At 59.9% G+C, this 228711-nt stretch carries 213 protein-coding genes, 1 other RNA gene and 1 pseudogene (2 of these 215 only partly in view); 114 read left to right on the plus strand and 101 right to left on the minus strand.

The genetic code is table 11. From position 1 onward, the window contains the following. Positions 1-869: the 3' portion of a metalloprotease TldD gene (gene tldD / locus J3P79_RS04530; RefSeq protein ID WP_003197828.1), read on the plus strand. 574 nt of this gene lie to the left of the window's left edge; the window shows 869 of its 1443 coding nt (coding positions 575-1443); its start codon lies off the left edge, out of view; the stop codon is at positions 867-869. Between the two features lie 44 nt (positions 870-913). Here the strand turns inward: tldD and yjgA are convergent, their stop codons facing one another. Then, positions 914-1438 carry a ribosome biogenesis factor YjgA gene (gene yjgA, locus J3P79_RS04535; protein WP_014336624.1) on the minus strand — a complete coding sequence of 175 codons (525 nt, stop codon included), beginning with the start codon at positions 1436-1438 and terminating at the stop codon, positions 914-916. Between the two features lie 155 nt (positions 1439-1593). On the opposite strand from yjgA, the gene pmbA reads away from it, so the two are divergent. The 6 genes from pmbA to J3P79_RS04565 all read left to right on the plus strand — a co-directional run bounded on the left by pmbA (position 1594) and on the right by J3P79_RS04565 (position 6854). Then, positions 1594-2940 (plus strand): metalloprotease PmbA, encoded by a 1347-nt coding sequence (pmbA, locus tag J3P79_RS04540; RefSeq protein ID WP_434608476.1) that lies wholly within the window; start codon positions 1594-1596, stop codon positions 2938-2940. A gap of 147 nt (positions 2941-3087) precedes the next feature. Then, positions 3088-3483, plus strand: a complete 396-nt coding sequence (locus J3P79_RS04545; RefSeq protein WP_434608478.1) for a FagA protein — start codon at positions 3088-3090, stop codon at positions 3481-3483. After that, the gene (locus tag J3P79_RS04550) at positions 3476-4852 is read left to right on the plus strand and encodes a class II fumarate hydratase (protein ID WP_434608481.1); all 1377 of its coding nucleotides are present in this window, start codon (positions 3476-3478) and stop codon (positions 4850-4852) included. The genes J3P79_RS04545 and J3P79_RS04550 overlap by 8 nt, the downstream gene beginning before the upstream one ends. 27 nt (positions 4853-4879) lie before the next feature. Then, positions 4880-5320 (plus strand): hypothetical protein, encoded by a 441-nt coding sequence (locus J3P79_RS04555; RefSeq protein WP_434608483.1) that lies wholly within the window; start codon positions 4880-4882, stop codon positions 5318-5320. A gap of 1 nt (position 5321) precedes the next feature. Continuing rightward, positions 5322-5933 (plus strand): superoxide dismutase, encoded by a 612-nt coding sequence (locus J3P79_RS04560; protein ID WP_434608485.1) that lies wholly within the window; start codon positions 5322-5324, stop codon positions 5931-5933. A gap of 30 nt (positions 5934-5963) precedes the next feature. Then, positions 5964-6854 (plus strand): ZIP family metal transporter, encoded by an 891-nt coding sequence (locus J3P79_RS04565; RefSeq protein WP_434608487.1) that lies wholly within the window; start codon positions 5964-5966, stop codon positions 6852-6854. A gap of 39 nt (positions 6855-6893) precedes the next feature. Here the strand turns inward: J3P79_RS04565 and J3P79_RS04570 are convergent, their stop codons facing one another. From J3P79_RS04570 to J3P79_RS04615, 10 genes are all read right to left on the minus strand, one after another. Beyond that, a complete protein-coding gene (locus J3P79_RS04570) occupies positions 6894-7169 on the minus strand; it encodes an HPr family phosphocarrier protein (protein ID WP_434608489.1) in 276 nt (91 codons plus the stop codon). 15 nt (positions 7170-7184) lie between these two features. Beyond that, positions 7185-8042, minus strand: a complete 858-nt coding sequence (gene rapZ, locus J3P79_RS04575; protein ID WP_434608491.1) for an RNase adapter RapZ — start codon at positions 8040-8042, stop codon at positions 7185-7187. 2 nt (positions 8043-8044) lie between these two features. Then, positions 8045-8509 (minus strand): PTS IIA-like nitrogen regulatory protein PtsN, encoded by a 465-nt coding sequence (ptsN, locus tag J3P79_RS04580; RefSeq protein WP_434608495.1) that lies wholly within the window; start codon positions 8507-8509, stop codon positions 8045-8047. 12 nt (positions 8510-8521) lie between these two features. Further along, positions 8522-8830 (minus strand): ribosome hibernation-promoting factor, HPF/YfiA family, encoded by a 309-nt coding sequence (hpf, locus tag J3P79_RS04585; RefSeq protein WP_039592236.1) that lies wholly within the window; start codon positions 8828-8830, stop codon positions 8522-8524. Positions 8831-8906: 76 nt separating this feature from the next. Continuing rightward, the gene (locus J3P79_RS04590; protein ID WP_434608497.1) at positions 8907-10406 is read right to left on the minus strand and encodes an RNA polymerase factor sigma-54; all 1500 of its coding nucleotides are present in this window, start codon (positions 10404-10406) and stop codon (positions 8907-8909) included. Positions 10407-10569: 163 nt separating this feature from the next. Continuing rightward, positions 10570-11295, minus strand: a complete 726-nt coding sequence (lptB, locus tag J3P79_RS04595) for an LPS export ABC transporter ATP-binding protein (protein ID WP_039592234.1) — start codon at positions 11293-11295, stop codon at positions 10570-10572. Next, entirely contained in the window at positions 11295-11843 is a 549-nt protein-coding gene (lptA, locus tag J3P79_RS04600; RefSeq protein WP_030139855.1) for a lipopolysaccharide transport periplasmic protein LptA, read from the minus strand. The genes lptB and lptA overlap by 1 nt, the downstream gene beginning before the upstream one ends. Next, positions 11830-12399: an LPS export ABC transporter periplasmic protein LptC gene (gene lptC / locus J3P79_RS04605; protein ID WP_434608500.1), complete on the minus strand. Its 570-nt coding sequence runs from the start codon at positions 12397-12399 to the stop codon at positions 11830-11832. The genes lptA and lptC overlap by 14 nt, the downstream gene beginning before the upstream one ends. A gap of 7 nt (positions 12400-12406) precedes the next feature. Further along, complete coding sequence (locus J3P79_RS04610) at positions 12407-12931, minus strand: KdsC family phosphatase (protein ID WP_434608502.1); 525 nt, start codon at positions 12929-12931, stop codon at positions 12407-12409. Continuing rightward, entirely contained in the window at positions 12931-13905 is a 975-nt protein-coding gene (locus tag J3P79_RS04615; protein ID WP_434608505.1) for a KpsF/GutQ family sugar-phosphate isomerase, read from the minus strand. The genes J3P79_RS04610 and J3P79_RS04615 overlap by 1 nt, the downstream gene beginning before the upstream one ends. A 272-nt stretch (positions 13906-14177) precedes the next feature. Here J3P79_RS04615 and J3P79_RS04620 point away from each other — a divergent pair, with 272 nt between their 5' ends. The 10 genes from J3P79_RS04620 (at position 14178) to hisC (ending at position 22158) form a co-directional block, all read left to right on the plus strand. Beyond that, positions 14178-14987: an ATP-binding cassette domain-containing protein gene (locus tag J3P79_RS04620; protein WP_434608507.1), complete on the plus strand. Its 810-nt coding sequence runs from the start codon at positions 14178-14180 to the stop codon at positions 14985-14987. Next, positions 14987-15784 carry a lipid asymmetry maintenance ABC transporter permease subunit MlaE gene (gene mlaE, locus J3P79_RS04625; RefSeq protein ID WP_434608509.1) on the plus strand — a complete coding sequence of 266 codons (798 nt, stop codon included), beginning with the start codon at positions 14987-14989 and terminating at the stop codon, positions 15782-15784. Before J3P79_RS04620 ends, mlaE begins: the two co-directional genes overlap by 1 nt. After that, a complete protein-coding gene (gene mlaD, locus J3P79_RS04630; RefSeq protein WP_186613429.1) occupies positions 15784-16251 on the plus strand; it encodes an outer membrane lipid asymmetry maintenance protein MlaD in 468 nt (155 codons plus the stop codon). The genes mlaE and mlaD overlap by 1 nt, the downstream gene beginning before the upstream one ends. Positions 16252-16262: 11 nt before the next feature. After that, positions 16263-16916: an MlaC/ttg2D family ABC transporter substrate-binding protein gene (locus J3P79_RS04635; protein WP_434608511.1), complete on the plus strand. Its 654-nt coding sequence runs from the start codon at positions 16263-16265 to the stop codon at positions 16914-16916. Then, positions 16913-17230 (plus strand): STAS domain-containing protein, encoded by a 318-nt coding sequence (locus J3P79_RS04640; protein WP_434608513.1) that lies wholly within the window; start codon positions 16913-16915, stop codon positions 17228-17230. Before J3P79_RS04635 ends, J3P79_RS04640 begins: the two co-directional genes overlap by 4 nt. Positions 17231-17364: 134 nt before the next feature. Beyond that, entirely contained in the window at positions 17365-17604 is a 240-nt protein-coding gene (locus tag J3P79_RS04645; protein ID WP_003221710.1) for a BolA family protein, read from the plus strand. A 22-nt stretch (positions 17605-17626) separates the two neighbouring features. Then, complete coding sequence (murA, locus tag J3P79_RS04650) at positions 17627-18892, plus strand: UDP-N-acetylglucosamine 1-carboxyvinyltransferase (RefSeq protein ID WP_434608516.1); 1266 nt, start codon at positions 17627-17629, stop codon at positions 18890-18892. A gap of 127 nt (positions 18893-19019) precedes the next feature. Next, the gene (gene hisG, locus J3P79_RS04655) at positions 19020-19655 is read left to right on the plus strand and encodes an ATP phosphoribosyltransferase (RefSeq protein ID WP_434608517.1); all 636 of its coding nucleotides are present in this window, start codon (positions 19020-19022) and stop codon (positions 19653-19655) included. Positions 19656-19778: 123 nt separating this feature from the next. Next, entirely contained in the window at positions 19779-21104 is a 1326-nt protein-coding gene (gene hisD / locus J3P79_RS04660; RefSeq protein ID WP_434608519.1) for a histidinol dehydrogenase, read from the plus strand. A 1-nt stretch (position 21105) separates the two neighbouring features. Continuing rightward, the gene (hisC, locus tag J3P79_RS04665; protein WP_434608520.1) at positions 21106-22158 is read left to right on the plus strand and encodes a histidinol-phosphate transaminase; all 1053 of its coding nucleotides are present in this window, start codon (positions 21106-21108) and stop codon (positions 22156-22158) included. Between the two features lie 62 nt (positions 22159-22220). Here the strand turns inward: hisC and J3P79_RS04670 are convergent, their stop codons facing one another. From J3P79_RS04670 to algW, 3 genes are all read right to left on the minus strand, one after another. Further along, the gene (locus tag J3P79_RS04670; protein WP_434608522.1) at positions 22221-22940 is read right to left on the minus strand and encodes a DUF4198 domain-containing protein; all 720 of its coding nucleotides are present in this window, start codon (positions 22938-22940) and stop codon (positions 22221-22223) included. A gap of 10 nt (positions 22941-22950) precedes the next feature. After that, complete coding sequence (locus J3P79_RS04675; protein WP_434608525.1) at positions 22951-25056, minus strand: TonB-dependent siderophore receptor; 2106 nt, start codon at positions 25054-25056, stop codon at positions 22951-22953. A gap of 144 nt (positions 25057-25200) precedes the next feature. Continuing rightward, a complete protein-coding gene (gene algW / locus J3P79_RS04680) occupies positions 25201-26361 on the minus strand; it encodes a Do family serine endopeptidase AlgW (RefSeq protein ID WP_039592221.1) in 1161 nt (386 codons plus the stop codon). A 104-nt stretch (positions 26362-26465) separates the two neighbouring features. Here algW and J3P79_RS04685 point away from each other — a divergent pair, with 104 nt between their 5' ends. The 3 genes from J3P79_RS04685 (at position 26466) to cysN (ending at position 30239) form a co-directional block, all read left to right on the plus strand. Then, positions 26466-27224, plus strand: a complete 759-nt coding sequence (locus J3P79_RS04685) for a Nif3-like dinuclear metal center hexameric protein (RefSeq protein ID WP_434608527.1) — start codon at positions 26466-26468, stop codon at positions 27222-27224. A gap of 189 nt (positions 27225-27413) precedes the next feature. Beyond that, entirely contained in the window at positions 27414-28331 is a 918-nt protein-coding gene (cysD, locus tag J3P79_RS04690; protein WP_030139871.1) for a sulfate adenylyltransferase subunit CysD, read from the plus strand. A gap of 9 nt (positions 28332-28340) precedes the next feature. Next, positions 28341-30239: a sulfate adenylyltransferase subunit CysN gene (gene cysN, locus J3P79_RS04695; RefSeq protein WP_434608530.1), complete on the plus strand. Its 1899-nt coding sequence runs from the start codon at positions 28341-28343 to the stop codon at positions 30237-30239. A 167-nt stretch (positions 30240-30406) separates the two neighbouring features. On the opposite strand, the gene J3P79_RS04700 is transcribed toward cysN, so the two are convergent. The 3 genes from J3P79_RS04700 to J3P79_RS04710 are packed head-to-tail and all read right to left on the minus strand — an operon-like array spanning position 30407 to position 33808. Then, the gene (locus J3P79_RS04700; protein ID WP_434608532.1) at positions 30407-31315 is read right to left on the minus strand and encodes an acyltransferase; all 909 of its coding nucleotides are present in this window, start codon (positions 31313-31315) and stop codon (positions 30407-30409) included. Beyond that, positions 31316-33415 carry a phosphate acetyltransferase gene (pta, locus tag J3P79_RS04705; RefSeq protein ID WP_434608535.1) on the minus strand — a complete coding sequence of 700 codons (2100 nt, stop codon included), beginning with the start codon at positions 33413-33415 and terminating at the stop codon, positions 31316-31318. It lies immediately after the preceding gene. A gap of 54 nt (positions 33416-33469) precedes the next feature. Continuing rightward, on the minus strand, positions 33470-33808 hold the full coding sequence (locus J3P79_RS04710) for a DUF3565 domain-containing protein (RefSeq protein WP_434608536.1): 339 nt from the start codon (positions 33806-33808) through the stop codon (positions 33470-33472). Between J3P79_RS04710 and J3P79_RS04715 the strand changes: the two genes are divergently transcribed. The 3 genes from J3P79_RS04715 (at position 33777) to J3P79_RS04725 (ending at position 36170) form a co-directional block, all read left to right on the plus strand. After that, positions 33777-34262: an FKBP-type peptidyl-prolyl cis-trans isomerase gene (locus J3P79_RS04715; protein ID WP_434608538.1), complete on the plus strand. Its 486-nt coding sequence runs from the start codon at positions 33777-33779 to the stop codon at positions 34260-34262. The two genes, J3P79_RS04710 and J3P79_RS04715, sit on opposite strands and share 32 nt — an antisense overlap. A 122-nt stretch (positions 34263-34384) precedes the next feature. Beyond that, a complete protein-coding gene (locus J3P79_RS04720) occupies positions 34385-34867 on the plus strand; it encodes a glutathione peroxidase (RefSeq protein ID WP_434608540.1) in 483 nt (160 codons plus the stop codon). Between the two features lie 199 nt (positions 34868-35066). Further along, positions 35067-36170 (plus strand): NADH:flavin oxidoreductase, encoded by a 1104-nt coding sequence (locus tag J3P79_RS04725; RefSeq protein ID WP_434608542.1) that lies wholly within the window; start codon positions 35067-35069, stop codon positions 36168-36170. Positions 36171-36184: 14 nt separating this feature from the next. Here J3P79_RS04725 and J3P79_RS04730 read toward each other — a convergent pair whose 3' ends face one another. Together J3P79_RS04730 and cysZ are read right to left on the minus strand one after the other, a co-directional pair. Beyond that, complete coding sequence (locus tag J3P79_RS04730; RefSeq protein ID WP_434608543.1) at positions 36185-37360, minus strand: glycosyltransferase family 4 protein; 1176 nt, start codon at positions 37358-37360, stop codon at positions 36185-36187. A gap of 64 nt (positions 37361-37424) precedes the next feature. Continuing rightward, positions 37425-38180: a sulfate transporter CysZ gene (cysZ, locus tag J3P79_RS04735; RefSeq protein WP_434608545.1), complete on the minus strand. Its 756-nt coding sequence runs from the start codon at positions 38178-38180 to the stop codon at positions 37425-37427. 309 nt (positions 38181-38489) lie between these two features. Between cysZ and trxB the strand changes: the two genes are divergently transcribed. After that, on the plus strand, positions 38490-39452 hold the full coding sequence (gene trxB / locus J3P79_RS04740) for a thioredoxin-disulfide reductase (protein ID WP_030139882.1): 963 nt from the start codon (positions 38490-38492) through the stop codon (positions 39450-39452). Positions 39453-39650: 198 nt separating this feature from the next. Here trxB and J3P79_RS04745 read toward each other — a convergent pair whose 3' ends face one another. The 7 genes from J3P79_RS04745 to J3P79_RS04775 form a co-directional block, all read right to left on the minus strand. Further along, complete coding sequence (locus tag J3P79_RS04745; RefSeq protein WP_434608547.1) at positions 39651-40901, minus strand: 2-aminoadipate transaminase; 1251 nt, start codon at positions 40899-40901, stop codon at positions 39651-39653. A 153-nt stretch (positions 40902-41054) separates the two neighbouring features. Continuing rightward, a complete protein-coding gene (locus tag J3P79_RS04750; protein WP_434608549.1) occupies positions 41055-41393 on the minus strand; it encodes a HopJ type III effector protein in 339 nt (112 codons plus the stop codon). Continuing rightward, positions 41386-41682, minus strand: a complete 297-nt coding sequence (locus J3P79_RS04755; protein ID WP_434608552.1) for a DUF1244 domain-containing protein — start codon at positions 41680-41682, stop codon at positions 41386-41388. Before J3P79_RS04755 ends, J3P79_RS04750 begins: the two co-directional genes overlap by 8 nt. A gap of 97 nt (positions 41683-41779) precedes the next feature. Next, positions 41780-42160, minus strand: coding sequence for a dihydroneopterin triphosphate 2'-epimerase (gene folX / locus J3P79_RS04760; protein WP_434608555.1), 381 nt, complete (start codon positions 42158-42160; stop codon positions 41780-41782). Then, on the minus strand, positions 42161-42718 hold the full coding sequence (folE, locus tag J3P79_RS04765; RefSeq protein WP_434608557.1) for a GTP cyclohydrolase I FolE: 558 nt from the start codon (positions 42716-42718) through the stop codon (positions 42161-42163). A 21-nt stretch (positions 42719-42739) separates the two neighbouring features. Then, positions 42740-43444 (minus strand): dihydromonapterin reductase, encoded by a 705-nt coding sequence (folM, locus tag J3P79_RS04770; RefSeq protein ID WP_434608560.1) that lies wholly within the window; start codon positions 43442-43444, stop codon positions 42740-42742. 115 nt (positions 43445-43559) lie between these two features. Then, a complete protein-coding gene (locus J3P79_RS04775; protein WP_434608563.1) occupies positions 43560-44120 on the minus strand; it encodes an antibiotic biosynthesis monooxygenase in 561 nt (186 codons plus the stop codon). Between the two features lie 222 nt (positions 44121-44342). On the opposite strand from J3P79_RS04775, the gene J3P79_RS04780 reads away from it, so the two are divergent. Continuing rightward, positions 44343-45302 (plus strand): MerR family transcriptional regulator, encoded by a 960-nt coding sequence (locus J3P79_RS04780; RefSeq protein ID WP_434608565.1) that lies wholly within the window; start codon positions 44343-44345, stop codon positions 45300-45302. 8 nt (positions 45303-45310) lie between these two features. Here the strand turns inward: J3P79_RS04780 and J3P79_RS04785 are convergent, their stop codons facing one another. Both J3P79_RS04785 and J3P79_RS04790 read right to left on the minus strand, forming a co-directional pair. After that, the gene (locus J3P79_RS04785; RefSeq protein WP_434611355.1) at positions 45311-45916 is read right to left on the minus strand and encodes a hypothetical protein; all 606 of its coding nucleotides are present in this window, start codon (positions 45914-45916) and stop codon (positions 45311-45313) included. A gap of 49 nt (positions 45917-45965) precedes the next feature. After that, complete coding sequence (locus tag J3P79_RS04790; RefSeq protein ID WP_434608568.1) at positions 45966-46439, minus strand: PAS domain-containing protein; 474 nt, start codon at positions 46437-46439, stop codon at positions 45966-45968. A gap of 150 nt (positions 46440-46589) precedes the next feature. Here J3P79_RS04790 and J3P79_RS04795 point away from each other — a divergent pair, with 150 nt between their 5' ends. The 4 genes from J3P79_RS04795 (at position 46590) to J3P79_RS04810 (ending at position 49919) form a co-directional block, all read left to right on the plus strand. Further along, positions 46590-47066: a flavodoxin gene (locus J3P79_RS04795; protein ID WP_434608571.1), complete on the plus strand. Its 477-nt coding sequence runs from the start codon at positions 46590-46592 to the stop codon at positions 47064-47066. A gap of 108 nt (positions 47067-47174) precedes the next feature. Then, a complete protein-coding gene (locus J3P79_RS04800; protein WP_434608574.1) occupies positions 47175-47957 on the plus strand; it encodes a class II aldolase/adducin family protein in 783 nt (260 codons plus the stop codon). After that, positions 47957-48859 carry an alpha/beta fold hydrolase gene (locus J3P79_RS04805; protein WP_434608577.1) on the plus strand — a complete coding sequence of 301 codons (903 nt, stop codon included), beginning with the start codon at positions 47957-47959 and terminating at the stop codon, positions 48857-48859. The genes J3P79_RS04800 and J3P79_RS04805 overlap by 1 nt, the downstream gene beginning before the upstream one ends. Positions 48860-49007: 148 nt before the next feature. Beyond that, positions 49008-49919: an SDR family oxidoreductase gene (locus J3P79_RS04810; protein ID WP_434608579.1), complete on the plus strand. Its 912-nt coding sequence runs from the start codon at positions 49008-49010 to the stop codon at positions 49917-49919. Positions 49920-49962: 43 nt separating this feature from the next. Here the strand turns inward: J3P79_RS04810 and J3P79_RS04815 are convergent, their stop codons facing one another. Beyond that, positions 49963-50727 (minus strand): N-acetylmuramoyl-L-alanine amidase, encoded by a 765-nt coding sequence (locus J3P79_RS04815; RefSeq protein ID WP_434608581.1) that lies wholly within the window; start codon positions 50725-50727, stop codon positions 49963-49965. A 646-nt stretch (positions 50728-51373) separates the two neighbouring features. Here J3P79_RS04815 and J3P79_RS04820 point away from each other — a divergent pair. From J3P79_RS04820 to J3P79_RS04835, 4 genes are all read left to right on the plus strand, one after another. Further along, positions 51374-53167 (plus strand): DUF1302 domain-containing protein, encoded by a 1794-nt coding sequence (locus tag J3P79_RS04820; protein WP_434608583.1) that lies wholly within the window; start codon positions 51374-51376, stop codon positions 53165-53167. Positions 53168-53189: 22 nt separating this feature from the next. After that, the gene (locus J3P79_RS04825; protein ID WP_045156871.1) at positions 53190-54557 is read left to right on the plus strand and encodes a DUF1329 domain-containing protein; all 1368 of its coding nucleotides are present in this window, start codon (positions 53190-53192) and stop codon (positions 54555-54557) included. 145 nt (positions 54558-54702) lie between these two features. Beyond that, positions 54703-57255 carry a LuxR C-terminal-related transcriptional regulator gene (locus J3P79_RS04830; RefSeq protein WP_434608585.1) on the plus strand — a complete coding sequence of 851 codons (2553 nt, stop codon included), beginning with the start codon at positions 54703-54705 and terminating at the stop codon, positions 57253-57255. Between the two features lie 184 nt (positions 57256-57439). Further along, positions 57440-58150 carry a hypothetical protein gene (locus J3P79_RS04835; protein ID WP_434608587.1) on the plus strand — a complete coding sequence of 237 codons (711 nt, stop codon included), beginning with the start codon at positions 57440-57442 and terminating at the stop codon, positions 58148-58150. Here J3P79_RS04835 and J3P79_RS04840 read toward each other — a convergent pair. Then, positions 58115-58936, minus strand: coding sequence for an IclR family transcriptional regulator (locus J3P79_RS04840; protein ID WP_434608589.1), 822 nt, complete (start codon positions 58934-58936; stop codon positions 58115-58117). The genes J3P79_RS04835 and J3P79_RS04840 overlap by 36 nt on opposite strands. A gap of 151 nt (positions 58937-59087) precedes the next feature. Between J3P79_RS04840 and hmgA the strand changes: the two genes are divergently transcribed. The 3 genes from hmgA to maiA are packed head-to-tail and all read left to right on the plus strand — an operon-like array spanning position 59088 to position 62348. Then, positions 59088-60392, plus strand: coding sequence for a homogentisate 1,2-dioxygenase (hmgA, locus tag J3P79_RS04845; protein ID WP_434608591.1), 1305 nt, complete (start codon positions 59088-59090; stop codon positions 60390-60392). Positions 60393-60395: 3 nt separating this feature from the next. After that, positions 60396-61700, plus strand: coding sequence for a fumarylacetoacetase (fahA, locus tag J3P79_RS04850; RefSeq protein WP_434608593.1), 1305 nt, complete (start codon positions 60396-60398; stop codon positions 61698-61700). 9 nt (positions 61701-61709) lie between these two features. Continuing rightward, entirely contained in the window at positions 61710-62348 is a 639-nt protein-coding gene (gene maiA / locus J3P79_RS04855) for a maleylacetoacetate isomerase (RefSeq protein WP_434608596.1), read from the plus strand. A gap of 19 nt (positions 62349-62367) precedes the next feature. Here maiA and J3P79_RS04860 read toward each other — a convergent pair whose 3' ends face one another. Continuing rightward, positions 62368-63171: a SirB1 family protein gene (locus tag J3P79_RS04860; RefSeq protein WP_434608598.1), complete on the minus strand. Its 804-nt coding sequence runs from the start codon at positions 63169-63171 to the stop codon at positions 62368-62370. Between the two features lie 185 nt (positions 63172-63356). Here J3P79_RS04860 and J3P79_RS04865 point away from each other — a divergent pair, with 185 nt between their 5' ends. Then, positions 63357-64376, plus strand: a complete 1020-nt coding sequence (locus tag J3P79_RS04865; RefSeq protein WP_434608599.1) for a Glu/Leu/Phe/Val dehydrogenase dimerization domain-containing protein — start codon at positions 63357-63359, stop codon at positions 64374-64376. Positions 64377-64391: 15 nt separating this feature from the next. Here the strand turns inward: J3P79_RS04865 and J3P79_RS04870 are convergent, their stop codons facing one another. Next, positions 64392-65597 carry a benzoate/H(+) symporter BenE family transporter gene (locus J3P79_RS04870; protein WP_434608601.1) on the minus strand — a complete coding sequence of 402 codons (1206 nt, stop codon included), beginning with the start codon at positions 65595-65597 and terminating at the stop codon, positions 64392-64394. Positions 65598-65911: 314 nt separating this feature from the next. On the opposite strand from J3P79_RS04870, the gene J3P79_RS04875 reads away from it, so the two are divergent. Continuing rightward, positions 65912-67303 carry a PLP-dependent aminotransferase family protein gene (locus J3P79_RS04875; RefSeq protein ID WP_434608603.1) on the plus strand — a complete coding sequence of 464 codons (1392 nt, stop codon included), beginning with the start codon at positions 65912-65914 and terminating at the stop codon, positions 67301-67303. A gap of 75 nt (positions 67304-67378) precedes the next feature. On the opposite strand, the gene J3P79_RS04880 is transcribed toward J3P79_RS04875, so the two are convergent. Further along, positions 67379-67639: a YebG family protein gene (locus tag J3P79_RS04880; protein ID WP_003205410.1), complete on the minus strand. Its 261-nt coding sequence runs from the start codon at positions 67637-67639 to the stop codon at positions 67379-67381. Positions 67640-67926: 287 nt separating this feature from the next. Here J3P79_RS04880 and J3P79_RS04885 point away from each other — a divergent pair, with 287 nt between their 5' ends. Beyond that, a complete protein-coding gene (locus J3P79_RS04885; protein ID WP_039591619.1) occupies positions 67927-68427 on the plus strand; it encodes a phosphate-starvation-inducible protein PsiE in 501 nt (166 codons plus the stop codon). Here the strand turns inward: J3P79_RS04885 and J3P79_RS04890 are convergent. Continuing rightward, entirely contained in the window at positions 68424-68741 is a 318-nt protein-coding gene (locus tag J3P79_RS04890; protein WP_434608604.1) for a DUF3509 domain-containing protein, read from the minus strand. The two genes, J3P79_RS04885 and J3P79_RS04890, sit on opposite strands and share 4 nt — an antisense overlap. A gap of 498 nt (positions 68742-69239) precedes the next feature. On the opposite strand from J3P79_RS04890, the gene J3P79_RS04895 reads away from it, so the two are divergent. Continuing rightward, the gene (locus J3P79_RS04895) at positions 69240-69650 is read left to right on the plus strand and encodes an HPF/RaiA family ribosome-associated protein (RefSeq protein ID WP_039591615.1); all 411 of its coding nucleotides are present in this window, start codon (positions 69240-69242) and stop codon (positions 69648-69650) included. Between the two features lie 82 nt (positions 69651-69732). On the opposite strand, the gene fecA is transcribed toward J3P79_RS04895, so the two are convergent. From fecA to J3P79_RS04915, 4 genes are all read right to left on the minus strand, one after another. Then, positions 69733-72072 (minus strand): TonB-dependent Fe(3+) dicitrate receptor FecA, encoded by a 2340-nt coding sequence (fecA, locus tag J3P79_RS04900; protein ID WP_434608606.1) that lies wholly within the window; start codon positions 72070-72072, stop codon positions 69733-69735. 111 nt (positions 72073-72183) lie between these two features. Next, positions 72184-73143: a FecR domain-containing protein gene (locus J3P79_RS04905; protein WP_434608608.1), complete on the minus strand. Its 960-nt coding sequence runs from the start codon at positions 73141-73143 to the stop codon at positions 72184-72186. Next, positions 73140-73628 carry a sigma-70 family RNA polymerase sigma factor gene (locus J3P79_RS04910; RefSeq protein WP_434608610.1) on the minus strand — a complete coding sequence of 163 codons (489 nt, stop codon included), beginning with the start codon at positions 73626-73628 and terminating at the stop codon, positions 73140-73142. The genes J3P79_RS04905 and J3P79_RS04910 overlap by 4 nt, the downstream gene beginning before the upstream one ends. Positions 73629-73757: 129 nt before the next feature. Beyond that, on the minus strand, positions 73758-74633 hold the full coding sequence (locus tag J3P79_RS04915; protein ID WP_434608612.1) for a helix-turn-helix domain-containing protein: 876 nt from the start codon (positions 74631-74633) through the stop codon (positions 73758-73760). A 136-nt stretch (positions 74634-74769) separates the two neighbouring features. Here J3P79_RS04915 and J3P79_RS04920 point away from each other — a divergent pair, with 136 nt between their 5' ends. After that, complete coding sequence (locus tag J3P79_RS04920; RefSeq protein WP_434608614.1) at positions 74770-75672, plus strand: DMT family transporter; 903 nt, start codon at positions 74770-74772, stop codon at positions 75670-75672. Between the two features lie 60 nt (positions 75673-75732). Here the strand turns inward: J3P79_RS04920 and J3P79_RS04925 are convergent, their stop codons facing one another. From J3P79_RS04925 to norR, 5 genes are all read right to left on the minus strand, one after another. Then, positions 75733-76704: a 2-hydroxyacid dehydrogenase gene (locus J3P79_RS04925; RefSeq protein ID WP_434608616.1), complete on the minus strand. Its 972-nt coding sequence runs from the start codon at positions 76702-76704 to the stop codon at positions 75733-75735. A gap of 136 nt (positions 76705-76840) precedes the next feature. Further along, positions 76841-77590 (minus strand): YkgJ family cysteine cluster protein, encoded by a 750-nt coding sequence (locus J3P79_RS04930; RefSeq protein ID WP_434608618.1) that lies wholly within the window; start codon positions 77588-77590, stop codon positions 76841-76843. Between the two features lie 79 nt (positions 77591-77669). Next, a complete protein-coding gene (locus J3P79_RS04935; protein WP_434608620.1) occupies positions 77670-77996 on the minus strand; it encodes a hypothetical protein in 327 nt (108 codons plus the stop codon). Positions 77997-78123: 127 nt separating this feature from the next. Then, positions 78124-79026: a chemotaxis protein CheV gene (locus tag J3P79_RS04940; protein ID WP_039591605.1), complete on the minus strand. Its 903-nt coding sequence runs from the start codon at positions 79024-79026 to the stop codon at positions 78124-78126. A 135-nt stretch (positions 79027-79161) separates the two neighbouring features. Then, positions 79162-80715 (minus strand): nitric oxide reductase transcriptional regulator NorR, encoded by a 1554-nt coding sequence (gene norR, locus J3P79_RS04945; protein ID WP_434608622.1) that lies wholly within the window; start codon positions 80713-80715, stop codon positions 79162-79164. Between the two features lie 150 nt (positions 80716-80865). Between norR and hmpA the strand changes: the two genes are divergently transcribed. The 9 genes from hmpA (at position 80866) to J3P79_RS04990 (ending at position 89292) form a co-directional block, all read left to right on the plus strand. Continuing rightward, positions 80866-82047, plus strand: a complete 1182-nt coding sequence (gene hmpA, locus J3P79_RS04950) for an NO-inducible flavohemoprotein (protein ID WP_434608624.1) — start codon at positions 80866-80868, stop codon at positions 82045-82047. Between the two features lie 305 nt (positions 82048-82352). Continuing rightward, the gene (locus J3P79_RS04955; RefSeq protein WP_434608626.1) at positions 82353-82862 is read left to right on the plus strand and encodes a disulfide bond formation protein B; all 510 of its coding nucleotides are present in this window, start codon (positions 82353-82355) and stop codon (positions 82860-82862) included. Positions 82863-83647: 785 nt separating this feature from the next. Then, positions 83648-84595, plus strand: coding sequence for a ubiquinol oxidase subunit II (gene cyoA, locus J3P79_RS04960; protein WP_434608627.1), 948 nt, complete (start codon positions 83648-83650; stop codon positions 84593-84595). A gap of 3 nt (positions 84596-84598) precedes the next feature. Further along, entirely contained in the window at positions 84599-86629 is a 2031-nt protein-coding gene (gene cyoB / locus J3P79_RS04965; protein WP_434608631.1) for a cytochrome o ubiquinol oxidase subunit I, read from the plus strand. A 3-nt stretch (positions 86630-86632) separates the two neighbouring features. Further along, entirely contained in the window at positions 86633-87259 is a 627-nt protein-coding gene (locus J3P79_RS04970) for a cytochrome o ubiquinol oxidase subunit III (RefSeq protein WP_039591598.1), read from the plus strand. Continuing rightward, entirely contained in the window at positions 87260-87595 is a 336-nt protein-coding gene (gene cyoD / locus J3P79_RS04975; RefSeq protein WP_434608634.1) for a cytochrome o ubiquinol oxidase subunit IV, read from the plus strand. It abuts the gene before it with no gap. A gap of 11 nt (positions 87596-87606) precedes the next feature. After that, a complete protein-coding gene (cyoE, locus tag J3P79_RS04980) occupies positions 87607-88494 on the plus strand; it encodes a heme o synthase (RefSeq protein WP_039591595.1) in 888 nt (295 codons plus the stop codon). A 142-nt stretch (positions 88495-88636) separates the two neighbouring features. Beyond that, a complete protein-coding gene (locus J3P79_RS04985) occupies positions 88637-88981 on the plus strand; it encodes a toxin (RefSeq protein ID WP_434608636.1) in 345 nt (114 codons plus the stop codon). Beyond that, positions 88978-89292, plus strand: a complete 315-nt coding sequence (locus J3P79_RS04990; protein ID WP_434608638.1) for a helix-turn-helix domain-containing protein — start codon at positions 88978-88980, stop codon at positions 89290-89292. Before J3P79_RS04985 ends, J3P79_RS04990 begins: the two co-directional genes overlap by 4 nt. Before the next feature lie 112 nt (positions 89293-89404). Here J3P79_RS04990 and J3P79_RS04995 read toward each other — a convergent pair whose 3' ends face one another. The 4 genes from J3P79_RS04995 to J3P79_RS05010 all read right to left on the minus strand — a co-directional run bounded on the left by J3P79_RS04995 (position 89405) and on the right by J3P79_RS05010 (position 93080). Then, positions 89405-90109 (minus strand): hypothetical protein, encoded by a 705-nt coding sequence (locus J3P79_RS04995; RefSeq protein WP_434608639.1) that lies wholly within the window; start codon positions 90107-90109, stop codon positions 89405-89407. Between the two features lie 120 nt (positions 90110-90229). Then, entirely contained in the window at positions 90230-90973 is a 744-nt protein-coding gene (locus J3P79_RS05000; protein ID WP_434608640.1) for a DUF72 domain-containing protein, read from the minus strand. 76 nt (positions 90974-91049) lie between these two features. Then, positions 91050-92063 (minus strand): sensor domain-containing diguanylate cyclase, encoded by a 1014-nt coding sequence (locus tag J3P79_RS05005; RefSeq protein ID WP_434608642.1) that lies wholly within the window; start codon positions 92061-92063, stop codon positions 91050-91052. Positions 92064-92174: 111 nt separating this feature from the next. Further along, positions 92175-93080, minus strand: coding sequence for a LysR family transcriptional regulator (locus J3P79_RS05010; RefSeq protein ID WP_434608644.1), 906 nt, complete (start codon positions 93078-93080; stop codon positions 92175-92177). Between the two features lie 98 nt (positions 93081-93178). On the opposite strand from J3P79_RS05010, the gene J3P79_RS05015 reads away from it, so the two are divergent. Both J3P79_RS05015 and J3P79_RS05020 read left to right on the plus strand, forming a co-directional pair. Next, a complete protein-coding gene (locus J3P79_RS05015) occupies positions 93179-94354 on the plus strand; it encodes an aspartate aminotransferase family protein (protein WP_434608646.1) in 1176 nt (391 codons plus the stop codon). A gap of 153 nt (positions 94355-94507) precedes the next feature. Next, a complete protein-coding gene (locus tag J3P79_RS05020) occupies positions 94508-95242 on the plus strand; it encodes an OmpA family protein (RefSeq protein ID WP_434608647.1) in 735 nt (244 codons plus the stop codon). Between the two features lie 85 nt (positions 95243-95327). On the opposite strand, the gene ehuA is transcribed toward J3P79_RS05020, so the two are convergent. From ehuA to ehuB, 4 genes are all read right to left on the minus strand, one after another. Continuing rightward, a complete protein-coding gene (gene ehuA, locus J3P79_RS05025; protein WP_434608650.1) occupies positions 95328-96197 on the minus strand; it encodes an ectoine/hydroxyectoine ABC transporter ATP-binding protein EhuA in 870 nt (289 codons plus the stop codon). Continuing rightward, positions 96197-96853 (minus strand): ectoine/hydroxyectoine ABC transporter permease subunit EhuD, encoded by a 657-nt coding sequence (gene ehuD, locus J3P79_RS05030; protein WP_053125022.1) that lies wholly within the window; start codon positions 96851-96853, stop codon positions 96197-96199. The genes ehuA and ehuD overlap by 1 nt, the downstream gene beginning before the upstream one ends. Then, a complete protein-coding gene (gene ehuC / locus J3P79_RS05035; protein ID WP_434608653.1) occupies positions 96850-97509 on the minus strand; it encodes an ectoine/hydroxyectoine ABC transporter permease subunit EhuC in 660 nt (219 codons plus the stop codon). Before ehuC ends, ehuD begins: the two co-directional genes overlap by 4 nt. Before the next feature lie 72 nt (positions 97510-97581). Further along, complete coding sequence (ehuB, locus tag J3P79_RS05040) at positions 97582-98439, minus strand: ectoine/hydroxyectoine ABC transporter substrate-binding protein EhuB (protein ID WP_434608655.1); 858 nt, start codon at positions 98437-98439, stop codon at positions 97582-97584. Positions 98440-98728: 289 nt separating this feature from the next. Between ehuB and J3P79_RS05045 the strand changes: the two genes are divergently transcribed. The 8 genes from J3P79_RS05045 (at position 98729) to J3P79_RS05080 (ending at position 108225) form a co-directional block, all read left to right on the plus strand. Beyond that, complete coding sequence (locus J3P79_RS05045; RefSeq protein ID WP_434608657.1) at positions 98729-100123, plus strand: PLP-dependent aminotransferase family protein; 1395 nt, start codon at positions 98729-98731, stop codon at positions 100121-100123. A gap of 215 nt (positions 100124-100338) precedes the next feature. After that, positions 100339-101310 (plus strand): hydroxyectoine utilization dehydratase EutB, encoded by a 972-nt coding sequence (gene eutB, locus J3P79_RS05050; RefSeq protein WP_434608658.1) that lies wholly within the window; start codon positions 100339-100341, stop codon positions 101308-101310. A 22-nt stretch (positions 101311-101332) separates the two neighbouring features. After that, positions 101333-102325: a cyclodeaminase gene (locus J3P79_RS05055; RefSeq protein WP_434608661.1), complete on the plus strand. Its 993-nt coding sequence runs from the start codon at positions 101333-101335 to the stop codon at positions 102323-102325. Positions 102326-102363: 38 nt separating this feature from the next. Then, complete coding sequence (gene doeA, locus J3P79_RS05060) at positions 102364-103554, plus strand: ectoine hydrolase DoeA (protein ID WP_434608662.1); 1191 nt, start codon at positions 102364-102366, stop codon at positions 103552-103554. A 3-nt stretch (positions 103555-103557) separates the two neighbouring features. Next, positions 103558-104559 carry a N(2)-acetyl-L-2,4-diaminobutanoate deacetylase DoeB gene (gene doeB, locus J3P79_RS05065; RefSeq protein ID WP_434608663.1) on the plus strand — a complete coding sequence of 334 codons (1002 nt, stop codon included), beginning with the start codon at positions 103558-103560 and terminating at the stop codon, positions 104557-104559. Between the two features lie 186 nt (positions 104560-104745). Further along, positions 104746-105225 carry an Lrp/AsnC family transcriptional regulator gene (locus J3P79_RS05070; protein WP_434608666.1) on the plus strand — a complete coding sequence of 160 codons (480 nt, stop codon included), beginning with the start codon at positions 104746-104748 and terminating at the stop codon, positions 105223-105225. A gap of 130 nt (positions 105226-105355) precedes the next feature. Next, positions 105356-106843, plus strand: coding sequence for an NAD-dependent succinate-semialdehyde dehydrogenase (locus tag J3P79_RS05075; protein WP_434608668.1), 1488 nt, complete (start codon positions 105356-105358; stop codon positions 106841-106843). Then, complete coding sequence (locus J3P79_RS05080) at positions 106840-108225, plus strand: aspartate aminotransferase family protein (RefSeq protein WP_434608669.1); 1386 nt, start codon at positions 106840-106842, stop codon at positions 108223-108225. The genes J3P79_RS05075 and J3P79_RS05080 overlap by 4 nt, the downstream gene beginning before the upstream one ends. 142 nt (positions 108226-108367) lie before the next feature. Here J3P79_RS05080 and J3P79_RS05085 read toward each other — a convergent pair whose 3' ends face one another. Beyond that, positions 108368-108805: a YhcB family protein gene (locus J3P79_RS05085; protein ID WP_039591575.1), complete on the minus strand. Its 438-nt coding sequence runs from the start codon at positions 108803-108805 to the stop codon at positions 108368-108370. Positions 108806-108952: 147 nt separating this feature from the next. Here J3P79_RS05085 and J3P79_RS05090 point away from each other — a divergent pair, with 147 nt between their 5' ends. The 3 genes from J3P79_RS05090 to zapE all read left to right on the plus strand — a co-directional run bounded on the left by J3P79_RS05090 (position 108953) and on the right by zapE (position 112158). Continuing rightward, the gene (locus J3P79_RS05090) at positions 108953-109582 is read left to right on the plus strand and encodes an alpha/beta hydrolase (protein ID WP_434608671.1); all 630 of its coding nucleotides are present in this window, start codon (positions 108953-108955) and stop codon (positions 109580-109582) included. Positions 109583-109606: 24 nt separating this feature from the next. Then, entirely contained in the window at positions 109607-110962 is a 1356-nt protein-coding gene (locus J3P79_RS05095; RefSeq protein ID WP_434608673.1) for a tryptophan--tRNA ligase, read from the plus strand. Positions 110963-111063: 101 nt separating this feature from the next. Then, a complete protein-coding gene (gene zapE / locus J3P79_RS05100) occupies positions 111064-112158 on the plus strand; it encodes a cell division protein ZapE (protein ID WP_434608675.1) in 1095 nt (364 codons plus the stop codon). A 116-nt stretch (positions 112159-112274) separates the two neighbouring features. On the opposite strand, the gene J3P79_RS05105 is transcribed toward zapE, so the two are convergent. From J3P79_RS05105 to J3P79_RS05125, 5 genes are all read right to left on the minus strand, one after another. Then, entirely contained in the window at positions 112275-113267 is a 993-nt protein-coding gene (locus J3P79_RS05105; RefSeq protein WP_434608677.1) for an asparaginase, read from the minus strand. A gap of 79 nt (positions 113268-113346) precedes the next feature. Then, a complete protein-coding gene (locus tag J3P79_RS05110) occupies positions 113347-114558 on the minus strand; it encodes a hypothetical protein (protein ID WP_434608679.1) in 1212 nt (403 codons plus the stop codon). A gap of 15 nt (positions 114559-114573) precedes the next feature. Further along, positions 114574-115461 carry a nitrilase family protein gene (locus J3P79_RS05115; RefSeq protein WP_434608681.1) on the minus strand — a complete coding sequence of 296 codons (888 nt, stop codon included), beginning with the start codon at positions 115459-115461 and terminating at the stop codon, positions 114574-114576. Positions 115462-115650: 189 nt separating this feature from the next. Continuing rightward, positions 115651-117597, minus strand: coding sequence for a flavin monoamine oxidase family protein (locus J3P79_RS05120; RefSeq protein WP_434608683.1), 1947 nt, complete (start codon positions 117595-117597; stop codon positions 115651-115653). A 202-nt stretch (positions 117598-117799) separates the two neighbouring features. Next, positions 117800-118696 (minus strand): GlxA family transcriptional regulator, encoded by an 897-nt coding sequence (locus tag J3P79_RS05125; RefSeq protein WP_434611357.1) that lies wholly within the window; start codon positions 118694-118696, stop codon positions 117800-117802. A gap of 244 nt (positions 118697-118940) precedes the next feature. Here J3P79_RS05125 and J3P79_RS05130 point away from each other — a divergent pair, with 244 nt between their 5' ends. Beyond that, complete coding sequence (locus tag J3P79_RS05130; protein ID WP_434608686.1) at positions 118941-120077, plus strand: acyl-CoA dehydrogenase family protein; 1137 nt, start codon at positions 118941-118943, stop codon at positions 120075-120077. 129 nt (positions 120078-120206) lie between these two features. Here J3P79_RS05130 and J3P79_RS05135 read toward each other — a convergent pair whose 3' ends face one another. Further along, positions 120207-121247: an NADP(H)-dependent aldo-keto reductase gene (locus J3P79_RS05135; RefSeq protein ID WP_434608687.1), complete on the minus strand. Its 1041-nt coding sequence runs from the start codon at positions 121245-121247 to the stop codon at positions 120207-120209. 245 nt (positions 121248-121492) lie between these two features. Here J3P79_RS05135 and rplM point away from each other — a divergent pair, with 245 nt between their 5' ends. The 7 genes from rplM (at position 121493) to J3P79_RS05170 (ending at position 126371) form a co-directional block, all read left to right on the plus strand. Next, positions 121493-121921, plus strand: a complete 429-nt coding sequence (gene rplM / locus J3P79_RS05140; RefSeq protein WP_003205365.1) for a 50S ribosomal protein L13 — start codon at positions 121493-121495, stop codon at positions 121919-121921. Positions 121922-121935: 14 nt separating this feature from the next. Beyond that, positions 121936-122328 (plus strand): 30S ribosomal protein S9, encoded by a 393-nt coding sequence (rpsI, locus tag J3P79_RS05145; protein WP_003228056.1) that lies wholly within the window; start codon positions 121936-121938, stop codon positions 122326-122328. 256 nt (positions 122329-122584) lie between these two features. Next, positions 122585-123178, plus strand: coding sequence for a ubiquinol-cytochrome c reductase iron-sulfur subunit (gene petA / locus J3P79_RS05150; RefSeq protein ID WP_434608688.1), 594 nt, complete (start codon positions 122585-122587; stop codon positions 123176-123178). Beyond that, positions 123178-124389: a cytochrome b gene (locus J3P79_RS05155; protein WP_039591564.1), complete on the plus strand. Its 1212-nt coding sequence runs from the start codon at positions 123178-123180 to the stop codon at positions 124387-124389. The genes petA and J3P79_RS05155 overlap by 1 nt, the downstream gene beginning before the upstream one ends. After that, positions 124389-125171, plus strand: coding sequence for a cytochrome c1 (locus J3P79_RS05160; RefSeq protein ID WP_434608690.1), 783 nt, complete (start codon positions 124389-124391; stop codon positions 125169-125171). The genes J3P79_RS05155 and J3P79_RS05160 overlap by 1 nt, the downstream gene beginning before the upstream one ends. Before the next feature lie 152 nt (positions 125172-125323). Next, positions 125324-125941: a glutathione S-transferase N-terminal domain-containing protein gene (locus tag J3P79_RS05165; protein WP_030138559.1), complete on the plus strand. Its 618-nt coding sequence runs from the start codon at positions 125324-125326 to the stop codon at positions 125939-125941. Between the two features lie 16 nt (positions 125942-125957). Continuing rightward, positions 125958-126371: a ClpXP protease specificity-enhancing factor gene (locus J3P79_RS05170; protein WP_186638313.1), complete on the plus strand. Its 414-nt coding sequence runs from the start codon at positions 125958-125960 to the stop codon at positions 126369-126371. Between the two features lie 477 nt (positions 126372-126848). On the opposite strand, the gene J3P79_RS05175 is transcribed toward J3P79_RS05170, so the two are convergent. The 4 genes from J3P79_RS05175 to J3P79_RS05190 all read right to left on the minus strand — a co-directional run bounded on the left by J3P79_RS05175 (position 126849) and on the right by J3P79_RS05190 (position 130292). Further along, positions 126849-127427 (minus strand): BON domain-containing protein, encoded by a 579-nt coding sequence (locus tag J3P79_RS05175; protein ID WP_181287688.1) that lies wholly within the window; start codon positions 127425-127427, stop codon positions 126849-126851. Next, entirely contained in the window at positions 127424-128017 is a 594-nt protein-coding gene (locus tag J3P79_RS05180; protein ID WP_007928463.1) for a phosphoheptose isomerase, read from the minus strand. The genes J3P79_RS05175 and J3P79_RS05180 overlap by 4 nt, the downstream gene beginning before the upstream one ends. A gap of 101 nt (positions 128018-128118) precedes the next feature. Next, positions 128119-128481, minus strand: coding sequence for a YraN family protein (locus J3P79_RS05185; RefSeq protein ID WP_434608693.1), 363 nt, complete (start codon positions 128479-128481; stop codon positions 128119-128121). Next, positions 128481-130292 (minus strand): penicillin-binding protein activator, encoded by a 1812-nt coding sequence (locus tag J3P79_RS05190; RefSeq protein ID WP_434608695.1) that lies wholly within the window; start codon positions 130290-130292, stop codon positions 128481-128483. The genes J3P79_RS05185 and J3P79_RS05190 overlap by 1 nt, the downstream gene beginning before the upstream one ends. Before the next feature lie 210 nt (positions 130293-130502). On the opposite strand from J3P79_RS05190, the gene rsmI reads away from it, so the two are divergent. The 18 genes from rsmI to lpxC all read left to right on the plus strand — a co-directional run bounded on the left by rsmI (position 130503) and on the right by lpxC (position 149982). Beyond that, positions 130503-131408 (plus strand): 16S rRNA (cytidine(1402)-2'-O)-methyltransferase, encoded by a 906-nt coding sequence (gene rsmI, locus J3P79_RS05195; protein ID WP_434608696.1) that lies wholly within the window; start codon positions 130503-130505, stop codon positions 131406-131408. Positions 131409-131482: 74 nt separating this feature from the next. Then, an RNA gene (gene rnpB / locus J3P79_RS05200) (RNase P RNA component class A) lies at positions 131483-131836 on the plus strand. Between the two features lie 309 nt (positions 131837-132145). Beyond that, complete coding sequence (gene mraZ, locus J3P79_RS05205) at positions 132146-132601, plus strand: division/cell wall cluster transcriptional repressor MraZ (RefSeq protein ID WP_003205355.1); 456 nt, start codon at positions 132146-132148, stop codon at positions 132599-132601. Beyond that, entirely contained in the window at positions 132598-133545 is a 948-nt protein-coding gene (rsmH, locus tag J3P79_RS05210) for a 16S rRNA (cytosine(1402)-N(4))-methyltransferase RsmH (RefSeq protein WP_434608698.1), read from the plus strand. The genes mraZ and rsmH overlap by 4 nt, the downstream gene beginning before the upstream one ends. Beyond that, complete coding sequence (ftsL, locus tag J3P79_RS05215) at positions 133542-133835, plus strand: cell division protein FtsL (RefSeq protein ID WP_434608700.1); 294 nt, start codon at positions 133542-133544, stop codon at positions 133833-133835. Before rsmH ends, ftsL begins: the two co-directional genes overlap by 4 nt. Further along, positions 133835-135574, plus strand: a complete 1740-nt coding sequence (locus J3P79_RS05220; RefSeq protein WP_434611360.1) for a peptidoglycan D,D-transpeptidase FtsI family protein — start codon at positions 133835-133837, stop codon at positions 135572-135574. The genes ftsL and J3P79_RS05220 overlap by 1 nt, the downstream gene beginning before the upstream one ends. Then, positions 135574-137037, plus strand: a complete 1464-nt coding sequence (locus J3P79_RS05225) for a UDP-N-acetylmuramoyl-L-alanyl-D-glutamate--2,6-diaminopimelate ligase (protein WP_434608703.1) — start codon at positions 135574-135576, stop codon at positions 137035-137037. The genes J3P79_RS05220 and J3P79_RS05225 overlap by 1 nt, the downstream gene beginning before the upstream one ends. Continuing rightward, complete coding sequence (locus J3P79_RS05230; RefSeq protein WP_434608705.1) at positions 137030-138397, plus strand: UDP-N-acetylmuramoyl-tripeptide--D-alanyl-D-alanine ligase; 1368 nt, start codon at positions 137030-137032, stop codon at positions 138395-138397. The genes J3P79_RS05225 and J3P79_RS05230 overlap by 8 nt, the downstream gene beginning before the upstream one ends. Further along, complete coding sequence (gene mraY / locus J3P79_RS05235; RefSeq protein WP_053124966.1) at positions 138397-139479, plus strand: phospho-N-acetylmuramoyl-pentapeptide-transferase; 1083 nt, start codon at positions 138397-138399, stop codon at positions 139477-139479. The genes J3P79_RS05230 and mraY overlap by 1 nt, the downstream gene beginning before the upstream one ends. A 5-nt stretch (positions 139480-139484) precedes the next feature. Next, positions 139485-140831 (plus strand): UDP-N-acetylmuramoyl-L-alanine--D-glutamate ligase, encoded by a 1347-nt coding sequence (murD, locus tag J3P79_RS05240; RefSeq protein ID WP_434608707.1) that lies wholly within the window; start codon positions 139485-139487, stop codon positions 140829-140831. Then, complete coding sequence (ftsW, locus tag J3P79_RS05245) at positions 140828-142045, plus strand: putative lipid II flippase FtsW (RefSeq protein ID WP_434608709.1); 1218 nt, start codon at positions 140828-140830, stop codon at positions 142043-142045. Before murD ends, ftsW begins: the two co-directional genes overlap by 4 nt. Then, entirely contained in the window at positions 142035-143105 is a 1071-nt protein-coding gene (murG, locus tag J3P79_RS05250; RefSeq protein WP_434608711.1) for an undecaprenyldiphospho-muramoylpentapeptide beta-N-acetylglucosaminyltransferase, read from the plus strand. The genes ftsW and murG overlap by 11 nt, the downstream gene beginning before the upstream one ends. After that, positions 143098-144558, plus strand: coding sequence for a UDP-N-acetylmuramate--L-alanine ligase (murC, locus tag J3P79_RS05255; RefSeq protein ID WP_434608713.1), 1461 nt, complete (start codon positions 143098-143100; stop codon positions 144556-144558). Before murG ends, murC begins: the two co-directional genes overlap by 8 nt. Further along, positions 144555-145520 carry a D-alanine--D-alanine ligase gene (locus J3P79_RS05260; RefSeq protein ID WP_434608715.1) on the plus strand — a complete coding sequence of 322 codons (966 nt, stop codon included), beginning with the start codon at positions 144555-144557 and terminating at the stop codon, positions 145518-145520. The genes murC and J3P79_RS05260 overlap by 4 nt, the downstream gene beginning before the upstream one ends. A gap of 3 nt (positions 145521-145523) precedes the next feature. Beyond that, positions 145524-146390 (plus strand): cell division protein FtsQ/DivIB, encoded by an 867-nt coding sequence (locus J3P79_RS05265; RefSeq protein WP_434608717.1) that lies wholly within the window; start codon positions 145524-145526, stop codon positions 146388-146390. Positions 146391-146405: 15 nt separating this feature from the next. Beyond that, the gene (gene ftsA / locus J3P79_RS05270; RefSeq protein ID WP_003205342.1) at positions 146406-147665 is read left to right on the plus strand and encodes a cell division protein FtsA; all 1260 of its coding nucleotides are present in this window, start codon (positions 146406-146408) and stop codon (positions 147663-147665) included. Between the two features lie 99 nt (positions 147666-147764). Further along, entirely contained in the window at positions 147765-148958 is a 1194-nt protein-coding gene (gene ftsZ, locus J3P79_RS05275) for a cell division protein FtsZ (RefSeq protein WP_039591546.1), read from the plus strand. 112 nt (positions 148959-149070) lie between these two features. Continuing rightward, a complete protein-coding gene (gene lpxC / locus J3P79_RS05280; protein ID WP_011063304.1) occupies positions 149071-149982 on the plus strand; it encodes a UDP-3-O-acyl-N-acetylglucosamine deacetylase in 912 nt (303 codons plus the stop codon). 91 nt (positions 149983-150073) lie between these two features. Here the strand turns inward: lpxC and J3P79_RS05285 are convergent, their stop codons facing one another. From J3P79_RS05285 to J3P79_RS05305, 5 genes are all read right to left on the minus strand, one after another. Continuing rightward, positions 150074-151558 carry a GGDEF domain-containing protein gene (locus J3P79_RS05285; RefSeq protein WP_434611362.1) on the minus strand — a complete coding sequence of 495 codons (1485 nt, stop codon included), beginning with the start codon at positions 151556-151558 and terminating at the stop codon, positions 150074-150076. A 146-nt stretch (positions 151559-151704) separates the two neighbouring features. Next, entirely contained in the window at positions 151705-153084 is a 1380-nt protein-coding gene (locus J3P79_RS05290; RefSeq protein ID WP_434608720.1) for a heavy metal sensor histidine kinase, read from the minus strand. Beyond that, entirely contained in the window at positions 153059-153733 is a 675-nt protein-coding gene (locus J3P79_RS05295; protein WP_434608722.1) for a heavy metal response regulator transcription factor, read from the minus strand. The genes J3P79_RS05290 and J3P79_RS05295 overlap by 26 nt, the downstream gene beginning before the upstream one ends. A gap of 9 nt (positions 153734-153742) precedes the next feature. Continuing rightward, on the minus strand, positions 153743-156853 hold the full coding sequence (locus J3P79_RS05300) for a multidrug efflux RND transporter permease subunit (RefSeq protein WP_434608724.1): 3111 nt from the start codon (positions 156851-156853) through the stop codon (positions 153743-153745). Further along, positions 156850-158007, minus strand: coding sequence for an efflux RND transporter periplasmic adaptor subunit (locus tag J3P79_RS05305; protein WP_434608726.1), 1158 nt, complete (start codon positions 158005-158007; stop codon positions 156850-156852). The genes J3P79_RS05300 and J3P79_RS05305 overlap by 4 nt, the downstream gene beginning before the upstream one ends. A gap of 228 nt (positions 158008-158235) precedes the next feature. Between J3P79_RS05305 and J3P79_RS05310 the strand changes: the two genes are divergently transcribed. Beyond that, positions 158236-158490 (plus strand): hypothetical protein, encoded by a 255-nt coding sequence (locus tag J3P79_RS05310; RefSeq protein ID WP_434608729.1) that lies wholly within the window; start codon positions 158236-158238, stop codon positions 158488-158490. A 26-nt stretch (positions 158491-158516) separates the two neighbouring features. Here J3P79_RS05310 and J3P79_RS05315 read toward each other — a convergent pair whose 3' ends face one another. Beyond that, complete coding sequence (locus tag J3P79_RS05315) at positions 158517-159485, minus strand: LysR family transcriptional regulator (RefSeq protein ID WP_434608731.1); 969 nt, start codon at positions 159483-159485, stop codon at positions 158517-158519. Positions 159486-159692: 207 nt separating this feature from the next. On the opposite strand from J3P79_RS05315, the gene J3P79_RS05320 reads away from it, so the two are divergent. The 5 genes from J3P79_RS05320 to J3P79_RS05340 all read left to right on the plus strand — a co-directional run bounded on the left by J3P79_RS05320 (position 159693) and on the right by J3P79_RS05340 (position 169589). Continuing rightward, positions 159693-161258 carry an efflux transporter outer membrane subunit gene (locus J3P79_RS05320; RefSeq protein ID WP_434608733.1) on the plus strand — a complete coding sequence of 522 codons (1566 nt, stop codon included), beginning with the start codon at positions 159693-159695 and terminating at the stop codon, positions 161256-161258. A 10-nt stretch (positions 161259-161268) separates the two neighbouring features. Further along, the gene (locus J3P79_RS05325) at positions 161269-163458 is read left to right on the plus strand and encodes an FUSC family protein (protein WP_434608735.1); all 2190 of its coding nucleotides are present in this window, start codon (positions 161269-161271) and stop codon (positions 163456-163458) included. Then, on the plus strand, positions 163448-163648 hold the full coding sequence (locus J3P79_RS05330; RefSeq protein WP_434608738.1) for a DUF1656 domain-containing protein: 201 nt from the start codon (positions 163448-163450) through the stop codon (positions 163646-163648). Before J3P79_RS05325 ends, J3P79_RS05330 begins: the two co-directional genes overlap by 11 nt. A 10-nt stretch (positions 163649-163658) precedes the next feature. After that, entirely contained in the window at positions 163659-164522 is an 864-nt protein-coding gene (locus J3P79_RS05335) for an efflux RND transporter periplasmic adaptor subunit (RefSeq protein WP_434608740.1), read from the plus strand. Positions 164523-164657: 135 nt separating this feature from the next. Next, a complete protein-coding gene (locus J3P79_RS05340) occupies positions 164658-169589 on the plus strand; it encodes a dermonecrotic toxin domain-containing protein (protein ID WP_434608742.1) in 4932 nt (1643 codons plus the stop codon). 27 nt (positions 169590-169616) lie between these two features. On the opposite strand, the gene J3P79_RS05345 is transcribed toward J3P79_RS05340, so the two are convergent. After that, complete coding sequence (locus J3P79_RS05345; protein WP_434608744.1) at positions 169617-170441, minus strand: SDR family oxidoreductase; 825 nt, start codon at positions 170439-170441, stop codon at positions 169617-169619. A 34-nt stretch (positions 170442-170475) separates the two neighbouring features. Continuing rightward, on the minus strand, positions 170476-170940 hold the full coding sequence (locus J3P79_RS05350) for a multidrug transporter (RefSeq protein WP_434608747.1): 465 nt from the start codon (positions 170938-170940) through the stop codon (positions 170476-170478). Positions 170941-171107: 167 nt separating this feature from the next. Here J3P79_RS05350 and J3P79_RS05355 point away from each other — a divergent pair, with 167 nt between their 5' ends. Continuing rightward, a complete protein-coding gene (locus tag J3P79_RS05355; RefSeq protein WP_434608748.1) occupies positions 171108-173930 on the plus strand; it encodes an RHS repeat domain-containing protein in 2823 nt (940 codons plus the stop codon). A gap of 133 nt (positions 173931-174063) precedes the next feature. Here J3P79_RS05355 and J3P79_RS05360 read toward each other — a convergent pair whose 3' ends face one another. The 13 genes from J3P79_RS05360 to yaaA all read right to left on the minus strand — a co-directional run bounded on the left by J3P79_RS05360 (position 174064) and on the right by yaaA (position 192095). Continuing rightward, entirely contained in the window at positions 174064-175515 is a 1452-nt protein-coding gene (locus tag J3P79_RS05360; protein ID WP_434608750.1) for a mannose-1-phosphate guanylyltransferase/mannose-6-phosphate isomerase, read from the minus strand. A 111-nt stretch (positions 175516-175626) separates the two neighbouring features. Next, positions 175627-176292 carry an alginate O-acetyltransferase AlgF gene (locus tag J3P79_RS05365; RefSeq protein WP_039591530.1) on the minus strand — a complete coding sequence of 222 codons (666 nt, stop codon included), beginning with the start codon at positions 176290-176292 and terminating at the stop codon, positions 175627-175629. Positions 176293-176306: 14 nt separating this feature from the next. Next, positions 176307-177482 carry an alginate O-acetyltransferase gene (locus J3P79_RS05370; protein ID WP_434608752.1) on the minus strand — a complete coding sequence of 392 codons (1176 nt, stop codon included), beginning with the start codon at positions 177480-177482 and terminating at the stop codon, positions 176307-176309. A gap of 11 nt (positions 177483-177493) precedes the next feature. Next, positions 177494-179059, minus strand: a complete 1566-nt coding sequence (locus tag J3P79_RS05375) for an MBOAT family O-acyltransferase (protein WP_434608754.1) — start codon at positions 179057-179059, stop codon at positions 177494-177496. A 121-nt stretch (positions 179060-179180) separates the two neighbouring features. Further along, entirely contained in the window at positions 179181-180317 is a 1137-nt protein-coding gene (locus tag J3P79_RS05380; RefSeq protein ID WP_434608756.1) for a mannuronate-specific alginate lyase, read from the minus strand. Positions 180318-180328: 11 nt separating this feature from the next. After that, positions 180329-181780 (minus strand): alginate O-acetyltransferase, encoded by a 1452-nt coding sequence (locus J3P79_RS05385; protein WP_434608758.1) that lies wholly within the window; start codon positions 181778-181780, stop codon positions 180329-180331. A 12-nt stretch (positions 181781-181792) separates the two neighbouring features. Next, entirely contained in the window at positions 181793-183385 is a 1593-nt protein-coding gene (gene algG / locus J3P79_RS05390) for a mannuronan 5-epimerase AlgG (RefSeq protein WP_434608760.1), read from the minus strand. 26 nt (positions 183386-183411) lie between these two features. Then, positions 183412-184896, minus strand: coding sequence for an alginate export family protein (locus J3P79_RS05395; protein ID WP_434611364.1), 1485 nt, complete (start codon positions 184894-184896; stop codon positions 183412-183414). A gap of 5 nt (positions 184897-184901) precedes the next feature. After that, positions 184902-186386 (minus strand): alginate biosynthesis TPR repeat lipoprotein AlgK, encoded by a 1485-nt coding sequence (algK, locus tag J3P79_RS05400; protein WP_434608762.1) that lies wholly within the window; start codon positions 186384-186386, stop codon positions 184902-184904. Between the two features lie 15 nt (positions 186387-186401). After that, on the minus strand, positions 186402-187571 hold the full coding sequence (locus J3P79_RS05405) for an HlyD family efflux transporter periplasmic adaptor subunit (RefSeq protein WP_434608764.1): 1170 nt from the start codon (positions 187569-187571) through the stop codon (positions 186402-186404). Positions 187572-187606: 35 nt separating this feature from the next. Continuing rightward, positions 187607-189088 carry a mannuronan synthase gene (gene alg8 / locus J3P79_RS05410; RefSeq protein WP_434608765.1) on the minus strand — a complete coding sequence of 494 codons (1482 nt, stop codon included), beginning with the start codon at positions 189086-189088 and terminating at the stop codon, positions 187607-187609. Between the two features lie 100 nt (positions 189089-189188). Then, a complete protein-coding gene (locus J3P79_RS05415; RefSeq protein WP_434608766.1) occupies positions 189189-190505 on the minus strand; it encodes a nucleotide sugar dehydrogenase in 1317 nt (438 codons plus the stop codon). Positions 190506-191315: 810 nt separating this feature from the next. Next, a complete protein-coding gene (gene yaaA, locus J3P79_RS05420) occupies positions 191316-192095 on the minus strand; it encodes a peroxide stress protein YaaA (protein WP_434608768.1) in 780 nt (259 codons plus the stop codon). A gap of 186 nt (positions 192096-192281) precedes the next feature. On the opposite strand from yaaA, the gene J3P79_RS05425 reads away from it, so the two are divergent. Then, positions 192282-193406 (plus strand): polysaccharide deacetylase family protein, encoded by a 1125-nt coding sequence (locus J3P79_RS05425; protein ID WP_434608770.1) that lies wholly within the window; start codon positions 192282-192284, stop codon positions 193404-193406. Positions 193407-193741: 335 nt separating this feature from the next. Next, positions 193742-195136 carry a PhoH family protein gene (locus tag J3P79_RS05430; protein ID WP_030139644.1) on the plus strand — a complete coding sequence of 465 codons (1395 nt, stop codon included), beginning with the start codon at positions 193742-193744 and terminating at the stop codon, positions 195134-195136. A 117-nt stretch (positions 195137-195253) separates the two neighbouring features. Here J3P79_RS05430 and J3P79_RS05435 read toward each other — a convergent pair whose 3' ends face one another. The 5 genes from J3P79_RS05435 to J3P79_RS05455 form a co-directional block, all read right to left on the minus strand. After that, a complete protein-coding gene (locus J3P79_RS05435) occupies positions 195254-196477 on the minus strand; it encodes an MFS transporter (protein WP_434608772.1) in 1224 nt (407 codons plus the stop codon). Further along, the gene (locus J3P79_RS05440) at positions 196474-198036 is read right to left on the minus strand and encodes a carbamoyltransferase C-terminal domain-containing protein (protein ID WP_434608774.1); all 1563 of its coding nucleotides are present in this window, start codon (positions 198034-198036) and stop codon (positions 196474-196476) included. The genes J3P79_RS05435 and J3P79_RS05440 overlap by 4 nt, the downstream gene beginning before the upstream one ends. Continuing rightward, positions 198033-199859, minus strand: coding sequence for a methyltransferase domain-containing protein (locus J3P79_RS05445; RefSeq protein ID WP_434608776.1), 1827 nt, complete (start codon positions 199857-199859; stop codon positions 198033-198035). Before J3P79_RS05445 ends, J3P79_RS05440 begins: the two co-directional genes overlap by 4 nt. A 23-nt stretch (positions 199860-199882) precedes the next feature. After that, the gene (locus J3P79_RS05450) at positions 199883-200464 is read right to left on the minus strand and encodes a SagB/ThcOx family dehydrogenase (protein ID WP_434608778.1); all 582 of its coding nucleotides are present in this window, start codon (positions 200462-200464) and stop codon (positions 199883-199885) included. Between the two features lie 329 nt (positions 200465-200793). Continuing rightward, positions 200794-200997 carry a hypothetical protein gene (locus J3P79_RS05455; RefSeq protein WP_434608779.1) on the minus strand — a complete coding sequence of 68 codons (204 nt, stop codon included), beginning with the start codon at positions 200995-200997 and terminating at the stop codon, positions 200794-200796. A gap of 707 nt (positions 200998-201704) precedes the next feature. Here J3P79_RS05455 and moaC point away from each other — a divergent pair. The 4 genes from moaC (at position 201705) to J3P79_RS05475 (ending at position 203903) form a co-directional block, all read left to right on the plus strand. Further along, a complete protein-coding gene (gene moaC / locus J3P79_RS05460) occupies positions 201705-202178 on the plus strand; it encodes a cyclic pyranopterin monophosphate synthase MoaC (RefSeq protein ID WP_207964245.1) in 474 nt (157 codons plus the stop codon). Continuing rightward, positions 202175-202417, plus strand: a complete 243-nt coding sequence (gene moaD / locus J3P79_RS05465; protein WP_207964244.1) for a molybdopterin converting factor subunit 1 — start codon at positions 202175-202177, stop codon at positions 202415-202417. The genes moaC and moaD overlap by 4 nt, the downstream gene beginning before the upstream one ends. A 3-nt stretch (positions 202418-202420) precedes the next feature. After that, positions 202421-202873 (plus strand): molybdopterin synthase catalytic subunit MoaE, encoded by a 453-nt coding sequence (gene moaE, locus J3P79_RS05470; RefSeq protein ID WP_053124900.1) that lies wholly within the window; start codon positions 202421-202423, stop codon positions 202871-202873. A gap of 253 nt (positions 202874-203126) precedes the next feature. Then, on the plus strand, positions 203127-203903 hold the full coding sequence (locus tag J3P79_RS05475; RefSeq protein ID WP_434608782.1) for an ABC transporter substrate-binding protein: 777 nt from the start codon (positions 203127-203129) through the stop codon (positions 203901-203903). A 131-nt stretch (positions 203904-204034) separates the two neighbouring features. Here J3P79_RS05475 and J3P79_RS05480 read toward each other — a convergent pair whose 3' ends face one another. The 5 genes from J3P79_RS05480 to J3P79_RS05500 form a co-directional block, all read right to left on the minus strand. Further along, the gene (locus tag J3P79_RS05480; protein ID WP_434608784.1) at positions 204035-204661 is read right to left on the minus strand and encodes a helix-turn-helix transcriptional regulator; all 627 of its coding nucleotides are present in this window, start codon (positions 204659-204661) and stop codon (positions 204035-204037) included. Between the two features lie 72 nt (positions 204662-204733). After that, the gene (locus J3P79_RS05485; protein WP_434608786.1) at positions 204734-205876 is read right to left on the minus strand and encodes an NAD(P)/FAD-dependent oxidoreductase; all 1143 of its coding nucleotides are present in this window, start codon (positions 205874-205876) and stop codon (positions 204734-204736) included. A 147-nt stretch (positions 205877-206023) separates the two neighbouring features. After that, positions 206024-206971 (minus strand): ornithine cyclodeaminase family protein, encoded by a 948-nt coding sequence (locus J3P79_RS05490; RefSeq protein WP_434608788.1) that lies wholly within the window; start codon positions 206969-206971, stop codon positions 206024-206026. A 123-nt stretch (positions 206972-207094) separates the two neighbouring features. After that, entirely contained in the window at positions 207095-208573 is a 1479-nt protein-coding gene (rhlB, locus tag J3P79_RS05495) for an ATP-dependent RNA helicase RhlB (protein WP_434608790.1), read from the minus strand. A gap of 98 nt (positions 208574-208671) precedes the next feature. Then, on the minus strand, positions 208672-209328 hold the full coding sequence (locus J3P79_RS05500; protein ID WP_434608792.1) for an alpha/beta hydrolase: 657 nt from the start codon (positions 209326-209328) through the stop codon (positions 208672-208674). A gap of 471 nt (positions 209329-209799) precedes the next feature. Here J3P79_RS05500 and J3P79_RS05505 point away from each other — a divergent pair, with 471 nt between their 5' ends. The 4 genes from J3P79_RS05505 to J3P79_RS05520 all read left to right on the plus strand — a co-directional run bounded on the left by J3P79_RS05505 (position 209800) and on the right by J3P79_RS05520 (position 213961). After that, on the plus strand, positions 209800-210831 hold the full coding sequence (locus J3P79_RS05505; protein WP_434608794.1) for an amino acid ABC transporter substrate-binding protein: 1032 nt from the start codon (positions 209800-209802) through the stop codon (positions 210829-210831). A 65-nt stretch (positions 210832-210896) separates the two neighbouring features. Beyond that, a complete protein-coding gene (locus J3P79_RS05510; RefSeq protein WP_434608795.1) occupies positions 210897-212078 on the plus strand; it encodes an amino acid ABC transporter permease in 1182 nt (393 codons plus the stop codon). A 10-nt stretch (positions 212079-212088) separates the two neighbouring features. Then, the gene (locus J3P79_RS05515; protein ID WP_434608797.1) at positions 212089-213186 is read left to right on the plus strand and encodes an amino acid ABC transporter permease; all 1098 of its coding nucleotides are present in this window, start codon (positions 212089-212091) and stop codon (positions 213184-213186) included. Between the two features lie 10 nt (positions 213187-213196). Next, positions 213197-213961, plus strand: coding sequence for an amino acid ABC transporter ATP-binding protein (locus tag J3P79_RS05520; protein WP_003178331.1), 765 nt, complete (start codon positions 213197-213199; stop codon positions 213959-213961). A gap of 66 nt (positions 213962-214027) precedes the next feature. On the opposite strand, the gene J3P79_RS05525 is transcribed toward J3P79_RS05520, so the two are convergent. Both J3P79_RS05525 and J3P79_RS05530 read right to left on the minus strand, forming a co-directional pair. After that, positions 214028-214510 carry a type II toxin-antitoxin system MqsA family antitoxin gene (locus J3P79_RS05525; protein ID WP_434608798.1) on the minus strand — a complete coding sequence of 161 codons (483 nt, stop codon included), beginning with the start codon at positions 214508-214510 and terminating at the stop codon, positions 214028-214030. Further along, positions 214507-214817: pseudogene (locus J3P79_RS05530) on the minus strand (type II toxin-antitoxin system MqsR family toxin). The gene J3P79_RS05525 and the pseudogene J3P79_RS05530 overlap by 4 nt, the downstream one beginning before the upstream one ends. Before the next feature lie 165 nt (positions 214818-214982). Here J3P79_RS05530 and J3P79_RS05535 point away from each other — a divergent pair. From J3P79_RS05535 to J3P79_RS05565, 7 genes are all read left to right on the plus strand, one after another. Further along, complete coding sequence (locus J3P79_RS05535) at positions 214983-215642, plus strand: FadR/GntR family transcriptional regulator (RefSeq protein ID WP_434608799.1); 660 nt, start codon at positions 214983-214985, stop codon at positions 215640-215642. Then, positions 215632-216960, plus strand: coding sequence for a CynX/NimT family MFS transporter (locus J3P79_RS05540; RefSeq protein WP_434608801.1), 1329 nt, complete (start codon positions 215632-215634; stop codon positions 216958-216960). The genes J3P79_RS05535 and J3P79_RS05540 overlap by 11 nt, the downstream gene beginning before the upstream one ends. 87 nt (positions 216961-217047) lie before the next feature. Further along, positions 217048-217518 carry a nuclear transport factor 2 family protein gene (locus J3P79_RS05545; RefSeq protein WP_434608804.1) on the plus strand — a complete coding sequence of 157 codons (471 nt, stop codon included), beginning with the start codon at positions 217048-217050 and terminating at the stop codon, positions 217516-217518. A 40-nt stretch (positions 217519-217558) separates the two neighbouring features. Then, positions 217559-217882 carry a GIY-YIG nuclease family protein gene (locus J3P79_RS05550; RefSeq protein WP_434608806.1) on the plus strand — a complete coding sequence of 108 codons (324 nt, stop codon included), beginning with the start codon at positions 217559-217561 and terminating at the stop codon, positions 217880-217882. A gap of 79 nt (positions 217883-217961) precedes the next feature. Further along, a complete protein-coding gene (locus J3P79_RS05555) occupies positions 217962-218897 on the plus strand; it encodes a glutathione S-transferase family protein (protein WP_434608809.1) in 936 nt (311 codons plus the stop codon). Positions 218898-219205: 308 nt separating this feature from the next. Further along, positions 219206-220363 carry a DUF2599 domain-containing protein gene (locus tag J3P79_RS05560; RefSeq protein WP_434608811.1) on the plus strand — a complete coding sequence of 386 codons (1158 nt, stop codon included), beginning with the start codon at positions 219206-219208 and terminating at the stop codon, positions 220361-220363. A gap of 73 nt (positions 220364-220436) precedes the next feature. Next, the gene (locus tag J3P79_RS05565) at positions 220437-221642 is read left to right on the plus strand and encodes a DUF2599 domain-containing protein (protein WP_434608813.1); all 1206 of its coding nucleotides are present in this window, start codon (positions 220437-220439) and stop codon (positions 221640-221642) included. Between the two features lie 68 nt (positions 221643-221710). Here J3P79_RS05565 and J3P79_RS05570 read toward each other — a convergent pair whose 3' ends face one another. Beyond that, complete coding sequence (locus J3P79_RS05570) at positions 221711-222001, minus strand: hypothetical protein (protein ID WP_434608816.1); 291 nt, start codon at positions 221999-222001, stop codon at positions 221711-221713. A 204-nt stretch (positions 222002-222205) separates the two neighbouring features. Further along, positions 222206-223210 carry a nucleoid-associated protein YejK gene (gene yejK / locus J3P79_RS05575; RefSeq protein ID WP_030139623.1) on the minus strand — a complete coding sequence of 335 codons (1005 nt, stop codon included), beginning with the start codon at positions 223208-223210 and terminating at the stop codon, positions 222206-222208. 394 nt (positions 223211-223604) lie between these two features. On the opposite strand from yejK, the gene J3P79_RS05580 reads away from it, so the two are divergent. Beyond that, complete coding sequence (locus tag J3P79_RS05580) at positions 223605-223886, plus strand: HU family DNA-binding protein (RefSeq protein WP_039591491.1); 282 nt, start codon at positions 223605-223607, stop codon at positions 223884-223886. Positions 223887-224014: 128 nt separating this feature from the next. Here the strand turns inward: J3P79_RS05580 and rlmF are convergent, their stop codons facing one another. From rlmF to J3P79_RS05600, 4 genes are all read right to left on the minus strand, one after another. Continuing rightward, entirely contained in the window at positions 224015-225034 is a 1020-nt protein-coding gene (rlmF, locus tag J3P79_RS05585; protein ID WP_434611366.1) for a 23S rRNA (adenine(1618)-N(6))-methyltransferase RlmF, read from the minus strand. A 253-nt stretch (positions 225035-225287) separates the two neighbouring features. Further along, entirely contained in the window at positions 225288-228134 is a 2847-nt protein-coding gene (locus J3P79_RS05590; protein ID WP_434608819.1) for a valine--tRNA ligase, read from the minus strand. A gap of 169 nt (positions 228135-228303) precedes the next feature. Then, positions 228304-228669 (minus strand): DNA polymerase III subunit chi, encoded by a 366-nt coding sequence (locus tag J3P79_RS05595; protein ID WP_434608821.1) that lies wholly within the window; start codon positions 228667-228669, stop codon positions 228304-228306. A gap of 7 nt (positions 228670-228676) precedes the next feature. After that, positions 228677-228711: the end of a DNA polymerase III subunit chi gene (locus J3P79_RS05600; protein WP_434608823.1), read on the minus strand. It continues 394 nt past the right edge of the window; the window shows 35 of its 429 coding nt (coding positions 395-429); its start codon lies off the right edge, out of view; its stop codon occupies positions 228677-228679.

Raw genomic sequence — 228711 nt, forward strand, 5'->3', positions numbered from 1 at the left:
TCGTCGAACAGAATGGCCGTCGCGAGCGCGGCGGCCATGGCGGTGGCGGGCGCACCGACTACCGTTACTTCCTCAGTGAAGACCGCGCCATGGGCTACGCCCGCGAAGCGCTGCGCCAGGCGCTGGTCAACCTCGAAGCCATCCCGGCCCCGGCCGGTACGTTGCCAGTGGTGCTCGGGTCCGGCTGGTCCGGGGTGTTGCTGCACGAAGCGGTGGGCCACGGCCTGGAAGGCGATTTCAACCGCAAGGGCAGTTCGGCCTACAGTGGGCGCATGGGCGAAATGGTCGCCTCGAAACTCTGCACCATCGTCGACGACGGCACGCTGGCTGGACGTCGCGGGTCCCTGAGCGTCGACGATGAAGGCACCCCGACCGAGTGCACCACATTGATTGAAAACGGCGTGCTCAAGGGCTACATGCAGGACAAGCTCAACGCCCGGCTCATGGGCGTGGCCCGCACGGGCAATGGTCGCCGCGAATCCTACGCACACCTGCCGATGCCGCGCATGACCAATACCTACATGCTGGGCGGCCAGAGCGATCCGGCGGAAATCATCGCCTCGGTGAAGAAGGGCATCTATTGCGCCAACCTGGGCGGCGGCCAGGTGGACATCACCAGCGGCAAGTTCGTGTTTTCCACCAGCGAGGCCTACCTGATCGAAGACGGCAAGATCACCGCGCCGGTCAAAGGCGCGACCCTTATCGGCAACGGGCCTGAGGCGATGAGCAAGGTGTCGATGGTTGGTAACGACCTGGCGCTGGACAGCGGCGTGGGGACGTGTGGCAAGGACGGGCAATCGGTGCCGGTGGGCGTCGGCCAGCCGACCCTGAAGATCGATGCGATTACCGTGGGTGGCACGGGCGCATGATGGAGCATCGGGTGGAGTGCATGGCCTCCACCCAAGGGCGTGCCTCAGCGCAGGCCGCGTTGAGTCTCGTCCAGCTCACGGATGTATTTGAAGATTTTACGGCTCGAGGCCGGCGGTTTGTTCTGCGCCAGTTCGTGCTGGGCCTGACGGATCAGGGAGCGCAGTTGCTGGCGATCAGCTTCCGGGTAATCGATGACGAATTTTTCCAGGGTGCCGTCATCGCCCGCGATCAAGCGATCGCGCCAGCGTTCCAGGTTGTGGAAGCGCTCGTTGTATTGCCGGGTGGAGGCGTCAAGCTGGTCGAGCAAAACGAGGATGGCGTCAGTGTCCTGGTCGCGCATCAGTTTGCCGATGAATTGCAGGTGCCGTTTACGCGCGATATTCGCGGTGTGCTTGGGCGCATCGGCCAAGGCCCGGCGCAAGGCGTCGGTCAGGGGCAGTTTGGCCAGCAAGTCAGGCTTGAGTGTTGTCAGGCGCTCGCCGAGGTCAACCAGAGCATGCAGCTCGCGTTTGACCTGGGATTTGCTTTTTTCACCCTCGTAGAGGGAGTCGTCGTAAGAATCAACCATGGTGGCAGTCCGCAAAGAAACGCCGCCATGATAACCAGTCGGGGGCCGCTTGTCCGGCCCGGTCGCTAGAAGGCCAAGGGTTTGTACGAAAAATCGCCGCGCAGGCCATTTGCGTTCGAACCGTTACCGAAAGCAGAATTTGAGTGGAGAACACCATGAGTGCAGTTCAAAGCGTCGGCCCGCAAGCATTGCCGGCACTGCAGGAACAAGTCGAGCAGATTCTCGCCGAGGCCAAGCGACAGGGGGCCAGCGCCTGTGAAGTGGCGGTATCGCTGGAGCAGGGACTGTCGACCTCGGTGCGCCAGCGCGAGGTGGAAACCGTTGAATTCAATCGCGACCAGGGTTTCGGAATTACCTTGTACGTAGGCCAGCGCAAGGGCTCGGCCAGCACTTCGGCCAGCGGGCCCGAGGCCATTCGCGAAACGGTGGCCGCGGCGCTGGCGATTGCCAAGCACACGTCCGAAGACGAAGCCTCGGGCTTGGCTGACGCCGCGCTGATGTGCAAGGAGCTGAAGGATTTTGACCTGTTCCACGCTTGGGAGATCACGCCCGAGCAGGCTATCGAACAGGCATTGCGCTGTGAGGCGGCGGCATTCGAGGCCGACAGCCGGATCAAGAACGCCGATGGTACGACGCTCAATACCCACCAGGGCTGCCGCGTCTATGGCAACAGCCATGGCTTTGTCGGCGGTTACGCATCGACCCGCCACAGCCTCAGTTGCGTGATGATCGCCGAGGCCGACGGGCAGATGCAGCGCGACTACTGGTACGACGTCAACCGCCAGGGCACCTTGCTGGCGGACCCGGTGAGCATCGGCCAGAAAGCCGCACAACGGGCAGCCAGTCGCCTGGGCGCACGGCCGGTACCGACCTGCGAAGTGCCGGTGCTGTTTTCTGCCGAACTGGCCGGTGGCTTGTTCGGCAGCTTCCTGTCGGCGGTGTCCGGCGGCAACCTGTACCGCAAGTCGTCGTTCCTCGAGGGCGCGCTGGGCCAGAAACTGTTCCCGGAATGGATGACCATCGACGAGCGACCACACTTGATGCAAGCCATGGGCAGTTCGGCGTTCGACGGCGATGGCTTGGCCACCTATGCCAAGCCGTTCGTGGAAAAAGGCGAGTTGGTGTCCTACATCCTCGGTACTTATTCGGGCCGCAAGCTGGGCATGCCAAGCACCGCCAATGCCGGCGGTGTACACAACCTGTTCGTTACCCATGGCGAAGAGGACCAGGCGGCACTGCTGCGGCGCATGGGCCGCGGCTTGTTGGTGACGGAACTGATGGGCCATGGCCTGAACATGGTCACAGGCGATTATTCCCGTGGCGCGGCGGGGTTCTGGGTCGAGAACGGCGAGATCCAGTTCCCGGTCCAGGAAGTCACCATTGCAGGGAACATGCGCGACATGTTCAAGCAAATCGTGGCGGTGGGGAATGATCTGGAGCTGCGCAGCAATATTCGCACTGGTTCGGTATTGATCGAACGGATGACCGTGGCGGGTAGCTAACACCTCAACGTATAAAACAAAGGCGCGTCATCCATCGAGGTGACGCGTTTTTTTTTGCCGGCAGATTTCCTTTGTACTTCTGTCTCGCTTGTTTTGCTTCTTATTATCATCTAATAATGAATCTCATTCGCCGAGCGGGACCCGGTCATGAGTGTTGCCCTGCACGAACAACCCTACCTTGAAAGCTGGCGCTGGATGAGTCGCCAGATCCGTTGCGCGACGAGTCCGGACGAGCCTCGGCTGATCGAGCATTACCTGGCCGAGGGCCGCTACCTTGCCTGCTGCACCGCCACTTCGCCGTGGATGATTTCCGAAACCGCCTTTCGCCTGCTCCTCGATACCGCCCGCGACGTCGCGCTGCCATGGCATTGGCGCAACCTGTGTCTCGATCAAGCCTGGCGTCCACTGCGCGATCTGGAGCAGCAGTCAAATTGCCGCTGCCGTCTCAGGCGTTGGCAAAGCTATGCCTGGGCACTGGCGACCTGCGCGCTGGAACCATCTATTTCCCTTACTGAACTGGAACAAGGATTCCCCGATGAGTAATACCCGTATCGAACGCGACAGCATGGGCGAACTCCAGGTGCCGGTGGCTGCGCTCTATGGCGCGCAGACCCAGCGTGCGGTGGATAACTTTCCTGTCAGTGGCCAGCGCATGCCGGCGCAGTTCATTCGCGCCCTGATCCTGGCCAAGGCCGCCGCCGCCAGGGCCAACGTAGAGTTGGGACAAGTCAGCGCGGCCCAAGGCAAGGCCATCGTCGATGCGGCCCAAGGCTTGCTGGAAGGCGACTTCATGGAACATTTCCCGGTAGATATTTTCCAGACCGGCTCCGGCACCAGTTCCAACATGAACGCCAACGAAGTGATCGCTACCCTCGCCAGTCGTCTGCTGGGAGAGCCGGTCAACCCGAACGATCACGTCAATTGCGGGCAGAGCAGCAACGACATCATCCCCACCAGTATTCACGTCAGCGCCGCGCTGGCCTTGCACGAGCAGTTGCTGCCGGCGCTGTCGCATCTGGTGCAGGTGATCGAGCGCAAGGCTGAAGAAGTCCATCCCTTCATCAAGACCGGCCGGACCCACCTGATGGATGCCATGCCGGTGCGCCTGAGCCAGGTGCTCGATGGGTGGGCGCAGCAGCTCAAGGCCAATATCGGTCATCTGCAGGACTTGCTGCCGAGCCTGCAATCCTTGGCCCAGGGCGGTACGGCGGTCGGCACTGGGGTCAACGCCCATCCACGCTTTGCCGAATTGTTCAGCCAACAACTGACGCAGTTGACCCAGGTGCAATTTACGCCGGGAACGAATCTATTCGCGCTGATCGGCTCCCAGGACACCGCCGTGGCGGTTTCCGGACAGCTCAAGACCACGGCCGTGTCGCTGATGAAAATTGCCAACGACCTGCGCTGGATGAATTCCGGGCCGCTGGCGGGCCTGGGCGAGATCGAGCTTGAAGGCTTGCAGCCGGGCTCCTCGATCATGCCCGGCAAGGTCAACCCGGTCATTCCTGAGGCCACGGCGATGGTGGCGGCCCAGGTGATCGGCAACGACACGGTGATCACCCTCGCTGGCCAGTCGGGAAATTTCGAACTCAACGTGATGCTGCCGATCATTGCCCAGAACCTGTTGAGCAGCATCACCTTGATGTCCACCGCGAGCCGGTTGCTGGCGGACAAGGCCATCGCCACGTTCAAGGTCAACGACGCCAGGCTCAAGGAGGCGCTGTCGCGTAACCCGATCCTGGTCACGGCGCTGAATCCGATCATCGGTTACCAGAAAGCCGCTGAAATCGCCAAGAAGGCTTATCAGCAAGGTCGCCCGGTCATCGATGTCGCCCTGGAGCACACCGACCTGACGCGCGCCGAGCTTGAGGTCCTGCTGGACCCCGAGAAACTCACCGCCGGGGGTGTGTGACCCCGACACTCATGTGGAGGACCCATCATGGAGCACTGGAAACGTACGATCGAGCGTGCCAATCGCTGTTTCATGCAAGGCGATTTGGTCGATGCTCGCGAAGCCTACCTGCAAGCGCTGGCGTTGGCGCAGGTGTTATTCGAGCGCTGGGCGGACGCGGATGAAGCCGTGGCGGCTTGTGTCGTGTCCCACCACAACCTGGCGGACCTGCACCTGCGCTTGAATCAGCCGGAGGAGAGCGCGGAGTACCTGTGCGCGATCCACCAGCGCCTGCTGACGACCCTGCAGGACGAACGCCTGGCCCCGGCCCTGCGTGCCGCTGCGATGCGCCAGAGCCACAAGACCTATGTCGAATTGTTGAATTTCATCAGCGAGCACGGCGAATACCCACGCACCCACCGCTTGCTCCACGGCGATGCCGCTTCAACCCGGCATCGCGACACCCCTCTTCATTACGGAGTCCATTGAAATGGCTTTTACCCTGCCTGCGTTGCCCTATGCCTACGATGCCCTGGAACCGCACATCGATGCGAAAACCATGGAAATCCACTACACCAAGCATCACCAGACGTACATCAACAACCTCAACGCGGCGGTGGAGGGCACCGAGTACGCCGATTGGCCCGTCGAGCAACTGGTGGCCAGCGTTGAGCAGCTTCCGCAGGCGTTCCAAGCTGCGGTGATCAACCAGGGCGGCGGCCATGCGAACCATTCATTGTTCTGGGAGGTGATGGCGCCCACCGGTGGTGGCCAGCCGGACGGCGCACTGGCGGCGGCGATCGAAGCGCAGCTGGGCGGCATCGAGCGATTCAAGGAAGCCTTCACTAAAGCCGCCTTGAGCCGTTTTGGCAGCGGCTGGGCCTGGTTGAGCGTAACCCCGCAAAAAACCTTGGTTGTTGAAAGCAGTGGCAACCAGGACAGCCCCTTGATGAGTGGCAACACGCCGATACTCGGCCTGGATGTGTGGGAGCACGCTTATTACCTGCTGTACCAGAACCGTCGCCCCGATTACATCAACGCGTTCTACAACGTGATCAATTGGCCAGAAGTTGCACGACGCTACCAGGCAGCGGTCGCTTGAGTCCCTACTAAGTACAATCCAAGGCTGATTATGGACACTGAAACTCTGGCAATAGGTGGCGGGCGCATGTTCCGCTACGCCTTGGGATCGCTGCTGCTGTTGGCCGGGATGACATTGCTGGTGGCGCAGGGACTGGCGTGGCTGGATCTGGAGCCGAAGTTGCTGCGTGCATTGCAAGGTGGCGGGCTTTGCGCCTTGGGCACCGCGCTGGGGGCGGTGCCGGTCCTGGTGATCCGGCGCATGCCCCAGGCCGTAAGCGATTCGCTGCTGGGGTTCGGTGCCGGGGTGATGCTCGCCGCCACGGCTTTCTCGCTGATCGTGCCGGGAATAGCCGCCGCCGAGCAGTTGGGGCTCACGCCTTGGGCTGCCAGCGGCCTTATCTGTTTTGGCATTCTTTCAGGGGCGTTCGGGCTGTATCTGGTGGACCGCAAGGTGTCGGCCAGCCCCGAAAGGCTGATCGCCGCGCCAGGACGCCCGATCATTGCGCCGCGGATCTGGTTGTTTGTCTTCGCCATCATTGCCCATAACATCCCTGAAGGAATGGCCGTTGGCGTCTCGGCGGGCGGCGGCATGCCGGACGCCGACAGCCTGGCGATGGGCATCGCCTTGCAGGACGTCCCGGAAGGGCTGGTGATCGCGCTGGTGCTTGCGGCTGCGGGAATGTCACGTGTCAGGGCTTTTATGATCGGCGCCGCGTCAGGGCTGGTCGAGCCGGTGTTCGCGCTGCTGTGCGCCTGGCTGGTCAGCCTGGCCGAGGTGCTGTTGCCGCTTGGACTGGCGTTGGCCGCAGGGGCGATGTTGCTGGTGGTGACCCATGAAGTGATCCCCGAATCTCGCCGCAATGGTCATGAGAAGCTGGCGAGCCTGGGATTGCTGGTGGGTTTTTGTCTGATGATGGTGATGGATACGGCGTTGGGGTGACAAGCGGTCCCTTCGCCGAAGTGCTCCAGTGCCGGGCGGTTACTCGCCTTCATCGAAATAGTTGTTGATCAACGCCACCAAGGCATCCATCGCTTCTTGCTCTTGTTCACCTTCAGTGCTCAGGTGGATCTTGGTGCCTTTGCCTGCGGCGAGCATCATCATCGCCATGATGCTTTTACCATCGACGGTGGTCTCAGGGTCGCGCCCGACCCTGATCGTGACATCCGGAAACTGACCCGCCACACCGACGAATTTCGCTGACGCTCGGGCATGCAGACCCAGCTTGTTGATGATTTCAATTTCCCGAGCAGGCATCGCGGTGTGAATCCTTTAGCTGAGGTCGCGGTGGCGAACCTGGACGTTCTTCAGGGATTGTTGCAGGAGCTGACCCAGGCGTTCGGTCAGGTAGACGGAGCGGTGATGTCCACCGGTACAGCCTATGGCGATCGTGACGTAGGCGCGGTTGCTCGCGGCAAAGCGGGGCAGCCATTTGAGCAGGTAGCTGGAGATGTCCTGGAACATCTCCTCGACATCCGGCTGGGCAGCCAGGTAATCGATCACCGGTTGGTCCAGCCCGGACTGCTCGCGCAGTTCCGGCTTCCAATAAGGGTTGGGCAGGCAGCGGACATCGAATACCAGGTCGGCGTCCACCGGCATACCGCGCTTGAAACCGAACGATTCGACGAGGAAGGCGGTACCCGGTTCCGGCTGGTTCAACAGGCGCAACTTGATGGTGTCGCGCAGTTGATACAGGTTCAGGTTCGTGGTGTTGAGCTTGAGGTCCGCCAGGTCCGCGATGGGGCCCAGCAGTTGGCTTTCGTCATGGATGGCTTCAGCCAGGGAGCGGCTGGCATTGCTCAGCGGATGACGTCGACGGGTTTCGGAGAAGCGCTTGAGCAAAGTTTCTTCATCGGCATCCAGGTACAGCACGTCGCACTGGATATGCCGGTTGCGCACTTCCTCGAGCAGTTCGGGGAATCGCGACAGATGGCTGGGCAGGTTACGGGCATCGATGGACACGGCGACCAGCGGTTGCGCCAGTTCGGTGTGGATCAGGGCGCGCTCGGCCAATTCCGGAAGCAGGCCTGCCGGCAAATTATCGATGCAATAGTAGCCGTTGTCCTCGAGCACATTGAGGGCGGTACTTTTACCGGAGCCGGAGCGGCCACTGACGATGATCATGCGCATGTTTAATGACCGCTCTGCTCGTCCAGGACAACCTGATACAAAGCTTCGTTACTCGGTGCGCTGCGCAGTTTTTCACGCACTTCCTTGCGGTCCAGCATGCTGGCGATCTGGCGCAGCAGCTCGAGGTGCGCATCGGTTGCCGCTTCCGGAACCAGCAATACGAACAGCAGGTCGACCGGCGCGCCGTCGATGGCGTCGAAATCTATGGGGGCTTCAAGGTGCAGCAGCGCGCTGATCGGCGCTTCACAGCCCTTGAGGCGGCAATGGGGAATAGCGATGCCGTTGCCAAAACCGGTGGAACCGAGTTTTTCACGGGCAATGAGGGCCTCGAAGACATCCTGCATCACCAGATCAGGCACCTCGCGGTGGATCAGGTTGGCGATTTGTTCGAGGGCTTTCTTTTTACTGCCACCCGGCGCGTTCACTTGGGAACGGCCGGGGGTCAGGATGGTTTCTAGTCGGATCATGGATTGGGGGGGTTAACGACCGGTTGCGCCCTGGAGGAGGCTCTGGGTCTTTTCCTTATGCTTTTTGAGTTGGCGATCCAGCTTGTCGGTCAGCAGGTCAATCGCGGCATACATGTCTGAATGCTCTGCGTTGGCAACCACTTCTCCGCCGGGAATATGCAGCGTGGCTTCGATTTTCTGCAGCAGCTTTTCGACGTTCATCGTGACTTGCACATTGGTGATCTTGTCGAAATGCCTTTCCAATCGGTCGAGTTTTTCGCCGATGTAGGTGCGCAGGGGTTCGGTCACTTCCAGTTGGTGTCCACTGATGTTGACTTGCATACAGCTTCTCCTTCGTTGCCAGTGCATAAAGCGGCAGGCTGGGTTGCCTGCCACTGGAACGCTGTGGCGTGGCCCGTTACATCAACCGCTTGCGTTCGCTCGAAGGTGCGATCCCGAGGGATTCGCGGTATTTGGCGACGGTACGGCGGGCCACCTGAATGCCTTGTGCCTCCAGTAAACCAGCGATCTTGCTGTCACTCAACGGCTTTTTCTGATTTTCCGCGGCGACCAGTTTTTTGATGATCGCGCGGATGGCCGTGGACGAGCATTCGCCGCCTTCGGAGGTGCTGACATGGCTGGAGAAAAAGTATTTCAATTCATAGATGCCCCGCGGGGTATGCATGAATTTCTGGGTAGTGACGCGTGAAATCGTCGATTCGTGCATGCCCACCGCCTCGGCAATGTCATGCAGGACCAACGGTTTCATCGCTTCGTCGCCATACTCCAGGAAGCCGCGCTGATGCTCTACGATCTGGGTGGCAACCTTCATCAGGGTTTCGTTGCGGCTCTGCAGGCTCTTGATGAACCAGCGCGCCTCCTGCAATTGGTTGCGCATGAAAGTATTGTCGGCGCTGGTGTCGGCACGTTTCACGAAGCCGGCGTACTGGGCATTGACGCGCAGCTTGGGCACCGACTCCTGGTTGAGCTCCACCAGCCAACGATCGTTGTGCTTGCGCACGATCACGTCGGGAACCACATATTCGGGTTCGGTGGATTCGATCTGCGAGCCGGGGCGCGGATTGAGGCTTTGCACCAACTCGATGACCTGGCGCAGCTCATCTTCCTTGAGCTTCATGCGGCGCATCAGTTGGCTGTAGTCGCGGCCGCCCAACAGGTCGATGTAATCGGTGACCAAGCGCTTGGCTTCAGTCAGCCAAGGGGTCTTGGCGGGCAGTTGGCGCAATTGCAGCAACAGGCACTCGCCCAGGTTGCGAGCGCCGATGCCCGCGGGTTCGAACTGCTGGATGCGGTGAAGGACGGCTTCGATTTCGTCCAGCTCGATGTCGAGCTCGGGGTCGAATGCTTCGAGAATTTCTTCCAGCGTCTCGTCCAGGTAGCCCTGATTGTTGATGCAATCGATCAGGGTCACGGCGATCAGGCGATCGGTATCGGACATCGGCGCCAGGTTCAATTGCCAGAGCAGATGACTCTGCAGGCTCTCGCCGGCGGAAGTGCGGGTGGTGAAATCCCATTCGTCGTCGTCGCCGCTGCTCGGCAAGCTGCTCGCGCTGGTCTGATAGACGTCTTCCCACGCAGTGTCCACGGGCAGGTCGTTGGGAATGCGCTCGTTCCATTCACCATCTTCGAGGTTATCCACCGTAGGGGCGGCTTCCTGCTGGTAGGACGGTTCCTGGATCTCGGGGGTGGTTTTCTGTTCGACGTTGTCGGCCAGTGGATCGGTGTTGTCGAAGTCGTCGCCTTCTTCCTGGCGCTCGAGCATCGGATTGGATTCCAAGGCCTCCTGGATTTCCTGTTGCAGATCCAGGGTCGACAATTGGAGCAGGCGGATGGCCTGTTGCAGCTGCGGTGTCATCGTCAGCTGCTGGCCCATTCTCAAGACTAGCGATGGTTTCATGGCAGGGGCTAAACACCTTATTTGCCGGCGCACATGCGCCATCCACTACAGGGCGCCGGAGCGCCAAACTTAAGCAAATTATATGCCTGAAACCGAGGTGTTTGCCTAGGGCGTCGTCACAATAAAATTGGCAACGCCCGGACGATTCGCCAGGCACTTGCGCTTACAGGCGGAACTCATGACCCAGATAAACTTCCTTCACCAGTTCGTTGGCCAGGATGGTGGCGGAGTCACCTTCGGCAATCAACTGGCCATCGTTGACGATATAGGCAGTTTCGCAGATATCCAGTGTTTCGCGAACGTTGTGGTCGGTGATCAACACGCCGATCCCCTTGGCCTTGAGGTGGTGGATGATCTGCTTGATGTCGCCGACCGAAATCGGGTCCACGCCGGCGAAGGGTTCGTCGAGTAGAATGAATTTCGGCGCGGTGGCCAGGGCGCGGGCGATTTCCACGCGACGACGTTCACCGCCGGACAGGCTCATGCCGAGGTTGTCGCGAATGTGGCTGATATGGAATTCCTGCAGCAGGCTTTCCAGCTCCTGGCGACGACCGGCCTTGTCGAGCTCCTTGCGGGTCTCGAGAATCGCCATGATGTTGTCGGCAACCGACAGTTTGCGGAAGATCGACGCTTCTTGTGGCAGATAGCCGATGCCAGCCCTTGCCCGGCCGTGCATCGGCTGGTGGCTCACGTCCAGGTCGTCGATCAGTACGCGACCCTGATCGGACTGGACCAGGCCGACGATCATGTAGAAACAGGTTGTCTTGCCGGCGCCGTTGGGGCCGAGCAAGCCGACGATCTGGCCGCTGTCGATGGACAGGCTGACATCGCGCACAACCTGGCGGCTCTTGTAGCTCTTGGCCAGGTGCTGGGCTTTCAGAGTTGCCATTACTGGGCCTTCTGCTCGTCGGTTTTCTTTTTCGGCTGGATCACCATGTCGATGCGCGGACGCGCCTCGGTGACCTTGCTGCCAGTGGCGCGACCGGCGCTGGCCAGTTTCTTGACCGTGTCGTAGACGATTTTCTCGCCTTGGGTCACGTTGTTGTCCTTGTCGACGACCTTGGCGCGATCGATCAATACAACTCGGTCCTGGGCGGCGTGATACTGGATGGTGACACCGTAGCCTTGCACGGGCTTGGTGTCGCCTGCGGTTTGCAGTTGTTCGAAGTAGGCCAGGTTGCCCACCGAAGTCACTACGTCGATGTCGCCGGATTGGGTGCGGGTGATGGTCACGGTGTTGCCGGTCACCTTCATCGAGCCCTGGGTAATGATCACATCACCCTTATAGGTGGCGACACCGTTCTTGTCGTCCAGTTGCGCGTCGTCGGCCTGGATACGGATAGGCTGGTCGCGGTCGTTGGGAAGGGCCCAGGCGCTCGCGCTTCCCAGTGCTGCGCCCAGACTGAGCAAAATAGGGAGGGTTTTAGCGAGCTTCATACTGTCCTCTTACTTTCGATAGCAGGTGTATCCTGCTTTCCTTCAAATACGCCTTCATTCCCGTGCCGGTCGATACGCCGCCAGCGCCGTCGATTCTAACGGGTTGCTCGGTCTGCGCATATTCTCGTTGCGGGAAGACCGTCATGCGACTGGTGGTGATGAGGGTCGTACGGTTTTTTTCGTCGGTCCGGGTGATGCGCACCGAGTCGATCAGTTCGACTTCGGTGCCGCCGGGATTGACCTCGGCGCGCTCGCTCTGGACATGCCATGGGAATTCGGTGCCCCGGAACATGTTCAGGTCCGGTTTGGTGACCAGCGTGATATCAGTCGCCTTTACGTGATCGACCTTGTCGGACGTCATTTCGTACTGCAGTTTGCCGTCGGGCAAGTATTGCAGGGTATGCGTATTGGTTGCGTACCAGTCGATGTTTTCCTCGACCTTGGGCGCCGGCTGGTCCAGGAAGCGTTCCGGGCTGATGTTCCAATAGCCCACCGCGGCGAAAATCGCCGCAATACAGCCGAACACCAGGAGGGTGCGAATCTTCTTGCTTAGCATAAATGGCTCACAGGTATGCGGCGTTGGCCGCTTCGAGGTGGCCCTGGGCACGCAGGATCAGTTCACAGAATTCGCGGGCTGCGCCTTCGCCGCCCTTTGCCGTGGTGACGCCATGGGCATGCTCGCGCACGAACGCCGCGGCGTTGGCCACGGCCATGCCCAGGCCGACCCGGCGGATGACCGGCAGGTCTGGCAGGTCGTCACCCAGGTAGGCGACCTGTTCATAGCTTAGATTGAGTTGGCCAAGGAGCTCGTCCAGAACCACCAGTTTGTCTTCGCGGCCCTGGTAAAGGTGCGGGATGCCGAGATTCTTCGCCCGCCGCTCCACCACCGGGGTCTTGCGACCACTGATAATGGCGGTCTGCACGCCTGAGGCCATCAGCATCTTGATGCCTTGGCCGTCGAGCGTGTTGAAGGTCTTGAATTCGCTTCCGTCTTCGAGGAAGTACAGGCGGCCGTCGGTGAGTACACCGTCGACGTCGAATACGGCGAGCTTGATTGTCTTGCCCCGTTGCAGCAGGTCGGTCGTCATTACATTACTCCAGCACGCAGCAGGTCGGAGAGGTTGAAGGCGCCGACCGGGCGGTCGTCGTCATCCACCACTACCAGTGCGTTGATCCTGTGGTCTTCCATGATTTTAAGGGCTTCGGCGGCCAGCATGTCGGCACGGGCGGTCTTGCCGTGAACGGTCATGACTGCATCGATGGTTGCGTTGCGGATATCGATCGCGCGGTCGAGGGTGCGGCGCAGGTCACCGTCAGTGAAGATCCCGGCCAGCTTGCCGTCGGCTTCGAGAATTACGGTCATGCCCAAGCCTTTGCGCGTCATTTCCATCAGCGCATCCTTGAGCAGTGTGCCGCGTTGGACCTGCGGCAGCTCTTCGCCGGAGTGCATCACGTTTTCGACTTTCAGTAGCAGGCGACGGCCCAGCGCGCCGCCGGGATGGGAAAAGGCGAAATCCTCGGCGGTGAAGCCACGGGCTTCCAGCAGGGCCACGGCCAGGGCATCGCCCATGACCAGGGCTGCGGTGGTGGACGAGGTCGGGGCCAGGTTCAGCGGGCAGGCTTCGTGTTCGACATGAACATTGAGGTTCACCTCGGCGGCCTTGGCCAGCGGGGAGTCCGGGTTGCCGGTGATGCTGATCATCTGGATGCCCAGGCGCTTGATCAGTGGCAGCAACGTGAGGATTTCGTTGGTCGAGCCGGAGTTGGACAGGGCCAGGATGACGTCGTCCCGGGTAATCATGCCCATGTCGCCGTGGCTGGCCTCGGCCGGGTGGACGAAAAAGGCCGTCGTGCCTGTGCTGGCCAGCGTCGCGGCAATCTTGTTGCCGATATGGCCTGACTTGCCCATGCCGACCACGACCACGCGGCCCTTGCTGGCCAGAATCATCTCGCAGGCGCGTACGAAATCAGCGTCGATATGGGCCAGCAAGCCTTGTACGGCTTCGAGCTCGAGGCGGATGGTACGTTGTGCCGATTGAATCAGGTCGCTGGATTGGCTCATGTCAGATCGTATAGCCCGATGAAAAGGCGGCGATTATAGCGGCAATGATCGATTCCCTCACGCTAGTTCGTCACGCTTTGTTCGAACGGTTGCAAGGTTGGACACAAAATGTGCTGATTTACCTTAAGCCAGGCTTAACGGGCGGGGGGTTGGCCTTGGGCGCCTGGCGGTTGCAGTGATATAGTTCGCCGCCGATTCGTGTGCTCGGCGGTTCCGGCGTTAGCCGGTTGGCCTGGGCATTCGGATATGAGGCTGCATCGCAAGGAGTTTAGATGAGTGCCGACAACGCCTACGCGGTCGAGCTGAAGGGACTGTCCTTCAAGCGAGGGACGCGCAGCATTTTCAATAACATCGATATTCGCATCCCGCGTGGCAAGGTGACCGGCATCATGGGGCCTTCCGGGTGTGGAAAGACCACGCTCCTGCGGCTGATGGGGGCACAACTGCGCCCCAGTGCCGGCGAAGTCTGGGTCAATGGCCAGAACCTTCCAGAGCTTTCGCGCAGCGATCTGTTCGATGCGCGCAAGCACATGGGCGTCCTGTTCCAGAGCGGTGCGCTGTTCACCGACCTCGATGTGTTCGAGAACGTGGCGTTTCCCCTGCGTGTCCATACCGAACTGCCGGAAGAGATGATCCGCGACATTGTCTTGCTGAAATTGCAGGCAGTCGGGCTGCGTGGCGCCCTGGACCTGATGCCGGACGAGCTTTCCGGCGGCATGAAGCGTCGCGTGGCGTTGGCTCGGGCGATTGCCCTCGATCCGAAGATCCTCATGTACGACGAGCCTTTCGTTGGCCAGGATCCCATTGCCATGGGTGTGCTCGTGCGGCTGATCCGCCTGCTCAACGATGCGTTGGGCATCACCAGCATCGTGGTGTCCCATGACCTGGCCGAAACCGCGAGCATCGCCGACTACATCTATGTCGTCGGCGATGGCCAGGTGCTGGGGCAGGGCACGCCCCAGGAACTGAAGGATTCGGACAACCCACGCATCCGCCAATTCATGAAAGGTGATCCGGACGGTCCGGTGGAGTTCCATTTTCCGGCCACGGATTACCGTACCGATCTGCTGGGGAAGCGCTGATGCGCAAGAAACCATTAATAGAAAGAATCCGCCTGTTCGGCCGTTCCGGCATCGACGTGCTGGCCGTGCTGGGGCGTTCCACGCTGTTCCTGATGCACGCGTTGCTCGGACGCAATTCGACCGGAGGCGGTTTTAGCCTATTGGTCAAGCAATTGCATTCGGTGGGGGTGATGTCCCTGGTGATCATCGTTGTCTCGGGCATCTTCATCGGCATGGTACTGGCGCTCCAGGGCTTCAGCATCCTGTCCAGCTATGGGTCGGAGCAGGCAGTCGGGCAAATGGTCGCGCTGACATTGCTGCGCGAGCTCGGGCCGGTGGTAACGGCGCTGCTGTTCGCCGGACGAGCCGGATCGGCGCTGACAGCCGAGATCGGCAACATGAAGTCCACCGAGCAGTTGTCCAGCCTGGAAATGATCGGTGTCGACCCGCTCAAGTACATCATTGCCCCACGCCTGTGGGCCGGCTTCATTTCGCTGCCGGTGCTGGCAATGATCTTCAGCGTCGTGGGGATCTGGGGCGGCTCCTGGGTAGCCGTCGATTGGCTGGGGGTCTATGAGGGTTCCTACTGGTCCAACATGCAGAACAGCGTCGACTTTCTCGATGATGTGCTCAACGGCGTGATCAAGAGTGCCGTATTCGCTTTCGTGGTCACCTGGATCGCCGTTTTTCAAGGTTATGACTGTGAGCCCACGTCAGAGGGGATCAGCCGTGCCACAACCAAGACCGTGGTCTACGCCTCGCTGGCCGTCCTGGGCCTTGACTTTATTCTGACCGCCTTGATGTTTGGAGATTTCTGATGCAAAACCGCACCCTGGAAATCGGTGTCGGCCTTTTCTTGCTGGCTGGCATCCTGGCTTTGCTGCTGCTGGCCTTGCGGGTCAGTGGCCTGGCGCCGACCGCGAGCACCGACACCTATAAACTTTATGCTTACTTCGACAATATTGCCGGTTTGACGGTCAGAGCCAAGGTAACCATGGCCGGTGTCACCATCGGCAAGGTCACGGCAATCGATCTGGACCGCGACAGTTTTACCGGTCGGGTGACGCTGCAGCTGGAAAAACGCGTGGATAACCTGCCGACCGACTCCACTGCATCTATCCTCACGGCTGGGCTGTTGGGTGAGAAATACATCGGTATCAGCGTGGGTGGGGAAGATAGCTTGCTCAAGGACGGCGGGACCATCCACGACACGCAATCGTCGCTGGTGCTAGAAGACCTGATCGGTAAATTCCTGCTCAATACCGTTAGCAAAGACGCCAAATGAGGAGCTTTTGAATGATCTCTATCCTGCGACGCAGCCTGCTGGTCCTGCTGGCGGCCCTGCCGCTGATGGGCAATGCCGTGGCGGCGCCTTCGGCGCACGACATCATCCAGGACACGACGACCCGACTGCTGGCGGACCTTGCCGCCAATAAAGAGAAGTACAAGCAGGATCCGGGTGCGTTCTACGACGCACTGAATGGAATCGTCGGCCCGGTCGTGGATGCCGACGGCATTTCCAGGAGCATCATGACCGTCAAGTATTCGCGCAAGGCCACCCCGGCGCAGATGACCCGCTTCCAGGAAAATTTCAAGCGCAGCCTGATGCAGTTCTATGGCAACGCCTTGCTTGAATACAACAACCAGGGCATCACCGTTTCCCCGGCCAAGGATGAGAGCGGCAACCGCACCAGCGTCGACATGCAGGTCAAGGGCAACAACGGCGCTGTCTATCCCGTGTCCTACACACTCGAGAAAATCAACGGCGAGTGGAAGGTACGCAACGTGATCATCAATGGCATCAACATCGGCAAGCTGTTCCGCGATCAGTTCGCCGACGCGATGCAGCGCAATGGCAACGACTTGGACAAAACCATCGACGGTTGGGCCGGCGAAGTCGCCAAGGCCAAGGAAGTAACCGAAGAAGCCAAAGAGAAGCAGGAACAATGAGCGAGCCGGTGAATGACTCGACCGTTCGCCTGGGCGAGTCTGGCGAGTTGCTGCTCAGTGGCGTGCTGGATTACCGCACTGGTCCGGGCTTGCGCAAGCAGGGCCAGGCGTTGATCAAGTCCGCGAAGGGCGCCGAGTTGGTCATTGACTGCTCTGCCGTGGAAAAGTCCAGTAGCGTCGGCCTATCCCTGTTGTTGTGCTTCATGCGCGACGCCAAGGCCGCCGGCAAGACGTGGAGCATCCGCGCAATGCCCGAGGATATGCGTGAAATAGCTCAGGTCAGCGAATTGACCGAGGTGTTGGAGCAGCCCTGACCCTCGCCCCGGTGATACGGCAAGCGAGGTGGGCAACGTTACTCGTCTAAGTCCTGCGTCGCGGGGTTCGCAGGCGCGGGGCTTTTTTGTATGATGTGCGACCCGTGCGCACAGGGCGCCGATTGAGGTTGAGCATGCAGGCTGTAGAAGTGAAGAGCTTCCTTGAAGGAAAGCTGCCCGGTACGCAGGTGGAAGTTGAAGGCGAAGGCTGCAACTTCCAGTTGAATGTGATCAGCGATGAACTGGCGGCGTTGAGCCCGGTGAAGCGTCAGCAGAGCATCTATGCCCATTTGAACCCATGGATCGCCGATGGCAGCATCCACGCGGTCACTATGAAATTTTTCAGCCGCGCGGCCTGGGCCGAGCGCACCTGAGCCCAAGGGCGTCGAGATTCTTATGGATAAATTGATTATTACCGGCGGCGTTCGTCTTGATGGCGAAATCCGTATCTCCGGGGCAAAGAACTCCGCGCTGCCGATCCTGGCCGCGACCCTGCTGTGCGATGGCCCGGTGACCGTGGCCAACCTGCCGCACCTGCACGACATCACCACGATGATCGAGCTGTTCGGCCGCATGGGCATCGAGCCTGTGATCGACGAGAAGCTCGCCGTCGAAATCGACCCACGTACCATCAAGACCCTGATCGCACCGTACGAGCTGGTGAAGACCATGCGTGCGTCGATCCTGGTGCTGGGCCCGATGGTTGCCCGTTTCGGTGAAGCCGAAGTGGCATTGCCTGGTGGTTGCGCCATCGGTTCGCGTCCGGTGGATCTGCACATCCGTGGCCTGGAAGCCATGGGCGCGATCATCGATGTCGAGGGCGGCTACATCAAGGCCAAGGCCCCTGAAGGCGGCCTGCGTGGCGCGCACTTCTTCTTCGATACCGTCAGCGTGACCGGTACCGAGAACATCATGATGGCTGCGGCACTGGCCAAGGGCCGCAGCGTACTGCAGAACGCCGCCCGCGAGCCTGAAGTGGTGGACCTGGCGAACTTCCTGATCGCCATGGGCGCCAAGATCAGCGGTGCCGGCACCGACACCATCACCATCGATGGCGTCGAGCGCCTGCACTCGGCCACTTATAAAGTGATGCCGGACCGTATTGAAACAGGCACCTACCTGGTTGCCGCCGCCGTCACCGGTGGCCGCGTCAAGGTCAAGGACACCGATCCGACGATTCTCGAAGCTGTCCTGGAAAAACTCAAGGAAGCCGGTGCGCAAGTCACCTGCGGCGAAGACTGGATCGAAGTGAACATGCACGGCAAGCGGCCCAAAGCCGTCAACGTGCGGACCGCTCCGTACCCGGCGTTCCCGACCGACATGCAGGCGCAGTTCATCTCCCTCAACGCCATTGCCGAAGGCACGGGCGCGGTGATCGAGACGATCTTCGAAAACCGCTTCATGCACGTCTACGAGCTGCACCGCATGGGCGCCAAGATCCAGGTCGAAGGCAACACGGCCATCGTCACCGGCACCGAGAAACTCAAGGGCGCGCCAGTCATGGCAACCGACCTGCGGGCCTCGGCCAGCCTGGTGATTTCGGCCTTGGTCGCCGAAGGCGACACCCTGATCGACCGCATCTATCACATCGACCGTGGCTACGAGTGCATCGAAGAGAAGCTGCAGATGCTCGGCGCCAAGATCCGCCGCGTACCGGGCTAGTTCCGCTGCATGGGCACAAGGATGTGCCTGATGAATTGCTTCAGATCGAGGGTGGTTTCACCCTCGATGTGTGTCCGGCGCCGCTTGCGACCGGGCATGAGTACCTTGATAAGGACTGACGTTTCCCATGTTGACCATCGCACTGTCCAAGGGCCGTATCCTTGACGACACCCTGCCGCTTCTGGCTGAAGCAGGCATCGTGCCGACCGAGAATCCGGACAAGAGCCGCAAGCTGATCATCCCCACGACCCAGGCCGACGTGCGCTTGTTGATCGTGCGCGCCACCGATGTGCCGACTTACGTGGAGCATGGCGCCGCCGACCTGGGTGTTGCCGGCAAGGACGTGCTGATGGAATACGGCGGCCAGGGCTTGTATGAGCCGCTGGACCTGCGGATCGCCCGCTGCAAGCTGATGACGGCTGGCAAGGTCGGCGCAGCCGAGCCCAAGGGGCGCCTGCGTGTCGCGACCAAGTTCGTCAACGTCGCCAAGCGTTACTACGCCGAGCAAGGCCGCCAGGTCGATATCATCAAGCTTTATGGCTCGATGGAGCTGGCGCCGCTGATAGGCCTGGCGGACAAGATCATCGACGTGGTCGACACCGGCAACACACTGCGTGCCAATGGCCTGGAACCCCAGGACTTCATCGCCGACATCACCTCCCGGCTGATCGTCAACAAGGCTTCGATGAAAATGCAGCACGCCCGTATCCAGGCACTGATCGATACCCTGCGCAAGGCAGTGGAATCGCGACACTGCGGCTGATTCACCTGCGCGACTTCGCGTCGCGCCCGTCTATCCGCGTCATAGCCAATTTTCTCAGGTGCCCACGCGAATGGACTGGTAGCTTAGGGCGCCTGAGCATTTGCCATTAATGAGGCCCTCGCTATGACCGCTCCCACCTCGATTCGCCGACTCAACGCTGCCGATCCGGATTTTGCACATCATCTGGACCATCTGCTGAGCTGGGAGAGTGTGTCCGACGACTCGGTCAATCAGCGGGTGCTGGATATCATCAAGGCCGTGCGCGAGCGTGGCGATGCCGCCCTGGTGGAATTCACCCAGAAGTTCGACGGCCTGCAAGTGGCGTCGATGGCCGACTTGATCCTGCCGCGCGAGCGCCTGGAGCTGGCCTTGACCCGCATCACAGTGCCCCAGCGTGAAGCCCTGGAAAAAGCCGCGTCCCGCGTGCGCAGCTACCACGAACGGCAGAAACAGGACTCCTGGACCTACACCGAGGCCGACGGCACGGTACTCGGCCAGAAAGTCACGCCGCTGGACCGCGCCGGCCTCTATGTGCCGGGTGGCAAGGCTTCCTATCCTTCCTCTGTGTTGATGAACGCGATTCCGGCCAAGGTCGCTGGTGTGACCGAAGTGGTCATGGTCGTCCCGACCCCGCGCGGGGAGATCAACGAACTGGTGCTGGCCGCGGCCTGCATTGCCGGTGTGGACCGGGTGTTCACCATCGGCGGTGCCCAGGCCGTGGCGGCGTTGGCCTATGGCACTGAAAGCGTGCCGCGGGTGGACAAGGTGGTCGGCCCGGGCAACATCTATGTCGCCACCGCCAAGCGCCACGTATTTGGCCAGGTCGGTATCGACATGATCGCCGGCCCTTCGGAAATCCTCGTGGTGTGCGACGGCCAGACCGACCCGGACTGGATCGCCATGGACCTGTTTTCCCAAGCCGAGCACGACGAAGATGCCCAGGCGATCCTGGTCAGCCCGGACGCCGAGTTTCTCGACAAGGTTGCCGCCAGCATCGACAAATTGCTGCCAACCATGGACCGTGCCGAAATCATCAACACCTCGATCAATGGCCGAGGTGCGCTGATCAAGGTCGATGACATGGAGCAGGCCATCGAAGTCGCCAACCGCATTGCGCCGGAGCACTTGGAACTGTCAGTCGCGGACCCACAAGCCTGGCTGCCGAAGATCCGCCATGCCGGCGCGATCTTCATGGGCCGTCACACCTGCGAGGCGCTGGGCGACTATTGCGCCGGGCCGAATCACGTACTTCCAACCTCCGGCACTGCGCGCTTCTCGTCGCCGCTGGGGGTCTATGACTTCCAGAAACGCTCCTCGATCATTTTCTGCTCGGAGCAGGGCGCGTCCGAACTGGGCAAGACCGCCTCGGTGCTGGCCCGTGGCGAATCGCTGAGCGCCCACGCCCGCAGCGCCGAGTACCGCATCAAAGACGAACAGAAGGGGAACTGAAATGAGTAGATTCTGGAGCCCGTTCGTCAAGGACCTGGTGCCGTATGTGCCCGGCGAACAGCCGAAGCTGACCCGCCTGGTCAAGCTCAACACCAACGAGAATCCCTACGGCCCATCGCCCAAGGCCCTTGCGGCGATGCAGACCGAACTCAATGACAATCTGCGCCTGTATCCGGACCCCAACAGCGACTTGCTGAAAAGCGCCGTCGCCCGGTATTACGGTGTGCAAACCAACCAGGTTTTCCTGGGCAACGGTTCGGACGAAGTGTTGGCGCACATCTTCCACGGTCTGCTTCAGCACGACCAGCCGGTGTTGTTCCCGGACATCAGCTACAGCTTTTACCCAGTCTATTGCGGGCTGTATGGCATCCAGTTCGACGCGGTGCCACTGGATGAACAGTTCCGGATCGACCCGGCGGATTATGCCAAGCCGAACGGCGGGATCATTTTCCCCAACCCGAACGCGCCGACTGGCTGCCTGCTGGCGCTGGAAGCGGTCGAGCAGATCCTCAAGGCCAGCCCGGATTCGGTGGTGGTGGTCGACGAGGCTTATATCGACTTCGGCGGCGAGACGGCCATCAGCCTGGTGGATCGCTACCCGAACCTGCTAGTGACGCAAACGCTGTCCAAGTCTCGCTCGCTGGCGGGACTGCGCGTGGGCCTGGCGGTGGGCCATGCGGACTTGATCGAAGCGTTGGAGCGGATCAAGAACAGCTTCAACTCCTATCCGTTGGATCGCCTGGCAAATGTCGGCGGCGCGGCGGCGTTCGATGATCGCGAGTATTTCGACCGCACCTGCCGGTTGGTGATCGAGCATCGCGAATGGGTGGTGGCACGATTGGAGGCCAAGGGCTTTGAAGTGCTGCCGTCGGCGGCCAACTTCATCTTCGCCCGCCACCCTCGGCACGACGCGGCGGGGCTGGCGGCGAAGCTGCGTGAGCAAGGCGTGATCGTGCGGCACTTCAAGCAGGAGCGCATCGCGCAGTTCCTGCGGATCAGCATTGGCACGCCGGAGCAGAACCAGGCGCTGATCGAGGCCCTGGGCGAACTCTAGACCTTTGCATCAGACCCAATGAGGGAGCGGGCAATCCCGCTTCCACATTGTAATAACCGGTTTTACTCGTGATGCTCTTCACCGAGGAACGTCAGAGAAGTAAACACCCCGCGCGTCGCGACATCTTTATTATCCTTGAGCGGGATTTCCATCTGCGCGGCGATCACGTTCAGACCCTCATTGCGCACCAGTACCTTGGCTCGGCCTTCGGCATCGGTTTCGGTGCTCACAGTGCCCGGCGCGCTACGATAGTCCCCCACCAATTTCACGCCTGCGGCAGGTTTGCCGTCGAGCAGCACCTGCACCGGCAACGACTGCCCGGGACCGATGGTCAGCGGGTCGACTTGCGGCACGATCACGAACTTGACCTGATCCAGCTTCGGCAGCTTCGCCCCCGGCTCATAGATCGCCAGGCTGTACTTGAAAGTCTGAGTCGATTCGATCGCACCTGGCACTTTGCTGCGGCCTTCATTGATCCATTTCTTGTCGGTGGTCTGTGACCACATGCCGTTGTCGAGTGCGACCGCCAGTACGGCTGGTGGCTTGAGAGGTTGCAGGCGGGCGTGGTCCGACAAGCGTTCCACGGTGACGGGGATCATGTTGCCGCCCAAGTCATAGGCCCAGGCACCACTGATTTTCTTCGCCTTGAAGGCGTTGTCCTCGGCGCCGTGACCGTAGATCACTTCGATGTTGCCGCGTCGTTGTTCCGTCCACAGGCCATGGGCCGAAGCCTGGGTGGCCAGGAACAGGCCGAGCAGGGCGAAGGTCTTGGGGTATTTCATGCTGACTTCCTTATAGATCGAGGGTGAGGCTGACAGTGAAGTTGCGCGGGTCGCCGGGAATGACCCAGTAATTGCTGTAGGAGCGTTCGTAGTATTTTTCGTCGAAAACGTTGTTCAGGTTCAGGCCCACGGTGACGGTGTCGCTAGCCTTGTAGTGGGCGAGCAGGTCTACGGTGTGGTAGGCAGGCAGTTCGAAGTCCTTGCCCGCTTCGCCTGAGCGATCGCCCACGTAAGTGAACGCCGCGCCGACATCCGAGCCGCGCAAACGCCCATCCTGGAACTCGTAGACCCCTAGCAGGCTGCCGCTGCGCTTGGCGACGCCAAGGATCCGGCTGCCCGTGGGGATGACCTCGTCGCCCTTGGTCACTTCGGCGTCGATATAGGCAAAGGCGCCAATCACCCGCACCGCGTCAGTGAGCTGGCCGGTCATCTGCAGGTCGATGCCCTGGCTACGGGCCTTGCCCACGGCGCGACTGAAATCGGTCCCGGCCACCGGGCTGAGGACGTTTTCCTTCTCGATATGGAAGGCCGCGAGGGTAGTGCTCAGGCGGTCGTCGAACAGTTCGCTCTTGACCCCGACTTCATAGCCAACCCCTTCCTCAGGGTCGAAAGTCTTGCCGTCGGCGTCCAGGCCATTGTTGGGTTTGAACGAGGTGGAGGCATTGGCGAACAGCCCGACTTGCGGCGTCAGTTGGTACAACAAACCGGCGCGTTGCGTCAGGGTGTCGTGGCGTTGGCGGCTGGTCACGTCGTTGACGTGGTTGTCGATGCTTTGCTCGAAGTGTTCGTAGCGCACGCCGAGCAGGCCGCGCAACTTGTCGGTGAAGATGATCTGGTCCTGGAGATTCACGGCTCTGCTTTTGACACGCTCGAAGAAATCCGTGCCGGAGCGCGTGCCGTTGGGTTTTGGCTGGCCGTAGACCGGGTCGTAGATATCGATCGGATAAGCGCCGCCAGCGATGGTCGTTACGCGCTCGTTCTTGCGGTAGTCCTCGTATTCCGTGCCGATCAACAGTTCGTGCCGCCAGGGACCGAGATCGAACAGCCCGCGCAGCTCAAGTTGGCTAATGCTGTCGTGCCAATTGTTGTCGCGCTCGCGATAGCGGCGGTTCACCGTGTGGCCATCGGCGTTCAATGGCCGCGCCTCGGAAGCGAATCCCCAGAGTTCACCCTGCTTGTAGTGGCTGGCCAGGCGTAACTGCCAGGCATCGTTGAGCTGATGCTCGAGGGCAGCCTGGAGCATGTTGTTGTGGTTATCGATGTCCCCGTCGTTGGGTTCGCCCAGGAACGTCGAACGGGAAACGCCACTCCAGCGATTGTTCGGGGCGACGATGCCACGGTCGAACGTCGAGCTGTGGCGCACAATTTCGCTTTCCACCAGCAAGCGGGTGTCCGGGTTCAGTTGCCAACTGATGGAGGGCGCGACGAAGACGCGCTTGCTGCCGACATGATCGCGAAAGCTATTGTTGTCCTCGACCGCCAGGTTAACCCGAGACAGCACATTGCCTTCGGTGTCCAGCGGCGTATTGACGTCCAGCGCGGTTCGGTAGCGGTCCCAGCTTCCGGCGCTGGTTTGCAACGTGGTGAACGCTTCGGGCTGGGGTTTCTTGGTGACAATGTTGACCGTGCCGCCGGGATCGCCGCGGCCATAAAGGCTGGCCGCCGGGCCTTTCAACACCTCGATACGCTCGATATTGGCGGCATCCGGCGTGCTCGGGTAGCCGCGGTTGGCGCTGAAGCCGTCCTTGTAGAATTCCGACGTTGTAAAACCCCGAACGCTGTATTCGTAAAGCGTAAGGCCGCCGAAGTTGTTCTGCTTCGATACGCCACCGGCATATTCCAGGGCTCGTTCGACGTGGGTGCTGCCCAGATCCTTGAGCACGGTGGCGGGGATGACGCTGATCGATTGCGGGACGTCGCGCAAAGCCGTGTCAGTCTTGGTGGCGCTGACGGAGCGGGTCGCCCGATAGCCCGAGACGGGGCCGGTGGCGGATTCGTAGTCGGACGTGACGTTGATGGCGTCCAGCTCCAAGGGCTGGATTTCTTCGGCGAAGGTTGGATCGCCGAGTAGCCCCAGGGCGAGGCTGGCAACGGAAATCCGTTTCAGAGATGACATGTTATGTTGTTCCAATTTTTAGTATTGAAACAATATAACACTACTAATGAGAATTTATGCTATTGCTATTTTCCAGGAAGAAATTGAGTCGAACGCCGTTTTGTGGCGAGGGAGCAAGTACCCTCGCCACGGGGGGATGGAATTTTACTGTTCTTCCTTGAGCACCACCGGCGCGGGTGGCGGGCGCAGGCCGATCTCAGCCGTAAGCTTGAGCTCCTTGCCGTTGCGCATGACCTGGATCGTGACCTTGTCGGTGGGTTTGATCCGCGCCACCTGGTTCATCGAGCGACGGCCATCGCCAGCGGGTTCGCCGTCGATGCTCAGGATGACATCGCCCAACTGCAGGCCGGCCTTCTGCGCCGGACCGTCGCGGAAAATCCCCGCCACCACGATCCCGGGCCGCCCGGACAAACCGAACGATTCCGCCAGTTCCTGGGTCAGCGGCTGGACTTCAATCCCCAGCCAGCCACGAATCACTTGGCCGTGTTCGATGATGGACTTCATCACTTCCATGGCCAATTTCACCGGGATGGCAAAGCCGATGCCTTGGCTGCCGCCGGACTTGGAGAAAATCGCCGTATTGATCCCGGTGAGGTTGCCATTGGCATCCACCAGGGCGCCACCGGAGTTGCCGGGGTTGATCGCGGCGTCGGTCTGGATGAAATCTTCGTAGTTGTTCAGGCCCAGTTGGTTGCGGCCGGTGGCGCTGATGATGCCCATGGTCACGGTCTGGCCTACGCCGAACGGGTTGCCGATCGCCAGGGTCACGTCGCCGATGCGGATGCTGTCGGAGCGGCCGATGGTGATGGCTGGCAGGTTCTTGAGATCGATCTTCAGTACCGCGAGGTCGGTTTCCGGGTCGCTGCCGATCACTCGGGCCAGGGTTTCACGGCCGTCCTTGAGCGCCACTACGATCTGGTCGGCACCGCTGGTGACGTGGTTGTTGGTCAGGATATAACCTTCCGGGCTCATGATCACACCCGAGCCCAGGCTCGACTCCATGCGCTTCTGCTTGGGCGAGTTGTCGCCGAAAAAACGCCGGAATTGCGGATCTTCGAACAAGGGATGGTTGGGTTTGTTGATGACTTTGGTGGTGTACAGGTTCACCACCGCCGGCGCCGCCAGGGTGACCGCGTCGGCGTAGGACACCGGGCCCTGCTGCACCGCCTTGGTTTGCGGCGCCTGTTGCAGGTTGACATCGAGGCTTGGCAGGCCGACCCATTCCGGGTAGCGCTGGATAATCAGTAGAGCGACAAGCACGCCGGCCAATAGCGGCCAGCCGGAAAAACGCAGCGCCTTGAGCATTAAGCACGTCCTACAAAGGTTGCAGGCGGTATGAGACCGCCCATAATGTCGCGCATTATACGAGGCCGCGGGCGCCTCTGAACGGGATATTTAGGAGTCTTTTCATGGCCGTAGCCCTGAACACCCTGGTAGAAGAAGCGGACCGTTACCTGACAAGCGGTCGAATTGCCGATTATTGCCCGAACGGGCTGCAAGTCGAAGGCAAGCCACAGGTGATGCGCATCGTCAGTGGTGTCACTGCCAGCCAGGCGTTGCTCGATGCGGCCGTCGAGGCCGAGGCCGACTTGGTGCTGGTGCATCACGGCTATTTCTGGAAAGGCGAGAACCCTTGCGTCACCGGCATGAAGCAGCGTCGCCTCAAAACGTTGCTCAACCACGACATCAGCTTGCTGGCCTACCATCTGCCTCTGGACCTGCATCCCGAGGTGGGCAATAACGTGCAACTGGCCCGTCAGTTGGACATCACCGTCGAGGGGCCGCTGGATCCGGATAACCCCAAGATCGTCGGCCTCGTCGGCTCCTTGAGCGAACCGATGACGCCCCGGGATTTTGCCCGCAAGGTCCAGGAAGTGATGGGACGCGAGCCGTTGTTGATAGAGGGCGAACAGATGATCCGCCGGGTCGGCTGGTGCACCGGTGGTGGCCAGGGTTATATCGATCAGGCGATATTGGCCGGTGTCGACCTCTACCTTAGCGGTGAGGCGTCGGAGCAGACGTTCCACAGCGCCCGGGAGAACGGCATCAGCTTCATCGCCGCCGGGCATCATGCCACCGAGCGTTATGGCGTCCAGGCGCTGGGCGACTACCTGGCGCGACGTTTTGCCCTGGAACATATCTTCATCGACTGCCCGAATCCGATCTGAATGCTTATAACCCCTGTGCGAGCGAGCAAGCTCGCTCCCACAAAAGCTGTCGCATTGCCCGAACCACCGGGCATATCCATATGCTGTTTCGATCTAGTTGGCGCCCTGATTAGAAGAGGTCGCTGTGCTAGGATTCCCCGCTCGAACACGGCCCGCTGGCCGTTCATAAGAAAGCTTTCGTGAGTAGCCATGGTCGACAAACTGACGCATCTGAAACAGCTGGAGGCGGAAAGCATCCATATCATCCGCGAGGTGGCCGCCGAGTTCGATAACCCGGTGATGCTGTACTCCATCGGTAAAGACTCCGCCGTGATGCTGCACCTGGCACGCAAGGCGTTCTTCCCCGGCAAGCTGCCGTTTCCGGTGATGCACGTCGACACCCGCTGGAAATTCCAGGAGATGTACAAGTTCCGCGACCGCATGGTCGAAGAACTTGGCCTGGACTTGATCACCCATATCAACCCGGACGGCGTGGCGCAGAATATCAACCCGTTTACCCACGGCAGCGCCAAGCACACCGACATCATGAAGACCGAGGGCCTCAAGCAGGCGCTCGACAAGCATGGTTTCGACGCAGCCTTCGGTGGTGCCCGTCGCGATGAAGAGAAGTCCCGCGCCAAGGAGCGCGTCTACTCGTTCCGCGACAGCAAGCACCGCTGGGACCCCAAGAATCAGCGCCCAGAGCTTTGGAACGTCTACAACGGCAAGGTCAACAAGGGCGAGTCGATTCGAGTGTTCCCGCTGTCGAACTGGACCGAGCTGGATATCTGGCAGTACATCTATCTCGAAGGCATCCCGATCGTGCCGCTGTACTTCGCCGCCGAGCGCGAAGTGATCGAGAAGAACGGCACGCTGATCATGATCGACGACGAGCGCATCCTCGAGCACCTGTCCGACGAAGACAAAGCCCGTATCGTCAAGAAGAAAGTACGTTTCCGTACCCTTGGCTGCTACCCGTTGACGGGCGCGGTGGAGTCCGAGGCCGAGAGCCTGACGGACATCATCCAGGAAATGCTCCTGACGCGAACTTCCGAGCGCCAGGGCCGGGTCATCGACCACGATGGCGCAGGCTCGATGGAAGATAAAAAACGTCAAGGTTATTTCTAAGGGGCTGTCATGTCGCATCAATCTGATTTGATCAGCGAGGACATCCTCGCCTACCTGGGCCAGCACGAGCGTAAAGAGCTGCTGCGCTTCTTGACCTGCGGCAATGTCGACGACGGCAAGAGCACCCTGATCGGGCGCCTGCTGCACGACTCCAAGATGATCTACGAAGATCACCTGGAAGCCATCACCCGCGATTCGAAGAAAGTCGGCACCACCGGAGACGATATCGACCTGGCGTTGCTGGTCGACGGCCTGCAGGCCGAGCGCGAGCAAGGCATCACCATCGATGTCGCCTACCGCTATTTCTCCACCGCCAAGCGCAAATTCATCATTGCCGACACCCCTGGCCATGAGCAGTACACCCGCAACATGGCCACTGGTGCGTCCACCTGTGACCTGGCGATCATCCTGGTCGACGCCCGCTACGGCGTGCAGACCCAGACCCGTCGCCACAGCTTCATCGCCTCGTTGCTGGGCATCAAGCACATCGTCGTGGCCATCAACAAGATGGACCTCAAGGACTTCGACCAGGGCGTGTTCGAGTCGATCAAGGCCGACTACCTGAAGTTCGCCGAAGGCTTGAAGATGAAGCCCACCAGCATGCACTTCGTGCCGATGTCCGCCCTCAAGGGCGACAACGTGGTGAACAAGTCCGAGCGGTCGCCGTGGTACACCGGCCAGTCGCTGATGGAGATCCTCGAGACCGTGGAAGTGGCGGGCGACCGTAACTTCACCGATCTGCGTTTCCCGGTGCAGTACGTCAACCGTCCGAACCTGAACTTCCGCGGTTTCGCCGGTACCCTCGCCAGCGGCATCGTGCACAAGGGCGACGAAGTGGTGGTGTTGCCGTCGGGCAAGAGCAGCCGCGTGAAATCCATCGTCACCTTCGAAGGCGAGCTGGAACACGCCGGTCCAGGCCAGGCCGTGACGCTGACCATGGAAGACGAGATCGATATTTCCCGTGGCGACCTGCTGGTGCATGCCGACAACGTGCCGCCGGTCACCGACAGCTTCGAAGCGATGCTGGTGTGGATGGCCGAGGAGCCGATGCTGCCGGGCAAGAAATACGACATCAAGCGCGCCACCAGCTACGTGCCGGGTTCGATTGCCAGCATCGTCAACAAAGTCGATGTGAACACCCTCGAAGAGGGGACCGCCAGCGCCTTGCAGCTCAACGAAATCGGCAAGGTGAAGATTGCCCTGGATGCGCCGATCGCCTTGGACGGCTACGAGAGCAACCGCACCACCGGCGCGTTCATCGTCATCGACCGCCTGACCAACGGCACGGTCGGTGCCGGCATGATCGTCGCCCAGCCGCTGACCCACGGCAGCAGCACGCACCACGGCAAACTGGCCCATGTGTCGGTGGAAGAACGCACCCAGCGCTTCGGCCAGCAGCCAGCCACGGTGCTGTTCAGTGGCCTGTCGGGTGCGGGCAAGAGCACGCTGGCCTACGCAGTCGAGCGCAAGCTGTTCGACATGGGCCGTGCGGTGTTCGTGCTTGATGGCCAGAACCTGCGCCATGATTTGAACAAGGGCTTGCCGCAGGATCGCGCCGGGCGGACCGAGAATTGGCGTCGCGCGGCTCACGTTGCCCGTCAGTTCAACGAAGCTGGCCTGCTGACCCTGGCCGCGTTCGTCGCGCCGAGTGCCGAAGGGCGTGAACAGGCCAAGGACCTGATCGGTCGGGAGCGCCTGCTGACCGTCTACGTCCAGGCCTCGCCGACGGTGTGTGCCCAGCGTGATCCGCAAGGGCTGTACGCGGCCGCCGGCGATAACATCCCGGGCGAGTCGTTCCCGTACGATGTGCCGCTGGATGCCGACCTGGTGATCGACACCCAGTCGCTGACGTTGGAAGAAAGCGTCAAGCAGGTGCTGGATCTGCTGCGCAAGCGTGGGGCGATCTAAGCAACGCCGCTGTAAATGAAAAGCCCGCAGATGAGTGATCATCTGCGGGCTTTTTTGTTGTCTAGAAAATTGCTATCGCGAGCAAGCTCGCTCCCACACTAGATTCTTGGCGCTCACACATACCCTGTGGGAGCGAGCTTGCTCGCGATGAGGTCGATGCAGCCACCTCAAGACTTGGCGGGATACTCCCGATGCATCTGCGCAAGCAATGCATCCTTGTCCTGCCATAACTGGTTGATCCAGCCCTGGAACTCAAGGCGATACGCACCGTCCTGGTCGTAGCTTTTGCCAATGAACTGCGGCGGTATCTTCAGCTCCTGGAAATGCACCACCACCTCCCCAACGTTGCCGCAGAGCAAACCCCAATACCCCGGGCGACCGCCCGGATAGTGAATGGTCACGTTGATGATCGATTCCAACTGCTCACCCATGGCATCGAGCACGAACGCGATTCCGCCGGCCTTGGGCTTGAGCAAGTAGCGAAACGGTGACTGCTGCTGGGCGTGCTTGCCTTCGGTGAAGCGCGTGCCTTCGACGAAATTGAAGATGCCCACCGGGTTGTTGCGAAACTTCGCGCATGTCTTGCGGGTGGTTTCCAGGTCCTTGCCTTTCTTCTCCGGGTGCTTTTCCAGGTAAGCCTTGGAGTAGCGCTTCATGAACGGGAAGCCCAGGGCCCACCACGCCAGGCCGATCACCGGCACCCAGATCAGCTCTTGCTTGAGGAAAAACTTCAACGGCCGGATGCGCCGGTTCAGCACGTATTGCAAGACCATGATGTCGACCCAGCTCTGGTGGTTGCTGGTGATCAGGTAGGAATGCTGGTAATCCAGGCCCTCCAGCCCGCTGAGGTGCCAGCGGGTACGGCGCAGCAGATTCATCCAGGCCTTGTTGTTGCTGATCCACGCTTCATGGATGTGGCTCATCAGCCAGTCGGTGAAGCGCTGGGCGGCAGGGAAGGGCAGCAACAGCTTGAAGATCGCCACGATGAACAGCGGCGTGCAGCAGGCAATGGTATTCAGTGCCAGGAGCAGCGAGGCGATGACGCCGCGCAAAGGGGCAGGCAGGAAGTCCAGCATTTAAATATCCAGAGGTCGGTTGGCGGCTTGGATCGCGGTCAGGGCGATGGTGTACACGATGTCATCGACCTGGGCGCCGCGTGGCAAGTCATTCACGGGTTTGCGCAAGCCTTGCAGCATCGGTCCGAGGCTGACGCAATCGGCGCTGCGTTGCACGGCCTTGTGGGTGGTGTTGCCGGTATTGAGGTCCGGGAAAATGAACACCGTGGCACGGCCGGCGACCTGGCTGTTGGGTGCCAGTTGCCGTGCCACGGTTTCGTTGGCGGCGGCATCGTATTGCAGCGGGCCGTCGATCAACAGCCCTTGTTGCGCCTCATGGGCCAGCAGGGTCGCTTCGCGGACCTTTTCCACCTCTTCGCCGCTGGCCGACTCGCCGCTGGAATAGCTGAGCATGGCGACCCTTGGCGTGATGCCGAACGCCGCGGCGGAGTCGGCGCTTTGCAGGGCAATTTCCGCCAGCTCCGCTGCGCTGGGGTGCGGGTTCATCACGCAATCGCCGTAGACCAGCACTTCTTCGGGAAACAGCATGAAAAACACCGAGGACACCAGCGAGCACCCAGGCGCGGTCTTGATCAACTGCAAGGCCGGGCGGATGGTGTTGGCGGTGGAGTGGATGACACCCGATACCAGGCCGTCCACTTCATCCAGCGCCAGCATCACGGTGCCGATCACCACGGGATCTTCCAGCTGCTGCTCGGCCATGGGGGCGTTCAGGCTCTTGCTCTTGCGCAGTTGCACCATGGGCTCGACGTAACGCTCGCGAATCACATCCGGGTCGAGAATCTCCAGCCCCGGCGGCAGTTCGATACCTTGGGCGCGCGCCACCGCCTCGACATCGGCCGGCTTGGCCAGCAACACGCAACGGGCGATGCCTCGGGCCTGGCAGATGGCGGCGGCCTGGACGGTGAGCGGCTCGCTGCCTTCAGGCAGCACGATGCGCTTGTTCGCGGCCTGCGCACGTTGGATCAACTGGTAGCGGAACACCGCCGGTGACAAGCGCATTTCCCGTGGCGTACCGCAGCGCTGGTGCAGCCATCGGGCGTCCAGGTGGCTGGCGACGAAATCGGTGATGATCTCTGCGCGTTCGCGGTCATCGATGGGGATTTCCTTGTTCAAGCCGTTGAGCAGGTTGGCGGTGTCGTAGGAACCGGTGCTCACCGACAGCACCGGCAAGCCTGCCTGCAAGGCGCCGCGGCACAGCTCCATGATGCGTGGGTCGGGCAAGGTGTCGCTGGTCAACAGCAGGCCGGCCAGCGGCACGCCGTTGATCGCCGCCAGGCTCACGGCCAGGATGATGTCGTCGCGATCGCCAGGGGTCACCACCAGCACGCCGGGCTTGAGCAGCTCCACGGTGTTGCGCATGGTGCGGGCGCAAATGATGATGTTGCTCATGCGCCGGGTTTCGTAATCGCCAGCATTGAGCACCTGCGCGCCCATCAGGTCGGCCACGTCGCGGGTCCGCGGGGCATTGAGTTCTGGGCGGAACGGGATGCAGCCGAGCAGGCGAAAGTCGCCGCTGCGCAGCAATGGCGAGTGTTCCTTGAGGCGCGCGGTGAACGCCTCCATGCTCTCGTCGGTGCGGACCTTGTTCAAGATCACGCCGAGGACTTTCGGATCCTTGGGGCCGCCGAACAGCTGCGCCTGCAATTCAACGCGGCCGGAAAGCTCCGTCAACACTTCGTTTTCCGGCGCCGACACCAGGATGACTTCGGCGTCCAGGCTCTTGGCCAAGTGCAGGTTGACCCGCGCGGCGTAGCTGGCGCTGCGGGTCGGGACCATACCCTCGACGACCAGCACGTCCTTGCCGATAGCGGCCTGCTGGTAAAGGGTGATGATTTCTTCCAGCAGCTCATCGAGCTGGCCATCGCCAAGCATGCGCTCGACGTGAGCCAGGCCCAGGGGCTGGGGCGGCTTGAGGCCGTGGGTGCGGGCCACCAGTTCGGTGGAGCGTTCCGGGCCGGTATCGCCGGGATGAGGCTGGGCAATGGGTTTGAAAAAGCCGACTTTAAGCCCGGCCCGTTCCAGGGTACGCACCAGCCCGAGGCTGATGGAGGTCAGGCCCACGCCAAAATCGGTGGGTGCGATAAAAAAAGTTTGCATGCGGATTCTCTAAGGGGGAATGGCGCGACCTATGACGGGTCGTCTACCCACAATTCAGTCGCCAAGGTTATCGCTAACCGGGCCTTGAGCGCACCAGCCGCAGTCAAAGGGCTGGCCTATTTTTTCAACACGTTGCGCCGGATCCAGGACCCAGGCCCGGGATTGCCACGGTGGCTGATGGCGCAGGTGCTGGGTGTGGCCGCAGGACAGCTCGGCCACCCAATGCCCATCCTCATCCTGGCGGAATCCGGTGACCGTTGGTCTGTTCGAGCTAGCCCGTTTGTCCGGGTTCCGTTCGCTTTCGGGCAAATCCTTGTTTAGACTTGTCCGTTCTTCATTCTTATGCAAAAGGTCTCGCCCCATGCTGATCGCCGCCAATAAGGCTGTCTCCATCGACTATACCCTGACCAACGACGCTGGTGAGGTCATCGACAGCTCCGCCGGCGGCGCTCCGCTGGTCTACCTGCATGGTGCAGGCAACATCATCCAGGGCCTGGAAAAAGCCCTGGAAGGCAAAACCGTCGGTGACGAGCTGAGCGTGGCCGTCGAGCCGGAAGACGCCTACGGCGAATACTCCGCCGAACTGGTCAGCACCCTGAGCCGCAGCATGTTCGAAGGTGTGGATGAGCTGGAAGTCGGCATGCAGTTCCACGCTTCGGCGCCGGATGGCCAGATGCAGATCGTCACCATTCGCGACCTAGACGGCGACGACGTGACCGTTGACGGCAACCACCCGTTGGCTGGACAGCGCTTGAACTTCCAAGTCAAGATCGTTGACATCCGTGACGCCAGCCAGGAAGAAGTCGCCCATGGTCACGTCCATGGCGAAGGCGGCCATCACCACTGATTTCTGCGCTACGTTCAAGTAACCCGTGAACTGGAAAGGCGCCCTACGGCGCCTTTTTAGTCGCTTGCTGCTAGCATCGCCCATGGCTGTATTGAAAAGATCCGCAAACCTGGAGTTTCGTCATGAGTGCTTTCCACGACCTTAAACTGACAGCCCTGGATGGTCAGGAGCTTCCTTTGGCGCCGTTCAAGGGGCAAGTCGTGCTGGTGGTCAACGTCGCCTCCAAATGTGGCCTGACGCCACAATATGCGGCGCTGGAAGATCTCTACCAGCAATACAAGGCCAAGGGGTTCGCGGTGCTGGGCCTGCCCTGCAATCAGTTCGCCGGGCAAGAGCCGGGGACCGAGCAGGAAATCCAGGCGTTCTGCAGCCTCAACTATGGCGTGACGTTTCCGTTGGCCGGCAAGTTGGACGTGAACGGTCCTGAACGTCATCAGTTGTATCGCCTGCTGGCGGGCGAGGGCGCCGAGTTTCCTGGGGACATCACCTGGAACTTCGAAAAATTCCTGCTCGGCAAGGACGGCCGGGTGCTGGCGCGTTTCTCGCCGCGCACGCCGCCGGATGATCCTGCCGTGATCCAGGCGATCGAAAAAGCGCTGAACTGAACCGTAGGCGAACCCCTGTGGCGATGGATAAATCCCCTCGCCACAAGGTATACGCTCGGCGTGCATTGGGTTGAGCCTCTCAATGTCAATCCTCCCTTCTGATCCTTAATCACTCCAATCAATAGTGCTACCCAGCACCGCCTCGACTCCATATTATCGCCGTCATATCTGAACTGTGACCGATCCCGTGGAGTGCCCCATGCCAGTACAAGCCCTGTTCAAACCTTTCCAGCTCGGCACGTTCCAGTTGCCGACCCGGGTGGTGATGGCGCCGATGACCCGTTCCTTTTCGCCGGGTGGCGTTCCGAACAGCAAAGTGATCGAGTATTACCGCCGTCGCGCGGCGGCCGGGGTAGGCCTGATCATCACCGAGGGCACGACGGTTGGCCATAAGGCTTCCAACGGCTACCCGAACGTACCCCACTTCTACGGTGATGCCGCGCTGGCGGGTTGGAAAGAAGTCGTCGACGCGGTGCACGCCGAAGGTGGCAAGATCGTCCCGCAACTGTGGCATGTGGGCAATGTTCGACGCCTCGGTACCGAGCCGGATGGCACTGTGCCGGGCTATGGGCCCACTGAAAAACTCAAGGATGGCCAAGTCGTGGTCCACGGCATGACTCAGGCGGACATCGACGAAGTCATCGCCGCTTTCGCCCAAGCAGCAAAAGACGCCCAGGACATCGGCATGGACGGCGTGGAGATCCACGGTGCCCACGGCTATCTGGTCGATCAGTTTTTCTGGGACGGCAGCAACCAGCGCACTGACGGTTATGGCGGCGATCTGGCCAATCGCTCGCGCTTCGCCATCGAACTGATCCGCGCCGTGCGCGCAGCGGTGGGCGAGGGTTTCCCGATCATCTTCCGGTTTTCCCAATGGAAGCAGCAGGACTACACCGCGCGCCTGGTGCAGACACCTGAGGCGCTGGAGGCCTTTCTCAAGCCGTTGGCTGATGCCGGCGTGGATATTTTCCATTGCTCCACGCGTCGGTTCTGGGAGCCGGAGTTCGAGGGTTCGGACCTGAACCTGGCCGGCTGGACCCGCAAGCTCACCGGCAAACCAACGATTACCGTCGGCAGTGTCGGTCTGGACGGCGAGTTCCTGCAGTTCATGGTCAATACCGACAAGGTTGCCCAACCGGCGAGCCTGGAAAATCTGCTGGAGCGCCTGAACAAGGAAGAATTCGATCTGGTGGCGGTGGGCCGTGCGCTGCTGGTGGATCCGGACTGGGCGCAGAAAGTGCGTGACGGGCGTGAGCAGGACATCCTGCCGTTCAGTCGTGAGGCGTTGATGACCTTGGTCTAAGCATCACCGAACGATCAACGCACTGTCGGCGCAGCAGGCATCACCTGCTCGCCGACACAAGCGCCTCGCAGTAACGCCTCGAATTGCTCGATCACCGACGCCCAGCCTTGGCGACTCGCGTGCTGGCGCGCATTGAGCCTCACGCAACGCAAGGCTTCACGCTCCTCCAGCAGCCAACGGGCCGCATCGCAGAACGCTTCTTCGTCGCCCGGCATCGCCGACACCCCGTTATAGCCATGACGGATGTGCTGCGCCGCCGCGGCCTGGTCATAGGCCACCACGCCCAGCCCGGATGCCAACGCTTCCAGCACAACGTTGCCGAAGGTTTCGGTCAGGCTTGGAAAGACAAACACATCCCCGGACGCATAATGAGCCGCCAGCGCTTCGCCACGTTGCGCCCCGCAGAATATTGCCTCGGGCAATTGCTGTTCGAGTGCGAGCCGCTGTGGGCCGTCGCCAACGATCACAAGCTTGATTTGCCGTGTAGGAAAAGCACTGCTCAGGGTGTCGAAGCAACGCTTGAGTAGCGCAAGGTTTTTTTCCGGCGCCAGGCGTCCCACATGCAGCACAGCGATATCGTCATCGCCCAAGCCCCAGCTCTCTCGCAGGGCGGTTGAGCGTTTGGCTGGATGAAACAAATGGCTGTCCACGCCACGGGACAACAACGCCACGCGTTCGAAATGCCGGCGTTCCAGTTCCAGGCGCTGGCTGACGCTGGGCACCAGCGTCAGGCTTGAACGGTTGTGGAACCAGCGCAGGTAATGCGTGAGCCCACGACTCAACAGGCCGAGGCCGTATTGTCGGGTGTATTGCTGGAAATTGGTATGAAAGCCACTCACCACCGAGATACCCAGGCGCCGCGCCGCACGCAACGCTGACAAGCCCAGCGGCCCTTCGGTGGCGATGTACAACACATCCGGGCGATGACGTTTCCAGCGCCGCAGCAGCTTGTGCATCGAAGCCTGCCCCCACTGCAACCCCGGGTACCCCGGCAGTGGCCAGCCCCGACACAGCAGCAATTGGTCGTTGCTGGTGAGGCCCTGGTCCCCTGCCTGGCGCGGACGAATCAATTCAACCCGATGCCCGCGGGCGCGCAAGCCGTCATAGAGACGACCCAGGGTATTGGCGACGCCATTGATTTCCGGCGCAAAGGTTTCGGTGACGAGCGTAACGTGCAGGTGTGTGGTCATGACCCCAGTGTCGACCGGGGCCGTTTCGCCATTGTGACGTGAAGATGATGGATTTGTGACGGGATCAGCCCTGTCGCGCCAACGCCGTCTCGGCGCCTTGCTCGCGCACCCAGAACAACGTCGCTCCAGCCACGGCCGCTGGCATCATCAGAATGTTTACGAAGGGGATCAACAGCACCAGATACACGCTGCCACCGAACCCCAGGCTCTGCCAGCGTTTTTCCCGCAGCCAGGCGAGCATTTCGTTCCAGCCCAGCTTGTGGTTGTCCGCCGGGTAGTCGATGTATTGGATCGCCATCATCCATATCCCGAACAGCAACCACAGCGGCGCGGCCACCACATTGACCCCCGGGATGAACGACAGCACGAACAGCCCCAGGGCCCGGGGCAGGAAATAGCCGAGCTTGCGCGCCTCGCGAGCCAGGGTGCGCGGGACCATGGCGACCAACTCGCCCCAACTGAACGCTGGGAAATCATCCGTACCGCGCACCACCACTTCAACCTTTTCGGCGAGAAAACCGTTGAAAGGCGCCGCGATGATATTGGCGAGCATGGTGAACGTGAAAAACACCATCAACACCACAAGGATGACGAACAAGGGCCACAGGACGTAGCTCAGGAAACTCAGCGCATCCGGCAACGATGGCATCAGCGTGTCGACCCACAGGCTGAACTGATGGCCGGCCAAATAGATCAACCCGACGAACAGCAACAGATTGATTGCCAGCGGCAGCAGGACAAAAAGGCGCAGGCCGGGGCTCAGGACCAATTTGAGGCCTTCGCGCAAATATTGCGGGCCGGACAGGACGGGGGCGGGCATAGGTGGCTCCGAGGGTAGTTGACGCGCCGACCTTACCGGCTTTGCTTTGTGCGGGAAAGCCGCGACACGGCGTGTAACAAAGGTTTAGCGAAGGATCGTCACTATCGGCAGCGCGGCGGCGGATAGAGCTCACCTATGAGCTGGATTGTTAAACCGTATTTCCTTAATCTTCGCTCCCTCGATACGCTGCACCCAATCTTTTTCAGGACTGTCGAACCCAAGCCTTCCCCAAGTGCATCAACAGTCCTTTTTTATTCCCGCCGCTCAGCCGGCGTTCCGGGCCACAGGTCCGGTCAACAGGAGCAGGTCATGTCTGAAGTCCGTCATTCGCGTGTGATTATTCTCGGTTCCGGCCCTGCCGGTTACAGCGCCGCGGTCTATGCGGCACGTGCCAACCTCAAGCCGCTGCTGATCACCGGCATGCAAGCTGGCGGTCAATTGACCACCACCACCGAAGTCGACAACTGGCCGGGTGACGTCCACGGCCTGACCGGCCCGGCCTTGATGGAGCGCATGAAAGAACACGCCGAGCGTTTCGAGACCGAGATCGTCTTCGATCACATCAACGCCGTGGATTTCGCCGCCAAGCCGTACACTCTGACCGGCGACAGCGCGACCTACACCTGCGACGCGCTGATCATCGCCACCGGCGCCAGTGCTCGTTACCTGGGCCTGCCGTCGGAAGAAACCTTCATGGGCAAGGGCGTTTCGGCCTGCGCCACTTGCGACGGTTTCTTCTACCGCAACAAGCCAGTGGCGGTGGTCGGTGGCGGCAACACCGCTGTCGAAGAAGCGCTGTACCTGGCCAACATCGCCAGCACGGTCACCCTGATCCACCGTCGCGAAACCTTCCGCGCCGAGAAGATCCTGATCGACAAGCTCAACGCCCGCGTCGCCGAAGGCAAAATCATCCTCAAGCTCAACGCCACCCTGGACGAGGTGCTGGGCGACAACATGGGTGTGACCGGTGCGCGCCTGAAAAACAACGACGGCAGCTTTGACGAGATCAAGGTTGACGGTGTGTTTATTGCCATCGGCCACACCCCGAACACTTCGTTGTTCGAAGGCCAGCTGGAACTCAAGGACGGCTACCTGGTGGTCAAGGGCGGCCGCGACGGCAACGCTACCGCCACCAGCGTCGAAGGTATCTTTGCAGCCGGCGACGTGGCCGACCACGTCTACCGCCAGGCGATCACCTCCGCCGGTGCCGGTTGCATGGCGGCCCTGGACACCGAGCGCTACCTCGATGGTTTGCAGAACGCTTCGTTCTGATTTCATCAGGCACAAAAAAACCGGCTTCGGCCGGTTTTTTTGTGCCTGGATGTTTTACACGCCGCTGCGGAAAACTTCTGTGGGAGCGAGCTTGCTCGCGATGGCGGTGTATCAGTCAACATCGATGTTGGCTGACCTGACGCTATCGCGAGCAAGCTCGCTCCCACAGGTTTTTTGTGTGGTCAGAAACACAGCATTTCAGGCCAGCTTCACCAGGCACGCCTCCAGAATATCCAACCCCTCTTCCAGCACCGCCGGCTCGGTCGTCAACGGCGCCAGCAGCCGAATGATGTGCCGCGACTTGCCGCTGGGCATCAGCAGCAAACCCGAGTCCCGCGCCGACGCCAGCAATTGCGTGAGTTGTGCCGGGGCCGGGAAGCCGTCGGTGTGGGCGAGTTCGATCCCGCGCATCGCGCCGACACCGGTCAGGCGGCCCAGGTAAGGGCTCAGCCCGCGGCTGCGCCAGGATCGGTAGCGGCTGACGATCGCCTCTTGCTGTTGCGCACCCCAGCCCTTCAGGTTGGCATCAGTCATTTCGTCCAACGTTGCCAGCGCGGCGGCGCAGGCGATGGGGTTGCCCGAGTAAGTGCCGCCGAGCCCACCTTTAGGCAGCGTGTCCATCAGCAACTTGCGGCCGACCACTGCTCCCAGCGGCACGCCCCCGGCGATGCTTTTACCCAGCAAGATGAGGTCCGGCTCGATGCCCAGTCGCGAGAACGCAAAACGCTGCCCGGTGCGACCGAAACCGGACTGGATCTCATCGATGATAAGCACGATGCCCTTGTCGTCGCAGAACTGCCGCAGTGCCTGGGCGAACGCTACATCCATCGCCAGGAAACCGGCTTCGCCCTGCACCGGCTCGACGATGAAGCAGGCCACGTCATTCACATCGATCTCGACGCTGAACAGCCTGTCCATGGCTTTCAGCGCTTCGGCGCATGTCACACCGTTGTCCTGGCTGGGGTAGGGCAAGTGATAGACCGGCCCGGGCAGTACGCCGACTTTCTGTTTGTACGGCGCGACCTTGCCGTTGAGGTTGAGGGTGGCGAGGGTCCGGCCATGGAAGCCTCCATCGAAAGCAATCACGGCAGTGCGTCCCGTGGCGCCGCGCACGATTTTCAGGGCGTTTTCCGCCGCTTCGGCGCCGCTGTTGGTCAGCATGCCGCTCACTGGGTAATCGACCGGGATGAAGGCGGCCAGGCGCTCCATCAATTCGAGATAAGGCGCGTGGGGCGCCGCATTGAATGCGTAGTGCGTCAGGCGGGTAGCTTGTTCGCGGATCGCCTCGACGATGCGGGGATGACAATGGCCGAGGTTCAACACGCCGATGCCACCCACGAAGTCAATGTAGCGCTTGCCGTCACAATCCCAGACTTCGGCGTTTTTTCCGTGGCTGAGGCTGACGGGGTGAACGAAGGAAATCGATTGGCTGATGCTGTCGCGGCTCATGGATGACGGCTCGGAAGAAGAAAGGATTTACCTTATCTAAGCCGCGAGCGGCAGCGCCCGGCAAACGAAATAAAGTTGCCGGGTCAATCATAAAAGTCGGGATGTGGTGAGATGCCACTTACTCCGGCTGTGCAATCTGAGGCGAGGGGTCGATCAGCGACGCTGCAGCGGCGGTGCCTCGAAGTGCACACCCTCCAACCCGTGGGCCATCAACGCGCGGATATTGCCGTGGTCGCTGCCTTCGGGCGTGGCCAGTACCGAACGATAATGTTCGCCAAACGCCAGCAGCGCTTCTTCGTCGCTCAAGCCTTCAAGCAGCGCCAGGCCCAACGTCTTGCAGGAACCTTCGTTCTGCCCGGCGGCGTTTTCCACGCTGCCGTTCTTGAAGGCCTGGGGTTGATAGTCGTAGCCATCGACAATGAAGGCCAGGGTGTCGGCAAAAAGATGCTCGCCGCTCTTGAGGCTGGCACGAAAGGTGTTCAGGTCAGGCATTGGGGTTTCCTTTGGCGAATGCTGCTTGTTGCTCGGCACTGGCTTCTTTCTGGTACTGGGCTTTCCATTCGGCATAGGGCATGCCGTAGACAACTTCTCGTGCATCATCGAGGCTGACCTCGAGCTGGCGTTCGTCGGCGGCCGCCTTGTACCACTTGGACAGGCAGTTGCGGCAGAATCCGGCGAGGTTCATCAGGTCGATGTTTTGCACATCCTTGCGGCTGTCGAGGTGGGCAACCAGCCGACGGAATGCGGCGGCTTCAAGTTCGAGGCGTTGTTGGTCGTTCATGGGAGTCTCTGCGAGACAGCTTCAAGTGGCACGCTTCAAGCTGCAAGTGGGTTTGCGGTGTTCAGCCTTGAAGCTTACAGCTTGAAGCTTTTGGCTGCTACGAAGAAGTCCTGCTTGCCGCCAGCGTAATCGATACGGACTCGGCGAAGCGCAAGGCATGCGGCTTGTCGACTTCGACTTCGGCGTACAGCACCGACTCGTTGGCCATGACCAGGTCGAGCAGCTCCTGGGTGAGCCGTTCGAGCAGGGCGAAGCGATTGCCTTCCACGTGGGCAATGACCGCCTTGGTGATGGTGCGGTAGTTCAAGGCGTGGTCGATGTCGTTGTCGCGCACCGCTTCCTGGGCGGCATAGAGGATGGTCAGGTTGATCAGCACATCCTGCTTATTGAGGATTTCATCCTCGTTGATGCCGATGAATGTACGCAGGCGCAGGTCCTTGACCTTGATGCGCGCCATGGCGGGTTGAAGTTGTGGCATTTATTGGCTCCGTCGAATCAATTGCAGGAACTCCTGGCGCGTGGTGCTGGACTCGCGAAAGGCGCCGAGCATCACCGAGGTGTTCATGGTCGAGTTCTGTTTTTCGACACCGCGCATCATCATGCACATGTGTTGGGCTTCAATCACCACCGCAACGCCGGCAGCCTGGGTTACCCGCTGCACCGCGTCGGCGATTTGCCGGGTGAGGTTTTCCTGGATTTGCAGGCGGCGGGCGAACATGTCCACCAGTCGCGCGACCTTCGACAGCCCCAGGACCTTGCCCGTGGGAATATAAGCCACATGGGCCTTGCCGATGAAGGGCAGCAGGTGATGTTCGCATAAAGAATAGAGCTCGATGTCGGCGACAATCACCATTTCATCGCTGTCGGAGGCAAACAAGGCACCATTGACAATCTCTTCGACGCTTTGCTCGTAGCCATGGCAAAGGTACTGCATGGCCTTCGCCGCGCGCGCCGGGGTATCCAGCAGGCCTTCGCGCTCCGGGTCTTCGCCCAGGCCGATCAGGATCTCACGGTAATGCTGAGGCGAAAGCGCCATGATGTTTCCTCGAAACCGCGACTATTTGAGATGCCGCCCGCCGTTCACCGTCAGGGTCGTGCCGGTGACATACGGGTTATCCAGCAAATAACGGAGACTCTGGTAAATGACCTCGCTGCCGGGCTCGATGCCCAGTGCGGACTTGGCCAGCGCCTTGGCACGATAGGCTGCGTCGTCGCCGGGATTGAACAGTAGCAGGGCCGGGGCTATACCGTTGACCTTGATGTCCGGTGCGTACTTCGCCGCGAACGATAGCGTCAGGCTTTCGAGCCCGGCCTTGGTGGCGCAATAGGCGATGTGCTTGCTGCTGCCCTTGCGTGTTACATCGTCGCTGATGTGCACGATATCGGCAGGAATGCAGCGCTGCAGCAGCTCGGCGCAATGCAGGTTGATCAGGTAGGGGGCGAGCATGTGCACCCCAAACATCTCGTTGAATGCAGCCGTTTCGCTTTCCGGAGTTTCCGCCAGCCAGGCCGAGGCGTTGTGCACGATGGCTCGCAGCTGGTCGGTGTGCTGTTTGAGCTGATCGATAAAGCCGAGGATACCCGGTTCGCTGGAAAGATCGGCGAACAGCACCGTAGCCCCTAAATCACGCAGCGTCTGCACCCCCGGGCGTTCGGTGCGGTAAGTGGCAATGACCGGCTGTCCGTCCTCCAGCAAACGTCGGGCGCAATGCAGGCCGACGCGTTGGGCTGCGCCGGTGATCAGGATCGGAGCGGTAGGCATGGGAGGGTTTGGCTCGGGTCGTGGCACAAGCAAAAACTATAACAGCCACGGCGGGTGCCTCCTATGCGCAAAGGCGAGACCAGCGCTCCGTCCGTTTTTCGCCGGGGGCGTTGGTTCAACGATTCTGCGTGGACGGTAACGGCCGTTGTGGTGCGCCCGCCAGCCAACTCGCCAATAAATGGGTCGACATCGGAATAAACAAATAGACCATCAGTGGCGTCAGGATGAGCGTGCTGATGCACACCCGGCTCAACAGGCCCAGTTCGCCGAGTAACGGTCCCAAGAGAAAATTGAACAATAACGAAACCGGAAAGAACGCAAGCCAGATCGCCACCGCCTGTTTCCAGCGTGGCGGGCGTTGGCCGGCCGCGCCGAACCAGCCATCGATACCGCGTACCCGGTGCTCGGATGGATGGGCAAACAGTTCGCTACCGCGCCCCAGCCAGGCCGTGCGCGAGGCTGAATGTTCCCAGGCGTGAAGGGTCTGCTCGTCGACAAATCGGAAGATAATCTGGAACTCGTCGTCTTCGGGCGGTGGCGCGAGCACGCCTGAGCCCAGATAGCCCGGGAAGTCAGCTGCCAGCAGTTCGCCTTCGCGCAACCACGCGATCAGGTCGTGATAACATCCATTGGCGACGCGGCGGGCCACCATGAGAGTGACTGGGGTGGTAGACATTTTGTATCTCCATGTTACATGTTGCGCTACTCCGGATAGGAGCTTCGCTATTGAGACGCCCCGTGGGTAAGGGCTGCGTCTGGTCACAAGAGGCAGGCAAGGATTATTCCCAGTCGAGCACAAAACCACAAATCCACAGATTGGCCGGTGCTGTCCCTTGTCAGTGCACCGCTGACAAGGGGTACTATGGGATCCAATTTTCCAGTTGGGAAAACCGACGGAATGAGCGTAATCACCGAAGATACTCCCGTGTTCTCGGCGCGAGGCGCCTTGAAGCGCGATGACTTGTTTCCTATTCGTGAAGTGGCGCGATTGACCGGTGTGAATCCCGTGACGTTGCGTGCATGGGAACGTCGCTACGGCCTGATCCAACCCACGCGCACCGAAAGCGGGCACCGCCTGTACTCCTTGGATGATGTTGAGAAGGTCCGCAGTATCCTCGCTTGGATCGAGCGCGGGGTGGCCGTGAGCAAGGTGGGAAAGATTCTTGCGAAGACCGAATCGGTGCAGCCGGTCTCCAAGTTGATTACCCCCGATCTGGTGCGCGCCGATTACAGCCAATGGCAACAGCAGGTAGCGGACGCGGTCGGCAATTTCGATGATGTGGAGTTGGACCGGGTCTACGGGCAGATTTTTTCCTGCTACACGGTATCGGTGGTCTTCCAGGAAATCCTGATGCCGCTCTGGCGGGAACTGCTGCAACGCCGGCATGAGTTCGGGCAGACCAGCGAATGGCTGTTCTATGACGCTTTCCTGCGCTCGCGCGTAGCGCAACGGCTTCTGCTCAATCGCGAGCTGCTAGCCAGGCGTGTTCTGGTCTGCTCGATCGCCAGCCAATGCCGGGAGCTTGAGTTACTGGTGACTGCGCTTTTCGTGTCCAAGGCAGAGGTGGGTGTCCGGGTTCTGACTATCGGCCAGCCCTTTGACGAGCTGACCTTCGTTTGCCAGAAGATCCAGCCTTTGGCATTGGTGCTGGTATCCAATCACGCGCCGATCACCGAGCTACCCAAGCGTCTGAAGAAGTTGGCTATGGGCCTGGATTGCCCGCTGTTTCTGGCTGGCGAGGCGTCCGATCTGGCTCAGGAAAGCCTGGCGGGCTCATCAATTGGTTGCCTGGGGAGCGACGGAACGGAAATGCGCCTGCGCTTGCGTCAATTCCTGGACGGTAACCTGGATACCTGATGGCAGGCTTAGAGGTGCATCGCAGGGTGAGCCAGGCGATGTTGTTGAAGGATGTATTGGCGTAGCCGTTCAGTTTCGTCCTGATCATGCTGGCTCAAGTGATAAGCGTACAGGCCTTGATCGGTTTCCCTTTCGAACGTGCCACGCAAGGCAATCCTTTCGTAGCCTGACGGGCTGAACCAAAGGGCGAACTGCTTCGCAGGCTTGGTGCGATTGCGGATTTCCAGCAGTACACCTTTGCAAGAGACCTCATGCACCCACAATGGCCCTGGCTGCCCCTGGGCATTTTCCAGCGCCACCGGCTCCTCGAGAGCGAGGCGCCAGGGACGTATCTTCGGTCCATCCTCATAGATGCTCGGCACACCGAGGCGAAGGTGCATGGCGTGGAACTCATCTTCAACCAGTTGCAACGGAAAGGTCATCTGCTGATTTTCGAAATTAGCCTGCAGCGTGACCTGTTCATTTGCGGCCAGACGTGTCAACAGATCACGGATCTGCGACCCACCGTTAACCAGCAAGCTCGACGTGACGTCCCGCTCATTCAATTGCGGGTTGTGCTGCATGGTCCGGATGAAGTCCAGTTCGTCCTGGGTCAGGAGGCTGTCGCGCTGCATAGGATGCTCGAAAAAAGATACTTTCACTGGTGATTGTAGTGACTGACCACTAATTCGCCGTTTTGTTTTCGCCATTCGTCGCATTGAGCCGAGCGATGGTCTGCCGCGCTTCGGCCAACTCCGCTTCCAACTGGGTAATGCGCTGTTGGGCCTTCACTTGCACCGTTACGTCTTTCTGCACACCAACGAAATAAGTATGGCCATCGGCTTCATTTTTCACCGTGGACAGTGACAACTCGTTCCAGAACGGCGTGCCGTCCTTACGGTAGTTGCGCAGGATTTGCCTGCATGCGCCTCCTTCTTTCAAGGTCATGCGGATAGATTCGAGGGAAGGTTGGTCGCGATCACCCGACTGCAGGAACCGGCAATCCTGATAGAGGATTTCGTCGCGACCATAACCGGTCAACCGTTCGAATGCAGGGTTTACGTAAATCAATATGTTGTCTTCGCCTTCCTTCTCGGCGACAACGATTCCATCGTTCGAAGCGTTGATCACCAGTTGCATCAGATGAGCATTGATCATGAAGTCTCTCCTTTTAGCAGCCGAGTATGCGCGTCATTCTAAAAGAACCAAGCCCAACGAGTGGCCATTAGCTGTTGTTGAGAGTCAATCGCAGCTTTAGCGCGCAGCCTGTTACTATTCCTGCCCTCCATCAGCTTCAGGATCAGATTGATGAAAGTCGCCATTCTTTCCGGCTCCGTATACGGCACGGCCGAAGAAGTTGCCCGGCATGCCGCCAAGCTATTGGGTGATGCCGGTTATGAAATATTCCATCATCCACGGGCGACCCTGGCGGACATTCAAGCGTTCGCACCGCAAGCGTTGCTGGCCGTGACGTCGACAACGGGAATGGGTGAGCTGCCGGACAACTTGGTGCCGCTGTACTCGACCATTCGAGACCAGTTGCCCGCATCGTTCCGCGGTCTGCCTGGCGCCGTCATCGGCTTGGGGGATGCGAGCTACGGTGACACGTTCTGCGGCGGTGGCGAGCAGATGCGCGAATTATTCGGCGAGCTGGGCGTGCGTGAAGTGCTGCCCATGTTGCGCCTGGATGCCAGCGAAAGCGTTACACCTGAGACCGATGCCGAGCCCTGGCTGGAGAAACTGATCGGAGAACTGCAGCGGGCCTCTGACTCGCTCGGCCAGTAAGCTGGCTGCCAAGGCAACTATCGCCCTCGCCGGAGCTGACTAGACTGGTTTTCTTGTTCATGAGGATCGTGGACATATTTCTCCAACAAGAAGCCAGAGGTCACCGCCGTGAGCGTAGCGTCCCTTCAATCGACAGCCGGCATCAAAGACCAGGTCAGTGCGGCCGAATGGCAAGCCCGTGTCGATCTCGCCGCCTGTTATCGGCTTGTCGCGCTGCACGGCTGGGATGACTTGATCTTCACCCACATCTCCGCGAAGGTTCCCGGTACGCAAGAGTTCCTGATCAATCCATACGGCTTGATGTTTCATGAAATCAGCGCGTCGAGCTTGGTGAAGATCGATCAGGCCGGCAACAAATTGATGGACAGCCCCTACGAGATCAACCCTGCCGGCTTCACCATTCACAGCGCGGTCCACGAAGTGCGACACGACGTTGTGTGCGTGCTGCACACCCACACCGCAGCCGGCGTCGCGGTATCGGCCCAGAAGCAAGGCGTGCTCCCGATAAGCCAGCAGTCGTTATTCGTGCTGTCGAGCCTGGCCTATCACCCTTATGAAGGGGTGGCGCTCAATCCCGACGAAAAAGCTCGCCTGCAAGCGGACCTCGGTGAGAACAACTTCCTCATGTTGCACAACCATGGCCTGCTGACCTGCGGCGGCACCATCGCCGATACGTTCCTGATGATGTTCATTTTCCAGCGGGCCTGCGAAATCCAGGTATTGGCCCAGACGGGCGGTGCCGAGTTGATCGCCATCGAGCCCCAGGTCCTGGCCGGTGCACGCGCAATGGTCGCCGGAGTGACGAGGAGCGCCCAGGGCATGGGAGGCGCGCTGGCTTGGCCGGCGTTGCTGCGCAAACTCGACCTGCAAGATCCGAGTTACAAGAATTGATGCCCATGGTCCAGATCCCCTTGCGCATCTGGCGACAGCGCGGCCAGACGTTCATGTTTCGTGGCCATGCTATCCGGTACTGGGTTGCAGGACATGGCGAGCCTTTGCTGCTGATCCACGGGTTTCCGACCGCCAGTTGGGATTGGCATTACCTGTGGCAGCCGCTGGCGCAGCGTTATCGGGTGATTGCCTGCGACATGCTCGGTTTTGGTGATTCCGCCAAGCCGGTGGATCATGTCTACAGCCTTCTTGAACAGGCCGATTTGCAACAGGCATTGCTGGCGCATCTGAACGTGACGCAAGCGGTTCATATACTGGCCCATGACTACGGCGACAGCGTGGCCCAGGAGCTCATCGCCCGACATGGCGAGGCACGCATCGATGTTGCCAGTTGTACCTTTCTCAATGGGGGCTTGTTCCCGGAAACCCATCGTCCGGTGCTGATGCAAAAACTTTTGCTCAGCCCTTTGGGATGGTTGATTGGCCGGGGTTTTACCAGGGATGGCCTGGCCAAGAGTTTTCGACGAATCTTCGGCCCGTGGACTGCCCCCACCGAGAGCGAACTGGATGATTACTGGAGCCTGGTCGAAACCCATCGCGGACCACGGGTCATGCACAAGCTCATTGCCTATATCCCGGAACGACGCGTGCAGCGTGACCGTTGGGTCAAGGCGATGCAGCGTGGTGAAGTGCCCATGCGGGTCATTGACGGGGCTTTCGATCCGATTTCCGGCGCGCATATGGTGGCGCGTTACCAGGCCCTGATCCCCAACGCCGATACGGTGTTGTTAGCCGATATTGGTCATTACCCCCACACCGAAGCGCCAGTGCAGGTGCTCAAGCACTACCTGGCATTTCGCGAAGCGATCGCTGCGCCTTGCCGGCAAATGGCATGTTCCTGACGGTTATCGCCGGGACGAGATAGCGCAACCGCTGCATCATCCCTTCACCTTATTGCCTGCCATTCACTCCCGCCCTTGTTGATTGTGACCGGCCGACTTGTGCCGGACACTCGTGCCAATGTCCTATCGGTCTGATGGAGTTCTGCCCATGAATGATTCTGTGCGCTTCGAAGATAAAGTCGTGATCGTCACCGGTGCCGGTGGTGGCCTGGGTCGCGCCCATGCGCTGTTGTTCGCCAGGCATGGCGCAAAAGTATTGGTCAATGATCTCGGCGGTTCGGCGCAGGGCGAGGGGGCCAACGCCTCGGCAGCGGATCGGGTGGTCGCTGAAATTCGCGAGGCAGGCGGCATCGCCGAAGCCAACCACGATTCTGTTACTGATGGCGACAAGCTTGTGCAAAACGCCCTCGACACATTCGGCAGGGTTGATGTTGTCGTCAACAATGCCGGCATCCTGAGGGACAAAACCTTTCACAAAATGGACGACGCCGACTGGGACCTGGTTTACCGCGTCCATGTCGAAGGCGCCTACAAAGTCACCCGTGCCGCCTGGCCGCACCTGCGCGAGCAGAATTACGGCCGGGTTATCTTCACGGCTTCCACGTCCGGCATCTACGGGAACTTCGGGCAGTCCAACTACGGCATGGCCAAGTTGGGTCTCTATGGCCTGACCCGCACCCTGGCCATCGAAGGGCGCAAGAACAATATTTTCGTCAATGCCATCGCCCCCACCGGCGGCACTCGCATGACCGAAGGCCTGATCCCGCCGCAAGTGTTCGAGCAACTCAAGCCCGAACTGGTCAGCCCGCTGGTGGTGTACCTGGCCAGTGAAGCCTGCCAGGAAACGTCCGGCTTGTTCGAAGTCGGCGGCGGCTGGATGGGCAAGGTGCGCTGGGAGCGCAGCCTTGGCGCAGGGTTCGACCCGCGCGAAGGCTTCTCGCCGGAGGACGTCGCCGCCCATTGGCAACAGATCTGCGATTTCCAGGACGCTGTTCACCCGAATGACAATCTGGAAGCCTTGAAAGAAATGATGGCTAACCTGCAGCGTTACGCCGTTTAAGGTTCGTCGCCCAGGCCGGTTGCCGCCGACAGCGGCGACCGGATCACGGGAAGTACTTCTTTACCAGGGCGGCCAGGTTCGCGGCGGTCTCGATGTCCATCACGCCGTCATGCCTGGCCGGACGAAAATGCAACTGGAAGGCGCGTACGAGTCGTTGGAAACCCACGACCGTGGTTGCCGCCGAAGTGTCATAGCCATACCGCTTGAATAACCCGAGTAGCTGTTCGCGAAGTGGGATGCCGTTGGTTTGATACGCCTGCATGAATGTTTTCTGAGTGGCCTCGTCAAACCAGGCCCCGATTCCCTTGAGATACAGCCCGTGCCACGGAAACATCGGGCCGGGGTCGCTCTTTCGTCCGGCAGCGATGTCCGAATGCCCCACCACGTTGACTGGACTGATGTCCGGGTATCGCTTGAGAATGTCCAAAGCCAGGTATTCGATCGCCTCGATTTGCTGGGCCTTATAAGGCGGAAAGATAAACTGGCCTTGGTTGTCGGTTGCCAGGTTGACGATTTCGACGCCGATCGAAGTGTCGTTCAGATTGCTGCGATTTCCCCAACTGCTTACGCCGGCATGCCAGGCGCGCTGGTTTTCGTCCACGAGATTGAATATTTGCGGTTCTTTGAAGCCTAGCTTCAGGTAAGTGGGGTCAGCGACGTCGGGAATAAGGTAATGAGCACTGACGGAAGGGCCTGTTAATGCATTGACGGAAGAGGCGAAGTTGCCGGCCGTGTAATGAAAGATCAGAAAGCGAATGCGGCTGTTATGACTTTTTGTTGAACGAAAGCGTGCGTTGTCTATTTGCATGATCAATGACTCACTGCTGAATAAATCGGAGCGATATGCGGCGATTGATTCAGCGTAACAATCAATTATTGGTCTGCGCGTAGCTCTGATCTGGCATCGTTGTAGGAGCAGACAACAGCCAATACGTTATTAATGTAACCGGACGGTAAAAAGATTCCGACAAAGTTGTAGGAAGCGAGGAAGTTTCCTTCAATCAACCAAGAAATAAAAAAGGCCGCTGCAAAACGCAGCGGCCTAAACGTGACGTTGCAAAGGAGCTACAAATCAACGTCAGTCGTGCGCGGGGACGATGGATTGATGCGCAATCCATCCGAATGACGGTGCGCCGGGCGCGGGGGACGCCATGGCGACTTGGGCTTGCAGGCCCGTTGCCCTGCAAACCCGGCCAGCATAGGGATCGGACGTTGCGGGAAACAGCCCGGTTCCGGACATGCACTGTTGCAGTGCGCGCAACAGTCACACGCACCGTGATCGCCATGTGCGGCATTGATGATTCATCATCCAGTCTGTTCATGCGCTGTGCAGAGGCCAGTCCCGCATGGGCTGTAATCCTTTCTAGGTACAGCGCGAATACCCCCTTGGTGCGCTTATCGCCCATGGCTCGCGGCAGTAGGGTGAAGGCTCTGTCACTCACCGGGGAAGACGCATGACAACAATAACAATGCGCGCCATCTTCAAGCCGCAGGCGCTGGCCGTCGCGGTGGCCTTGGGTTGCTGTGCCCAGGCGCAGGCCGTTTCTTTCAACATTGGCGAAATCGAGGGGCAGTTCGACTCCTCGCTGTCCGTTGGCGCGAGTTGGGGCATGCGCGATGCCGACAGTGACTTGGTCGGTACCGTCAACGGCGGTAGAGGCCAGTCCTCCACCGGCGACGATGGGCGACTGAATTTCAGGAAAGGCGAGACGTTCTCGAAGATTTTCAAAGGCCTGCACGACTTGGAGCTCAAGTACGGCGATACCGGCGTGTTCGTGCGGGGCAAATATTGGTATGACTTCGAACTCAAGGACGAAAACCGTGAGTTCAAGGACATCAGCGACAGTAATCGCAAGGAGGGCGCCAAGTCATCGGGCGCGCAGATCCTCGATGCCTTTGTCTATCACAACTACTCCATCGCCGATTTGCCAGGCACGGTGCGGGCCGGCAAGCAGGTGGTCAGTTGGGGTGAAAGTACCTTCATCGGCAACTCCATCAACAGCATCAACCCGGTGGACGTGTCTGCGTTCCGTCGCCCCGGCGCGGAGATCAAGGAAGGCTTGATCCCGGTGAATATGTTGTTCGCCTCCCAGGGCCTGACCGACAAACTCACGGTCGAAGGTTTCTACCAGTTGGAGTGGGACCAGACCGTCGTGGACAACTGCGGCACCTTCTTTGGCAACGACGTGGTTGCCGACGGCTGCACCGACGGCTATACCGTGGGAAGCCCGGCGATTGCTCCGTTCGTACCGTTGACCAACGCATTCGGCCAAGGCATCCAGGTGACCAGCGAGGGCGTCGTCATTCCCCGTGGCGGTGACCGCGATGCGCGGGACTCCGGACAGTGGGGCACGGCGTTGCGCTGGCTCGGCGACGACACCGAGTACGGCCTGTATTTCATGAATTACCACAGCCGCACGCCGACCGTGGGCACCACTACGGCGGGCCTCTCTACGCTGGCCGCCCTGCCGGGGATGGTTGCGACGGCCAACGGCATTGTGCCGGGCAGCGGCGCGGGCCTGGCGCAAAGTGTCATGCTGGGTCGCGGTGGCTACTACCTGGAGTACCCCGAGGACATCCGCCTGTACGGCGCGAGCTTCTCCACCACGCTGCCCACCGGCACCGCGTGGACCGGTGAAATCAGCTACCGCCCCAACGCTCCGGTGCAGGTCAATACCAACGACTTGACGCTCGCCTTGGTGAATCCGATCGCCGGCGGCGCCGCGTCACCCATCGCCACCCGGCCAGGTGCCGACAACACCGGCTACCGCCGCAAGGAAGTTACCCAGGTCCAGAGCACCCTGACCCACTTCTTCGACCAGGTATTGGGCGCCGATCGCCTGACCGTGGTGGGCGAGGCGGCGGTGGTGCACGTCGGTGGCCTCGAATCGAAGAACGAGCTGCGTTATGGCCGCGATTCGGTCTACGGCCAGTACGGCTTCGGCGGCGATACCGATGGTTTCGTCACCTCGACGTCCTGGGGCTACCGCGCCCGGGCGATTCTCGATTACTCGAACGTCATCGCCGGGGTGAACTTCAAGCCCAACGTGTCCTGGTCTCACGACGTGGCCGGCTATGGCCCCAACGGTTTGTTCAACGAGGGCGCCAAGGCTGTCAGCGTGGGCGTCGATGCCGATTACCGCAACACCTACACCGCCAGCCTGAGCTACACCGATTTCTTCGGCGGCGATTACAACGTTCTCGAAGACCGCGATTTCCTCGCGTTGAGCTTCGGCGTGAACTTCTGATCTGGCTGACAAGGAAAACCCAATGCGCAAGACGATCCTGCAATGCGGTGCCCTGGCCCTGAGCCTGCTGGCCGTGAACGTGATGGCGGCGGTGTCGCCGGAGGAAGCGAACAAGCTGGGCACCAGCCTCACGCCACTGGGCGCGGAGAAGGCCGGCAACGCCGATGGCTCGATCCCGGCCTGGACTGGCGGCATCCCGAAAAACGCTGGTGCCGTGGACAGCAAAGGCTTCCTGGCCGACCCGTTCGCCAATGAAAAACCGCTGTTCACCATCACCGCCGCGACCGTGGACAAATACAAGGACAAGCTGTCCGACGGTCAGGTCGCGATGTTCAAGCGCTACCCGGAAACCTACAAGATTCCGGTCTACCCGACCCATCGCAGCGTCGGCCTGCCGCCGGAAGTCTATGAGTCGGCCAAGCGCAGCGCGCTTAACGTCAACGCCATCAACGACGGCAACGGCCTGGCCAATTTCACCGGCAACCGCTACTACGCGTTCCCGATCCCGAAGAACGGTGTGGAAGTGTTGTGGAACCACATCACTCGGTATCACGGCGGCAACCTGCGGCGCGTCATCACCCAGGCCACGCCGCAGACCAACGGCAGCTTCACGCCGATCCGCTTCGAAGAAGAAATCGCCGTGCCGTTCCTGATCAAGGATGCCGACCCGGAAAAAGCCAGCAACGTGCTGACCTATTTCAAGCAGGAGGTCACCGCGCCGGCGCGCCTGGCCGGTAACGTGTTGCTGGTGCACGAGACGCTCGACCAAGTGAAAGAGCCGCGCCTGGCGTGGATCTACAACGCCGGCCAGCGCCGTGTGCGGCGTGCCCCGCAAGTGGCCTATGACGGCCCGGGGACTGCCGCCGACGGATTGCGTACCTCGGACAACTTCGACCTGTTCTCCGGCGCGCCGGATCGCTATGACTGGAAACTGGTTGGCAAGAAGGAGATGTACATCCCGTACAACAGCTACAAGCTCGATTCGCCAAGCCTCAAGTACGACGATGTGATCAAGGCCGGCCACATCAACCAGGACCTGACCCGCTACGAATTGCATCGGGTCTGGGAAGTGGTCGGGACGGTCAAGCCAAGCGAGCGGCACATCTACGCCAAGCGCCACATGTACATCGACGAGGACAGCTGGCAAGCGGCGCTGGTCGACCACTACGACGGTCGCGGCCAGTTGTGGCGCGTGGCCGAGGGGCATGCCCAGTTCTACTACGACCACCAGAACCCGGGCTACACCCTCGAAGCGCTCTACGACATCATCGCAGGCCGCTACATCGCGCTGGGTATGAAGAACGAAGAGAAGCACGCCTACGTGTATGGTTTCGAGGCTCGTGCAGCCGACTACACCCCGGCGGCGTTGCGTTCGAGCGGGGTCCGGTAATCCCCCTGGCAAGGCAGCAAAAAAAAGACCGGCAACCGAGTTGCCGGTCTTTTTTTTATGGGCGCCAATCAGCGTGCTGAATATTTCTCCTAAGGTGGTCGACACAGGTCTAGGGTGAAGGAACAACAATAAAAAGGACCTCGCAATGACCGCCATGACCCCGTGTCCGGACCGTCCAGGGCTGCTGCCTCGCCTGTCGTCGACGCACGTGCCACGCAGGTCGTTGAGCGAGCCTTTGCTGGCTTCCGAGGCGCGGGTAAAACTGCTTTGCGCACCCGCGGGAAGTGGCAAGAGCGCCTTGTTCGCCGAGTGTTTCCTGCAGGCCCCCGCCGAGTGCCGGGTGCATTGGCTGCCCCTGGCCGGCGCGACGATGAATGCCGCGCAAATGTGCGAAAGCCTGGCGCAGGCCCTCGGGCTGCCGGTGACGGATGAGGCGAGCCTGCTGGCTCATCTGGCGCGCCTGCAATCTGCGACGTGGCTGTTCCTGGATGACTATTGCCGGGTGGCCAATCCTGAGCTGGACCAACTGCTTGACCGTTTGTTGAACACCAGCAGCCCTGCATTGCATCTTTGGTTGAACGGCCGTCGTCGTCCTCATTGCAACTGGCCGCGCTTGTTGCTCGATGACGAACTGTACGAGTTCGACGCCCAGGCCCTGGTTTTTTCTTGCGACGATGTCCAGCAACTGCTGAAGCACTTGCCCGGTCCGCTGGCAGCGCGCACGGCCCGGGAAGTGATACAGCGTAGCGGCGGCTGGTGTGCCGGGGTGCGCATCACCCTGCTGGAGCGCTGTGAATGGGCTCGCCGGCACGCCGCGCCGGGCCGGGCCGGCACCTTGCTCGATTATCTGGAATACGAACTGTTCGGTACGCTGACCCCGGAGCTGGCCCAGGCCTGGCGGGTACTGGCGCATCTGCCGCGGTTCAATGCCCAGCTTTGCTCTCACCTGTTTGGCGATACGGTCGGTGCCGAATGCCTTCCGTTGCTGATGGACCTGGGGTGCTTCATCGAGCCGTGGGAGGATTCCTCGGACTGGCTGCGGATTTTCCCGCCCCTGGCGCGATTGGTGCGCGAAGAGCCCTGGCCACAAGGCCGCTCCTGGCATCGACGGGCCTGCCAATGGTTCGCGGCCGAACAGGACTGGCCCATGGCATTCGAGCAGGCCATGCAAGCTGGGGAATTCGAGACCGCTGTCAGTTTCATGCAGCACCTGAATTTCGAACATGTGCTGCAAGGCAGCAACGTCCAATTGCTGCTTGCCCTGCATGACCAGCAGGGCGAAGCATTGTCGCTGGGGACCGCGCAATCGGTAGGGCTGATCACCACGGCCTTGCTCTTCGCCGGCCGCTTTGACCAGGCTGAAATCTGCATTGATCAACTGGCCAGGTTCATGCCACATCCCCTGGTCGGTCAGCAGAGACAACTGGTCGCCCGTTGGGAGGTGCTGCGTGGTTGGTTGTTGCACCTGCGCGGCGAGGGTGACCAGGCTCGCGAACATTTTCTCCAGGCCCTGGCCGGGCTGGATCCGGAGGCCTGGGCCCTCAAGGTGCTGTGCCTGATCGGACAGACACAACAGGCATTGCTTCAAGGCGAACTGGCGTTGGCGCAGGCGATCAATCGCCAGGCGCTTTGCGTAGCGCGCGCCGGCGGTTCGCTGGTGTTCGAAGGGCTACTGGAATTGGACCATGCGCAAATCCTGGAACAGCGCGGCGCGCCCCACCGGGCCGATCACCTGCTGGGCGCGGTCCAGGCATTGCTCGATAAGCCTGGGCAGGATTTTTCTGCATTGCTGGGCCGTATCGCCTTGCGACGGGGGCGCCTGGCGTTGCGCATGGGGCTTGACGAGCAGGCCGCCGAGCACTTCCAGGCGGGCCTCGAGACCGGTTTGCGCAGTCAGGACAAGCAAGTGCTCTATGGCTTTCTCGGTAAGGCAAGCCTGGCCGCCAACCAAGGCGACTATGGCGAGGCCTTCATGCAGCTTCGCGACGCCGAGCGGACCATGCAACAGCGGCAAATTCCCGACACGGTATACCGCGGTGTGTTGCTGCAAGTCAGCTGTCAGTTCTGGTTGCAGCAGGGGCGACCGGAACTGGCCCATGAGGTATTGACCCGCGTGTTGCGGCATTTTCATGGGCCACAGGCCAAGCATGCGCCGCCCGCGACCTTGGAGCTGATTCCCCGTCTGGAGTACTTGCTGGTGCTGACGGAAGTCTATCTGGGCCGGGCGCACGAGCCGCAGGCCCGACTCAGGGAAATGATCGCCCAGGCACAGCACTGCGAGATGCATGCCTTGGAAACCGAACTGCTGCTGGTATTGGCGGAGGTCGTCTGGTTGTCGGCCGATCGTCACCAGGCGCGCGAGCTTTTGCAACAAGGGCTCGAACGGGTTGCCTGCCGGCGGGCGCAACAAGCCCTGCGCGAGCTGTGCCTGCGCCAACCGGATCTGGTGCACGCGGCACAAACTGCCGACCCCCTCGACCCGCCATCGACGGTGGCCGAGGAAACCGTGCTCAGTCACCGTGAACTGGAAGTGCTGGAGTTGATTGCGCAAGGTTATTCGAACCAACAGATCGCAGAACAATTGTTTATCTCATTGCACACCGTGAAGACCCATTCGCGTCGCATCCATAGCAAGTTGGGCGTGCAACGGCGTACACAGGCAGTGGCCAAAGCCAAGGTCATGGGTGTGATGAGCTAGGTTTGAAAAAACTTACGCGCGCTTACATATCGCTGAGCGTAGATGAATGGTGTTGGTGTATAACTTCCGGGCTGAACTTGGTTGAAGCTGAACTTCAGCTGGCTCCGAGTGCCGTAACAAGTGAAATCCATTCAACGGATCGAGCGGGAAGTTTGATTCGATACAGAACAAGGAAGTTGTTTTTATGTACGTTCCATTATTTGCTTCATATTCGCAAAGGCTTGCTGCTCTCAAGAAAACGCGTATTGACTTCGCTGTACAGGTGTTGCTCGGTGAGGCGTTGGAAGGGTTGGAAGGGTTGGAAGCCAGTCCATATCATCTCTATTTAAATGCACGGGATCATATTGCTGGCGCAGAGGTTGTTTCCTCCGTCACATTGTTTGATGAAGCGCTGGCTTGCGTTGAAAGACAAGTCGGCCCCACTTACACCCAAGGCACTCACGAAATTTTCAGCAAGCGTTATTCGTTTGCCCCAGAGGATCGGATCAAGGGGCTTGATGTGATCGGCTTTGAGAAAATCGTCATGGATATCGTCTCGAGCCTGACCGACGAACCGTCGATTGATCTATCCCGTCCCGCGCTGAGGCCACTGGCCGTCGAGGACCTTGAGTCGATCTTGAAGAGCCACCTGCCAGGCGTCGAGTTGAACGAAACCTATGTCACCGGTTTTGGCTCGGACGATCTGGGCGGCCGAGTCATCACTTCATCCCAGAAGCTGGTGGACTATCTCCTGGCTCACTTCGACGATGACGATATTCCCTTTCATGCCAAGGGCGGCCATCAGGCCGTGTACACGCAGGCCTTCAGCGGGGAAGCGACGCACGTACATCCGCAGTTGACCACCGCACACCTCAACGACTTATTGATCAGGATCGTGCCGGACTTGTTGAGCTGATCCCGGATTGCCCTCGTAGCCCATTCGCCAGCTTACGGCCCGGCTCGCCGCCAACAGGCGCTGCGCCGCCGGGCCGTTCTCATCCGCGTGGAACAGTGACGTCGGGCCGACGATCGTCATTACCGCCGCCACGTCGCCCATGGCGTTGAACACCGGCGCGGACAACGCATCCACTCCGGGCATCAGCAACCCATGCACGTGATGCAAGCCACGACTGCGGATGTGCTCGCACAGCGTTGCATAGGCCTGTTCGTCCGCCAGGGCGTGGCTTTGGGTGGCGTGCACTTCCTGGTCGCGCAACTCGATCGTCTCGCGCTCCGGCAGATAAGCGCTGAAAACCAGACCGGTGGAAGAACTGAGCAACGGCAATACCGAGCCCAGTTGCGTCACCACGGTCACGGCCCGTACGGCGGGCTCGATTCGCACCACTGTCGCGCCGTGATTGCCCCATACCGCCAGGAAACAGGTTTCGTTCAAGTCATCGCGCAACTCGGCCAAGGGCAGGGCGGCCACTTGCAGTACGTCCATGCCGTTCAACGCCGCCAAGCCCACGCGCAAGGCCTCGCGACCCAAGCCGTAGTGGTTGGTGGCTGTGTTCTGTTCGGCAAATCCGCTGGCGATCAAGGCTTGTAGATAACGGTGGACCTTGCTGGCCGGCATCTGCACGTGTTCGGCCAGGCGCGACAGCGACGTGGACGGCGACAGTTCGGCCAGGGCCTTGAGGATATCGGTGCCGACCTCAGCGGAGCGGACTTTCTGTTTACCGTTGCTCGGCGGGTTTTCCATGGAGGTGTGGGTCCGAAGGGCGAATGGGCGTCTTTATAGCTTGACGGTGGTTGTCGAGCAAATTACGTTATGCGTAATTTGATTACGATAAAAATAACCCGGTACGCCTCAAGTCATTCATTGAGTGACGGACCGCATCTCAGGAGGCTCCATGAACCTCGATCCCACGCCGTCGGATGTGCTTTACCAGTCTGGCTTCGGTAATGAGTTCGCCAGCGAAGCGCTGCCTGGCGCTCTGCCGGTTGGCCGGAATTCCCCGCAAAAGGCGCCTTACGGCCTGTATGCCGAGCTTTTTTCCGGCACCGCGTTCACCATGGCCCGCAGCGAAGCGCGGCGAACCTGGATGTACCGCATCCGGCCCTCGGCCAACCACCCGGCGTTTACCAGGCTGGAGCATCAATTGGCTGGCGGCCCGCTGGGTGAGGTCACGCCTAATCGCTTGCGCTGGAGTCCCCTGGGCGTACCCGATGAGCCTGCCGATTTCATCGACGGGCTGGTGCGCATGGCCGCCAATGCTGGCTCGGACAAGCCGGCGGGCATCAGCATTTATCACTACCGGGCCAACCGTTCCATGGAGCGGGCGTTCTTCAATGCCGACGGCGAATGGCTGCTCGTGCCGCAACTGGGGCGTCTGCGGATCGCCACCGAGCTAGGTGTGCTGGATCTCGAACCCTTGGAAATCGCGGTGCTGCCCCGTGGACTGAAGTTCCGTGTCGAGCTGCTCGACCCTCAGGCCCGCGGTTATATCGCCGAAAACCATGGTGCGCCATTGCGCCTGCCCGACCTGGGGCCCATCGGCAGCAATGGCCTGGCCAACCCAAGGGATTTCCTGTCGCCTGTCGCTCATTATGAAGACCTCGCCCGACCCACCACATTGGTGCAGAAGTTCCTCGGGGAGTTATGGGCCTGCGAACTCGATCATTCGCCGTTTGACGTGGTGGCCTGGCATGGCAACAACGTGCCGTACAAATATGACCTGCGTCGCTTCAATACCATCGGCACGGTCAGCTTCGACCATCCAGACCCGTCGATTTTTACCGTGCTGACCTCGCCCACCAGCGTCCATGGCTTGGCAAACCTTGATTTCGTAATTTTCCCGCCACGCTGGATGGTGGCGGAGAACACCTTCCGTCCACCCTGGTTCCACCGCAATCTCATGAATGAATTCATGGGCCTGATCCAGGGCGCATACGACGCCAAGGCCGAAGGTTTCCTACCTGGAGGCGCGTCGCTGCACAGTTGCATGAGCGCCCATGGTCCCGACGGCGAAACCTGCACCAAGGCCATTGATGCCGAACTCAAGCCGGCGAAAATCGACAACACCATGGCGTTCATGTTCGAGACCAGCCAAGTGCTGCGCCCGAGTCGTTTCGCCTTGGACTGCCCGCAATTGCAAACGGACTACGACGCCTGCTGGGCTTCGTTGCCGGTCACGTTCGACCCGACCCGGAGATAATCCATGACTCAAATTTTCCCCACCCGCAGTTGGGTCGACTCCGCCAACGGCCATGCCGACTTCCCCTTGCAGAACCTGCCGCTCGGCGTTTTCAGCCCGGCCGGGGCATCCCCGCGCAGCGGCGTTGCCATTGGCGATCGGATTTTCGACTTGCAGGCGGCGTTGCACGCGGGGCTGTTCGATGGCGCTGCGGGCGAGGCCATCCTGGCCATGCGGGACGGCCAGTTGAATGCGTTCTTCGAGCTTGGCCGTGGCGCCCGGGTTGCCCTGCGTGAACAGTTGGTGGAACTGCTGCGCGAGGGCAGTCCCCGGCGGGACGAGATCCAGGCCAAGGGTGAAAAGCTGCTGCATCCGGCGGAGAACTGCCAAATGCATCTGCCTGCGAAAATCAACGATTACACCGACTTTTACGTTGGCATCGAGCATGCGCAAAATGTCGGCAAGCTGTTCCGGCCGGACAACCCGCTGCTGCCGAACTACAAATACGTTCCCATCGGTTATCACGGCCGTGCTTCGACGGTGCGGCCATCGGGCACCGATGTACGTCGCCCGAAGGGTCAGACTTTGCCGGCAGGGCAGACCGAGCCGACTTTCGGGCCCTGCGCGCGGCTGGACTATGAGCTGGAGCTGGGGATCTGGATCGGAAAGGGCAACGCTCTAGGCGAGCCCATCGCCATCGGCGACGCCGCCGAACACATTGCCGGTTTCTGCCTGCTCAACGATTGGTCGGCCCGGGATATCCAGGCGTGGGAATACCAGCCGCTGGGGCCGTTCCTGTCCAAAAGCTTCCTGACCAGCGTTTCGCCATGGGTCGTGACTGCCGAAGCCCTGGAGCCGTTCCGTCGTGCGCAGCCGGCGCGTCCCGAGGGCGATCCGCAACCATTGCCGTACTTGCTGGACAAACGAGACCAGGCCGCGGGTGCATTCGACATCGAGTTGGAAGTCCTGCTGCTCACCGAAGCCATGCGTGAGCAGAACCTGCCAGCCCATCGACTGACCCTGAGCAATACGCAATACATGTATTGGACGGTGGCACAAATGGTTGCGCACCACAGCGTCAACGGCTGCCAGTTGCAAGCGGGTGATCTGTTTGGCTCGGGTACGTTGTCGGGGCCGCAGAGCGGTCAGTTCGGCAGCCTGCTGGAAATCACCGAAGGCGGCAAAAAGCCGATCGAACTGGCATCCGGCGAAGTCCGCAAGTTCCTCGAGGACGGCGATGAAATCATCCTGCGCGCCCGGTGCAGCCGCGAGGGCGTTGCATCGATCGGCTTCGGCGAATGCCGCGGCAAGATCCTGTCGGCACGTTGAGGCGCGGGCATGGAACTCTATACCTACTATCGTTCCACTTCGTCGTACCGGGTGCGTATCGCCCTGGCCCTCAAGGGCCTGGATTACCAGGCCCTGCCCGTCAACCTGATCGCCGCACCCGAGGGCGAGCATCGCCAGCCGACGTACCTGGCGATCAATCCACAGGGGCGAGTACCGGCACTGCGCACCGATGAGGGGGCGCTGCTGGTGCAGTCGCCGGCGATCATCGAATACCTGGACGAACGTTATCCACAGGTGCCGCTGTTGAGCCGCGACCTTGCGACTCGCGCCCACGAGCGTGGCGTCGCGGCGCTGATCGGCTGTGATATTCATCCCCTGCACAATGTCAGCGTGCTCAATAAGCTGCGCAAGTGGGGGCACGATGAAACGCAGGTAGTAGAATGGATCACGCACTGGATCAGCCAGGGGCTCACCGCAGTGGAACAACTGATTGGCGACGACGGTTATTGTTTCGGCGCGCTGCCAGGTATGGCGGATGTGTACCTGATTCCTCAGTTGTACGCTGCTGAGCGGTTCAACGCTTCATTGCAGCTGTATCCGCGAATCCGTCGTGTTGCAGCGTTGGCGGCTGGGCATGAGGCCTTTCAGCGGGCGCATCCGGCGAACCAGCCGGATACTCCCAGTTGATACGGGTGTTGCACCTTGCTCAATGCACTATCGAATTGGGCGGCAGATGCCCCAATCGCTCGGTCAAACGCAGCCGCTGGATCGGATCGTCGCTGAGCATCAGCGCATGCTCAAGGTCGAAACGTTCGGCGTTGGGGCAGTCGAGCCGTTGGTAAAGGCTGGCACGGGCCAGGTAATCGGCGGCGTTGGCATTGCCCATTTCCAGCACGCGTTCGGCGTCAATCAGTGCGGCAATGTAATCATCGTTCGCCAGGTGCAATTGCCGCAGGTTGCGCGACAACCGTTGGAGCATTTGCATCGGCTCGGCGCTGACCAGGTGCTCAGCCTTGAGCTGCATGTTAGAGCCATATTGGCGTTGTAGCAGGTCCCGGCAGTCATTGGGGTACAAGCGCCGGCCACCGCATGGGTCGAGCAAATGATCGGCGCCGGGCACCCGCAGCAGGAAATGGCCGGGAAAGTTGACGCCAACCATCGGAATCTCCAAGCCGCGAGCCAGTTCCAACGCTATCAGCCCAAGGGCCAGCGGTTGGCCGCGCTTGCGCGCCAGGACTTTGTCGAGCAAAGCCGCGCGAGGGCGTAGCGGGGTGAAATCGTCCTGGGCGAAACCCAGGTCATTGAGGCGTCGAAGCAAGGGCTGGCCCAATTCGTTGACCGGCAACATTGGCAGGCCGTGGCTGACCAGCCGTTGCAGGTCCTTGAAATCGTTCAGCAGCGTCGGTACGTCCACCTCATGGTCATGTTCGGCGGCAACCCATAGCGCGGCTTCGAACAGCGCCGGTGGCGAACGGTGCAGGCATTCAAAAAAGGCTTGGCGCGGCTTCATCACAATCTCCGGGCTATGCCTCGTTTTAGCTCCGCCATGGGTTTTCGTCCAGCCCTGCAAATGCCCCGTTACAGGTTATGCCTGAAAAGCTGCGCCGCGCTTGCGCTTATTCCGGCGTGCTCCAGCAATTTTCGACTGCGCGCCTATACTGGCGAAACAGACAAAAGTGATTCGGGAGCCTGTCGATGTTTGCTCTCATGCAAAGCTCCCGCCTTGAATCGCTGTACTTGAGCGTAGACCCGGCGACCGGGTTGAAGGCGGTGATTGCCATTCATTGCAGCCGTCCGGGGCCTGCCCTGGGTGGTTGTCGTTATCTGTCTTATCCCGACGACGAAAGTGCCGTGGCCGACGCGGTGCGCCTGGCCCAGGGCATGAGCTACAAGGCCGCCTTGGCCGGATTGCCGGTGGGCGGGGGAGTGGCAGTCATCATGCGCCCGGCCCATGTCGACAGCCGGGCCGCGCTGTTCGAAGCCTTCGGGCGCTGCATCGAGCAGTTGGACGGACGCTACATCACCGCCATCGACAGCGGTACATCGGTGGCCGACATGGATTGCATTGCCCAGCAGACCCGTCATGTCACCAGCACCACCGCCGCGGGAGACCCCGCGCCCCACGCGGCGATGGGCGTTTTCGCCGGCATCCGTGCCACGGCCATGGCGCGCCTGGGCAGCGATAACCTGGAGAGCCTGCGGGTCGCCATCCAGGGCCTGGGTAATGTCGGATATGCCCTGGCCGAACAACTGCACGCGGCGGGTGCGGAGCTGCTGGTCAGCGACATCGATCCCGGCAAGGTCCAGTTGGCAATGGAGCAATTGGGTGCCCATCCCATCGCCAACGATGCGTTGCTCAGCACCCCCTGTGACATCCTGGCACCCTGCGGCCTTGGCGGCGTACTCAACAGCCAAAGCGTGGCGCAATTGCGCTGCTCGGCTGTCGCAGGTTCGGCTCATAACCAACTCAGCAACCTGCAGGTCGCTGATCAGTTGGAAAGACGCGGGATCCTCTATGCCCCGGACTATGTGATCAACTCAGGCGGCCTGATCTACGTCGCGTTGAAGCACCGCGGCGAAGAGTTGCCGACCATTACCGCGCACCTGTCGAAAATCGGTGCCCGGCTTACGGAAGTCTTCGCCCACGCCCAGGCGGAAAAACGCTCGCCGGCCCGGGTGGCCGACGAGCTGGCGGAGCGTCTGTTGTATCGGTGAAATTGTCGCGGGCAATTATCGTGGGTTGTCCTCGGCCATCGCAGTCGCCCGGCTTTCCCGGGTGTAGTTCAGTGCCAAATGCGCCACGAGGCCGAAGATCAACCCCCAGAATGCGGCGGCCAAACCGAGGAAGCTCATGCCCGACGCTGTCACCAGGAAGGTGATCAGTGCGGCCTCCCGTTGCTTTTCATCAGCCATGGCACCGCTCAGTCCGGCACTGATCGCACCGAACAAGGCCAGGCCAGCGAGGGAGGCGATCAGCTCTTTCGGCAGCGCGGAGAACACCGAGGCCAAGGTTGCGCCGAAGATGCCCATCAGGATATAGAAAACTCCACAGGCGATCCCTGCGATGTAGCGTTTGTCGCGATCTTCATGGGCTTCGCGGCCGGTGCAGATAGCCGCGGTGATCGCTGCCAAATTCAGACCATGCGAGCCGAATGGCGCCATCAGGAGCGAGCCGATGGCGGTCAACGAAATGATCGGGCGAGCCGGTGTGGTATAGCCCGACGTGCGTAGCACTGCCATGCCCGGCACATATTGGCCGGTCAAGGTAACCAGTGCCAAAGGCAAGCCGATATTGATGATTGCATGCCAGCTCCATTGCGGGGCGATAAAGACGGGGTGCGCCACTGCGACAGCAATCGAACCGCTGTTGAGTTCACCGAAGGAGGCGGCCACCGCGCACCCGATGATCAGCACCGACAGGATCGCGTAGCGTGGCGAAAAGCGCTTGAAGGCCAGGTAAGCCGCGATCATCGCCAATACCAGCACCGGCTGCAGCTCAATGGACGTGAACAGTCCGGCGCCGAAGCGGAACAGGATACCGGCGAGCATCGCCGCGGCGATGGCCTTGGGCAGGCGACTCATCAGCTTGTCGAACGCTCCAGACAGGCCGACCACGGCAATGATCACCGAAGCCGCGATATAGGCGCCGATGGCCTGGGGCAGGGTTACGGTGGGCAGCATCGATACCAGCAACGCCGCGCCCGGTGTCGACCACGCGGTGATCACCGGAACCCGCAGGCGCCAGCTCAGGAGTAGGCCGGTCACTCCGCTGCCAATGGAAATGGCCCAGATCCATGAAGACACCATTTCTTGGGGCAATTGTGCTTCCTTGGCGGCCTGGAAGACGATGATCAGCGGGCCGGCGTAGGAAATGATCACTGCGATAAAGCCTGCAATGATTGCTGAGATGGATAGATCCTTTCTGAGTGTGTCCATGAGGTCTCGGCTTGGCGCGGTCGGCGCCCGAATGTTGAAGAAAGGTGTATGAATTGGTTCGATTAATGTGAGTGTATTTGAGCTGATTGAATCGATTCAATAGGGAGTGCAATTAATTTTATAAACTTTTTAGCGAATGCGCCCCTTGAGGCCGATCGACCCTATGGCTATGGATGCTCTTGTTAGTTGAGGTACAGGCGGTTTGCTAAGCGGAGAATCGAGTCAATTGGCCGATTGCTTTGCAGAATTAACCGCATAACCCCGCTGTGATATGCTCGAAACTGATCATTTTCTACGATGGGCAGTCATCATCCATGTGGGTTCCCCAACTGAGCGACACCAATCAGCCGGTGTATTTATCCATCGCCGATGCATTGGCGCGTGACATCGAAAGTGGTGTGCTGAGTGAAGGTGACCGGTTGCCGACGCTACGGGAGCTGGCCAGCGCCCTGAACGTCACGCCAGGCACTATCAGCCGGGCCTACAGCGAAGCTCACAGGCGTCAGTTGGTGCAAGGAGAGGTGGGACGTGGCACTTATGTGCTCAACCGCAAGCCGCTTGGACTGCCGACGAGCCACGGTGCCGCGACCCTTGGTCTCGGCCAGCCTGAATGGCTTGATCTTTCGATCATCAAGCCTTCCAGCGAGACCCTGGATGACTGGTTGCGCGATGCGCTGGTGGGCATGGCGAAGAGCACCGATTTCGCTCGGACCCTGGATTACGCCCCCGACGGAGGCCATCCGGCCCATCGTGAGGCGGGGGCGCAATGGCTGCGTCATTCATTGCCCAACGCCCAATGGCAACAAGTCGTCATCACGTCAGGCGCGCAGCATGGCTTGATGGTGGCGATGAGCGCCTTGACCCACGCTGGCGACCTGGTGCTATGCGAAGCGCTATGCTATCCGGGCATCATCTCCCTGGCCCATGGCCTGGAGCGTCGCCTGCGCGGTGTGCCGATGGATGATGAAGGCATTATTCCAGAGGCGTTGCGCGAGCTGTGCCAGCGGGAAAAACCGGCCATGCTGATTTGCGTGGCGACGTGCCAGAACCCCACGGCGGCGATCATGTCGCAAAAACGCCGGGCCCAGATCGCGGCGCTGGCCGAAGAGTTCGATTTCATCATCCTTGACGATGATATCTATGGTTTTCTCGCGACCGATCCTTCGACCAAGCCGCTGGCGGCCTTCGCGCCGGACCGTTCGGTGTATCTGACCAGTCTGTCGAAGTCAGTCATGCCGGCACTTCGCATCGGCTATCTCTATAGTCCGCCCAAACTGTTGTCGCGCTTGACCTCGATGGTGCGCAGCAGCGTCTGGATGCCCTCGCCGTTGACCGCGCAATTGGCCAGCAATGTGATTATCGAGGGTTTGGACAAGAAACTGGTGCGCATACAGCGCAACGAAGCGGCCGGGCGTCAAGCCATTGCCCGCGAAATTCTTGGCCGATTCGAACTCAAGACCCAGCCGCATTCCTATCACGTCTGGTTGACCTTGCCCGAGCCATGGACCTGCGACGAATTCACCATGCTCGCCCGGGCCAACGGCGTATTGGTACTCAGCGGCAGCCAGTTCCAGGCTGAACGTTCAGGGGCGGCCAACCGGTGCGTGCGGCTGGTGCTGATGTCCCCCACCAGCCAGGATGAACTGCGTTTCGCCTTGACCAAGCTGGCGAGCTTGATTGATTCGGACCCGCGTCTTCACTACTGAAAAAGATCGCAGCCTTCGACAGCGCGTGCATGACAGATCAAGTGCATGCGCTGCCGAAGGCTGCGATCTTCCGGTTCATTCGTCCGACGGATTGAGCAGTTCGGACAGGGCGTCCGGCTGGCTCTTGAATGCCTTGGCAAACACATCGCGATTCTTCGCCATGTAGATCCCGGCTTCCTCCACTTGTTGCTCGCTCAGCGATGGAACGGCTTTTTGCAACACCTCGGCCAGCAATTCGGCGAGTTCCAGCATTTTGTCATGACGGTCAGCTTCGGCTTTATCCATGAACAAGCGCTCCAGATCTCGGCTGCTGCGGTATACCACTTCGACGGCCATTCACCACCTCACATGCCTTCACATTGGTTGTCTGTGTGACTACTGTATTTATATACAGGCCAAAGAATAAGCGAATCCATTCTCTTTGGGTAGTGGCTTTTTAATGTAGTCCGATTTCGGGTCTTGTCGCGCACGCTGCAGGCATTCGGGACGCCGCTTCGCGTCTCTACGTGTCGAATACCAGCCTATCGCCATCTCATCTGCGACACTGGCCTTTTTTCTGCATGCAGAAAACCGTCACGTCCATCCCGCATCATCCGGTCGAGTCGACCTAAGGAAACTACATCGTGAAAATCAACTGGGCCGAGAACCTGCGCCAGAACGTGCATCAACTGGCCGAATCACTGGGCAACCTGTTCGTCGAGACCTTCCATTACCTGGCGCTGTTTGCCATTGGTGCGGTCACCGCATGGGCAGCGGTGATGGAATTTTTGCAGATGATCGAGGTGGGGCACATCAAGATCGACGACATCTTGCTGTTGTTCATCTATCTGGAATTGGGGGCGATGGTCGGGATCTATTTCAAGACCAACCACATGCCGGTGCGCTTTCTGATCTATGTGGCAATCACTGCGCTGACGCGGCTGTTGATTTCCAACGTCTCCCACCACAGTCCGCCGGACCTGGGCATCATTTACCTGTGTGGCGGCATTCTGCTGCTGTCGTTCGCAATTCTGGTGGTGCGCTACGCCTCGTCGCAATTCCCTTCGGTAAAAATCGAACATCCGCACCGCAAGATCGGTGCGGGTTCCAGCGAGCATTCCGAAGTCGAGAAAGGCGAGATTTAGATACCCACAGCGGAGGGGGCCGGGCCTTGTGATTGCGGTGGCGGCACCTTGATGTTGTCGCCGCCGGTCATGGCTTCGAGGATCGCCACGGCGCTGTGGCCTTCTTCGATGGCAATGCCGAACTGAATGCTTTGTACCAAGCGCCGCAGCCGTTCCGGGTCGTTGCGTTGCTGGGCGCTGATCATGCGCTTGGCGACAATGCGCCCGGACTTGGAAAGGGTCAGCATGATGCTGCCGTCCAAGCCCTGGATGCTCAGGTTGATCTGGTATTGCGGCGCGAAAGCGTCCGTAATGATCTGAAAAGGATTGTCCATGATGCGTCACCGCCTGATTGAACGTGCAGTTGTTGACCGGCCATGGTCGGGATAAGTTCGCAACACCAGACCATCGGCCATTCCATGATCGTGTTCATCCTTGGGCTGGGCGGGCGATGGACCGACAGATCCCGCCAGCGGCAGCTCCGCCAGGGAGTTTGCAAGGCCCATGCCGGAAAAAATCCGGGCCAATGAGCTGGGGGGCAGGCTGCAAAATGCTCTGCAATGCTGTTCTGGGCGTAGCCCGTTTCAGGGCAAAGAGGGGCGGGTGTCCCCTTGCGGTGCAGGCTGTAGGGAGGATTGGCGAAAGGGGCGCGGGGCGAGATAACTCCCGACATTAACAGCGCTCTTGGCGATTGTCCGGCTTTATTTGCAAATGAATATTTATCTTTTTTTGGGGCTTGAATTGTTCCGCTGCCAGCCCGACTCTGTACTCAAGGGGCCGTTGCGCTAACGTCGATTGACCCCTGGCGAGCTAGCCGAAATAAGGGATGAACTATGCAAATCCAAGTCAACAGCGATAACCATATTCAAAGCAGCATCCGACTGGAGGAGTGGGTACGTACTACCATTGAAAGCACGCTCGAACGTTACGAAGAAGACCTGACACGGGTCGAGGTCCATTTGGGGGATGAGAACGGCGACAAGCCCGGTCCCCATGATCTGCGATGCCAGCTCGAAGCCCGGCCCAAAGGCCATCAGCCCATTTCCGTGACACACAAGGCTGAGTCGCTGGAGCTCGCCATCGAAGGCGCAGCCACCAAGCTGGAACACAAGTTGGAGCATCTGTTTGGCAAGCTGCGCGGCAAGCGCGGCGCCAGCAATGGCCAGACCGAGTCGATTGCCCTGGCCGATGCGATGCTGGAGGAAGAATTCCTGGAAAACGAACGGGCCGCCCTCAACGGCTGATTGCCCCGTCTATTAACGTCTGAACTGAAAACGGGCCTGCAATCGCAGGCCCGTTTTGTTTCAGCGATCTGTCGAGATCGGGTCAGAACGCAACGGAAGTTTGCACATACAGCGTGCGCGGCTCCCCGACATATTTGCCGCGGTTGTTATCGTCGAACGAACGGGTGAAATATTGGGTGTTGAAGATGTTCTTCACACCCACCGCGACGTTGAGATCCGACAGTCGTGGGCCGAAATCGTAGGCGGCGCGGCTGCTGAACAGCATATAGCCGGGAATATTGCCGGTGCTGCCGTTGGCACTTTCGGCTCGGGTGTTGGCGTTGTCCGCGAATTGTGCGCTCTGGTAGGTGCTGTCCAGGTTCAGCTTCCATGAGCCTTCTGTGTAAGCAACTCCCAGGGTGCCTTTATGCTTCGAGGAGAAGGGCACCCGGTTGCCCTTGTTCGGGCCTTCTTCGCGGATGGTCGCGTCGACGAAGGCATACGTGCCGTACACATCGAAACCAGCCAGTGCCGGGTCAAGGCCTTCGAGGGCGTAGCTGAAGCTGGTTTCGATGCCTTGATGGCGCGTCTCGCCGCGAGCGATGACCGAATCGTTGGTCTGATTGCTCTCATACTGGTTATCGAAGTTGATCAGGAAAGCGCCGATCTCCGCCCGCAGATTGCCATTGTCGTAACGGGTGCCGAGTTCCCAGGTGCGAGCCTTCTCTGGCTTCACTTCTCCGCTGCTCACGCGATTGGGCATCTGGCTGTACTGCACGCTGCCAAATGAACCTTCGGTATTGGCGTAAAGGTTCCACTCATCGCTCAGGTGGTACAGCACGTTCAGCGCCGGCAGCGCCGTGTTGTAGTCGCCCTTGTACTTCACATTCGTCAGGTTGTTGGTTTGCTGCGACTCAATCATTTCGTAGCGAACACCGGGCGTGATGGTCCATTTCCCAATGTCGATCCGGTCATCGATGAAGAATGCGTTGGCCTCGGTGCCGCCACGCGTATCCCGATCGTTGCGGCTGGAGGTTGTGGGCAGTTCATTGCCGGCGATGGGCGTGCGGTAGCGCAGCTCATGACCGGCCTCGTTGATGTAGCGATAACCGATGCCGACTTCATGGCTGGTCGGGCCAAGGTCGAAGCCCTGGGCGAAACGGGTTTCCAATCCACGCACCCAATATTCGCGGGGTGACAGGGACAGGAAGGTGCCTTGGTCGAGGTAGCCGCTGCGCAACGTCTTGGTAAAGAAAGTGCTGGCAGTGAATTCCCGCCGGTCCTGTTGGTAGCGGTAGCCGACGTTGACCAAGGTGCGACGGCCCCAGAACCGGTCGTTCGGACGCGTGGATTGATACGGGTCGGCGTCGTAGTCGGCCACATTCAGGCCGCCGGGCATGTCGGCTTCACCTTCGTAGTATTGGGCCATGGCGTTGAAACTGTTGGCATCGTCCAGTTGGTAATTGCCCTTGAGAATCAAGTCGTCAATTTGCGTGTCGCTGTGTTCACGCCAGTCACCGCCGCGAGTACCGGAATACAGCAGGGCACCGCCGAGGCCGTTGTCGGCGGTTCCGCCGGCCAGCAGATTGGAGGACGTCTTGAAACCGTCGTGGCTGGAGGATGGGCTCGTTTCGGTCTGGAAGCCGCCCTTTACCGTGGGGGCATCGGGAATCGCCCGGGTCACGAAGTTGACCACGCCGCCGACGTTCTGCGGGCCGTAGCGCACTGCGCCGCCGCCGCGCACGACGTCCACCGCGTCCATGTTGCCCATGCTGACCGGCGCGAACGAGAGCTGTGGTTGACCGTAAGGTGCGAACGGCACCGGGATGCCGTCCATCAACACCGTGGAGCGAGAGGCCAGGCGTGGGTTGAGGCCTCGGATACCAAAGTTCAGCGCCATGTCATGGCTGCCGGTGCCGTTGTTTTCCGGTGCGTTGACGCCGGGGATGCGATTGAGCACGTCCCGCGCCTGTGTTGCGCCCTGGCGTTCGAATTCCTCTCGACGGATGACGTCACGGGCGCCGGGGTGTTCGAAAACGTTGGCTTGCTCGGCATCGCCCAGCCAATCGCCGACCACGGTGGTGGTTCCAAGGTCCAGCGAGGCGTCTGCGGCAGGTTGCAGGCTGAAAGCTTTGTCTCCCTCGGGCCGGGCTTGCAGGCCCGTGCCTTCAAGCAGCGCGCTCAGCCCTTGCTCTGGGCTGTAGTTGCCTTCCAGGCCACGACTCTGCAGACCTGCGGTTGTCTGCGAACCAAAGGAAATCAGCACCCCGGCCTCGCGTCCGAACTGATTGAGGGCATTCTCCAGTGACGACGGCGCGATGTGATAGGCCTTGGCATCTGCAGCCAACACGGGAGGCAGTGCGACGAAACTCAAGCTGGCCCCCAGCAACAGTTGACGCAGGGTACGGGCGAGCGGGGTGAGACAGGTGGGTTGCTGCGGCATGGATGAGGATCCCGAGAAGGTTGTATCGAAGTGCTTTCCTTCTCTGTCACCCGAGGTGTGGAAAACGGCTCACTGGCGCATCATTTTTTTTCAGGGAGCGTGGCGATCGATTCAAGCACGAGCCTCGACGGTGACCCAGTAGCGGGTGAACCGACGTACTTTTACCGGCAGGCTGACCTCTAGCAGGTCGAGGATTCGTTCGCTGTTGTCCAGCGGATACGTTCCGGAAATCAAAAGGTTGGCGACCGCCTCGTCGCAGTGCAATTGGCCGCGTCGATAACGGCCGAGCTCGTCGAGAAAGTCCGCCAGGCGCATGTGCGCGGCCACCAGCATGCCTTCCGTCCAGGCACCGCTGTTGGCGTCCAGCGCGGTGATGGGCCCGGTGCCGTTGATGGCAAGGGACACTTGCCGTGACGCCGTCAGCAACAGAGCCGTGCCGTGTCGGCTACGAATGTCCACCTGGCCTTCAAACACCGTCACCTGGGTGTGGTCTGGATACTCGCGGACGTTGAACCGGGCGTCGCGGCTTTCCAGCAGGCCATGGGCGGCCAGCACTTGCAGGGGCCTTGGGTCCCGTGCAGCGGTGAGCATCAGTTCGCCTTCCAGCAGGCGGATCAAGCGGCGTTGGGCGTCGAAGCGAACGTCTACCGCGCTGCCGCTGTTGAGCTGCAACTGGCTGCCGTCATCCAGCATCAACCGCCGGCGTTCGCCCACGGTGCTGCGAAAGTCGGCCATCAATGGCGGCAGCAGTTGGCGTTCTCGCAAGCCCCAGGTCAACGCTGAGCCAGCGCCCAGCACCAGCAACATTTTCAGCGCCCGACGTCGCGCCGCCGACTTCGGTGCGTTGAGGGCCGCATGGGCCAATGACGGTGACACGCTGCGCAGCCGCTGATTGACCCGCTGGATATGCTCCCAGGCGCGGCGATGTTCGCTGTGGGCATCGAGCCAGTGTTCCCAGGCTTGCTGCTGGCGGGTATCGAGTGGGCCTTGCTGCATTTCCAGGAGCCAGTGCACGGCTTGCTCGGCGACGTGTGCACTGACGCCCGGCGCGCCGTTGATCGGTGGCGTCATAAGGCGAAGTAGCAGCGCATGGCTGCCTTGTTCAGATGACGCTTGACTGTCGCCACTGAAATCCCCAATTCGCGGGCAATCTCGTTGTAGGTCAGGCCATCGACCTGGGCCAGCAGAAACGCCTGCTTGACCGCCCGCGGCAACCCATCGAGCAATTGGTCCAGTTCCATCAGGGTTTGCAGGATGATTGCCCGCTCCTCCTCCGACGGCACCACGTGCTCCGGCAGTTGAGCGAGGGCGTCGAGGTAGGCGCGCTCGAGGTCCTGGCGACGGTAATGGTTGAAAAGCACGCGCTTGGCAATGGTCGTGAGAAATGCACGGGGCTCAAGGACCGGCTGCGGATCGCGCGCAGTCAGCACACGCATGAACGTGTCCTGGGCCAGGTCGGCGGCGCTGTCGGGGCAACCGAGTTTTCTTCGCAGCCAGCCATTGAGCCAACGATGGTGGGTGTTGTAGAGGACTTCGACGGTGTGTGCAGGCGGCAACGAGGAACATCCCGACAGCGCAGAGCTGTGCTAGAGAACAAGAATTGTTCGCATTGTAGGGGCGCAGTGGTGGCTACGGCAATCGGGATGAATGCCTGGTTGTTTTATTTGGCCGGGGCACGCTGGCGCTTAGCGCAAGAACGCCTGTCGATATTCTCCGGGGCTTGCGCCCAAGGCTTGGCGAAAACGGTTAGTGAAATGACTGGCGCTGGCAAATCCGCAGGCCAACGCTACGTCGCCCAACGGCCGTGAAGTACTGCGCAACAAATGCCGCGCGCGGGCCAGGCGCCGAGCCAGCACATATTGGTGCGGTGGCAGCCCGAAACTTTCGCGGAACATCCGCGCAAAGTGATATTCGGACAACGCGCACAGCGCCGCCAGTTGTCCGAGACTGATGGCGTCGGCCAGGTGGCTGTCGACGTAATCCACCAGCAACCGCCGCTGGTGAGCTGCCAGGCCACCCTTGAGGCGAAGGCCCTGGCGCTGGCCGACCTGGCTGAGCAGCAAGTGGTTGAGCAGATCATGGGCCAGGCTGGTGGTCAGCAGGCGTTCTCCGGGCTCGTCCCAGTTCAGCGCGATCAACTGGCGAAAGCGCTGGGCCTGTTGCGGATCGTCGAGGAAGGTTTCCTCGTGCAGCTGCACCTGCCGGGGCTCGCGGTCCAGCAGGGTGATGCAGCCAAGGGCGAATTGTTCAGCGCTGAAATAAAGATGGGCGAGGCGAATGTCGCCATTGATGACCCAGGCGGACTCATGCCCGGCCGGCAGGATGCAGAGTTTGTCAGGTGCTCCAGTGGTATCGGGCCGTTCGCGACGAAACGTGCCGGTGCCACCCGCGATGTAGCACGATAGCGTATGGTGCGTCGGCGCTTCGTAATCCCGGGCGTCGTGGTGATTGGTCCACAAAGCGGCCGCCATGCCGTCCCCGAGCTCGGCGCTGTGCTCGAGGCGAGCGTTGGGCGAGCTGTTGAGCGCTTGGAAGACTTGTAGGGTTTGCAGTGTGGACATGATCGGTTCTCCAACGCTTGCATCCTACTCCGTAGGTCGTTCCCTGCCAGCCCATCGCTCATAAAAACCGCAAGTTTACGCAAGTGCCCGGCAGGCATCGGCGTAAGACTGGCCGCCACTGCCAGGAGTCGCCGTCATGAACCTCTCGTTGTACCTGCTTACCGTGCTCATCTGGGGCACCACATGGATTGCGCTGAAATTGCAGTTGGGTGTGGTCGCCATTCCGGTTTCGATCGTTTATCGCTTCGGCCTGGCCGCGCTGATCCTGTTCGCGATGTTGCTGCTCAGCCGCCGCTTGCAGGTGATGAACCGTCGCGGCCACTTGATCTGCGTCGCCCAGGGCCTTTGCCTGTTCTGCATCAACTTCATGTGTTTCCTGACCGCCAGCCAGTGGATTCCCAGTGGATTGGTCGCCGTGGTGTTCTCCACCGCAACCCTCTGGAATGCCTTGAATGCCCGGGTGTTCTTCGGCCAGCGGATCGCTCGTAACGTGTTGCTGGGCGGCGCCTTGGGGCTGTTCGGGCTGGCGTTGTTGTTCTGGCCGGAGCTGGCCGGTCACCGCGCAAGCCCGCAGACCTTGTTCGGGTTGGCGTTGGCGCTTTTGGGGACGTTGTGTTTCTCGGCGGGCAACATGCTGTCGAGCCTGCAACAGAAGGCCGGCCTTAAGCCGTTGACCACCAACGCCTGGGGCATGGCGTACGGGGCGGCGATGCTGTCGGTGTGGTGTTTGTTCCAGGGCATCCCGTTCGACATGGAATGGAACACGCGCTACATCGGCTCGCTGCTGTACCTGGTGATACCTGGCTCGGTCATCGGCTTCACCGCCTACCTGACACTGGTTGGACGCATGGGCCCGGAGCGGGCGGCGTATTGCACGGTGCTGTTCCCGGTGGTGGCGTTGAATGTCTCGGCTTTTGTCGAGGGCTACCAGTGGACGGCGCCGGCCTTGGTGGGATTGGTGCTGGTGATGCTGGGTAACGTGCTGGTGTTTCGCAAGCCACGGCCAGTGGCGGCGAAAGTCGCGCTGGGTGCTCGATGAGGCATAAGGTCTGGCGACAAGCCCGTGGCGGGGGAGCAAGCTCCCTCGCCACGGTGTGCTTTATTTCCAGACTTGCGGGTTGACCAGGTTCTGCGGCCGCTCGCCCAGCAATGCACTGCGCAGGTTCTCCACAGCGAGGTTGGCCATGGCTTCACGGGTTTCGTGGGTGGCCGAGCCGATATGCGGCAAGGTCACGGCATTTTTCAATTGGAACAGTGGCGACTCGCCCAGCGGCTCTTTCTCGTAGACATCCAGCCCGGCGCCGCGAATGCGGTTGTTCTGCAAGGCTTCGATCAGCGCCGGCTCGTCCACCACCGGGCCGCGGGAGATGTTGATCAGGATGGCGCTCGGTTTCATCAAGGCCAGCTCGCGTTCGCCGATGAGGTGGCGGGTCTTTTCGCTCAACGGCACTACGAGGCAGACGAAATCCGCTTCGGCCAGCAATTGGTCCAGCGAACGGAATTGAGCACCCAACTCATTTTCCAAATCGACCTTGCGGCTGTTGCCGCTGTAGAGGATCGGCATGTTGAACCCCAGGCGACCCCGTCGGGCAACGGCTGCGCCGATATTGCCCATGCCGACGATGCCCAGGGTCTTGCCATGCACATCGCTGCCGAACAACTGCGGCCCGACTGACGCCTGCCACTGTCCGGCCTTGGTCCAGGCGTCCAGTTCGGCGACGCGGCGGGCGCTGCTCATCAGCAGGGCGAAGGCCAGGTCGGCGGTGCTTTCGGTGAGCACGTCAGGGGTATTGGTGAGCATGATCCCGCGTTCATTGAAGTACGCCACGTCGTAGTTGTCATAGCCCACCGACACGCTGGATACCACTTCCAGTTTCGTGGCGTTCTGCAGCTGCTCGCGGCCGAGCTTGCGGCCGACACCGATCAGCCCGTGGACATGGGGCAGGGCTTCGTTGAACTGCGCATTGATGTCGCCGTTCGATGGGTTGGGCACGATCACATCGAAGTCCTGTCGCAGGCGCTCGATCATGGGAGGCGTGATACGGCTGAAGGCAAGTACGGTTTTTTTCATCGTGCAAGGCTCATCTGCATTGGATACCAAGCACGCTAACATTCCTGGCGCGGGTTAGGCGAGAGGGGACCGTGTAATCGCTGCACCGCAGTGCCCTTGTGGGAGCGAGCTCGCTCCACAGGGAATCTCTACAAGTTCAGGCGGCCCGCAGCGAAATAAAGGCGTAATTGACTGGGGTTTCCGTGACCACCCGCGCGCCGCTGGCCGTGACCTGGCTGGCAATGTCATCCCCGGACAAATGGAACTGCCATTCGCTGGCTTGCGACTGCAGTGGCTGCGAACGGGCCTGGTCGATGGCCTCGGCGAAGGCATCCATGTTCGGCAGGTACGCCGTGAATCCGTCACCCTTCAGCGCAGTGGTGTGAATGCCGAGAGACGCACAAATGCGTTCCTTCATCCCGATTTCTTCACGATCGGCCTGGCGCGAGCGCTCGATCAGTTCGGCCAGTTCCTGGTCCACCAATTTGCCCCCGACGATCAATTGCGGCCCCGTTTCCCAGGACTCCGGCGGGCAATCCTTGGTGGCCACGTTGAGCGGGATGTGCGGATTGATTTCCATGGGGTAGATGCGGCACACCAAGGGCCTGCGCTCGTAGATGCCGCAGAGGTTGTCAGCGTTCAGGTTGTGACAAGGGCCGGCGTTATAGGCGGCGAAAGTGATCGCCACCAAGGCTTGGCTCGTGCCGCTGCGCACGACTGCGGAGCGCCGTTCGGCGTGCTCGCGTTGCGCCATTGGCAGGCCGAGGCCATTGGGCAGGAAGGCCTCGACCAGGACAATCACTTGCCCGCCGTCACTGGCCCACATCCTGGCTTCGTCGAGCGTCAGCGGAACATGGTGGCCGGTGCAGCATTTACCGCACCCTACACAGGAAAACGTTGTATTCATTCATTGTCCGCAGGCAATAGGCTGAGGGCGGCGACAGAAAAACGCCGTAATCAGCCGTGCGAAGCAAGTTATGCGCCATTCACCGAGAAGTGTCGGCCGGGCGGATCGAGTCCCATTCGGTCACGACGGCGGTCTTGGTCTTCTTGCGATAGAGGCACAGTTCGGTGCCGGTCGCGCCGTTCATGTGTTTCTGTGGGTATTGGCCCTGCAACAACACGGCGGTGTAGCCCACGCGGTCATCGAATTGCGCGGCGGTGCCGACCGGTTCGGCGTTTTTCAATCCGCTGGCCTTGATGCAGCTGGCGAGCACTTTTTTGTCGTAGGCGGCCCAAGCGTCGGAGCTTGAAGCATGAACCTGTGCAGACAGGGCGGTCAGGGCGAGGAGAATCAGGGCGGGGGCTTTCATCAGGAAATTCCTTGTTCTGGGGTGAACAAGAGTATGCCAGAGGTTGGAGGAAGGGCTGGTGCGGGGTCGGATCGCAGCCTCGTTGCGCTTGGAGGCGACAACGAAGCCTGGATCGGCTTCGATGAAGTCAGCGACCTTGTTCGGCAACGGCCTTGGCCGCCGTGATCAGGCACTTGGTCAGCTCCGGCGAAGAGAACTTGGTGAGTACGCCATTGGCGCCGGCCAGTCGGGCTTTCTCACTGTTCATGGCGCTGTCGAGCGAGGTGTGCAGCAGCACATAGAGATGAGCGAAGTCGGGCGTTTCGCGCAGGGTCCGGGTCAGGGCATAGCCGTCCATCTCCGACATCTCGATGTCGGAGACGATCAGGTTGATCTCCTGTGCAGTGCCTTGCAGTTCCAACAGGCAGTCGATGGCTTCCTTGGCGCTGCGTGCGGTGTGGCACTGCAGGCCCAGGTTGCGCAGGGTATGCACCGACTGTTGCAGCGCGACCTGGCTGTCATCGACCACCAGGATTCGTGCATTGCCGAGCACTTCGGCGTCTTCCATGCTCAACTCGGTCGGCGCCGTCTCGATTTGCGCCGGGGCGATGCCGTGGATGACTTTTTCGATATCCAGCACCTGCACCAGCGTGCCGTCCACGGAGGTTACGCCGGTGATGAACGCGCGCACGCCGCCAGAGCCGTAGGGTGGTGGCTTGATGTCCGTGGTCAGGCAATGGACGATCTTGCTCACCGCTTGCACATGCAAACCTTGTTTGGAGCGGCTGACGTCAGTGACGATCAGGCAGCCGCCGTCCGGGTCTTCAAGGGGCCGCTCGCCAATGGCGCGGCTCAGGTCGATCACCGACAAGGATGCCCCGCGCAACGTGGCGATGCCTTTGACGTGCGGGTGCGACTCCGGCAGCTTGGTCAGTGGCGGGCAGGGAATGATCTCACTGACCTTGAGCAGGTTGATCGCCATCAGCTTGCCGCTGCGCAAGGTAAAGAGCAGAAGCGAAAGGGAATCTGCGCGGGCTTTGTTGGAGGACATAAAAACCTTCTGTGGAAAAAGGTGGGGCGAGCATGAAGGTCGCCAAGACAGCTTTTGATAACGGGTTATCGACTTGTTGGGGACAGGCTTTAGGGCGAAAGGTATCGACAGCTGATTACCATGGCCGGGATGCCGCTACTTGAGGCCCAATCGCTTTGCCATCCGTCCCAGATTGGCCCGGTCCAGGCCCAGCTCCCGAGCCGCGCTGGCCCAGTTGTGCTGGTGGCGTTCCAGGCAAGCACTGATGATTTGCCGCTGATAGTTTTCCGTGGCCTGGCGTAAGTCACCGGTGGCTGTCAGCGTGGGATCGGGTGCCGTGCTTGCGGTCGGCGCGCTGTCCCGGTTGGCGTGAGGCAAATCGAGGTCATCGGCGCTCAGGCTCAGAATCTTCGGCCGTACCGGATGGCTGCCCAATGCCTTCAGTGCGCTGCGGCCGATCAGGTGCTCCAGCTCGCGCACATTGCCTGGCCAATCGTAGGCCAGCAGTGCGGCCTGGGCGTCGCTGGTCAGGCGCAGGCTGCCCAGGCCCATGCGTGAACGGTTCTGTTCGAGGAAAAAACCGGCGAGAAGCAGCACGTCACGCCCACGGTCACGCAGTGCGGGCACTTGCAACGGATACACGCTCAGCCGGTGATAGAAGTCGGCCCGATAACGGCCGTTGCGCACCTCTTCAGCGAGGTCGCGATTGGTCGCCGCGATCAGGCGCACATCGACGCGGTGTTCCTTGTCCGAGCCCAGGCGTTGCAATTGCCCGCTCTGCAGGACGCGCAACAATTTGGCCTGGACAGGCAAGGACAGCTCACCCACCTCATCGAGGAACAACGTGCCGCCATCGGCCAGTTCGAACTTGCCCCGTCGGTCGTTGGTGGCACCGGTGAAAGCACCGCGCACATGGCCAAACAGCTCGCTTTCCACCAGCGTGTCCGGAAGGGCGGCGCAGTTGAGACTGATCAGCGGTTGGTCGGCGCGATTGGAGGCGGCGTGAATGGCCTGGGCGACCAATTCCTTGCCGACCCCGGTTTCGCCGGTGATCAGCACCGTCAGGTCACTGCCGCCCACCAGCTTGATTTCTTCCACCAGGCGTTTGTGGGCCTTGCTCTGGCCGACCATGTCGCGGTGCTGCTGGCCGCTCGCCTGGCGATAAACCTCGGCGCGGTGATGCTCGTCTTCGGCCTTCAAGGCCAGCCGCTCGATACGTTCGGCTGCGCTGACCGTGGCCGCCGCGAGACTGGCGAAGGCTTGCAAGGCACTCAGGTCGATGGGCTCGAAACGTTCCGGGTCCAGCGAATCCAGCGTCAGCAATCCCCAGGATTGCTCGTCGACGAACAGCGGGCAGCCCATGCAATCATGGACTTCCAGGTGTTCATCCAAGCCTTCGACCAGCCCATCGTAAGGGTCGGGCAGGTCGCTGTCGGCGGCGAAGCGAGTCGGTTGCGCATTGGCCAGCAACGCTTCGAAGCGGGGGTGTTCGCTGATGCGGAACCGGCGCCCCAGCGTGTCGGTACTCAAGCCGTCTACCGCCAGCGGCACGAGGCAATCCCCGTCCAGGCGCAGCAACGCCGCGGCGTCGCAGGGCAGCAGGGCTCGCAAGGCGACAAGCAAGCGGCGGTAGCGCTCGCCCTCCGGCAGCTCGCGGGACAGGTCCGCCACCAGGGGCAGCAGCGAGGTGAGCAATGAGGTTGCGGTCATAATGACTCCATCTGGTCGTAATGACTATAAAGCCAGTCGTGTCATTATGACTATATATTTATTAACTCATTGAAAAACAAAGAAAAAATTTATGGCATGAAAAGTGATGAGCGTAGGTATCAGTTATCTGTACCACGCGAGGAGTTACCCATGCTGAGTCGAGAACAACGCGCCATTATCCGTTCCACCGTGCCTTTGTTGGAAAGCGGTGGCGAGGCGCTCATTACTCACTTCTATCGCATGATGTTGTCCGAATACCCCCAAGTGCGTCCGCTGTTCAACCAGGCTCACCAGGCCAGTGGCGACCAACCGCGTGCGCTGGCCAACGGTGTGCTGATGTATGCGCGACACATCGACCAGCTCGATCAATTGGGCGACCTGGTGGCCAAGATCGTCAACAAGCACGTGGCCCTGCAGATCCAGCCGCAACACTACCCGATTGTCGGTTCCTGCTTGCTGCGGGCAATTGCCGAGGTGCTGGGCGAAGAAATCGCTACGCCTGAAGTGATTTCGGCTTGGGGAGCCGCCTATAACCAATTGGCCGATATCCTGATTGGCGCCGAAGCAGGCCTGTATGACCAGAAGGCCGCAGCGCCGGGCGGCTGGCGTGGGGAGCGCGAATTCATCTTGACTGCCAAGGTGCAGGAAAGCTCCGAGATCACGTCGTTCTACTTCGAGCCGGCGGACAAGGGGCCGATCCTGCAAGCTGAGCCAGGCCAGTACATCGGCATGAAATTGGTCCTCGATGGCGAGGAAGTACGCCGCAACTATTCGCTGTCGGCACTGGCCAATAATGGACAGTACCGCATCAGCGTCAAGCGCGAGGCGGGCGGGCGGGTATCCAACTACCTGCACCATCATTTCCAGGTCGGCAGCAGCATCCAGCTGTTTCCACCGTCGGGAGATTTTTACCTCACCGCCAGCGACAAACCGCTGGTGCTGATCAGTGGCGGTGTCGGCATCACTCCGACCCTGGCGATGCTGCAGGCGGCATTGCAAACCGAACGTCCGGTGCATTTCATCCACTGCGCACGCAACGGCCATGTGCATGCCTTCCGTGACTGGATCGACGACCTGGCCAAGCAGCACCCGCAACTCAAGCGCTTCTATTGCTATGACGAGCATGACGGCACAGGTCCGGCGGCTGACAAGGTTGGGCTGTTGAGCCAGGACCAACTGGCGCAATGGCTGCCGGAGCAACGTGACCTTGATGCCTATTTCCTTGGGCCGAAGGGGTTCATGGCAGCGATCAAGCGACATCTCAAGGCGTTGGGCGTGCCGGTTGAGCAAAGCCGCTACGAGTTCTTCGGGCCGGCTGCGGCATTGGAATAATCGCTGCGGCAATCCGCAAGACCGGGTTGCCCTTATCGCGAGCAAGCTCGCTCCCACAGGGGATTTGTGGTGCACACGAAATTGTGACGCTGCAATGAACATTGTGGGAGCGAGCTTGCTCGCGATAGCGATGGCTCTGCCGACGCGGCACTGAAATTAATCCCCGCTTAACCCCCTTCCTGTTTATTCCCCTCGATACTGCCGACTGCCGCACGTTCATGTTCTGCGTGTAGACTTCGGCCATCCGAGCGCGCGCCGAGGCCGGTCATGCGGCGCGTCGATCCATGCAGATGAAGGGAAACGCAATGAGTGAGGAAATGATGCGGCTGGGCCGTGAGCGGCGCTATCTGGTGTTGCTGGGGTTGATCTGCCTGGGACTGATCGGCGGTGCGCTGTATATGCAGGTCGTGCTGGGTGAAGCGCCATGCCCGCTGTGCATCCTGCAACGCTACGCGTTGTTGCTGATCGCCCTCTTTGCCTTCATCGGTGCGGCGATGCGCACCCGTCGCAGCCTGACGATTTTCGAAGGGTTGGTCGTGCTGTGTGCGTTGGCCGGCGCGGGCGTGGCGGGGCATCACGTCTACACGCAGTTCTACCCGGCGGTCAGCTGTGGCGTCGACGTGCTACAGCCGATCGTCGATGACCTGCCGCTGGCGAAGATCTTCCCGTTGGGCTTCCAGGTCGATGGTTTCTGCTCCACCCCGTATCCGCCTGTCCTTGGGTTGTCGCTGGCACAATGGGCGCTCGTGGCATTCGTGCTGACTGCCGTGCTGGTGCCTTTGCTCGTGTCGCGTAATCGCAAAGCCATTCGCTGAAGTCGTTCTGAACAGACGCCCCGGTTTCTTCATCTAGAGCCGGGGCGTTTTTCATTTCAGGGTCATTGAGGATCAGCCTTGATCCTGGGCAAGAATGCCCTGCGGCGATGTGCGACACGTTGTCACACATCTTGCCGCTGGCGTCCTTTCATGGGGCGAATTGGCGGTGCAACCTGTAACAAAAAAACGGCCTGGCATCCCCCTTGACCGCAATATTGTCATCTTCCAAGCAGGCATTTTTAACAGCGAAGCGCCATATCGCCAAGCCCCCGTAAAATGGGCGCATGCCGGCTATGAAAGCTCACCGGAAACGTGCGCAGCTGTCTAAATCGGGCGTAGTAGCCTTACGTTTTTTGGGGTTCTTGTTGAGAATGAATTTCGATAACATGCTGGCCCGTTGCAATAGCGGCAATAGATTGTTGCCGGATCGGATAAAAATTATTTCGGGTTAAGACATGGTCTCCAACGCCGCAGCTCACTACAATCGCCCGCACCGATTTTCCGACCCGGCTCAGGCTTGAGCACGAGAGTGGTCGAAGGGCGCCAGCGCCCCATGCGACCCCAGGTGTCGGTGCCTCCAACTACCCGCACCAAATGGAATTGGGCTTGAACTAGGCCTTTGACCAACGAATAAGAACTCACTGCTGGCCCAGGATGTGTCGAACAGCGTCTGACGTTCGACGGGCAGCCCTTATTCAATCCAAGAAAATGCCAACCCTTGGCAGGGTGAAGTGTTGGCGATCAAAACCCAACTGCATTGCGCAAGCTGCTTTAGAGGTCGTGAGATGAGTAAAAACAGGTACCCCCGATTACTAGGCTTGTTGCCGCTGCTCGGCACGTTGCTGCTGGGAGGCTGCAACATGACCCTGCTCGATCCCAAGGGCCAGGTCGGCCTGGATGAACGAAACCTGATCATCACCGCCACGCTGCTGATGTTGCTGGTCGTCGTACCGGTTATCGTCATGACGTTCCTGTTCGCCTGGAAGTATCGCGCATCCAACACCCAGGCCACCTACACGCCGAAGTGGTCGCACTCGACCAAGATCGAAGTGGCGGTGTGGACCATTCCGGTGCTGATCATCATTGCCCTGGGTTACATCACCTACAAGTCGACCCACGCATTGGACCCGTACCGTCCGCTGGATTCGGACGTCAAGCCGATCACCATCGAAGTGGTCTCGATGGACTGGAAGTGGCTGTTCATCTATCCGGAACAAGGCATCGCCACGGTCAACAAGATCGTGTTCCCGGCCCACACGCCGATCAACTTCAAGGTCACCTCCGACACCGTGATGAACTCGTTCTTCATTCCGGGCCTGGGCGGCCAGATCTATGCGATGGCCGGCATGCAGACCAAGCTGCACCTGATCGCCAACCAGAACACCGAACTTGAAGGTATCTCCGCCAACTACAGCGGCGCGGGTTTCACCGGCATGAAGTTCAAGGCGACCGCCACCACCCAGGAAGAGTTCGACGCCTGGGTCAACGAAGTGAAGAAGGCACCTAAACAGCTTGAAAAAGCTGAATACGAAGCCCTTTCCAAGCCGAGCCAGAACAACCCAGTCGAACTCTACTCGTCGGTCACGCCGAACCTGTTCCAGACCATCATCGATAAGTATGAAGGGATGAATCCGGGCAAGCCGATGCATCACGAGAAGAAAGAGAAGGAAGTGGCCCACAACATGGAAGGGATGGACATGAGCTCGCATTCAGCTGCCGGGGCAGAGGAGTAAACGATGTTTGGTAAATTAAGTTGGGAAGCGATCCCGTTCCACGAGCCGATTGTCATGGTGACCCTCGCCATCATCGCGCTCGGTGGCCTGGCGCTGTTCGCGGGTATCACTTACTTCAAGAAGTGGACTTACCTGTGGACTGAATGGTTGACCTCGGTCGACCACAAGAAGATCGGCGTGATGTACATCATCGTCGCCATGGTCATGCTGCTGCGCGGTTTTGCCGACGCGATCATGATGCGTACCCAGCTGGCCATGGCCACCGAGGGTTCGCCTGGCTACCTGCCGCCTGAACACTACGACCAGATCTTCACCGCCCACGGCGTGATCATGATCATCTTCATGGCGATGCCATTCTTCACCGGCCTGATGAACCTTGCAGTGCCGCTGCAGATCGGCGCCCGTGACGTTGCCTACCCGTTCCTGAACTCCCTGAGCTTCTGGCTGCTGGTTTCCGGCGTCGTGCTGATCAACGTTTCCCTGGGTGTCGGCGAATTCGCCAAGACCGGTTGGGTCGCCTATCCGCCGCTGTCGGGGCTGCAATACAGTCCGGGCGTGGGGGTGGATTACTACATCTGGGCGCTACAGCTATCCGGGTTGGGGACAACGCTGACGGGGGTCAACTTCCTGGCCACCGTGCTGAAGATGCGTACCCCTGGCATGAAGCTGATGGACATGCCGATCTTCACCTGGACCTGCACCTGGGCCAACGTGCTGATCGTCGCTTCGTTCCCGATCCTCACCGCGACATTGGCTCTGCTGACGCTTGACCGCTACATGGATTTCCACATTTTCACCAATGAACTGGGTGGAAATCCGATGATGTACGTCAACCTGTTCTGGGCCTGGGGTCACCCCGAGGTGTACATCCTGATCCTGCCGGCGTTCGGTATTTTCTCCGAGGTCATCTCGACCTTCTCCGGCAAGAAACTGTTTGGCCACCACTCGATGATCTACGCTTCGGGCGCGATCTCGGTACTGGGCTTCATGGTCTGGCTGCACCACTTCTTCACCATGGGTTCGGGTGCGAGCGTCAACGCCTTCTTCGGTTTGGCGACGATGCTGATTTCCATCCCGACGGGTGTGAAGCTGTTCAACTGGCTGTTCACCATCTATCAGGGCCGCCTGCGTTTCACCAGCCATGTGCTGTGGACCCTGGGCTTCATGGTGACCTTCGCCATCGGCGGCATGACCGGCGTTCTGCTGGCCATTCCGGGTGCTGACTTCGTACTGCACAACAGCCTGTTCGTGATCGCGCACTTCCATAACGTGATCATCGGCGGTGCCGTGTTCGGCTACATCGCAGGTTTTGCGTTCTACTTCCCGAAAGCGTTCGGCTTCAAGCTGCACGAAGGCTGGGGCAAGGCAGCGTTCTGGTTCTGGATCTCGGGCTTCTTCGTCGCGTTCATGCCGCTTTATGCACTGGGCTTCATGGGCATGACCCGTCGCTTGAACGCCACCACCAACCCTGAGTGGGTGCCGTACCTGTACGTCGCCATGTTCGGCGCGGTGATGATCGCGGTCGGTATCGCCTGCCAGTTGATCCAGCTGTACGTCAGCGTGCGTGATCGCAAGAAGCCGGAAAACATGTGCGAACACGGTGATCCGTGGAATGCCCATACCCTGGAATGGTCGACTTCGTCGCCACCACCGTTCTACAACTTTGCCGTGCTGCCGAAAGCTGACGTCATCGACCCGTTCACCGAAGCCAAGGAAAACGGCACCGCGTACCAGGCCCCGGCCAAGTACTCGCCGATCCATATGCCCAACAACACCGCTACCGGTGTGGTCATGGGCGGGCTGTTGACCGTGTTCGGTTTCGCGATGATCTGGCACATCTGGTGGCTGGCCATCGCCAGCCTGGTCGGCACCGTGGTGTATTTCGCCATCCATGCCGCCCGTGACGATCAGGGCTACATGGTGCCGGTGGATGTCATCGAGCGCATCGAAGCCGAGCAGCACAAGCGCCTGGTCGCGGCCGGGAAAGTCCCTGCCACCGCCACCCGTGTTGAAACCTCGTTGGAACAGGCTTAAACCATGTCGAACTTAGTGACCAATGTTGGACACGCCCATGGTCATGACCATGGGCACGATGACCATCACCACGACTCGGGCGAGATGACCGTATTCGGTTTCTGGCTCTACCTGATGACCGACTGCATCCTGTTTGCGTCGATCTTCGCGGTCTACGCGGTGCTGGTTAACAACGTCGCCGGTGGCCCGTCGGGCCACGACATCTTCGAACTGCCTTATGTACTGGGCGAAACCGCGCTGCTGCTGTTCAGTTCGATCACCTACGGCTTCGCCATGCTGGCGTTGTACAAGGGCAAGAAAACCCAGGTCCTGGGCTGGTTGGCAATGACCTTCCTGCTGGGCGCCGGCTTTATTGCCATGGAGATCAACGAGTTCCATATCCTGATCGCCGAAGGCTACGGCCCTAGCCGCAGCGGTTTCCTGTCCGGGTTCTTTACCCTGGTCGGCACCCACGGCCTGCACGTGACCAGTGGTCTGATCTGGATGGCGATCATGATGTACCAGGTCCAGAAAAACGGCCTGACCGCCACCAACAAGACGCGCCTGAGCTGCCTGAGCCTGTTCTGGCACTTCCTGGACGTGGTGTGGATCTGCGTATTCACCGTTGTTTATCTGATGGGGACCCTGTAAATGGCTAACGCTCATTTCCATGATGGCCACGACGCCGGCCACGGCAGCGTCAAGTCCTACGCCATCGGTTTCATCCTGTCGGTGATCCTGACCGTCATTCCGTTCGGCCTGGTGATGTACCCGTCGCTGCCCAAGAGCCTGACGCTGTGGATCATCCTGATCTTCGCCGTGGTCCAGGTTCTGGTCCACCTGGTGTACTTCCTGCACCTGGACCGCTCGGCCGCCCAGCGTAACAACGTGATTGCGTTTGTCTTCGCTGCGCTGGTGATCGTACTGCTGGTCGGCTTGTCGCTGTGGATCATGTTCAGCATCCACACCAACATGATGGCGCACTGAGGAAAGTCCGGATGTCACTGAAGCACTTTATCCAAATCACCAAGCCGGGGATCATTTTCGGTAACGTGCTTTCTGTGGCGGGCGGGTTCTTCCTGGCCTCGAAAGGGCATGTCGATCTGGCCATCTTCCTGGCGGCGATGATCGGCACTTCCCTGGTGGTGGCGTCCGGTTGCGTGTTCAACAACTGCATCGACCGCGACATCGATATCAAGATGGAACGCACCAAGAACCGGGCGCTGGTCCAAGGCCTGATTCCGGTGCAACTGGCCCTGGCATTTGCCACGGTGCTGGGCGTGGCCGGCGTGGCGCTGCTGTATTGGGTCGCCAACCCGTTGGCCGCGTTGTTCGCGGTGATCGGTTTTGTCATCTACGTCGGCCTCTACAGCCTGTACCTCAAGCGCAAGTCGGTTCACGGCACGCTGGTGGGCAGTCTGTCGGGGGCGATGCCGCCGGTGATTGGTTATGTCGCGGTCAGCAACAGCTTCGACATGGCTGCGCTGACGCTGTTGGTGATGTTCAGCCTGTGGCAGATGCCGCATTCCTACGCCATCGCGATCTTCCGCTTCAACGACTACCTGGCAGCTTCGATTCCGGTGCTTCCTGTGAAGCGCGGTATCCAGGTGGCGAAGAAGCACATCCTGCTCTATATCCTGGCCTTCCTCGTGGCGACCCTGATGCTGACCTTCAGCGGCTACGCCGGCATGAGCTACCTCGCCGTCGCCGCTGCCATGGGCATGTACTGGCTGTACATGGCCTGGACCGGCTACAAGGCGGTGGATGACACGGTCTGGGCACGCAAGCTGTTCGTGTTCTCGATCTTCACCATCACAGCCCTGAGCGTCATGATGTCCCTGGATTTCAAGGTGCCGAGTGAGTTGTTGCTGACTTACGCACCTTAAGCTCCAGACGCTGCACAAAAAGCCCCGCCTTCGAGAGAAGCGCGGGGCTTTTTTTTCGAAATTGGCCATGGCTAGCCGCTGTCATTCGTCGCAATAGATTGTGGCTTGTTGATCTATACGCGATTTGCCTATAGTTTTTGCCATGCGAACCTTATTTTTTGAAACGACTGCGTTCACTGCCACGGTTGGTCATTACCTGACCGATGATGAATATCGCCTGCTTCAGTTCTATATGCAGCAGCATCCAGAGGCCGGTGACGTCATGCCACGTACCGGTGGTTTCCGTAAGTTGCGTTGGTTCGATGAGCGTCGTGGCAAAGGGAAGCGAGGTGGGTTGCGGGTCATTTATTATTGGTTGAGGCATGATCGTCAGTTCTGGATGTTTGCGATTTATGACAAGGACGAACTGGAAACCCTGACCGCCGAGCAAGAGAAGACGCTCAAGCGCGCCATAGAAGCTGAGTTGAAAGTACGAGGGACCTTATGAAAAAGCGCGATCTGTTTGCCGAGATGATGCGAGGCGTCGAGGAGATGGCCGCTCACCGCGAGGGCAAGATTACCCTTCGCCAGATTTCGATTGAAGACAAGCCGGTTCCTGAGGTGTCAGCCCAGGAAATCGTGGCTTTGCGCGACAGGCTTCATATGTCCCAAGCCGTCTTCGCCAAGAGCATCAGAACCAGCCCAAGTACCCTGAGAAACTGGGAACAGGAAAAATCCAAGCCTAACGCCCAGGCAGCTTTGTTGATCAAACTGGTCGAGAAGTTTCCGGACATGGTCGAGCGCCTTGGTGCTGTTTGAACCGCCGAAACCCATGAAAAAGCCCCGCCTTCGAGGAAGCGCGGGGCTTTTTCTTGGTATTACTTCGGACTCAGTGGGAACAAGCTCGCTCCCGGACAGATTTCAACAGGCTTTATTGCTGGGCGATGCTGTAGCCATCGAACGCTTTCTGCTGTTGCAGCGCAGTGACGATGCTCTTGCGGGTGACCGGTTGTTCGGTGCCGTCGTTGTCCAGGAAGGTTTCGCTTTCCAGCTCGGCTTCGTCGCCTTCGCCTATGAAATTGAAACCCAGGAACTCGAAGGCTTCGCGGTCGACGTTCGGCTTGGAGCGTGGCGTGCGCAGGGGCAGGGTGACGCTGATGCCGTCCTTGCTGATCACGAAGACCTCGGCTTCCTTCTTGGGCCGCGAGGCCTTGCCCTTGCTGCCACTCGGGTTGCTGATGGCCTGGTGGGTCTGGTTCAGCACTTTCAGGGCCAAGCCGTAGACCAATTCCTGGAAGGCTGGATCGTCCTTGTAGCTGGAGAGGATGCGGCTGATGGGGAAGCGGCTGCTCAGGTCTTCCAGCGCGGCAAAATCCGCAGCCTCAGCGTCCTTGAGCTGCTTGAGCTGGCCCATCAGTTCGTAGGCTTTGTCATCATCGAACGCATCGTGGGCCTGGCGAATAGCGGTACGCAGTTCGCGGATCTGGTCGCTTTCGCGGTTCGACTGGAACGCATCGAGGACCATCTCGCTGATGGTTTTGGCCTGGGGCAGATGCTGTGAAAGATTGATGGAGTTTTCGTATTCCGCTTTGGACGACAGGGAAACTGGGGATTCAGCGGTATTGGAATCGGACATTGAAATTTCACTACTTCTGTTAGCTGGATGAGGCGAGAAAGGCATTGAGCTTTTTCCGGTCGCCTAATCTATTGGACGCGGGCAGCATTGTCACGGTCGGCGCGGTGGCCGGTAGGTATTTCAGTCGAGCATCAGCTCCATCAGCCGCAACGCATCCGGCGTTGCGGCGCCGCTGGCGGTGTTGTCGAAGATGCACCAGGTCGGCGTGGCCGCAGTGCTCTTCAATTGCTCCGCGAGCTGTTTCAGCCAGGCGTCCTCGTAAGGGGAATAGTAGATTCGCGGCGAGCCATGCAGACGGAAATAGCGAATACCAGGCCAGCCGGCCGGTCGATCACCTCCCGATAAGGGGGACGGATCTGCGGCCACACGAGCGATCCGCTCGTCCTCCAGTATCGCCATGGCCTGCGGCGCGAGCCAGCTCGGGTGTCGGGGTTCGAGAACCGCGTGGCCCTGATATCGATCCCGCAAAACCTTGAAGAAATGCTCGGCCTGGGTACTGTCGAAGGCCAGCGACGGCGGCAACTGAATCAACAGGCAACCGAGTTTTTCCCCCAGCTGTGAACATTGCCCGAGGAACTCATCCACAAGCCCCTCGCAATCGTGCAAACGTCGCTCGTGGGTGATCTGCTTTGGCACCTTGACCGAAAAACGAAAGTCCGGCGCTACACTGTCCGCCCACTTTTCATAGGTGGCCGGGCGGTGCGGGCGATAGAACGAACTGTTGATCTCCACCGCCGGGAAGCGTGCGCTGTAGCGCTGTAAATGGGGCCCCTCATCAGGAAACGCCGGCCAATATGCCCTGGGCAACGACCAGCCGGCGCAGCCCAGGAAAAGGTTCGAGGAGCGGGGGAGTCGAGTCGCCAATGTAAGAGAACCTGTTGCGGGTGAGGACAAAGCTGTGACCGCAACAAACGGCTCATGGATTCATTCAATTGCTGCTTCAGTTGCAGATGACGTTCTTGCCGGCCATCTTGGAGCGATACAGCGCCTGGTCCGCCCGATCCATCAATACTTCCTGCGTTTCGTCTTCGAGTCGTTGCACCACGCCAAAGCTCATGGTGATCTGGAAGTCGCCCACCGGTAGCAGGTCGGACAGACCTCGGCGAACGGTTTCAGCCATCAGGACCGCATCGGGCAACGACGTGTTTGGCAAAATCATGATGAATTCATCGCCGCCCCAGCGCACCAACAGGTCACCGTCGCGCTCACAGCGTTTGACCGCCTGTACCACCTGCACCAGCGCTGCGTCACCAAAGGCGTGGCCGTAGCGATCGTTGATGTCCTTGAAATCATCGATGTCCATGGCGATCAGCGACAACGGTTCGCGAAAGCGCTGGGCACGCTCACAGGCCAGTGGCAGCGCCTGCTCCAGGCGATACCTGTTGGCGACAAGGGTCAGCGCATCGGTTTCGGCCAGCTTGCGGTTTTCGTCGAGTTGGATTTGCAGTTGATGGTTGACCCGCGACAGTTCGCGGGTGCGCTCTTCGATGATCGCTTCCAGGGACTTGTTACGTCGTTCAAGTTGCTCGAACAGGCGCTTCTTGTCGTCGATGCTGCGGTGGGCGCCGATCATTCGGGCCACGCTGCCGTCGGGGTTGCGGGCGATCACGTAGCCGCGGTCTTCGATCCAGATATAGGAACCGTCATGGGCCCGGCAACGGTACTCGGCTTGATATTTCGACGACCGTTGTTCCAGGTAATCGTCGAACAAGGCCATTACCTGGGGGTAATCCTCCGGATGGATCACACTCTCCCAGGTCAGCACGGTGTTGCTCAGGGAATGGGGCGTGTAGCCGAGCATCGTGTACCAACCGGGGTTGCGGTAGACGAACCCGGTATTGGCGTTCCAGTCCCAAATGCCGTCGCTGACCAGCTCCATGATGGTGTGCAGCACGCTTTCGTCCAGATCGGACAAATCGAACCGCAGCAAATCGATCTTCGAGGCGTCGTCCATCGTTGTTCCTCAATCAGCCCTGATATCAAAATGCTCTCCAGAGGGGAAGAGTAGCCGATGGGGCGCGGCGTCACTAGCCGGGAGTTGTTCAGGCCGCCAGGCTAAGGTGGGTCAGTCCTGGGCCTTGCCCCACTTTTGTAGCGCAAACTCGACAAAACTGCGCAGCTTCGGCAAACGGTAGCGATCCTGGGCGTACATCAAGCTCACCGGCCGATGGGGCAATTGATAGTCCTGCAGCAGCGCCACCAGATGGCCTTCTTGCAGATCTTTTTCCACCAGCGCGTCGGGCAGCATCACCACGCCCATGCCGGCCAGCGCCGCGCGGTGCAGCCCCGAGGAGCTGTTGATCAGCATCGGCCCGGTCACCGGGACCTTGGTTTCCCCTTCGGGGCCGATGGGCCAGTGCTCCTGGGCGAAGCGCCATTCGTCGCCGGCGGAGTAGGCAAACGACAGGCAGTCGTGGTGTCGCAGATCGTCTGGCTTGAGCGGCGTGCCTCGCCGTGCCAGGTAAGCCTTTGATGCGCAGATGGTCAGGGTGTAGTCCACCAAGGGACGGGCAATCAACTTTGGATCGGGGAGCCCCAGGCGGATGGCGACGTCGAAGCCGTGGTCGAGCAGGTCGAGACGCTGGTTGGTCAGGACGACATCAAGCTTGACCTGTGGATAACGTTGGCTGAATTGCGCCAACGCCGGTGCCAGGCGCTCCGTCCCGAAGGTCAGCGGCGCGGTGATGCGCAGGGTGCCGGTGGGATCGCCTTGGGTCTGTTCCGCCAGGCGTTCGGAGTCAGCGACCAGCCCGAGCACTTCCAGGCAACGCTGGTAATAGGCTGAGCCGAATTCCGTCAGGCGCTGGCGACGTGTCGTACGATTGATCAGGCGCACACCGAGACGTTGCTCCAGCGCGCGAAGATGATTGCCTACCATGGTGGTGGACATTTCGCTGGCCTGGGCTGCTGCTGTCAGGCTGCCGGTCTCCACGACTTTCACATAAACGGTCATTGCCTGGAACAGGTCCATTATCAAGCTCTGCTTATAAATGATTGAAGTAAATCGGCGTTTATCCATCTGAAGTGGCTAACCATACTGGAAAAAACCACCCGATGGAGCTAGATGTCATGACCGCTGCCTGCTTGATGACCACCTACCAACCCCTGGCGCTGAGTTTCACCCATGGCCTGGGCACTCGCCTGTGGGACCAGGATGGGCGCGAGTACCTCGACGCGGTGGCGGGTGTGGCGGTGACCAACGTCGGGCATTCCCATCCCCGGTTGGTGGCGGCCATCAGTGAACAGGCTGGCCTGCTGCTGCACACATCGAACCTGTACAGCATCGACTGGCAGCAAAGGCTGGCCCGCAAGCTCACGCAGCTTTCAGGAATGGAGCGGGTGTTTTTCAACAATTCCGGAGCTGAGGCCAACGAAACCGCATTGAAACTGGCCCGTCTGCATGGTTGGCACAAAGGCATCGAGCAGCCACTGGTCGTGGTCATGGACAACGCCTTCCATGGGCGCACCTTGGGCACGATGTCCGCCAGCGACGGCCCATCGGTACGGCTGGGGTTCAATCGGCTCCCTGGGGATTTCGTCAAGGTGCCGTTTGGCGATCTCGCCGCGCTGGAAAAAATCCAGCAGGCCCATGGCGAGCGTATCGTCGCGATTCTGGTGGAGCCGATCCAAGGGGAAAGTGGCGTGCAGCTCGCACCGCCGGGTTACCTGCGGGCCCTGCGGGATGTGTGCAGCCGGCGCGCCTGGCTGCTGATGCTCGATGAGATCCAGACCGGCATCGGTCGCACCGGCCAATGGTTCGCGTTCCAGCACGAGGGCATCGTGCCGGACGTCATGACCCTCGCCAAAGGCTTGGGCAACGGTATTCCCATTGGTGCCTGCCTGGCGCGGGGCAAGGCCGCCGAGCTGTTCACGCCGGGCAGTCATGGCAGCACGTTTGGCGGCAATCCCTTGGCCTGCCGCGTGGCTTGTACGGTATTGGATATCATCGAGGAGCAAGGCCTGCTGGAAAACGCCGAGCGTCAGGGGGCGCAGTTGCTCAGCCGGTTGCGCGCCGAACTGGCCGACAATCCGAACGTCCTGGAGATTCGTGGCCAAGGGTTGATGATCGGCATCGAGCTCAAGCAGCCGGTGCGCGACCTGACGCTCCTTGCCGCCCGGGACCATGGCTTGCTGATCAATGTCACCCGGGGCAGGACCATCCGCCTGTTGCCGCCACTGACCATTGATGGGCGGGAAGTGGAGATGATTGCCAGGGGCGTGAGCCGCAGTTTGGCGCAGGCGTGAAACGTCTTCGATCGGGCGGCGACCGATGTTTTTCAGTCGGGGCGAAGCGCAGCGCAACGCGACGGAATTTTTAACGTTTGCCGCGTTCCAACGCCAGCCAGAGTGGATTGCCTACACTTTGGCAACCAGACTGAAAATCCCAGGAGCATCTCCATGTTCACCTCGCGTCGCTTGATCGTTGTCGCTACCGCCGTGGCCCTGTTGTCCGGCTGTGCGTCGCCCAACCCCTATGACAACCAGGGCCAGGCCTCTACCGAATCGTCGGGCATGAGCAAAACCGCCAAGTACGGTGGCCTCGGTGCATTGGCGGGGGCCTTGGCCGGTGCGGCCATCGGTCACGATAACCGCGGCAAGGGCGCGTTGATCGGTGCCGCGGTGGTCGGCGCCTCGGCGGCAGGCTACGGCTACTACGCCGACCAGCAGGAGAAGAAACTGCGCGCCAGCATGGCCAACACCGGCGTTGAAGTGCAGCGCCAGGGCGACCAGATCAAACTGATCATGCCGGGCAACATCACCTTCGCCACCGACTCGGCGAACATCGCCTCCAGCTTCTACCAGCCGCTGAACAACCTGGCCAACTCCCTCAAGGAGTTCAACCAGAACCAGATCGAAATTGTCGGCTACACCGACAGCACCGGCAGCCGCCAGCACAACATGGACCTGTCCCAGCGCCGTGCCCAAAGCGTGGCGAACTACCTGACGGCCCAGGGCGTGAGCGGCGCCAACCTGTCGGCCCGTGGCGCCGGCCCGGACAACCCGGTGGCGAGCAACGGCGACGTCAATGGCCGCGCGCAGAATCGTCGGGTCGAGGTCAACCTCAAGGCGATTCCGGGGCAGCAGTACCAGGCGCCGCAACAGCAGGGGCAAACTTACCAGCAATATCCATAATCGCTGGGCTGTAGATAAAAAGGGGACCCTGGAAACAGGGGCCCCCTTTTTTTGCGGCCAGCGTTTGGGCTTTTGTGCGAGGGGGTTAGTTAGCCTCTTTCACCGCACTCAAGAACGCACATGTGCGCTCCTGCTGCGGGTGCTCGAAGATCTGCGCAGGCGTGCCCTGCTCGTGGATTTGGCCTTTGTAGAAGAAGCACACCCGATCAGCGAACTCCCGCGCAAATCCCATCTGATGGGTCACCATCAGCATCGTCAGGTTGTGCTCGGCACCCAGTTTGCGGATCACGTTCAATACTTCTCCGCACAGTTCCGGATCCAGCGCCGAGGTCACTTCATCGAACAGCATCACTTTCGGCCGCATCGCCAGAGCCCGGGCTATCGCTACCCGCTGTTGCTGGCCGCCGGACAACTGCGACGGGTAATGGTCGAGCTTGTTGCCCAGCCCCACCAGTTCCAACAGGTCGGCGGCACGCTCCCGGGCTTCCTTCGGTTTCATGCCCAACACTTGCACCGGCGCCTCGATGACGTTTTGCAACGCGCTCATGTGCGGAAACAGATTGAAGCTCTGGAACACCATGCCGATCTTGCCCCGCACGCGGCGAATGTGTCGGTCGTTGGCCGGCACCAGCACGCCGTTGCGGTTGGGCATGTGGGTCAGCGAGTCGTCTTCGACGCGGATCTGGCCTTGGTCAATGCCTTCCAGGGTCATCAGCACCCGTAAAAGAGTAGATTTGCCCGATCCGCTGGGGCCAATGATCGCGACCTTTTCACCGGGCGCGACATCCAGGTTCAGATGGTCAAGTACGGTGAAGCTGCCGTAGCTTTTGGTCACGTCCTGGAAACTCACAATCGGCCGGGACGGTGTCGGAATCTGCATGGCCGGGGCCTCCTGCTGCGACGCCAGCGTGCTGCGCCGGGACAAATCGGTGGGCGTGGACAGGGGTAAAGTCATTAGCGTAGCTCCATGCGCGTTTCAAGGCGCCGTACCAGATAGGCCAAGGCGAGGCTCAGGGCGAGGAAGAACAGGCCGACCAGGGTGATGGGTTCCAGGTAGCGGAAATGCTCGGAACCGATGTTCTTGGCCTGCTGCATGATTTCCACCACAGTGATCGCCGACAGCACCGGCGTGTCCTTGAGCATTGCCACCAGGTAGTTGCCCAAAGGCGGCACGATGGGGCGCAGTGCCTGGGGCAGGATGATGTTGCGGTAGGCGTCGTACGGCGCGATGTTCAGCGCCGTCACCGCTTCCCACTGCGCCCGGGGCACCGCATCGAGACCGCTGCGATAGACCTCGGCGATGTAGCAGGCGTAGTGCAGGCCGATGCCGAGGATGCCGACCTGCATGGCCGTCAGGCTAAGACCGTAGTTGGGCAGCACGTAGTAGAGGAAATACACCTGGATCAGCAACGGCGTGCTGCGGATGAACTCGATCACCGCCGTGGCCGGCCATGACAGCCAGAACTTGCGGCTGCGTCGGCCAATCGCCAGGAACAGCCCCAGCACGATCGCGATCAAAAAGCCGATCAACGTGATGCCGACGGTATTGAGGGAGGCGCGCAGCAGGTCCGGAAGGATTTGCGCCGCGTAGGACCAGTCGAACAACGTCATGACAGACCTCCACGCATCCGGCCCCGGCTCAGCCGCCGCTCGACGTTGCGCATGCCGAAGTTGATGGCCTGGGCGAGGATGAAATACATCACCAGCGCCAGACTGAAAATCTCCAGGGTCTGGAACGTCGCCTGGTCCAACTGGCGCGCCCGGAAACTCAGGTCCGACAAGGTGATCAGCGACACCAGCGAGGTGTTCTTCAACAACTCGATGAGCAAATTAGTGCCCGGTGGAATCGCCGCCAGCAAGGCTTGGGGCAGGATGATCCGCTTGAAACGGGTGAAACTGCTGAAATTCAATGCCGTGCAGGCTTCGTATTGGCCCTTGGCGACCGAGCTGATCGCACCGCGCATCACTTCAGCCCCATACGCGCCGATGTGCAGGCCCAGGCCGACGATCGCCACGGCGTAAGGGCTCAATTCGACGTTGAAGGGCGGCAGCGGCAGCACGAAGAACAGCCAGAACAACTGCACCAGCAGCGACGTGCCTCGGAACACTTCGATGTAAGTGATGGAAAACCAGCGCAACGCGCGCCACGGCGACAGCCGCCCGAGCGCCGCGAGTACCGCCGCGACAATCGCCAGCAGCGAGCCGAAGAAGGTCACCTGGAGCGTGACCCAGGCCCCTTGAATCAATAACGGAAGTAATTCGCCCATGGTTCAACCCGATATCCGATGAAGCGGGGAACAGGCATCACGCCTGCGCGTCATGCCCGTTTCGGCGTGCCATTACGGCTGAGCGCAGAGCTCGGCCGCGGTCTTGCTGGTGACGTTGGATTTATCGAAACCGAATGGCGCGACGGTCTTGAGGTGTTCTTCCGACCCCAGCCACTTTTTCAGCTCGGCGTTGACCGCGTCGCGCAGGTCCTTGTCTTCGGGGCGGAAGGCCAGGGCGCCGTAACCGATGTGGGACGGGTCGTCCTTGAACTCGGTCATCGCCTCGACCTTGTCACCGCCCTTGGTAGCCAGGCCTTTCATGGTCAGTTGCGTGCCGACGGCGGCGTCGGCGCGACCGGCGCGCACGGCTTGCAATTGCGCGGTGGTATCGGGGACCTGGAGGATTTGTTCATCCTTGACCCCGGAATCGCGGGCATACGCCAGGTTCACCGTGCCGGCCATGATGGCCAGTTTCACGTCCGGTTGCTTGGCGATGTCTTCATAACTGTGGAGTTTTTTCGGGTTGCCCTTGGCCACGAGCAAGGCGTCGGGCAACTGGTATTGCGGATCGGTGAACAGCACCTGCTTGCAGCGCGCCGGGGTGATGTACATGCCGGCGGCAATCACGTCGAAGCGTCCGGCGCGCAGGCCAGGGATCAGCGAGCCCCATTCGGTGAGCACGCCGTTGACCTGCTTGATGCCCATCTTGGCGAAGATGATCTTCGCGATCTCCGGCGATTCGCCGGTGACGGTGCCGTCGGTTTCGGTGAAGGCAAACGGGGTTTCGTTGGCGTAGCCGATGCGGATGCTGCTGTTGCTTTTGACGGTGTCCAGGGTGGCCGCCTGGACGCTGCTGGCCAGGCCAAGCACGGCACAAGTCAATAAGAGTCGGCGCAAGGGTGTGCAAGTGCGGGGAAGAAAATTGCTCATCGATAAAATCTCCTGTTTCTTGTGGATCCGTCAGCGGACGGTTCTGTGTTAGGAGGCAGTGTGACAAGAGCAAAACGTACGGCGGCGGATCCGGGCGGGGCCTGGAATCGGTAACGGCGCCGGTACAGGTCGATCCGGCTTTTTGTCGGGGTAATGAACCCGCCTGGAGGACGACCTTGGACCGAGCATACAAAAGCCCCGGCGCGGATTGTATTGCACTAGGACAATTGCTTTGCCGCCATGGCCGCGCAATGCTGTGCGCACCCTTTCTCACGCCGGTTGCAGCGTTATGGATAAGTGGAAGTCAGCCTTGGACCTCGCCCGCAGCGGTGAATCCAAATACAAGATCCTGGTGCAGGCCATCGCCGACGATATCGAGCAGGGCGCCCTGGCCAACGACCAGCGCCTGCCGCCGCAACGGCAGGTGGCCGACGCCATGGGCATCAGCGTGCAGACTGTCACCAATGCCTACAAGGAGCTGGAGCGCCAAGGGCTGGTCCGTTGCGAAGTCGGGCGTGGCAGCTTCGTCTCGCGGCGCATGAGCGACCGGGTGGCGACTTACATACTCGACAGCCCCGAGCGGGCGCTGGTGGATTTTTCCATCACGCGCATTCTCCACACCCGCGAGCACGATCAGTTCTGGCGTGACACTTGCGCCGAGCTTAGTACCGAAGAGGATCAGCCATGGATCCATGCGTTTCGTCCGATAGCCGGTTTTGAATCCCATCGCGAAGCTGCGGCGCAATGGATCGGGCGGCAGGGGCTGAAGGTCGATCGCAACGATGTATTGATCACCAATGGCGCGGCTCATGGCATCTTCCTCGCCCTGGCGTCCCTCGCCGGTCCCGACGATGTGGTGCTCTGCGAAGGGCTGACCGACCACGGCGTGATCGGCAATTCCCAAGTGCTGGGTTTCACCCTCAAGGGCCTGGACACTGACCGCCATGGCATCGACCCTGAGCATTTCGAGGACATGTGCAGCAACGAGCGCATCACCGCGCTGGTGTGCACGCCGAACCTGAACAATCCCACCACCAGCCTGATGCCCGACGCCCGGCGCCGGGAAATCGCTGAGATCGCTCGCCGCTTCGGTGTGCACATCATCGAAGACGATGTGTACGGTCCGCTGCTGGACGAACGCCGGGCGCCACCCATCAGCCATTACCTGCCGGAGCTGTCGTTCTATTGCACGAGCATGACCAAGTCGGTGCTCACGGGATTGCGCATCGGCTATCTGGTGGTGCCCAAGCGCCTGGCGTTGCGTACCGAGAGCATCCTGCGGGTGAACAGTTGGATGGCCACGCCGATGGTGTCGGAGATCGCCGCCCGCTGGATCCGCGATGGGCGCGCCGAGTCGTTGCTGCACTTACAGCGGCGCCTGTTGGCGGGGCGCCAGGCGATGGTCACCGAATACATGGGCGAGCACGTATTGGCCCAGCATCCTCACGCCCTGAATGCCTGGATCGGCATCCCGTCGCACTGGGAGGTCGACAGCCTTGTGCGGGCGCTGCGACACAAGCACATCGCGGTCACTTCCCCCGATCCGTTCACCGTCCGCGGCACTCCCAGGCCACGCGCGGTGCGGGTATGCGTCGGCGCCGAATGCAGCGACGACGAAATGCGCCATGCACTGATCGGCATGCGCGAGATCTTCAACCAGTATCCGCAGATTCATGATTTCTGACGCACCACACCATTCCCTGTGGGAGCGAGCTTGCTCGCGATAGCGGTGTGGCAGTCAGCAAAGATGTTGCATGTGAGGGCCCCATCGCGAGCAAGCTCGCTCCCACAAGGAATTTTGGTGACTTTGGAACTTCATCACTAAATTGCCCTAGTACATTCATCACTACAATCCAGCCCTCTTAGACTGCGCCCAACACATCTGCTCGGGACGCGGTCATGACAGGGTTGCAGCTTCAGGACATCTACCTCGCTCGCCAGCGCATCGCGTCGCAGGTCCGGCGCACGCCCATGGAGCATTCCCCCAGCCTGTCGCGACTGATAGGCGTGCCGGTGTACCTCAAGCTGGAATCCCTGCAGATCACCGGCAGCTTCAAGCTGCGCGGGGCGAGCAATGTCGTGGCGCAGCTCAGCGTCGAGCAAAAGGCCCAAGGCGTGGTCACGGCTTCGACCGGCAACCATGGCCGGGCGTTGGCGCATGCGGCCTCGCAGCAGGGCGTCCGGGCGATTGTCTGCCTGTCGAACCTGGTGCCGGCCAACAAGGTGCAGGCGATTCGCGATTTGGGCGCCGAGGTGTGCATCGTCGGCCAATCCCAGGACGATGCCCAGCGCGAGGCCGAGCGCATCGCCCGGGAGCAGGGGGCGACCTTTCTGCCGCCGTTCGATCACCCGGCAATCATCGCCGGTCAAGGCACCCTCGGCCTGGAGATCCTCGAACAGCAACCGGACGTGGCCCAGGTCCTGGTGCCGTTGTCCGGTGGCGGCCTGTTCGCAGGCGTTGCCCTGGCGCTGAAAAGTGCCAGTCCGGCAATTCAGGTCCACGGCATCAGCATGGCCCGAGGTGCCGCGATGCACGCCAGCCTGGACGCAGGCGAACCGGTGGAAATCGAAGAACTGCCAACCTTGGCCGATTCCCTCGGCGGCGGCATCGGCCTGGACAACCGCTACACCTTCGCCATGACCCGGCAGCTGATCGACGGCCTGCACCTGCTTTCCGAGGCCTCCATCGGCAATGCCATCCGCCACGCCTATCACCACGAGCGCCTGGTGCTCGAAGGCGCCGCCGTGGTGGGCATCGCGGCGCTACTCGACGGCCTGGTCGAGCCCCGTGGCCCCATCGTCCTGGTGATCAGCGGGCGCAACGTCGACACCGAACGCCATGCCCGCGTGATCGCTGGCGCCAACGCCTGATAAACCCTGAACGGAGCCTGCCATGAGTGAAGTCACCCTATTGAGCGAAGCCGACCTGCGCAGCTGCGTGACCCTCGATCTGGCCAGCGTCGACGCCATCGAGCAGGCCTTCGTGCTGCTGGCCACCGCCGCCGTGGCGATGCCGCCGATCCTGCGATTGGACATCCCCGAGTACAACGGCGAAGTGGATGTGAAGACCGCTTACCTGCCGGGCCTGGAACGCTTCGCCATCAAGGTCAGCCCGGGCTTTTTCGACAACCCCAAGCTTGGCCTGCCCAGCCTCAACGGCATGATGATGCTGCTCTCGGCACGCACCGGTTTGCTGGAGGCGCTGCTGCTGGATAACGGCTACCTCACCGCCGTGCGCACCGCTGCAGCGGGTGCGGTGGCGGCGCGTTGCCTGTCCCGCGAGGACAGCCGCAGCGTGGCGCTGATCGGTGCTGGTGAGCAGGCGGCGTTGCAGCTTCAGGCACTGCGCCTGGTACGGCCCATCGACGAGGTGCGGGTCTGGGCGCGTGATGGACAAAAAGCCAAGGCATTCAGTCAGGCGTTGGCACGTGAGACCGGCCTGGCCGTCACGCCATGCGCGTCCATTGACGCTGCCCTGGAAGGCGTGGACATCGCCATCACCTGCACCCCCAGTCGCGAACCTTTGATCGAAGCCCGTCATTTGCACCCGGGCCTGCACATCACGGCGATGGGCTCGGACGCGGAGCACAAGAACGAGATCTCCCCGCAAGCCTTGGCGGCCGTCGACTGCTATGTCGCCGACCGCTTGAGCCAGACCCGTGTGCTCGGCGAGCTGCACCACGCCCTTGCGGCAGGCACCGTTCGCGATGACCTGGGGTTGATGGAATTGGGACGGGTGTTGGCGGGGCAGCGGCTCGGGCGCACCGATGCGGCGCAAGTGACGCTGTGCGATCTCACCGGTACCGGCGCCCAGGACACCGCTATCGGCAACCTCGCCTTCGAACGGGCGCTGGGGGCGGGCAAGGGCTTTGCGTTCGGTCGCTAACACATCTTTCAACGAGTCATTGAACAGAGGGCAGGTGGATGTCAGAGATAGTCGTCAATCTTCCGTTCCAGCGGGAGGAATATGCCCAGCGCCTGGCGAAGGTTCGCACGGCCATGCAGGCCCAAGGGCTGGAGCTGCTGCTGGTCACCGATCCATCGAACATGGCCTGGCTCACCGGCTATGACGGTTGGTCGTTCTATGTGCACCAGTGCGTGCTGCTGGCGCTGGAGGGCGAGCCCGTGTGGTTCGGTCGCGGCCAGGATGCAAACGGTGCCAGGCGCACGGTGTTCATGCAGGCAGACAACATCGTCGGTTACCCGGACATCTACGTGCAGTCCCGCGAGCGCCACCCCATGGACTACCTGTCCCGCGAGGTGATCATCGCCCGCGGCTGGGGCGCGCTGCGCATCGGCGTGGAAATGGACAACTATTACTTCAGCGCCGCTGCGTATCTGTCGCTGCAAAAGCACCTGCCCGACGCGAAACTGGTGGACGCGGTAGGCCTGGTGAATTGGCAGCGCGCGGTCAAGTCGCCCCAGGAAATCGCCTACATGCGTATCGCTGCGCGCATCGTCGAGAACATGCACGGTCGGATCCTCGAACGGATCGAACCGGGCATGCGCAAGAACGAACTGGTGGCCGAGATCTACAGCAGTGGCATCCTCGGTGCCGACGGCCATGGCGGCGACTACCCGGCCATCGTGCCGCTGTTGCCCACCGGGGCTGATGCCAGCGCGCCGCACCTGACCTGGGATGATTCGCCGTTCGAACGGGGCGCCGGGACCTTCTTCGAAATCGCCGGTTGCTACAAGCGTTACCACTGCCCGCTGTCGCGCACGATTTACCTGGGCAAGCCGCCGCAACATTTTATCGACGGTGAAAAAGCCGTGGTCGAAGGCATCGCCGCGGGCCTGGACGCGGCCAAGCCGGGCAACACCACTGGCGACATCGCCGTGGCGTTTTTCAAGGTGCTGGAGAAGTTCGGCATCCACAAGGACAGCCGTTGCGGCTATCCCATCGGTATCAGTTATCCGCCGGATTGGGGCGAACGCACCATGAGCCTGCGCCCTGGTGACAACAGCGTGCTGCAACCGGGCATGACCTTCCACTTCATGCCGGGGCTGTGGATGGACGATTGGGGCCTGGAAATCACCGAGAGCATCCTGATCACCGAGACTGGCGTCGAGACGCTGTGCAACGTGCCTCGTCAATTGTTCGTGAAGGATTGAGCCATGCCCGACTTGCCCAACAATCCCATCAGCGCCACGGTCGACTTCAGCCGCGAGGGCGTGCAGCACGGCTTTCTCAAACTGCCGTATTCGCGGGACGATTCGGCCTGGGGCGCGGTGATGATTCCCATCACGGTCATCCAGCGCGGCAGCGGTCCGACGGCGCTGCTCAGCGGTGGCAATCACGGCGATGAATACGAAGGCCCAGTAGCCCTGAGCAAACTGGCGCAGCAACTGACGGCTGAAGACGTGAGCGGGCGGGTGATCATCGTGCCGTTCATGAACACCCCGGCCTTCCACGCCGGACGCCGGACTTCGCCCATCGACAAGGGCAACCTGAACCGCAGTTTTCCCGGCAGGCCGGACGGCACCGTTACCGAGAAAATCGCCGACTATTTCAATCGCACTCTGCTGCCCTTGGCTGACATTGTCCTGGACATTCATTCCGGCGGGCGGACCCTGGATTTCCTGCCGTTTGCCGCTTGCCACGTATTGCCGGACAAACAGCAGCAAGCGCGCTGCGAGGCCGGGATGCTGGCGTTCAACGCGCCGTATTGCATGCGCATGCTGGAGCTGGACGCCGGGGCGATGTACGACACGGCGGCCGAATCCCAAGGCAAGGTATTCGTCACCACCGAACTGGGCGGCGGCGGTTCGTCGACCGCCCGTAGCGTGGCGATTGCCGAGCGTGGGGTGCGCAACCTGTTGATCCACGCCGGCATCCTGCGGGGCACGATCGAGTTGCAGCCCTCGCTGGTGCTCGACATGCCGGACGCCAGTTGTTTCATTGCCAGTGAGCACAACGGCTTGTTGGAGATGTGCCGTGACCTGGGGGAAAACGTCACCCAGGGTGAGGTGGTTGCGCGTATCCATGACACCACCCGCAACGGCGTCGCCCCGGTCCAATACCGCGCCGCCCGCAGCGGCCTCTTGGCGGCCCGGCACTTTCCCGGGTTGGTGCAGTGTGGCGATACGTTGGTGGTGATTGCGGATGTGTTGGCGTAATGCGCCTCAACTGACACACACACTGTGGCGAGGGAGCTTGCTCCCGCTCGGCTGCGAAGCAGTCGTCGCTTTTTGATCTGAGCGATTACGAAGCTGCTATTGGGGCCGCTGCGCGGCCCAGCGGGAGCAAGCTCCCTCGCCACAGGGGCGGTGTGATTTTCTGATTTGTCTGGAGAGCCCGGCCCCATGCACAAGCTCGATCGCTACGACCTGAAGATCCTGCAAATCCTCGCCGAGGACGGGCGGATTACCAAGTCGAGCCTGGCCGAAGCCATCAACCTGTCGGTGACGCCGGCCTGGGAGCGGGTGCGCAAGCTGGAAGCGGCGGGCTTGATCATCGGTTACCGGGCGCAGGTCGATTGGGCCGCCGTGTTCAAGCGTCAGCAAGTGCTGGTGGAAATCACCCTGGCCCGGCATACCGCCCAGGACATGCGTCGTTTCGAGCAACGGATGATCTCGGCGCCGGAAGTGGCGTTCTGTTACGCCACCGGCGGCGGTGTGGATTACCTGGCGATGATCCAGGCGCCGGACGTCGATGCCTACCAGCGTTTCGTCGATCAACTGTTGCTCGAAGACCTCGGCATCGAACGCTATTTCACCTACATCGTCACCAAGACCATCAAGACCGCCGGTGCGTTGCCGGCGGAGCTGTCGTCATCCGCCTGAGCACCGCAGAAAACGCTCTTCAGCGGGTTCTTTCCAGAAAAAAACCAAGGTCTGACCCCACTCGAACACCCGAAAGTCCAAGTGTTGCTGGCCTAGCATGGATTCACGCAAACGGTCTGGAGTGAACGTCATGCCTTATCAACATCCGCTGCTGTTCAAAGCGCTTTGCTATGTCGACGGCCATTGGATTCACAGCGACAGTGGCCACAGCGTAGCCGTCCAGAACCCGGCCAACCGCACCGTCATCGGTCATGTGCCGATGCTTGATCAACCGCAGATCGTCGCGGCGGTGGACGCGGCGCATCGTGCATTCCCGGCGTGGCGCGAGCAGAGCCTGGAGGTTCGCGGCACGATCCTGCGTCGCTGGGCGGCGTTGATCAACGAGCACAGCGAAGACCTGGCGCGCATTCTCAGTCTGGAGCAGGGCAAGCCGCTGGCTGAGTCCCGTGGCGAAATCGCCTACGCCGCCAGCTTCATCCCATGGTTCGCCGAAGAGGCCCGGCGTCTATACGGACAGAACATTCCCAGCCATATCCCCAATGCTCACCTCGGCACCATCAAGGAACCCGTGGGCGTCTGCGCGCTGCTCACACCATGGAACTTCCCGTCGGCGATGATCACCCGCAAAGCCGCCGCCGCCCTGGCCGCCGGATGCACAGTGGTGATCAAACCGGCCCACGAGACACCGTATTCGGCCCTGGCGTTGGCGCAGTTGGCCGAGGAAGCGGGCTTTCCGGCCGGGGTGTTCAACGTGGTGCTGGGCGAGCCGCAAATGGCTATGGAAACCCTGGTCAAGGACCGTCGCGTACGTTCTGTGAGCTTTACCGGCTCGACCCGGGTCGGGAAGCTGGTGTTGCAAACGGCGGCCCATGACGTGAAGAAAGTCGCGTTGGAGTTGGGCGGCAATGCGCCGTTCATTGTCTGCGCCGATGCCGACCTGGCCTTGGCGGTGAAAGTCGCTGTAGAGGCGAAGTTCCAGACCTCGGGCCAGGATTGCTGCGCGGCCAACCGAATCATGGTGCAACGTCCGGTCTATCAGGCATTTCTCACTCGCTTCGCCGCAGCGGTGCGTGCCTTGCGCGTCGGGCCGGCCATGGTCGATCAACAGGAACAGGACGTGGATGTCGGCCCATTGATGCACCAGGCCGCGCTGGATGCGACCGCTGATCGTGTCGCCGATGCCTTGGCCCTTGGCGCCCAGCGCCTGGTGGGTGGCGAGGCCCACGCCTTGGGCGGGTTGTTCTACCAACCCACCGTGCTGGCCGATGTCACGCCGCAAATGCGCATCTACCGCGAGGAAAATTTCGCGCCCATCGCTGGGGTGATGCCGTTCGACACCTTGGACGAAGCCGTCGAAATGGCCAACGACACCGAGTACGGACTGGCGGCCTATATTTGCTCCAACCGCCTGGATGTCATCTACCCGCTGATCCGCCGTCTCGACCACGCCATGGTTGCGGTCAACGGCGTCAAGTTCACCGGCCACCCGATTCCCTTCGGTGGCATGAAAGCCTCCGGCCTCGGCCGCGAGGGCGGCACCGAGGGCTTCGAGCCTTTTGTCGAAACCAAATATTTTTGCCTGCACCATCAAGGCCAGTTCCCAGGAGAGTCCGCATGAGCCAAGACTTCAACACGCTGTTCGAACAAGACCGTGCGCATTTCATGCACCCCTCGACCCACGCCCATGACCACGCCAGCGGCGCGCTCAAGGGCCGGATCATCAAGAGTGCTTCGGGCGTTCGCATTCGCGATCATGAAGGCCGTGAGTTCATCGACGCTTTTGCCGGCCTCTACTGCGTGAACATCGGCTACGGCCGCACCGAGGTCGCCGACGCCATCTACAAGCAGGCCAAGGAACTGGCCTACTACCACACCTACGTTGGCCATTCGAGCGAGGCGATCATCGAGCTGTCCAGCCGCATCATGGACTGGGCGCCGGAGGGGATGAAGAAGGTTTATTACGGCTTGTCCGGCTCCGATGCCAACGAGACCCAAATCAAACTGGTGCGTTACTACAACAACGTGCTGGGCCGGCCGCAGAAAAAGAAAATCATTTCCCGTGACCGTGGCTACCACGGCTCGGGCATCATGACTGGCAGCCTGACGGGTCTCCCAGCGTTTCACCAGCATTTCGACCTGCCGGCGGAAGGGGTCAAGCACACCGTGTGCCCACACTGGTATCGCAAGGCCCCGGCGGGCATGGACGAAGCGGCCTTCGTGCGTTATTGCGCCGATGAGCTGGAAAAAATGATTCTCGCCGAAGGCCCGGACACCGTGGCGGCGTTCATTGGCGAACCGTTGATGGGCACCGGTGGCATCATCGTTCCTCCCGCCGGTTACTGGGATGCGATCCAGGCCGTGTTGAAGAAATACGACGTGCTGTTGATTGCCGACGAGGTGGTCTGCGCATTCGGCCGCCTCGGTTCGAAAATGGGCAGCCAGCGTTATGGCATGAAGCCGGACCTGATCACCACCGCCAAAGGCCTGACCAGTGCCTATGCACCTTTGTCGGCGGTAATCATCGGGGAAAAGGTCTGGAGCGTGATTGAAAAAGCCTCCCAGGCCGAAGGTGCCATGGGCCATGGCTGGACCTATTCCGGTCACCCGATCTGTGCGGCGGCGGCGCTGGCCAACCTCGACATTCTCGAACGGGAAAATCTCACGGCCAACGCCGAGGAGGTGGGCGGTTACCTCAATCGCCGCCTACGTGAAACCCTCGAAGGTCATCCGTTGGTGGGCGAGGTGCGCGGGGACGGGATGCTCGCCGCGGTGGAATTCATGGCCGACCGCGAGCAGCGCACGGCGTTCGACCCGGCACTCAAGGTCGGCCCCAAGGTCTCGGCCGCCTGCCTGGAGCGCGGCATGATCGCCCGCGCCATGCCCCACGGCGACATCCTGGGCTTCGCCCCGCCGCTGATCCTGACCCGCGAAGAGGCGGACCTGATTGTCGACATCACCAAGGGGGCGATCGATCAGGTGGCGGAAGAAGTGTTGGCTTAACTGAGATGCCTCAGTACACCGATCCCCGTGGCGAGGGTGCAAGCTCCCTCGCCACGGGGGATCAAATTGAAATAGGGAATTGGAACCAATAAAAAGCCCGCCCGATCTGTGATCGGGCGGGCTTTTTGGTGTCGTTGCGAAACTACTTCTTCAAACCGTAATGCTCATCGAGCATGCCGGGTGAATTCGGCGCCTTTGGCGCATAGTCCCGTGGTGGTTCCTGGATCCCTTTTGGCGGGGTCAGGCGCTCCCGTGGCGTCTGCGTCGCATCGGCTTGCAGGGCGGCCAGCAGGCGTTGGCGGGTCTGCTCGTCCAGGGCCAGGCGATTGGCGCCCTCGGACAGATGATCCTGGACTTCCTGGTAGCTCTGGGTGAGTTTTTTCACCAGGGAGGCGGTGCTGTTGAAGTGAGTGACCACTTCATTCTGATAACTGTCGAAACGTTCCTGGATGTCGTCCAACTGACGTTGGGTGCTGTTGGGCACCGCATTGGGCAGCAGGCGGGCAATCAGGAAACCAATGGCGACACCGGCAACCAGGGCAAGAGTCGGCAACAGCCAAACTAAGAGCGAGTGTTCCACGAGTCCTTCCTCTATAAACGGCTTTGCTTTACGTTAACGGCTCGGACCTGCGCTGTATACCGCGAAGAACATCGCAATGATGCCAGGCACAGACTTTTAGCTAGACGAGTCGACCCAATTCGAGGTCACGGAGTTCTTTCCTTGCTTATGCGCGAAACCCCTGTAGTCATCGCTGGCCCGGTGGGCCAACTGGAAGCCTTGTATCTGGACAGCGAGGCCCCCCGTGGCCTGGCGCTGATTTGCCACCCGAACCCGGTGCAGGGCGGGACCATGCTCAACAAAGTGGTCTCGACCCTGCAACGCACCGCCCGCGATGCCGGCCTGGTTACGTTGCGTTTCAATTATCGCGGCGTCGGCGCCAGTGCCGGCAGCCACGACATGGGCACCGGCGAAGTGGACGACGCCCAGGCCGCGGCCGCCTGGCTGCTGGAAAAACACCCCGGCCTGCCGCTGAGTTTGTTCGGTTTCTCTTTCGGCGGCTTCGTTGCCGCGGCCCTCGGCGGGCGCCTGGAAGCCCAGGGACAACCGCTCAAGCACCTGTTCATGGTGGCCCCGGCGGTGATGCGGCTGGACGAACAATCACCCTTGCCGACGGGCGGTGAGTTGACCGTGATCCAGCCGGAAACCGACGAAGTGGTCGACCCGGAGCTGGTCTACGCATGGTCCGACGCGCTCCAACGTCCCCATGAGCTGCTGAAAGTGGCAGAATGCGGACACTTTTTTCATGGCAAGCTGACCGATCTCAAGGATCTGCTCCTGCCGCGCCTCTCGAATTGACAGCAGTCTGACAAGCGATAACCCATGACGACGCGTACCCGTATCCTGACCGGCATCACCACCACCGGCACCCCGCACCTGGGCAACTATGCCGGCGCCATCCGTCCGGCGATTCTCGCCAGTCGCGACAGCAACGCCGATTCGTTCTACTTCCTGGCCGACTACCACGCCCTGATCAAGTGCGATGACCCGCTGCGCATCCAGCGCTCGCGCCTGGAAATCGCCGCCACCTGGCTGGCCGGCGGCCTGGATGTGGACCGCGTGACATTCTATCGCCAGTCCGACATTCCCGAGATCCCGGAGCTGACCTGGCTGCTGACCTGCGTCGCCGCCAAGGGCCTGCTCAACCGCGCCCACGCCTACAAGGCTTCGGTGGACAAGAACGTCGAGGCCGGCGAAGACCCGGACGCCGGCGTCACCATGGGCCTCTATAGCTATCCGATCCTCATGGCAGCCGACATCCTGATGTTCAATGCCCACAAAGTGCCGGTCGGTCGCGACCAGATCCAGCACGTGGAAATGGCCCGCGATATCGGCCAGCGCTTCAACCACCTGTTTGGCCAGGGCAAGGAGTACTTCACCATGCCCGAAGCGCTGATCGAAGAAAGCGTCGCCACGCTGCCGGGCCTCGATGGTCGCAAGATGTCCAAGAGCTACGACAACACCATCCCGTTGTTCAGCAGCGCCAAGGACATGAAGGACGCGATCTCGCGGATCGTCACCGACTCCCGCGCACCGGGCGAAGCCAAGGATCCGGACAACTCGCACCTGTTCACCCTGTTCCAGGCCTTCGCCACCCCGGCGCAGTCCGCCGAGTTCCGCAGCGAATTGCTGCAGGGACTGGGTTGGGGCGAGGCGAAGAACCGTCTGTTCCAATTGCTCGATGATCAGTTGGGTGAAGCACGCGAGCGTTATCACCAGTTCATCGAGCGTCCGTCGGACCTTGAAGACATCCTGCAACTGGGCGCGAAGAAGGCCCGGGCCGTGGCGACACCGTTCCTCAACGAGCTGCGCGAGGCGGTTGGCCTGCGGTCCTTCGTCAGCCAGGTCCAGGTGACCACCCAGACGAAGAAGAAAGCGGCCAAGGCGGCCCGTTTTGTCAGCTTCCGCGACGAGGACGGCAGTTTCCGTTTCCGCCTGCTTTCCGCCGACGGCGAGCAACTGTTGCTCTCGAACAATTTTGCTGATGGCAAGACCGCCGGGCAGGTGACCAAGCAATTGCAGTCCGGCCAACCCTTGGATGTACGCAGCGAAGACCTCAGTTTCAGTGTCTGGCTCGACGGCGCATGCGTGGCCCAAAGTCCTGCGTTCGCCGACAGTGCCGCCCGGGATGCCGCCATCGACGCGTTGCGCGTGGCACTGACGCCTGCCCAGGACTGACCGAAGGCGTAACCCGATCATCGGCCCGAATAAGGGCCGATTGCCATTCCTCTGGGCCATCGCTACAGTGACGGCCCGTTTTTGTTGCCTTGCTAACGAATATGACGCCCCTAGAACGATATCAAGCTGATCTGAAACGCCCGGAATTCTTTCACGACGCAGCCCAGGAAACGGCGGTGCGGCATTTGCAGCGCCTGTACGACGACCTGATCGCCGCGTCGAACAACAAGCCGGGCTTGCTGGGCAAGCTGTTCGGCAAGAAAGACCAGGCGCCGGTCAAGGGCCTGTATTTCTGGGGCGGCGTTGGTCGTGGCAAGACTTACCTGGTGGACACATTTTTCGAAGCGCTGCCGTTCAAGGAAAAGACGCGGACGCACTTCCACCGCTTCATGAAGCGCGTGCATGAAGAAATGAAAACCCTGGGCGGCGAAAAGAACCCGCTGACCATCATCGCCAAGCGTTTCGCCGCCGAAACCCGGGTGATCTGCTTCGATGAGTTCTTCGTTTCCGACATCACCGACGCCATGATCCTCGGCACGCTGATGGAAGAACTGTTCAAGAACGGCGTGACCCTGGTCGCCACCTCCAATATCGTGCCCGACGGCCTCTACAAGGACGGCCTGCAACGGGCGCGCTTCCTGCCGGCCATCAAGCTGATCAAGGAGCACACCGAGGTCGTCAATGTCGACAGCGGCGTGGATTATCGCCTGCGTCACCTCGAGCAAGCGGAACTGTTCCACTTTCCTCTGGATGCCGCCGCCGAAGAAAGCCTGCGCAAGAGCTTCCGCGCCCTGACGCCGGAATGCACCCAAGCGGTGGAAAACGATGTGCTGATCATCGAAAACCGCGAGATCCGTGCCATACGCACCTGTGACGACGTGGCCTGGTTCGACTTCCGCGAACTGTGCGACGGCCCGCGCAGCCAGAACGACTACATCGAATTGGGCAAGATCTTCCACGCCGTGCTGCTCAGCGGCGTCGAGCAAATGAGCGTCACCACCGATGACATCGCCCGTCGCTTCATCAACATGGTCGACGAATTCTACGACCGGAACGTGAAGCTGATCATTTCGGCCGAAGTCGAACTCAAGGACCTCTACACCGGTGGTCGCCTGACCTTCGAGTTCCAGCGGACCCTGAGCCGTTTGCTGGAAATGCAGTCGCACGAATTCCTTGCGCGGGCGCATAAGCCGTAGGGTTTTGCGGACAAACGCCCTTCCATGCCAGCAACGCTGTCCGGCAAGGGCGGTGACAAAACCGTGGCGAAGCGTTTGCGTGGGCAGCAGCCTGTTTCACCGCAATGATCTCAACGTTACTGAAACTGGACGTTCTCTTTCAGGTAGCGGCCCACATCGTCCTGGCGCTCACAACCCAGCAGCAGCCACAAGAGAATCCTGGCTTTGCGTGGACAGACAAAGCCAGCCATCAACGCGCCCCTGCGAACCAGATCCATTTCGCCACCCTTGAATCCGTAGGTCGAACGTGCCGTGGACCCTGAGCCGCAGCGAGTCGCGATAATGACCGGAATTTTTTTGGCAATGGCATCAATCGATGCAGTCCAGGTTTCGGAAAGATGCCCGGCACCAAAACTGGCAATGACTAACCCGTCGTAGCCCAGCGTGAGAATGTTATCCAACAACAGGGTGTCGGCAGACAGTGATGCCTGTAGCAAGGCGACTTTCTGTGCGGTTTGATGCGGCACAGGCAAGACGTGGCGTTGCGTTCTGGAGCGCAGGTAATAAACGCTTCCTTCGCGCAACAGGCCGGTCGGCCCCACGATGGGCGAAGAAAAAGCCTGTAACGCCATCGAGTCAGTTTTACGAACAGCTTGCGCCGAGTGAATCTGCCCGTTCATCACCACTTGAACACCTCGCCGGCGGCTGTCCTCCGCCAAGCCGATCCGGCAAGCATCCAGCAGGTTGCCCGGCCCATCGGCGCCCGCCTGGGTTGCCGAACGCATCGCGCCGGTGAGGACCAGTGGTTCGTCGTGTTCCCATAGAAGATCGAAGAAGGTCGCCGATTCTTCCAGTGTGTCGGTGCCTTGAGTGATGACTACACCCACCGCGCCTTGCTCGATCTGATAATTCGCCCAGCACAGGACGTTCAGCAGAAACGCAAAGTCCAGCGAGGCGCTGGGTAACATCCCGAGTGTTTCGACGGTGACATGTGCTTGCGTCATCAGCTCCGGTATCGACGCTAGTAGGGTTGCGCCGCTGACAGTTGGCACCACGCCCTCTCCGACGGCCCGGGCCTGCATGCTTACGGTGCCGCCGAGTGACGCGATGGCCAGTTTGGGCAAGTTCATGCGATACCTCTCTTTTTTTGTGGGAACTGGCTGTACGCGCCGCGCTTCAAGGTCGCAATACAGCCAGTGGGTCAAGGGCTCAGCGGGTTATCAGCAGTCCGATAAACGGAATGACCAGCAGGGTGCTTATGGCCATGGACAGGACATTGGCGATGAAAGGATGCATGTCCGCGGGTATCCGCTTTGCAATTGCGCACGCCAGCGGTGGTGCGATCAAAGCACCCAGCAAGGCGCTTGAAATGATTACCAGCCAGCTGTCGCCATAGGTCAGCAACGCCGCCGGAACCACTGATACCAATGGGATGTAAGTGGGATACCAGCCACGCGATATCCATTGTCGGCGCCAGATCACTACGCCCAATGCCGAGGTCAATGCTTGCGCGCCGATCAATTGGGGTAGCAAGCCCGAGCCATAGGCCGGGCTCATCGGGTTCAAGCTGTAGGCCAGCAATGCGCCCACTATCAGGCCGATGCTGGCCCATTCGTTGCCAAAGAACGGTGCCTCGGAAAAGTCCGCCAGGATCCGGCGCAACGTCCAGACGACACCGTAGTCGGGCGTCTTGGCGGGGAGTGGGGCAGGTGGTGGCGAGGATGGCTCTGCCGATGCCTGCGGCTTCACCAGGCTCGGTTGGTAGCGACAGATCAGAAAAGCGATGACGCTGGCGACAGCCATCCCCGAGACGTTGCCAATCACCGCGGGTAATCCGAGCGGATTACAGACGTAGTTGACGATCAGCAGGCACGCCGGGGTGACCAGCAAAGCGCCCATGATCGCCCCGTTGACAGCGACCTTCCAACCGCCGCCAAACATCAGCACCATCGCTGCAGGCAATGAAACGAACGCTGCGAAGGTGGGCTGCCAGGCTGTAGCGGTGACTGTCCAGCCCCACAACAGGTTGCTGAGCAAGAGCCCCAGCAACGAACTGGTCACGAGCCAGGGCCACAGACCGGTGCCGTAGCAGATGGAGAAGCCTTGCCAGGCTTTTCCGGTCCGATTGACCCGGTACGCGAGATAGGCCCCGGCTAGCAATCCAACAGAGGCAAACTCATGCTTGTAGAACGCAACCTCGCTGATGTCGCCCAACACCCAACGTAACCAGGCAACGGGCTGCGGCAGGTTCGATACCATGTGGCTGTAGTCTGGCCAGTGGGCAGGCCAGGAAGAGCGGTACGTGAATGAAAGCCAGATGACCAGCGCTATCGCGCCAAGCATCAGCAAGACGATGGCGATGTCCAGCGGTGATCGGGTGGTCGGCTGACGTTGTTCGAGCTTTTCGCTTGTAGTTTCCATCGGATCGCTCCCTTATCAGCGCGGCAGAGAAGGGTGCTGGGTGTAGCCAAGCATTGGATCGTAAAGATCGGCTCTACGATCGCGGTGCAGGTCATTCAGATTGTTCCAGATGGCGGCGCTGCGGGAACTGGTCAGGTCGATGTCGGCAAGCAGGATTTCCTGTTGGTCGGCGGATGCGACCGCGCCGATTGGCCAGCCGTTGGTGCCCGCGATCAGTGAGCAACCCAGGTAACGGGCACCTCGCTCTTCACCTATGCGGCTCGCCGCTGCGATAAATACATTGTTGACGTGCGCGGCTGTCATCGTCAGGTACGACGCCATGCATTTGCCGGCGTCATCAAACAGAGGCGGTGGTGTCCAGACCCAGTTGTTCAGGCTGCAAATGATGTCTGCGCCTTGCTGGCTGAGAATGCGCGGCACTTCCGGGAACCAGATGTCCCAGCAGATCAACAACCCGATGCGGCCGATGGGGGTTTCGAACACTGGAAAGCCCAGATCACCTGGCGTGAACCAGAGTTTTTCCAGATTCCACAGATGCGCTTTTCGATACTTGCCGATAAAACCGTCAGGCCCCACCAGAACGCCAGTGTTGAACAGCCGCATGCCGTCGCGCTCCGTCAAGCCGGCTACCAGGTAGATTTGATGCTGGCGGGCGAAGTCCATCCAGGCCTGCACGCTTTGCCCGTCGGGGACCGACTCGGCGTGTTCAAACGCATCCTGTCGGCTAGTGAAGAAATAGCCGGTATTCGACAGCTCCGGCAGGACGACGAGGTTGGCGCCGTCGTCGACCGCTTTTGCGGCTAAGGCAAGGCTGCGATGCAGATTGGTTTCGCGATTGCTGATACCGACCTGTGGGTCGAATTGCACGACGGCGACACGAACAGGACTGGTTGGCTCGCTCATAGGGATAACCTCTTTTTTATTGTTATTACGCTGTGTATTGGCGTGTGTATAAGAGGCTAAACAGGCAGGGATGTAAGTCGGCCGTTTCCGTGTAGGTTGTAGGCAACTTCTGAAGATGGACGATTGGAACGCTTCGGGGAGGACTCGGCAGTGCCGTGCACAGCGTGCATGGCACAAGACGGACCAGGGTCAGGAGCCGAGCTTATAGTGCGGATAGTCGTCCAGGGAGAACCCGCCATTGAAGGTCGCCGCGGTCTTGTTGCAGATGTGAATGGCGGCGTCGATGGCGCCTCGAAAGCAAGGCTCTGTCCAGCCAGCGTCCACGGAAAACGATTCGCCGGAAAAATACAGGCCCGAATGATGACCAAAGTCCCTGTTGTATTTCATCAGGCCCACGGCATCGCCGTAGGTGCCTGGCCGATATAACTTGGCACAACCCAAGGAGTTTCTATCGGTAATCCACCGTTGGACCACGGCTTGATCGAGTCCGATATAAGGCGAAATTCTCTCCTGGATATTGGTACATCTCATGAGTATTCGATCCAGCTCCTTGGCGCACTTGCTGACAAGCTCCTTGTCGCTGAATGACGCGAGTTTGGTTGCATCGTCCTCCCAGGTGTAGCTCAGCAGTATGCAGTCATAGCTGTAGTCGTCGTTGTAGCGATAGGTGTAGACGTCGTGGATGAAGCTGTCGGTGACGATTGCCTGCGGGATGGTTCTGTTTTTGGAGAGAAATGATTTCTTCAACGGTGCGAATACTTTGCAGCTGGTCTCCCAATGAGCAGTTTTATAAGCATTGATTGTTTCGAATGGCAGCATTAGCCGCGTGAAATTTTCCAGTTCGATGCGAGTCTCGATCAGCCAAGAGGGGAGCGTCAGGATGACCGAGTCGAAATCCTGGGCGTGCTGCCGGGTTTGCTCGGGCAGACCGTGTTGCCAGTCGAAATGGACGCGTATCTTTTGGTTTGCCAGTTTTGTCAGCCCGGTCACGGATGAGTTTGTGAGCAGGCCGTCTTTTCGTTCAAGGCTATGCTCATGGACGGATTTTCCGGTCTCCGCAGTCTTCATGAACATCAAGCATTCGCTCAGGGCCGCGAGCCCGATGTAGCGGGGGCTGTCGAAGCTCAATCCCGCCGAATCAACAACGGTTTCGCTATGCAGATGGGGCGAAGGGAGTGGATCACCCAGCGAGTCCACCCGACCAAGCACCAGCTGCAAGTGGCTGCTGAACCCAAACACCGCGGTGCGAAGGGGATATAGAGAGCAGACATCGTAGAAGGCCCCCCAACTGCCATCGCCGATGCCGATCGCATAGAAGATCGCGGACTCCTCGGCAGACATTCCCATGCCGCCGAAATCTCCCGGTTCGCGCTCATCCCAGGCTTGCAAGGCAGGCATGCTCACCAAGTCGCGAAATGAGACATTCTGATATTTCGCTACGATCGCCTGCCACATGGCTTCCCATCGTTCAGTGGCGTAAACCTCAGCGACGTGTCGCGTCATTCGGTCGGCAAAGGCTTTCCATTTGGCATATACCTCCCGCAGCTTTCTGCCGGGCGGTGGCGTACTGCCGTCTTCGTTTTTCCAGATCAGCATTTGCGGTGTCGGCTCGCCGCCAATAGTGCCCTCGCGCAGGTAGATGCCTGTCGAGTGGACCCATTGGCTGCCTGGATTGGCGAAGTCGGCAGTCGATAACTCAAAAATCCTGGCGTAGTAAGCCATCAGCGACCGGCCTTCCACTGGAGGCTCATCCGACCGGTTGAAAAAGGGCATGCGCATGGCGCCCATCTCGAAAGGTGTATGGCTGGCGGTGGATTGTTTACTCCCAGGGACGGTCAGGTGCCTGCCGCCGATGCGACTGGATTGTTCAATCAGGGTGATGTGGGTAAATCCGCAACGATAGAGTTCCCTTGCGGCCGTCAACCCAGTGATACCGGCACCGATGATGCAAATCCTATGTTGTGGGTCGGTTGCCTTGGCGATGCCGCCTTTCTGTTCGACCAGGGCCCGGTAGTCGAAGCACAGATCGGGAGGGTTTGGAAAGCGAACGGCCCATTTCTTGTCTGTCGAGCGCTTGGCTCGAATGATGTCCCGGGTGGCGGAGGCGGGGTAGTTGTAGCTTGATCCGATGGTCACTGTTGGTCATCCCTGATGGTGTTTTCAGGGATTGATGTTGCGGTGTTCATGGGGAGCTGTATGTGAGTGAAATTCGGCACTCGGGCATTCTGCGTTCTGCTTTTCATGTAGGAATGAGCGGGGAGGATGATCTTGTGTTGTGCATGATCGAAGGTGGGAGCGAGCAGGCTCGCTTCCACCTTAAATTGCATTCAGCCTTGGCTCACGCCGCCTGCTGGAACTGCTGCCGGTACTGGTTCGGCGACAGGTCGGTGTGTTGTCGGAACAGCCGTGCGAAAAAGCTTGCGTCGTCGTAGCCGACTTCATAGCTGATGGTCTTGATGCTCTTGCGGCTGCCTGAAAGCAGGCCCTTGGCGGTTTCGATTCGCAGTCGTTGCAGGTAATGCAGCGGTTTGTCGCCCGTGGCGGTCTGGAAGCGACGCATGAAGTTGCGGATGCTCATGCCGTGCTCCCTGGCGACGTCCTCGAAGCGGAATTTGTCGGCGAAGTGTTCTTCGAGCCATTGCTGGATCTGCAGGATGATCACGTCCTGGTGCAGTTTCTGCCCGCCGAAGCCGATGCGTCCCGGCGAATAGCTGCGCTGCACTTCATAGAGAATGTCTCGCGCCACGGCCTGGGCCACGTTGGCGCCGCAGAAGCGTTCGATCAGGTAGATGTAGAGATCGCACGCTGAGGTGGTGCCGCCGGCGCAGAACAGGTTGTCGGCGTCGGTCAGGTGCTTGTCCTGGTTGAGGTGGACTTGGGGGAAGCGTTCCTTGAAGGCATTGAAAAAACGCCAATAGGTGGTGGCTTCCTTGCCGTCGAGAAGCCCGGCCTCGGCCAGCCAGAACACCCCGGTGGCTTCTGCGCAGAGCACCGCGCCGCGAGCGTGTTGTTCGCGCAGCCACGGCAGGACCTGTGGATATCGTTGGCACAGGGTGGCGAAGTCATCCCAGAAGGCCGGCAGGATGATGACGTCGGTATTTTCCAGGCCACCGTCCACCGGCATGATCACATCGCTGAAGCTGTTCACGGGGTTGCCATCGGGGCTGACCAGGCGGGTTTCAAAGGCCGGGGTCAGGCCGTGGCCCAGTTGTTTGCCATAGCGCAGGCTGGCCAGGTGGAAAAAATCCTTGGCTTGCATGAGGGTGGAGGCGAAAACCCGGTCGACGGCCAGGATGCTGACGCGCCGCAAGGGCGTGGAGACGTGCATGGACATAATTCATCTTTATTTTTATAGGGGATAGTGGTCAACAAGCGGCTGGATCGTCTTATTTTTTGGCGCAAGTGTCCAGTGTCCCGTTGCGCGCTGCAGGCTTAGGCTCTGTTGAATGACCCCATCCAACAATAACCAAAGGTGCGCCATGATCCCTAGAACCCTGTTCAGTCCCGAGCATGAATTGTTTCGAGACTCTGTACGAACCTTCCTTGAAAAAGAAGCCGTGCCGTACCACAGCCAATGGGAAAAACAGGGACATGTCGATCGCGAGCTTTGGAACAAGGCAGGGGAAGCGGGGATGTTGTGTTCGCACCTTCCAGAAGCCTACGGCGGGCTGGATGCAGACTTCCTCTACAGCACCGTAGTGATCGAGGAGATCGGTCGCCTGGGGCTGACCGGGATCGGCTTCTCGCTGCATTCCGACATCGTCGCGCCGTACATCCTCCATTACGGCAGCGAAGCGTTGAAGCACAAGTACCTGCCGAAACTGGTGTCCGGCGAAATGGTGACCGCCATCGCCATGACCGAGCCGGGCGCGGGCTCGGACTTGCAGGGCGTGAAGACTACGGCGGTGCTGGACGGCGACGAATATGTCATCAACGGCTCCAAGACGTTCATCACCAATGGCTTCCTTGCGGACCTGGTTATCGTCGTCGCCAAGACCGACCCGAAGGCGGGGGCCAAGGGCACCAGCCTGTTCCTGGTAGAAGCGGGCACGCCGGGCTTCGAGAAAGGCAAGCGCCTGGAAAAAGTCGGGATGAAGGCCCAGGACACCTCCGAATTATTCTTCCAGGACGTGCGGGTGCCGAAGGAGAACCTCTTGGGGCAGGCCGGGATGGGCTTTGCCTACCTCATGCAGGAACTGCCCCAGGAGCGCCTGACCGTCGCCATTGGTGGCCTGGCCTCGGCCGAAGCAGCGTTGCAATGGACATTGGACTACACCCGAGACCGCAAGGCATTCGGCAAGTCCATCGCGGATTTCCAGAACACTCGCTTCAAACTCGCGGAAATGGCCACCGAGATCCAGATAGGCCGGGTCTTCGTCGATCGCTGCCTGGAGCTGCACCTGCAGGGCAAGCTCGACGTGCCGACCGCAGCGATGGCCAAGTACTGGGGCACCGACCTGCAATGCAAAGTGCTGGACGAATGCGTGCAGTTGCATGGCGGCTACGGCTTCATGTGGGAATACCCGATTGCCCGGGCGTGGGCAGATGCGCGGGTGCAGCGGATCTATGCCGGGACCAATGAGATCATGAAGGAGATCATTGCGCGGTCGCTTTGATAAAGGGGTGGGTTTGAGTCGGCTATCGCGAGCAAGCTCGCTCCCACAGGGGATTTGTGTCTGATCGTGTATTTGTGATCAGCACAGACCTCCTGTGGGAGCGAGCTTGCTCGCGATGAGGCCTATGGATCAAGGCGCCGGGTTTGGCTGATCCTTGTGAATTGCCTCGATCCCCGCCAGCACTTCATCCGACAGCTTCAGGTCGAAGCTGGCGATGTTGCTGTCCAGTTGTTCCAGGGTGGTGGCACCGATGATATTGCTGGTGACGAACGGCTGCTGGGTAACGAACGCCAATGCCATTTGCGCCGGGTCCAGGCCGTGCTCGCGGGCCAGCGCCACATAACGGCTGCACGCGGCTTCCGATTGTGGATTGAAATAGCGCATGAAACGGCTGTACAAGGTCAGGCGACCCTTGGCGGGGCGCGCGCCGTTTTCGTATTTGCCTGACAGGAATCCGAACGCCAGGGGCGAATAGGCCAACAGACCGCATTGCTCACGAATGGCGATTTCCGCCAGGCCGATTTCAAAGCTGCGGTTGAGCAGGTTGTACGGGTTCTGGATCGACACTGCTCGCGGCCAGCCACGGGCTTCGGCCAGGGCGAGGAATTTCATGGTGCCCCATGGCGTCTCGTTGGACAGGCCGATGTGGCGGATCTTGCCGGCCCGGACCTGTTCGTCAAGGGCTTCGAGGGTTTCCTCCAGCGGCGTGAAATCTTCATCGGGCTTGTGGGTGTAGCCCAACTGGCCAAAGAAATTGGTGCTGCGCTCCGGCCAATGCAACTGGTAAAGATCGATCCAGTCGGTTTGCAGGCGCTTGAGGCTGGCATCCAGCGCTTCGACGATATGGCGGCGGTTGTGCTTGAGGTTCTTGTCGCGGATGTAGTCGATGGTGTTGCCGGGGCCGGCGATCTTGCTCGCCAGGATCCAGTCGGCGCGGTCACCACGGCTCTTGAAATAGTTGCCGATGTAGCGCTCGGTGGTGGCGTAGGTCTCGGCCTTCGGTGGCACCGGGTACATCTCGGCGGTGTCGAGGAAATTGATACCGGCACCCTTGGCACGTTCGATCTGGGCGAAGGCCTCGGCCTCGCTGTTCTGCTCACCCCAGGTCATGGTGCCGAGGCACAGGGCGCTGACATTCAGATCGGTACGGCCTAGCTTGCGATAGTCCATCGGGGACTCCTTGGGCAAAACAATCATAAAAGCAGGTTGAAATATTTTTCGCAATCTGCATAATTGCGCACCTCTTTCTGCAGTGGAAGTGATGCGCCGCCGCCGAAGAATCTTGCCGTTGAACGGACGCGCCGACCCGAGCCCCCGAAAGCGTCTGTATCCGGCTGCCTTTGACTTGTCAAAGTACGCACTATTCAGTAAGATCCGCCGTCTAATTTACAGGGCGGCCCCTGAGGCTATAAAGAATGAAAACTTTTACTGCTAAACCGGAAACAGTAAAGCGCGACTGGTTTGTCGTCGACGCTGCTGGTCAGACCCTGGGTCGTCTGGCCACCGAAATCGCGAGCCGTCTGCGTGGCAAGCACAAGCCTGAGTACACCCCTCACGTTGACACCGGTGACTACATCGTCGTGATCAATGCCGAGCAAGTACGTGTTACTGGCGCTAAAACCACTGACAAAATGTACTACTCCCACTCCGGTTTTCCTGGCGGCATCAAGTCGATCAACTTTGAAAAGCTGATCGCCAAAGCCCCTGAGCGCGTGATCGAGACCGCGGTTAAAGGCATGCTGCCTAAGAACCCGCTGGGTCGCGACATGTATCGTAAGCTGAAGGTTTATGCGGGCGCTGCTCACCCTCATACTGCTCAGCAGCCCCAAGAACTGAAGTTTTAACGGAATAGTTCATTATGTCGGCGACTCAAAATTACGGCACTGGCCGTCGCAAGACTGCAACCGCACGCGTTTTCCTGCGTCCGGGCACTGGCAACATCTCCATCAACAACCGCTCCCTGGATAACTTCTTCGGCCGCGAAACTGCCCGCATGGTAGTTCGTCAGCCGCTGGAACTGACCGAGACCGTCGAAAAATTCGACATCTACGTCACCGTTATCGGCGGTGGTGTAAGTGGGCAGGCTGGCGCAATCCGCCACGGCATCACTCGCGCCCTGATGGATTACGACGAGACTCTGCGCAGCGCCCTGCGTAAAGCTGGCTTCGTAACTCGCGATGCTCGCGAAGTTGAACGTAAGAAAGTCGGTCTGCGTAAAGCGCGTAAGCGTCCGCAGTACTCGAAGCGTTAATTTCGCTTTCGCGTTCAAAAGGCGCCCAGTTCCTCACGGAGCTGGGCGTTTTTTTATGTGCGAAATAATTGCTCTGTGACAACTTGCCACATTCGTAGAGCCCCTATACTACAAGGCTTGGCGGTTTCGCCGCTTGGTAATTACCTTGTCAGAATTGGGGGTTTTCATTACCATTCGGCAAAATTTTTATAAGTTCAGATTTTTACTTAGTAGACGCCTGATTTAACAGGCCACAAAGCTGATGGGAGAGGACTGAATGAGCAATGACGGCGTGAATGCAGGCCGGCGTCGCTTCCTGGTAGCAGCCACATCCGTGGTGGGTGCTGCAGGAGCGGTGGGGGCTGCGGTCCCGTTCGTGGGGTCATGGTTTCCCAGCGCCAAGGCGAAAGCCGCAGGTGCACCGGTGAAAGTGAATGTCAGCAAGATCGAGCCAGGCCAGCAGATGATTGCTGAATGGCGCGGTCAGCCGGTGTTCATCGTCCGCCGTACAGAGGAAATCCTGGGGAATCTGAAAAAGATTGAGGGCCAGCTGTCCGATCCCTCCTCCAAGAACTCGGTCCAACCGGAATACGTCAACCCTGAGACGCGCTCGATCAAGCCGGAAATCCTGCTTCTGATCGGGATCTGCACGCACCTGGGTTGCTCGCCAACGTTCCGTCCCGAAGTGGCCCCTGCCGATCTGGGCAAAGACTGGGTTGGTGGTTATTTCTGCCCATGCCACGGCTCCCACTACGACCTGGCCGGTCGCGTCTACAAGTCGCAACCTGCACCTCTGAACCTGCCAGTTCCCCCGCATTCCTATGAGACCGATGACATCATTGTCGTTGGCGTCGATACGGAGAAAGCGTGATGAGCAAACTAATGGATTGGGTTGATGCGCGCTTTCCCGCGACCAAGATGTGGGAAGACCATCTCAGCAAGTATTACGCTCCGAAGAACTTCAATTTCTTCTACTTCTTTGGTTCCCTGGCGTTGCTCGTCCTGGTCAACCAGATCGTCACCGGTGTCTGGCTGACGATGAGCTACACCCCCTCGGCAGAAGAAGCGTTCGCCTCCGTCGAATACATCATGCGCGACGTCGAGTACGGCTCGATCCTGCGTCTGCTGCACTCCACCGGCGCTTCGGCGTTCTTCATCGTGGTCTACCTGCACATGTTCCGTGGTTTGCTCTACGGTTCGTACCAGAAGCCGCGTGAGCTGGTGTGGGTCTTCGGCATGTTGATCTACCTGGCGCTGATGGCCGAAGCCTTCATGGGCTACCTGCTGCCTTGGGGCCAGATGTCCTACTGGGGTGCCCAGGTGATCATCTCGCTGTTCGGTGCGATTCCGGTTATCGGCGACGACCTGACCCAGTGGATCCGTGGTGACTACCTGATCTCGGGGATTACCCTGAACCGCTTCTTCGCCCTGCATGTCGTGGCCCTGCCGATCGTGATCCTCGGCCTGGTGGTGCTGCACATCCTGGCGCTGCATGAGGTGGGCTCGAACAACCCCGATGGCGTGGACATCAAGAAGCACAAGGACGAGAACGGCGTACCGCTGGATGGCATCGCCTTCCACCCGTACTACACCGTGAAAGACATCGTCGGCGTAGTGGTCTTCCTGTTCATCTTCTGCTCCATCGTGTTCTTCTTCCCGGAAATGGGCGGTTATTTCCTCGAGAAGCCGAACTTCGAACAGGCCAACGCCTTCAAGACCCCTGAGCACATTGCACCGGTCTGGTACTTCACGCCGTTCTACGCGATCCTGCGGGCCGTTCCTGACAAGCTGCTGGGCGTAATCGCCATGGGCGCCGCCATTGCCGTGCTGTTCGTCCTGCCTTGGCTGGACCGCAGCCCCGTCAAGTCGATGCGCTACAAGGGCTGGCTGAGCAAGATCTGGCTCTGGGTGTTCTGCATTTCGTTCGTGATCCTCGGCGTGCTGGGTGTATTGGCACCGACACCGGGCCGGACGCTGCTGTCGCAGGTCTGCACCTTCCTGTACTTCGCCTACTTCATTCTGATGCCGTTCTACACCAGGCTCGAGAAGACCAAACCGGTTCCGGAAAGGGTGACTGGCTGATGAAAAAGCTATTTTCTGTACTGATTCTTGCTGCGTTGCCTATGTTGTCCTTTGCGTCCACGTCTAGTGGGCCGGAACTGGAAAAAGTCGACATCGACGTTTCCGACAAAGCGGCAATGCAGGACGGCGCCCGTACCTTTGCCAACTATTGCATGGGTTGTCACAGCGCCAAGTTCCAACGCTACGAGCGCGTGGCCGATGACTTGGGCATTCCTCACGAGCTCATGCTTGAAAAGCTGGTGTTCACTGGCGCCAAGCTGGGCGACCACATGAACATCGGCATGCAACCGGCGGACGCCAAGACCTGGTTTGGCGCTGCGCCGCCGGACCTGACGCTGGTGGCCCGCGTGCGGGGTACCGATTGGCTCTACGGCTACCTGCGTTCGTTCTATGAAGATCCTGCACGCCCGTGGGGTGTGAACAACAAGGTCTTCCCGAACGTCGGGATGCCGAACGTACTGGTCGGCTTGCAAGGTCGCCAAGTGATAGGCTGCAAGCAGGTTCAGATCGTCGAGGACGGCAAGAAGCAATATGATCCGCTGACCGGCACGGCTTTGACTCATGAAGCCTGCGACCAGCTGACCATCGTGCCGAACTCTGGCACCCTGACGCCCGAGCAGTTTGACGAGAAGGTCAAGAACCTGGTGACCTTCCTGGCCTACTCGGCCAACCCGGTAAAGCTGGAACACCAGCGTATCGGTACGTATGTATTGCTGTACCTGGCGTTCTTCTTCGTATTCGCATATCTGCTCAAGCGTGAATACTGGAAAGACGTGCATTGATAAAGCTGTAAGCCGTTGCTGTTAATCGTGCGCGCCCAAGGGCGTCTCTGAAGGTGTAACGAGCCTGGTCGGCCAGGTGGTTACGGGAGACGCCCTCTGGGCGCGCTCGTTTTTCCGTTTTTCGATAATTTCAACAAGCGAGGAGGATCGCCATGGGCGTGACCAATCGGTTGGCCTGTTACTCCGACCCCGCCGACCACTATTCCCACCGGGTACGCATCGTACTGGCCGAGAAGGGTGTCAGCGCCGAGATCATTTACGTCGAAGCGGGCCGTCAGCCGCCGAAGCTGATCGAGGTGAACCCTTACGGCAGCCTGCCCACGCTGGTCGATCGTGACCTGGCGCTGTGGGAGTCGACCGTGGTGATGGAATACCTGGATGAGCGTTATCCGCATCCGCCTTTGCTGCCGGTATACCCCGTCGCGCGTGCCAACAGCCGTTTGCTGATCCACCGCATCCAGCGTGACTGGTGCGGGTTGGTGGATCTGATCCTGGATCCGCGAACCAAGGAGCCGGCACGGGTCGTTGCGCGTAAGGAACTGCGCGAAAGCCTGACGGGCGTGTCGCCGCTGTTCGTCGACAAGCCGTTTTTCCTCAGTGAGGAACAAAGTCTGGTGGATTGCTGCCTATTGCCCATACTCTGGCGTTTGCCGATCCTGGGTATCGAACTGCCGCGGCCCGCCAAGCCGCTGCTTGATTATATGGAGCGCCAATTTGCACGTGAGGCATTCCAGGCGAGTCTGTCTGGTGTCGAACGTGACATGCGCTAAGGCTTAAGGAGCCGCTATGAACTCCAGTCGACCTTATCTGGTCCGCGCGCTCTACGAGTGGATTGTGGACAACGATTGCACCCCGCACATGCTGGTCAATGCCGAGTATCCATCGGTCCAGGTGCCGCAGGGTTTTGCCAATGACGGGCAGATTGTATTGAACGTATCGCCGGCCGCTGTGCGTCATCTGCACATGGATAACGATGCGGTCAGCTTTGAAGGGCGTTTCGGTGGGGTGCCGCATACGCTGTACGTGCCGATTGCTTCGATCCTGGGAATCTATGCCCGGGAAAATGGCCAAGGCATGGTGTTCGAGTTGGAAGTGCCGTTGGATGGTGAAGAGGAGTTCGAGGCGGATGATGATCTACCACCACCGGATGACGAGCCGCCGCGTCCTAGCGGGCGGCCGAGCTTGAAGGTGGTGAAGTAGCGGGCGTTTTTTAGCGCTTTGCCGGCTAGTTGAGAAGAATGCCTGTGTCGCGAGATGCGGGCATTTTTTTGTGTCGTAGTTGGTGTGTATATCCGTTGCTGCGGTAACGGCGGCTTAGGGTTCCGCCCTTACGGCGGGTCACTTTTTTCAGGCGCCAAAAAAGTAACCCAAAAGGCTTCGCCCCACCACTCGGTGCCTCGCCGAGGCTCGGTGTGCCCTCACTCCGGCATTGCTCCGTGGGCCCGCCGCGATGGGCCATCCATGGCCCTGCGCGGCTATCCCGGCATCCATGCCGGGATGCCCACTGCGCAATGCCTGCGTTCGGCCATCGTGGTTAACGGGGCGTCGAAGATCAAAGTCCAAAGCAAGAGCAAGAGCAAGAGCGGGGTGCACGCTGACCCAGGCGCCCCCCAACGATGCATAAAAAACGGCGCTTTCCTTTTCAGGAAAAGCGCCGTTCTTGTGCGAGCACTTATATCAATCGATGTATTCAAACAGCTTCACAATTTTCTGCACCCCAGACACCCCCTGCACCAGGTTGGTCGCCTGCGCAGCCTCCTGCTTGGTCAGCAACCCCAGCAGATAGACAATCCCGTTCTCGGTCACAACCTTGATGCGCGATCCTGGAATGCTGGCATCGGTCAGCATCTGCGTCTTGATCTTGGTCGTCAGCCAGGCATCGTTCTGGCGCGCCAGCAGGGAGGAGGGTTGCAGAACCTGAAGCTCGTTATGCACGGTCTTGACCCGTTGCACCGCGCTGGCTTCCTGTTCGGCCTTGGCCTTGAGGTCGGCGCGTGGGGTCTGGCCGGCCAGCAACACGACACCGTTGAAGCTGGTGACGACGATGTGCGAGTTGTTGTCCAGGTCCGGATCGGCCTTGGCGATGTTCACGCCGACCTTGGTTTCGATCAGCGAGTCGTCGATCTTGCTGCCGAAGGTGCGGGTGCCGCGGTCGTCTTCGATCGGCTTTTCCCGGCTGGCATTAACCATCGATGTGCAGCCGCTGATGCCGAGGCACAGGGTCAGGGCCAGAAGGCCTAGGCGATTAGGGGTCATTCTTCACTCCCGAACAATTGGCTGTCGATCAAATCGCAAAGGCAGTGGATCGCCAGCAGGTGGACTTCCTGAATACGTGCGGTGACATTGGCCGGTACGCGGATCTCGACGTCCTCAGGCAAGAGCAAGGATGCCATGCCGCCGCCGTCGCGACCGGTCAATGCTACGACAATCATTTCGCGATCATGTGCGGCCTGGATCGCTTGAATAATGTTGGCCGAGTTGCCGCTGGTGGAAATCGCCAGAAGCACATCGCCAGGCTGGCCGAGGGCGCGGATCTGCTTGGAAAATACTTCGTTGTAGCTGTAGTCGTTGGCGATCGAGGTGATCGTCGAACTGTCGGTCGTCAGTGCGATGGCCGGTAGGCTCGGGCGCTCGCGTTCGAAGCGGTTGAGCAGCTCAGAGGAAAAGTGCTGGGCGTCGCCGGCCGAACCGCCATTGCCGCACGAGAGCATCTTGCCCTCGTTGAGCAAGGCATTGACCATCACTTGGCTGGCTTGCTCGATGTGCGGTGCAAGTACGTCCATCGCCTGTTGCTTGGTGTCGATGCTGGCCTGAAAAAGCTGGCGGATTCGCGATTGCATGTCCATCTGTGTGACCTTAATTAGCGCGACTTATCGGCACAAACATGTGCGGCGCGCAAAGCAAAGAGCAAAAAAGTTAAATGAAGGTGTCCGGCTTGGCTGGGCGTTCAACTGTCGAAGGCGTTCTGCAGCCAATTCAACTGGTCGGCATTGCTGTCGATGGCGACCACGTCGAAGCGGCAGGGGTAATCGGCCCAGCGAGACTCGCGTTGCAGAAAGTACTGCGCGGCGAAAATCAACTTCTGGCGCTTGCGCTCGTCGATGCTGTCGAGCGCGCCGCCCCATTGGGTATTTTTTCTGTAGCGGACTTCGACGAATACTACTGTATCGCCGTCAAGCATGACCAGATCCAGCTCGCCGCGTTTACACAACCAGTTCTGCGCCAGCAAGCGCAAGCCCTTTTGCTGCAGATGCGCGAGGGCCTGGCCCTCGGCATCCTTTCCGCTTTGCAAGTGTGATCGGTCGGGCATCAGCGCTGGGTATCCGGCAGGCGCTGCACCTGGCCATTGACGAATTGGGCCCACGGCAATTGACGTTGCACGCGTTGGGTCGACGAAATCGCCAGGCTACCCGACAAGCCTTCGATGCGACTGTCCGGCAATGTCTTGAGCTGGCCGAGGCGCGGAGCGAGTCGATAGGCGTCGGCACCCATCGCATACAGTCGGCCCAGGCTTCCACCGGCCTGGGGCCATTGTGCAGTGACTTGCTGGCGCAGTGGGTCGTTGGCGTCGAGCAGCCACGGCGTTTCGCAAAAACGCACACCGTTCATGTCGTTATATTGGTTCTGGTCGCCGCTGACACTGAACACTGAAGACGTGGCGTAGACCGGTACGTCACCAGCGTACTGGAAGTTCAGGGTCGGCTTGATCTGCTGGGCTTGCTGCGGCGTCGATGCCAGGAAAATGAACTCGATGTCTTGGCGACGCGAAGGCTGGGCCGCTACCGCGGTGCCTACGGTGTTTTGCAGGCTCTTGGCGCGACCTTCGCTCTGGCGCAGCTGGAACATGTCGGCGATCTGCTGGGCCAGTTGCACCGGTTGGTCAACGCGCTCGATCGCAACGATGGTTCCGCCGTTGGCTTGCCAGTCCTGGCTGAAGGCTTTCAATACACGATCGCCCCATTCGCCTTTAGGCACCATGGCGGCGGCGCGATGCAGGCCGTCGGCGCGGGCGCGGCGGGACACTTCGCGGGCTTCATCTTCCGGGGCCAGGCCGAACTGGAACAGTTGGGGAGGACCTTGCTCGCCTTCGCTGTAGTTCAGCGCCAGGGTGGTGATCGGCAACTGTGGGCGAGTGGCAATCTGCTTGACCAGTGGTTTTTCCAGCGGGCCCACCACCAGCTGTACGCCGTCGGCCTGGGCCTTGCGGTAGAACTCATCCATGGAGGTCAGGCTGGCGCTGTCATAGATCTGGATGCTTGGTGGCTTCTGCCCGGCCTGTTGGGCCTGGTAGTGCGCGGCCATGAAGCCTTCGCGCAGGGCTTTGGCAACGGCAGCCAGCGGGCCATTTTGAGGCAGCAGCAAGGCGATTTTGCTGAGCGGCTGGCTTGCCAGTTCCTTGAGCTTGACCAGCGGAGTCGGCAGTTGTTGCGCGGCAGGGTGTTTCGGGTTCTGTTCGCGCCAGCTGTCGATGGCGGCCTGTTGTTGCTCCAAGGTACCGGCTGTTTTCACGGACTTGGCCAGGCTCAGCCAGCCACCGAGGTCATCGGTGGTGGTCGGTTGCAGTTGGTCGGTAGGCAGCGAGGCGATCAGAGACCAGATCGTTTCGTGGTTTTTCGCCGCGGCTTCGCCTTCCAGCAGTGGGGCAATGAAAATCCGTTCCTTGGCAGCGGCCAACGTCTGGCCATCTGCCTCAAGGGCGCGAGCGCGAACGGTGCCGGTGCGGGCCTGCTGTTCCACTGGCATTTCGCTCAGGTGTTGCAGGCTCGGATGGCCGAGGGACGTCAGCGCCGCCTTGGGCTGATTGCGAGTCATTGCCAGTTCGGCCGACAACGTGCTGGCGAAAATCTGCTGGCCGGGCTTGAGTTGCTCCATCGGCACCTGCTGCAGGATCTGTGCGGACTGGCCGGCATTGCCCTGGCGGTACGCCAGGTCTGCGGCGGTCAGACGCAACAGGGCGGCTTTTTCCGGTGTTTTGCTTTGGGTGGCCTGTTCGAGCAGTTGCTCGATACTGGCATCCGGGGTCCGTGGGAGTTCGCCAAGGCTGGACGAAGGCGAGCTGGCGCAAGCCGCCAGGAGGGCAGCGAGGCAGAGGGCGGAGAGCAGCCGCAGGCAAGCGATCATGTAAGTGTTCCTGATACGAGATCAAATTAGCGTCGAATTGTACCCAAGCACTGGCCGGGGCGCGATGTTACTGGTGCGAATCGATTGATTTAGATATTTCAAAGAGTGCGGCGCAGCACCGAAGGTGTGCTTTGACCCATGTGGCAAGGGGACGAGGTCTCTCGCTACAAGTGCTAATGTGAACGGCTGAGAATGGCGGCACGCGCTACAATGCCGTTCTTTACCGACCATGAGGTGTGTGTTTTGACTGTTCCAGGTGCTTCGAATTCCGCTGCAGGCTCGCTTTACGTGGTGGCGACGCCCATCGGCAACCTGGACGATATCAGCGCCCGTGCGCTGAAAATCCTGAGGGAGGTGGCTCTTATCGCCGCCGAAGACACGCGCCATTCCCAGCGGCTGCTGCAGCATTTCGGGATTTCCACGCCGTTGGCGGCGTGCCACGAGCATAATGAGCGGGATGAAGGCAGTCGGTTCATCACCCGGCTGTTGGCAGGCGATAACGTGGCGCTGATTTCCGATGCCGGCACGCCGCTGATTTCCGACCCGGGTTATCACCTGGTGCGCCAAGCCCGCGCTGCCGGCATCAATGTGGTGCCGGTGCCGGGGGCTTGCGCGTTGATCGCGGCGCTGTCGGCGGCCGGCTTGCCGTCCGATCGTTTCATTTTCGAAGGTTTCTTGCCGGCCAAGGCGGTGGGGCGGCGAGCGCGTCTGGAAGCTATAAAGGAAGAGCCTCGTACACTGATTTTCTATGAGGCGCCGCACCGCATACTGGAGTGCCTGCAAGACATGGAGCAGGTGTTCGGTCCCGGGCGCCAGGCGTTGCTGGCCCGTGAGTTGACCAAGACGTTTGAAACCCTCAAGGGCTTGCCATTGGTAGACCTGCGTGCCTTCGTCGAGAGCGACAGCAATCAGCAGCGTGGCGAATGTGTCGTGCTGGTGGCGGGTTGGACGCCGCCTGAAAACGAAGATGCGGTCAGCAGCGAGGCAATGCGCGTACTTGATCTGTTACTGGAGGAGATGCCCCTCAAGCGCGCCGCAGCCCTTGCCGCGCAGATCACTGGCGAGCGCAAGAATGTGCTGTATCAGGTCGCGTTGGAAAAACAGAAGGGCCAATGAAACCGGGGCGTCAGGCTGGCCAGGGGCTTTTATCGCTTGTTCTTGAGGCGCTCTACCGTTAACCTTCGCGGCGGAGAGTCGATCGGACAGTCGCTGCCCTCTATGAAAATTAGGGGGGGGAGGAAAGTCCGGGCTCCATAGGGCGAAGTGCCAGGTAATGCCTGGGAGGCGTGAGCCTACGGAAAGTGCCACAGAAAATAACCGCCTAAGCGCTTCGGTGCCGGTAAGGGTGAAAAGGTGCGGTAAGAGCGCACCGCACGGCTGGCAACAGTTCGTGGCTAGGTAAACCCCACTTGGAGCAAGACCAAATAGGGTCCCAAGGCGTGGCCCGCGCTGGGACCGGGTAGGTTGCTAAAGATGTCCAGTGATGGCCATCGTAGACGAATGACTGTTCAAGACAGAACCCGGCTTACAGATCGACTCTCCACCTTTCCCCCTCCCTGCCGGAATCACAGGCAGACGCAGTTCCTAATACCAAAAAAATCTTACTCTTAACAAATCACTTTAACTTGTGCGCGCAGTCCCCTGTGTTGCCTCAGGTTGGAGCGAAATTTCCTACGCCAGATTCTTGTTACCTCTCCTGAAACGCTCCTAAATCTCCGATCTATAAGGCTTTTCCTTCATCCCGCGCCTTGACGGTGCGGTGGGCGCATTCCTATAGTGTGCGCAAGTGGCGGAAAGTGGCACGAAGTGGGTTTTTTTGAAGGTAAAACGCAAAAAAGTGGAGAAACGCTGACGTGTTTCGAGGAGCTAACGCTATCAGTCTCGATGCAAAAGGCCGGCTCGCCATGCCCAGCCGGTATCGTGACGAGCTCGTTTCGCGAAGTTCCGGGCAGTTAATCGTCACGATCGACGCTGTTGACCCATGTTTGTGCGTTTACCCGCTGGATGAGTGGGAAATCATCGAAACCAAGCTGCGCGCCTTGCCTTCGCTGCGTGAAGAAAACCGCCGTCTGCAACGCTTGCTGATTGGTAATGCCGTCGATCTCGAGCTCGACGGCAGCGGTCGTTTCCTGGTGCCGCCGCGCCTGCGCGAGTACGCCAAGCTGGATAAGCGCGCGATGCTGGTCGGCCAACTGAACAAGTTCCAACTGTGGGACGAAGATGCCTGGAATGCGGTTTCTGCCGCTGACCTCGCTGCTATTCAACAACCGGGCGCCATGCCTGATGAACTGCGTGATTTGATCCTGTGACTATTGATAGCGGCTTTAACCACATCACCGTACTGCTTGACGAGGCCGTCGAGGCTCTCGCCGTACGCCCTGATGGTTGCTATCTGGACGGCACGTTCGGGCGTGGCGGACACAGTCGGCTGATCCTCAGCCAGCTTGGGCCGGACGGTCGGTTGCTGGGGTTCGACAAGGATCCTCAAGCGATTGCCACCGGGCAAGCGCTAGCGGCCGAAGACGGCCGCTTTGTCGTTGTGCAGCGCAGCTTTGCCGAGTTGGGTGCGGAAGTCGCCGAGCGTGGCCTCGCCGGCAAAGTCAGTGGCGTGCTGCTCGACCTGGGCGTGTCGTCGCCGCAACTGGATGATCCGGAGCGCGGCTTCAGTTTCCTCAATGACGGCCCGCTGGACATGCGCATGGACCCGTCCCGCGGCGTCAGTGCCGCCGAATTCGTCAACACCGCGCCAGTGGAAGAAATCGCCCGCGTCTTCAAGGAGTACGGTGAAGAGCGTTTCTCCGGCCGCATGGCCCGTGCCGTGGTCGAGCGTCGCGACATCAAGCCCTTCGAGCGTACCGGCGACCTGGCCGAAGTGTTGAAGGTTGCCAACCCTGCATGGGAAAAGGGCAAGAACCCGGCGACCCGCGCTTTCCAGGGTTTGCGCATTCACGTCAATAACGAACTGGGCGATCTGGAAGTGGGTCTCGAGGCCGCCCTTGAGGCGCTGGAGATCGGCGGCCGGCTGGTGGTGATCAGCTTCCATTCCCTTGAAGACCGCATCGTCAAGCTGTTCATGCGCAAGCTCACCAAAGGCGAAACCGATAACCTGCCGCGCAACCTGCCGGTGCGTTTCGAGGCTTTCGTACCGAAAATCAAGATCCACGGCAAAGCGCAGTTCGCCTCCGAAGCCGAACTCAAGGCTAACCCTCGCGCCCGTAGCGCCGTCATGCGTGTCGCGGAGAAGTTGCGGTGAGCAAGCTCTTCGCCAAGCCTCTGCCGGGCGGCAGCTTTTTCATGCTGCTGCTGTTCGTAGGCGTGCTCGTCTCGGCCATCGCCGTGTCTTATAGCGCGCACTGGAATCGGCAGTTGCTCAACACTCTTTATAGCGAGCTGAGCGTGCGCGACAAGGCGCAGGCCGAGTGGGGCCGGTTGATCCTGGAACAGAGCACCTGGACCGCCCATAGTCGCATCGAAGTATTGGCCACCGAACAACTGAAAATGCGCATCCCCGGCGCCGCCGAAGTGCAGATGGTGACGCCATGATGAAACTCGAAGGGGCACTGTTCCCGTGGCGGTTTCGTCTGGTCCTGGGCTTGCTCGGACTCATGGTGGCGGCGATTTCGTGGCGTATCATCGACCTGCAGGTCGTCGACCGTGACTTTCTCAAGGAGCAGGGCGATGCGCGCAGTGTGCGTCATATTCCGATTCCTGCTCACCGTGGCCTGATCACCGACCGCAATGGCGAGCCCCTGGCCGTGAGCACGCCGGTGACGACGTTATGGGCGAACGCCAAGGAAATGCAGCAGGCCAAGGAGAAGTGGCCGGCACTGGCTGCTGCTCTCGGGCAGGATCCCAAGGCGCTGGCCGAGCGGCTTGAAGCCCAGGCCAATAAAGAATTCATCTACCTGGTACGCGGGTTGACGCCCGAACAGGGCCAGAGCGTGCTCGACCTGAAGGTGCCCGGTGTCTACGGCATCGAGGAGTTCCGGCGTTTCTACCCGGCTGGTGAAGTCACTGCCCACATGGTCGGCTTTACCGACATCGATGATCGAGGGCGCGAAGGGGTCGAACTGGCCTATGACGAATGGCTCGCCGGGGTCGCCGGCAAGCGCCAGGTCATCAAGGACCGGCGCGGCCGGCTGATCAAGGATGTCCAAGTCACCAAAAACGCCAAGGCCGGAAAGCCCTTGGCGTTGTCCATTGACCTGCGCCTGCAATACCTGGCCAACCGCGAGCTGCGCAATGCCATCGTCGAGAACGGTGCCAAGGCCGGCAGCCTGGTGATCATGGACGTGAAGACCGGCGAGATCCTCGCCATGGTCAACCAGCCGACCTACAACCCGAACAACCGCCGCAACCTGCAACCGGCGATGATGCGCAACCGCGCGATGATCGACGTGTTCGAGCCCGGTTCGACCATGAAGGCGGTGTCCATGGCCGCTGCCTTGGAAACGGGGCGCTGGAAGCCGGGCGACACCGTCGAGGTGTACCCGGGGACCCTGCAGATCGGCAAATACACCATCCGTGACGTGTCCAAGACCGAAGGCCCGGTGCTAGACCTGACCGGCATCCTGATCAATTCCAGTAACGTGGGCATGAGCAAGATCGCCTTCGATATCGGTGGCGAGGCGATCTATCGCCTGGCGCAGAAAATCGGCCTCGGCCAGGACACCGGCCTGGGCTTCCCGGGCGAGCGCGTCGGCAACCTGCCCAACTATCGCGAATGGCGCAAGGCTGAAACCGCCACGCTGTCCTATGGCTATGGTGTTTCCGTGACGGCGATCCAGCTTGTCCATGCCTTCTCGGCGCTGGCCAACAATGGTCGGATTGCACCGCTCACCCTGATCAAGGCCGACAAGGCGCCGCAAACCACCCAAGTGATTCCGGAAGACGTCGCCAAGACCATGCAAGGCATGCTGCAACAGGTGATCGAGGCGCCGCGTGGTGTCTATCGTGCCCAAGTGCCGGCCTACCACGTTGCCGGCAAGTCCGGTACGGCGCGCAAGACGTCCGTGGGCACCAAGGGTTACGCCGAAAACTCCTATCGCTCGCTGTTTGCTGGCTTCGGTCCGATGAGCGACCCACGCTACGCCGTCGTGGTGGTCATCGATGAGCCGAGCAAGGCCGGTTATTTCGGCGGTCTGGTTTCCGCGCCGGTGTTCAGCAAAGTGATGTCCGGCACCCTGCGGCTGATGAACATTACCCCGGATAACCTCCCGCCGACCCAGCAGGCTAATACCGCACCGGTCATTCCCTTGAAAGCCGACGGAGGGCGTGGCTGATGTCCCTGAGCCTGAACAAGATTTTTGCCCATGCCGGTCATGACCTGCTGATTCGCGAATTGGCGCTGGACAGTCGCGACGTGCGTGCCGGGGATCTGTTCCTGGCGGTGCCGGGCGCTCGCGTCGACGGACGTGATCACATCGCGGACGCCTTGAAGCGCGGTGCGGCCGCGGTGGCCTATGAAGTCAACGGCGCAACCGTGCTGCCCATCACCGACGTCCCGCTGATTCCAGTCAAGGGCCTGGCGGCGCAGCTGTCAGATATCGCAGGGCGTTTTTATGGCGAACCGAGCCGGCACCTGAACCTGATCGGCGTGACTGGCACCAACGGCAAGACCAGCGTTACCCAACTGGTGGCCCAGGCGCTGGACCTGCTCGGGCAGCATTGCGGCATCGTCGGGACACTGGGCAACGGTTTCCACGGCGCGCTGCAAAGTGGGCTGCACACCACGCCAGACCCGATTGCCGTGCAAGCGACCCTGGCCGACCTGAAGAAGGCCGGCGCCAAGGCCGTTGCGATGGAAGTCTCTTCCCATGGCCTCGATCAAGGTCGCGTCACCGCGCTGGCATTCGACGTTGCCGTGCTGACGAACCTGTCCCGTGACCACCTGGATTACCACGGCACGATGCAGGCCTACGGCGAGGCCAAGGCCAGGCTGTTTGCCTGGAACAACCTGAAATGCCGGGTCATTAATATCGATGACGAGTTCGGCCGGCAGTTGGCCGCCGAGCAGCGCGAGTCCCGGTTGATCACCTACAGCCTCGAAGACGCCAGCGCCTACCTTTATATACGCCAGGCACAGTTCGACGACGAAGGCGTGCGCGCCACGTTGGTCACCCCCCAGGGTGAACACCATTTGCGCAGCACTTTGCTGGGCCGCTTCAACCTGAGCAACGTATTGGCCGCCATCGGCGCCTTGCTCGGACTGGATTATGCACTCGATGAAATCCTCAAGGTCCTGCCGAAACTCGAAGGCCCGGCCGGACGCATGCAGCGCCTGGGCGGCGGGCATCAACCGTTGGTCGTCGTCGATTACGCCCATACCCCGGACGCGTTGGAAAAAGTCCTCACGGCGTTGCGTCCTCACGCCAAGGGCCGGCTGCTCTGCCTGTTCGGCTGCGGCGGCGATCGCGATCGTGGCAAGCGCCCGTTGATGGCCGAAGTGGTGGAGCGGCTGGCAGACGGCGTGCTGGTGACCGACGACAACCCACGCAGTGAAGACCCATTGCGGATTTTCGACGACATTCGCGCCGGTTTTACCGATGTGGATAACGTCACCTTTGTCGCCGGTCGCGGCCAGGCCATCGCCCAGTTGATCGCCGGTGCTTCGGCGGACGATGTCATCGTCCTGGCTGGCAAGGGACACGAGGATTACCAGGAAATCAACGGCGAGCGCCACCCGTTCTCCGATCTGGTGGAAGCCGATCACGCATTGACCGCATGGGAGGTGGCCCATGCTTAAGGCCTGGAAACTCAGCGAACTGACCAACGCCCTGAATGCGCGCCTGGTTGCCGCAGACGCCAGTTTCAATGGCGTCAGCATCGACAGCCGGGCGATCGCACCGGGGCAATTGTTCGTCGCATTGGCCGGGCCGCGTTTCGACGGCCATGACTATTTGAACGAAGTGGCGATCAAAGGCGCGGTCGCGGCACTGGTCGAGCGTGAAGTGACCAACAGCACGCTGCCCCAGCTGCTGGTCAGCGACACCCGCCAGGCACTGGGCCAGCTCGGTGCGCTGAACCGTGCCGCGTTTGCCAGCCCGGTCGCGGCCATCACCGGCTCCAGCGGCAAGACCACGGTCAAGGAAATGCTTGCCAGCATCCTGCGCACCCGCGGTCCGGTGCTGGCGACCCGTGGCAACCTGAACAACGACCTTGGCGTGCCGCTGACCTTGCTCGAACTTGCACCGGAGCACAGCGCCGCCGTCATCGAGCTGGGGGCTTCGCGGCTCGGCGAGATCGCCTACACCGTGGCGATGACCAAGCCCCACGTTGCGGTGCTCAACAACGCCGGGACCGCCCATGTCGGCGAGTTCGGCGGCCCGGAAAAAATCGTCGAGGCCAAGGGCGAGATCATCGAAGGGCTGGATGCCAATGGCGTCGCCGTACTGAATCTCGATGACAAAGCCTTCGAAATCTGGAAAGCCCGGGCGGGCGAGCGCAAGGTGCTGACCTTTGCCCTGAGCAACCTCGCCGCGAATTTCTATGCCAGCGACCTGGATCGCGATGCCCGCGGTTGCCCGGCCTTCAACCTGCATAGCCCGGACGGGGCAGAGCGCGTGCAGTTGAACCTGCTGGGCACCCATAACGTTGCCAATGCCCTGGCCGCCGCGGCCGCCGCCCATGCGCTGGGTGTATCGCTGCCGGGCATTGTCGCCGGGTTGAACGCGGTGCAACCGGTCAAGGGGCGCTCCGTCGCGCAACTGGCCAGCAACGGCATGCGCGTCATTGACGACACTTACAACGCCAACCCGACCTCGATGTGCGCGGCCGTGGATATCCTCTCCGGTTTCTCCGGTCGTACCGTGCTGGTGCTCGGCGATATCGGTGAATTGGGCGAGTGGGCGCAGCAAGGCCATCACGACGTCGGCGCGTATGCGCGTGGCAAGGTCGATGCGCTGTATGCCGTCGGCCCGATGATGGCCCATGCGGTCGCGGCGTTTGGCGAGCAAGCACAGCATTTCACGACCCAGGCCGAGCTGATCCAGGCCCTGGGTGCCGAGCAAGACCCGAACACCACCTTATTGATCAAGGGCTCACGCAGTGCGGCGATGGAAAACGTCGTCGCGGCTTTGTGCGGCACCCGTATGGAGAAACATTAATGCTGCTGCTGCTAGCGGAGTACCTGCAACAGTTCCACAAAGGCTTCGCGGTCTTCCAGTACCTGACCCTGCGCGGGATCCTGGGTGTGCTGACCGCGCTGTCGTTGTCGCTGTTCCTGGGCCCGTGGATGATCCGCACCCTGCAGAACCTGCAGATCGGCCAATCGGTCCGTAACGACGGCCCGCAGTCGCACCTGTCCAAGTCCGGCACCCCGACCATGGGCGGCGCGCTGATCCTGTCGTCCATCGGCATCAGCACCTTGCTCTGGGCCGACCTGGCGAACCGTTACGTCTGGGTCGTGCTGCTGGTGACCTTGTTCTTCGGCGCCATCGGTTGGGTCGACGACTACCGCAAGGTCATCGAAAAGAACTCCCGTGGGCTGCCAAGCCGCTGGAAGTATTTCTGGCAGTCGGTGTTCGGCCTCGGCGCTGCGATCTTCCTTTATATGACCGCCGCCTCGCCGGTGGAAACCACCCTGATCCTGCCGATGCTCAAGGACTACAGTATTCCGCTGGGCGCAGGTTTCATCGTGCTGACCTACCTGGTAATCGTCGGTTCGAGCAACGCGGTCAACCTCACCGACGGCCTCGACGGCCTGGCGATCATGCCTACGGTCATGGTCGGCGGCGCCTTGGGGATCTTCTGCTACCTGTCGGGTAACGTGAAGTTCGCTGAATACCTGCTGATTCCTTATGTGCCGGGCGCGGGCGAACTGATCGTATTCTGCGGCGCGCTGATCGGTGCCGGCCTGGGCTTCCTGTGGTTCAACACCTATCCGGCGCAAGTCTTCATGGGCGACGTCGGCGCGCTGGCGCTGGGCGCGGCCCTGGGCACCATCGCCGTGATCGTTCGCCAGGAAATCGTCCTGTTCATCATGGGCGGTGTGTTCGTGATGGAGACGCTGTCCGTCGTCATCCAGGTTGCCTCCTTTAAATTGACCGGTCGCCGCGTATTCCGCATGGCGCCGATCCACCACCACTTTGAACTCAAGGGCTGGCCCGAGCCACGCGTGATCGTCCGTTTCTGGATCATCACCGTGATTCTGGTGCTGATCGGCCTTGCCACCCTGAAGCTGAGGTAGAACGAGTGTCCCTGATCGCTTCTGACCACTTCCGCATCGTTGTCGGCCTCGGCAAGAGCGGCATGTCCCTGGTTCGCTTCCTGGCGAACCGGGGCGTGTCGTTTGCCGTGGCCGATACGCGGGAAAATCCGCCTGAGCTGGCCACGCTGCGCCGTGACTACCCGCAGGTGGACGTGCGTTGTGGCGAGCTGGACGTCGAGTTCCTGTGCCGCGCCGATGAGCTCTACGTGAGCCCCGGCTTGGCGCTGGCGACCCCGGCCCTGCAGGCTGCCGCTGCCCGTGGCGTAAAACTGTCCGGCGATATCGAGCTGTTCGCGCGTAACGCGAAGGCGCCGATTGTCGCCATCACCGGCTCCAATGCGAAAAGCACCGTGACCACCCTGGTCGGTGAAATGGCTGCGGCGGCCGGCAAACGCGTCGCCGTCGGCGGTAACCTCGGTACCCCGGCGCTGGATCTGCTCAGGGATGACATCGAGCTGTACGTCATGGAGCTGTCGAGCTTCCAGCTTGAAACCACCGACCATCTCGGCGCCGAAGTGGCGACTGTGCTCAACATCAGCGAAGACCACATGGACCGCTACAGCGGCCTGCCGGCTTATCACCTGGCCAAACACCGGGTTTTCCGCGGCGCCCGCCAAGTGGTGTTCAACCGCCAGGATGCGTTGACCCGTCCGTTGATGGGCGAAGGGCTACCGTGCTGGACCTTCGGCCTCGGTGTCCCGGATTTCAAAGGCTTCGGGTTGCGCGAAGAGAATGGCGAGAAATACCTGGCCTTTGAATTCCAGGCCCTGATGCCGGTGCGCGAATTGAAGATTCGTGGCGCCCACAACCAGGCCAATGCCCTGGCCGCGCTGGCGCTGGGGCACGCGGTCGGGCTGCCGTTCGATGCCATGCTTTCGGCCCTTCGCAATTTCGCCGGCCTTGAGCACCGCTGCCAGTGGGTACGCGATCTGGATGGCGTGGCCTGGTACAACGATTCGAAGGCCACCAACGTCGGTGCCGCGCTGGCGGCCATCGAAGGCTTGGGCGCGGACATCGATGGCAAGCTCGTGCTGATTGCCGGTGGCGATGGCAAGGGCGCCGACTTCAATGACCTGCGTGACCCCGTGGCCGCCAACTGCCGCGCCGTGGTGCTGATGGGCCGCGACCGCGAATTGATCGCCCAGGCGTTGGGCGATGCCGTGCCGCTGGTACGCGTCGCTTCGCTGGACGAGGCGGTGCAGCAATGCCGTGCCCTTGCTCAACCGGGCGATGCCGTGCTGTTGTCGCCGGCCTGCGCCAGTTTCGACATGTTCAAGAACTACGAAGAGCGAGGGCAGTTGTTCGCCCAGGCGGCGGAGGACTTGGCATGAACCTGATGAACATCATCAAGCCGTACCCGTCGCCGCTGATCACCGGTCGCGGTATCGACCTGGACTTCCCGATGCTCGCTGGTTGCCTGGCATTGCTGGGCCTGGGCCTGGTGATGATCACCTCCGCATCGTCGGAAGTGGCCGCCGTGCAGTCGGGCAACACGCTTTACCACATGATCCGCCACCTGATTTACCTGGTGATCGGCCTGGGCGCGTGCATCGTCACCATGATGGTGCCGATCGCCACCTGGCAACGCTTGGGCTGGTTGATGCTGCTCGGTGCCTTCGGCCTGCTGGTCATGGTGTTGGTGCCGGGGATCGGCCGCGAGGTCAACGGCTCGATGCGCTGGATCGGCTTCAGCTTCTTTAACGTCCAGCCTTCGGAGATCGCCAAGGTTTTCGTGGTGATCTACCTCGCCGGTTACCTGGTGCGTCGCCAGAAAGAAGTACGCGAGAGCTGGATGGGTTTCTTCAAACCGTTCGTTGTATTGCTGCCGATGGCGGGCCTGCTGCTGATGGAACCGGACTTCGGCGCCACGGTGGTGATGATGGGCGCGGCGGCGGCGATGCTGTTCCTGGGCGGTGTCGGGCTGTTCCGTTTCACCTTGATGGTCGTGCTGGCGGTAGCAGCGGTGACGGTGCTGGTGCAAGCCCAACCGTATCGGATGGCGCGCCTGATCACCTTTACCGATCCGTGGGCCGACCAGTTCGGTTCCGGCTATCAATTGACCCAGGCACTGATTGCCTTCGGTCGCGGCGAGTGGCTGGGCGTGGGCTTGGGCAACAGCGTCCAGAAGCAGTTCTACCTGCCGGAAGCGCACACCGACTTCGTGTTCTCGGTACTGGCCGAAGAACTGGGTGTGGTGGGCTCCCTGTGCACGGTCGCGCTGTTCGTGTTCGTCTGTGTGCGCGGCATGTACATCGGCTTGTGGGCCGAGAAGGCCAAGCAGTTCTTTGCCGCCTACGTGGCGTATGGCTTGTCGTTCCTGTGGATCGGCCAGTTCCTGATCAACATCGGTGTGAACGTCGGCCTGTTGCCGACCAAGGGCCTGACGCTGCCGTTCCTCAGTTATGGCGGCAGCTCCCTGGTGATCTGCTGTGCCTGTCTCGGCCTGTTGCTGCGCATCGAATGGGAGAGTCGAACTCACCTGGGCAGCGAAGAGATGGAATTCCAGGAGAGCGACTTCGCCGAGGAGCCGACTCATGGGCGCTAATGTGCTGATCATGGCGGGCGGTACCGGTGGACATGTGTTCCCGGCGCTGGCCTGTGCCCGGGAGTTCCAGGCACGCGGCTACACCGTGCACTGGCTGGGTACGCCACGGGGCATCGAAAACGAACTGGTGCCAGCCGCCGGCCTGGAGTTGCATCGGATCAATGCCAGTGGCCTTCGCGGCAAGGGCAAGCTGTCGCTGCTCAAGGCGCCGCTGATGCTGCTCAAGTCGGTCTGGCAGGCGCGGGCGATCATTCGTCGGCTGCGGCCGGTGTGCGTGGTCGGTTTTGGTGGTTATGTGACCGGCCCTGGCGGCGTTGCCGCAAAACTGGCCGGTGTGCCGGTGATTGTCCACGAGCAGAACGCCGTCGCCGGTACCGCCAATCGGTTACTGGTGCCGTTGGCCGCTCGGGTCTGTGAAGCCTTTCCCGACACCTTTACCCTGTCGGGCAGCCGCCGCACCACCGGTAATCCGGTGCGTACCGAGCTGTTCCTCGATGCACCGCGCCCGGCCCTGGCCGGACGCAAGGCGCGTTTGCTGATCCTGGGCGGAAGCCTGGGGGCAGAACCGTTGAACAAATTGCTGCCCGAAGCCTTGTCGCAGGTCGCTCCCGAACTGCGGCCCGAGGTGTTTCACCAGGCCGGTAAAAACCACGATGAAGTCACCGCCGAGCGCTACCGCGCCGCAGGCGTCGAGGCGCAAGTGCAGCCTTTCATCAAAGACATGGCCCAAGCCTATGGCTGGGCCGACCTGGTGATCTGCCGCGCAGGCGCGCTGACCATCAGTGAACTGGCTGCCGCCGGTCTGCCCTCGATGCTGGTGCCTTTGCCCCACGCCATCGACGATCACCAGACCCGTAACGCCGATTATTTGGCCCGTGAAGGCGCTGCCTTCCTGATGCCGCAAAGAACGACTGGCGCCGCGGATCTTGCCGCCCGCCTGACAGAGGTTTTGATGCAGCCGCAACGACTTGAAGACATGGCCCGCGCCGCGCGCCGCCTGGCCAAACCCGATGCCACGGCCCAAGTGGTCGATACCTGCCTGGAGGTGGCCCATGGTTGAGAATCGCAAAGCCATGCCGCAACCGGAAATGCGCCGCATCCGCCGCATCCACTTCGTCGGTATCGGCGGCGTGGGTATGTGCGGGATCGCCGAGGTGTTGCTGAACCTGGGTTACCAGGTTTCGGGTTCCGACCTGAAGGCTTCCCCGGTCACCGAGCGCCTGGAGTCCTTCGGTGCGCAAATCTTTATCGGTCACCGTGCCGAGAACGCCGCCAATGCCGACGTGCTGGTAGTGTCCAGCGCCGTGAACACTTCCAACCCGGAAGTCGCCACTGCCCTGGAGCGCCGTATCCCCGTGGTGCCGCGTGCCGAAATGCTCGCCGAGCTGATGCGCTATCGCCACGGCATCGCCGTCGCCGGCACCCACGGCAAGACCACCACCACCAGCCTGATCGCCTCGGTGTTCGCGGCCGGTGGCCTGGACCCGACGTTTGTGATCGGTGGCCGCCTGAATGCCGCAGGCACCAATGCCCAACTGGGCACCAGCCGTTACCTGATTGCTGAAGCCGACGAGAGCGATGCGAGCTTCCTGCACCTGCAACCGCTGGTGGCGGTGGTGACCAACATCGACGCCGACCACATGGCGACCTACGACGGCGACTTCAACAAACTGAAGAAAACCTTCGTCGAGTTCCTGCACAACCTGCCGTTCTATGGTCTGGCGGTGGTGTGCCTGGACGATCCGGTGGTGCGCGAAATCCTGCCGCTGATCAAGCGTCCGACCGTGACCTACGGTTTTGGCGAAGACGTCGACGTTCGCGCGATCAACGTGCGCCAGCAGGGCATGCAGACGTTCTTCACCGTGCTGCGTCCTGAGCGCGAGCCGTTGGATGTGTCAGTGAACATGCCCGGCAACCACAACGTGCTCAACGCCTTGGCGACTATTTGCATCGCCACCGACGAAGGCGTCAGCGATGAGGCCATCGTCCAGGGCCTGTCCGGGTTCCAGGGCGTGGGCCGACGCTTCCAGGTCTACGGCGAACTGCCGGTGGACGGCGGCAACGTGATGCTGGTGGACGACTACGGCCACCATCCGACCGAAGTCGCGGCGGTAATCAAGGCCGTGCGCGGCGGATGGCCGGAGCGGCGCCTGGTGATGGTCTACCAGCCGCATCGCTACAGCCGCACCCGCGATCTGTATGACGATTTCGTCCAGGTCCTGGCCGACGCCAACGTGCTGCTGTTGATGGAAGTCTACCCGGCCGGCGAAGAGCCGATCCCCGGCGCCGACAGCCGCCAGTTGTGCCACAGCATCCGTCAGCGTGGCCAGTTGGACCCGATCTACATCGAACGCGGCGTGGACCTCGCGCCGCTGGTCAAGCCGTTGCTGCGCGCCGGCGACATCCTGCTGTGCCAGGGTGCCGGTGACATCGGTGGCCTGGCCCCGAAACTGTTGAATAGTCCGTTATTCGCCGGAGCCATCGTGGCCTCCAGCGAGGGGAAACTGAAATGACTGCTGCCTACGCCAACCTGGTCTCGACCTTCGAGCCGAAAGCCTTCGGCCGCGTTGCCGTGCTGTTCGGTGGCAAGAGCGCCGAGCGCGAGGTGTCCCTCAAGTCCGGCAACGCCGTGCTGCAAGCCCTGCAGAGCGCCGGCGTCGACGCCTTCGGCATCGACGTGGGCGATGACTTCCTGCAGCGCCTGCTGAGCGAAAAGATCGATCGCGCGTTCATTATTCTCCATGGTCGCGGCGGTGAAGACGGCAGCATGCAGGGCCTGCTCGAATGCCTGGGCATCCCCTACACCGGCAGCGGCATCCTCGCGTCCGCCCTGGCGATGGACAAGCTGCGCACCAAGCAGGTCTGGCACAGTCTCGGGATTCCGACGCCGCGTCACGCCGTGCTCGCGTCCGAGGCCGATTGTATTTCGGCGGCGACGGAACTGGGCTTCCCTTTGATCGTCAAACCGGCCCATGAAGGTTCAAGTATCGGCATGGCGAAAGTGAATTCGCTGCCTGAGTTGACCGCAGCCTGGAAGGACGCCAGTTCCTACGATTCGCAAGTGTTGGTCGAGCAATGGATCACCGGTCCGGAGTTCACCATCGCCACCCTGCGTGACCAGGTGTTGCCCCCGATTGCCCTGGGCACGCCTCACACGTTCTACGACTACGACGCCAAGTACATCGCCAACGATACCCAGTACCGCATTCCGTGCGGGCTGGATGCCGCCAAGGAAAAAGAACTGATGGACCTCACCGCCAAGGCGTGTGAGGCGCTGGGTATTGCCGGTTGGGGCCGGGCGGACGTGATGCAGGACGCTGACGGGCAGTTCTGGTTCCTGGAAGTGAATACTGCCCCAGGCATGACCGATCACAGCCTGGTGCCGATGGCGGCCCGTGCCGCCGGTCTGGATTTCCAGCAACTGGTGCTGTCGATCCTGGCGGCCAGCGTCGGCAACCAAGAGCCAAGAGGTTAAGCCATGCAGGGCGCATCGCTTCGTCATCAGCCATCCGCACCCGGTCGCAAGCCGGTGCCGCGGGGTGCCAGCCGAATGGTGGCCAAAGAGCCGATGTCGGCGCGCCTGCCGAAAGCCAATTTTGGTTTTCTCAAGAGCCTGTTCTGGCCGGTGCTGCTGGTGGCGCTGGGGTTCGGTACGTATGAAGGTGCGCAACGGTTGCTGCCTTATGCCGACCGGCCGATTGCCCGGATCAACGTCCAGGGCGATCTGAGTTATATCAGCCAGCAAGCGGTGCAGCAGCGGATCGCCCCGTTCGTCGCGTCGAGCTTCTTCACCATCGACCTGGCGGGCATGCGCACGGAGCTGGAGCAGATGCCCTGGATCGCCCATGCCGAAGTTCGGCGGGTATGGCCTGACCAGGTCTCCATTCGCCTGGAAGAACAATTGCCGGTGGCCCGTTGGGGCGACGAGTCGCTGCTGAACAACCAGGGCCAGGCGTTTACGCCACGGGAACTGGCCAATTATGAACATTTGCCACAACTGTTCGGTCCACAGCGGGCCCAGCAGCAAGTGATGCAGCAATACCAGGTGTTGAGCCAGATGTTGCGGCCATTGGGCTTCTCCATCGCGCGCCTGGAACTGCGTGAGCGCGGCAGCTGGTTTTTGACCACTGGCGCGGGCAGCTCGGGACCGGGCATCGATCTGCTGCTCGGGCGCGGCAACCTGGTAGAAAAGATGCGCCGCTTCATCGCCATCTATGACAAGACGCTCAAAGAACAGATTACGAACATTGCGCGCATCGATCTGCGCTACGCCAACGGCCTGGCTGTTGGCTGGCGGGAACCTGTAGCGCCGACGACGGCCGAACCCGCCGTCGCGAAGAATTAAGAAGAGGCAGGACCCATGGCAAACGTGCAAAGCGGGAAAATGATCGTCGGTCTCGATATCGGCACTTCCAAGGTGGTGGCGCTGGTAGGCGAAGTCGCGGACGACGGCACGCTGGTCATCGTCGGGATCGGTACGCACCCGTCCCGCGGCTTGAAAAAAGGCGTGGTGGTGAACATCGAGTCCACCGTGCAATCGATCCAGCGCGCCATCGAAGAGGCGCAACTGATGGCCGGTTGCCGGATCCACTCGGCATTCGTCGGCGTGGCGGGCAATCACATCCGCAGCCTGAATTCCCACGGCATCGTGGCGATTCGTGACCGTGAAGTCAGCTCCGCCGACCTCGAGCGCGTACTCGACGCGGCCCAGGCCGTGGCGATCCCGGCCGACCAGCGTGTGCTGCACACCCTGCCGCAGGACTACGTGATCGATAACCAGGAAGGCGTGCGCGAGCCCCTGGGCATGTCCGGCGTGCGCCTGGAAGCCAAGGTCCACGTGGTGACCTGTGCGGTGAACGCTGCGCAGAACATCGAGAAATGCGTGCGCCGCTGTGGCCTGGAAATCGACGACATCATCCTCGAGCAACTGGCCTCGGCCTACTCGGTGCTGACCGACGACGAGAAAGAACTGGGCGTGTGCCTGGTGGACATCGGCGGCGGTACCACCGATATCGCAATCTTCACCGAAGGCGCGATCCGCCACACGGCGGTGATTCCGATTGCGGGCGACCAGGTCACCAACGACATCGCCATGGCGTTGCGCACCCCGACCCAGTACGCCGAGGAAATCAAGATCCGCTACGCCTGCGCCCTGGCGAAACTGGCCGGTGCCGGTGAAACCATCAAGGTGCCAAGCGTCGGCGACCGTCCACCACGCGAACTGTCGCGCCAGGCCCTGGCCGAAGTGGTCGAGCCGCGCTACGACGAGCTGTTCACGCTGATCCAGGCCGAACTGCGTCGCAGTGGCTACGAAGACCTGATTCCGGCCGGCATCGTGCTGACTGGTGGTACGTCGAAGATGGAAGGGGCGGTCGAGCTGGCCGAGGAGATCTTCCATATGCCGGTGCGCCTGGGCGTGCCCCACGGCGTCAAGGGCCTGGATGACGTGGTCCGCAACCCGATCTATTCAACCGGCGTGGGCCTGTTGATGTACGGCCTGCAGAAGCAATCCGACGGGATTTCGTTCTCGGGGATAGGCAGCCGCGACAGCTACAGCAGCGATGAGCCGAAGGCACCGCTGTTCGAGCGGCTCCAGGCTTGGGTCAAAGGCAATTTCTAAACAGTTTCAAAGCTTCAAGCGGCAAGTTTCAGGCTTGGCGCTGGAAGACGCAGCAAACGCAGTAGGCGAAAAAAACTAGAGAATGTAAGGAGAGGGAACATGTTCGAACTCGTAGACAACATCCCCGCTAGCCCGGTTATCAAGGTAATCGGTGTCGGCGGTGGCGGCGGCAACGCTGTCAACCACATGGTCAAGAGCAACATCGAAGGCGTCGAGTTCATCTGCGCCAACACCGATGCTCAAGCGCTGAAAAACATCGGCGCGCGGACCATCCTTCAACTGGGTACCGGCGTGACCAAGGGCCTGGGTGCCGGCGCGAATCCCGAGGTTGGCCGTCAGGCTGCCCTGGAAGATCGCGAGCGCATCGCTGAAGTCCTGGCCGGCACCAACATGGTGTTCATCACCACGGGCATGGGCGGCGGTACCGGTACCGGTGCAGCGCCGATCATTGCCGAAGTGGCCAAGGAAATGGGCATCCTCACCGTTGCGGTGGTGACCCGTCCGTTCCCGTTCGAAGGCCGCAAGCGCATGCAGATCGCCGATGAAGGCATCCGCGCGCTGAGCGAAAGCGTCGACTCGTTGATCACCATCCCCAACGAGAAGCTGTTGACCATCCTCGGTAAGGACGCAAGCCTGCTGTCGGCTTTCGCCAAGGCCGATGACGTGTTGGCCGGTGCCGTTCGCGGTATCTCCGACATCATCAAGCGTCCGGGCATGATCAACGTCGACTTCGCCGACGTCCGCACCGTGATGTCCGAGATGGGCATGGCGATGATGGGCACAGGCTGCGCCAGCGGTCCGAACCGTGCGCGCGAAGCCACCGAAGCGGCCATTCGCAACCCGCTGCTCGAAGATGTGAACCTGCAGGGCGCCCGCGGCATCCTGGTGAACATTACCGCCGGTCCGGACTTGTCCCTGGGCGAGTACTCCGACGTGGGTAGCATCATCGAGGCGTTCGCTTCCGACCACGCGATGGTCAAGGTTGGCACCGTGATCGATCCGGACATGCGTGACGAGCTGCACGTGACCGTGGTTGCCACTGGCCTGGGCGCGAAAATCGAGAAGCCGATGAAGGTGATCGACAACACCGTGCAGACTGCCATGGCCTCTCAGCCACAGCAGCCGGCTGCCGCTCGTCAGGAAGCGCCTGCGGTCAACTACCGTGACCTGGACCGTCCGACCGTCATGCGCAACCAGGCCCAGGCCGGTGCTGCGACTGCCGCGAAGATGAATCCGCAAGATGATCTGGATTACCTGGACATCCCGGCATTCCTGCGTCGTCAGGCCGATTGATGGAATGTATCAGGGGTATACGGGTGATTGGTGTTCAGCAAAGGTCTGGTCTGCTATCATCGCCAGCCTTTGTTGATACCAGTTCGCAATTTGCGCTGAAGCGGCCCATGCCATGATTAAACAACGCACCCTGAAGAATATTATCCGTGCCACAGGTGTCGGCCTGCACTCCGGCGAGAAGGTCTACCTGACCCTCAAGCCAGCGCCTGTCGACACCGGCATCGTGTTTTGTCGTGCCGACCTCGACCCTGTGGTGCAGATTCCTGCTCGCGCGGAAAACGTTGGTGAAACCACTATGTCGACCACGCTGGTCAACGGTGACGTCAAAGTGGACACGGTGGAGCATTTGCTCTCGGCCATGGCTGGCCTGGGCATCGATAACGCCTACGTCGAGCTCTCCGCGTCCGAAGTCCCGATCATGGATGGCAGTGCCGGACCCTTCGTATTCCTGATTCAATCGGCTGGCCTGGAAGAGCAGGACGCGGCCAAGAAATTCATCCGCATCCTGCGGGAAGTGACAGTGGAAGACGGCGACAAGCGCGCCACTTTCGTCCCTTTCGATGGTTTCAAGGTGAGCTTCGAGATCGATTTCGATCACCCGGTTTTCCGTGACCGCACCCAGAGTGCAAGCGTGGACTTCTCCAGCACTTCGTTCGTAAAAGAAGTCAGTCGCGCCCGCACCTTTGGTTTCATGAGTGACATCGAGTACCTGCGCAAGCACAACCTCGCACTTGGCGGCAGTGTTGAAAACGCGATCGTGGTCGATTCCGATGGCGTGTTGAACGAAGACGGCCTTCGTTATGAAGACGAATTCGTCAAGCACAAGATCCTCGATGCAATCGGTGACCTCTATCTGCTGGGCAATAGCCTGATTGGTGAGTTCAAGGGCTTCAAGTCCGGCCATGCACTGAACAACCAGCTGCTGCGCAAGTTGATTGAGCAGAAAGATGCTTGGGAAGTCGTGACCTTCGAAGACGCCAGCACCGCACCAATCTCTTACATGCGTCCTGTCGCGGCCGTGTAAGCAAAAAACCTCTCTAGTTTTTTAAGGGCTGCCTTTGGGTGGCCCTTTTTTATGGCCGGGTTTCGGAGTTTGAGTCAGCCCTCTGGCCGCCTTACATCGCGCATACCACCCGATTACGCCCGCTGACCTTGGCCTGGTAAAGGGCCTTGTCGGCGGCGAACAGCAATTCCTCGAGTTCGTTGTAGGGACCCTGGGCCCAAGTGGCGATGCCGATGCTGACGGTCATCGGCATCTCGCCAGGTATCTGTTCCACGGCTTCGCGAATGTTCTGCGCCATCGTGAATGCACCTGCCGTCGTGGTTTCCGGCAATACCACCGAGAACTCTTCACCGCCGTAGCGCGCCGCCAGGTCGGCGGGTCGACGAACATGCTCGCCAATCAACTGAGCCAGGCTTCGCAACGCCTCGTCGCCCCGTTGATGGCCGAGGCGATCATTGAGCGCCTTGAAATGATCCGCGTCGATCATCAGGACTGACAGCGGTTGCCCGGAGCGCTGGGCGCGTAGCCATTCCAAATGCAGCATGTGGTCCAGGGTTCGACGATTGGCGAGGCCGGTCAGCGGATCGACGGACGCCAATTGAGCCAGCTCCCGCTCGGCGCTACGGCGGCGTTTCAATTCCCGGCGCAGCAGCCAAGTGAGCCAGAGCAGGCTGATGCACAGTGCGCCAGTGGCGCCACTGACCAGAAGTGCCGTACGTTGCCAGGAGGCGAAGACCTCTTGCGAAGAAAGCGCGACCACTACGATCAACGGCAGGTTACCGACCTGGGAAAAGGTATACAGGCGTTGTGCCTGGTCCACGCTGGAGGTGCCGGTGAAACTGCCATCACCTTCGCGCAGGATGCGTACGAAATTTGGCCGATTACTGAAATCCTTGCCGATCATGTCATCCGCCAGCGGCGGTTCTTGTGCCAGCAGGATGCCATCGCGGCTGACCAGGTTGACCGTTCCGCCGCGACCGATGTTCAGGCTTTTGAACAGTTGGTTGAAATAGTTCAAGCGCATCGCGGCCTCGGCCACGCCTATGAATTCGCCACGGTCGTCGTTCAAGCGATAGCTGAAGCTGATGCGCCAGTCGTGCGGTTCACTTCGGCCGCGGAAGGGGCGACTGATCATCATGCCCGGGGACGGGTCTTGGACATGAGACTGGAAATATTCCCGATCGGCGTAATTGCCACTGCGCGGCTGGACCGAGGCGGAGTCGGCAATCACGTCACCGCGCTTGTCGAGCAGCAGTATGTCGCCTTTGTAAGGCGCGGCGGTGGCGCGGTCAAACAAGGCGAGATGACGGATCGTCGGCGATACGTCCTTCAGGTCGTCGCGCTTTGCGGCTGCTACAAGGCCTTGCAACGACAAATCATACAGTTCGACATTGCGCAGCACATCGGCGTCGATCAGTTGCACGATGTTGCTGGCGGCACGCGTTGCAGCCTGCTCGGCGCTGGCGTGTTCACGGATCAGCAGGAACGTCACGATACTCAGGATGGCAATCACAGCCAGCGAGCTGGCCAAGACGAGTACCCGTTCCGAACGTATTGGAAGCGGGATATTGCCGGGTGTTGCACTGCTCGCGTTCATGGTTCCGATCTGCATTGTCATATGGCTGGGATCCTTCCCATAGGCTGCTCATCTACAACTGCGGATGACTGGCATCAAACAATGCTGGCCTTTTGCAAGATTGTGCTTGGGACACTGGAATTGAGCAATCCACATCGTGGCTTATTTCAAGCCGGCAAACGGATTCCGAAGGTATTTGCGCCTCGGTCGCTGTGCACGAAAACTTCGCCGCCGTGCATCAGCGCAATCGCCTTGACGATGGCCAGGCCCAACCCGTGGTTGGCGCCGCTGTTGCTGCGCGAAGCATCGACGCGATAGAAACGTTCGAACAGGCGCGGCAGATGTTCGCGGTCGATAGGCGTGCCGGGGTTGGTGACGGCAAGGCTAATCTGCCCGCCGATGGCTTCGATGTGTACATCGATTTTTTGGCCGGGCGCAGTGTGCTGCACGGCATTGCTGAGCAGGTTGATCAAGGCCCGGCGCAGGTGGGCAATTTCGATAGTGGCCTGGGCATCGCCGCTGACGTGTACCTGGACCTGGGCGTCCTCCAGGATGAAGTCCAGGTAATCGAGGGTGGTTGCCACTTCGTCGGCCAGGGAAGTCGTGGTCAGCTTGGTGGCCTTGCTGCCCTGGTCAGCGCTGGCCAGGAACAACATGTCGTTGATGATGGAGCGCAAGCGTTCCAACTCTTCGAGGTTCGATTGCAGCACTTCGAAGTAATGCTCTGCCGAGCGCCCCCGGGTCAGCGCCACTTGGGTCTGGCCGATCAGGTTGGTCAGCGGCGAACGCAGTTCATGGGCAACGTCGGCGTTGAACGATTCGAGCCGGGAGTAAGCCTGTTCGACCCGGTCGAGGGTGGCATTGAACGAGCTGACGAACTGGCCGAGTTCCGGTGGCAACGGGGACAATCGCAACCGCCCGCAAAGGCGAGGTGGCGCCAGGCGTTGGGCTTCGTCCGATAACTTGATGAGCGGCTTGAGCCCGATGCGCGCCACCCAGTAACCCAGCAACGAGGCCAGCAGCACACCGACACAGGCCAGGCTCACCAGTGCCACCAGCAGACGGTGTTGAGTCTGGTAGAACGTCTCGGTATCGATGCCGATCATGAAGCGCAGGGGAGGGCGCTGCTCCTTGGCGGGGAACTGGCTCACCAGCACCTTCATTGGATAGCGCCGGTCGGGTAAGGTCAGGTCGTGCTTGCCCAAGGGGCCCTGGGCGACGGCGCGAATCCGAGGGTCGGGGTTGCCATATTCAAAGCGCGGGTCGCCGCTGACGATCCAGAAATGGATGCGCTTGTCTTCCTCACCCAGCAACCGCAGCTTGTTATTGATCTTTGCCCAGTGCTCGGCCGTGCCATAACGGCCCACGGTGGATTCGAGCACGCTGTAGCGGGCGTCGAGCTCCGCTTCCGGCAACAGGCCCAGGCCCTTATCGACCTGCTGGTACAGGGCACCGCCAATCAGCAGGAACACCAGTGCCGCCACCAGCGTGAACATGCCGCTCAGGCGCAGCGCGATGCTGTTACTCACCTCGATTCTCCAGCACATATCCCATTCCTCGGATGGTGTGCAGAAGCTTACGGTCGAAGGGACCGTCCAGCTTGGCCCGCAGGCGTTTGATCGCGACTTCGACCACGTTGGCGTCGCTGTCGAAATTGATGTCCCAGACCATTTCGGCGATGGCCGTCTTCGACAGGATTTCGCCCTGGCGGCGGGCCAGGACGCTGAGCAGCGAAAATTCCTTGGCGGTAAGGTCCAAACGCTGCCCGGCCCGCGTGGCCTTGCGGCTGATCAGGTCGATCCACAGGTCGGCGATGCTCACCTGCACCGGCTCGTGGCCGCCGCTGCGGCGGGTCAGCGCTTGCAGGCGCGCGACCAGTTCGAGGAAGGAAAACGGTTTGCCCAAGTAGTCGTCGGCACCGTCGCGCAGGCCTTTTATACGGTCTTCGACCCGTTCGCGGGCGGTGAGCATGATGACGGGTGTCTGCTTGCGGGCGCGCAGGGCACGCAGCACGCCAAAACCGTCCAGGCCCGGCAGCATGACGTCGAGCACGATCACCGCGTAATCGCTCTCCAGGGCCAGGTGCAGCCCTTCGACGCCGTCCGGCGCCACATCCACGGTATAACCCTGTTCGGTCAGGCCGCGGTGCAGGTAGTCGGCGGTTTTTTCTTCGTCTTCGATGATCAGAACGCGCATGGCCCGGCCTCAGTTTGTATTCGCCAGCGCCGCTGGCGTAGGGCCGTGCCGGTGGGCGGGTCGATGGAACAGTCGTTCGAGCCACAAGTATATGACCGGTGTGGTGAACAATGTCAGCGCCTGGCTGACGAGCAGGCCTCCGACCACAGCGATGCCCAGCGGCTGGCGCAGTTCCGCGCCGGCGCCATAGCCGAGCATCAGGGGCAGTGCACCGAGCAGGGCGGCAAGGGTGGTCATGATGATGGGACGAAACCGCGTCATACAGGCCTGGAAGATCGCGTCCTGTGGCGTCATCCCGCCGTTTCGCTGGGCGTCGATGGCGAAGTCGATCATCAGGATCCCGTTCTTCTTGACGATACCGATCAGCAGCACCAGGCCGATCAACGCCATGATCGAGAAGTCCTGTCCCAGCAGCCACAGCATGATCAACGCGCCAAGGCCGGCCGAGGGCAGGGTGGAAATGATGGTCAGCGGATGCACGAAGCTCTCGTACAGAACGCCGAGGATGATGTACACCGCAACCAGCGCGGCGAGGATCAGCCACGGCTGGCTTTTCAGCGAACTCTGGAAGGCCTGGGCCGCGCCCTGGAAGGTGCCGGTGATTGCCGCAGGCATGCCGATTTCGTTCTTCGCCTGGTCGAGCAGGCGCACCGCATCCCCCAATGCCACGCCCGGCGCCAGGTTGAAGGACAGGTTGGCGGCCGGGAACATGCCGTCATGGGCGATCGACAACGGGCCGTTGGTGGGGGCGTCGAAGCGGGCCAGGGCCGAGAGCGGCACCATTTCCCCGCTCAAGGGCGAGCGCAAGTAGAAATACGCCAGGCTCTCGGCCTTGCCACGTTGCTGGGTGTCGAGTTCGAGAATCACGTTGTACTGGTTGGTCTCGGTCTGGAATTCGTTGATCTGGCGCTGGCCGAACGCGTCGTATAGCGCCTGGTCGACGTCCGTGGCGGTGAGGCCGAAGCGCGCTGCTGCGCTGCGATCGATGTTGATGTGGGTGATGCTGCCGCCCAGTTGCAAATCGTTGGAGATGTCACGGAACGCCGGAATGCTGCGCAACTTGTCAGTGAGCTTTTGCGTCCAGGCGTTGAGGGTTGGCCCATCGTTGCTCTTGAGCACGTACTGGTACTGGGCGCGACTGGGGCCGGAACTGAGGTTGATGTCTTGCCCGGCCCGCAGGTACAACACGACGCCGGGAATCTTCAGCAACTTGGGGCGGATCCGATCGATAAAGCCGCTGGCCGATACGTCGCGCTCGCCCCGAGGCTTGAGAGATATCCAGAAGCGGCCGTTGGCGATGGTCTGGTTGTTGCCCGAGACGCCGACGGAGTGAGAGAAAGTCTGCACTGCCGGGTCGGCGGCGACGATTTCGGCCAGGGCCTTGTGCTTGGCCACCATGTCCGGGAACGACACGTCGGCGGCGGCTTCGCTGGTGCCGAGCACCAGGCCGGTGTCCTGTACCGGGAAGAATCCCTTGGGTATGAACACGTAGCCCACCACGGCGAGCGCCAAGGTCAGGCCGAACACGCCGATCATCAACTTCTGATGGGCGAGGGCCCGAAGCAGGCCCCGTTCATACCAGCCCAACAAGCGCTCGCCGAAACCCGGCCCCGCGTGGGCATGGTGCGTCGGGGCGCGCATGAACAAGGCGGCCAGGGTCGGCGCCAGGGTCAAGGACACCACCACCGAGATCAGGATGGTCGAGGTGGCCGTCAATGCAAACTCCTTGAACAGCCGCCCCACCACGCCACCCATGAACAGGAGCGGAATGAACGCCGCCACCAGCGAGAAGCTGATGGACACCACGGTGAAGCCGATTTCCCCGGCGCCCTTGATTGCCGCCTCGCGCATGCCATCGCCGGCTTCCAGGTGCCGGTGGATGTTCTCCACCACGACGATGGCGTCGTCCACCACGAATCCCACCGAGATGACGATCGCCACCAGGGTCAGGTTGTTGAGGCTGAAACCCATCACGTACATCAGGGCGAAACTGGCGATCAACGACACCCCGAGTACCGCCGAGACAATCAGGGTCGCCGAGAGCTGGCGCAGGAACAACGCCATCACCGCCACGACCAGCAGCACCGCGATCAGCAGGGTGATTTCCACTTCGTGCAACGAGGCGCGGATGGTCTGGGTGCGATCGATCATCACCTTGACCTGCACCGCGGCGGGGAGCATGGCCTCCAGGGTGGGCAGCGCCGCCTGGATGCGGTCGACGGTCTCGACGATGTTCGCGCCCGGTTGGCGGAAAATAACCAGGTTGACCCCTGGCTGGTCGTCGGACCAGGCCTGGACGTAGGCGTTTTCCGAACCGTTGACGACCTTGGCGATGTCCTTGAGATGAACCGGCGCCCCGTCCCGGTAGGCCACGATCAGCTCACCGTATTCCTCGGGCTTGAACAACTGATCATTGGTGGACAACGTCGAGATGCTCGACTCGCCGTACAGCGCACCCTTGGCAAGGTTGAGGCTGGCTTGCTGGAGTGACAGGCGAATATCGGCCAAGGTCAGGCCAATCGCCGCGAGCCGGTCGGCGGAAGCCTGGACCCGGATCGCCGGGCGTTGCTGGCCGGTGATATAGATCTGCCCGACGCCATCGATCTGGCTGATCTGGCGGGCGAGCAAGGTCTCGACGTAGTCGCTCAGTTCGGTGCCGGGCATCAGGTCGGAGCTGATACTCAGGATCAGCACCGGGCTGTCCGCCGGGTTGACCTTGCGCCAGGTCGGCAGGTTCGGCATGTCGTTGGGCAGCTTGCCGGCGGCGGTGTTGATCGCCGCCTGGACTTCCTGGGCGGCGGTGTCGATGCTTTTGTCGAGACTGAACTGCAGGGTCAGGTTGGTCGAGCCCAGCGCGCTGCTGGACGTCATCTGGGTAATGCCGGGAATGGCGCTGAACTGCACCTCCAGCGGTGTCGCCACCGACGAAGCCATGGTCTCGGGACTGGCACCGGGCAACTGCGCGTTGACCTGGATGGTCGGGAATTCTGCTTCTGGCAAAGGCGCGACAGGCAGGCGGGGGAAGGCGATCAACCCCAGCAGCACCAGAGCGAACGTCAAAAGGACCGTGGCGATGGGGTGGTCGATGCACCACGCCGATATCGAGCCACGCCCCTTCATGGCTTCGCCTGCCCGGCCTTGGCCACGGCGGGCGGGTCGCCGAGCACCTGGATGCTGGTGCCAGGCTTGAGCCGTGACTGGCCGTCGCTCACCAGTTGGTCACCGGCGTTCACGCCTTTGATGATGTGCTGGTCGCTGTCCTGGTAAACCATTTCCACCGGCACGCTTTCCACCTTGTCGCCCACGACTCGATAAACGAAGGGTTGCTCCAGCCCGCGCTGGACGACGGTCGGCGGTACCACCAGTGCGGCCTTGTCGATGGCGGTCTGGATCTTCAGCGTGACCAACTGCCCCGGCCACAACCGTTGGGCGGCGTTGTCGAATTCGGCCTTGGCCCGCAGGGTTCCGGTGCTGGTATTGACCTGATTGTCGATGAGGCTGAGTCGTCCTTCGCCGAGCAACTCCCCGGTGGCCCCGTCGGCCCCGATGTACGCCTTGACCAACGCCTGGTCCGGAGCGGCGATCAATCGCTGCAGCGTGGGCAACATTTGTTGCGGCAGGGAAAACTCCACGGCGATCGGATCGATCTGGGTCACGGTGAACAGCCCTTCGGCGTCGCTGGTGCGCAGGAAATTGCCTTCATCCACGTTGCGAATGCCGACACGGCCCGTCACCGGAGAGCGGATCTGGGTGTAGGACAGTTGCACCTGTGCCGAATCGATGGCCGCCTGGTTACCCTGGGCGGTGGCCTTGAGCTGGTTGACCAACGCCTGTTGCTGGTCGTAGGTCTGCTTGGATACGCCGTCATCGACGCTTAATGCTTTGTAGCGTTTGAGGTTGACCTGGGCCACCGCCAGTTGTGCCTGGCTTTCGCCGAGTTGGGCGCGGGCCTGGTCGAGGCTGGCGCGGATGGAGCGGTCGTCGATAGTTGCCAGCAGGTCGCCTTTCTTGACCAACTGTCCTTCCTTGACCGCCAGCTTGGTCAGGATGCCGTCGACCTGCGGGCGGATCACCACGCTGTGGAGCGACAGTACCGTGCCGATCCCGCTGGCAAAGCGCGGCACGTCCTTTTCGACCACGCTCACGACCTTGACCGGCACGGCGCCGGCAGCACTGGGTTTGGTGGCGGCAGGCTTCATCGAGAACCACAGGACCAGCGCCCCCAGGACGACCAACAGCGCGACGAGCAGGGTGGTTTTTTTCTGAATGTGCATGGATGCGAAGAGCCGGTTCGGGACGGTGGGAATTCTATCTGTCTTATATAGCGTTGCGAGGCGGTCAGGAAGGTGACGGCTAGCTGTCACGGCTGTCAGTTTCGTCCTGACTTTCCGTCAGACGGAACTTCACAATTGAATCTGCCCCGTGCACCGCGATTTCGGGCAGGTATACTGCTGCGTTTCGCGGCTCACTTACCGAGCCCGGCATACCGCCCGGAGCCTTACATGACTTCCCCGATACCATCGCCCGCGGACGAACGCCTGCAAGGCGAACCGTCTGCCCAGACGGACAGCGATGTTTCCAACGCCGATGAAAAGCCTGTGATCCCGGCCTTCAGGTTCCCGTTCAAACCCGGCGAACTGGCAGCCGCCAAAGGTGCCGGGCAGCAGCCCTGGTACAAGAATGGCGCGAAAAACGGCCACACCAAGACCCCAGGCGCGGCGCCTCCCGGTACCCGTCGTTCGATGGGCAAACGCTGAGGTTTTCCTGGGGGCAAGGCGCGGATTCAGTTCGCGACCCGTGCCCCCGTCAGGCTTCCACTCAATTCATAGGCTGTCAGTTCGGCCTGGTGCGCCGCCAGGATTTCCGGCAGTGAACCTCGCAGGTACTCGACCCACGTCTTGATCTTCGCATCCAGGTACTGGCGCGACGGGTAGATGGCGTAGAGATTCAACTCCTGGGAACGGTAGTTGGGCATGACCCGCACCAGAGTGCCGTTGCGCAGACCCTCGATGGCCGCATACACCGGCAATACCCCCACCCCCATGCCGCTGATGATGGCGGTCTTCATGGCGTCGGCGGAATTGACCAGGAACGGCGAGCTATTGATGGTGACCATCTCCTGGCCTTCCGGGCCGTCGAACACCCATTTCTCCAACGGAATGACCGGGCTGACCAGGCGCAGGCAGGCGTGGTTGAGCAGGTCGCTGGGTTTCTGCGGGCAGCCGCTGGCTTTCACATAGCCAGGCGATGCGCAGACGATGCTGTAGGTGATCCCAAGGCGCTGGGACACGAAGCCCGAATCCGGCAATTCGCTGGCGAGCACGATGGAAACGTCGTAGCCCTCGTCGAGGATGTCTGGCACGCGGTTGGCCAGGGTCAGGTCGAAGGTCACGTCCGGATGAGTCTTGCGGTACCGGGCGATGGCATCGATCACGAAATGCTGGCCGATACCGGTCATGGTGTGCACCTTCAACTGCCCGGCCGGGCGCGCATGGGCGTCGCTGGCCTCGGCTTCCGCTTCTTCGACGTAGGCCAGGATCTGCTCGCAACGCAGCAAGTAACGCTTGCCGGCCTCGGTCAGGGCGATGCGTCGGGTGGTGCGGTTGAGCAGGCGGGTTTGCAGATGCGCTTCCAGATTGGAAACCGCACGCGAGACGTTGGCCGTGGTGGTGTCGAGTTGCGCGGCGGCGGCGGTGAAGCTGCCAGCTTCGGCCACACAGCTGAACGCACGCATGTTTTGCAAAGTGTCCATGGAGGGCTCTCTTGGGAGGTGTCAAATTGTGACATGAAGTTACAGCGTGACGGGACCCCAACTTATGGATTATCGCGTTTACGGTAACAAAGATTCGCACAAAGGTCGGCTTATCGCCGTTGGGAGCGGTCCCTAGAATTGCCGCCAGTGGCGCAGCTGACGACCGCTCCGACAGTTTTTCGATATTTTTCCTAGGATTTTGCGCCCGTGCCGCGTTGCATCAGCAGAGAGCTGAAGACTCTCAGTGTTTGGGTTTTGACGTTGACCATCAGCGGTTGCATCGGCACCGGGGGGATTGCCCCACAAGGCAAGGCACTGTCGCCCAACCAATTGGCGACCGATAACGCGATTCGCGAGGCGGCACGCGACGCCCATTGGCCCACCCGACAATGGTGGAAAGCCTATGGCGACCCGCAATTGGATCGCTGGATCGACTTGGCCGGGCACGACAGCCCAAGCCTGGCCATCGCCGCTGCCCGGGTCCGGCAGGCCAGGGCAATGGCCGGTGTCGCCGAAGCGGCCGAGTCGCCGCAGATCAGTGGCGAGTCGACCCTCAAGCGCCACAACTGGCCCACCGATCAGTTCTATGGCCCCGGCGAGTTGGCCGATACCACCACGTGGGACAACAACGCTGCCCTGGGCTTGAGCTACGCCTTGGATATCTGGGGGCGTGAGCGCAATGCCACCGAGCAAGCCGTCGACTTGGCCCATGTCAGCGTCGCCGAGGCCCGCCAGGCGCAGTTGGAGTTGCAGAACAACATCGTGCGCGCCTATATCCAATTGTCGCTGCACTACGCCCTGCGCGATATCGTCGCTGCGACCCTCGGTCAACAAGAGCAGATCCTTGATCTTGCACAAAAACGCCTGGACGGTGGCATCGGCACGCACTTGGAAGTCAGCCAGGCCCAGGCACCGCTGCCCGAAACCCACCGTCAACTCGACGCCCTCGACGAAGCCATTGCCCTGAGTCGCAACCAATTGGCCGCGCTGGCGGGCAAGGGGCCGGGCGACGGCGCGGGCCTGCACCGTCCCGCCCTGGCCTTGGACGCCCCCCTGAAGTTGCCTTCGACGCTGCCCGCCGAACTGCTCGGCCAACGCCCGGATGTAGTAGCCGGGCGTTGGCGGGTGGAGGCCCAGGCCCGTGGCATCGATGTGGCCCGAGCGGGTTTTTATCCCAACGTCGATCTGGTGGGCAGCCTGGGCTACATGGCCACCGGCGGTGGGGCGCTGGAGTTCCTGACCGGCAAGAAGCTCACCTACAACGTCGGCCCGGCGATCTCGCTGCCGATCTTCGACGGCGGCCGCCTGCGTTCGCAATTGGGCGAAGCGGCTGCCGGTTACGATATCGCCGTGGCGCATTACAACCAGACCCTGGTGAACGCGCTCAAACACATCTCCGACCAGTTGATCCGGCGCGAGTCGATGGACAAGCAACAGGTCTTCGCCGCCGAATCGGTGGCTGCCGCCCAGCGCACCTATGACATTGCGCTGGTGGCGTTCCAGCGTGGCCTGACGGACTACCTCAGCGTACTGAACGCCCAGAGCCTGTTGTTCAAGCAACAACAGGTGCAACGGCAGGTCGAGGCGGCGCGCTTGAGTGCCCATGCCGATCTGGTGACGGCGTTGGGTGGCGGGCTTGAGGCGGGCAGCGACCTGCCTGTGGCGCGCGCTGTCTCGTGGCGAGGGAGCTTGCTCCCGCTGGACTGCGCAGCAGTCCCTTCAGGTGGGTGCTGCGCACCCAAGCGGGAGCAAGCTCCCTCGCCACGATGCTGAGTATCCTTGCATGACGTATTTGCTCTGGCTGTATCGCCTCGAATGGCGCCGTGGACTCTACGATTGGGCCCGCAGCGACGGCGTGACCTGGGTTTACATTTTCAAGGTCTTGCTGGCGGCGTTCCTGACGTTGTGGCTGGCGATGCGCCTGGAACTGCCGCAGCCGCGCACCGCGATGATCACCGTGTTCATTGTCATGCAGCCCCAGAGCGGCCAAGTCTTAGCCAAGAGTTTCTATCGCTTGCTCGGCACCTTGGCCGGCTCGGCCGTGATGGTCGCGTTGATCGCCTTGTTCGCCCAGGACACCGAACTGTTCCTCGGCTGCCTGGCGATCTGGGTCGGCATCTGTTCGGCGGGCGCGGCGCGTTATCGCAACTTTCGCGCCTATGGTTTCGTGCTCGCTGGCTACACCGCGGCGATGATCGGCCTGCCGGCCCTGGCCCATCCGGAAGGGGCTTTCATGGCGGCTGTGTGGCGGGTGGTGGAAATTGCCCTGGGGATCCTCTGTTCCACCGCGGTCAGCGCCGCGATCCTGCCGCAAACCGCGAGCGCTGCCATGCGCAATGCGCTTTACCAGCGCTTTGGCGTGTTCGCCTTGTTCGTCACCGACGGTTTGCGCGGGCGCAGCCAACCCGAGGCATTCGAGGCGCGCAACGTGGGTTTCATTGCCGAGGCGGTGGGTCTGGAGAGCCTGCGCAGCGTGACCGTGTTCGAAGACCCGCACATGCGTCGGCGCAACGGTCGGCTCAGTCGCTTGAACAGCGAGTTCATGGGCATCACCACCCGATTCAACGCCTTGCACCAATTGCTCGAACGATTGCGCAACGGCACGGCGGACGCGGTGGTCAGCGCCATGAAACCCGGACTGCAAAGCCTGGCTGAACTGCTCGATGGCTTTAGCACACGGGCCCTGACCGATGCCGACGCGGGGCGCCTGGCGGCGGCGCTCGCAGCCTACAAAGCCGATTTGCCGGCCCAGGTGCGCCGATTGCGGGCGCAGTTCCAGGAGACTGATCCCAGTGAGGCGCAGCAATTGGATTTCCACACCGCCTATGAACTGCTGTATCGCTTTGTCGTAGACCTGCACGGCTACGCCCAGACCCACGCTTCCCTGGCCGACCACCACCACGAACGCGAACGCTGGAATGAGCCGTTCGTGTCGCAGACCAACGGCCTGGCCGCAGCCGCATCCGGTTTTCGCGCCGCGTTCATCCTGCTGGTGCTGGGCAGCTATTGGGTCGCCACGGCCTGGCCGAGCGGCGCGACCATGACGATGATCGCCGCTGCCACTGTCGGGCTCTCCGCCGCTACGCCGAACCCCAAGCGCATGGCGTTCCAGATGGCTTGCGGCACGTTGTTCGGGGCGTTGGTCGGCTTCGTCGAGATGTTTTTCGTCTTTCCTTTGATTGATGGTTTCCCGTTGCTCTGCGTGATGTTGGCGCCAGTGATCATGCTGGGCTCATTCCTCAGTTCACGCCCGCAATACACCGGCGTGGGGCTGGGGTTGCTGATCTTTTTCTGCACCGGCTCGGTGCCGGACAATCCGACGGTCTACAACCCGTACACCTTCATCAACGATTACCTCGCGATGATCCTCGGCATGCTGGTGTGCGCCGCCGCGGGTGCAATCATCCTGCCGCCCAACAGTCGCTGGTTGTGGCGCCGGCTCGAACAAGACCTGCGCGAACAGGTGGTGTTTGCCATCAGCGGCAAGCTCAAGGGACTGGCGTCGGGTTTCGAAAGCCGTACCCGCGACTTGCTGCATCAGGCCTACGGGTTGGCGGCGGGGCAACCTGGGGTGCAACGGGATTTGCTGCGCTGGATGTTCGTGGTGCTGGAAATCGGCCACGCCATCATTGAGTTGCGCAAGGAGCAGGCGACGCTGCCGGTACATCCTGCCTACGCCGAAAGCCAGCCTTGGCGCCAGTCGATCCGGGTGATGGGGCGGGCGCTGGTGCGGCTGTTCCGCCAGCCCGGCCAGAACAATCTGGAGCGCGCGCTGGTGGCTGTTGACCATGCGCTCAGCTGTGTACAAGCCACCGACGAGCCTTTCGCCCCGCACTTCGACACCTCGGCCCTGCGCCGGGTGAAAAGCTACCTGCATTTCATCCGCACCTCTTTGCTGGATCCGCAATCACCATTGGCCAGCGATGCCATGCCGCCTGCCGCGCCGCCCCAGGAACCTGAACATGCCCCGTGAAATCGCCTTCCACGGCGTTTACATGCCCACCATGACCCTGATGTTCTTCATCGCCGCCGGCCTGGCCTGGGCGTTGGATCGTTTCCTGTCGGAGATGGACCTGTACCGTTTTTTCTGGCACCCGGCGCTGCTGCGCCTGAGCCTGTTTACCTGTCTGTTCGGCGCGCTGGCGCTGACGGTCTACCGTTGAGATCGATGCGATGAAGAAGTTTTTCAGTCTGGTGGCGACGTTATTGGTGCTGGCCGTGGCGCTGTGGATCGGCCGTACGCTATGGGTGCACTACATGAACACACCCTGGACCCGCGATGGCCGGGTGCGGGCCGACATCATCAATGTCGCCGCCGATGTCAGTGGCGAGGTGATTGAGGTGCCGGTGCGCGACAACCAATTGGTGAAAAAGGGCGACTTGCTGATGCGCATCGACTCCGAGCACTACCGCATCGCAGTGAAACAGGCGCGCTCGCTGGTGGCGTCGCGCAAGGCCACTTGGGAGATGCGCAAGGTCAATGCCCACCGGCGCGCCGACCTGGATAGCCTGGTGATCTCCCGGGAGAACCGCGACGACGCCAGCAACATAGCCGACTCGGCCCTGGCCGACTACCAGCAGGCCCAGGCGCAACTGGAGGCGGCCGAACTGAACCTTGCCCGTACCGAGGTTCGCGCGGCGGTGGACGGCTACGTTACCAACCTCAACGTGCACCGTGGCGACTACGCGCGCATCGGCGAGGCGAAAATGGCCGTGGTGGATATGAACTCGTTCTGGGTCTATGGCTTCTTCGAAGAAACCAAGCTACCCAAGGTGCGGGTGGGTGATTCCGCACAGTTGCAGCTTATGAGCGGTGAGATGCTCAAGGGCCACGTGGAGAGTATTTCCCGGGGGATCTATGACCGCGACAATCCCGAAAGCCGCGAGTTGATCGCCGACGTGAACCCCACGTTCAACTGGGTACGCCTGGCCCAGCGCGTGCCGGTGCGCATCCATCTCGACGAAGTGCCGGATGGTGTGCTGCTGGCGGCAGGGATGACCTGCACCGTGGTGGTCGACCCGCCCGTCGTGCGCTGAGTCCCCTCGGTTGTAGTAAATATCTACCACCCGACCTGTCCCTGGCCCGTCCAAGCTGGTGTCTTCGACTGAAGGAAACTCTCGATGACCCAGCTGACTCATCACCTTTTCATTCGCCGCCAGTTGCCACAATGGTTGCTGGATGCCAACCAGGCCGAACAGGCGAAACTGCAACAGGCCGCCCTTGACCTCGCCGAGGCAGGACATCGCTTCAGCCAAGCGATAAACGGTATCCCGTCGCTGCGCGACTTTTCGCTGTCACGCATGCAATTGCATATGGATGTTTTTTTCGGCGCGACCGTCGACGTGGAGCGTTCTGAACTGATCAGGTATTTTCGGGATGACTGTGCAACTTACCCGATACCTGGGGGAGGTACATCGACGCCGGTGTGTACACCGCGTGCACCTGAAAAGCGCTCGCTGCTGGAATATGCGCTGATCAATTTCACCTCCTCCGATACGCAGGCCCAGGCTTTCTTCCGGGGCAGTCGATTCAGACTTTATCCTGAGCCTGTCAGCGCGTCTCTTGTGCAGATGCATGACTTCGCCAGGCTCTGTCGCGATCTGGATACTGGAGCCGCCTACACCCACGAATTGCGACGCCAGCTGCCCCGGCTTTCCCATGATGTTGCCGTCCCGCCAACCATCGCGGCAACTTACATAAAATACAAAAAAACGCAGTTGCGACATGATGCCCAGCAAGCTCGCATGCGGGGACTGCTGGACGTCACGGGCGAACGCATCCTGGCGGCGTTTGGTGTGCATCTCGATGCCTCCGTTGTTCTGCAACCGTTGCGAACAGCGGTCGCCAGCGGTCTGGAACTGAGTGATCGATGGCGGGCGGAACACCGCATCATCCTGCCGGGGGTGCGTGTCTTTTGGGGCGAACCTCAAGGCGCGGGGCAACGGGTACCGATCGTGGTCCACATACCTGACGACCCCGTCTCGCCCATCAAGCAATATCCCAGCTCCGTGGCGTTCCAGGATGATCTGTCCGAGCGTCTGGGAGACCTTCGGTATGCGGCATTCTTTTCCCGGCTCCTGCCCCTGCCCCATAGAAGCTGGAGCGATCCAGCCCTGGTGGAACTGTTGCGCAAGGGAGAAAAGAACCTGGTCAAGGGCCATGAACTACGTGGGGATTTCTGGCGAGGCCTGTACCATGAGTGGCGTAGCGTTGTGCTGAGCAGCGCATCGAGCCAGGCCCGCTCAGTGGCTGATATTGATCGAGACGTGGTGGTTGGCGAAACCTGGATGTGGCTGGGTGCCGGATTGCAATTCTTCAGCGGCATCAGCATGTTCCTGCCGGGCGTGGAGCCGCTGGCCTGGGCAGGGATTGCCCTGGGGATGGGACAATTTATCCTCGATGTCTATGAAGGCGCCTACGCGCTGAACCTGGGAGAGCGGCTGGAAGCGATCCAGCATCTTTTCAGCGCCGCGATGAGCGCCGCGACGTTCGGGGTAGGTGCGTTCGGAGCCAATCATCTGCTTGATGAAATGAGCCCGGTGGTCACGATCGAGGGGCATGAGCGGCTTTGGCACGGGCGCACCGAGGCGTTCGCCAGCCTGCGCTCGCCGCCGGCCCATGCGACTGTGGACCCCTATGGCGTCTGGCGAGCTGCGGATGATGCCTGGGTGAAGATTGATGGACGTTTCTACGAGGTGACCGGCCAAGAGCGTGACCTGCATCTCAGGCTTGCCCCCGATCACCGTGGCGTAGCCCCGGCCCTGGAGTGGCGCCGAACGACAGGGTGGCGCTGGATGCATCGAGATCCGTTGGTCATGCAAGGCGCACGCTTGCTGCAGGAAATCGACCCCCAACTGCAAGCGTTGTCCAAAATCAGCCTGAACGATGCTCAACAACTGTTGGGCATCAGCGATGATCGGCTGCGCTACCTGGCCGTGAACGGCGAGCCACTGCCGGAACTTTTGCCCTACATGGCCCGGCGTCTTTCAGCCCGGGCGCAAATATCGGTAGCGATGGCCCGGCTGCGCGCCAATCAGCCCTTGCAGAGCGTGCCCCTGGGCGTTGCCCAGTTGTTGACGGAGTTGCCCGGTTGGCCGGTCCGGCGTGCGTTTCGCTACATGGATGAACGTGCCTCTTTTCTTATTGCCGGAGAGGGCCCCGAGCTGCATCTCGACGGTAGCGCATTCAACACTGGCCAATGGCAGGAACGCTTGCTATGGCAATTCGACGCCCGCGAAAAGAGCGCTTTGCTGGGCCCTGAAACCCCCTGGGAAGCCCCAGCAATTACCCATCGCCGTCTCGCCAATCTGTTGGCTGACAGGCTGGAGCGCTCCGGTTACCGTTTGATCGATAACTTCGCCAATCTTGCAGCTCGACATCCGTACGCCGCGCTCTTGCGACGCGACTTTCCGAGCTTGCCGGAGCCGGTGGCGGATGCCCTGCTGTCGAGCATGACCGTCGAAGAACAACAGGGTCTGAGTAGCGGTCGCGTACCGCAGAGCCTTGCCCAACGAACGGTTGAAGTGCTGCGAGAGCTACGGGTAGCGCGTGCACTGGAGGCGCTCGAGGCCGGCGTTTCCGGCGATGACCGGGACCGGTTGGCCATGAAGCTGTTCTCGTCCGAGTTGATAGGGCTGGCAGAGCCGGTACGTGTGCAACTGCAGCTCGACGGCAGTTTTGCCGACCCTTTGGACGCTGGCGAAACCGGACCACTGAAGACCGTTCGCCGCCGCGACGGTCACTATCAACCTTTCGATGAGACGGGCAACGAACTTGGTCCGCCCACAAGCCTGGAAGATGCCTTGCTGCGGGCTTTGCCTGACTCGGCACGCCGCAGGCTGGGCCTGGACATTTGGCAACAGGACGAGCTGCGCAGACGTCTCATGGACTATGCCTTGGGACGTCGCGAGCTATTGCGCCCGGCATTGGGTATTCGCCCATCGCGACTTGACAACGTTCGTTCCCTCAAACGGGTGGGCGAGCATCTGGGCTACCCGATGAGCGGGCGAGGACGGGGCTCGTGGCAGCGCAGGGCGACCTTGCAATCTCGCCTTCAGGCGCTCTATCCAGACGCAACGATCTGCGCCCAAGTGATGACCGAACTCCAGGCACGCAGCGTGCAAACGGGCAAACGGCTGGGCGAGCTGATCAGTGAAAAAGAAGTCGAGTGGAAAACGCTCGACGAAAGCCTGGAAACCTGGGAGCAAGATCAGGGCAAGCATCATGTTGTGGAGCGCGATGATCCGGCCGTCAGAACGGCTTTGCGCAAGAGAGTCGGCAGGGCGTTGCGCCGCAGTTGGCGCCGTGAAATCCGTTTTCCCATCCGGCAACGGGAAGTGCTGGGGTTGGCAGTGGAATCTTGTCCGATAGGGAAGCTGCCTAGGCTGCCAGGTGATTTCAGCCATATTGAGGCGATCAAGCTCAACGGGTTGGCTTTAGCTGAAGACCCTTCGGAGTTCTTGAGCGGGTTTGCGAACCTTATCGAACTCTCGGTGACCGACAATCGCCTTACTCGTTGCCCCTCCGCCGTTGGGGACATGACTCGGCTGCGGTTTCTTTTATTGAACGACAACCCGCTTGTTTTCGACGACCAGGTTTTCGCGCCCTTGCTCAGTCCAAGGCCCAGCGCCACATTGGAATGGATCGAGCTTTGCGGTGTGCCCAGCGGCCCTGAGCCTGCGCAGGATCAAGGCGCCGTCGCGGCTATCGAGGCGCTGGCACGATTGCCGAGACTTGAACATCTGGTGTGGAAGGACAACCTCTGGTTCGGGCCTGAGCTGCTGCAAGCCATCGGTCGCCTGAGACGATTGGTGTACCTCAGCCTGAGCGACAGCAGGCTGCTCCTGGATGAGCGAAACAATTCGTTCCTGAGCCATCTTAATCGTCTGGTTGCACTGGACCTGAGCGGCAATCGCCTGATTGATTTGTCGAGCATGGCGGGATTGTCCCATCTGGAATTCGTGAACCTGGCGCACTCCAAACTCAAGGAGATTCCTGCTGCACTCATCGAACTGCTGCAGCGATCGCCACCCCACACGCTTCACCTGATCTTGCGCGGCAACGCCATTACCCACCTGGACTCCCTGCTGTCGGCGTTGCCCGACAATGCGCAAGACAGCCGGTCGTTCGATGTGAACCTGGATGACAATCCGCTGCCGGTGAGCCAGATCGCCAGGCTGCGAGCGGCGAATTATCGTTTTGCACATACCCGTGACCTCTGGGTCTCGGACGCTAGCCTGCGCAGCACATTCGAACGGCTGCGTGAAAACCTCTCCAGTGCGAAATTCCTGGACTGGCTCAGCGACGAGGTGGCCCGCCTGGTGAACGAGCAAGACATGGGACTGAACGCCCCCGACCCCACCCACCGCGGCGTAAGGGCCGTTGAGCGTCTTTTCAATCTGGACGGTTCGATGGAATTCGCACGTCAACGTGTCACCGACCTGGACGAACGGTTCAAGGCGTTGCAGTCGCGTATTTACTCGCGCCTGGAGCCCAGCTTGCGGCATCGGACATTTACATTGGATGAGCTAGAGACCCACGTGCAATTGTTCCGATTTTTTTGCTTGGACCTGGCGCACCCAATGCTGAATGATTTTTCTCGATTCACGTTTCAGCATTATCGAATATGGGCGGGTCTGCAGGCCATTAACGAGGGGTGGAGCCCCCAGGTATTCAACACTCGTGCAACCGAGGCGCTTTTCGTCAGCCATCTATTAAAAGACCTCACAGAGGGAGAGCCGCAATTCGAGACACTCTCATGGGCGCCCTACCTCAAGGAAATGTCTTCCATCTGGCGGGCATTCGAGAGCAAGTGGGATCCCGTTATTGAAAACCTGAGCGATGCCTATGATGGGAGGCTGGATACCTCTCAATGGCCCCCGGGACTTATGGACAGTCTTGCCCATCCTCCCCAGGCGCACCCCCCTCTGGAGCCGGTAGGGGAAGTGCCCTGGGGCGCCAAGGGCATTGAACTCAATTCCGACCAATTACGCCGGGCATGGTTGATCATCAAATTCGTTCAGGCCGCTGACGCGGTACAAGCTTCAACCCAGGCTACCGAGGCCTTGGTGCATAGCTGGTGGCCGTACAGGTCGCCGATTTGAATGACTCGCCAGCAGGTTGCGGTGCGATCAAAGGGAACCCTTCAACCCGAACCGCTTCATCAAGCCTTTCTCCAGCAACCCCTTGGGCAGCAGGCCTGCCATCAACGGCAATGCCCGGCTGCCGTTGCCCAGGCGCAGCAGGCGCGGTGGCTTGGATTGTTGTACGGCCTTGAGTAGGTCGGCGGCGAATTCGCTGGCCGGGGTCGGGTTGTCCTGGGAGGCCTTGGCGCGGGCGCGAATGCCGTCGCGCAGCGGCCACCAGGGCGATTGTTCAGTGATCAACTGTTCGGCCTCATGCCCGGCGTTCTTGGCGAAGCTGGAAGCGATGGCGCCGGGCTGGACTTCCATCACGCGGATGCCGAACGGCGCCAGTTCCATGCGCAGCGCATCGCTCAAGGCATGCACCGCTGCCTTCGAGGCGCAATAAGCGCCGGCAAAGGGCGTCACCAGCACGCCGGAAACGCTGCCGATGTTCACCACCAATCCCTTGGCCCGGCGCAGCACCGGGAACAATGCGCGAGTCACGCCGACGATGGCAAAGACGTTGGTTTCGAACTGACGCTGCATGGCTTGCACGCCGCCATCCAGCAGCGGGCCCATGGCCCCATAGCCAGCGTTGTTGACCAACACATCGAGGCCGCCGTGTTGCTGGTTGATCCGTTCGCTCAACTGTTCCAGCGCCATACTGTCGTTGACGTCCAGCTGCACCGCCGTGAAACCTGCGGCGCTTAGCTGCGCCACGTCCTCGGCTTTGCGCGCGCTTGCCCATACCTGATAGCCGGCGCCCTTGAAAGCATCGGCAAGGGCGCGGCCGATGCCGCTGGAACATCCGGTGATCAACGCAACGGGCATGGCGCATTCCTTGTGCAAGAAGCTGAAGGGGAGGTCAATTGGAGAAGCTACCTTGCAATCGCTCCGCACGAAACTCCAGGCTCTGTGGACGATAGCCGGGACGCAGTGGCGGGATCGGCAAGCAGTCCTGCCAGTCGGCACCGGGCTGCAAGTCGCCGGGGCCGCGATAACGCGGTGAGCTGTAGAGATTGTCGGCCAGATTGATGGTATCGCCGGGTGCATAGGCCGCGACTCGCCAGTGCAGTTGGGTCAACGGAACATCGTTGCCATTGCGTATTTTCAGCAACAGCGGCCGATCGGCCGGGCAGTGTTCGGGCGCGTAGGCAATGCTCAGGTCCAGGCGGGCCAGTTGCCGGGTCTCGCGATTCTCCTGCCAGAGTACCCACGCCGCCACCAGCCCCAGGCCCAAGAAGGCCGCCAGGGAAACCGGCAAGGCCTTGGCCGGGTAGCGCAACAGCAGGATGAGCCAGGTGATGACCAATACGACGCCGATAAGCATGTTTGAAGCCTCCGTTCCCGTTGGCACATCCTACCGAAGGGAGCGGGCGATGGATATTGACCCGCCCTGTACCGTCGGTCGGCACTGTCATATATGACAGTAGGCAGCCATGCACCGCCGTTGGTTAGATGTGCTGCGATAGCCTGGCATATGCGGAGCTGCCACTTATGGGCATGGATCATCGAACGCCGACGTTGACGGCTGTCGACTCGCGAAACTTGCCGGTTCGTTCGATTGGCTATTGCCGCAGCCGTGAGGGCGGTCTCGCGCAGCCGCGCATCAACCGTAGCCTGTTTGATGTCGCTGGGCGCGCGGTGAAACAGTGGGATCCGCGGTTGTGGTCATTGCAGGAAAGTGCCAAGTCGGCGCCCGCCAATCTTTCAACGATTTCTTCGTTATCTGGCGTCGCGCTGCAAACAGACAGCGTTGATGCCGGCCGGCAAACCGATCTGCCGGGCCTCGCCGACGAAGTTCTGCTGGGCTGGGACAGCCGAGGGACTCAGCGCGATGTTTTCTACGACGAATCGCTTCGCCCCGTGGCGGTGTTCGAGCGAGGCGCCGGGCTGCCGCGCCGGTGTACCGAACGCCTGATGTATGGCTACCCGGGCCAGGGCGATCAAGACTACAACCAATACGGGCAATTGATCCGCCACGACGACACGGCGGGTACGTTGTCGCTGGCATCCTTTACCTTGACCGGGCAAAACCTCATGCAAGATCGCCGCTTCATCCTCGATGCGGCTTCGCCCGATTGGCCGGAGGCTGGGGCCGATCGCGAACATCTGCTGGAGCCGGGAGATGGCGCTGTTTCGACGTGGCGCTTTGGGCCGTTGGACGATGTGCTGGAGCAGGTTGATGCCATGGGCAATCGACGACGACGGGGCCTTACGCTCGATGGCCGGCTGTCCGGTAGCCAATTGCTGTTGGAGGGGCAAGGCGATTGGCAGGCGCTGGTGAGCGATATTCGCTATGACGCCTTTGGGCAGATAGAACACGAGACAGCTGGCAACGGTGTGCAAACTTCACTTACGTATGACCCAGAGGACGGACGCCTGTCGGAACGCCAAGCCATGCGTGCTGACCAGATGCTGCAACACTTGCGCTATGTCTATGACCCGATGGGCAATGTGCTGAGCATCGAAGACCAGGCCCAGCCGGTCCGCTACTTCGCCAATCAGCGCATCGATCCGATCAGTCGCTTTACCTACGACAGTCTTTATCAACTGATCGAAGCCACGGGTTGGGAGGCCGGCGCGGCCAATCAGGGGCCCGACCCGCTGGGACGAAGCGACCCGGCGGCGGTCAGCAACTACCGACAGACCTACCGGTATGACGAGGCCGGTAATCTGCTGGAGCTGGTTCACGTCGGTGCGCAAAGCCATGGCCGGAAAATCCAAGCGGCGCGCTACAGTAATCGCTGCCTGCCGTACCGCGACGGCGTGCCGCCCACGGAGGAGGAAATCGCTGCTGCGTTTGACGCTCGGGGTAACTGCCTGGAACTGGATGCGGGTCGGTTCCTGGCCTGGGACTTACGCAACCAGTTGAGGTCGGTCACGCCCATCGAGCGCGCCTCCGGGCTCAACGACAGCGAAGCGTATGTCTACGACGGTGGCGGGCAACGGGCGCGCAAGCTTCGCACCTTGCAGACCGGTACTCGTACGTTGGCCGCCGAGGTGCGTTATTTGCCGGGATTGGAGTTGCGTGCCGACAGTGGCACGGGCGAGGCGCTGCAGGTGATCGTCGCCCAGGGCGGGCTCAGCGATGTTCGGGTATTGCATTGGGAAAGCACGCCGCCGACTGGAAAGAATGATTGCTATCGTTACAGCGTTGCCGATCATCTGGGTTCGGTTGGCCTGGAGCTGGCCGAGGACGGGCGGATCATCAGCCGGGAGCATTTTTATCCCTTCGGCGAAACGGTCTATCTGACTGGAAATGACGTAATCGAGGTGGGCTACAAGACGGTGCGTTATTCGGGCAAGGAGCGGGATGCGACGGGGCTTTATTACTATGGGTTTCGGTATTACGCCCCGTGGTTGCAGCGCTGGGTGAATCCGGATCCGGCGGGGACGGTGGATGGTTTGAATATTTACCGGATGGTCAGAAACAATCCAATCTCTTTCATTGACGATAATGGCTCCATAACTACGAAAAAACGTCCCAATGGATTACACGAACCGGTCATTGCAATAGGTGCTGAACGCAACGTTTCTGGGGCCAAGCGGGCTGATGTCGGAACATATATGCGGAATCTGCCGGCGGTCGCAAAACCGACCAGTATCCACAGCGCGCTTAGCGAAACTGAACTCAAGGAAGTGGAAGTCAGCACGTTTCTATTAAGTGATGTCCGTGCACTCCCTCCCGAGTTCAGTAACCTGCAAGGCGGAGGTAAGCTGCTGTTTACAACGGAAAAATTTAGTTACGGCGGGGCGGCTAGTGGAGTTTTCAACGCCTTGAGGGTTTTGAGAAGTCCCACGGATATTCCTCAAGGAAACAACGCAGTATTAGCCTATTGGGCGCCTCAGGGGGGCTTTGTCGACATTCCCATAAATCCCGGTCGGCGGGACGCGGATCATGTCTTCACTCCTGGATTCAGTGGTTGTTCGTTGACTGTTGACCAGCTCAACGACAATGTTCTGCGGGTCCGGCATGTGCAAGGAGGAAAGGAAGATGTCGAATACAATGACCTGGCTGTTATCGACCATGGTCTAGGACTCAGTGCGGCAATGGAGTACAAGGATTACGGTTATATCTTAAATTCCGAAGGCCAACAGGAAGAAGTCACTACCGCCTTCGCTTTTATGAGATTCAACCGAGAGGATGGCGTCTGGAGCATTTTTCAACAGAGCACGCAGGGCACGGCTGCGATCAATCAGTATTCGCCGGATAAAAAACCATCCTTATTTAATCGCTCGAACGCGTCGGTCAGCGTTTATTCGAAGACACGCGTTCGAAAAGTGCAATCCAAACAGGTACTGGTGGCTAACCGTTGATAGCCGAAAGCTGATTTTCGAGTGTATAGACGCATCAGTAAGGCTGTTGGATCCATGAAAAAAAGCCCCCACCCAACCCACTGCGGATAGGGGACGCAGTGGGCTGGATGGGGGCTTCTTGTTCTACTGATCGTTACTGCGCGATGGTCTTCACCGACACGCCGCGTTCGATCGGGGTGGAACGACCGTAGATATCTTCGAAGCGCTCGATGTCGTCTTCGCCCAGGTAGCTCCCGGACTGCACTTCGATGATTTCCAGCGGGATCTTGCCCGGGTTGCGCAGGCGGTGGACCGACGCGATCGGGATGTAGGTCGACTGGTTTTCGGTGAGCAGGAACACGTTCTCGTCGCAGGTCACTTCGGCGGTGCCGCTGACCACGATCCAGTGCTCGGCGCGGTGGTGGTGCATCTGCAGCGACAGGCACGCGCCCGGCTTGACCGAGATGTGCTTGACCTGGAAGCGACCGCCCATGTCCACCGAGTCATAGGAACCCCACGGACGATAGACCTCGCAATGGTTCTGGGTTTCGCTGCGGCCCTGGGCGTTGAGGGTGTTGACCAGTTGCTTGACGCCTTGGACCTTGTCCTTGTGGGCGATCATCATGGCGTCTTTGGTCTCGACGACGACGATGTTGTCCAGACCGATCACCGACACCAACTTGCCGTTGCCGTGGATCATGCAGTTGCGGCTGTCCTGGATGACGACGTCGCCCTTGGTGACGTTGCCGTTGGTGTCTTTTGCGTTGACTTCCCACAGCGATGCCCAGCAACCGACGTCGCTCCAGCCGGCCGACAGCGGCACCACGCAGGCGCGCTGGGTTTTTTCCATCACGGCGTAGTCGATGGAGTTGTCCGGGCAGCAGGCGAAGGTAGCGTCGTCGAAGGTGATGGTGTCGGCGGTCTGCTCGCTGCGCTCAAGCGTCAGCAGGCAGGTGTCGTAGATGTCCGGATCGTGCTTCTTCAGCTCTTCGAGGAAGCGGCTGGCGCGGAACAGGAACATGCCGCTGTTCCAGAAGTAACCGCCGGCTTCGACGAACTCGGTGGCGCGCTTGACGTCGGGTTTCTCGACGAAGTGCGAGACGCGGCTCACGCCTTCAGGCAGCAGCGCATCGTTGGTCGATTTGATGTAGCCGTAGCCGGTTTCCGGCTTGGTGGCCGGTACGCCGAACAGCACCATTTCGCCACGCTCGGCGGCCACGGTGGCCAGGGCGAGGGCGCGTTGCAGGGCTTTCTGATCTTCAATGACGTGGTCGGCTGGCAAGACCAGCATCAGTTCATCGCGGCCTTCGTTGACCAGCATCATCGCGGTCAGGGCTACGGCCGGCGCAGTGTTGCGACCAAACGGCTCCATCAGGATGCGCTGGGCCTCCAGGTTCTGGCCGGACAGCTGCTCGTTGACGATGAAACGGTGCTCTTTGTTGCAGACTACGATCGGCGTGTCCATGCCTTCGAACACCAGGCGCTCGAGGGTCTGTTGGAACAGGGTGTGTTCGCCGGTCAGGGCCAGGAACTGTTTAGGGAATTGCTTGCGCGAAAGCGGCCAAAGACGTGAGCCGCTACCACCTGACAAGATCACCGGAATCATGTGTGTTACTCCTACAAAATCGAAATGGTTTTAGAGCTACTGCGTTCTGTCGTTTCACTCTCTTGTTTTTGTTCCGTGCCCGGGCGGCCCTCAGGCCACCCGGGCAAATGATCAGCGGGTGGAAACCGGGCGCTTGACCCAGACCGGCGACAGGTTGCTACCCGAACCGGTCACGTACAGCACGGCCGCTTCGCCGCGCTCCAGGGCCACTGGCTTCAGATCGCCAACTTTCTTGTCGCCTTCGAACAGGGCCAGGCTGACTTTCACCGGGTTGATTTCACGCTCGCCACGGCCCTTGGCCGCTACGTTCGGAACCACTTCGGTCTTGCCGTCGGCAGTCTTGAGGGTCAGGGCCTTGTCGCTGAGGTTCTGTACACGTACCAGGGATTTCTGCTTGTTCTTGAACGGTGGTTCTTCGATCAGTTGTGGCTGGCCGCTGGCGTTGTTGACCAGGGTGTAATAGTGATCGGAGGCCAGTTTAACCGGTACGGTCTGGCTGCCTACCTTGGCGCTGTAGTCGCCGCCGGGCATGAAGCTGAAGTCGCTGCTGGCCAGGGGGGCTACGTCGCTGATGTTGGTGCTGCCGACGGTGGCGCTGACTTCGGCGTTGCTGGCGTTGTAGACCCGCACGAAGCTCGAACCCTTTGGCGCGACCGGACCGTAGAGGGCCGAGTCACCGGCGAAGGCCGAGAAGGAAAGGGCGCTCATGCTGGCGACCAGGGCAACGGCCTTGAAGGAGCGAGCAGCGAGACGGCGAGGAGTAGTGTTGAAAGTCATGGTGGACCTCTCTTTCAGTTTTGCGCCCGATCGGGCGTCTCGGATTGTGTGTTTGCAGCTACGTTCTGTTGGCGGGTACCGGCTTGCTTGAGCTCGGCGACCCACTTTGGATCGGCGTCGCCGATCTCGTTGTTCACGGGCAGATAACGTTCAGGAAACTCCCAGATCAGCACCTGTGGCGGGCTGTTCTTGAAGGCGTCGCTCTTGAGGTAGCTGAGCATCGGCAGAATCGGGCCGTGGCCGTCTTCGGCGTAGTTCACAACGTCGCTGTGCAGGGCTTGCTTGAGGGCACCGACAAAGTTCCAGTTGGGGTTGGCGCTGTAGCTGGTACCGATCAGGGCCACAGGCACCTGGGCATCGGCGAACAACGCGTCATCGCTGGCCGGCTGATCGTCGGCTTCGCGGGTGTTGCGCTTGACGAGCGGCTCCTGGGCCGGCATCAGGTTTTCGAACAGCGGGTCCAGCGGCAGGAACTGGCGCAGGTCGCCCTTGTGGATGATCTTCTCCGCAGGCTCGGTGACGAAACGCTGGGGCTCACCGTTGAGTGGTGTGCGTTCGGCAATGGCCTTGGCCAGATGTTCCGCGGCAATTTGCGCGCCTTCCGGAGTCCAGTGGGTGTCGGTGCGCAGGAACACTTGCTGGCCGCTTTGCTTGGCCTGCTGCATCGGGGCGAGCAGGTCAGGGGCGACGATCTTGTCCGCGGCCACACGGGCATGGAAGTCCTGGTAAAGGTTGGCGTGAATGCTCGAAGGCTTCACTTCGCCCAGGTGCTCCGGATACAGCCGCGCCTTGGCCGGCACGATCGCCATGACCAGGGTGATGCCTTGTTCCTTGAGCTTCTGGCGCACGCCTTCGATCAGCGCGTAGTTGCCTTGCAGGTTCTGCTCTTCGTTGACGATCGGGTTGAACTCTTCGTCGCTGAACAGCCATTGGTCGCGTCCGAGGACTACGCCTTTGCGGCCTTCGTTGAACAGCTTGTAGTCCAGCGCGGCCCAGATGTTGGTGCCCAGGCGCTTGATCGGGAACTCTTCGTCGTAGTGCGTTTCCACGGCCTTGGCCCAGCGACCGTTGAGCACGGTCGCGTCGGGGTTGGTGCTGAAGCCGAAGAAGCTGCGCATCGACCAGATACCCAACGCTGTCAGAATCAGCATGAAGAGCACGACGTAGAAGATGCGTAATGAGCGGGTCATGTCCGGATCCCTCAGAACTGGAAGTAAAGGAACGGCGAGAAGCTTTGCGCCGACAGTTTGAGAATCGAGGCGATGAACAGCACCAACACCAGGGTGCGCATCACGTAGCGTGACCAGTCCACGGTCCAGTAGGCCGGTTGCACCTGGGCTTCGACGCCGACGGTGTAGCCCGGTTCATGGATGGTCGACGGGTTGTCGCCCGGTACGGCTTTGATCATTCCCGGTTGCGCGGTGGCCGGGCCATTGGCCTCGGTATTCACGTCAGGCTTGGCCTTGACCGGCGGACGATTGGTGTAGAAGTCCCGCAGGCCGAAGAAAGCGAGAGTGATGTAAGCCACAGCCAGCGTGGCGATCTGCAGACCGGTGAGGTTGGCGCGGGTCAGTTCCGACAGCGACCAGTCGCCGAAGCTGAACATTGCGCTGTACATGCGGCCAGCCACGTGCAGGTTCTCGGCACGGAAGATCACCCAGCCCATCACCACCAGCAGGAACGTCAGTGCCCAGCGGATCGGATTGATGGTGCGTGGATTGGTGTTGATGCCCACCGCTTTTTCGATGGCCAGCCACATGCCGTGCCAGGCACCCCAGATCACGTAGGTGATGTTCGCGCCGTGCCACAGACCACCGAGCAGCATGGTCAGGAACAGGTTGCGATAGGTCATCAGCGTGCCTTTGCGGTTTCCGCCCAGGGTGATGTAGAGGTAGTCACGCAGCCAGGTCGACAGGCTGATGTGCCAACGGCGCCAGAACTCGGTGATCGACTGGCTGATGTAGGGCTGCTTGAAGTTTTCCATGAAACGGAAACCCATCATCAGGCCCAGGCCGATGGCCATGTCGCTGTAGCCGGAGAAGTCGAAGTACAGCTGCGCGGTGTACGCCAGGGCGCCGAGCCAGGCATCCCCGGTGGTCGGGTTCTCCAACGCAAAGCAGTGATCGGCCACCACCGCCAGGGTGTCGGCGATGAACACTTTCTTGATGAAGCCCTGCATGAAGCGCGTGCAGCCTTCGGAGAACTTGTCCAGCGTGTGGGTGCGGTTGTTGAACTGGTCGGCCAGGTCACGGAAACGCAGCACGGGGCCGGCGATCAGGTGCGGGAAGATCGCCACGAACGCCGCGAAGTCGATCAGGTTGCGGGTCGCCGGCGTATCACCGCGATACACGTCGATGATGTAGCTGATGGACTCGAAGATGTAGAACGAGATCCCGATCGGCAGCAGCACGTGGGTCAGGATGAACGGGTTGAGCCCGAAGCTGGTGATGATTGCGTTGAGGCTGTCCACGCCGAAGTTGGCGTATTTGAAATAGCCCAGGATGGCCAGGTCCACGCCCACGCCGAGCAGCAGCCAGCGCTGGGCCGGTTTGGTGCGCACGCCGGCGGCACCGACTTTCAGGCCGATCCAGTAGTTCCACAGCGTCACGCCGGCGAACAGGGCCAGGAAGTCCACGCGCCACCAGGCATAGAACACATAGCTGGCGATCAGCAGCAGCAGGTTGCGATAGCGTTGCCCGCTCAAGTAGTACAAGCCGAGAAAGATCGGCAGGAACAGGAACAGGAACACATTGGATGAAAATACCATCCCGATCTCTCCTTGTTGAATCAACAGTCAAGGGCCAGAGCCCCCCCAAACCCCCCCATGAGAACCGGGGGGTTATTGCATTTGAAACAGACCACTTCCCTGCCAGGCAGAGAGAAGGGTGTCAGCTTCCTTTTTCGCCTTTCTCCCGAGAGGGGTCGTACACCCGGGTCAAGTCACCGCCGAGGCGGAAGGTCTTGAACGGTTGCATTTCGTGCTTGCGCTCCAGCACATCCTCGGAGCAGGTGTAGAGGCTGCAGAACGGTTCGAGCCAGGCGAATTTCGAATCGATCTTCAGATCCTTCATGTCCTGCTCTTCGCCGTTTTTCTCTTCGAAGATGTCCGGGTCTTCCACCCCGGCCAGCACCCGGTCACCCAGTCGCTTGAGCGCGCCGTTGTTTTCCTGGCGCAGGTCCACGCCGTTGACCTGGGCGAAACTGGCGATCATTGCCAGCGGCGGCAGGGCGTAGTTGTGGTAAGACAGGGCGCGTTGCTTGCGCTTGAGTTCGTTGGGCAGATAACCCTCGGCATCGACCTGGTTGACGCCGACCTTGTATTCCTTGACGGCCCAATCGAACAGGTCGCGGCGGTTGGTCGCCACGGACGTGGCCATTACCGACCACGCAGCCCAGTACGAGTGGTTGTTGGTTTTCTCCAGCGGCAGGTTGTCCCAATCGCTGACCACCTGGTAGGCCATCTTGCTGAACCAGCCTTCGATCAGTTGAGCCTGCTCCTGATGGTTCGCCAGCGGGCGCGACTCTGAGAACTTCAGGCGCACGTAGGCCGAAGCCATGCTGCCCAAGGCCCATTTGCGCATGGACTTGCCGGTGTGGTTGAAGTCCTTTGACATCAACGCATCGGCCTTGGCCCAGGCGGTCAGCCAGTTCAGCGTGCATTCCAGTTGCTCGGGACGACCGTCGCGCATGAACTGCATGACTTGCTTGCTGATGCCGCGCTCGATCTTGGTGATGTCGGCGGTACTGTCGCGGAAGGCTTTTTCCGATTTTACGTTCAGCGTTGCGCGAGCCTTGTCGGAGCCCTCGTATTTGCTGCGAAACTGCAGCGAGCCGGTATACGGTGTCGGCACGGCTTCGCAGCCCTTGCCGCCGTCGCCTTCCTTGACCTTTTCAATCGGTGCGAAGTAGCCCTGTGGCGGGCGCAGTGGAGCCGCGGCCTGCGTGGCCCCGGCGAACATCGCCAGGGTCAGCAGCGACGGCGCCAGCAGCGTTTTCAACGTTCGGGTGCGCATGATTCTGGTCATGAGACGAGACCTCATTGTCCGATTTGAGCCGTTTGTTGCTCGGCTTGCGGAGATGCGTTGCGTTTGCAGACTTTCGCTTCCACTTGCAGGGGTTCTTTTCCGGCTTCAGGCCCTTGGACTTCCAGAGCCAGGAGGTTCTGGGAAGCCCAGTCCTCGTCGGTGCGCAATTGGAAGGCGAAACGTCCGTCGGTTTCGGAGGTGTTCGGTTTTTCGATCTTGATGTCCTCGTGGCGCCCATTCATGTACCAGAGGGTGGCTTGCAAGGTTTTCACCGAGGTATCGGCGAACTGGATGTCGACCTGGTGGCTGCCGTTACGCAGATCCATGTTCTTGCTGTTGACCATCAATTCGTTCTTGCCCGGCTTGAGCTTGGCCTTGCTGCTCATCAGTGCCGGCTTGCCTTCGCAACCGTTGTTGTCCAGCAGCGCCATCATCTGGCGGTAGATGGTTTCCTGGTCCAGGCGATACAGCGGCGAGAATTCCCAGATGAGGATCTTCGGCGGGTTCTTCTGGAACTCTTCGCTGCCCAGGTACTGGATCATCGCGCCTTCTAAACCGCCGCCCGGGAACGCCACGTTAAGGATGTCGGCGCCGATGGCTTCCTGCAGGAAGCCGGCGAAGTTGTAGTTCTTGCCGCTGTGACTGGTGCCCACGAGGGTGATCTGCGGATCGCCCGAGTCGCCGAACAGGTCGCCATCGCCCGCCTCGCCCTTGGGCTCGGTGGTGAACTGATCCATGTACTGGATCGCGTAGCTGGTGCCGCAAAGTTGCCCGGCCATGTTGTGCAGGGTGCCGGTCTTGCCCATGCGGCCGGACTTCTTGGTCTCGAATTCACGCTTGGGAATGTCGGCGAAGGCGGGGATCTGCTTGACTTTTTCTGCGACGATCTTGGCGGTGCGCTGGGCGCCGTATGGCGTCCAGTGCTGGTCGCCACGGAAATAGAAATCGTGGGCCGGCAGGGTTTCGGGCAGGTTCTCGTTGGTCAGCGGCGACAGGTCCGGCACGACGTAACCCATCTGGGCGAAACGCCCCAGCATGGATTTGTAATTGGTCAGGGCCTTGTCAAAGTTGAAGCTGGCCTTCTCCTGCGGATTGAGCTTGTTACGGTTCACCAGGCCGCGGGTCGGCTGATAGACGAGTACCAGCTCGACGCCTTTTTTCTTGAACGCATCGTGCAACTGCTGCATGCGTTTGTAGCCGGCGGGCGTGGTGTTGAACTCCGTGCGCAGGTCTTCCTGGGTACGGAACAGCCAGTCACCCTGGGCCTGCACCAGCGTGGTGAAGTTCTGCTGGTAGCGCGTGGTGTAGTTCTTCGCGTCGTGGGCAGCCGGGCACAGGTTACAGCACGGTTCGGCAGTAAACGTCGGTGCTTTGACTTCATCGGCGCGCGCGCCGCTTGCGGCGGCGAGAATGCCGGCAGTCAGGGCGGACAGGCCCAGAAGTTTGATCATGTGTGGGTTCATAAAGGTCATTCCTCAGTCCCGCATTTCGGTCTGGCGTTCGACAGGGTCGATCAGCACGGCTTTTTGCTGGCGCACCAGCAGGTCGAGGATTTCGTCCTGGCGTTCACCCAGGATCCCCGAGAAGCTGATGCCGCTGGATTTGGTCGGCGCAAGCATGGACACGCGGTACAGCTCGACGCTCAACGGCGAATCGATGGACAGCGGGCCGCTGCCATTGCCGGCCAGTTCGCCGCCGACCACGATCAGCGAGACCTGGGCATCGAACGGGTCGAGCTTGATGTCCCGGTCGGTGTCCGACAGGTCCTTGATGTGGCCGTAAAGGCCGGTCAGGCCGTTGGCCATGGACAGGTTTTCGTACAGCCGGATGTTCACGCTGTTACGAATCCGGATGCCGTGGCGCTGGTTGCTGATCACCTTGTTGCCCCACAACAGGTTGTCACCACTCTCATAGAGGGTGATGCCGTCGGTGTGGTTCTTGTAGATCTCGTTGTAGGCGATCACGTTGTTGATGCTGTTACGGTCGATCACCAGGCCCGAGAGTTTGTTGTCGTAGCTGCGGTTGTTGAAAATGAAGCTGTCGTTGACCTCACGGGAAATAATGATCCCGTGCTTCTTCTTGGTCCCGTACACGGTGTTGTCGGCAATGATCAGCCGATGGGAACGGTCGTGCGGGTCGATGCCGTAGACGATGTTGTCTTTGTAGGTATTGCCCTTCACCACGAAGTCGTTGGTTTCGTAGCAGTAGAAGCCGTACCACATGTCCGAGAACTCGGAACCGATGATCCAGCCGGTCGGTTCCGGGCGCTTGAGGACCTTGGCCATGTTCGGCGTGTACTGGGAAATACTGACGCCGTACGACTTACTGTTGGCGTAGCCGAAGCTGGCCATCTTGGTGTTGACGATGTAGGTCTCGGTGCCGCCCCAGGACAGCAGGAACGGCCGGAATTCGTTGGCCGAGCGGAACGTGGCGGGGCCGTTGTCCTTTTCGCGCCAGCCGGTGACCTTGGTGTCGCGGATGAACATCCGGCCATCGTTGACCAGGAACGAGCCGCCCTCTTGGGACAGGCGCAGTTCCTGGGTCTGCTTGTCGATTTCCAGGATGCCTTTTTCGCCCACGACAATCGGAATCCGCGCCAGGAATACCCCTGGCGACGTTTCCTTGAGGTACTGCTTGGGCACCTTCTTGACCAGGTCCTTGAGGTTCATGTAGCCGTCGTCGATGAAGATGGCCTGCGGGATACCGTGCTGGCGCACCACCCACTCGGCCATCTTGTTGTCGCCGCCGATGAAGTCCTTCAAGGCGTTTTCCTGCATCATCCGCCGCACGCTGACCTTGCCGGGCTTGCTGCGCACGATCTTCGCCGCGACCGCTTCGGCGGTGTAGCCGGAGAGGTCGGGCAGGGTGGGCGCGGCCAGTTCCAGCGGTGCGGTCGGCGCGCTGCTGACGGTATAGGTCTTGGCTTGTTGCAGTTCCTTGGCCACGTTGCCCGGCTTGACCACCGGTTCAACGTTGGCGAACGCCGACGAGCCGGCCAGCAGCATCGCTGCGGCCAACAGGCTGATCGAACCTTTCATCGCCTGGCTGTTCCTGAGGTAGCGGTTCATATCGGGCACTCCCATGGCCGTTCGCATCAGAAGCGCCAGATCACGTCGACAAAGGCGCGATGCATGTACGAATCGACCTCTTTGCCGTAGGCGTCGCCTGGCTTGAACACGCCGCCACGCAAGCGCACCAGCGCCGACGGCTCATCTATGGATTGACTCAGCGCAGCCGGCAGCAGGCCTTGCTTGAAGTACTTGGTAACCACCAGGTCGACTTCCTGGCCCAGGTCCTTCTCGCCATCGCGCAGCGGCAGGGTCGAGGTGGACAAGATGGCGCCGGTCACGTCGTCGGTGTTGTTTTGCACGGCGTTGATGCCGTTGCTGCCCACCTGCTTGTTGCCGTCCACGCGCCAGAACTTGTGGTACACCAGGCTGGCGTCGTATTCATCACGCAACTGCCAGGAACCGAACAGGCTGGCGCTCTGGGTGTTGGCCATTTCGCCGCGGAACGCTTCGCCGAAACGGTGCACGCGCGAGCGGGTGCCGGTGAAGTTCGAACGGTTGCTTTGCAGGCCGTTCTGTTCGTAGTCCTCGCTGGCGCGGGCATAGGCCGCACCGACTTGCCATTGCGGGTCCAGACGCAGGCGGATACCCAGGTCGGTTGCCCAGCCGTCGACGTCGTCGCTGCGCTTGGCTTCTGTTGGGCGGGTGCCGTCGGCGTTGAGCGGGTTGACCGTGTCACGATCGCCGGTCATGCCGGTGATGCTTGCCCAGTAATTGACGGTGTTGGTGTTGCGCCAATTGTAGGCGTCGCTGTTGGCTTCGAGGCCGAGCCAGGTCAGGTTACCGTTCTGGGTCTTGTCCAGGGTGTCGGTGGCTTCGCCCGGGGTCGGGTAGTCGAGGCTGCCGTTGTCGTGGCTGTGGTGGGCGCGGATTCCGGCCCACTGGCCTGGCATCCACTGGTAGCCGACGTCACCGTAGACATGCATGCGATCCTCGTCCTGGGGCGACAGCTCCTTGAGGTCGGTGCGGTATTCGCTGAAGCGCTCGGCTACGCCCAGGTTTGCGCGAAGCAGGGTGGTGTCGAAGGTCCAGTTCAGAGCTTCGATGTTGGTGTCGCGCCATTGGCCGTCGTCATTGCGCAGGCGCTGGCGACCGAATTTCAATTGTTCGCCCGGATACTGAGTCAGGCCCCGGTAGCCGATCCAGAATTCGCGCATGGCCAGGTAGCTTTTCTTGGCTTCGCGGTCGCCGCTGTCGGTTTGTTGGGTCGCGTCATCCGACTGCTGCAGGGTGTCGGTCTCGATGATGTCAGTGGACGTCACGGCCTGGGCCATGGCGTAGGCGCTCCACGCGCCACTTTCCCCGTAGATCCATGGACGCAGGTCCAGGCCGACGCCGTTCACATCGCCACCGCGCTGGGTGCCAAGGTCGCGGTCATCTTCGGACTGGCCGGTAATCTTCACTTCAAGGCCGAAATTCTTGCTTTCGGTCAGCGCCGCCAGGGTCGGGCAGGACCACAGCAGGGCAAACGACAGGCCAATACCAGCCTGCACAAAAGGGTTGAGCTTCAAAAGCTTCATAGAGGTTCCTCGCCGTCATCTTCTTTTAGGGCTTGCAGTTCAAGCGTATCGGGGCTCATTGCGCCGCGAATGGCCTGCTCTTGTTGTAGCAGGCGTTGCGCTTGTGCAAGTTGTTCCGGCGGTAATTGTGCTTCGAGGGTCTGGGCAAGCTCGATGGCCTGCGGGGTGTTTTGCGCCTTGGCCAACTGGCTGAACACATAAGCGTTGACCGGGTTGGGCTTGGTGCCCTTGCCCTGGGAAAACAGCTGGGCAATGGCGTAGTCAGCGCTGTTCTGACCGTTGCGAGCGGCCTTGAGCAGGTGATCCAGGGCTTTTTGCGAGTACACCTGGCCCAGGTAGCCACGGCGATAGATCTGGCCGAGGTAGTAATCGGCGGCCACTTCGCGGCCCACGGCTTTCTGGAAATGTGCCTCGGCGACCTTGGCGTCGGCGGGCACCCATTTGCCTTCGTAGTACAGCTTGCCCAGCAACAGCTCGGCGCGAGGCTGGTCGGCCGCACGGCCGTTTTCCAAGTACTGCATCATCTTGTCAACGTCACCCAGCTCGGGGAAATCGTAAAGCAGCTGAGCCAGGCTGACCCAGGAAGCGGGGTAGCCGGGGGCGATGCCTTCAAGCAGCGACTGGGCGGTTTTCTCGTCAGTCTTGCCCAGGCTCTGATCGGCCAGGACGCGGGCGACGCTGTCTACACGCTGGGCCGAGACCACGCCGCGGGCGTGACCGGCTTGCATTTGCTTGATCAGCTCGGCCTGCTGTTCCGGCTGGCCGCGTTTCTGATAGACCGTGGCCAGTTCGACGTAGCAGATGTCGGTGGTGGCCAACGCGGCTTTGCAGACCTTTTCCACTTCGTCCAGGTGCTGGTCGTAAGTGCCCTGGGTACGATAGAGAAGGATCTGCGCCAGGCCCGCTTCCGGGTAGCCGGCGCTGCGCCATTGGCTGATCTGCTGCTGTGCGTTGACGTTCGGGAAGCTGTGGGGATATTGCAGGTACAACATCGCCAGCGGGATCAAGGTGTTGCCTTCACCGTTGGCGAAGGCTTTTTTCAACAGGCCTTCGGCTTCGTGTTTTTCAGCCTCGGTGGAACCGGGCTTGGCCACCAGCAGGCGACCCAGGCGAGCCTGGGCGCGAGGCGAGATATCGGCTGCGGCGCGGTAGGTCGCCTCGGCCTTTTTCATCTGCTCGGGGTCGCGGCTGTCCACCTGGATATCGGCCAGGCCGACCTGGGCTTCGCTGTAGCCCAGGTCTGCCAGTTGCTGATAGTTCTGCTGCGCCAACGCCGTGTCGCCGCGCTTGAGGGCTTCGTTGGCCAGGCGCTGGTCGGGCAGGCCGGCGCAACCGGCCAGGCTCACTGCCAATGCCAAGGCACAGAGGGTTCCCACTTGGGAACGAGCTTGCGGCGCATCGTCCTGACCGCGTTGATCCTTTCGCGAGCAGGCTCGCTCCCACAGGGTCTGTGGGCTGTTCAGGATTTTTATAATGGTCACGGGCATATCCTCGACTTAAAGACCAACGGCCATGGCTTTGTCGATCAGCCAGTTCAGGCTTGGGCCACGATCGCTGACAACTTCCACCGGACGGCCGGCCAATGCGCTGTCGAGGGCTTCGTCAGGCTGGATCAGCACGCGGATATCGGAAGACAGGTCGGCGCTTTTCAGACTGGTGCTGCTGACGATCTTGCCGGTGCGGGTGGAGTCTTCGCCGGCCACCTGGAAGCTGACCGGTGTACCTGGACGCACGTCGCCGAACTGACGATAGGAGAAGCGCGCTTCGACGTTGGCTTCGGCGCCGCGTGGAACCAGTTGGAAGATCACGTCGCCCTTGCTCGCGTATTGGCCGTTGGAAACCAGTTGCTGGGCCACGATGCAATCGCATGGCGAGGTCAGGGTGCCGGTCATTTGCTTGCCGAACAGTTCTTCAACCTTGGCCGGCTGCAGCTGGTTGTCGTCCAGGTGACCCTTGAGCACGTCCAGCATGCTGGTGCTGAAAGTCGCCAGCGGAGCGCCCTTGGCGGCCAGGCCGTCGGCCTTGACCAGGCTCTGCACGGTGCCGTCGCGCGGCATGGTGATGGCCATGCCCGGTACGTTGACGATACCGGCCTGGGCGTGGCTGACGAAGTACATGCCGTACACCGACTTGAAGATGAAACCGAACGCCGCCAGGCCGACAACGAAGATGCCCAGGCTGAAGGTCACGGCGCGCAGGCGGCCAAAGGCGCTCATGCCGCCGTTGTCGTCTTTCTGCTTGCGGGCCTTGGTGAAGTTGTCGCGCTGCAGGGTCGCCAGCACGTCGCCGACGCCGACGATGTCGCCGGCCAGGTGCGAGGTGATGATGTGGCGCAGTGTCGAAATGTCACGCGGCTCCAGGTTCTGGAACTGGCAACCGGTACGGCCGGTCTGGCGGTCGTAGGAGCGGATCTGCAATTCCACGTCCATGGCCAGGCCGAGGTTGTCGATCACGAACTGCAGGCGAGCCTTGTAGGTCTCGCCAACCTTGAGCGGCAGTTGGCCGGCGTTGAAGCACAGCCCACCGGCGGACAGGTCCAGGACCTTGACTTCCATGGGCGTACGATCAGGGCCGAAGAAGCGCAACTTGGCCGGGATTTTGACCCGGGCGTGTTGGCGTTGGGCTTCGGATTCATGCACTACGTTGACATTCACGGCGGTGTTCATAGGGGCGATTTCCTAGTTAATTCATTCAAGTCCGGTCAGACCATCGTCAGCAGCACGGCGACAAAAATGCTGCCGGCGGAGAAGGTCATGGTCCGAGACGACCAAGTGTTGAACCAACGTTGAAAGCTGGCGAGATCACGGGTCAGGTGGGTGGGCTGGCGGGTCCAGGATTGTTGATCGAGACGGAAGAACACGTAGATCTTCACCAGCGCGCCGACGATCTGGTTGTAATAGAGAATCGCCGGGTAGGCCGGGCCGATCCGGTGTCCGGAGCACGACAGCAGCAGGGTCAGGAGCAACCGCGTGATGCCGATCCACAGCAGGTACACCAGGATGAACGCGGTGCCGTACTTGACGCTGGCAATGATCGCCACGGTCAAGCCCAGCAGCGAGGTCCACATCGACACGCGCTGATCGAACAGCACAACGGAAGTGAACAGGCCCAGACGCCGCAGACCCAGGCCCAGGGCCCGGGAGTTCTGCCGCAGGTTGTTGCCGTACCAACGGAACATCAACTTGCGACTCGCCTTGATGAAGCTTTTTTCCGGCGGATGCTCCACCGTGTTGATGGCGGCGTCCGGCACGTAGAACGTGTCGTAGCCCAGGCGCATCAGGCTGAACCAACTCGACTTGTCGTCACCGGTGAGGAACTTGAAGCGGCCCAGGCGCCAGTGTTGCAGCGAGTCGCTTTCCACGTCGGCGATGAAGTCCGGGTTGGTAACCACGGTTGCGCGGAATACGGACATGCGTCCGGTCATGGTCAACACGCGCTTGGACAGGGCCATGGAGCACATGTTGATGTGACGCTGGGCGAAACGCAGCTTGTGCCATTCGCTCATGATGTAGCCGCCGCGTACTTCGCAGAACTCGTTGGTGGTCAGGCCGCCGACGTTGCCGAACAGTTGGAACCACGGCACGGTCTTGCGCACCACGCCCTCGGCGAGGACGGTGTCGCCATCGATCACCGCGACCACTGCGCGATCGTCCGGCAGGTGGCGGGAGATGGCGCGGAAACCGTAGGCCAGGCCGTCACGCTTGCCAGTGCCGGGGATGCGCACGAAGTCCAGCTTGACGTGTTCCGGTGGGTTCATGCGGGCCCAGAGGCTCTTGACCAGCAACTCGTCGGACATTTCCACGATGGAGCAAACCACGGTGGTGGGAAGCCCACACTGGATGGCTTCGCGAATCACCGAGCCATAGACCTGGGCGGTGGTCAGCGCGTCGATGCGGAAGCTGGTGACCATCAGGTACACATGGGACGGGTCCGCCGCCTTGCCCAACTTGCGTACCTTGCGACGCAGATGTGGGTAGACGATGTACAGGAAGATCATGCCGCGCACGAAATGCGTCGCCCCCATGGAGTAACGCCAGATACCCACGGCACCGATCAGGAAAATGAAATCCTTGGATTCGGAGTCGAACGTGGACGCGGGCAACGCCGTGGCGATGCCCATCAGTAAACTCAAGTAAAACAGCCAACCGGCGGCCTGAAGCAGGCCGTGCTTTAGCCTGTGCATAATCTGCATCCGTCTCTATCTCGGGCGGGCCTTGTGGGCGGCCCGATGGGTTAAGGCAGGCGAAAGGCCGGCCGGGACGAATCCCGGCCGGCAAACAGACTTACCAGCAGATACCTTCGGTCCGGCCATTCGGAGAGGTGGCCTTGGACATGAAGCCAACCAGGTCGATGACCTGCTTGCCTTCCGGTACGTTCTCGGTCAGCTCGCGGAACTTCTCGTCGCGGTTGCCGAGGATGATGATGTCGGAGCTGTCGATCACCGCGTCGAAGTCGGAGTTGAGCAAGGACGAGACGTGAGGGATCTTCGACTCGATGTAATCCTTGTTCGCACCGTGGACACGGGCGTATTCGACGTTGCTGTCGTAGATGCGCAGGTCGTAGCCCTTGCCGATCAGCATTTCCGCCAGTTCTACCAGTGGGCTTTCACGCAGGTCGTCGGTACCGGCCTTGAAGCTCAGGCCCAGCAGGGCGACTTTGCGCTTGTCGTGGCTGGAAACGATGTCGAACGCGTTCTGCACTTGGGATTCGTTGCTGCGCATCAGCGAGTTGAGCAGCGGCGCTTCGACGTCCAGCGAGCTTGCGCGGTAGGTCAGGGCGCGCACGTCCTTTGGCAGGCACGAACCGCCGAAGGCGAAGCCAGGGCGCATGTAGTACTGGGACAGGTTCAGCGCCTTGTCCTGGCAGACCACGTCCATCACTTCACGACCATCGACGCCGACAGCCTTGGCGATGTTGCCGATCTCGTTGGCAAACGTCACCTTGGTGGCGTGCCAGACGTTGCAGGTGTACTTGATCATCTCGGCGACGGCGATGTCCTTGCGGATGATCGGCGCATCGAGCTCTTCGTACAGCGATTGCAGGACATCGCCCGAGGCGGTGTCGAACTCGCCGATGACGGTCATTGGCGGCTGGTCGTAGTCCTTGATCGCGGTGCTTTCACGCAGGAACTCAGGGTTGACCGCGACGCCGAAATCAACGCCGGCTTTCTTGCCGGAGCAGTCTTCGAGGATCGGGATGACCACATTGGCGACGGTGCCTGGCAGTACAGTACTGCGAACCACGATGGTGTGGCGGGTGGACTTCTCGCGCAGGACAAAACCGATTTCACGGCACACTGCTTCGATGTAGTTCAGTTCCAGGTCGCCATTCTTTTTACTTGGCGTGCCAACACAAATCATGGACAGGTCAGTATCACGAATTGCTTCGGCGAAGTTGGTAGTACCCCGCAGTCGGCCGGTTTGAATGCCTTGCGCCAACAGCTCGCCAAGACCCGGTTCAACGATCGGGGATTTACCCGCGTTGATCATGTCGATTTTGTCTTTGGCGACGTCTACGCCAACTACGTCATGGCCCCGTGCAGACAGGCAACCGGCACATACTGCACCGACGTAACCCAAACCAAATATGCTAATGCGCATCGCATTTACCTCTGTTTTCACGCCATTAAATGGCCGGAGTTAATAGTGTTCAGCGGTCATCGTGCACTCGGAAGTGTGGAATGCAGGCGCCACAGTGCCGTGTGCAGGCATACAAAAGTTCCGAGTGACTAAATAATTGCACTCAAGTTGTGCGCAAAGCGGCCTAGTTGTTATGACCTGCCCTGTTATGCAGCCAGTCCTCGTTGGCGGGACGTCCGTGCAAAAGATCTTTCACTTCAGACTCCTGGCAAAAAGCCCACAAAATCAGAAGCTTGTGTGCTCGGGTGAGCACGTTAATAGGGGCGCAGCCTTGGCCTTGTAGGGGATAGTAATGGTGCGTTATCTCCCGTCCTTTTAGGGTGGATCCAATTAGACGACCGTTTCGCTAAGTTGTCGTTACAACTCGGTTACTTCGGACGACGTGCTATGTAAGTTATCTCGTACACGCTCGGCGAGAATCGTTACGGGTGGTATGAGCCGTGCAATTTCACATAGTTCCGATCCGCTCATCGCCATTTTCGAAATTTTTCGAAATATCTGCCTAGATGGCACTGCCCTCATAGTGATAGCACTTTCGATTTTGGCCTTTAGTTTCGGGGAGTTGAGGAGGGTGGATAGTTTTGTGCCACTACTGATGAAAAATTTCCGTGCCACTACGGAAAAATCTGACATTTGTCGAGTGAAAGAAAAGTTAGCGCGGAGGGTGTTTGTTTTATTGACGCCAAGAAAGTGGCAAATCGAGTGGGGAACTGGGATGACATTTAACGAAGTGATCGAGGCCCCTTATCGGGGCCTGAAAAAAGCGTTGCGTTATTGCGGGGCGTGGTCGCGCAAGAAGACCAGTTTTTCCGGCGAGGATTGTTCGGGGTTGTAGCGATAACCCTGCACATCGAATGCCTTGAGTGCCGCAGGGTCATCGATGCGCTGCTCAATCACGAATCGGCTCATCAGGCCCCGGGCTTTTTTCGCATGGAAACTGATGATCTTGTACTGGCCGTTCTTGAGGTCCCTGAATTCGGTATCGATCACGCGTGCTTTCAGTGCACTGCGTTTCACTGCCGAAAAGTATTCGTTGGAAGCCAGGTTCAACAATACGTCGTCACCCTGTTCGGCCAGGGCTTCGTTCAACCATTCGCTGATACGGGTGCCCCAGAAGGCATAAAGGTCCTTGCCCCGGGCGTTGGCCAGCTTCGTGCCCATTTCCAGGCGATACGGCTGCATCAGGTCCAGTGGGCGCAGCAGGCCATACAAGCCTGACAGCATGCGCAGGTGCTGCTGGGCGTAATCGAAATCGGCTTCACCGAGGCTTTGCGCGTCGAGGCCGGTATAAACGTCGCCCTTGAAGGCGAGCAACGCCTGTTTGGCGTTGGCTGGGGTGAACGCCGGGTTCCAACTGCCAAACCGCGCGGCGTTGAGGCCGCCGATCTTGTCCGAAACGTGCATCAGTTCGCTGATCTGGGCCGGCGACAGTTCACGCAGTTGCTCGACCAGTTCCTGGGAGTGGTCCAGGTATTGCGGCAGGGTGAAGCGCTCGATGGCCGGCGGTGTTTCGAAATCGAGGGTCTTGGCGGGGGAAATCACCATCAGCATGCAAACGTCTCCTTTGAGGGTGCGGCGATTCTAGGGGGTTGTACGGGTGGACTCCAGCTATTGGGTTGATAGGGGATGGATGGTGGGCTGGATTGAAATGGAGGGGAGCTCCCTCGCCACAAAGGCAGGTTCGCCAAGAAGGATCAGCTATCATGCCGCGCGGGTTTCGTTATGGAGACATCCCCTTTGCGTATCGTCCTTCTACTGTCGGCCTGGTTGTTGAGTTTCGCTGCGGTCGCCGCACCCAACGATGTCGCCACCCTGGACCGCAGCACCTGGCCTGAGCAACTCGATAATCCGACGCTGTTCGATGTCGCCTCGCGCGCCGAAATCCTGATGTTTGCCCGGGTGTTGCTTGACGTCGACGCCATGGATGAAGTGGCGCTCAAGCAGTACCTTGGGCTGCGCTCGGTCAATATGGCGGCGGTCGACGCGCTGCGCGCACGGCTTTGGCAACGCCTGCTATCGAGCTACAACTTCGCCCAGCGAAGCTGCGAACTGGATGCCTCCTTCTGCTATCTGGTCGAAGACATGGGGACTTTGAAGGAGGAGGCGGGCAGGTTCCAGCTCGATGACAACTCGTATTACGTCAAGTGGGCCGAGCCGAGCCGGATCTTCCATACCCACTATCGGGATGAACTGTTGCGCAAGGCGGCGCTGTTCCCTCAGGTCAGCAGTGAAGTCGAGCGTTTTGGCGAATACGAGCGCAACGGCGAGCAGATGAACGACCGGCTGTTTTTGCTGACCTTCGACAGCGGCGCCAATGTCGCGCCGGATAACACCCCGTGGCTGACTGATTACCTGCGTAAATCGAACATGAACGGTACGTTCTTCGTGCTGGGCAAGGACATCCAGGCGCGTCTTGCGGATCGCTCGGTCAACGATCTCCAGGCCCTGTATTCGCGGCAATGCGTCGGCGTGCAGGGCTGGGAGTTTCGCTCCCACAGTTTCTGGCAGGATTGGCAGGACTCGGTGCGGCGCAGTGTCGATCTGGTCAAGGGCAAGCTGCCGGAGAACTTCGTGCCGCTGTTCCGCCCGCCCCAAGGCCAACGCCGGGGCGATGCGCAATCGTTTTTCCGGAACCAGGGGCTGCAAGTGGCGCTCTGGGATATCGATCCCCAGGACAGCACCAACCGCCTCAAGCCCGAGCAGAGCGCCCAGCGAGCACTGACCCTGATGCTGTTGTGGCGCCATGGCGTGATCAACTTCAACGCCAAGCAGGACGCAGTGAAAACGGCGCTGCCCTGGCTCATTGCGCAAACGGCACAAAGCGGGATTGGTTGGGAAGATTGTCAGGACGCGTTTCGCTGAGGGACGAAGGTCCCGGAAACATTAGGCAGGACGGGTTTTCTGGCACGCATTCGGTGCGACCCGACTTCCGACTTTAACGGTGCAACAGCGGTACGCCAAGGGTTATTCGTCACTCTGAAAAATAAACTTCAAAAAAGCGTCAAAGTACTTTTTCCTGTCATGTGTTTTGGAGTATCAAGAAGTCAGACCGCCGAAACCTGCAACACAGGTGGCGTCTTCCAAGACCCAGTTTGTGTGCAGTTCACCCGAATCGTCGCGGGTGAATTCGGTGGCTACCTCGAGGCGCAGCACTGTCACGGTATTGCGTCGAATGGCCCCCACAAAGGTGACCGAGTATGGATGACCACGGACGTAGCCCTTCCTCCAACCAGCCAATCCTGTATGTACTCGATACCAACGTATTGATCCACGATCCAAACGCGCTGTTGAACTTCGAAGAACACCACGTTGCCCTCCCGATGACCGTCCTTGAAGAGCTGGACAAGCTCAAGAGCGGGCATCACAGCGTGGCGGCCGAATGTCGCCAGGCGATCCGCCTGATCGACAAGACCCTGGGGGACGCCTCTCCCGAAGACGTCGAGCTGGGCGTGCCGATCCAGCGCGGCAAAAGCGGTCCCAAGGGCTTGCTCTCGATCCTGATGAGCAAGCGCACCGAGCCCAACCTGGTACTGCCCGAACACCTGAACGACAACATCATCATCAACCAATTGATCGACCTGCACGCGCGCAACAAGGACCAAGCCGTGGTGCTGGTGACCAAAGACATCAACATGCGGCTCAAGGCCCGCGCCTGCGGGATAGCGGCCGAGGACTACAGCACCGACCAACTGGTCGACGACGTGTCGCTGCTGCCCAACGGCTATCACACGATGACCGGCTCCTTCTGGGACCGCGTGAGCAAGGTCGAAACCCGTCAGGACCACGGTCGCACCTGGCACCAGGTGCAACTGATCGACAACCTGCCGGCCGTGCACATCAATGAGTTCATCATCGACGAACAAGGCTTCGTCGGCTGGATCAAGGAAATCCAGGTCGACAAACTGCTGATTCTCGACCTGCATCAGGAACCCCTGTTGCATCAAGAGGCGTGGGGCCTCAAGCCTCGTGACATCTACCAGAGCCTGGCGCTGTTCGCCTTGCTCGATCCGGATATCCACCTGGTCAATCTGTCCGGCGCCGCCGGTTCCGGCAAGACCATCCTGGCCCTGGCCGCCGCCATCGAGCAGACCATGGTCAGCAAACGCTACCGGCGCATCATCGCTACCCGCAGCGTGCAGGGCCTGGACCAGGAAATCGGCTTCCTGCCCGGCACCGAAGCGGAAAAAATGGAGCCGTGGCTGGGCGCCATCACCGACAACCTCGAGGCCTTGCACATGGATGACGAAAGCACCCATGGCAGCGTCGACTACATCCTCAGCAAAGTGCCGTTGCAGTTCAAATCCCTCAACTACATCCGAGGCCGCAGCTTCCAGCAGAGCCTGATCCTGATCGATGAATGCCAGAACCTGACCCCGCACCAGATGAAAACCATCATCACCCGTGCCGGCGCCGGTTCCAAAGTGGTGTGCCTGGGTAACCTGGCACAGATCGACACCCCTTACCTGTCCGCGACCAGCTCCGGGCTGACCTACCTGACCGAACGCTTCAAGGACTTCCCCAACGGCGTCCACATCACCCTGCAGGGCGTACCGCGCTCGATCCTGGCCGAATACGCCGAATCTCACCTGTAACTCCAGCCAAGCCTGGGCGGCCTATGGCTGCCCAGGTTTTTTATTGGATTATTCAATTGGTTATCGATATCAGCTGTTGTCGGACCATGATCGGCGCGCAGGTGCTATGCGGAAAACTTATTCATTGGAAATGCGACGTGCTTCTAAAGAAAAATCATTGCGATAATTAAAATGTAGTAATGCGCCGGAAAAAATTGCGGCACCTCCCGATAAAACAAATACGCCACTGATGGATACTAAGGTTGATAACCAAGCACCAAAAATCGGCCCCGCGATCATGAAGGACAATATTAAACTTCGTGTGGTTGCCGAAATTGTACCCAGATTAGACACTGGGCAATATCTTTGCAAGGTCAGACCAAACCCTAGTGACGTCAGCCCATACGCAAAGCCTGCAAGGAAAAAAATAAATACTAAAATGGAGAGTGATGAAAAATTGTCGAGTACTGGAACTAATCCCGCTATGACTATCATTAGGCCAAATATAAAAAGGGAGAAGGTAGAACATAAAACTATTCTGCTGGGATAAATTGATTTGAAGCATAAGCCGGAGAAAATCCCGCCTAAAGCCGTACAGCTGACAATTATCCCAAATATATATGCATCAAATCCTATGTCCCTCAGAAAGATACTCAGTAACGAATCGTAGGTCCCTAGTACGGCAGACTGGACCAGTACGCAGATAAAAAATAGTTGAGCGGAAGGGCCGCTTCGTAATAGTATTTTTAGCGCTTCAAAGCTTCCGAAAGAACGCTTTTCAATGCCATTTATTTTTGTTTTCCCACAGCTCAGAGAGAGCATAACTACAAAAAATATCCCAGAAAATGAAAAGGTGGCAGAGATTAAAAAACCGTGTGCTTTGTCAGCCATACTCGCAATGATGCCTGCTGCGAGAGGTGAGCATACCTTGATGAATTGGTCCATTATAGTTATCAGGGATATATTATTGACGAGATCCTTGTCGCTTAGAAGTTTCCTGGTTAAAATTATTTCTGCCGCGCCGGAGCCTAGGTTGGATATTCCTTTTAAGCAAACCAGAGCCAGGAAATAAGCTTCAGAGCTTGCCCCGAACAATAGGCAGGCGACGATGAGCCGAATTGAGAAGCTGATTGTCAAAAAACTGAGGGGGTTCATGCGATCAGCCAGCGCTCCAAAAAATGGGCCTAACAGCAGGGCGGGAAGTCCATACAGTGCTGCTGCGTACCCCAATGTTTGTGGGGACGCATCGAACCCAAATGTAAGCATTGTAAAAATTAGAACGAAGTCTACCCAAAGCGTGATAGAACTGCTGAGCCGTATTCCACACAAATAGCCATATCCTTCTACCTTTGGGATATTCACACTTCTGTCCTGTTTCTGAGGTGCATTGTTTGATTGACCACAAACATAGATATTTTGTTTTGCAGGCAGAATAGTTCAAGGTCTGTTGATGCGTTAATAAAGCCTCTTCCTTTGACATTAAGCGAAGTGTTGCAAAGTACGCTGACTCCCGATAGTTTCTTGAATTCTGACAATAAATTAAACATGTGTATGTTGTCTTGGGCGCTGACGGTCTGAACCCTGGCGGTACCATCGATATGAGTGATAGCATTAAGTCGATTATCAATGACCTTGTGAAAGGACAACATAAATTTACTTTCAGTGCAATTTTCGAAATAAAGCTTGGCATCGTCCGCTATGCAAATTGGAGCGACGGGACGAAAGTGCTCTCTTCGCTTTATTTTATTTAGTTTTTCCGTTGTGCTTGCTGAGAAAGGTGCAGCGATAATTGATCGATTTCCCAGCGCCCGTGGGCCAATTTCACAGTTTCCCTGAATCCAGCAAACAATTTCGCCTGCCATAAGTGCGTCGCAGATTTCTCTCAGAACTAAGGGGCTTTTCTTAAATTCAGATTTAGCCATGTCTTCCATAATGAAAGGTTGTCCTGAGTAGACTGACCATCGAAGTGCCGCTTTACCCGTCAATCTCTTCTGTGCTATCGCAGAGGCGCCAATGCCGACACCAGTATCATTGGTGCAAGGAGGTATAAAAACATCTTCGAATAATCCGGATGCCTCCCATTTTTTATTCCATTCACAGTTCAAGCCGCACCCGCCGGATATTAGTAGTGGGAGTTTTTCAGTAATGTGTGAAGATATAAAATCCAAAAAGATATTAAAGATACGATTTGATAGGTTTTTTGCTAGATTGCAAAATTTTTCTGAGTCCACACCTATGTTGTAGTAACCGTTGTTAATTAAGTCTGCTTTGTTTAGGGTGTCGATAGCTGATTCGCAATTTATTATATAGTCTATGATTTTTGACTCATGTATGTCAGGTTCTCCACCCTTTCCAAACGCAGCAAGGGCCATCATTTTTCCCGCGTCACCTAGCCTGCAATACCCTTTCTTTAAATTAAAGCTTGGATCAGCCACGCCATAAGCAAATGCATATCGAAGTCCCGGTCCTTGCATAATTTCACCGATTAATTCAATTTCGGCATCTGGCGTTATCTTATAAAAACTTCCTATAAATCCCTCCCAAAGTAATACGTAGCAGGATTTTTCATCTGCATAAGGAGAAAGAGAATAAGAAGCCATGATGTGGGATATTTCGTGGCTGCAGTTTATCCACTCTATATTTCTATCGCCCAAGCGGCAAAGGCTTCTCTCGGTATTTAACCCAAGATACCCGCCCTCAGTTGGTTTGTTCCGAGGATCCATACCTTCGGCCCATCCGCTTACTGCAATCGCATCGAGGCCGGGAAGATGTTGAATGACGTTAGTTAATGCAGAACTCAAGGTCAGAGAAGCGTATCTCAATCCGCTATTTTTTTCTGCTTCATAGCTGAAGATCAATGTTCCATTCTCGATCAAACAAATATGGCCGTCATGGCCAGTATTGATGCCTACTATTTTCATGATTGCTCCCTTTTGGGCTTTAACCAAAATAAATACATTTCGCTGAAAAAATTCGGATTTGAATGTTCAAATACACTCCAGAATTTAAAAAAATCTTCTGTATTTGAATGGCTTCCGAAGTGCCTAAAATTCGGAGAACCCTCCTGGCCAGCTCTTTCGAATCCGGAAAATTCACATTTCAGCGTTTGTGTAAATTTGTGAATTTCATCTGGAGTGAAGGTTGTTTCGGACGGATTGAAAAGTAGATCCATACATCCGTGTCTACTATAAAAGTCTGGCGAATTGACGATCTCACCTATCCTTCCATAATGGCGGCTATTAATTGCTAGCGTTCGTATTTTTTCTAGGTTATCAGGAATGTATAAAATGTTTTTCTCCGCCGCCAAACCTGCCAGCTCTTTTATTGGCGCGCGTGCGAATGTGCTGTAAAGACCTATCTTTGCGATCCCACCCTCGCAAAGAGATGAAATAATCGATTGACCTCCTTTCGAAGGGTTTTGCAGATGGTGTAACACTCCAATGCATTCGATAAGTGAAAATTTTACGCCTAAAGAGTCGATGTCATTCAGGTCGCCATGAACGAATTCTAAATTTTTTAGCTCATATTCATTTTTTTTTAGATTGGCATACTCCAAACTCTTTTCGCTGATGTCGAGTCCTATGATATCTGCGTGCGGATAAGTTAAACAAAGCTGAATGGCATGCCTTCCTGTTCCGCAGCCTGCAACGAGTATTCTTTCTTTTTTAACTGGTGGGGGAGATAAATTTAGGCGTCTGAAGTATTCAGTCAATGTTGATGGGGAGCTTTGGGGTTTTGATGTCCACACTGGATATGGATGGAATTTGTAAAATGTTCGAATGAGGTCTTTTTGTTTGGGTGGTTTTAGGGTTGATGTTGAATTTTGATGCGTTTTACTATTGTTCAGAAGAATGCGATTAAAAATTCTGATGTGGTTTTTTTTTGTGTATGAGCTAATTATTTTTTTTGCGTCCATCTGGACGATGGAGGGTAGTTTCGGAAGCTTGCTCTTTAAGTTTTCAAGGTCTGTCAATTCTTCATTTGCCGCTGAATAGATGAAGCCGTTCAAGATGCATTGGTTGGTAAGCGCTGTGAGAAATGCTGTATGGGTTTCGGCGTAGCTATCACTTGATAGGGCGCGTATAAGATGTTTTCTTATGTCTAAAATCAAATGTTCTATGGTGTGGTTGGTGATTAAGTGATTGCTGAGAATGGTTAGGGTCAACGGATCTGTTTCGATTATTTCAAGTGTTTTGTTTATATTTTTGTATTTTTGTTCCGATGATGATTTAAGTTTGAACGCTAGCTGGCATAGGTATAGATGTGCTGCTGCATCTTTATCAACGTCGGTGACGCTAAGGAGTAGTTTTAAATTTGAGAAAATTCCGGAGTCAAATACAGGGATGTGTACTCTTTGAAGTAAATTGAAGTACTTAAGCGCAATTCGGTGTTCTACGAATCCTTGGATGTTTGCGGCTGATTGGTATGTCCACAGAGCTGCGTTAAAATTTTCATTTCTTTCTTGTAGTGCTGCTAAATTTTGCAGGTACTTAAGTTTGTCAGTAGGTATTGTCTCTGACTGTTTACAAGCCTGCTTGTAGAGTTTTTCGGCCTTGTTGTATTCGCCTAGTTCTTCGGATAGTACAGCAAGATTGTTCAATGATTTTACATTGTTTGGATAGGATTCTAAGCTGAGCCCGTATAGGTGTAATGCTTCTTTGTAGTTTTTTTCCTTGAAGCATATATCAGCCATTTTTCTATTTTGTTCGGAAAGTTTTCTATCGCCTGCTGAATTGTTGTGCATATGCGAGCCTGATGATTATGTTTTTATGGGGAAGTTGCTTTCAAAAGCTTTACAACTCCTGGGCTCAAGGGGTCCATTGGGCCGTGCCCCCCTGCTAGAACAAACATGGAATGCTCTTTGTGCCCATCTACTTTAATCAGGTCATTCAATAAGTCATCTATGAAATAACCGGTAAGCCATGTATTCAGCTTGTGTGCTGTTGCCACTAGGCTGAATGTTTGGGATAAATGCCCCACATCCATTAAGGCCGAGCGGTAAGCTCGTGAGTGTGGGTATTTCCACCAAAGCTTGTCGAAGCGTGAACTCAGCACAATCAGAAAGCTTGCATCCAATGCAAAGCTTTGATGACACAAAATTTGGGAAAGATCAGGGTCTATTCCATCTTTCAGTTTGGTCAATATATGTTGATGGGACCTATAGTGATAAATACCGCGCTCTAAATTGTTAACGTTTAACGCTATCAGATACGCTTCTGTTGCTTGTAAGCATCCCGCGCTGGGGGAGGATCTACGGTAGCCAACTGTAAGGATTCCGCGTTTTGCAAGTTTGGTTTTATGTGAGTCTCCATGAATTTTTCCGAAGGTGGTGAATAATATATCTGACACAGACTCTAGTGGGACAGGGTCCTTGTTGAAGTTGCGACTTGTCGTTCTGTTCCATAGAGCTTTTCTTAAACTATAGTTTTCTGTTGCTTTGCTGTTGTAGGAAGGAAGCGGTATTTGCGTTCCTTCTCGCTCTATGTCGAGGGTTGGGGTGTTTTCAACGATGCTTTTACAGAAGTCTAGATAGCCGATTTCTTCGTTGATTTCACTGGTTTTTAGTTTTCTAGGGAAGTTATGTTTACTTCCAAGATGAAATATTTTTGAGATTGGATCCCATCCCCATGGACCATTCAGTTTTTTATTTTTTAAGTATTCTTCAGCCTTTCTGTTTGTTAGTATATTCCTGCCTCAATCAGTATGTCGTCTTCGTCTTTCGGTGTGTATTGGCTTTGGCTCAGTTCGTGTAGCTCAAAAATTCGGTCCAAATAACGTTTTTCGAATATTTCGTATTGCTCACCTGTTTCCAAATTCCATAGCCCGAAGACACCTTCATATAGCGTAATCGTAATGTTTTCATTAACTGCAAAATAGGGCATTGTAAGTGCTCCAAATTGATATGCCAGACGGGCTGGCTCGCCCGTCTGGCGTTTAGACTTATTTAATCAGCCAGTTTTGATTCACGCTTCGCAGGCGTGATGAGGATGTTGTACGCATTGTTGGAGAGAGCGGTCAGTCGAGTTTGCAGATTTACCTTACGCATAGTGAAAACCTCTTGTTTTAGGATTCGAAGCCGTATGGCCTCGCTAATTAAATTAGGCGCCTTAGGCGTGCGGAACAATAGTTTTGATGTAGGAATTATCTCTGGTTGTGAGTCTAAAAGTCTTACATGAAGCTCCTACATGCGTTCGGTATATTTAGAATAATCAAATGGTTGTAGCGGCGATGGCTTGCCGCCGAAATATCACGGTGCTCTTGAAAGCATGGGTTTGGTTACATTACGTTACTTGTTTCTTTGGAGGGGATGTATGTAATAGAGTATGCAGTCCAGATTCTCTAGATGTTATAGTTTTTGGCAATGGATACTCTGGTAGTGGACTTAGTTCAACGATTCAATTTTCGCCGAATATGCCGAATTTATCCGTGAGCGACCATCGGAGCTGGGTGACTTCACCGTTGCCCGGTTTTTTCCCCACATGAAATTTACATTACCTCCAAACCCAAGATGAAAGCAGGTGCGACAATCAGCCCTGCCGGAATCTGACCCACGGGTTTACAATCCCTGCTCCTGATCAGGAGTAACCCTGTGCTGACTCATCTCGATTCCCAAGGTCGCGCCAATATGGTCGACGTGACCGACAAGGCCGTGACCTTCCGTGAAGCCACCGCCGAAGCCTTTGTACGCATGCTGCCCGACACCCTGCAAATGATCGTCAGTGGCGGCCACCCCAAGGGCGATGTGTTTGCCGTTGCCCGGATTGCCGGTATTCAGGCCGCCAAGAAAACCAGTGACCTGATTCCGCTCTGCCACCCGTTGATGCTCACCAGCGTCAAGGTCGAGCTCACTGCCGAAGGCGAGGACCGGGTGCGCATCGTCGCCCGCTGCAAGCTGTCGGGGCAGACCGGCGTGGAAATGGAAGCGCTCACCGCCGCCAGCGTCGCCGCGCTGACCATCTATGACATGTGCAAGGCCGTCGACCGTGGCATGACCATCGAAGGCGTGCGGGTGCTGGAAAAACTCGGCGGCAAGAGCGGCCATTTCCAGGCGGACGCGCCATGAACATCACCGTGAAGTTCTTTGCTCGCTACCGTGAAGCGCTTGGCGTGGATTCGCTCAAGGTGCAAGGCGATTTCGCCACAGTCGACGATGTGCGCGCGCTGCTCGCCCAGCGGGACGATGCCGAGGTGCTGAAGGAGCAAAACCTGATGTGTGCGCGCAACGAGGATCTGTGCCAGCTCGACGAACCATTGGCAGACGGTGACGAAGTCGCGTTCTTCCCCACCGTGACCGGAGGCTGAACCATGGCCATTCGTGTGCAGGTCGAGCCGTTCGATCCGGGTGTTGAAGTTAACGCGATGCACGCGGCCAACGTCGGCGTGGGGGCGGTGGTGAGTTTTGTCGGCTACGTGCGCGACTTCAATGACGGTCTCGATGTGTCGGGGATGTTCCTGGAGCATTACCCGGGCATGACCGAAAAAGCCCTGGGCAAGATCGCCACCGAGGCCGAGCAGCGCTGGCCGTTGCTCAAGCTGGAGGTGTTGCACCGTATTGGCGCCCTCGAGCCGGGTGAGCCCATCGTTTTTGTCGGCGCTGCCAGTGCCCATCGCCAGGCAGCATTTGACGCCTGCGCCTTTGTCATGGACTACCTCAAGACCCGTGCGCCGTTCTGGAAAAAGGAAAACACCGTCGACGGCCCGCGCTGGGTGGAAGGGCGGGACAGTGATCATGCGGCGGCGGATCGCTGGAAGCAGTAGGCAATCTGTTGTTTTTTTCGCAAGCCATAAGTCGCCATCGCGAGCAAGCTCGCTCCCACACTGGATCTTTGTTGTACACAAGTCCCTTGTGGGAGCGAGCTTGCTCGCGATGAGGCCTGCAGCCTCCCATCACTTTCCCCTGTTTACCCAATTGACGATGTGTACATTAGAGTCCAGTATGGATTTATAAGTACATAATCAGTCGCGCCTAACTTTCTCTGCCAAACCAACAACAACCCGCGAGAGATCGAACATGAAGAAACTCCCCCTCATCACCGGCCTGGCCTTGAGCCTGCTAGCCTCCAGCAGCCTGTTCGCCGCTGAGAAAACCCTGCGCATCGGCATCGAGGCGGCTTATCCACCGTTCGCCTCCAAGACCTCGGAAGGAAAAATCGAGGGGTTTGACTACGACATCGGCAATGCCCTCTGCGCGCAGATGCAGGTCAAATGCGAGTGGATCGAGGGTGAGTTCGACGGGCTGATCCCGTCGCTCAAGGTGAAGAAGATCGACCTGGCGCTGTCATCCATGACCATCACCGAAGAGCGCAAGAAGTCGGTGGATTTCACCCACAAGTACTATTTCACATCGTCGCGGCTGGTAATGAAGGAAGGCGCTGTAGTCGATGACCAATACGCCAGCCTCAAGGGCAAGACTGTCGGCGTGCAGCGGGCCACCACCACGGATCGTTTCGCCACGGAAGTCTTCGAGCCGAAAGGCGTGACGGTCAAGCGCTACAGCAACAACGAGGAAATCTACATGGATCTGGCTTCAGGTCGCCTGGATGCGATTTTTGCCGACACGATCCCGCTGGAAGATTTTCTGTCGATGCCTCGCGGCAAGGGCTACGCATTTGTCGGGCCGGAGCTCAAGGATCCGAAATACGTCGGTGAGGGCGCCGGGATTGCGGTGCGCAAGGGCAATACCGAACTGGTGGCGGATCTGAACAAGGCCATCGATGGAATTCGGGCCAATGGCGAGTATCAGAGGATCCAGGCCAAGTATTTCAAGTCGGATATCTACGGCGACTGATCAATTGCTATCGTCGGATCGCCGCCCGGAGCAAGCTCGCTCCCACAGGGTCTTGGGTACACAAAGATCCAGTGTGGGAGTGAGCTTGCTCCGGGCGGCGATCCGACGACGAGGCCAGGCAAGACAAAACCTCAGCCCTTCAATTCCTTCAAATGCTTGTACACAGTCGCCCGCCCCATGTTCAGCACGTTTGCCACATAGTTGGACGCGCTCTTGCCCTTGAATGCACCCTCGGCATGCAGCGCCAGTACCAGCTCGCGTTTGTGGTCGCGGGTCAGCAGGTTCAGGCTCAATTGACGCTCGCGAATCCAGGCGTGGAGGAAGGTGTTGATCCGCTCCTGCCAATCATCGCGAAACAGCGAATCCGGCTGCGCAATCAATTTGTTTGGCGACAGGAACAGGTCCAACGCCGCCTTGGCGTTTTCGAACAGTGAAATATTCAGGTTGATGCACAGCACCGCCAGCGGATGGCCGTGTGCGTCTCGCAGCACGCTACTGAGGCTGCGGATTTTCTGACCGTCCCAATTCAACTTCTCGTATGGCCCGATGTTTCGTTCGCTGACGTCTTCGCTGAGCATGTCTTCCAGGGATGAGTCATCGCCCACTTCGCGCTTGGACAGGTTGTTGGCGATGTAATCGACCCGTTGCGTGCGCAGGTCATGCAGCACCACTTCAGCGTGGGGATAGAACAGCGTGGCGATGGCATCGGCGATGGTGCGGAAGTTATCCAGTGCCGGATCGGCTTGCGGGGCATTCATGACAGGACTCCAGGCAGTCAGCGCCCCGTGAAGCAGGGGCGCGAGCGAGTGTGCCGCAATCGTAGCGATGCGTCACCTTGATGAAGGTCCGCCCAGGCGTGCGGGTGACAACATCGCAGCGTTCAGGCCGAAACGGGCCAAGGGTTCGGGCAGTGGTTCTCCGCGCACCAGGGCCGCGCTGGCCTGGCCCATGGCGGGGGAGGTCTGGATGCCATAGCCGCCTTGGGCTGCGACCCAGAAAAGGCCAGGCACTTGTAGGTCGAAACCGGCCAGTAGATCGCCGTCATGCACGAAACTGCGCAGTCCGGCCCACGTGCGGGTCGGACGGCGAATGGTCAGCGTGGTCGCTTCTTCGATCTGATAGATACCCATGGCGATGTCCAGCTCTTCGGGCTGTACGTCGTGAGGCTCGACGGGATCGGCATTGGCGGGCGAACCGAGGAACATGCCGGCGTCCGGCTTCATGTAGAAGGACTCGTCAAGGCTCACCAACATCGGCCAGTCATGAATGTCCACGCCCTCGGGGCCGGCGAAAATGAATGCTGCCCGCCGCTTTGGTTGCAGCCCCAGCTTGGGTGCACCGGCCATTTCGGCCACTTGGTCGGCCCAGGCGCCGGCCGCGTTGATCAGCACGGGCGCGCAGAAAGTCTGGCTGGCGGTCCTGACCTGCCATTGCCCTTGATCGTCCCGGATCAAGTCGAGCACTTCGCTGTCGGTGTGCACCTCGCCGCCGCTGCGACGAATGCCGCGTAAGTAACCTTGGTGCAGCGCATCGGTGTCGATGTCACAGGCAGTGGGGTCATAGATCGCTCCGTGGACTTTTTCCCGACGCAAGATCGGCAGCCGCACGCAGGCTTCTTCGGGGCTGAGCAACTGCATCTGCGGCACCGTGGCCTTGGCGCTGAGGTATTGGTTGTTCAGTTCGGTGGGGTCACCGATGAAATCTACAGTCATCTCGCCGCGTGGTGTGAGCAACGGATGCTCGCAGAAACCGGTTGGCGGGGCGTCGAAAAAATCCCGGCTGGCCTGTGTCAACGCCCTTACCTGTGGAGTGCCATAAGCAGCGGTATACAGCGCCGCCGAGCGGCCGGTGGAATGGTAGGCCGGATGGGATTCGCGTTCGAGCACAATGACCCGGCCGTGGGGCGCGAGCCAATAGCCTGTGGAAGCCCCGGCGATGCCGCCGCCGATGATGATGAAATCTGCTGAGGTCATGAAGCTCTCCTGTCGAGCACTGCCGGGAGTCTGGAAAAAATCCTGTGGGAGCGAGCTCGCTCGCGATGAGGCCAGCACATTCAACCTGGATGTTGACTGTCAGGCCGCCATCGCGAGCAAGCTCGCTCCCACAAAGGAATGGGGGTGTCAGTTATGAAGTCGATACAGCGCATTCGCCAGCGCAACATCTTCCAGCCCCAACCCGATGGAGCGGAAGAACACATGGCGCTCATAGTTAGGCTGCGCCACCCGTTCGCTCAGCAGATCGGGCAGGTCACCCACGATGCTCGATGCCTGCCAGCCATGTAGCTCGCTGGCGATCAGCATCTCGCCGGCCGAGCCCGGAGTGGTCTGACGATAGTCACAGAACACGTCCATATCGTTGAGGCGCTCGGGCGGCACTTCATGGGCGCGTGGGGCGTTGGTGCTGATGGAGGTGATCAGCGCAGGTTTACCCAGGACCTGTGGATCGAGCACCGCTTTGGCGGACGAGGTGCAGAGCATCACCACGTCGGCGTCGTGTAGCGCGGCTTCAAGGGTGTCGCAAATCTGCAGGCGCGGGTCCAGGCCAGTAATCAGCGCGAGATCTTCAGGTGTTCGGTTTTTCAGGCTTGGTGAATAGAGGCTGATGCCCTGCCAATCCCGCAGTCCCTTGACGTACTGCACATGGGCGCGCGCCACTGCGCCACTGCCGATTACCGCCAGGCGCTTGGCCTTGAGCGGAGCGAGGGCATCGACAGCCACGGCGGTCGTCGCGGCGGTGCGGACCGTCGTCAGCTCGGCTGCATCGCACAGCAACAATGGCTGGCCGGTCTGCATCGACATCAGCAAAGTCCAGGCGGTAACCAACGGGCCTTGCTCACGGACGATATAGGGCGAGGTCTTGACCCCGTAGACCTGATCTTCAGCCAGCACGCCCAGGTAATTGATGAAGTCCCCGGCGCCTTGAGGGAAAACCACCAACTGCTGGGGTGGCTGCACCGCTTGTCCGGCGGCGAGATCGCGGAACAGCTTGCGCAGGATCTGCGGCACATCGACGTGTTCGAGCAGCGCTCGGGCCTGGGCTTGGGTCATGACTTGAGGCGTGCTGGTCATCGTGTGCTCCGGTGGCTCATTAAACTAATTTGTCCATTATGGACTTTTAGTTTTATCGAGCAATATCCCCAGGCAAAAAAAAGCGCAGCCTTTCCGGGCTGCGCCTCTTGTCTTGTCGAGCGGTTAAGGCCGCTTACGCTCAACCGGTCGCAACAGATGAGTCGGCGGCATTTCGCAACTGATCTTGCGACCCAGCAGCGCTTCGATCGACGGCAACTGGTAAGAGTCGTCTTCCCCGGCGAAGCTGATCGAAACCCCCGCGGCCCCGGCACGACCGGTGCGACCGATGCGGTGCACGTAATCGTCCGGCACTTCCGGCAGGGTGAAGTTGATCACGTGGCTGATGCCGTCGATGTGGATGCCGCGGCCGGCCACGTCGGTGGCAACCAGCACGCGGATCTTGCCTTCGCGGAAACCTTCGAGGGTCTTGATGCGCTTGTGCTGGGGCACGTCGCCGGAGAGTTGGGCGGCGTTGACGCCATCGCGCACCAGGCGTTCTTCGATGCGGCGCACTTCGTCCTTGCGGTTGGCGAACACCATCACGCGTTCCCAGCCGTTGTCGTTGACCAGGTTGTAAAGCAGCTTGTATTTGTCAGCACCGGCGACCGCGTAGATGTGTTGCTCGACGTTTTCGCTGGCGACGTTCTCGGCTTCGATCTCGACAATGGCCGGGTCGGTCGTCCACTGCTTGGCCAGGTTCATCACGTCTTCGGTGAAGGTGGCGGAGAACAGCAGGGTCTGGCGTTCGCTTTTCGGCGGGGTCTGGCGAATGATCTGGCGCACCTGCGGGATAAAGCCCATGTCGAGCATGCGGTCGGCTTCGTCCAGCACCATCACCTCGACCATGTCCAGGTGCACGTCGCCGCGCTGGTTGAAGTCCAGCAGGCGGCCCGGCGTGGCGACAAGGATGTCGCAGTGGCGGGCCTCGAGGTGCTTGAGCTGCTTGTCGAAGTCCATGCCGCCCACGAACGTCATGACGTTCAGGCCGGTGTACTTGGTCAGGTCGGCGGCGTCCTTGGCGATCTGCACCACCAGCTCGCGGGTCGGCGCGATGATCAGCGCCCGCGGTTCACCCATGTAGCGTTCCCTGGGCGGCGGGGTCTGGAGCAACTGGGTAATGATGGAGATCAGGAACGCGGCAGTCTTCCCGGTGCCGGTCTGGGCGCGGCCGATGGCATCTTTGCCGGCGAGGGTGTAACCGAGCACCTGCGCCTGGATCGGCGTGCAGTAAGGGAAACCCAGGTCCTGGATGGCGTGCATCAGTTCGGGGGCGAGCTTGAAGTCGTGGAAGCGGGTCTTGCCTTCCTGGGGTTCTACGACGAAGTCTTCGAGCTTCCAGGCGACGACGGGCGGTTTTGGTGCGCGTTCGCGGCGTGGCCTTGGCGCTTCGCTGCGTGGCTTTTCCTCGGCCGGAGCGGCGACGGGCTGGGCAGCGGGGGAGGTCGTGGGCGTTGTTTTTGCCTGCGCAACCGGCGGAGCGGTCCGGCGCGGCTGTTGCGCATCGGTGCGGCTCGGGGCTTGGACTGGCGCGCTGGAAACAGGCGCGAGCTGCTCGGCCTCGCTTTTACCGAACATCTTCTTGAGTGCTTTGAGCACGGTCATCTCATCGATTGGTTAAGGAATGTACGCCGGCCAGTGTAATGCAAGAAACGGGCGCGGCGTAGTGTGTTCATCAAAGCGTTGACGTGGCGATTGGCCTCTTAGCGCAGCTGCTCGGCCAGCCAGGTGCCGATGTCGCGAATCTCCTCGGGTAACACTTCGTGGCCCATTGGGTATTCTCGCCATGTCACGGTGACACCATGCTGCTTCAGATACTCCTTCGCAGTCCGGCCCATCGGGTTGAGCACCACTTCATCGTATTGTCCGTGCAGCGCCAGTACCGGGATGCGTTGCTGGCTCGCAGACAATTGCAGTTCTTCGCTGAACGTTGGGGCATAAGTGGACAGGGCGATCACGCCACCCAGCGGCCCCTGCCATTTGACGAATGCCGTGTGATAGACCACGGCCCCGCCCTGGGAAAATCCCGCGAGGAAGATTCGCGAAGCGTCTATTCCGCAGGCTCGCTGGGTTTCCATCAGCTCAATGACCCGCTGTGCAGAGCTTTCCAATTGATCTTCGTCAATCGCTCGTGCCGGGCTCAGGGCGCGAATGTCGTACCAGCTCGGCATGGCATAACCGCCATTGATCGTGACGGGCTGAGTCGGAGCCTGGGGCAGGACGAAGCGCGTGGTGAGCAGACTTTGCTGCAACATTTCGGCTACCGGCATGAAGTCATAGCGATCGGCACCCAGGCCGTGGAGCCAGATAACGCAGGCATCAGCGGTGCCAGAGGGCTCGAGAATCAAGGGGTCGGTCATGGTGTGCTCCAAAAATGTGCGGGCGCGCCCAATCAGTGCGTGATTACGGTGCGTGCCTGGTCTCTCAGTTAATTAGATGTCGCAATACTACAACTTTTTGTCTTGACCTCTTCAGTAAGGGCCAAGCGCAGCGGTGTGGTACGGGCTTTGCTATTGGTTTAGCCGAGTGATGATTCTTACGCTGCGCGGTAACACTATCAGCTCGACGCGACGCATGGGATATCAGAAATCCGGTGATGGATGTTCGCCAATAGCCGCTACGGGCTTCGCGAACGTGAAGGGCTACAGCCCGTTCGGCCGATTGGTGAGAAGTGAGCAGGCCGCTGTTTATGGGCGCTCTCATTAATAGACTCATAGCGAAGGCCCAGACGTCGGTTGACCCTAAAAAAAGCCAACAAGGGTCGGCAATGCCTCAAAAGGGTGCGACAGGGCTCGAGCTCCGACACAACAAGAGCAAAACTGGAGGTTTGAATGAAGTTACTGAAATCCACCCTGGCAGTCGTGACTGCAGCAGCAGTCCTCGGTGTCAGCGGGTTCGCTCAGGCGGGTGCAACCCTGGATGCCGTGCAGAAGAAAGGTTTTGTGCAATGTGGTGTAAGTGATGGCCTGCCGGGCTTCTCGGTGCCTGATTCCACCGGCAAGATCGTCGGTATCGACGCTGACTTCTGCCGCGCCGTGGCCGCTGCGGTATTCGGTGATGCAACCAAGGTCAAGTTCAGCCAGTTGAACGCCAAGGAGCGCTTCACCGCGCTGCAATCGGGCGAAATCGACGTGCTGTCGCGCAACTCCACCATGACCAGCTCCCGTGATGCGGGCATGGGCCTGAAGTTTCCTGGCTTCATCACCTACTATGACGGCATCGGTTTCCTGGCCAACAGCAAATTGGGCGTCAAGAGCGCCAAGGAACTGGACGGTGCGACCGTCTGCATCCAGGCCGGTACCACCACCGAGCTGAACGTGTCCGACTACTTCCGCGCCAACGGCCTCAAGTACACCCCGATCACTTTCGACACCTCCGATGAAAGCGCCAAGTCGCTGGAATCCGGTCGTTGCGACGTGCTGACCTCCGACAAGTCCCAACTGTTCGCCCAGCGCAGCAAGCTGGCTTCGCCAAAGGACTACGTGGTTCTGCCAGAAACCATTTCCAAGGAGCCACTGGGCCCGGTCGTGCGTAACGGCGACGACGAGTGGCTGGCCATCGTGCGTTGGACTGGCTTCGCCATGCTCAATGCCGAAGAAGCAGGCGTGACTTCGAAGAACGTCGAAGCCGAAGCCAAATCCACCAAGAATCCTGACGTTGCTCGTATGCTGGGCGCTGACGGTGAATACGGTAAAGACCTGAAGCTGCCGAAAGACTGGGTCGTGCAGATCGTCAAGCAAGTCGGCAACTACGGCGAAATGTTCGAGCGCAACCTCGGCAAGGACACCCCGCTGCAGATCGATCGCGGTCTGAACGCTCTGTGGAACGCAGGCGGCATTCAATACGCACCACCAGTGCGCTGATGGTTCTATCACCCGGTGGGCCAACCACCGGGTGATGTTCTGTTCCATTCTTTGCGGGGCACTTCATGCAAAATTCAATCGGCGCACCTAAGCAGAGGCTCAGCCTCAGCGATCCACGAGTGCGTGCGTGGGTATTTCAGATCGTCACCATCGTGGCGGTTATTTCGCTGGGCTGGTTTCTGTTCGATAACACACAAACCAACCTGGAACACCGGGGCATCACTTCCGGTTTCGGCTTTCTGGAGCGCAGTGCCGGGTTCGGCATCGCCCAACACCTGATCGACTACACCGAAGCGGACAGCTATGCCCGCGTCTTTGTCATCGGTTTGCTCAACACCCTCCTGGTGACCTTCATTGGCGTGATCCTGGCGACCATCCTGGGGTTCATCATCGGCGTCGCACGCTTGTCGAAGAACTGGATCATCTCCAAGCTGGCGACCGTCTATGTGGAGGTTTTCCGGAACATTCCACCGCTGTTGCAAATCCTGTTCTGGTACTTCGCCGTATTCCTGACCATGCCGGGACCACGGGCTGCCCACAATTTCAGTGACACCTTCTTCGTCAGCAGTCGCGGTCTTAACATGCCGGCGGCGCTGATGGCGGATGGGTTCTGGCCGTTCGTGATCAGCATCGTGCTGGCGATCGTCGCCATCGTGCTGATGACCCGCTGGGCCAACAAGCGTTTCGAAGCGACGGGCGAGCCGTTCCACAAGTTCTGGGTGGGCCTGGCGCTGTTCCTGGTGATCCCGGCACTGTGCGCCGCGATCTTCGGTGCGCCTGTGCATTGGGAAATGCCGGAACTCAAGGGTTTCAACTTCGTCGGTGGCTGGGTATTGATCCCTGAACTGCTCGCCTTGACCTTGGCCTTGACCGTATACACCGCGGCGTTCATCGCCGAGATCGTGCGCTCGGGCATCAAGTCGGTCAGCCATGGTCAGACCGAGGCGGCCCACTCGCTGGGCCTGCGCAACGGTCCGACCCTGCGCAAGGTGATCATCCCGCAAGCCCTGCGCGTGATCATCCCGCCGCTGACCAGCCAATACCTGAACCTGGCGAAAAACTCTTCTCTGGCTGCTGGTATCGGTTATCCGGAAATGGTTTCGCTGTTTGCTGGCACGGTGTTGAACCAGACCGGCCAGGCCATCGAGGTGATCGCGATCACCATGAGTGTGTACCTGGCGATCAGTATCAGCATTTCCTTGCTGATGAACTGGTACAACAAGCGCATTGCGCTGATCGAGCGGTGAGGAAAAGCGCATGACATCCCATACTTTCAAACCTGATATGCCGCCACCGAGCAAAGTGTTCGGGCCGATGGCATGGATGCGCGCGAACATGTTCTCCAGCTGGCTCAATACGCTGTTGACGCTGTTTGCGTTCTACCTGATCTACCTGATCATCCCGCCGATCCTGCAATGGGCGATCCTGGATGCCAACTGGGTCGGCACCACCCAGGCCGACTGCACCAAGGAGGGCGCCTGCTGGGTGTTCATCCAGCAGCGCTTCGGCCAGTTCATGTACGGCTATTACCCGACAGGCCTGCGCTGGCGCGTCGACCTGACGGTATGGCTGGCCGTGATCGGCGTGGCGCCGTTGTTCATCTCGCGCTTCCCGCGCAAGGCGGTGTACGGCCTGAGCTTTCTGGTGCTGTACCCGATCATCGCCTGGTGCCTGCTGCACGGCGGCGTGTTGGGCCTGGACACCGTGGCGACCAGCCAGTGGGGCGGCCTGATGCTGACGCTGGTGATCGCCACCGTCGGTATCGCCGGCGCCTTGCCGCTGGGTATCGTCCTTGCCTTGGGCCGTCGTTCCAACTTGCCGGCGATCCGCGTGGTCTGCGTGACCTTCATCGAGTTCTGGCGCGGTGTGCCGTTGATCACGGTGCTGTTCATGTCCTCGGTCATGCTGCCGTTGTTCCTGCCAGAAGGCATGAACTTCGACAAGCTGCTGCGGGCGCTGATCGGCGTGATCCTGTTCCAGTCGGCCTACGTGGCCGAAGTGGTGCGCGGTGGTCTGCAAGCGATTCCCAAGGGCCAATACGAAGCGGCTGCGGCGATGGGCCTCGGTTACTGGCGCAGCATGGGCCTCGTGATCCTGCCGCAAGCCTTGAAGATGGTCATTCCGGGTATCGTCAACACCTTCATTGCGTTGTTCAAGGACACGAGCCTGGTGATCATCATCGGCCTCTTCGACCTGCTCAACAGCGTGAAACAAGCTGCCGCCGACCCGAAATGGCTGGGCATGGCCACCGAAGGCTATGTGTTCGCCGCCCTGGTGTTCTGGATTTTCTGTTTTGGTATGTCCCGCTATTCCATGCATTTGGAACGCAAGCTGGACACTGGCCACAAGCGTTAGGAGTTGACTCATGAGTGAAGCGATCAAACAGCCTGTGAGCCCTGAAGGCATTATTCAGATGCAGGGCGTCAACAAGTGGTACGGCCAGTTCCACGTGTTGAAAGACATCAACCTGAACGTCAAGCAGGGCGAGCGCATCGTGCTGTGCGGCCCGTCGGGCTCGGGTAAATCCACCACCATCCGCTGCCTCAACCGCCTGGAAGAGCACCAGCAAGGTCGCATCGTGGTCGACGGCGTGGAACTGACCAACGACCTCAAGCAGATCGAAGCGATCCGCCGGGAAGTCGGCATGGTGTTCCAGCACTTCAACCTGTTCCCGCACCTGACCATCCTGCAAAACTGCACCCTGGCACCGATGTGGGTGCGCAAGATGCCCAAGCGCAAGGCCGAGGAAATCGCCATGCATTACCTGGAGCGCGTACGCATTCCAGAGCAGGCGCACAAGTATCCGGGCCAGCTCTCCGGCGGTCAGCAACAGCGTGTGGCGATTGCCCGTGCCCTGTGCATGAAACCGAAAATCATGCTGTTCGACGAGCCGACCTCGGCCCTTGACCCGGAAATGGTGAAGGAGGTACTCGACACCATGATCGGCCTGGCAGAAGACGGCATGACCATGCTCTGCGTGACCCACGAAATGGGCTTCGCCCGTACCGTGGCCAACCGCGTGATCTTCATGGACAAAGGCGAAATCGTCGAACAGGCAGCGCCGAACGACTTCTTCGACAACCCGCAGAACGACCGCACCAAGCTGTTCCTGAGCCAGATCCTGCATTGATCCAGCCTTAGGTAATGAAAATAAACCCGGACTTGTCCGGGTTTATTTTTTTGCTGCTTCGGCTGCTCAGGAAGCCGTGAGGGTTTCGTGCTCCTTGTGCACCGTCGTCTCGAATCCTCTCAGATCCGCGCCTTCAGCCAGGGCTCGTGCATCTGCAAGTAAATGCGGGTAGCGATCAAGCAGTCGCATCAGCAACGTCAATGCTTTTGGCGGGAGTACCTCGCCACGCTCATAGCGGGAAAATGCGTTGTGTCCACCGCCCGATAGCAGCAGTACCGCTTCCTTTTGCGATAGATGAAGTTTGCGCCGGACACGTTTGATCTCTTCACCGACCATTCGCCTGGCCGCATTGACCAGCTCATCACCTGCCTGGTCGTAGCGATCCGAGCAGCTTGAATCGAGCTCGACTTCGCCGCACATCTGACATTCCCAGCCAGACAAGTCATCGACCCGACGTTCCAGTCCCTTGACGCTCATGGTTTCGCCGCGACCTTCGAAATGCAACATGCCCTCCGGGGCACCACAGCTGAAGCATTGCTGGTGTTTCATGAGTTTTTCTCCTTGAAGGAAATTACCGGTGGTCCTCCGCTGGGGCGGTACGTCACCTTCAGGTAAATCTCCAGACCGTGTGAATTGGCGTGGTAGACGTCATGCCAGACTCGATGATCGTCATAGGTGGTCATCGATTTGTAGAGATGTTTTCGCTGAAGCCCATGGATGACCTGCTGCATGTCCGAGACGTTTAAACCGAGCGTCCAGCAGTGTTCTTCGCAGTGCTGGAGAAAGCTTTCCCTTTAAGCCGCCTGACATCCGCCTGTATCGCCACCAAGGCGTAGTGGGGTGTGTTCTTTTCCATGGAGCGGTGCGCCTTGTTCGTAAAATTACCCTCAAAGGGTAATTTTGACTAATCGAAAATCTCGTTTCTTTTGCCTCCCATTGACCCTAGGCGGTTGCCGTCCTACGCGAAGCTGACTAACATGTCAGAAAATTCATCCTATGATTGGATGAAAAGGCGAATTCCATGTCCGACATTTCTCCATTGATAAAGCGCTCCCTGGTCGATCAGGCCCTTGAGCAACTGCGCCAACGCATCAGCGATGGCGTGTGGGTCGTCGGCCAGCGCTTGCCCACCGAGCCGGAGTTGGTGGCCGAGCTCGGTATCAGCCGCAACACGGTGCGCGAAGCCATGCGCGTGCTGGCGTTTTCCGGGTTGATCGAGATCCGCCAGGGCGATGGCAGTTATGTCCGGGCAGTGGTCGATCCGCTGGACACGTTAAAGGTGCTGTCGCGCTGTTCGCTGGAACAGGCTCGGGAAACCCGCCATATCCTGGAGGTGGAGGCCATCGGCCTGGCGGCACTGCGGCGTACCGAGGACGACTTGGTTGCGTTGCGCCAGGCGCTGAAAACCAGCGGCAAGCATTACCACGGCGACCTGGAGCACTACATCGCCTGCGACCTGATCTTCCATCGTCTTCTGGTGGACGCTGCGCACAACCCCGCCCTCAGCGAGCTATACCGCTATTTCTCCAGCGTGATCGGTGCGCAATTGCGCCAGAGCCTCAACATCACTCCTCGTCATCAACACGTGTTCGACCTGCATGTCGAGATTCTCGAAGCCGTCGAACGACAAGACCCGGAGCGGGCCAAGGCCCTTTGCCGACAGTTGATCAATGAACCCTGAACCAGAGCTTTCCATGCCCCGCGATTCGCTTGACCGCACCACGGCGACGACACACAAACGCGCCGCCGAACTTGAAGAACTGCTGATCGACGCCGAAGCCGACGACGAGTCAACCCAGCAGAGCCAGCCATTTGTACGTCGGCCCTGGCTGTTGTTGCTCGGGCTCATCCTGGTGGCGCTGAACCTGCGTCCGGCCTTGTCGAGCATGGCGCCGCTGCTCAGTGATGTTTCAAAAAGCCTGGGCCTGTCGGCCGCGCAAGCGGGTTTGTTGACGACGTTGCCGGTACTTTGCCTGGGCCTGTTCGCGCCGCTGGCGCCGGTGCTGGCGCGGCGTTTTGGTGCCGAGCGGGTGGTGTTGGGGATTTTGCTGACGCTGGCTGGCGGGATCGTCCTGCGCAGTTCGTTCGGCCAGTTCGGCTTGTTCGCCGGCAGCATCCTGGCGGGCGCGAGTATTGGCATCATCGGCGTGCTGTTGCCGGGCATCGTCAAGCGCGACTTCGCCAAACAGGCCGGCACCATGACCGGTGTCTATACCATGGCGCTGTGCCTGGGCGCCGCGATGGCGGCAGGGGCGACGGTGCCGCTGAGCCAGCACCTTGGCGACAGCTGGGCCTTGGGCCTGGGTTTCTGGGTAGCCCCTGCGCTCCTGGCGGCGATGTTCTGGTTGCCACAAGTGGGCCAGAAACACGGTGCACATCAGGTGGCCTACCGGGTCCGGGGCTTGTTGCGGGATCCGTTGGCCTGGCAAGTGACCTTGTACATGGGGCTTCAATCCTCGCTGGCTTATATCGTGTTCGGCTGGTTGCCTTCGATCCTGATTGGCCGAGGGCTGAGCCCGACCCAGGCCGGGCTCGTATTATCCGGGTCGGTCATCGTGCAGTTGATCAGCTCCCTGAGTGCGCCTTGGCTGGCGACGCGTGGCAAGGACCAGCGGCTGGCCATCGTTGTCGTCATGCTCATGACCCTGGGAGGCCTGTTCGGTTGCCTTTACGCACCCATCGATGGTTTGTGGGGCTGGGCGATCTTGCTGGGGTTGGGGCAGGGCGCGACGTTCAGCCTGGCGCTTACCCTGATCGTGTTGCGTTCGAGGGACGCCCATGTAGCCGCCAACTTGTCCGGCATGGCCCAGGGCTTCGGCTACACGCTGGCGTCGCTGGGGCCCTTCGCGGTGGGCCTGGTTCACGATTTGACCGGAGGCTGGAATGCCCTGGGTTGGATCTTCGGTGTGATTGGCCTGGGGGCGATCATCGCGGGAATCGGTGCCGGTCGGGCGTTGTATGTGGGTGTGGTCAGTGAAAGAGTCACCGAGCCTCATTGATATCATTTTCATGGCGAATGACGATGGTCTTCCCGACGGTGGCAGATTATCGTGCAGGCCTATCGAACCGTTTTTCGGAGCCTGCCCATGAGTGAAGCCCACAACGCCCTGATCACCCGCTTCTACCAGGCCTTCCAGCGCCTGGATGCCGAAGCCATGAGCGCTTGCTACACCGACGACGTGGTGTTCAGCGATCCGGCGTTCGGCGAACTGCGCGGGCGCGACGCCGGTGACATGTGGCGCATGCTGACGACCCGGGCCAAGGACTTTTCCCTGACCTTCGATAACGTGCGCAGCGACGAACGTACCGGTGGCGCTCATTGGGTGGCGACGTACCTGTTCAGCCAGACTGGCAATACCGTCGTCAACGACATCCACGCGCGGTTCGTGTTTCGCGACGGCAAGATCTGCGAGCACCATGACAACTTCGATCTGTGGCGCTGGTCCCGCCAGGCGTTAGGCACCAAAGGCCTGTTGCTAGGCTGGACGCCGCTGGTACGCAACGCGGTCAGGGCCCAGGCGCTCAAGGGGCTGCGGGCGTTCCAGGCCAGTCGCTGATAAGATCGCGGTTTGTCTTGGCTCACCTGTTGAAGATTTTGTGACGACCGTCGACTTATCCTCCGATCTGCCTGCACAAGGCGCCGCCGAACCGGACAAACCCTGGTTCGTCTACCTGGTGCGGGCCGCCAACGGCTCGCTGTACTGCGGCATCAGTGATGACCCGGTGCGGCGCTTCGCCAAGCATCAAAGCGGCAAGGGCGCGCGCTTCTTCCTGTCCAGCCCGGCCGTGGCCCTGGTCTACACCGAGGCCTGTCGCGACAAGGGCGAGGCGCTGCGCCAGGAGCGGTTGATCAAGAAACTCAGGAAAAGCGCCAAGGAGTGCCTGGTGGCCAGCGCGACGGCGTCGGATCAATCGCACTGATAACCCTTCATCACGCGGGTAGGCTGTCGGTCGATGTCACGCTACAGTGCGGGTCTTCCTCACTGCATTGGCGAATCTCATGTCAGAGCTGATCCTTCACCATTATCCGACGTCTCCATTTGCCGAAAAGGCCCGCCTGCTGCTGGGCTTCAAGGGCCTGTCCTGGCGTTCGGTGAACATCCCTCCGATGATGCCCAAGCCCGACCTGACCGCCTTGACCGGGGGCTACCGCAAGACGCCGGTGTTGCAGGTCGGCGCGGATATCTATTGCGACACGTCATTGATAGCTCGGCGGCTGGAGCAGGAAAAAGCCTCGCCTGCGCTGTTCCCGGAAGGCCGCGAAATGATCGCGGCGTCCTTCGCGGCCTGGGCCGATTCGGTGGTGTTCCAGCATGCGGTCAGCCTGGTGTTCCAGCCTGAGTCGGTGGCGGTGCGCTTTGCCAGGCTGACGCCTGAAGCGATCAAGGCATTCATCAGCGACCGCGCCGGCCTGTTCAGTGGCGGCACGACCACGCGCTTGTCCGCCGAACAGGCCAAGCACCAATGGCCGACGATCATGGCGCGGCTTGAACAGCAACTGCAGCGCGAAGAGGGCGATTTCCTGCTGGGCGATCCGTCGATTGCCGACTTTGCCATGGCGCATCCGCTGTGGTTTTTAAAGGGCACGCCCGTCACTTCACCGTTGGTGGACGAGTACCCGGCCGTATCGGCCTGGCTTTCGCGGGTGCTGGGCTTTGGTCATGGCGCGCCGAACGAGATGAGTTCCGAAGAGGCGTTGGACGTGGCTCGGAACGCGACGCCGGCAGCGTTGCCGGATGAACTGTTCAATGACCCGAATGGCTTCGTGGCGGGGCAGCAGGTGACCATCGCCGCGACGGATTATGGTGTCGATCCGGTGGCTGGAGAGTTGTTGTTTGCGGGCAGTGAGGAGCTAATCTTGCGTCGCAAAGATGAGCGTGCCGGGGTAGTGCACGTGCATTTTCCACGGATGGGTTTCAATCTTTCGTTCCGGTAACGATGCACTTCCCTCCAGCCCGAAGCTTCAATCCGTCCCAACCAATTGGCAATAACGGTTTCCATGACTCCGTTATTGCCTGTTTGTCGAAGAATACCCGCCGCAACGCACGAGCCTGTTATAGAGTTTCTGCTCGCTTGGTTTATCCCTTATAGCGGATAAGCTTTAAGAACTGTTAGTTCCGACAGTGGTTCGCATGTGAGGGCTGCGTTCTACTGTGCGTGGAGATTCTATAAAACGGGTGCGCTATGAAATGTATATCTCTAGTGTCAGCGGCTTTCGCATGGTTGATGTTATGTGGCGCAACTATGTTGCCCTACGCGACCCCGGAGCAACGTGGCATTGAAGTGGCAGATCAGCTAAGGCGCAATTATAACGATCTGAAAATAGATTGCGGAGCAGCCAGCAGACCTTCCCTTTTATGTACGGGCGTCATTCTGCGAGGTACGGTATATTCAGACAATTACCGGGCCTGGGATCCGAGTCCCCAATCAATTGCTCAGGGCGCGACGTCTTTTTCGTTTTTACGAAAAGATGCCAAGTTTAACTCCCTGGCTTCGGATCATAAAAATGGCTATATCCTTTATCCGGAGTTCTTGAAGCCAGTCAGTACGATGACCAAGGTCAGCGTGCTTTGCGCGTTCCCTATTGACGCCGGTAGTCATGGCCGGCTTTCGGCCGGCTGTGGTGACCACACGACAACGCCTCAGGTTGAGGACTACTGTCAAAACCTGGGCATAACTACCGCTGAGCAATGGAATACGCATTACCGGAGTAATGGAGGCTCCCATTATATTTCCTGCGGATTTAACGTGGCGGCAAATCCACAGGGAAGAGGTGCCGAGGCGTTCATGGAGGTGTTGCGCGCCATGAAATATACAGAGAACGAAAACTTCAGCAGTGGCGGACTCAGTAATAATGAAATACGAATCGCTGTCTGGCCATCCGGGCTGGCTGAGCAACTTCCGATACAAGCTTTTTTTTATTTGGTCGGGGGGGTGGACTCCGCTAAAAAAGACCAGCGAGCATTTTATGCCGACGGGGGGAGATTTGTGCCTGTCATTAAACTGGCCTTCCCCACAACACCGGGGCAAGACGCCGCGTTTACATACAGTAGTGCTGATCAGGCCTCGCTGGGTGATGTCGTTTGTAAACGATATATCGATTCGGCTTCTTGGGAAAAACGTTTTGATCCTGGCTTGAATGCGCAGGCTTGGACGCTTTCGGTTATCCCAACGGATTGTGGAAGATCGATCGGGCCCGAACAAACCGAGGCGTTTTACAGTGAGATGCTGCGTAGTTATGGCAGCAGCACCGAGTGGAGGGAGCAGGACGGTGGAGGGATGCGCCGACAATTGGTGTGTTTGATTTCTACCGTGCGTACAAAGGATGTATGGAATCTGGAGCCATTTCGACCCGATACCACTCATGAAAAAGCCGTAGCAGCTGGTTGTAATAATACCTAACAAGTCGTCCAGCTTTGCGCCGTGCAGGAGTTTGCGGTGCTCTTGTTTTTTATCAGTAATAAGAGGGATTGACATGAAATTTCTAGTGGAAAGTCTAATATCGGCTGGTTTCGGGTTATTACTGTCATACGGCTCTGGTGTTCAGGCATTGGAGACTTCGGGAGCGCAGGTCGCTCGTGAATTGCAAGCGCTCTATAATGACACGCCTGCTAACTGCGGCACAGCTTCTATGCCGGCTTTCTTATGCAGCGGTATTATTTTTCGGGCGACGGTTCCTTCTACAGCTTATAAGTCTTGGGCGCCTAGCCCCCCAGCTGTCGCAAGTGGGGGGTTTTCATTCTCTTATCTGCGAGTTGATGCGGAGTTCAGGAGACTGGTTCGCGACGAAAATAATGGTTTTATTATCTATCCTCCGCTGTTTGCGCCTGTGGGGAACCAGAAAGTCAACATCTTATGCATGTTTCCGGTGGATGGCGCAACTAACGTTCGGGCCGAAAAGGGCTGCGGCGTCGCTCAAGGAGCGGAATCAAACAGCGACCTTTGTCATCGGCAAGGCATCTACACGGCACAGCAGTGGTACGACAAGCGTGTTGCCGACGGTTTCAGTAACCTGAGCCAGTGCGGCTTCAATGTACGGGATGATGCAAATGAAAAGGCAACCATCTCTTTCAACGAGGCAATCAAGGCAATGGGCCTGGGTGACAGCGGAACCATCCACCAGCAAAATGAAATGAGGTTGGCTACGGCGGCGTGGGACGTCAACGTGCCGGAGACGTTGCCGATAAAAGCCTTCTTTTATCTGCCGGGGGGGCTGGAGGATGCCCAATATGATCAGAAGGATTATTTCTCGACGACCAACGTTCTGGTACCTGTGATCGCGATGACGTTGCCCGGAACCCGGGCCCAAGATGCCAATTTTGTTTTCAATGCGGGAGACCAAGCGATCAAGATGGCGAATCCGATGGACGGATACATAAACTACGCCGAGTGGTTAAAGCGCTATGACCCCGGTACTCGGAAGGAGGAGTGGAGCTTATCTGTCGTTCCTACCGATAGAGGCCGTATGGCCACGGCGCAAAGCACCGACTCGGTGTATTCCGAGTTGGTAAAAAGATACGGCGATGATCCGCGCTGGGTAAATAATGATGGTGGTGGTATGCGTCGCCAACTGGTTTGCCACTTTAATATCTCACGCAATAAACCCGAGTGGAATTTGGAGCCCTTCAGGCCCAACGTTTCCCATGACGCAGCGGTGGCGGCCGGTTGTAATCCAATTTGATTTTCAAGGCGGGATAAAATTGATCACAACGCCCGAGGCAGTCGCTTTGGGCGTTGCCTGGCGTGGGATCATGTGCAAATAATCCAACCGCTGGAAGTGTTGATGCCCTGCGACTGGAAAATGGTTTTCGCTTGATTCAATGCGTCGGCGGTCGAGTTTGCGTTGATAGTTAGGGTGCTGCCTTGTTTTACGTTTGCCAGCGTGACGTATTCACAACTATAAGACGCAGCGGAAGCCGAGTCGGTATAAGTCGCGGCTATTAAGCTAAACAGTCCAAGACTGGCGAGCTGTTGTGCGCGGAAGATTGTACGACGATTAGTTGATTTCATTTCGTATGCTCCACAGACGGATTCGGTCATGGGGTGGTTCCAGCCGGGGGCAGCTGGACGCATATAAAATACCGGGTGGTTCAAAGGCAATATAACTGTAGAACTTGACAGTGCTGACCAGCGGCCTCCAAATATTTTGGAGGGGAGTTGTCAAGCTCGCGGAGGTTTAAACAGTGCCATCGTGGGGTGACGATGGCGTGCTGTCGAGACGATATTCAGTGCTTGTGCTGAATATCAATTACGCCGCTTGAGCTGATCAGTCAGCGATGTCGGCAAGCCCTTGATGATCAACGTACCGGCCTCTTCGTCATATTCGATCTTGGAGCCCAGCAAGTGCGCTTCGAAGCTGATGGACAAGCCTTCGGCGCGGCCGGTGAAGCGGCGGAACTGGTTGAGGGTGCGTTTGTCCGCCGGGATTTCCGGCGACAACCCATAGTCCTTGTTGCGGATGTGGTCGTAGAAGGCTTTCGGGCGTTCTTCGTCGATCAGCTCGGACAGTTCTTCCAGGCCCATGGGCTCGCCGAGCTTGGCCTGGCTGCTGGCGTAGTCCACCAGGGTCTTGGTCTTTTCCCGGGCATCGTCTTCCGGCAGGTCTTCGCTCTCGACGAAGTCGCTGAAGGCCTTGAGCAGGGTGCGGGTCTCGCCGGGGCCGTCGACGCCCTCCTGGCAGCCGATGAAGTCACGGAAGTATTCCGAGACTTTCTTGCCGTTCTTGCCCTTGATGAACGAAATGTACTGCTTGGACTGTTTGTTGTTTTGCCATTCCGACACATTGATCCGCGCCGCCAGGTGCAGCTGGCCCAGATCCAAGTGGCGGGACGGGGTCACATCCAGTTCATCGGTGACTGCCACGCCTTCGCTGTGGTGCAGCAGGGCGATGGCCAGGTAGTCGGTCATGCCCTGCTGGTAATGCGCAAACAGCACGTGGCCACCCACCGACAGGTTGGACTCTTCCATCAGCTTCTGCAGGTGTTCCACCGCCACGCGACTGAACGCGGTGAAGTCCTTGCCGCCGTCCAGGTATTCCTTCAGCCAGCCGCTGAACGGATGCGCCCCGGACTCGGCGTGGAAGAAACCCCAGGCCTTGCCTTGCTTGGCGTTATAGCTTTCATTGAGATCGGCGAGCATGTTCTCGATGGCCGTGGACTCAGCCAGTTCGGAGTCGCGGGCATGGAGCACAGCAGGCGTGCCGTCGGGTTTTTTGTCGATCAGGTGGACGATGCAATGACGGATCGGCATGGATTTCTCGGCTGATGAAAGAGGGGAGTGCGCGCTCCCCGAAAAGGGCCCAGTGTACCGCAATCACTGGTTTTGCAACGCGTCGAAGGGCCTTTCAGACCCTTCCGACACTCGGAGAGCATTTTTTTACCGTTTTAGCGCAATAAAGCTGACCATTTGGGTAGGTAGAGGCGGATATTTCACAGGCGTTGTGCTAGTTTTGCCCGGTCTTACGCGATGTCACTGCGTTAAGCGTGCATTCAGCATTTGTCAGGTCGAACCAAACCCGGATTTCGGCATCTATTACCCCGATCCGTCGTGGTGATGACCGAGGGCGGCTGATCAGATAGATCGGGCTCGATGGCTGACACTGCACTCTGCAATCCATATGAATTTGATAGGGAAGGAACACTACATGGCTCTTACTAAAGACCAACTGATCGCTGATTTGGCTGAAGCTGTAGACGCACCAAAAGCTACCGTGCGTGCACTGCTGGACCAACTGGGCCAAATCGTTGCCGATCAGCTGGAAAACGGTGGCGAACTGACCTTGCCAGGCGTTGGCAAGCTGAAAGTCACCGAGCGTCCTGCCCGTACCGGTCGCAACCCTTCGACTGGCGCAGCCATCGAAATCCCGGCCAAGAAAGTGATCAAGCTGGTTGTGGCCAAAGGCCTGACCGACGCGGTCAACAAGTAAGACCGCTTGATAAAAAACCGTGCCGCGGAGCGATCCGGGCACGGTTTTTTTGTGTCTGTGTTTTTTGTGTCGACTGCGCAGGCCGTCGTCATGGCAGGAGCTCGCTCCCACCTTGGATCAGCGTCGTATTAGCGGACCCAGCGTTCGCGCCGCCAGATCTGCTGCTCGGACTTGGTCTGGAAAGTCCACGCCACGAAGCGACTCTGTTTCTGCCCCTGCGACATCTCCACCACCTGGCTCTCCAGCGCGCCAGCCCTCTTCAACGCGGTTTCGATCGCCGGCAGGTTCGAGGCTTTCGACACTAGCGTGCTGAACCATAAAACCTTGTGTTGGAAGTTGGCACTTTCGGCTATCAGTTGCGTCACAAAGCGCGCTTCACCGCCTTCACACCAAAGCTCCGCCGATTGCCCGCCGAAGTTCAGCACCGGCAGCTTGCGTTTCGGATCAGCCTTGCCCAAGGCGCGCCACTTGCGCTCGCTGCCCTTGGTCGCTTCTTCCATCGAGGCGTGGAACGGCGGGTTGCACATGGTCAGGTCAAAACGCTCGCCCGGTTCCAGCAAGCCGATGAGGATGTGCTTGCGGTTTTCCTGTTGACGCAGCTGGATGACTTTGCTCAGATCGTTGGACTGAACGATGGCCCTGGCTGCTGCCACGGCTGTCGGGTCGATCTCCGAGCCGAGGAAGTGCCAGCGGTATTCGCTGTTGCCGATCAGCGGATAAACGCAATTGGCGCCCATGCCGATGTCCAGCACATTGACGATTGCGCCACGCGGCACCTTGCCGTCGTTCATGCTCGCCAGCAGGTCAGCGAGAAAATGCACGTAATCGGCGCGCCCTGGAACCGGAGGGCAGAGGTAATCCGCCGGGATGTCCCAATGCTGGATGCCATAGAACGCCTTGAGCAGCGCCCGGTTGAACACACGCACCGCGTCGGGGTTGGCGAAGTCGAGGCTTTCCTTGCCGTACGGGTTGGTGATCACGTACTTCGCCAGTTCCGGCGAGGTTTTGATCAGCGCCGGGAAGTCGTAACGACCCTGATGGCGATTGCGCGGGTGCAGGCTGGCCTTCTCGCGCGGCTCGACGGCTTTGCTTGGGGGCGCGGCGTCAGGCTTCTTGCGCGCAGGTTTGGGAGTGCGGGGGGCGTTCATGGGCTGGTCGATTCGGGTATGGCTGAAAATGGCGGGCATTGTCCCACATCCCGCGCGCTCTTGATGGTAATACGGACTAAATGTGGGAGTGAGCTTGCTCGCGATAGCGGTGTGTCAGTCGGCATATCAGTTGGCTGACCTACCGCTATCGCGAGCAAGCTCGCTCCAACAAGGGTTCTTCATTGTCTGGGAGAAAAGGGCAGGCATAAAAAAGGAGGTCCAGCTGGACCTCCTGTTTCGTTGCGAACAACCGTTACAGACTGGCAATCCGCGCGTGTTGCTCAGCCAGCTTGCCCAGGGCCTGTTCAGCCTCGGCCAGCTTTGCCCGTTCCTTCTCGATGACTTCAGCCGGGGCCTTGTCGACGAAGCCGGCGTTGGACAGCTTGCCGCCGACCCGCTGCACTTCGCCTTTGAGGCGCAGGATTTCCTTGTCCAGGCGCGCCAGTTCGGCGGCCTTGTCGATCAGCCCGGCCATTGGCACCAGCACTTCCATCTCGCCGACCAGCGCGGTGGCCGACAGTGGCGCTTCCTCGCCCGCAGCCAGCACGGTCACCGATTCAAGCTTCGCCAGCTTCTTGAGCAGCGCCTCGTTTTCGTTGAGGCGGCGCAAGTCCTCAGTGCTGGCATTCTTCAGGAACAAGGCCAGTGGCTTGCCCGGGCCGATGTTCATTTCGGCGCGGATGTTGCGCAGGCCGAGCATGAAGGTCTTCAGCCACTCGATGTCGTCTTCGGCTGCCGGATCGATGCGGGTCTCGTTGGCCACCGGCCACGGTTGCAACATGATCGTCTTGCCTTGGATGCCAGCGAGCGGTGCGATGCGCTGCCAGATTTCCTCGGTGATGAACGGCATGAACGGATGCGCCAGGCGCAGGGCCACTTCCAGCACTCGAACCAGGGTACGACGGGTGCCGCGCTGACGTTCCACCGGTGCGTTTTCGTCCCACAACACCGGCTTGGACAGTTCCAGGTACCAGTCGCAATACTGGTTCCAGATGAACTCGTACAGCGCCTGCGCAGCCAGGTCGAAACGGAACTGATCCAGTTGGCGAGTCACTTCGGCTTCGGTGCGTTGAAGTTGGGAAATGATCCAGCGGTCGGCCAGGCTCAGCTCGTAGGCTTCGCCGTTCTGGCCGCAGTCTTCGCCCTTATCCAACACGTAGCGGGCTGCGTTCCAGATCTTGTTGCAGAAGTTGCGGTAGCCTTCGACGCGGCCCATGTCGAACTTGATGTCGCGACCGGTGGATGCCAGCGAACAGAAGGTGAAACGCAGGGCATCGGTGCCGTAGCTGGCGATGCCCTCGGCGAATTCTTCGCGGGTGGCTTTCTCGATCTTCTTCGCCAGTTTCGGCTGCATCAGGCCGGAGGTGCGTTTCTGCACCAGGGTTTCCAGGTCGATGCCGTCGATGATGTCCAGCGGGTCAAGGACGTTGCCCTTGGACTTGGACATCTTCTGGCCCTGGCCGTCGCGCACCAGCCCATGGACGTAGACGGTCTTGAATGGCACTTGCGGAGTACCATCTTCGTTTTTCACCAGGTGCATGGTCAGCATGATCATCCGGGCGACCCAGAAGAAAATGATGTCGAAGCCGGTGACCAGCACGTCGGTGGAATGGAATTTCTTCAGGAACTCGGTCTGCTGCGGCCAGCCCAGTGTGGAGAAGGTCCAAAGGCCCGAGCTGAACCAGGTATCGAGGACGTCGTTGTCCTGCTGCAGCGCAACGTCCGGACCGAGGTTGTGCTTGTCGCGGACTTCGGCTTCATCGCGGCCGACATAGACCTTGCCCGACTCGTCGTACCAGGCCGGAATGCGGTGGCCCCACCACAGCTGGCGACTGATGCACCAATCCTGGATGTCGCGCATCCACGAGAAGTACATGTTCTCGTATTGCTTGGGCACGAACTGGATGCGGCCGTCTTCCACGGCGGCGATCGCAGGCTCGGCCAGCGGCTTGGTGGACACGTACCACTGGTCGGTCAACCATGGCTCGATGATCGTGCCAGAGCGGTCGCCTTTCGGGACTTTCAGGGCGTGATCGTCGACGCTGACCAGCAGGCCGGCGGCGTCGAACGCGGCAACAATCTGCTTGCGCGCCTCGAAGCGGTCCAGGCCGGCATATTCGGCCGGGATCTGGCCGTCGACGCTTTCGTTCAAGGTGCCGTCGAGGTTGAAGGCCTGGGCAGCCGGCAACACATTGGCGTTCTTGTCGAAAATGTTCAACAGCGGCAGGTTGTGGCGCTTGCCAACTTCATAGTCGTTGAAATCGTGGGCTGGGGTGATTTTCACGCAGCCGGTGCCGAATTCGGGGTCGCAGTAATCGTCGCCGATGATCGGGATGCGACGGCCAACCAACGGCAGCTCGACAAACTTCCCGATCAGCGCCTGATAGCGCTCATCGTTCGGGTTCACCGCCACGGCAGAGTCGCCCAGCATGGTTTCCGGACGGGTGGTGGCGACGATCAGGTAATCCTTGCCTTCGGCGGTCTTGGCGCCGTCGGCCAACGGGTACTTCAGGTTCCACAGGAAACCTTTCTCGTCGTGGTTCTCCACTTCGAGGTCGGAAATGGCCGTGTGCAACTTGGTGTCCCAGTTGACCAGGCGCTTGCCGCGGTAGATCAGGCCATCTTCATGCAGGCGCACGAAGGCTTCCTTCACCGCTTCCGAAAGGCCGTCGTCCATGGTGAAGCGCTCGCGGCTCCAGTCCACGGACGAGCCGAGGCGACGGATCTGGCGGCTGATGTTGCCACCGGACTCGTCTTTCCATTCCCAGACTTTCTCGAGGAATTTCTCGCGACCCAGGTCATGACGACTCTGGCCCTGGGCTTCGAGACGACGCTCCACAAGCATCTGGGTGGCGATGCCGGCGTGGTCGGTGCCCGGCTGCCACAAGGTGTTGCGACCTTGCATGCGGCGGAAACGGATCAGGGCGTCCATGATCGCATTGTTGAAGCCGTGGCCCATGTGCAGGCTGCCGGTGACGTTCGGCGGCGGGATCATGATGGTGTAGGAATCGCCCGCGCCTTGCGGAGCAAAATAATTCTCGGACTCCCAGGTGTTGTACCAGGAAGTTTCAATGGCGTGCGGCTGGTAGGTCTTATCCATGCGCGGCGGGACCCTATTGGCATTTATTCAGGAAAAGCCGGGAAGTATAGCGGGGCGTGGGGCGCAGGGCGAGTCGGTGTGGCTGTGATCGCTTCATTCAAGCCGAGAAACATTGTGGCGAGGGAGCAAGCTCCTTCGCCACAAAAGCGCATGCAATCGAGGCGCAGCGCTATTCGTACTGACTCAACAACCGCTCCATCCGCGCATCCAGCCGGCGCTTGATCTCGGTTTCGATGTGCGGGGCGAAGTCGTCGATAACGTCTTGCATGATCAGTTGTGCGGCGGCGCGAAGTTCCCGGTCCAGGTGCAGCAGGGCGTCGGGGCCTTTTGGGTCGGCCTTGGGCGCTGGCTTGGGTTCCGGCTGGCCGTTGATCGGGTCGAACAGCAGCGGAATCTGTTCGTCGTGCACCGGTTCGTGTTCCACCGTATCGGTCAGCAGCGGCGGTTGCAGGGTGTCGTCGCCGAGCAGTTGGCGGATCGACTCGAGGTCATCGAGCAATTGCGCGGGTTTTTGCGGTGGTTTTGGAGTATCCATCGTAGGCTCAAAGTCGCTGTAAACGGTGGTCTTGCAGAGGAT

This window comes from Pseudomonas sp. R1-7 (assembly GCF_051132105.1).
In the GTDB taxonomy this organism is placed as follows: Bacteria; Pseudomonadota; Gammaproteobacteria; order Pseudomonadales; family Pseudomonadaceae; genus Aquipseudomonas.

Bases quoted from the DNA above. Each gene is read 5' to 3' on its own strand.
- yjgA (WP_014336624.1), bottom strand. From the start codon at position 1,438: ATGGTTGATTCTTACGACGACTCCCTCTACGAGGGTGAAAAAAGCAAA.
- pmbA (WP_434608476.1), top strand. From the start codon at position 1,594: ATGAGTGCAGTTCAAAGCGTCGGCCCGCAAGCATTGCCGGCACTGCAG.
- J3P79_RS04545 (WP_434608478.1), top strand. From the start codon at position 3,088: ATGAGTGTTGCCCTGCACGAACAACCCTACCTTGAAAGCTGGCGCTGG.
- J3P79_RS04550 (WP_434608481.1), top strand. From the start codon at position 3,476: ATGAGTAATACCCGTATCGAACGCGACAGCATGGGCGAACTCCAGGTG.
- J3P79_RS04555 (WP_434608483.1), top strand. From the start codon at position 4,880: ATGGAGCACTGGAAACGTACGATCGAGCGTGCCAATCGCTGTTTCATG.
- J3P79_RS04560 (WP_434608485.1), top strand. From the start codon at position 5,322: ATGGCTTTTACCCTGCCTGCGTTGCCCTATGCCTACGATGCCCTGGAA.
- J3P79_RS04565 (WP_434608487.1), top strand. From the start codon at position 5,964: ATGGACACTGAAACTCTGGCAATAGGTGGCGGGCGCATGTTCCGCTAC.
- J3P79_RS04570 (WP_434608489.1), bottom strand. From the start codon at position 7,169: ATGCCTGCTCGGGAAATTGAAATCATCAACAAGCTGGGTCTGCATGCC.
- rapZ (WP_434608491.1), bottom strand. From the start codon at position 8,042: ATGCGCATGATCATCGTCAGTGGCCGCTCCGGCTCCGGTAAAAGTACC.
- ptsN (WP_434608495.1), bottom strand. From the start codon at position 8,509: ATGATCCGACTAGAAACCATCCTGACCCCCGGCCGTTCCCAAGTGAAC.
- hpf (WP_039592236.1), bottom strand. From the start codon at position 8,830: ATGCAAGTCAACATCAGTGGACACCAACTGGAAGTGACCGAACCCCTG.
- J3P79_RS04590 (WP_434608497.1), bottom strand. From the start codon at position 10,406: ATGAAACCATCGCTAGTCTTGAGAATGGGCCAGCAGCTGACGATGACA.
- lptB (WP_039592234.1), bottom strand. From the start codon at position 11,295: ATGGCAACTCTGAAAGCCCAGCACCTGGCCAAGAGCTACAAGAGCCGC.
- lptA (WP_030139855.1), bottom strand. From the start codon at position 11,843: ATGAAGCTCGCTAAAACCCTCCCTATTTTGCTCAGTCTGGGCGCAGCA.
- lptC (WP_434608500.1), bottom strand. From the start codon at position 12,399: ATGCTAAGCAAGAAGATTCGCACCCTCCTGGTGTTCGGCTGTATTGCG.
- J3P79_RS04610 (WP_434608502.1), bottom strand. From the start codon at position 12,931: ATGACGACCGACCTGCTGCAACGGGGCAAGACAATCAAGCTCGCCGTA.
- J3P79_RS04615 (WP_434608505.1), bottom strand. From the start codon at position 13,905: ATGAGCCAATCCAGCGACCTGATTCAATCGGCACAACGTACCATCCGC.
- J3P79_RS04620 (WP_434608507.1), top strand. From the start codon at position 14,178: ATGAGTGCCGACAACGCCTACGCGGTCGAGCTGAAGGGACTGTCCTTC.
- mlaE (WP_434608509.1), top strand. From the start codon at position 14,987: ATGCGCAAGAAACCATTAATAGAAAGAATCCGCCTGTTCGGCCGTTCC.
- mlaD (WP_186613429.1), top strand. From the start codon at position 15,784: ATGCAAAACCGCACCCTGGAAATCGGTGTCGGCCTTTTCTTGCTGGCT.
- J3P79_RS04635 (WP_434608511.1), top strand. From the start codon at position 16,263: ATGATCTCTATCCTGCGACGCAGCCTGCTGGTCCTGCTGGCGGCCCTG.
- J3P79_RS04640 (WP_434608513.1), top strand. From the start codon at position 16,913: ATGAGCGAGCCGGTGAATGACTCGACCGTTCGCCTGGGCGAGTCTGGC.
- J3P79_RS04645 (WP_003221710.1), top strand. From the start codon at position 17,365: ATGCAGGCTGTAGAAGTGAAGAGCTTCCTTGAAGGAAAGCTGCCCGGT.
- murA (WP_434608516.1), top strand. From the start codon at position 17,627: ATGGATAAATTGATTATTACCGGCGGCGTTCGTCTTGATGGCGAAATC.
- hisG (WP_434608517.1), top strand. From the start codon at position 19,020: ATGTTGACCATCGCACTGTCCAAGGGCCGTATCCTTGACGACACCCTG.
- hisD (WP_434608519.1), top strand. From the start codon at position 19,779: ATGACCGCTCCCACCTCGATTCGCCGACTCAACGCTGCCGATCCGGAT.
- hisC (WP_434608520.1), top strand. From the start codon at position 21,106: ATGAGTAGATTCTGGAGCCCGTTCGTCAAGGACCTGGTGCCGTATGTG.
- J3P79_RS04670 (WP_434608522.1), bottom strand. From the start codon at position 22,940: ATGAAATACCCCAAGACCTTCGCCCTGCTCGGCCTGTTCCTGGCCACC.
- J3P79_RS04675 (WP_434608525.1), bottom strand. From the start codon at position 25,056: ATGTCATCTCTGAAACGGATTTCCGTTGCCAGCCTCGCCCTGGGGCTA.
- algW (WP_039592221.1), bottom strand. From the start codon at position 26,361: ATGCTCAAGGCGCTGCGTTTTTCCGGCTGGCCGCTATTGGCCGGCGTG.
- J3P79_RS04685 (WP_434608527.1), top strand. From the start codon at position 26,466: ATGGCCGTAGCCCTGAACACCCTGGTAGAAGAAGCGGACCGTTACCTG.
- cysD (WP_030139871.1), top strand. From the start codon at position 27,414: ATGGTCGACAAACTGACGCATCTGAAACAGCTGGAGGCGGAAAGCATC.
- cysN (WP_434608530.1), top strand. From the start codon at position 28,341: ATGTCGCATCAATCTGATTTGATCAGCGAGGACATCCTCGCCTACCTG.
- J3P79_RS04700 (WP_434608532.1), bottom strand. From the start codon at position 31,315: ATGCTGGACTTCCTGCCTGCCCCTTTGCGCGGCGTCATCGCCTCGCTG.
- pta (WP_434608535.1), bottom strand. From the start codon at position 33,415: ATGCAAACTTTTTTTATCGCACCCACCGATTTTGGCGTGGGCCTGACC.
- J3P79_RS04715 (WP_434608538.1), top strand. From the start codon at position 33,777: ATGCTGATCGCCGCCAATAAGGCTGTCTCCATCGACTATACCCTGACC.
- J3P79_RS04710 (WP_434608536.1), bottom strand. From the start codon at position 33,808: ATGGAGACAGCCTTATTGGCGGCGATCAGCATGGGGCGAGACCTTTTG.
- J3P79_RS04720 (WP_434608540.1), top strand. From the start codon at position 34,385: ATGAGTGCTTTCCACGACCTTAAACTGACAGCCCTGGATGGTCAGGAG.
- J3P79_RS04725 (WP_434608542.1), top strand. From the start codon at position 35,067: ATGCCAGTACAAGCCCTGTTCAAACCTTTCCAGCTCGGCACGTTCCAG.
- J3P79_RS04730 (WP_434608543.1), bottom strand. From the start codon at position 37,360: ATGACCACACACCTGCACGTTACGCTCGTCACCGAAACCTTTGCGCCG.
- cysZ (WP_434608545.1), bottom strand. From the start codon at position 38,180: ATGCCCGCCCCCGTCCTGTCCGGCCCGCAATATTTGCGCGAAGGCCTC.
- trxB (WP_030139882.1), top strand. From the start codon at position 38,490: ATGTCTGAAGTCCGTCATTCGCGTGTGATTATTCTCGGTTCCGGCCCT.
- J3P79_RS04745 (WP_434608547.1), bottom strand. From the start codon at position 40,901: ATGAGCCGCGACAGCATCAGCCAATCGATTTCCTTCGTTCACCCCGTC.
- J3P79_RS04750 (WP_434608549.1), bottom strand. From the start codon at position 41,393: ATGCCTGACCTGAACACCTTTCGTGCCAGCCTCAAGAGCGGCGAGCAT.
- J3P79_RS04755 (WP_434608552.1), bottom strand. From the start codon at position 41,682: ATGAACGACCAACAACGCCTCGAACTTGAAGCCGCCGCATTCCGTCGG.
- folX (WP_434608555.1), bottom strand. From the start codon at position 42,160: ATGCCACAACTTCAACCCGCCATGGCGCGCATCAAGGTCAAGGACCTG.
- folE (WP_434608557.1), bottom strand. From the start codon at position 42,718: ATGGCGCTTTCGCCTCAGCATTACCGTGAGATCCTGATCGGCCTGGGC.
- folM (WP_434608560.1), bottom strand. From the start codon at position 43,444: ATGCCTACCGCTCCGATCCTGATCACCGGCGCAGCCCAACGCGTCGGC.
- J3P79_RS04775 (WP_434608563.1), bottom strand. From the start codon at position 44,120: ATGTCTACCACCCCAGTCACTCTCATGGTGGCCCGCCGCGTCGCCAAT.
- J3P79_RS04780 (WP_434608565.1), top strand. From the start codon at position 44,343: ATGAGCGTAATCACCGAAGATACTCCCGTGTTCTCGGCGCGAGGCGCC.
- J3P79_RS04785 (WP_434611355.1), bottom strand. From the start codon at position 45,916: ATGCAGCGCGACAGCCTCCTGACCCAGGACGAACTGGACTTCATCCGG.
- J3P79_RS04790 (WP_434608568.1), bottom strand. From the start codon at position 46,439: ATGATCAATGCTCATCTGATGCAACTGGTGATCAACGCTTCGAACGAT.
- J3P79_RS04795 (WP_434608571.1), top strand. From the start codon at position 46,590: ATGAAAGTCGCCATTCTTTCCGGCTCCGTATACGGCACGGCCGAAGAA.
- J3P79_RS04805 (WP_434608577.1), top strand. From the start codon at position 47,957: ATGCCCATGGTCCAGATCCCCTTGCGCATCTGGCGACAGCGCGGCCAG.
- J3P79_RS04810 (WP_434608579.1), top strand. From the start codon at position 49,008: ATGAATGATTCTGTGCGCTTCGAAGATAAAGTCGTGATCGTCACCGGT.
- J3P79_RS04815 (WP_434608581.1), bottom strand. From the start codon at position 50,727: ATGCAAATAGACAACGCACGCTTTCGTTCAACAAAAAGTCATAACAGC.
- J3P79_RS04820 (WP_434608583.1), top strand. From the start codon at position 51,374: ATGACAACAATAACAATGCGCGCCATCTTCAAGCCGCAGGCGCTGGCC.
- J3P79_RS04825 (WP_045156871.1), top strand. From the start codon at position 53,190: ATGCGCAAGACGATCCTGCAATGCGGTGCCCTGGCCCTGAGCCTGCTG.
- J3P79_RS04830 (WP_434608585.1), top strand. From the start codon at position 54,703: ATGACCGCCATGACCCCGTGTCCGGACCGTCCAGGGCTGCTGCCTCGC.
- J3P79_RS04835 (WP_434608587.1), top strand. From the start codon at position 57,440: ATGTACGTTCCATTATTTGCTTCATATTCGCAAAGGCTTGCTGCTCTC.
- J3P79_RS04840 (WP_434608589.1), bottom strand. From the start codon at position 58,936: ATGGAAAACCCGCCGAGCAACGGTAAACAGAAAGTCCGCTCCGCTGAG.
- hmgA (WP_434608591.1), top strand. From the start codon at position 59,088: ATGAACCTCGATCCCACGCCGTCGGATGTGCTTTACCAGTCTGGCTTC.
- fahA (WP_434608593.1), top strand. From the start codon at position 60,396: ATGACTCAAATTTTCCCCACCCGCAGTTGGGTCGACTCCGCCAACGGC.
- maiA (WP_434608596.1), top strand. From the start codon at position 61,710: ATGGAACTCTATACCTACTATCGTTCCACTTCGTCGTACCGGGTGCGT.
- J3P79_RS04860 (WP_434608598.1), bottom strand. From the start codon at position 63,171: ATGAAGCCGCGCCAAGCCTTTTTTGAATGCCTGCACCGTTCGCCACCG.
- J3P79_RS04865 (WP_434608599.1), top strand. From the start codon at position 63,357: ATGTTTGCTCTCATGCAAAGCTCCCGCCTTGAATCGCTGTACTTGAGC.
- J3P79_RS04870 (WP_434608601.1), bottom strand. From the start codon at position 65,597: ATGGACACACTCAGAAAGGATCTATCCATCTCAGCAATCATTGCAGGC.
- J3P79_RS04875 (WP_434608603.1), top strand. From the start codon at position 65,912: ATGTGGGTTCCCCAACTGAGCGACACCAATCAGCCGGTGTATTTATCC.
- J3P79_RS04880 (WP_003205410.1), bottom strand. From the start codon at position 67,639: ATGGCCGTCGAAGTGGTATACCGCAGCAGCCGAGATCTGGAGCGCTTG.
- J3P79_RS04890 (WP_434608604.1), bottom strand. From the start codon at position 68,741: ATGGACAATCCTTTTCAGATCATTACGGACGCTTTCGCGCCGCAATAC.
- J3P79_RS04895 (WP_039591615.1), top strand. From the start codon at position 69,240: ATGCAAATCCAAGTCAACAGCGATAACCATATTCAAAGCAGCATCCGA.
- fecA (WP_434608606.1), bottom strand. From the start codon at position 72,072: ATGCCGCAGCAACCCACCTGTCTCACCCCGCTCGCCCGTACCCTGCGT.
- J3P79_RS04905 (WP_434608608.1), bottom strand. From the start codon at position 73,143: ATGACGCCACCGATCAACGGCGCGCCGGGCGTCAGTGCACACGTCGCC.
- J3P79_RS04915 (WP_434608612.1), bottom strand. From the start codon at position 74,633: ATGTCCACACTGCAAACCCTACAAGTCTTCCAAGCGCTCAACAGCTCG.
- J3P79_RS04920 (WP_434608614.1), top strand. From the start codon at position 74,770: ATGAACCTCTCGTTGTACCTGCTTACCGTGCTCATCTGGGGCACCACA.
- J3P79_RS04925 (WP_434608616.1), bottom strand. From the start codon at position 76,704: ATGAAAAAAACCGTACTTGCCTTCAGCCGTATCACGCCTCCCATGATC.
- J3P79_RS04930 (WP_434608618.1), bottom strand. From the start codon at position 77,590: ATGAATACAACGTTTTCCTGTGTAGGGTGCGGTAAATGCTGCACCGGC.
- J3P79_RS04935 (WP_434608620.1), bottom strand. From the start codon at position 77,996: ATGAAAGCCCCCGCCCTGATTCTCCTCGCCCTGACCGCCCTGTCTGCA.
- J3P79_RS04940 (WP_039591605.1), bottom strand. From the start codon at position 79,026: ATGTCCTCCAACAAAGCCCGCGCAGATTCCCTTTCGCTTCTGCTCTTT.
- norR (WP_434608622.1), bottom strand. From the start codon at position 80,715: ATGACCGCAACCTCATTGCTCACCTCGCTGCTGCCCCTGGTGGCGGAC.
- hmpA (WP_434608624.1), top strand. From the start codon at position 80,866: ATGCTGAGTCGAGAACAACGCGCCATTATCCGTTCCACCGTGCCTTTG.
- J3P79_RS04955 (WP_434608626.1), top strand. From the start codon at position 82,353: ATGAGTGAGGAAATGATGCGGCTGGGCCGTGAGCGGCGCTATCTGGTG.
- cyoA (WP_434608627.1), top strand. From the start codon at position 83,648: ATGAGTAAAAACAGGTACCCCCGATTACTAGGCTTGTTGCCGCTGCTC.
- cyoB (WP_434608631.1), top strand. From the start codon at position 84,599: ATGTTTGGTAAATTAAGTTGGGAAGCGATCCCGTTCCACGAGCCGATT.
- J3P79_RS04970 (WP_039591598.1), top strand. From the start codon at position 86,633: ATGTCGAACTTAGTGACCAATGTTGGACACGCCCATGGTCATGACCAT.
- cyoD (WP_434608634.1), top strand. From the start codon at position 87,260: ATGGCTAACGCTCATTTCCATGATGGCCACGACGCCGGCCACGGCAGC.
- cyoE (WP_039591595.1), top strand. From the start codon at position 87,607: ATGTCACTGAAGCACTTTATCCAAATCACCAAGCCGGGGATCATTTTC.
- J3P79_RS04985 (WP_434608636.1), top strand. From the start codon at position 88,637: ATGCGAACCTTATTTTTTGAAACGACTGCGTTCACTGCCACGGTTGGT.
- J3P79_RS04990 (WP_434608638.1), top strand. From the start codon at position 88,978: ATGAAAAAGCGCGATCTGTTTGCCGAGATGATGCGAGGCGTCGAGGAG.
- J3P79_RS04995 (WP_434608639.1), bottom strand. From the start codon at position 90,109: ATGTCCGATTCCAATACCGCTGAATCCCCAGTTTCCCTGTCGTCCAAA.
- J3P79_RS05005 (WP_434608642.1), bottom strand. From the start codon at position 92,063: ATGGACGACGCCTCGAAGATCGATTTGCTGCGGTTCGATTTGTCCGAT.
- J3P79_RS05010 (WP_434608644.1), bottom strand. From the start codon at position 93,080: ATGGACCTGTTCCAGGCAATGACCGTTTATGTGAAAGTCGTGGAGACC.
- J3P79_RS05015 (WP_434608646.1), top strand. From the start codon at position 93,179: ATGACCGCTGCCTGCTTGATGACCACCTACCAACCCCTGGCGCTGAGT.
- J3P79_RS05020 (WP_434608647.1), top strand. From the start codon at position 94,508: ATGTTCACCTCGCGTCGCTTGATCGTTGTCGCTACCGCCGTGGCCCTG.
- ehuA (WP_434608650.1), bottom strand. From the start codon at position 96,197: ATGACTTTACCCCTGTCCACGCCCACCGATTTGTCCCGGCGCAGCACG.
- ehuD (WP_053125022.1), bottom strand. From the start codon at position 96,853: ATGACGTTGTTCGACTGGTCCTACGCGGCGCAAATCCTTCCGGACCTG.
- ehuC (WP_434608653.1), bottom strand. From the start codon at position 97,509: ATGGGCGAATTACTTCCGTTATTGATTCAAGGGGCCTGGGTCACGCTC.
- ehuB (WP_434608655.1), bottom strand. From the start codon at position 98,439: ATGAGCAATTTTCTTCCCCGCACTTGCACACCCTTGCGCCGACTCTTA.
- J3P79_RS05045 (WP_434608657.1), top strand. From the start codon at position 98,729: ATGGATAAGTGGAAGTCAGCCTTGGACCTCGCCCGCAGCGGTGAATCC.
- eutB (WP_434608658.1), top strand. From the start codon at position 100,339: ATGACAGGGTTGCAGCTTCAGGACATCTACCTCGCTCGCCAGCGCATC.
- J3P79_RS05055 (WP_434608661.1), top strand. From the start codon at position 101,333: ATGAGTGAAGTCACCCTATTGAGCGAAGCCGACCTGCGCAGCTGCGTG.
- doeA (WP_434608662.1), top strand. From the start codon at position 102,364: ATGTCAGAGATAGTCGTCAATCTTCCGTTCCAGCGGGAGGAATATGCC.
- doeB (WP_434608663.1), top strand. From the start codon at position 103,558: ATGCCCGACTTGCCCAACAATCCCATCAGCGCCACGGTCGACTTCAGC.
- J3P79_RS05070 (WP_434608666.1), top strand. From the start codon at position 104,746: ATGCACAAGCTCGATCGCTACGACCTGAAGATCCTGCAAATCCTCGCC.
- J3P79_RS05075 (WP_434608668.1), top strand. From the start codon at position 105,356: ATGCCTTATCAACATCCGCTGCTGTTCAAAGCGCTTTGCTATGTCGAC.
- J3P79_RS05080 (WP_434608669.1), top strand. From the start codon at position 106,840: ATGAGCCAAGACTTCAACACGCTGTTCGAACAAGACCGTGCGCATTTC.
- J3P79_RS05090 (WP_434608671.1), top strand. From the start codon at position 108,953: ATGCGCGAAACCCCTGTAGTCATCGCTGGCCCGGTGGGCCAACTGGAA.
- J3P79_RS05095 (WP_434608673.1), top strand. From the start codon at position 109,607: ATGACGACGCGTACCCGTATCCTGACCGGCATCACCACCACCGGCACC.
- zapE (WP_434608675.1), top strand. From the start codon at position 111,064: ATGACGCCCCTAGAACGATATCAAGCTGATCTGAAACGCCCGGAATTC.
- J3P79_RS05105 (WP_434608677.1), bottom strand. From the start codon at position 113,267: ATGAACTTGCCCAAACTGGCCATCGCGTCACTCGGCGGCACCGTAAGC.
- J3P79_RS05110 (WP_434608679.1), bottom strand. From the start codon at position 114,558: ATGGAAACTACAAGCGAAAAGCTCGAACAACGTCAGCCGACCACCCGA.
- J3P79_RS05115 (WP_434608681.1), bottom strand. From the start codon at position 115,461: ATGAGCGAGCCAACCAGTCCTGTTCGTGTCGCCGTCGTGCAATTCGAC.
- J3P79_RS05130 (WP_434608686.1), top strand. From the start codon at position 118,941: ATGATCCCTAGAACCCTGTTCAGTCCCGAGCATGAATTGTTTCGAGAC.
- J3P79_RS05135 (WP_434608687.1), bottom strand. From the start codon at position 121,247: ATGGACTATCGCAAGCTAGGCCGTACCGATCTGAATGTCAGCGCCCTG.
- rplM (WP_003205365.1), top strand. From the start codon at position 121,493: ATGAAAACTTTTACTGCTAAACCGGAAACAGTAAAGCGCGACTGGTTT.
- rpsI (WP_003228056.1), top strand. From the start codon at position 121,936: ATGTCGGCGACTCAAAATTACGGCACTGGCCGTCGCAAGACTGCAACC.
- petA (WP_434608688.1), top strand. From the start codon at position 122,585: ATGAGCAATGACGGCGTGAATGCAGGCCGGCGTCGCTTCCTGGTAGCA.
- J3P79_RS05155 (WP_039591564.1), top strand. From the start codon at position 123,178: ATGAGCAAACTAATGGATTGGGTTGATGCGCGCTTTCCCGCGACCAAG.
- J3P79_RS05160 (WP_434608690.1), top strand. From the start codon at position 124,389: ATGAAAAAGCTATTTTCTGTACTGATTCTTGCTGCGTTGCCTATGTTG.
- J3P79_RS05165 (WP_030138559.1), top strand. From the start codon at position 125,324: ATGGGCGTGACCAATCGGTTGGCCTGTTACTCCGACCCCGCCGACCAC.
- J3P79_RS05170 (WP_186638313.1), top strand. From the start codon at position 125,958: ATGAACTCCAGTCGACCTTATCTGGTCCGCGCGCTCTACGAGTGGATT.
- J3P79_RS05175 (WP_181287688.1), bottom strand. From the start codon at position 127,427: ATGACCCCTAATCGCCTAGGCCTTCTGGCCCTGACCCTGTGCCTCGGC.
- J3P79_RS05180 (WP_007928463.1), bottom strand. From the start codon at position 128,017: ATGGACATGCAATCGCGAATCCGCCAGCTTTTTCAGGCCAGCATCGAC.
- J3P79_RS05185 (WP_434608693.1), bottom strand. From the start codon at position 128,481: ATGCCCGACCGATCACACTTGCAAAGCGGAAAGGATGCCGAGGGCCAG.
- J3P79_RS05190 (WP_434608695.1), bottom strand. From the start codon at position 130,292: ATGATCGCTTGCCTGCGGCTGCTCTCCGCCCTCTGCCTCGCTGCCCTC.
- rsmI (WP_434608696.1), top strand. From the start codon at position 130,503: ATGCCGTTCTTTACCGACCATGAGGTGTGTGTTTTGACTGTTCCAGGT.
- J3P79_RS05220 (WP_434611360.1), top strand. From the start codon at position 133,835: ATGAAACTCGAAGGGGCACTGTTCCCGTGGCGGTTTCGTCTGGTCCTG.
- J3P79_RS05225 (WP_434608703.1), top strand. From the start codon at position 135,574: ATGTCCCTGAGCCTGAACAAGATTTTTGCCCATGCCGGTCATGACCTG.
- J3P79_RS05230 (WP_434608705.1), top strand. From the start codon at position 137,030: ATGCTTAAGGCCTGGAAACTCAGCGAACTGACCAACGCCCTGAATGCG.
- mraY (WP_053124966.1), top strand. From the start codon at position 138,397: ATGCTGCTGCTGCTAGCGGAGTACCTGCAACAGTTCCACAAAGGCTTC.
- ftsW (WP_434608709.1), top strand. From the start codon at position 140,828: ATGAACCTGATGAACATCATCAAGCCGTACCCGTCGCCGCTGATCACC.
- murG (WP_434608711.1), top strand. From the start codon at position 142,035: ATGGGCGCTAATGTGCTGATCATGGCGGGCGGTACCGGTGGACATGTG.
- murC (WP_434608713.1), top strand. From the start codon at position 143,098: ATGGTTGAGAATCGCAAAGCCATGCCGCAACCGGAAATGCGCCGCATC.
- J3P79_RS05260 (WP_434608715.1), top strand. From the start codon at position 144,555: ATGACTGCTGCCTACGCCAACCTGGTCTCGACCTTCGAGCCGAAAGCC.
- J3P79_RS05265 (WP_434608717.1), top strand. From the start codon at position 145,524: ATGCAGGGCGCATCGCTTCGTCATCAGCCATCCGCACCCGGTCGCAAG.
- ftsA (WP_003205342.1), top strand. From the start codon at position 146,406: ATGGCAAACGTGCAAAGCGGGAAAATGATCGTCGGTCTCGATATCGGC.
- ftsZ (WP_039591546.1), top strand. From the start codon at position 147,765: ATGTTCGAACTCGTAGACAACATCCCCGCTAGCCCGGTTATCAAGGTA.
- lpxC (WP_011063304.1), top strand. From the start codon at position 149,071: ATGATTAAACAACGCACCCTGAAGAATATTATCCGTGCCACAGGTGTC.
- J3P79_RS05285 (WP_434611362.1), bottom strand. From the start codon at position 151,558: ATGAACGCGAGCAGTGCAACACCCGGCAATATCCCGCTTCCAATACGT.
- J3P79_RS05290 (WP_434608720.1), bottom strand. From the start codon at position 153,084: ATGTGCTGGAGAATCGAGGTGAGTAACAGCATCGCGCTGCGCCTGAGC.
- J3P79_RS05295 (WP_434608722.1), bottom strand. From the start codon at position 153,733: ATGCGCGTTCTGATCATCGAAGACGAAGAAAAAACCGCCGACTACCTG.
- J3P79_RS05300 (WP_434608724.1), bottom strand. From the start codon at position 156,853: ATGAAGGGGCGTGGCTCGATATCGGCGTGGTGCATCGACCACCCCATC.
- J3P79_RS05305 (WP_434608726.1), bottom strand. From the start codon at position 158,007: ATGCACATTCAGAAAAAAACCACCCTGCTCGTCGCGCTGTTGGTCGTC.
- J3P79_RS05310 (WP_434608729.1), top strand. From the start codon at position 158,236: ATGACTTCCCCGATACCATCGCCCGCGGACGAACGCCTGCAAGGCGAA.
- J3P79_RS05315 (WP_434608731.1), bottom strand. From the start codon at position 159,485: ATGGACACTTTGCAAAACATGCGTGCGTTCAGCTGTGTGGCCGAAGCT.
- J3P79_RS05325 (WP_434608735.1), top strand. From the start codon at position 161,269: ATGACGTATTTGCTCTGGCTGTATCGCCTCGAATGGCGCCGTGGACTC.
- J3P79_RS05330 (WP_434608738.1), top strand. From the start codon at position 163,448: ATGCCCCGTGAAATCGCCTTCCACGGCGTTTACATGCCCACCATGACC.
- J3P79_RS05335 (WP_434608740.1), top strand. From the start codon at position 163,659: ATGAAGAAGTTTTTCAGTCTGGTGGCGACGTTATTGGTGCTGGCCGTG.
- J3P79_RS05345 (WP_434608744.1), bottom strand. From the start codon at position 170,441: ATGCCCGTTGCGTTGATCACCGGATGTTCCAGCGGCATCGGCCGCGCC.
- J3P79_RS05350 (WP_434608747.1), bottom strand. From the start codon at position 170,940: ATGCTTATCGGCGTCGTATTGGTCATCACCTGGCTCATCCTGCTGTTG.
- J3P79_RS05355 (WP_434608748.1), top strand. From the start codon at position 171,108: ATGGGCATGGATCATCGAACGCCGACGTTGACGGCTGTCGACTCGCGA.
- J3P79_RS05360 (WP_434608750.1), bottom strand. From the start codon at position 175,515: ATGATTCCGGTGATCTTGTCAGGTGGTAGCGGCTCACGTCTTTGGCCG.
- J3P79_RS05365 (WP_039591530.1), bottom strand. From the start codon at position 176,292: ATGACTTTCAACACTACTCCTCGCCGTCTCGCTGCTCGCTCCTTCAAG.
- J3P79_RS05370 (WP_434608752.1), bottom strand. From the start codon at position 177,482: ATGACCCGCTCATTACGCATCTTCTACGTCGTGCTCTTCATGCTGATT.
- J3P79_RS05375 (WP_434608754.1), bottom strand. From the start codon at position 179,059: ATGGTATTTTCATCCAATGTGTTCCTGTTCCTGTTCCTGCCGATCTTT.
- J3P79_RS05380 (WP_434608756.1), bottom strand. From the start codon at position 180,317: ATGACCAGAATCATGCGCACCCGAACGTTGAAAACGCTGCTGGCGCCG.
- J3P79_RS05385 (WP_434608758.1), bottom strand. From the start codon at position 181,780: ATGAACCCACACATGATCAAACTTCTGGGCCTGTCCGCCCTGACTGCC.
- algG (WP_434608760.1), bottom strand. From the start codon at position 183,385: ATGAACCGCTACCTCAGGAACAGCCAGGCGATGAAAGGTTCGATCAGC.
- J3P79_RS05405 (WP_434608764.1), bottom strand. From the start codon at position 187,571: ATGAACACCGCCGTGAATGTCAACGTAGTGCATGAATCCGAAGCCCAA.
- alg8 (WP_434608765.1), bottom strand. From the start codon at position 189,088: ATGCACAGGCTAAAGCACGGCCTGCTTCAGGCCGCCGGTTGGCTGTTT.
- J3P79_RS05415 (WP_434608766.1), bottom strand. From the start codon at position 190,505: ATGCGCATTAGCATATTTGGTTTGGGTTACGTCGGTGCAGTATGTGCC.
- yaaA (WP_434608768.1), bottom strand. From the start codon at position 192,095: ATGCTGATGGTGATTTCCCCCGCCAAGACCCTCGATTTCGAAACACCG.
- J3P79_RS05430 (WP_030139644.1), top strand. From the start codon at position 193,742: ATGGATGACCACGGACGTAGCCCTTCCTCCAACCAGCCAATCCTGTAT.
- J3P79_RS05440 (WP_434608774.1), bottom strand. From the start codon at position 198,036: ATGAAAATAGTAGGCATCAATACTGGCCATGACGGCCATATTTGTTTG.
- J3P79_RS05445 (WP_434608776.1), bottom strand. From the start codon at position 199,859: ATGCACAACAATTCAGCAGGCGATAGAAAACTTTCCGAACAAAATAGA.
- J3P79_RS05455 (WP_434608779.1), bottom strand. From the start codon at position 200,997: ATGCCCTATTTTGCAGTTAATGAAAACATTACGATTACGCTATATGAA.
- moaD (WP_207964244.1), top strand. From the start codon at position 202,175: ATGAACATCACCGTGAAGTTCTTTGCTCGCTACCGTGAAGCGCTTGGC.
- moaE (WP_053124900.1), top strand. From the start codon at position 202,421: ATGGCCATTCGTGTGCAGGTCGAGCCGTTCGATCCGGGTGTTGAAGTT.
- J3P79_RS05475 (WP_434608782.1), top strand. From the start codon at position 203,127: ATGAAGAAACTCCCCCTCATCACCGGCCTGGCCTTGAGCCTGCTAGCC.
- J3P79_RS05480 (WP_434608784.1), bottom strand. From the start codon at position 204,661: ATGAATGCCCCGCAAGCCGATCCGGCACTGGATAACTTCCGCACCATC.
- J3P79_RS05485 (WP_434608786.1), bottom strand. From the start codon at position 205,876: ATGACCTCAGCAGATTTCATCATCATCGGCGGCGGCATCGCCGGGGCT.
- J3P79_RS05490 (WP_434608788.1), bottom strand. From the start codon at position 206,971: ATGACCAGCACGCCTCAAGTCATGACCCAAGCCCAGGCCCGAGCGCTG.
- rhlB (WP_434608790.1), bottom strand. From the start codon at position 208,573: ATGACCGTGCTCAAAGCACTCAAGAAGATGTTCGGTAAAAGCGAGGCC.
- J3P79_RS05500 (WP_434608792.1), bottom strand. From the start codon at position 209,328: ATGACCGACCCCTTGATTCTCGAGCCCTCTGGCACCGCTGATGCCTGC.
- J3P79_RS05505 (WP_434608794.1), top strand. From the start codon at position 209,800: ATGAAGTTACTGAAATCCACCCTGGCAGTCGTGACTGCAGCAGCAGTC.
- J3P79_RS05510 (WP_434608795.1), top strand. From the start codon at position 210,897: ATGCAAAATTCAATCGGCGCACCTAAGCAGAGGCTCAGCCTCAGCGAT.
- J3P79_RS05515 (WP_434608797.1), top strand. From the start codon at position 212,089: ATGACATCCCATACTTTCAAACCTGATATGCCGCCACCGAGCAAAGTG.
- J3P79_RS05520 (WP_003178331.1), top strand. From the start codon at position 213,197: ATGAGTGAAGCGATCAAACAGCCTGTGAGCCCTGAAGGCATTATTCAG.
- J3P79_RS05525 (WP_434608798.1), bottom strand. From the start codon at position 214,510: ATGAAACACCAGCAATGCTTCAGCTGTGGTGCCCCGGAGGGCATGTTG.
- J3P79_RS05535 (WP_434608799.1), top strand. From the start codon at position 214,983: ATGTCCGACATTTCTCCATTGATAAAGCGCTCCCTGGTCGATCAGGCC.
- J3P79_RS05540 (WP_434608801.1), top strand. From the start codon at position 215,632: ATGAACCCTGAACCAGAGCTTTCCATGCCCCGCGATTCGCTTGACCGC.
- J3P79_RS05545 (WP_434608804.1), top strand. From the start codon at position 217,048: ATGAGTGAAGCCCACAACGCCCTGATCACCCGCTTCTACCAGGCCTTC.
- J3P79_RS05555 (WP_434608809.1), top strand. From the start codon at position 217,962: ATGTCAGAGCTGATCCTTCACCATTATCCGACGTCTCCATTTGCCGAA.
- J3P79_RS05560 (WP_434608811.1), top strand. From the start codon at position 219,206: ATGTTGCCCTACGCGACCCCGGAGCAACGTGGCATTGAAGTGGCAGAT.
- J3P79_RS05565 (WP_434608813.1), top strand. From the start codon at position 220,437: ATGAAATTTCTAGTGGAAAGTCTAATATCGGCTGGTTTCGGGTTATTA.
- J3P79_RS05570 (WP_434608816.1), bottom strand. From the start codon at position 222,001: ATGACCGAATCCGTCTGTGGAGCATACGAAATGAAATCAACTAATCGT.
- yejK (WP_030139623.1), bottom strand. From the start codon at position 223,210: ATGCCGATCCGTCATTGCATCGTCCACCTGATCGACAAAAAACCCGAC.
- J3P79_RS05580 (WP_039591491.1), top strand. From the start codon at position 223,605: ATGGCTCTTACTAAAGACCAACTGATCGCTGATTTGGCTGAAGCTGTA.
- rlmF (WP_434611366.1), bottom strand. From the start codon at position 225,034: ATGAACGCCCCCCGCACTCCCAAACCTGCGCGCAAGAAGCCTGACGCC.
- J3P79_RS05590 (WP_434608819.1), bottom strand. From the start codon at position 228,134: ATGGATAAGACCTACCAGCCGCACGCCATTGAAACTTCCTGGTACAAC.
- J3P79_RS05595 (WP_434608821.1), bottom strand. From the start codon at position 228,669: ATGGATACTCCAAAACCACCGCAAAAACCCGCGCAATTGCTCGATGAC.